Annotated in this window: 179 protein-coding genes, 1 tRNA gene and 1 pseudogene (1 of these 181 only partly in view); 80 read left to right on the top strand and 101 right to left on the bottom strand. The window is 62.1% G+C overall.

Annotated features, from left to right (window positions below):
- Positions 1 to 215: 215 nt before the first annotated feature.
- The 8 genes from ACH2DG_RS06775 to ACH2DG_RS06740 all read right to left on the bottom strand — a co-directional run bounded on the left by ACH2DG_RS06775 (position 216) and on the right by ACH2DG_RS06740 (position 9979).
- Positions 216 to 1196 carry a tRNA dihydrouridine synthase gene (locus ACH2DG_RS06775; RefSeq protein ID WP_395024980.1) on the bottom strand — a complete coding sequence of 327 codons (981 nt, stop codon included), beginning with the start codon at positions 1194 to 1196 and terminating at the stop codon, positions 216 to 218.
- Positions 1197 to 1272: 76 nt separating this feature from the next.
- Positions 1273 to 2544 (bottom strand): methyltransferase, encoded by a 1272-nt coding sequence (locus ACH2DG_RS06770; RefSeq protein ID WP_395024978.1) that lies wholly within the window; start codon positions 2542 to 2544, stop codon positions 1273 to 1275.
- Positions 2545 to 2670: 126 nt separating this feature from the next.
- A complete protein-coding gene (locus ACH2DG_RS06765) occupies positions 2671 to 3207 on the bottom strand; it encodes a GNAT family N-acetyltransferase (RefSeq protein WP_224151561.1) in 537 nt (178 codons plus the stop codon).
- Between the two features lie 386 nt (positions 3208 to 3593).
- Positions 3594 to 5030: an aldehyde dehydrogenase family protein gene (locus tag ACH2DG_RS06760; protein WP_395024976.1), complete on the bottom strand. Its 1437-nt coding sequence runs from the start codon at positions 5028 to 5030 to the stop codon at positions 3594 to 3596.
- Positions 5031 to 5190: 160 nt separating this feature from the next.
- A complete protein-coding gene (locus tag ACH2DG_RS06755; protein ID WP_395024974.1) occupies positions 5191 to 5529 on the bottom strand; it encodes a hypothetical protein in 339 nt (112 codons plus the stop codon).
- 180 nt (positions 5530 to 5709) lie between these two features.
- Positions 5710 to 8319, bottom strand: coding sequence for an ATP-dependent chaperone ClpB (clpB, locus tag ACH2DG_RS06750; protein ID WP_395024972.1), 2610 nt, complete (start codon positions 8317 to 8319; stop codon positions 5710 to 5712).
- 377 nt (positions 8320 to 8696) lie between these two features.
- Complete coding sequence (gene moaE, locus ACH2DG_RS06745) at positions 8697 to 9170, bottom strand: molybdopterin synthase catalytic subunit MoaE (protein ID WP_395024971.1); 474 nt, start codon at positions 9168 to 9170, stop codon at positions 8697 to 8699.
- Between the two features lie 2 nt (positions 9171 to 9172).
- Positions 9173 to 9979 (bottom strand): nucleotidyltransferase domain-containing protein, encoded by an 807-nt coding sequence (locus ACH2DG_RS06740; RefSeq protein WP_395024970.1) that lies wholly within the window; start codon positions 9977 to 9979, stop codon positions 9173 to 9175.
- 62 nt (positions 9980 to 10041) lie between these two features.
- Between ACH2DG_RS06740 and ACH2DG_RS06735 the strand changes: the two genes are divergently transcribed.
- Both ACH2DG_RS06735 and ACH2DG_RS06730 read left to right on the top strand, forming a co-directional pair.
- Positions 10042 to 10551, top strand: coding sequence for a GNAT family N-acetyltransferase (locus ACH2DG_RS06735; protein WP_395024967.1), 510 nt, complete (start codon positions 10042 to 10044; stop codon positions 10549 to 10551).
- A gap of 101 nt (positions 10552 to 10652) precedes the next feature.
- Positions 10653 to 10904: a hypothetical protein gene (locus tag ACH2DG_RS06730; protein WP_395024966.1), complete on the top strand. Its 252-nt coding sequence runs from the start codon at positions 10653 to 10655 to the stop codon at positions 10902 to 10904.
- 92 nt (positions 10905 to 10996) lie between these two features.
- Here the strand turns inward: ACH2DG_RS06730 and ACH2DG_RS06725 are convergent, their stop codons facing one another.
- From ACH2DG_RS06725 to ddpX, 6 genes are all read right to left on the bottom strand, one after another.
- Positions 10997 to 11758, bottom strand: coding sequence for an ABC transporter ATP-binding protein (locus tag ACH2DG_RS06725; protein ID WP_395024964.1), 762 nt, complete (start codon positions 11756 to 11758; stop codon positions 10997 to 10999).
- On the bottom strand, positions 11755 to 12648 hold the full coding sequence (locus ACH2DG_RS06720; RefSeq protein ID WP_395024963.1) for an ABC transporter ATP-binding protein: 894 nt from the start codon (positions 12646 to 12648) through the stop codon (positions 11755 to 11757). Before ACH2DG_RS06720 ends, ACH2DG_RS06725 begins: the two co-directional genes overlap by 4 nt.
- Positions 12649 to 12658: 10 nt before the next feature.
- Complete coding sequence (gene nikC / locus ACH2DG_RS06715) at positions 12659 to 13594, bottom strand: nickel transporter permease (RefSeq protein WP_395024961.1); 936 nt, start codon at positions 13592 to 13594, stop codon at positions 12659 to 12661.
- 49 nt (positions 13595 to 13643) lie between these two features.
- A complete protein-coding gene (locus ACH2DG_RS06710) occupies positions 13644 to 14753 on the bottom strand; it encodes an ABC transporter permease (protein ID WP_395024959.1) in 1110 nt (369 codons plus the stop codon).
- Between the two features lie 114 nt (positions 14754 to 14867).
- Entirely contained in the window at positions 14868 to 16478 is a 1611-nt protein-coding gene (locus ACH2DG_RS06705; RefSeq protein WP_395024958.1) for an ABC transporter substrate-binding protein, read from the bottom strand.
- 102 nt (positions 16479 to 16580) lie between these two features.
- Positions 16581 to 17150: a D-alanyl-D-alanine dipeptidase gene (ddpX, locus tag ACH2DG_RS06700; RefSeq protein WP_395024957.1), complete on the bottom strand. Its 570-nt coding sequence runs from the start codon at positions 17148 to 17150 to the stop codon at positions 16581 to 16583.
- A 169-nt stretch (positions 17151 to 17319) separates the two neighbouring features.
- Between ddpX and ACH2DG_RS06695 the strand changes: the two genes are divergently transcribed.
- Positions 17320 to 17640 (top strand): hypothetical protein, encoded by a 321-nt coding sequence (locus ACH2DG_RS06695; protein WP_395024993.1) that lies wholly within the window; start codon positions 17320 to 17322, stop codon positions 17638 to 17640.
- Between the two features lie 85 nt (positions 17641 to 17725).
- Here the strand turns inward: ACH2DG_RS06695 and moaD are convergent, their stop codons facing one another.
- From moaD to ACH2DG_RS06660, 7 genes are all read right to left on the bottom strand, one after another.
- Positions 17726 to 17986 (bottom strand): molybdopterin converting factor subunit 1, encoded by a 261-nt coding sequence (moaD, locus tag ACH2DG_RS06690; RefSeq protein WP_395024955.1) that lies wholly within the window; start codon positions 17984 to 17986, stop codon positions 17726 to 17728.
- A 29-nt stretch (positions 17987 to 18015) separates the two neighbouring features.
- Positions 18016 to 19248 (bottom strand): gephyrin-like molybdotransferase Glp, encoded by a 1233-nt coding sequence (gene glp / locus ACH2DG_RS06685; RefSeq protein WP_395024954.1) that lies wholly within the window; start codon positions 19246 to 19248, stop codon positions 18016 to 18018.
- Between the two features lie 154 nt (positions 19249 to 19402).
- The gene (gene mobB, locus ACH2DG_RS06680; protein WP_395024952.1) at positions 19403 to 19963 is read right to left on the bottom strand and encodes a molybdopterin-guanine dinucleotide biosynthesis protein B; all 561 of its coding nucleotides are present in this window, start codon (positions 19961 to 19963) and stop codon (positions 19403 to 19405) included.
- A 61-nt stretch (positions 19964 to 20024) separates the two neighbouring features.
- Positions 20025 to 21452 (bottom strand): threonine synthase, encoded by a 1428-nt coding sequence (gene thrC / locus ACH2DG_RS06675; protein ID WP_395024950.1) that lies wholly within the window; start codon positions 21450 to 21452, stop codon positions 20025 to 20027.
- A 163-nt stretch (positions 21453 to 21615) separates the two neighbouring features.
- Positions 21616 to 23799 (bottom strand): M48 family metalloprotease, encoded by a 2184-nt coding sequence (locus tag ACH2DG_RS06670; RefSeq protein ID WP_395024949.1) that lies wholly within the window; start codon positions 23797 to 23799, stop codon positions 21616 to 21618.
- 172 nt (positions 23800 to 23971) lie between these two features.
- The gene (locus ACH2DG_RS06665; protein ID WP_395024947.1) at positions 23972 to 25306 is read right to left on the bottom strand and encodes a homoserine dehydrogenase; all 1335 of its coding nucleotides are present in this window, start codon (positions 25304 to 25306) and stop codon (positions 23972 to 23974) included.
- Positions 25307 to 25452: 146 nt separating this feature from the next.
- Entirely contained in the window at positions 25453 to 26745 is a 1293-nt protein-coding gene (locus ACH2DG_RS06660) for a pyridoxal phosphate-dependent aminotransferase (protein ID WP_395024946.1), read from the bottom strand.
- Positions 26746 to 26954: 209 nt separating this feature from the next.
- Between ACH2DG_RS06660 and ACH2DG_RS06655 the strand changes: the two genes are divergently transcribed.
- From ACH2DG_RS06655 to ACH2DG_RS06645, 3 genes are all read left to right on the top strand, one after another.
- Positions 26955 to 27335 (top strand): Mth938-like domain-containing protein, encoded by a 381-nt coding sequence (locus tag ACH2DG_RS06655; protein WP_395024945.1) that lies wholly within the window; start codon positions 26955 to 26957, stop codon positions 27333 to 27335.
- A gap of 154 nt (positions 27336 to 27489) precedes the next feature.
- A complete protein-coding gene (locus ACH2DG_RS06650) occupies positions 27490 to 27978 on the top strand; it encodes a peroxiredoxin (RefSeq protein ID WP_395024944.1) in 489 nt (162 codons plus the stop codon).
- A gap of 275 nt (positions 27979 to 28253) precedes the next feature.
- Positions 28254 to 29972 (top strand): PhoH family protein, encoded by a 1719-nt coding sequence (locus ACH2DG_RS06645; protein WP_395024943.1) that lies wholly within the window; start codon positions 28254 to 28256, stop codon positions 29970 to 29972.
- Between the two features lie 116 nt (positions 29973 to 30088).
- On the opposite strand, the gene ACH2DG_RS06640 is transcribed toward ACH2DG_RS06645, so the two are convergent.
- The 4 genes from ACH2DG_RS06640 to ACH2DG_RS06625 form a co-directional block, all read right to left on the bottom strand.
- Positions 30089 to 31780, bottom strand: a complete 1692-nt coding sequence (locus ACH2DG_RS06640; protein ID WP_395024942.1) for a thiamine pyrophosphate-binding protein — start codon at positions 31778 to 31780, stop codon at positions 30089 to 30091.
- Positions 31781 to 32142: 362 nt separating this feature from the next.
- Positions 32143 to 33327 (bottom strand): NAD(P)/FAD-dependent oxidoreductase, encoded by a 1185-nt coding sequence (locus ACH2DG_RS06635; protein ID WP_395024941.1) that lies wholly within the window; start codon positions 33325 to 33327, stop codon positions 32143 to 32145.
- A gap of 119 nt (positions 33328 to 33446) precedes the next feature.
- Positions 33447 to 34979: an aldehyde dehydrogenase family protein gene (locus ACH2DG_RS06630; RefSeq protein WP_395024939.1), complete on the bottom strand. Its 1533-nt coding sequence runs from the start codon at positions 34977 to 34979 to the stop codon at positions 33447 to 33449.
- Positions 34980 to 35100: 121 nt separating this feature from the next.
- Entirely contained in the window at positions 35101 to 36246 is a 1146-nt protein-coding gene (locus ACH2DG_RS06625) for a branched-chain amino acid ABC transporter substrate-binding protein (protein ID WP_395024937.1), read from the bottom strand.
- A 181-nt stretch (positions 36247 to 36427) separates the two neighbouring features.
- Between ACH2DG_RS06625 and ACH2DG_RS06620 the strand changes: the two genes are divergently transcribed.
- Complete coding sequence (locus ACH2DG_RS06620) at positions 36428 to 37330, top strand: LysR substrate-binding domain-containing protein (RefSeq protein ID WP_395024936.1); 903 nt, start codon at positions 36428 to 36430, stop codon at positions 37328 to 37330.
- 171 nt (positions 37331 to 37501) lie between these two features.
- Here ACH2DG_RS06620 and dnaB read toward each other — a convergent pair whose 3' ends face one another.
- Positions 37502 to 38908, bottom strand: a complete 1407-nt coding sequence (dnaB, locus tag ACH2DG_RS06615) for a replicative DNA helicase (protein ID WP_184706758.1) — start codon at positions 38906 to 38908, stop codon at positions 37502 to 37504.
- 160 nt (positions 38909 to 39068) lie between these two features.
- Between dnaB and truA the strand changes: the two genes are divergently transcribed.
- The 5 genes from truA to accD all read left to right on the top strand — a co-directional run bounded on the left by truA (position 39069) and on the right by accD (position 43629).
- Positions 39069 to 39887: a tRNA pseudouridine(38-40) synthase TruA gene (gene truA, locus ACH2DG_RS06610; RefSeq protein ID WP_395024991.1), complete on the top strand. Its 819-nt coding sequence runs from the start codon at positions 39069 to 39071 to the stop codon at positions 39885 to 39887.
- A gap of 3 nt (positions 39888 to 39890) precedes the next feature.
- The gene (locus ACH2DG_RS06605; protein WP_395024935.1) at positions 39891 to 40622 is read left to right on the top strand and encodes a phosphoribosylanthranilate isomerase; all 732 of its coding nucleotides are present in this window, start codon (positions 39891 to 39893) and stop codon (positions 40620 to 40622) included.
- Positions 40615 to 41883, top strand: a complete 1269-nt coding sequence (gene trpB / locus ACH2DG_RS06600) for a tryptophan synthase subunit beta (RefSeq protein WP_395024933.1) — start codon at positions 40615 to 40617, stop codon at positions 41881 to 41883. The genes ACH2DG_RS06605 and trpB overlap by 8 nt, the downstream gene beginning before the upstream one ends.
- On the top strand, positions 41880 to 42689 hold the full coding sequence (gene trpA, locus ACH2DG_RS06595) for a tryptophan synthase subunit alpha (RefSeq protein WP_395024932.1): 810 nt from the start codon (positions 41880 to 41882) through the stop codon (positions 42687 to 42689). Before trpB ends, trpA begins: the two co-directional genes overlap by 4 nt.
- Positions 42690 to 42756: 67 nt before the next feature.
- Complete coding sequence (gene accD / locus ACH2DG_RS06590) at positions 42757 to 43629, top strand: acetyl-CoA carboxylase, carboxyltransferase subunit beta (RefSeq protein WP_395024931.1); 873 nt, start codon at positions 42757 to 42759, stop codon at positions 43627 to 43629.
- 85 nt (positions 43630 to 43714) lie between these two features.
- Here the strand turns inward: accD and ACH2DG_RS06585 are convergent, their stop codons facing one another.
- Positions 43715 to 44272 (bottom strand): YggT family protein, encoded by a 558-nt coding sequence (locus ACH2DG_RS06585; protein ID WP_395024930.1) that lies wholly within the window; start codon positions 44270 to 44272, stop codon positions 43715 to 43717.
- A 242-nt stretch (positions 44273 to 44514) separates the two neighbouring features.
- Here ACH2DG_RS06585 and lysS point away from each other — a divergent pair, with 242 nt between their 5' ends.
- From lysS to ACH2DG_RS06565, 4 genes are all read left to right on the top strand, one after another.
- Complete coding sequence (gene lysS / locus ACH2DG_RS06580) at positions 44515 to 46056, top strand: lysine--tRNA ligase (protein WP_395024929.1); 1542 nt, start codon at positions 44515 to 44517, stop codon at positions 46054 to 46056.
- 163 nt (positions 46057 to 46219) lie between these two features.
- Positions 46220 to 47233, top strand: coding sequence for a hypothetical protein (locus ACH2DG_RS06575; RefSeq protein WP_395024928.1), 1014 nt, complete (start codon positions 46220 to 46222; stop codon positions 47231 to 47233).
- 135 nt (positions 47234 to 47368) lie between these two features.
- Complete coding sequence (locus tag ACH2DG_RS06570; protein WP_395024926.1) at positions 47369 to 48016, top strand: mechanosensitive ion channel family protein; 648 nt, start codon at positions 47369 to 47371, stop codon at positions 48014 to 48016.
- 147 nt (positions 48017 to 48163) lie between these two features.
- Entirely contained in the window at positions 48164 to 48337 is a 174-nt protein-coding gene (locus ACH2DG_RS06565; protein ID WP_224151527.1) for a DUF1328 domain-containing protein, read from the top strand.
- Between the two features lie 96 nt (positions 48338 to 48433).
- On the opposite strand, the gene ACH2DG_RS06560 is transcribed toward ACH2DG_RS06565, so the two are convergent.
- The 9 genes from ACH2DG_RS06560 to ACH2DG_RS06520 all read right to left on the bottom strand — a co-directional run bounded on the left by ACH2DG_RS06560 (position 48434) and on the right by ACH2DG_RS06520 (position 56144).
- A complete protein-coding gene (locus ACH2DG_RS06560) occupies positions 48434 to 49465 on the bottom strand; it encodes an isopenicillin N synthase family dioxygenase (RefSeq protein ID WP_395024925.1) in 1032 nt (343 codons plus the stop codon).
- A 28-nt stretch (positions 49466 to 49493) separates the two neighbouring features.
- Positions 49494 to 50234 carry an amino acid ABC transporter ATP-binding protein gene (locus tag ACH2DG_RS06555; protein WP_395024924.1) on the bottom strand — a complete coding sequence of 247 codons (741 nt, stop codon included), beginning with the start codon at positions 50232 to 50234 and terminating at the stop codon, positions 49494 to 49496.
- Positions 50231 to 50944 (bottom strand): amino acid ABC transporter permease, encoded by a 714-nt coding sequence (locus ACH2DG_RS06550; protein WP_395024922.1) that lies wholly within the window; start codon positions 50942 to 50944, stop codon positions 50231 to 50233. The genes ACH2DG_RS06555 and ACH2DG_RS06550 overlap by 4 nt, the downstream gene beginning before the upstream one ends.
- A gap of 9 nt (positions 50945 to 50953) precedes the next feature.
- Positions 50954 to 51649, bottom strand: a complete 696-nt coding sequence (locus tag ACH2DG_RS06545) for an amino acid ABC transporter permease (protein ID WP_395024921.1) — start codon at positions 51647 to 51649, stop codon at positions 50954 to 50956.
- A gap of 68 nt (positions 51650 to 51717) precedes the next feature.
- Positions 51718 to 52542, bottom strand: a complete 825-nt coding sequence (locus ACH2DG_RS06540) for an ABC transporter substrate-binding protein (protein WP_395024920.1) — start codon at positions 52540 to 52542, stop codon at positions 51718 to 51720.
- 26 nt (positions 52543 to 52568) lie between these two features.
- Positions 52569 to 53396, bottom strand: a complete 828-nt coding sequence (locus tag ACH2DG_RS06535) for an ABC transporter substrate-binding protein (RefSeq protein WP_395024919.1) — start codon at positions 53394 to 53396, stop codon at positions 52569 to 52571.
- A 329-nt stretch (positions 53397 to 53725) separates the two neighbouring features.
- Positions 53726 to 54553, bottom strand: coding sequence for an ABC transporter substrate-binding protein (locus tag ACH2DG_RS06530; protein WP_395024918.1), 828 nt, complete (start codon positions 54551 to 54553; stop codon positions 53726 to 53728).
- Between the two features lie 152 nt (positions 54554 to 54705).
- Positions 54706 to 54864, bottom strand: a complete 159-nt coding sequence (locus ACH2DG_RS06525) for a hypothetical protein (protein WP_395024917.1) — start codon at positions 54862 to 54864, stop codon at positions 54706 to 54708.
- Complete coding sequence (locus tag ACH2DG_RS06520; RefSeq protein ID WP_395024916.1) at positions 54861 to 56144, bottom strand: MFS transporter; 1284 nt, start codon at positions 56142 to 56144, stop codon at positions 54861 to 54863. Before ACH2DG_RS06520 ends, ACH2DG_RS06525 begins: the two co-directional genes overlap by 4 nt.
- Positions 56145 to 56440: 296 nt before the next feature.
- Here ACH2DG_RS06520 and ACH2DG_RS06515 point away from each other — a divergent pair, with 296 nt between their 5' ends.
- Positions 56441 to 57367 carry a LysR substrate-binding domain-containing protein gene (locus ACH2DG_RS06515; protein WP_395024915.1) on the top strand — a complete coding sequence of 309 codons (927 nt, stop codon included), beginning with the start codon at positions 56441 to 56443 and terminating at the stop codon, positions 57365 to 57367.
- 6 nt (positions 57368 to 57373) lie between these two features.
- On the opposite strand, the gene nagZ is transcribed toward ACH2DG_RS06515, so the two are convergent.
- The 11 genes from nagZ to ACH2DG_RS06460 all read right to left on the bottom strand — a co-directional run bounded on the left by nagZ (position 57374) and on the right by ACH2DG_RS06460 (position 66960).
- Positions 57374 to 58465 (bottom strand): beta-N-acetylhexosaminidase, encoded by a 1092-nt coding sequence (gene nagZ, locus ACH2DG_RS06510; protein ID WP_395024914.1) that lies wholly within the window; start codon positions 58463 to 58465, stop codon positions 57374 to 57376.
- A 108-nt stretch (positions 58466 to 58573) separates the two neighbouring features.
- Complete coding sequence (acpS, locus tag ACH2DG_RS06505; protein WP_184706722.1) at positions 58574 to 58966, bottom strand: holo-ACP synthase; 393 nt, start codon at positions 58964 to 58966, stop codon at positions 58574 to 58576.
- Between the two features lie 55 nt (positions 58967 to 59021).
- Positions 59022 to 59792, bottom strand: coding sequence for a pyridoxine 5'-phosphate synthase (locus tag ACH2DG_RS06500; protein WP_395024913.1), 771 nt, complete (start codon positions 59790 to 59792; stop codon positions 59022 to 59024).
- Complete coding sequence (recO, locus tag ACH2DG_RS06495; protein ID WP_395024912.1) at positions 59789 to 60550, bottom strand: DNA repair protein RecO; 762 nt, start codon at positions 60548 to 60550, stop codon at positions 59789 to 59791. Before recO ends, ACH2DG_RS06500 begins: the two co-directional genes overlap by 4 nt.
- Before the next feature lie 210 nt (positions 60551 to 60760).
- The gene (gene era, locus ACH2DG_RS06490) at positions 60761 to 61753 is read right to left on the bottom strand and encodes a GTPase Era (protein WP_395024989.1); all 993 of its coding nucleotides are present in this window, start codon (positions 61751 to 61753) and stop codon (positions 60761 to 60763) included.
- Between the two features lie 78 nt (positions 61754 to 61831).
- Positions 61832 to 62515, bottom strand: a complete 684-nt coding sequence (rnc, locus tag ACH2DG_RS06485; protein ID WP_395024911.1) for a ribonuclease III — start codon at positions 62513 to 62515, stop codon at positions 61832 to 61834.
- Positions 62516 to 62884 carry a DUF4845 domain-containing protein gene (locus tag ACH2DG_RS06480; RefSeq protein ID WP_395024910.1) on the bottom strand — a complete coding sequence of 123 codons (369 nt, stop codon included), beginning with the start codon at positions 62882 to 62884 and terminating at the stop codon, positions 62516 to 62518.
- Positions 62885 to 62909: 25 nt separating this feature from the next.
- Positions 62910 to 63878, bottom strand: coding sequence for a signal peptidase I (gene lepB / locus ACH2DG_RS06475; protein ID WP_395024909.1), 969 nt, complete (start codon positions 63876 to 63878; stop codon positions 62910 to 62912).
- Between the two features lie 12 nt (positions 63879 to 63890).
- On the bottom strand, positions 63891 to 65699 hold the full coding sequence (lepA, locus tag ACH2DG_RS06470) for a translation elongation factor 4 (RefSeq protein WP_395024908.1): 1809 nt from the start codon (positions 65697 to 65699) through the stop codon (positions 63891 to 63893).
- Between the two features lie 193 nt (positions 65700 to 65892).
- Positions 65893 to 66264 carry a VOC family protein gene (locus tag ACH2DG_RS06465; RefSeq protein ID WP_395024906.1) on the bottom strand — a complete coding sequence of 124 codons (372 nt, stop codon included), beginning with the start codon at positions 66262 to 66264 and terminating at the stop codon, positions 65893 to 65895.
- A gap of 213 nt (positions 66265 to 66477) precedes the next feature.
- Positions 66478 to 66960: a DUF2501 domain-containing protein gene (locus ACH2DG_RS06460; protein WP_395024905.1), complete on the bottom strand. Its 483-nt coding sequence runs from the start codon at positions 66958 to 66960 to the stop codon at positions 66478 to 66480.
- 253 nt (positions 66961 to 67213) lie between these two features.
- On the opposite strand from ACH2DG_RS06460, the gene ACH2DG_RS06455 reads away from it, so the two are divergent.
- A complete protein-coding gene (locus tag ACH2DG_RS06455; protein WP_395024904.1) occupies positions 67214 to 68128 on the top strand; it encodes an NAD(P)-dependent oxidoreductase in 915 nt (304 codons plus the stop codon).
- Positions 68129 to 68243: 115 nt separating this feature from the next.
- On the opposite strand, the gene ACH2DG_RS06450 is transcribed toward ACH2DG_RS06455, so the two are convergent.
- A complete protein-coding gene (locus ACH2DG_RS06450; RefSeq protein ID WP_395024903.1) occupies positions 68244 to 68534 on the bottom strand; it encodes a YkvA family protein in 291 nt (96 codons plus the stop codon).
- A 188-nt stretch (positions 68535 to 68722) separates the two neighbouring features.
- Here ACH2DG_RS06450 and ACH2DG_RS06445 point away from each other — a divergent pair, with 188 nt between their 5' ends.
- The 4 genes from ACH2DG_RS06445 to ACH2DG_RS06430 all read left to right on the top strand — a co-directional run bounded on the left by ACH2DG_RS06445 (position 68723) and on the right by ACH2DG_RS06430 (position 72062).
- A complete protein-coding gene (locus tag ACH2DG_RS06445) occupies positions 68723 to 69220 on the top strand; it encodes a ribosomal protein L7/L12 (protein ID WP_395024901.1) in 498 nt (165 codons plus the stop codon).
- A gap of 227 nt (positions 69221 to 69447) precedes the next feature.
- Positions 69448 to 69927: an XRE family transcriptional regulator gene (locus tag ACH2DG_RS06440; RefSeq protein WP_395024899.1), complete on the top strand. Its 480-nt coding sequence runs from the start codon at positions 69448 to 69450 to the stop codon at positions 69925 to 69927.
- A complete protein-coding gene (locus ACH2DG_RS06435; protein WP_395024898.1) occupies positions 69920 to 71209 on the top strand; it encodes a type II toxin-antitoxin system HipA family toxin in 1290 nt (429 codons plus the stop codon). Before ACH2DG_RS06440 ends, ACH2DG_RS06435 begins: the two co-directional genes overlap by 8 nt.
- A gap of 103 nt (positions 71210 to 71312) precedes the next feature.
- Positions 71313 to 72062, top strand: coding sequence for a type 1 glutamine amidotransferase (locus tag ACH2DG_RS06430; protein WP_395024896.1), 750 nt, complete (start codon positions 71313 to 71315; stop codon positions 72060 to 72062).
- A gap of 125 nt (positions 72063 to 72187) precedes the next feature.
- Here the strand turns inward: ACH2DG_RS06430 and serS are convergent, their stop codons facing one another.
- The 3 genes from serS to ACH2DG_RS06415 all read right to left on the bottom strand — a co-directional run bounded on the left by serS (position 72188) and on the right by ACH2DG_RS06415 (position 75118).
- Complete coding sequence (serS, locus tag ACH2DG_RS06425; protein WP_224151502.1) at positions 72188 to 73504, bottom strand: serine--tRNA ligase; 1317 nt, start codon at positions 73502 to 73504, stop codon at positions 72188 to 72190.
- 142 nt (positions 73505 to 73646) lie between these two features.
- On the bottom strand, positions 73647 to 74630 hold the full coding sequence (gene ispH, locus ACH2DG_RS06420) for a 4-hydroxy-3-methylbut-2-enyl diphosphate reductase (protein ID WP_184706688.1): 984 nt from the start codon (positions 74628 to 74630) through the stop codon (positions 73647 to 73649).
- 2 nt (positions 74631 to 74632) lie between these two features.
- Positions 74633 to 75118, bottom strand: coding sequence for a peptidylprolyl isomerase (locus tag ACH2DG_RS06415; RefSeq protein ID WP_395024894.1), 486 nt, complete (start codon positions 75116 to 75118; stop codon positions 74633 to 74635).
- 68 nt (positions 75119 to 75186) lie between these two features.
- Between ACH2DG_RS06415 and radC the strand changes: the two genes are divergently transcribed.
- A complete protein-coding gene (radC, locus tag ACH2DG_RS06410; protein WP_395024988.1) occupies positions 75187 to 75885 on the top strand; it encodes a DNA repair protein RadC in 699 nt (232 codons plus the stop codon).
- Positions 75882 to 76544 (top strand): annotated as a pseudogene (locus ACH2DG_RS06405) (Smr/MutS family protein); the annotation flags it as partial. The gene radC and the pseudogene ACH2DG_RS06405, both read left to right, overlap by 4 nt.
- A 163-nt stretch (positions 76545 to 76707) precedes the next feature.
- Here ACH2DG_RS06405 and ACH2DG_RS06400 read toward each other — a convergent pair.
- The 4 genes from ACH2DG_RS06400 to ACH2DG_RS06385 form a co-directional block, all read right to left on the bottom strand.
- Complete coding sequence (locus ACH2DG_RS06400; RefSeq protein WP_395024892.1) at positions 76708 to 77823, bottom strand: M48 family metalloprotease; 1116 nt, start codon at positions 77821 to 77823, stop codon at positions 76708 to 76710.
- 60 nt (positions 77824 to 77883) lie between these two features.
- Positions 77884 to 78477: a LemA family protein gene (locus ACH2DG_RS06395; protein ID WP_224151498.1), complete on the bottom strand. Its 594-nt coding sequence runs from the start codon at positions 78475 to 78477 to the stop codon at positions 77884 to 77886.
- 169 nt (positions 78478 to 78646) lie between these two features.
- On the bottom strand, positions 78647 to 79051 hold the full coding sequence (locus tag ACH2DG_RS06390; protein ID WP_395024890.1) for a group II truncated hemoglobin: 405 nt from the start codon (positions 79049 to 79051) through the stop codon (positions 78647 to 78649).
- A gap of 94 nt (positions 79052 to 79145) precedes the next feature.
- Positions 79146 to 81665 carry an ABC transporter permease gene (locus ACH2DG_RS06385; RefSeq protein WP_395024889.1) on the bottom strand — a complete coding sequence of 840 codons (2520 nt, stop codon included), beginning with the start codon at positions 81663 to 81665 and terminating at the stop codon, positions 79146 to 79148.
- Positions 81666 to 82054: 389 nt separating this feature from the next.
- Between ACH2DG_RS06385 and ACH2DG_RS06380 the strand changes: the two genes are divergently transcribed.
- Complete coding sequence (locus ACH2DG_RS06380; RefSeq protein ID WP_395024888.1) at positions 82055 to 83269, top strand: hypothetical protein; 1215 nt, start codon at positions 82055 to 82057, stop codon at positions 83267 to 83269.
- Here ACH2DG_RS06380 and ACH2DG_RS06375 read toward each other — a convergent pair whose 3' ends face one another.
- From ACH2DG_RS06375 to apbC, 4 genes are all read right to left on the bottom strand, one after another.
- The gene (locus ACH2DG_RS06375; RefSeq protein ID WP_395024887.1) at positions 83270 to 83557 is read right to left on the bottom strand and encodes a hypothetical protein; all 288 of its coding nucleotides are present in this window, start codon (positions 83555 to 83557) and stop codon (positions 83270 to 83272) included. It abuts the gene before it with no gap.
- Positions 83544 to 85859 carry an FdhF/YdeP family oxidoreductase gene (locus ACH2DG_RS06370; protein WP_395024886.1) on the bottom strand — a complete coding sequence of 772 codons (2316 nt, stop codon included), beginning with the start codon at positions 85857 to 85859 and terminating at the stop codon, positions 83544 to 83546. The genes ACH2DG_RS06375 and ACH2DG_RS06370 overlap by 14 nt, the downstream gene beginning before the upstream one ends.
- A 152-nt stretch (positions 85860 to 86011) precedes the next feature.
- Positions 86012 to 86950, bottom strand: coding sequence for a LysR family transcriptional regulator (locus tag ACH2DG_RS06365; RefSeq protein WP_395024885.1), 939 nt, complete (start codon positions 86948 to 86950; stop codon positions 86012 to 86014).
- Positions 86950 to 88041: an iron-sulfur cluster carrier protein ApbC gene (gene apbC, locus ACH2DG_RS06360; protein ID WP_395024883.1), complete on the bottom strand. Its 1092-nt coding sequence runs from the start codon at positions 88039 to 88041 to the stop codon at positions 86950 to 86952. The genes ACH2DG_RS06365 and apbC overlap by 1 nt, the downstream gene beginning before the upstream one ends.
- A gap of 125 nt (positions 88042 to 88166) precedes the next feature.
- Between apbC and ACH2DG_RS06355 the strand changes: the two genes are divergently transcribed.
- The 6 genes from ACH2DG_RS06355 to ACH2DG_RS06330 all read left to right on the top strand — a co-directional run bounded on the left by ACH2DG_RS06355 (position 88167) and on the right by ACH2DG_RS06330 (position 94657).
- A complete protein-coding gene (locus ACH2DG_RS06355; protein WP_395024882.1) occupies positions 88167 to 88745 on the top strand; it encodes a restriction endonuclease in 579 nt (192 codons plus the stop codon).
- A 142-nt stretch (positions 88746 to 88887) separates the two neighbouring features.
- Positions 88888 to 90105, top strand: a complete 1218-nt coding sequence (locus tag ACH2DG_RS06350; RefSeq protein WP_224151489.1) for a patatin-like phospholipase family protein — start codon at positions 88888 to 88890, stop codon at positions 90103 to 90105.
- 178 nt (positions 90106 to 90283) lie between these two features.
- Entirely contained in the window at positions 90284 to 91375 is a 1092-nt protein-coding gene (locus ACH2DG_RS06345; RefSeq protein ID WP_395024881.1) for a transglutaminase-like domain-containing protein, read from the top strand.
- 4 nt (positions 91376 to 91379) lie between these two features.
- Positions 91380 to 91949 carry a TlpA family protein disulfide reductase gene (locus ACH2DG_RS06340; RefSeq protein WP_395024880.1) on the top strand — a complete coding sequence of 190 codons (570 nt, stop codon included), beginning with the start codon at positions 91380 to 91382 and terminating at the stop codon, positions 91947 to 91949.
- A 168-nt stretch (positions 91950 to 92117) separates the two neighbouring features.
- Complete coding sequence (metG, locus tag ACH2DG_RS06335) at positions 92118 to 94265, top strand: methionine--tRNA ligase (protein WP_395024879.1); 2148 nt, start codon at positions 92118 to 92120, stop codon at positions 94263 to 94265.
- 152 nt (positions 94266 to 94417) lie between these two features.
- On the top strand, positions 94418 to 94657 hold the full coding sequence (locus ACH2DG_RS06330; RefSeq protein WP_395024878.1) for a hypothetical protein: 240 nt from the start codon (positions 94418 to 94420) through the stop codon (positions 94655 to 94657).
- A gap of 209 nt (positions 94658 to 94866) precedes the next feature.
- Here ACH2DG_RS06330 and ACH2DG_RS06325 read toward each other — a convergent pair whose 3' ends face one another.
- A complete protein-coding gene (locus ACH2DG_RS06325) occupies positions 94867 to 95817 on the bottom strand; it encodes a BMP family ABC transporter substrate-binding protein (protein WP_395024876.1) in 951 nt (316 codons plus the stop codon).
- Positions 95814 to 96788, bottom strand: coding sequence for a Bug family tripartite tricarboxylate transporter substrate binding protein (locus ACH2DG_RS06320; RefSeq protein ID WP_395024874.1), 975 nt, complete (start codon positions 96786 to 96788; stop codon positions 95814 to 95816). Before ACH2DG_RS06320 ends, ACH2DG_RS06325 begins: the two co-directional genes overlap by 4 nt.
- A 249-nt stretch (positions 96789 to 97037) precedes the next feature.
- On the opposite strand from ACH2DG_RS06320, the gene ACH2DG_RS06315 reads away from it, so the two are divergent.
- Positions 97038 to 98708, top strand: coding sequence for a SulP family inorganic anion transporter (locus ACH2DG_RS06315; protein WP_395024873.1), 1671 nt, complete (start codon positions 97038 to 97040; stop codon positions 98706 to 98708).
- Positions 98709 to 98772: 64 nt separating this feature from the next.
- Here ACH2DG_RS06315 and ACH2DG_RS06310 read toward each other — a convergent pair whose 3' ends face one another.
- Complete coding sequence (locus ACH2DG_RS06310) at positions 98773 to 99267, bottom strand: outer membrane protein assembly factor BamE (protein WP_224151482.1); 495 nt, start codon at positions 99265 to 99267, stop codon at positions 98773 to 98775.
- Between the two features lie 43 nt (positions 99268 to 99310).
- Here ACH2DG_RS06310 and ACH2DG_RS06305 point away from each other — a divergent pair, with 43 nt between their 5' ends.
- From ACH2DG_RS06305 to ACH2DG_RS06295, 3 genes are all read left to right on the top strand, one after another.
- Positions 99311 to 99517, top strand: coding sequence for a DUF3460 family protein (locus tag ACH2DG_RS06305; protein ID WP_224151481.1), 207 nt, complete (start codon positions 99311 to 99313; stop codon positions 99515 to 99517).
- Positions 99518 to 99681: 164 nt separating this feature from the next.
- Positions 99682 to 100479: a ScpA family protein gene (locus tag ACH2DG_RS06300; RefSeq protein ID WP_224152577.1), complete on the top strand. Its 798-nt coding sequence runs from the start codon at positions 99682 to 99684 to the stop codon at positions 100477 to 100479.
- Positions 100480 to 100571: 92 nt separating this feature from the next.
- Positions 100572 to 100934 (top strand): 5-carboxymethyl-2-hydroxymuconate Delta-isomerase, encoded by a 363-nt coding sequence (locus ACH2DG_RS06295; RefSeq protein WP_395024871.1) that lies wholly within the window; start codon positions 100572 to 100574, stop codon positions 100932 to 100934.
- Between the two features lie 69 nt (positions 100935 to 101003).
- Here the strand turns inward: ACH2DG_RS06295 and ACH2DG_RS06290 are convergent, their stop codons facing one another.
- Entirely contained in the window at positions 101004 to 102830 is a 1827-nt protein-coding gene (locus ACH2DG_RS06290) for a chorismate-binding protein (protein WP_395024870.1), read from the bottom strand.
- 52 nt (positions 102831 to 102882) lie between these two features.
- Here ACH2DG_RS06290 and ACH2DG_RS06285 point away from each other — a divergent pair, with 52 nt between their 5' ends.
- A complete protein-coding gene (locus ACH2DG_RS06285; protein WP_395024869.1) occupies positions 102883 to 103578 on the top strand; it encodes a tRNA-uridine aminocarboxypropyltransferase in 696 nt (231 codons plus the stop codon).
- A 111-nt stretch (positions 103579 to 103689) separates the two neighbouring features.
- Positions 103690 to 105219: a M20/M25/M40 family metallo-hydrolase gene (locus ACH2DG_RS06280; RefSeq protein WP_395024868.1), complete on the top strand. Its 1530-nt coding sequence runs from the start codon at positions 103690 to 103692 to the stop codon at positions 105217 to 105219.
- 104 nt (positions 105220 to 105323) lie between these two features.
- Here ACH2DG_RS06280 and ACH2DG_RS06275 read toward each other — a convergent pair whose 3' ends face one another.
- Positions 105324 to 106382 (bottom strand): purine-nucleoside phosphorylase, encoded by a 1059-nt coding sequence (locus ACH2DG_RS06275; protein ID WP_395024867.1) that lies wholly within the window; start codon positions 106380 to 106382, stop codon positions 105324 to 105326.
- Between the two features lie 49 nt (positions 106383 to 106431).
- Entirely contained in the window at positions 106432 to 107400 is a 969-nt protein-coding gene (locus ACH2DG_RS06270) for a LysR family transcriptional regulator (protein WP_395024865.1), read from the bottom strand.
- A 204-nt stretch (positions 107401 to 107604) separates the two neighbouring features.
- On the opposite strand from ACH2DG_RS06270, the gene lysA reads away from it, so the two are divergent.
- Both lysA and ACH2DG_RS06260 read left to right on the top strand, forming a co-directional pair.
- Positions 107605 to 108867 carry a diaminopimelate decarboxylase gene (gene lysA, locus ACH2DG_RS06265; protein ID WP_395024864.1) on the top strand — a complete coding sequence of 421 codons (1263 nt, stop codon included), beginning with the start codon at positions 107605 to 107607 and terminating at the stop codon, positions 108865 to 108867.
- 386 nt (positions 108868 to 109253) lie between these two features.
- Positions 109254 to 110459, top strand: coding sequence for an IPTL-CTERM sorting domain-containing protein (locus ACH2DG_RS06260; RefSeq protein ID WP_395024863.1), 1206 nt, complete (start codon positions 109254 to 109256; stop codon positions 110457 to 110459).
- Positions 110460 to 110629: 170 nt separating this feature from the next.
- Here the strand turns inward: ACH2DG_RS06260 and ACH2DG_RS06255 are convergent, their stop codons facing one another.
- Positions 110630 to 112030: a M20/M25/M40 family metallo-hydrolase gene (locus ACH2DG_RS06255; protein WP_395024862.1), complete on the bottom strand. Its 1401-nt coding sequence runs from the start codon at positions 112028 to 112030 to the stop codon at positions 110630 to 110632.
- A 215-nt stretch (positions 112031 to 112245) separates the two neighbouring features.
- Between ACH2DG_RS06255 and ACH2DG_RS06250 the strand changes: the two genes are divergently transcribed.
- Entirely contained in the window at positions 112246 to 113136 is an 891-nt protein-coding gene (locus ACH2DG_RS06250) for an NAD(P)-dependent oxidoreductase (protein ID WP_395024861.1), read from the top strand.
- Between the two features lie 136 nt (positions 113137 to 113272).
- Here the strand turns inward: ACH2DG_RS06250 and ACH2DG_RS06245 are convergent, their stop codons facing one another.
- From ACH2DG_RS06245 to ACH2DG_RS06225, 5 genes are all read right to left on the bottom strand, one after another.
- The gene (locus tag ACH2DG_RS06245) at positions 113273 to 113596 is read right to left on the bottom strand and encodes a DUF4148 domain-containing protein (protein WP_377779713.1); all 324 of its coding nucleotides are present in this window, start codon (positions 113594 to 113596) and stop codon (positions 113273 to 113275) included.
- A gap of 300 nt (positions 113597 to 113896) precedes the next feature.
- Positions 113897 to 114910 carry an NAD(P)H-dependent glycerol-3-phosphate dehydrogenase gene (locus ACH2DG_RS06240; RefSeq protein WP_395024860.1) on the bottom strand — a complete coding sequence of 338 codons (1014 nt, stop codon included), beginning with the start codon at positions 114908 to 114910 and terminating at the stop codon, positions 113897 to 113899.
- Positions 114911 to 115045: 135 nt separating this feature from the next.
- Positions 115046 to 115501, bottom strand: a complete 456-nt coding sequence (secB, locus tag ACH2DG_RS06235) for a protein-export chaperone SecB (protein ID WP_184706618.1) — start codon at positions 115499 to 115501, stop codon at positions 115046 to 115048.
- A gap of 167 nt (positions 115502 to 115668) precedes the next feature.
- Positions 115669 to 115926 carry a glutaredoxin 3 gene (grxC, locus tag ACH2DG_RS06230; RefSeq protein WP_184706616.1) on the bottom strand — a complete coding sequence of 86 codons (258 nt, stop codon included), beginning with the start codon at positions 115924 to 115926 and terminating at the stop codon, positions 115669 to 115671.
- Positions 115927 to 116100: 174 nt separating this feature from the next.
- A complete protein-coding gene (locus tag ACH2DG_RS06225) occupies positions 116101 to 116508 on the bottom strand; it encodes a rhodanese-like domain-containing protein (RefSeq protein WP_395024859.1) in 408 nt (135 codons plus the stop codon).
- 257 nt (positions 116509 to 116765) lie between these two features.
- On the opposite strand from ACH2DG_RS06225, the gene gpmA reads away from it, so the two are divergent.
- From gpmA to ACH2DG_RS06205, 4 genes are all read left to right on the top strand, one after another.
- Positions 116766 to 117506 (top strand): 2,3-diphosphoglycerate-dependent phosphoglycerate mutase, encoded by a 741-nt coding sequence (gpmA, locus tag ACH2DG_RS06220; RefSeq protein ID WP_395024858.1) that lies wholly within the window; start codon positions 116766 to 116768, stop codon positions 117504 to 117506.
- A gap of 274 nt (positions 117507 to 117780) precedes the next feature.
- Positions 117781 to 119271 carry a S41 family peptidase gene (locus tag ACH2DG_RS06215; protein WP_395024857.1) on the top strand — a complete coding sequence of 497 codons (1491 nt, stop codon included), beginning with the start codon at positions 117781 to 117783 and terminating at the stop codon, positions 119269 to 119271.
- A gap of 86 nt (positions 119272 to 119357) precedes the next feature.
- The gene (locus ACH2DG_RS06210) at positions 119358 to 120122 is read left to right on the top strand and encodes a HesA/MoeB/ThiF family protein (RefSeq protein ID WP_395024856.1); all 765 of its coding nucleotides are present in this window, start codon (positions 119358 to 119360) and stop codon (positions 120120 to 120122) included.
- A 166-nt stretch (positions 120123 to 120288) separates the two neighbouring features.
- On the top strand, positions 120289 to 120675 hold the full coding sequence (locus tag ACH2DG_RS06205) for a response regulator transcription factor (RefSeq protein WP_395024855.1): 387 nt from the start codon (positions 120289 to 120291) through the stop codon (positions 120673 to 120675).
- A 64-nt stretch (positions 120676 to 120739) separates the two neighbouring features.
- Here the strand turns inward: ACH2DG_RS06205 and ACH2DG_RS06200 are convergent, their stop codons facing one another.
- Positions 120740 to 121372, bottom strand: a complete 633-nt coding sequence (locus ACH2DG_RS06200; protein ID WP_224151462.1) for a response regulator transcription factor — start codon at positions 121370 to 121372, stop codon at positions 120740 to 120742.
- Between the two features lie 117 nt (positions 121373 to 121489).
- On the opposite strand from ACH2DG_RS06200, the gene ACH2DG_RS06195 reads away from it, so the two are divergent.
- The 6 genes from ACH2DG_RS06195 to ACH2DG_RS06170 all read left to right on the top strand — a co-directional run bounded on the left by ACH2DG_RS06195 (position 121490) and on the right by ACH2DG_RS06170 (position 126179).
- The gene (locus ACH2DG_RS06195; protein WP_395024854.1) at positions 121490 to 122866 is read left to right on the top strand and encodes a CHASE3 domain-containing protein; all 1377 of its coding nucleotides are present in this window, start codon (positions 121490 to 121492) and stop codon (positions 122864 to 122866) included.
- A gap of 214 nt (positions 122867 to 123080) precedes the next feature.
- The gene (locus ACH2DG_RS06190; protein ID WP_224151460.1) at positions 123081 to 123242 is read left to right on the top strand and encodes a DUF1328 domain-containing protein; all 162 of its coding nucleotides are present in this window, start codon (positions 123081 to 123083) and stop codon (positions 123240 to 123242) included.
- Between the two features lie 107 nt (positions 123243 to 123349).
- Positions 123350 to 123736, top strand: coding sequence for a hypothetical protein (locus ACH2DG_RS06185; protein ID WP_224151459.1), 387 nt, complete (start codon positions 123350 to 123352; stop codon positions 123734 to 123736).
- Positions 123737 to 123843: 107 nt separating this feature from the next.
- Complete coding sequence (locus ACH2DG_RS06180; RefSeq protein WP_224151458.1) at positions 123844 to 124164, top strand: BON domain-containing protein; 321 nt, start codon at positions 123844 to 123846, stop codon at positions 124162 to 124164.
- A gap of 126 nt (positions 124165 to 124290) precedes the next feature.
- Positions 124291 to 125451 carry a putative zinc-binding metallopeptidase gene (locus tag ACH2DG_RS06175; protein WP_395024853.1) on the top strand — a complete coding sequence of 387 codons (1161 nt, stop codon included), beginning with the start codon at positions 124291 to 124293 and terminating at the stop codon, positions 125449 to 125451.
- Complete coding sequence (locus ACH2DG_RS06170) at positions 125448 to 126179, top strand: alpha/beta fold hydrolase (RefSeq protein WP_395024852.1); 732 nt, start codon at positions 125448 to 125450, stop codon at positions 126177 to 126179. Before ACH2DG_RS06175 ends, ACH2DG_RS06170 begins: the two co-directional genes overlap by 4 nt.
- Before the next feature lie 64 nt (positions 126180 to 126243).
- On the opposite strand, the gene coaD is transcribed toward ACH2DG_RS06170, so the two are convergent.
- From coaD to ACH2DG_RS06150, 4 genes are all read right to left on the bottom strand, one after another.
- On the bottom strand, positions 126244 to 126750 hold the full coding sequence (gene coaD, locus ACH2DG_RS06165) for a pantetheine-phosphate adenylyltransferase (RefSeq protein WP_224151455.1): 507 nt from the start codon (positions 126748 to 126750) through the stop codon (positions 126244 to 126246).
- Between the two features lie 123 nt (positions 126751 to 126873).
- Positions 126874 to 127572 carry a 16S rRNA (guanine(966)-N(2))-methyltransferase RsmD gene (gene rsmD / locus ACH2DG_RS06160; RefSeq protein WP_395024851.1) on the bottom strand — a complete coding sequence of 233 codons (699 nt, stop codon included), beginning with the start codon at positions 127570 to 127572 and terminating at the stop codon, positions 126874 to 126876.
- Positions 127572 to 128978 carry a M16 family metallopeptidase gene (locus ACH2DG_RS06155; protein WP_395024849.1) on the bottom strand — a complete coding sequence of 469 codons (1407 nt, stop codon included), beginning with the start codon at positions 128976 to 128978 and terminating at the stop codon, positions 127572 to 127574. The genes rsmD and ACH2DG_RS06155 overlap by 1 nt, the downstream gene beginning before the upstream one ends.
- Positions 128979 to 129179: 201 nt before the next feature.
- Positions 129180 to 130625 carry a M16 family metallopeptidase gene (locus ACH2DG_RS06150; protein WP_395024847.1) on the bottom strand — a complete coding sequence of 482 codons (1446 nt, stop codon included), beginning with the start codon at positions 130623 to 130625 and terminating at the stop codon, positions 129180 to 129182.
- Positions 130626 to 130653: 28 nt separating this feature from the next.
- Here ACH2DG_RS06150 and ftsY point away from each other — a divergent pair, with 28 nt between their 5' ends.
- The 3 genes from ftsY (at position 130654) to ACH2DG_RS06135 (ending at position 136188) form a co-directional block, all read left to right on the top strand.
- Positions 130654 to 131835 carry a signal recognition particle-docking protein FtsY gene (gene ftsY, locus ACH2DG_RS06145; protein WP_395024846.1) on the top strand — a complete coding sequence of 394 codons (1182 nt, stop codon included), beginning with the start codon at positions 130654 to 130656 and terminating at the stop codon, positions 131833 to 131835.
- Positions 131836 to 132096: 261 nt separating this feature from the next.
- Complete coding sequence (locus ACH2DG_RS06140) at positions 132097 to 135270, top strand: choice-of-anchor U domain-containing protein (RefSeq protein ID WP_395024844.1); 3174 nt, start codon at positions 132097 to 132099, stop codon at positions 135268 to 135270.
- A 138-nt stretch (positions 135271 to 135408) separates the two neighbouring features.
- Positions 135409 to 136188, top strand: coding sequence for a DeoR/GlpR family DNA-binding transcription regulator (locus ACH2DG_RS06135; RefSeq protein ID WP_395024842.1), 780 nt, complete (start codon positions 135409 to 135411; stop codon positions 136186 to 136188).
- Positions 136189 to 136192: 4 nt separating this feature from the next.
- On the opposite strand, the gene cutA is transcribed toward ACH2DG_RS06135, so the two are convergent.
- Positions 136193 to 136540, bottom strand: a complete 348-nt coding sequence (gene cutA / locus ACH2DG_RS06130; RefSeq protein ID WP_395024841.1) for a divalent-cation tolerance protein CutA — start codon at positions 136538 to 136540, stop codon at positions 136193 to 136195.
- Between the two features lie 444 nt (positions 136541 to 136984).
- On the opposite strand from cutA, the gene rpoH reads away from it, so the two are divergent.
- The 7 genes from rpoH to ACH2DG_RS06095 all read left to right on the top strand — a co-directional run bounded on the left by rpoH (position 136985) and on the right by ACH2DG_RS06095 (position 144275).
- Positions 136985 to 137962: an RNA polymerase sigma factor RpoH gene (gene rpoH, locus ACH2DG_RS06125; protein ID WP_395024840.1), complete on the top strand. Its 978-nt coding sequence runs from the start codon at positions 136985 to 136987 to the stop codon at positions 137960 to 137962.
- Between the two features lie 160 nt (positions 137963 to 138122).
- Positions 138123 to 139094, top strand: a complete 972-nt coding sequence (locus ACH2DG_RS06120; RefSeq protein ID WP_395024838.1) for a Bug family tripartite tricarboxylate transporter substrate binding protein — start codon at positions 138123 to 138125, stop codon at positions 139092 to 139094.
- Between the two features lie 6 nt (positions 139095 to 139100).
- Positions 139101 to 139865 (top strand): sterol desaturase family protein, encoded by a 765-nt coding sequence (locus ACH2DG_RS06115; protein ID WP_395024837.1) that lies wholly within the window; start codon positions 139101 to 139103, stop codon positions 139863 to 139865.
- A gap of 9 nt (positions 139866 to 139874) precedes the next feature.
- Complete coding sequence (locus ACH2DG_RS06110; RefSeq protein WP_395024835.1) at positions 139875 to 140819, top strand: fatty acid desaturase; 945 nt, start codon at positions 139875 to 139877, stop codon at positions 140817 to 140819.
- 6 nt (positions 140820 to 140825) lie between these two features.
- Positions 140826 to 142787 (top strand): iron-containing redox enzyme family protein, encoded by a 1962-nt coding sequence (locus ACH2DG_RS06105; protein WP_395024834.1) that lies wholly within the window; start codon positions 140826 to 140828, stop codon positions 142785 to 142787.
- Positions 142784 to 143710 (top strand): DUF6999 family protein, encoded by a 927-nt coding sequence (locus ACH2DG_RS06100; protein WP_395024833.1) that lies wholly within the window; start codon positions 142784 to 142786, stop codon positions 143708 to 143710. The genes ACH2DG_RS06105 and ACH2DG_RS06100 overlap by 4 nt, the downstream gene beginning before the upstream one ends.
- A gap of 64 nt (positions 143711 to 143774) precedes the next feature.
- On the top strand, positions 143775 to 144275 hold the full coding sequence (locus tag ACH2DG_RS06095) for a gamma-glutamylcyclotransferase (protein WP_395024832.1): 501 nt from the start codon (positions 143775 to 143777) through the stop codon (positions 144273 to 144275).
- Positions 144276 to 144297: 22 nt separating this feature from the next.
- Here the strand turns inward: ACH2DG_RS06095 and ureG are convergent, their stop codons facing one another.
- The 8 genes from ureG to ACH2DG_RS06055 are packed head-to-tail and all read right to left on the bottom strand — an operon-like array spanning position 144298 to position 149663.
- Complete coding sequence (ureG, locus tag ACH2DG_RS06090; protein ID WP_395024831.1) at positions 144298 to 144960, bottom strand: urease accessory protein UreG; 663 nt, start codon at positions 144958 to 144960, stop codon at positions 144298 to 144300.
- Positions 144957 to 145673: an urease accessory protein UreF gene (locus ACH2DG_RS06085; RefSeq protein WP_395024985.1), complete on the bottom strand. Its 717-nt coding sequence runs from the start codon at positions 145671 to 145673 to the stop codon at positions 144957 to 144959. Before ACH2DG_RS06085 ends, ureG begins: the two co-directional genes overlap by 4 nt.
- Positions 145657 to 146181, bottom strand: coding sequence for an urease accessory protein UreE (ureE, locus tag ACH2DG_RS06080; RefSeq protein WP_395024829.1), 525 nt, complete (start codon positions 146179 to 146181; stop codon positions 145657 to 145659). Before ureE ends, ACH2DG_RS06085 begins: the two co-directional genes overlap by 17 nt.
- Positions 146182 to 146189: 8 nt before the next feature.
- On the bottom strand, positions 146190 to 146669 hold the full coding sequence (locus tag ACH2DG_RS06075; RefSeq protein WP_395024827.1) for a GNAT family N-acetyltransferase: 480 nt from the start codon (positions 146667 to 146669) through the stop codon (positions 146190 to 146192).
- An 8-nt stretch (positions 146670 to 146677) separates the two neighbouring features.
- Entirely contained in the window at positions 146678 to 148396 is a 1719-nt protein-coding gene (gene ureC, locus ACH2DG_RS06070; protein ID WP_395024826.1) for an urease subunit alpha, read from the bottom strand.
- Positions 148396 to 148701 carry an urease subunit beta gene (locus ACH2DG_RS06065; protein WP_395024824.1) on the bottom strand — a complete coding sequence of 102 codons (306 nt, stop codon included), beginning with the start codon at positions 148699 to 148701 and terminating at the stop codon, positions 148396 to 148398. The genes ureC and ACH2DG_RS06065 overlap by 1 nt, the downstream gene beginning before the upstream one ends.
- A gap of 11 nt (positions 148702 to 148712) precedes the next feature.
- Entirely contained in the window at positions 148713 to 149321 is a 609-nt protein-coding gene (locus ACH2DG_RS06060) for a HupE/UreJ family protein (protein WP_395024823.1), read from the bottom strand.
- Between the two features lie 39 nt (positions 149322 to 149360).
- Positions 149361 to 149663, bottom strand: a complete 303-nt coding sequence (locus ACH2DG_RS06055) for an urease subunit gamma (RefSeq protein ID WP_395024822.1) — start codon at positions 149661 to 149663, stop codon at positions 149361 to 149363.
- A gap of 349 nt (positions 149664 to 150012) precedes the next feature.
- On the opposite strand from ACH2DG_RS06055, the gene urtA reads away from it, so the two are divergent.
- From urtA to ACH2DG_RS06025, 6 genes are all read left to right on the top strand, one after another.
- Positions 150013 to 151284, top strand: coding sequence for an urea ABC transporter substrate-binding protein (urtA, locus tag ACH2DG_RS06050; protein WP_395024820.1), 1272 nt, complete (start codon positions 150013 to 150015; stop codon positions 151282 to 151284).
- Between the two features lie 101 nt (positions 151285 to 151385).
- Positions 151386 to 152978, top strand: coding sequence for an urea ABC transporter permease subunit UrtB (gene urtB, locus ACH2DG_RS06045; RefSeq protein WP_395024819.1), 1593 nt, complete (start codon positions 151386 to 151388; stop codon positions 152976 to 152978).
- A gap of 9 nt (positions 152979 to 152987) precedes the next feature.
- On the top strand, positions 152988 to 154145 hold the full coding sequence (urtC, locus tag ACH2DG_RS06040) for an urea ABC transporter permease subunit UrtC (protein WP_395024984.1): 1158 nt from the start codon (positions 152988 to 152990) through the stop codon (positions 154143 to 154145).
- Positions 154142 to 155020, top strand: coding sequence for an urea ABC transporter ATP-binding protein UrtD (urtD, locus tag ACH2DG_RS06035; protein ID WP_395024818.1), 879 nt, complete (start codon positions 154142 to 154144; stop codon positions 155018 to 155020). Before urtC ends, urtD begins: the two co-directional genes overlap by 4 nt.
- Positions 155021 to 155074: 54 nt before the next feature.
- Positions 155075 to 155767 carry an urea ABC transporter ATP-binding subunit UrtE gene (gene urtE, locus ACH2DG_RS06030; RefSeq protein ID WP_395024816.1) on the top strand — a complete coding sequence of 231 codons (693 nt, stop codon included), beginning with the start codon at positions 155075 to 155077 and terminating at the stop codon, positions 155765 to 155767.
- 3 nt (positions 155768 to 155770) lie between these two features.
- Positions 155771 to 156601 carry an urease accessory protein UreD gene (locus ACH2DG_RS06025; RefSeq protein ID WP_395024815.1) on the top strand — a complete coding sequence of 277 codons (831 nt, stop codon included), beginning with the start codon at positions 155771 to 155773 and terminating at the stop codon, positions 156599 to 156601.
- A 51-nt stretch (positions 156602 to 156652) separates the two neighbouring features.
- On the opposite strand, the gene ACH2DG_RS06020 is transcribed toward ACH2DG_RS06025, so the two are convergent.
- From ACH2DG_RS06020 to ACH2DG_RS06000, 5 genes are all read right to left on the bottom strand, one after another.
- Entirely contained in the window at positions 156653 to 157270 is a 618-nt protein-coding gene (locus ACH2DG_RS06020; RefSeq protein ID WP_395024813.1) for an SCO family protein, read from the bottom strand.
- 6 nt (positions 157271 to 157276) lie between these two features.
- Positions 157277 to 158176, bottom strand: a complete 900-nt coding sequence (cyoE, locus tag ACH2DG_RS06015; RefSeq protein WP_395024812.1) for a heme o synthase — start codon at positions 158174 to 158176, stop codon at positions 157277 to 157279.
- A 32-nt stretch (positions 158177 to 158208) separates the two neighbouring features.
- Positions 158209 to 159342 (bottom strand): heme A synthase, encoded by a 1134-nt coding sequence (locus tag ACH2DG_RS06010; protein ID WP_395024810.1) that lies wholly within the window; start codon positions 159340 to 159342, stop codon positions 158209 to 158211.
- Between the two features lie 124 nt (positions 159343 to 159466).
- A complete protein-coding gene (locus ACH2DG_RS06005) occupies positions 159467 to 160204 on the bottom strand; it encodes an SCO family protein (protein ID WP_395024809.1) in 738 nt (245 codons plus the stop codon).
- Positions 160134 to 160970, bottom strand: a complete 837-nt coding sequence (locus ACH2DG_RS06000; RefSeq protein WP_395024808.1) for an SURF1 family protein — start codon at positions 160968 to 160970, stop codon at positions 160134 to 160136. Before ACH2DG_RS06000 ends, ACH2DG_RS06005 begins: the two co-directional genes overlap by 71 nt.
- A gap of 254 nt (positions 160971 to 161224) precedes the next feature.
- Here ACH2DG_RS06000 and ACH2DG_RS05995 point away from each other — a divergent pair, with 254 nt between their 5' ends.
- A complete protein-coding gene (locus ACH2DG_RS05995; protein WP_395024807.1) occupies positions 161225 to 161446 on the top strand; it encodes a twin transmembrane helix small protein in 222 nt (73 codons plus the stop codon).
- Between the two features lie 69 nt (positions 161447 to 161515).
- On the opposite strand, the gene ACH2DG_RS05990 is transcribed toward ACH2DG_RS05995, so the two are convergent.
- The 7 genes from ACH2DG_RS05990 to ACH2DG_RS05960 all read right to left on the bottom strand — a co-directional run bounded on the left by ACH2DG_RS05990 (position 161516) and on the right by ACH2DG_RS05960 (position 167958).
- Positions 161516 to 162397 (bottom strand): cytochrome c oxidase subunit 3, encoded by an 882-nt coding sequence (locus ACH2DG_RS05990; protein WP_395024806.1) that lies wholly within the window; start codon positions 162395 to 162397, stop codon positions 161516 to 161518.
- Positions 162398 to 162441: 44 nt separating this feature from the next.
- Positions 162442 to 162660, bottom strand: a complete 219-nt coding sequence (locus ACH2DG_RS05985) for a DUF2970 domain-containing protein (protein ID WP_395024804.1) — start codon at positions 162658 to 162660, stop codon at positions 162442 to 162444.
- Positions 162660 to 163271, bottom strand: a complete 612-nt coding sequence (locus ACH2DG_RS05980; protein ID WP_224151418.1) for a cytochrome c oxidase assembly protein — start codon at positions 163269 to 163271, stop codon at positions 162660 to 162662. The genes ACH2DG_RS05985 and ACH2DG_RS05980 overlap by 1 nt, the downstream gene beginning before the upstream one ends.
- Before the next feature lie 32 nt (positions 163272 to 163303).
- Positions 163304 to 163411, bottom strand: coding sequence for a cytochrome oxidase small assembly protein (locus ACH2DG_RS05975; RefSeq protein ID WP_395024802.1), 108 nt, complete (start codon positions 163409 to 163411; stop codon positions 163304 to 163306).
- A gap of 12 nt (positions 163412 to 163423) precedes the next feature.
- Positions 163424 to 165070, bottom strand: a complete 1647-nt coding sequence (gene ctaD, locus ACH2DG_RS05970) for a cytochrome c oxidase subunit I (RefSeq protein ID WP_395024801.1) — start codon at positions 165068 to 165070, stop codon at positions 163424 to 163426.
- A gap of 45 nt (positions 165071 to 165115) precedes the next feature.
- Complete coding sequence (gene coxB, locus ACH2DG_RS05965) at positions 165116 to 166711, bottom strand: cytochrome c oxidase subunit II (protein ID WP_395024800.1); 1596 nt, start codon at positions 166709 to 166711, stop codon at positions 165116 to 165118.
- Between the two features lie 341 nt (positions 166712 to 167052).
- Positions 167053 to 167958 carry a biotin synthase gene (locus tag ACH2DG_RS05960; RefSeq protein WP_395024799.1) on the bottom strand — a complete coding sequence of 302 codons (906 nt, stop codon included), beginning with the start codon at positions 167956 to 167958 and terminating at the stop codon, positions 167053 to 167055.
- A 269-nt stretch (positions 167959 to 168227) separates the two neighbouring features.
- On the opposite strand from ACH2DG_RS05960, the gene ACH2DG_RS05955 reads away from it, so the two are divergent.
- Both ACH2DG_RS05955 and trmL read left to right on the top strand, forming a co-directional pair.
- Positions 168228 to 168806 (top strand): ComF family protein, encoded by a 579-nt coding sequence (locus ACH2DG_RS05955; protein WP_395024797.1) that lies wholly within the window; start codon positions 168228 to 168230, stop codon positions 168804 to 168806.
- A gap of 90 nt (positions 168807 to 168896) precedes the next feature.
- Positions 168897 to 169382, top strand: a complete 486-nt coding sequence (trmL, locus tag ACH2DG_RS05950) for a tRNA (uridine(34)/cytosine(34)/5-carboxymethylaminomethyluridine(34)-2'-O)-methyltransferase TrmL (RefSeq protein ID WP_395024796.1) — start codon at positions 168897 to 168899, stop codon at positions 169380 to 169382.
- 88 nt (positions 169383 to 169470) lie between these two features.
- On the opposite strand, the gene ACH2DG_RS05945 is transcribed toward trmL, so the two are convergent.
- Positions 169471 to 170106, bottom strand: a complete 636-nt coding sequence (locus tag ACH2DG_RS05945) for a LysE family transporter (RefSeq protein ID WP_395024794.1) — start codon at positions 170104 to 170106, stop codon at positions 169471 to 169473.
- A 303-nt stretch (positions 170107 to 170409) separates the two neighbouring features.
- Between ACH2DG_RS05945 and kefC the strand changes: the two genes are divergently transcribed.
- Both kefC and ACH2DG_RS05935 read left to right on the top strand, forming a co-directional pair.
- Positions 170410 to 172287, top strand: coding sequence for a glutathione-regulated potassium-efflux system protein KefC (gene kefC / locus ACH2DG_RS05940; protein ID WP_395024792.1), 1878 nt, complete (start codon positions 170410 to 170412; stop codon positions 172285 to 172287).
- A gap of 47 nt (positions 172288 to 172334) precedes the next feature.
- A complete protein-coding gene (locus tag ACH2DG_RS05935) occupies positions 172335 to 172769 on the top strand; it encodes a DUF1841 family protein (protein WP_395024790.1) in 435 nt (144 codons plus the stop codon).
- Positions 172770 to 172867: 98 nt separating this feature from the next.
- On the opposite strand, the gene ACH2DG_RS05930 is transcribed toward ACH2DG_RS05935, so the two are convergent.
- Positions 172868 to 173536: a cytochrome c gene (locus ACH2DG_RS05930; protein WP_224151408.1), complete on the bottom strand. Its 669-nt coding sequence runs from the start codon at positions 173534 to 173536 to the stop codon at positions 172868 to 172870.
- Positions 173537 to 173640: 104 nt separating this feature from the next.
- Between ACH2DG_RS05930 and ACH2DG_RS05925 the strand changes: the two genes are divergently transcribed.
- From ACH2DG_RS05925 to ACH2DG_RS05915, 3 genes are all read left to right on the top strand, one after another.
- A complete protein-coding gene (locus tag ACH2DG_RS05925; protein WP_395024789.1) occupies positions 173641 to 174495 on the top strand; it encodes an AAA family ATPase in 855 nt (284 codons plus the stop codon).
- Positions 174496 to 174502: 7 nt separating this feature from the next.
- Positions 174503 to 174715, top strand: coding sequence for a hypothetical protein (locus tag ACH2DG_RS05920; protein WP_395024788.1), 213 nt, complete (start codon positions 174503 to 174505; stop codon positions 174713 to 174715).
- Between the two features lie 66 nt (positions 174716 to 174781).
- On the top strand, positions 174782 to 175375 hold the full coding sequence (locus tag ACH2DG_RS05915) for a GNAT family N-acetyltransferase (protein ID WP_224151405.1): 594 nt from the start codon (positions 174782 to 174784) through the stop codon (positions 175373 to 175375).
- Positions 175376 to 175427: 52 nt separating this feature from the next.
- On the opposite strand, the gene cls is transcribed toward ACH2DG_RS05915, so the two are convergent.
- Both cls and ACH2DG_RS05905 read right to left on the bottom strand, forming a co-directional pair.
- A complete protein-coding gene (gene cls / locus ACH2DG_RS05910; protein ID WP_395024786.1) occupies positions 175428 to 176852 on the bottom strand; it encodes a cardiolipin synthase in 1425 nt (474 codons plus the stop codon).
- 127 nt (positions 176853 to 176979) lie between these two features.
- Entirely contained in the window at positions 176980 to 177624 is a 645-nt protein-coding gene (locus ACH2DG_RS05905; RefSeq protein WP_395024785.1) for a hypothetical protein, read from the bottom strand.
- Positions 177625 to 177696: 72 nt separating this feature from the next.
- Between ACH2DG_RS05905 and ACH2DG_RS05900 the strand changes: the two genes are divergently transcribed.
- The 6 genes from ACH2DG_RS05900 to ACH2DG_RS05875 all read left to right on the top strand — a co-directional run.
- Positions 177697 to 178884, top strand: a complete 1188-nt coding sequence (locus tag ACH2DG_RS05900; protein WP_395024783.1) for a VWA domain-containing protein — start codon at positions 177697 to 177699, stop codon at positions 178882 to 178884.
- Positions 178885 to 178886: 2 nt separating this feature from the next.
- Positions 178887 to 180824 (top strand): BamA/TamA family outer membrane protein, encoded by a 1938-nt coding sequence (locus ACH2DG_RS05895; RefSeq protein WP_395024782.1) that lies wholly within the window; start codon positions 178887 to 178889, stop codon positions 180822 to 180824.
- A gap of 2 nt (positions 180825 to 180826) precedes the next feature.
- Entirely contained in the window at positions 180827 to 185149 is a 4323-nt protein-coding gene (locus ACH2DG_RS05890; RefSeq protein ID WP_395024781.1) for a translocation/assembly module TamB domain-containing protein, read from the top strand.
- 71 nt (positions 185150 to 185220) lie between these two features.
- Positions 185221 to 185295 (top strand) — tRNA-Arg (locus tag ACH2DG_RS05885).
- 173 nt (positions 185296 to 185468) lie between these two features.
- Positions 185469 to 186689: a tyrosine-type recombinase/integrase gene (locus tag ACH2DG_RS05880; protein WP_395024779.1), complete on the top strand. Its 1221-nt coding sequence runs from the start codon at positions 185469 to 185471 to the stop codon at positions 186687 to 186689.
- Positions 186690 to 186777: 88 nt separating this feature from the next.
- On the top strand, positions 186778 to 187109 hold the start of the coding sequence (locus ACH2DG_RS05875) for a hypothetical protein (protein WP_395024778.1). Its footprint extends 547 nt past the window's final position; only the first 332 of its 879 coding nucleotides appear in the window; its start codon is at positions 186778 to 186780; its stop codon lies off the right edge, out of view.

Here is a 187109-nt window from a genome sequence, read left to right as displayed (position 1 = left end):
AGGATTTGCAACAACGCAGACTGCCCCTAGCCGGGCGCCCCTGACCGGGCGTCCCCAAACCCACTGTCCCTACGGGTTGGAGTGAAATCGGGCGATTTCTTCGCGCTCGCCCTTGCTTGCACCCCGGTGCAAGCTGCGGCCCAGCGCTTCGAACTCATCCCGATTGCACTCCAACGCGACTGCGTAGAGATCGTAAACACGTTCTAAGAACGTATTCAGAGGATGCGGGCCTGCAATTCGTCCAGCCAGAAGGTGATGGCGCGCTGGTCGGTCATCACCCGCACATGTTGGTAAGCCGCCTCGGCCTCGGGGTAAGCGCGGCGCATCAGATTGAGCCATTGTTTCAGGCGCCCTGCCCGCTGGCGCGGCTCCAGATCGGCGCAGACCAGCTCCCAAAAGCGCAGCAGGGCCGGCACCAGGTCGGGCCAGCCGATATCGCGGTACCCTTGCGGCAGCGGTGCGCCAGCGCGCTCGGCCACCGCCTTGCGGATGCGCCAGGCCAGGCCCGGGTCTGCCACCATGCCGCGGCCCAGCATCAAGTCGGTGCAACCTGATTCGGCCTGGCAGCGCAAGGCATCTTCTACCGTCCAAATCTCACCGTTGGCCACTACCGGTATCGTCACTGCCTCTCGAACGCGGGCGATCTGGTCCCAGTAGGCAGGCGGGCGGTAGCCATCCTGCTTGGTGCGGCCATGCACCACCAGCTCGCAGGCACCTGCGGCCTGCATGGCCCGGGCACATTCGAGCATCAGGCTGCGGTCATTGAAGCCCAGGCGCATCTTGGCCGATACAGGCAGGTGCGCCGGCACAGCGGCGCGCACAGACGCCACCACAGCATGGATTGCATCCGGAGACTGCAGCAACGATGCGCCGCCACCGTGGCGGTTGACCACCTTGGCCGGGCAGCCAAAGTTCAGGTCAATGCCTTCGGGCGACAGAGCCGCCAGCTGCGCCGCATTGGCCGCCATGCTGGCCGGATCGCTTCCCAAAAGTTGCGCACGCACCGGTGTTCCCGCCGCCGTATGGCTGGCGTTCAGCAGCTCGGGCATGGTGCGCAGGTAGACCTTGTCGGGCAGCAGGCTGCCTGTGATGCGGATGAACTCGGACACACAACGGTCTGCACCGCCGATGCTGGTGAGCACATCGCGCAGCACAAAGTCGAGCAGGCCTTCCATCGGCGCCAGGAGCAATCGCATGACGGTTTTTTGAGTATTCTTGCCATTGGCGCTCAGCTGTCATGCGCCAATAGCTATCAATTAAATAGCAAACAAGTTACCAAGCTGCCTGCATGCGCCACAACGTCGTTACTTCGGCAGCGCGCGCGCGGTGCAGCGGGTTGGCTTCGTCCTGCGCCTTGGGGTGGCGCGGGCGGATATGGTGCTTGCCCACGACCTGCAGGCCAGCCTCTGCAATCCAGGCCAGCAGCTCTTCACGGCGGCGCAGCCCCAGGTGCTCGGCAAAATCGGACAGCACCAGCCAGGCCTCGCCTCCTGGCGCCAGATGCTCCGATACACCGGCCAGAAAGCCGCGCAGCATACGGCTGCCTTCGTCGTACACGGCACGCTCGACTGGCGCGCTGGGCTTGGCCGGCACCCATGGTGGGTTGCACACCACCAGGGCCGCCTTGCCTTCGGGGAAGAGATCGGTCTGCGCCAAGGTTACCTTGTTGGCCACACCCAGACGCTCCAGATTGTCGGCCGCGCAGGCCAACGCACGCGGGTCGGTGTCGGTGGCCACCACCTGCTGCACGCCACGGCGCGACAGCACAGCGGCAATCACGCCCGTACCGGTGCCGATATCGAAAGCCAGGGATTTCTTGGCCAGCGCCGTGGGCAGCGGCGCCTGGGCAATCAGGTCGATGTATTCGCCACGCACGGGCGAGAACACCCCATAGTGAGGGTGTATGCGGCCATAGCCGCGCGGTGCCAGTTTGGTGAGTGCGGGAATCTCCACGCCCTTCTTGCGCCATTCGTGTGCGCCCACCAGCGCCTGGAGTTCGCGCAGCGACACCACGTTGCCAGGTGCACCACTGCCTTCGACTTCGGCCGCACCCCAGGCTTCTGCACAGGCGGCATCCACCTGCGGCGCACGACGCAGGGCCACGCCGTACTGCGCGTCCAGCTCGATCAATACCATTGACAACACGCGCGCGCGCTGGGCCTGCAACTGGCGCTGCTGGTGAAAGGGCAGCGCCTGCTGCGGCGCGGGCATGCCCTTCTTGGCAGCACCTGCGGAGGGTACAGGCAGCGCTTTCTTTTTGGTGCTGCGCTCACCCGTCTTGTCCAGCCGCCGGCCCAGGGCCTGCAGCAGTTGGCGCGCGTTTTGAAAATCGCCGCGCCACAGCAATGCCGTGCCTTCGCAGGCGAGGCGATAGGCGGTATCGGCGGGCAGGGTGTCGTCTGCCAGTACCACGCGGGCCGGTGCGGCGCTGCCGCGCTCGCAGCGCCATCGCGCACTGCGCTCGGCGTCCCCTTCGGTCCAGTGGATGGTGGCAAAGGGAACGGTGGAGGCATCGGTTGTGCCGTCAGGGCGAACGCTGGTCATGGTGGTTGCTTTCTCGCAAAGCATGCGGCGTGAGCCGCAAAAAACAAAAGAGGCCGTGCAGGACGGCCTCTTCAAGCATGTTCTGCGCTGCGCAGCGATCCGCTGTCGCAGCTGGTGGAGAGATTATCAGCGGTTCATCAAAGAGCGCTGCATGCGCACTTCTTCAATCTTGATGGCGCCCACGGTGGCCGTCTTGGCGGTGGACATCTCGCGCTTGAAACCTGCGGATTCATGGAAACGGAGTGCACGCTCGTTGCGCAGGGGCACCCAGGAAGTCACCGACGTGCAGCCTTCTTCAGACAGGCCATCACGGGCAGCATCCCACAGCGCCACGCCAACGCCTTGGTCCCAATGGCTAGGGGCTGCATAAATGGCCCAGATTTCACCGGTGGTGGGGCGGGTCTTGGCATCGCGCGAGCGGTCGAAGCCCACAAAACCGACGATCTTGTCGTTTTCCACGGCCACTTGCACCTGGGGTTCGCAAAACTCAATCGCTTCGCGCCAGTAGGCCTGGCGTTTTTCAACAGACGACATGGCCTTGAGCTGATCGTCGGGCAATACGCCGCGATAGGCTTCTACAGAGGCAGAAGCGTGGATCTGAGCAATGGCTTTGGCATCACGAAGCGTAGCGGGACGAACCAGAATGGTGATAGTTTCAGACATGGATAACCGAAAACAAAAATCAATGAATTAACCAAAAAGCACGCACAACTCGTAATACACTGCGACCATCCCGCCCGGCCGGATGCCAGTCCCGCCCATGGAGCACCGCTGGGGCTCAACATGGGCAGTCTGCAGCACGCCATGGCTCACGCAGCAAAGGCAGACAGTGGCTGCCGATGGCTGTTTTAAGGGCGTATGGAAGAGTCAGCGCGGGAACAGCGCGCCGCAAGGGATGTGGTGCTCGAAAGCCTTCCATTGTCGCACTCCAGACATCATTTGGATAGTCCCTTGGTTGGCTTGTAGGTCAATTTACGCAAGGGTTTGCAAGCGTTGATATTTGCGCTAGGCGTTTACCCTAGGCATCACATCCAAAGTAAATCAAGCGCTTAGCGCAGCATCTTGCCCTTGAGCATGCGCATGATGCCATCAAACCGCCCGCCGTATGGGGGGTACAACCATTTCACAGGCGACCAGAACGATGTGCGCAGCACTGGTTTTGCGTGCGAAAAACGCATGAATCCATGCTTGCCATGGATGGTGCCCCAGCCACTCGCACCCCAGCCGCCAAACGGCAAGCCATCGTGTACGAACTGCTGCAGGCAGTCGTTCATGCACATGCCTGCTGCCCGTACACGCAAGGCCGCATCCTGGCCCTGCCTGGCGTCGCTGCCAAACCAGTAAAACGCCAGCGGCACCTCCCCCTGGTTGATGGCGGCAATCGCATCTTCGCGGCTGTCAAAGCGCAGCACCGGCAGGATGGGGCCGAAAATCTCTTCCTGCATCAATAGCATCTGCGGCGTCGCTCGGAGCACCACCACGGGCGCAAGTTGCCGGCTGATGCCCTCCCCCATCCGGCTTTGCGGTACGGCAGGCTGGTCATCGCCTACGCGAACCAGTTGCGCCCCACCTTGCTCGGCCTGCGCCAGCATGGCCAGAAGACGGCTGGTGTGAGCGGCATTGATGATCGAGGTGTAGTCGGGGTTGCCCTGCTGCTGCGGGTACATCTGGCGCACCGCATCGGCATAGGCATCGACAAAGGCGGCTTCACTGCCCGCTGGCAGCAATACGTAGTCAGGGGCAATGCAGGTCTGCCCGGCGTTCAAGAGTTTGGCATGGGCGATTTTGCGCGCAGCATCGCGAATGTCGCAGCCTGCCTCCAGCAGGCACGGCGTCTTTCCGCCCAGCTCCAAAGTCGTGGGCACCAGGTGGTTGGCAGCCGCCAACGCCACCTTGCGCCCTACAGCGGTGGAACCAGTGAACAGCAGATGGTCGAGTGGCAACGCGGCCAGATCGGCGGCTGCCCCGGCGTCGCCTACCAGCACGGCCACTTCGTCATCTGCAAAGTAACGCGCCACCAGCTCTGCCAGCAAGGCGCTGGTGGCCGGGGTGTGCTCGCTGGGCTTGACGATGACGCGGTTGCCCGCTGCCAGCGCGCTGATGGCTGGCCCCAAGGCCAGCAGTACCGGGTAGTTCCATGGCGCAATCACACCGATCACCCCCAGCGGTACGGGCTGCACCCAGGCGCGCGTCAGCAGCAGATGCAGAGGCGTTGCAACGCGCTGGGGAGCTGCCCAGCGCTTGAGCTGGCCAAGCGCCTGGGCCAATTGGCTGCGCAGTGGCAGCAGCTCTGTCAGCTCGGTCACCCTGGCAGAACGTTGTCCAAAATCAGATTGCACGGCAGCGCATATCTGGTCTGCACTATCTGCTATCAATTTCTGAAGACGCAGCAACCGCTCGCGCCGCAGCAGCAATGGCGTGTCGGGCTCCGCGCGGCTGGCCGCACGCATGGCGGCAAAGCGGGAGTGCAGTTCGCTCACGTCCATAACATTCCTTGTAGGCGTTGCATTGAATAATCCGCAACGCATAAAGCTCCGGGTTGCTGGGTGCCGCAGGTCCTGCGGTCCATCCAACGGCAATAAAAAACCCGGCCAGCGGCATCCGCATAACCGGGTTTTGTGCAAAACAGGGCGCGCCCTGCCTTCTTCAATGCTGCGAACGAATCTCGCGCGGCTCCACGTCGGTGACATCAATGACCGCAGCACGCCCTGGCGCAGATGCCGCAGCGCGGTCATTGCTGCCACTGCCGTTGGCCGTCCAGCGCGCTGTGGAGCGGTACACCGTGGTCCACCCCGAAGCCGGATTCATCTTGAATGCAAACGGAACCACCGGTTTGCCGGTCAGCCTGGCCCACAACATGCGAGCGCCCCACAGGAGCGCGGCGATGGCAGCGACTACCAGCAGGCTGGCGAAAAACACCAAGCCAGCCAGCACGACGACCACTCGCAAAGTCCAGCTCACCACGGTTGCCAACAATTCGTTCAACGCATTTCCTTTCAAAGCCCATGTTCCATCACAGCACTGCTGCATGACACCATGTGATGGGCATGCTGCGATTTTTCAAGCCCCACGCGGCCCAATGACCGCCCAACAAGCATAGCGCAGTGCAATGCTTGTGGGAACAGCATGGGTACTGGGCACATTCCCAGCCCCACGCAGCAGGTATCAGACCTGTTCCACCGATTTGCCGAAATGGAACTCGCCCGGCGCCTGCACCGGATCGACCGACACGGGAATGGTGCTCTTGGGCGGATACTTGCCTTCCAGCAACAACCTCGACAGCGGGTTCTCAATGCGCTGCTGAATGGCGCGCTTGAGCGGACGGGCGCCAAACACCGGATCGAAGCCCACCTTGGCCAGCTCGGCCATGGCTGCATCCGACACCTGCAGGTGCAGATCCATCTTGGCCAGGCGCGCCTCCAGCTGCTTGAGCTGGATACGGGCAATCGATTCAATGTTCTTGGCATCCAGGCCGTGAAACACCACCGTCTCGTCGATACGGTTGAGGAATTCGGGGCGGAAATGGTTCTTGAGTTCCCCCCACACCGCGTCTTTTACATCTTCATACGGTTGCCCGACCATCGCCTGGATGAGTTGGGAGCCGATGTTGCTGGTCATCACGATCACCGTGTTCTTGAAGTCCACGGTCCGGCCCTGGCCATCGGTCAGGCGTCCGTCGTCCAGCACCTGCAGCAGGATGTTGAAGACATCGGGGTGGGCCTTCTCCACCTCGTCCAGCAGAATGACGCTATAGGGCTTGCGACGCACCGCCTCGGTCAGGTAGCCGCCTTCATCGTAGCCCACATAGCCTGGGGGCGCTCCGATCAGGCGCGAGACCGAGTGCTTTTCCATGAACTCGCTCATGTCGACACGGATGAGGTGGTCTTCGCTGTCGAACAGAAAGCCCGCCAAGGCCTTGCACAGCTCGGTTTTGCCCACGCCGGTCGGGCCCAGGAACAGGAACGATCCGGTAGGCCGGTTCGGGTCGGACAAGCCCGAGCGAGAACGGCGGATGGCGTTGGAGACGGCATTGATCGCCTCGTCCTGGCCCACCACACGCTCGTGCAGCTTGGCTTCCATGTGCAGCAGCTTGTCCTTTTCGCCCTGCATCATCTTGGCGACCGGAATGCCGGTCGCCCGGCTCACCACTTCAGCGATTTCCTCGGCACCCACCTGGGTGCGCAGCAGCTTGTGGCCCTTGTCCTTGGCCTGTTCGCCCTTTTCGTCCTTCTGCACGTCGGCCAGCTGCTTTTCCAGGCTGGGCAGCTTGCCATACTGCAGCTCGGCCACCTGGTTGAAATCGCCCTTGCGCGTGGCTTCCTGGATCTGGAACTTGATCTGGTCAATCTCCTTGCGGATCTGCTCGCTGCCCATGGCATCGGCCTTCTCGGCCTTCCAGATTTCCTCCATGTCGGCGTACTCGCGCTCGATCTTGGACAGGTCTTCCTCGATCAGCGCCAGGCGTTTCTGCGAGGCCTCGTCGGTCTCCTTCTTCATCGCCTCGCGCTCGATCTTGAGCTGGATCATGCGGCGTTCGAGCTTGTCCATCACCTCAGGCTTGGAGTCGATCTCGATCTTGATCTTGGCAGCCGCCTCGTCAATCAGGTCAATCGCCTTGTCGGGCAGGAAACGGTCGGTGATGTAGCGCGCCGACAGCTCGGCTGCAGCGACGATGGCCGGGTCGGTGATATCCACGCCGTGATGGGCTTCGTACTTTTCCTGCAGGCCGCGCAAAATGGCAATGGTGTCTTCCACCGAAGGCTCGTTGACCAGCACTTTTTGAAAGCGCCGCTCCAGCGCGGCATCCTTTTCGATGTACTTGCGGTATTCATCGAGCGTAGTAGCGCCGATGCAGTGCAGCTCGCCACGCGAGAGCGCCGGTTTGAGCATATTGCCCGCGTCCATGGCGCCATCGGCCTTGCCCGCGCCCACCATGGTATGGATTTCGTCGATGAACAGGATGATGCGCCCTTCTTCCTGCGCCACTTCCTTGAGCACCGATTTCAGACGCTCTTCAAAATCGCCCCGGTACTTGGCACCGGCCAGCAGGCCTGCCATGTCCAGTACCAGCACTTTCTTGTCGCGCAAGGTATCGGGCACTTCGCCCGCTACGATGCGCTGGGCCAGGCCTTCGACAATGGCCGTCTTGCCCACGCCAGGCTCGCCGATGAGCACCGGGTTGTTCTTGCTGCGCCGCTGCAGCACCTGGATGGTGCGGCGGATTTCGTCGTCCCGGCCGATCACCGGATCGAGCTTGCCGCTTCTGGCGCGCTCGGTCAGGTCAAGGGTGTATTTCTTCAGGGCTTCCCGCTGGCTTTCGCCGTCTGCGCTGTCCATGCTCTGTCCTCCGCGCACGGCATCAATCGCCGCTTCCAGGGCCTTGCGGGTCAATCCCGCTTCACGGACGATGCGGCCCGCCTCGCCCTTCTCATCGGTCAAGGCCAGCAGGAACAGTTCGCTGGCATAGAACTGGTCGCCACGCTTGATGGCCTCCTTCTCGGTCGCCTGCAGCACGCGCTGCAGCTCGGGGCCCACCGTGACCTGGTCCTGCCCCTGCACCTGCGGCAGGCGCTTGATGGCATTCTCGGCTGCCGTCGTCATCGCCGTCACATTGGCGCCGGAGCGTGCCAGAAGCGACTTGGGGCCATCTGGCTGGCGCAGCATGGCAGTGAGTACGTGGATGGGTTCGATATAGGCGTTGTCGTTGCCAAGCGCCAGCGATTGGGCGTCCGACAGTGCCTCTTGGAACTTGGTGGTTAATTTATCGATTCGCATGAAATGAATATTCCGTCTGGAAAATTGAACTGCAGAATATTTTGCGTCGCCTGCCGGTTTTTCAAGAAGCTGCAGGCAGCCTGATACGGGTATATCAGGCGCGCGCCATCCGGTCTGCAGGACGAATCCCACAGTGCGGATTCACTCAAAACCGATGCTGATGTATGGCTGGCAAATGCGGAAAGCTATAGTTTTTCAAGCGCGTTGCCAAGCCAGCGCAAGCGCAAACGGGTTGGCAGAGGTTTGCGCACATGGCACTATCGAAAATAGAGCTACACGTGATTGCTGAATACGCTCCAGCGTTCATTTTCACCAACCATTACAGAGCCATTGCCTGCCAGCATGCGCTGCAGCGCCCAATCGGTGCTGAATGCGACTCAGTTCCAGCGTGCCATTGCCGCATCATCGGCCACGCGCGCATCCACCCAGCGCGCGCCGTCGGGGGTGTCTTCCTTTTTCCAGAACGGCGCCTGCGTCTTGAGGTAATCCATCAGGAATTCGCAGGCCGTAAAGCTCTCTCCCCGGTGCGCGCTCGACACGGCCACCAGCACGATCTGGTCCTGCGGCGCCAGCAAGCCCACGCGGTGGATGATGCGCGCGCCATATATGTCAAATCGCTGGCGGGCTGCCTCCACCATCTCGGCAATCGACTTTTCCGTCATGCCCGGGTAGTGCTCCAGCTCCATGCTGGCCACGCTGCTGCCATCATTGCGGTCGCGCACCGTGCCCACAAAGCTACACACCGCACCAATGCGCGCATCTGCCGCGCGCAGCAGGCGCAGCTCCTCGCTCACATCAAAGTCGGCGGTCTGGACGGCGATATGGGTGTGGAACATGGTGAAAGCGGGCATCGTCAACGGGAAAGCCCAAGCCTAGCACGGACGGAGCCCTCAGCGATCCTGGGCGCTGGCTGGTGCAGCATCCACTGGGTGAACCGCGCCAATTTCTCAATGAAAACCATTGCTTGCGCTTCGGGTGCTCTCGCCTGCTTCAGGAAAAAGGCCATCGGGGGAGCCATATCGGGGTATAGCCCGGAAAAGTACGCAGCATGGTCCTCCAGGGTTCTGGGCCAGTAGCTGTCTGACTCCGGACGCAGTACGTTCGTTGCTCGTACCAGCTTTCTTGCAGCTTCTTTCTGCAGACGCCGCATTTCTTCATGGCTGTTTGCGGCGGAAATGCGATGTGCATAGTCTGCAAGGGTTTGCGAATAGCCTTCATTGACTGCCCTTGCAATGGCCGCAGAGGGCTGAAAGGCTGAAAACTGCAGAGCCAGATCGGTGCCATCAATGCAGCGGCATTCATGCTTGAGCCAGTAGCCCCAGCTGTTCACATTGCCTGGATGGAGCACTTCGTCGCGCAGACCCAGATCAAAATCGATCTTGCTGGCGACCGGATAGCGCTCCTGCAGTTGCAGACGCATGTACTCCAGGCTTTCGCGCTCTTGAGGGGATAGCGGCCGAGTCAGCACCAAGGTCAAATCCAGATCCGATTGCCCAGGCTGCGCATCGCCGCGCGACACGCTTCCGTAGAGATACACGCTGTCCAACAGCGCACCCAAGCCGGCCCGCAGCACAGCGCGAGCCTCCTTGACCAAGGGTTCAAACTCCGGCTGCAGCGCAACGGCAGACGGAATTTCGATAAGGATGTTGCAGTGGTTCACAGGGCAGGCAATGGCGCGCAGAGCAAGAACCCTTCATTCTACGCAGCCGTATATGATGGGCCGTGCCAGAAATCCTATCCATTCCCCACGAACAGGCGCCCTACTGGACCGCAGCCGACAGAAGCTTTCTGGTGGAGTCCATTGTCACCGTGCGGATGGATCAGGATCTGCTGCGCCTCGAAGCCGCACCGGTTGCGCCCTACGTCAAAACCTATCCCCCCGATGCTCCGGCAGATACCGAATGCCATGTCGCATTTATCGAAGGCAAGGCTGCGGGCGAGTTGCGGTGTGGCCCGCATTGGAATGGCTACCTCTACGTCCATGATCTGGTGGTGGGCACCGCCTTCCGCCGCCAAGGCGTGGGGGCCGCCCTGGTCAGGCACGCGATGGAGCGCGCCCGTCGTCTGGCACTGGCCGGGGTGGCCCTGGAGACACAGAACACCAACTGGCCCGCCTGCCACCTTTATGAGCGCTGTGGCTTCCAGCTAGGGGGCTTCGACAGGCATCTTTACCGGGCGCTGGAGCCCGCCTCTACCGAAATTGCGCTGTTCTGGTATTGGGCTTCACAGTAGAAGCAGCTCGCCTTTCAGACGTGCCGTCAAAACATCCTTCCTCACTGGAGCTTGCCGCTTGCGGCACACTAACGGCAATTCTGTATTTTTGACAAAGTGCCATGCCCAGCAAAACCTTGAGCGCCCACGGCTACCTGCTCTACCCCAACCCACGCAACGCACACCGCATCGTGTTCGAGCACTACGTGTTCGTTCCCTACCCCTACGCGATCATCGACATTCCGGCCATGGATCTAGCGGGCAAGACCAGCGTTTACGCCGCCTGCCGCGAAACCGACCAGAAGATGGGTCAGGTGGTGACATTCGAGCTGGAAGAGGATGTGGCCCGCTTCGAGAAGCGCTTCACGCCGTAACCCGACAACTATCAAAAACCAACAACTATCAAAAAAATAGCTTCCTGCGCTTGATGGAGTATCGCTAGAAGCTATTTTTTATGGTTATTTCGTTACGCCACTTCTTGCACGCGGCGGTAGCCGTCTGCGGCTGTGAGCAGTTGGCGAGCGTAGTCGGTCTGCACGGTACCGGAACGTACTGCATCGGTGCCAAGGCTCTCCACAATCCGGCCATGCTGCATAACCGAGAGCTGGCTGCACAGGAATGCAACCACGGCCAGGTTGTGGCTCACGAGCAGCATGGTCAGGCCCCGCTCGTGGTGCAGCTTCTTGAGCAGGTTCAGAACCTCCGCCTGGACCGATACATCGAGCGCGCTGGTCGGCTCGTCGAGCAACAGCACCTGCGGCTCCAGCACCAGGGCACGGGCGATGGCCACGCGCTGGCGTTGCCCGCCCGAGAGTTGGTGCGGATAGCGATAGCGAAAGCTGGCGTCCAGCCCCACATCGGCCAGCGCCTGGGTCACGCGCTCGGCCACACGGTCCATGCCGTGGATCAAGAGCGGCTCGCGCAGGCTCTGGTCTACGGTCAGGCGCGGGTGCAGCGACGCATACGGGTCCTGAAACACCATCTGCACGGCGCGGCGCTGCGCCTTGGGCATGTGCTTGGCAACCGGCTGGCCGCCCACCTGCATCTGACCGCCGCACAGCGGCGTCATGCCGCACAGCGCCCGCAGCACGGTGGATTTGCCGGAGCCCGATTCGCCCACCAGCCCATAGGCCTGGCCCTGCGGCACCTGCAGACTCACCCCGTGCACCACGGTCTTGAAGCCCTGGGGCGTTTCAAAGCCGATGCTCACACCATTCACATCGATCACTGCAGGCCTCCTGTCATGGCAGCCTGCGGCTCGCGCCAGCGCGGGTCTCGCTGCATGGTGGGCAGCCATGCCTGGTCTTGCTGCAAGCGGGGGCTGGCAGCCAGCAAGGCGCGGGTATAGGGGTGGGTGGCCTGGTTCAAGTCGCCGGCCGCACAGGTTTCCATCACCTGGCCGGCATACATCACCACCACGCGATCACAGAACTGGCTGACCAGTTCCAGATCATGGCTGATCAGGATGAGGCCGGTGTTGTGCCGGGCGATCAATTCATCCATCACGCGCAGGGTCTGCATGGCCACCAGCACATCCAGCGCGCTGGTCGGCTCATCGGCAATCAGCAGCTTGGGGCCGGACGAGACCATCATCGCAATCATCACGCGCTGGCCCATGCCGCCAGACAGCTCATGCGGATAGGCCTTGAGCACCTGCTCGGGATCGCGGATATGCACGGCTTCGAGCGCCTGCACCATGCGCGCCTGCAGGGCCGCGCCCTTGAGGCGCGGCTCGCGCATGAGAAATGCTTCCTTGAGCTGGCTGGCGACGGTCATCACCGGGTTGAGCGAGTATTTGGGATCCTGCAGGATCATGCCGATATCGCGCCCGCACAGCTGGCGGCGCACGGCAGGTTTCATCGCCAGCAGGTCGCGGCCTTCGAAGCGCATGGCATCGGCCGACCACACAGCCCCCGGCGCCAGCATGCCCAGCAGTGCACGGCCGGTAAGCGACTTGCCCGAACCCGACTCACCCACAATACCCAGGCGCTCACCCGGCATCAGGGTGAGCGACAGGCCGCGCACCACTTCGCGCATGGCGCCTGTGGCGGTTGGAAAGCTGATGCGCAGATTGCTGATCTGCGCAAGCGGGGTGAGCGTATGCACTTCGGTATTCATAACGGAGCCCTCAGTCAGCATGGCGCGGATCAAATACATCGCGCAGGCCGTCGCCCAGCAGGTTGAACGCGAGGCTCACGATCAGGATCGCGATACCCGGCACCGTGGCCACCCACCATGCGTCCACCAGCACATTGCGGCCCGATGCCACCATGAACCCCCATTCCGGGCTGGGCGGCTGCGCGCCCAGGCCGAGAAAGCCCAGGCCCGCCACGGTAAGGATGATGCCTGCCATATCGAGCGTGGCACGCACGATGACCGATGACATGCACAGAGGCGTGATGTAGCGCCACAGAATGCGCGCATGGCTTGCGCCCTGCAGGCGCGCGGCATGGATGTAGTCGCTCTCCACCACCTTCAGGGTCTCGGCCCGCGCCAGCCGCGCGTAGGCAGGCCAGGCGGTGATCGATATCGCAATCACCGCATTGACCACACCCGGGCCCATGGCCGCAGCAAAGGCAAGGGCCAGCACAATCTTGGGAAAGGCCAGCGCAATATCGGTCACGCGCATCAGCACCGTATCGACCCAGCCGCCAAAGTAGCCCGCCACCACGCCGATCAGCAGGCCGATCGGCACCACGATCACCAGTACCAGCATGGCAATGACGAGGGTGAGGCGCGAGCCGTAGACCACGCGCGAGAAGATATCGCGGCCCAACTGATCGGTACCCAGCCAGTGGCCCGCGCTGCCAATCGGCTGCAGGCGGTCGGCCAGCACCTGGGCCAGCGGATCGTGCGTAGCGATCCACGGCGCCAGCAGCGCCACCAGCAGCAAGACCACAAGCACCAAGAGGCCCGCCATGCTGAGCGGATTGCGGGCAAAGCGGCGCGCGCGCCGGTACCACAGGCCCCAGAAGGCTTGGCGCGGCGATGCAGGTGCATCGGACAGCAGCCAGTCGCGCAAGGGCGGCTTGGTGTTGGCAAGATTAGAGTTATCTAAATTCATAGCATTCTGTGCTTCATGGACAGGCGCCAACAGCCCTTTTCTCCCATATTCAAGCCTTGCGGCGCGCACGCGGATCAAACACCGCGTACAGCACATCGGTCAGCAGGTTGATCACCACAAAGACGGTGCCGATCACCAGGGTGGAGCCCAGGATGGCGCTCATGTCGGCGTTCATCAGCGCGCCTGTCAGATACGAACCAATGCCTGGCCACGAAAAGACGATCTCCGTCAGCACCGAGCCTTCGAGCAGGTTGCCGTAGGTGAGCGCAATGACGGTGAGCAGCGGTACAGCGATATTGCGGAATGCATGGCTCCATACCACGCGCCATTCGGGCACGCCCTTGGCGCGCGCGGTGATGATGTATTCCTGGCTCAGCTGCTCCAGCATGAAGGCGCGCGTCATGCGGCTCAAATACGCCACAGAGAAATAGCTGAGGATCAGAGTCGGCAGTGCAATATGCCAGAGCGCATCGCCCAGCACGTCCCACTCGCCCGCCAGCGCGCTGTCGATCAGCAGACTGCCGCTCACCTCGGCCACCATGCCGTCGTACACCGGGTCGATGCGGCCCGGCCCGGGCAGCCAGCCCAGTTTGGCGTAGAACAGCATCAGCCCCATCATGCCCAGCCAGAACACTGGCATGGAGCTGCCAATCAGGCTGACGAAGCGCGCAATATGGTCGGTGAGCTTGTTGTGGCGCACGGCGGCGGCCACACCCAGCGGCACGCCCACCAGCACGCCCAGGATGGTGGCAAGCGTCGCCAACTCCAGTGTGGCGGGGAACACGCGCTTGATGTCTTCCCACACCGGGTTGCTCGTCAGGATCGAGGTGCCCAGGTTGCCGTGCAGCACGTCGCGCACATACATTGCAAACTGCTGCCACAGCGGCTTGTCCAGCCCCATCGCCTCTTTGGCGGCGTTGTAGATATCGGGCGTGGCGCGGTCGCCAACAACGGCCAGCACCGGATCGATCGGCACCATGCGGCCAATGTAGAAGGTGATGGCAAGCAGGCCAAGCAAGGTGATGACAAGCATCACCAGCCATTGCAGCAGGCCTTTGGCGCGGCGCCACAGACGCTGGCGCGCGCTGCGCTGTGCCACCGCCTGTGCAGCAGGGGTGGCGGTGGCAGCAGGTGGAACGGGGGAAGAGCTGGAGGCCATAGAAAACCAGAATCACAAGGCTGACTGTGCAGCCCCGGCGAGCCGGGGTGCACGGCGCGGATGGCGTAGCGCAGGCGTGCACCGACAGCGGCGCGCGCCCTGCTGCTTCAACACTCAGTTCTTCTTGACGGAACGGTACTGCACCAGGTCATAGATCGGCCCTACCGTGAAGTCCTTCACATTGCTCTGCATGGCCACCTGGCTGACCTTGTTGAACATGACGACGTATGGCGAAACCGGTTGGAAGTCCTTTTGCATCGCCTGGTACAGCGCTGCCCGCTTGGCAGTGTCCTGCTCGGCCAGCGCCTCGTCGGTGCGCTTCGTGAAATCCGGAATGTCCCAGGCATTGCGCCACGACAGCATCTTGTAGGGCGATGCATCGGAGTTATCCGGGTTCCAGGCAAAGCCCTGGGCGTTGGAATGCGGATCGAGGTAATCGGCTGACCACTCGCCCATGTAGATGTCGTGCGTGCGGGCACGATACTTGGCCAGGGTCTGCTTGTTGTCGGCAATGTTCAGCGTCAGCTTGATACCGACCTTGGCCAGATCGGCCTGCACGGCCTGCGCGACCTCGTTGTACGGATAGGTGTTGCGCACCTCCATGGTCACGGAAAAGCCATCGGGCAGGCCCGCCTTGGCAAGCAGCGCCTTGGCCTTGGCCACGTCCTGCTTGTAGGGGTTGTTCTTCCAGGCGCCCAGCATGTTCGGGGGCAGGAAGGTCTGGTGCACGTTGTAGAGCGACTTGACGATGTTCTTCTGGATGCCGTCATAGTCCACCGCGTAGCGCATGGCTTCACGCACCTCGGGCTTGGCCAGATTGGGGTTCTTCTGGTTCATGCCCATGTAGTACACCACGGCTTGCGGCACGGGCTGCAGCTTGACCTTGCCGGTTTTCTCCAGCGCCAGCATGTCGTCCGGGCTCAGTTCACGGGCGATGTCCACATCGCCCTTTTCCAGCAGCAGGCGGCGGCCCGATGCCTCTGGCACATGGCGCAGCACCACGCGCTTCATTGCAGCAGGCGACCGGTGGCCGTCAAAACGGTCCAGGGTCAGGGTCTGGTTGGCCGTCCATTTGTTCAGCTTGAAGATGCCCGAACCTGCCTCGTTGGTCTTGAGCCAGCCATTGCCCATGTCGTTGCCCTGCGCCTTTTCGGTGAGCAGCTTCTTGTCGACGATGGATGCAGGCCAGCTGCCCAGAATGGACAGTACGAAGGTCGGCGCGAACTTGCGGTCGGTGGTGACGGACACGGTATTCGCATCCACCAGCTTGACGTTCTGCAGCGCGTTGTCCTTGGTGAGCCCGATACCGGCCAGCACCACGGCAGCGCCCTTGCCCAAAAGGGGTGTGCGCTGCAGCGACCAGGCCACGTCTTCGGCGGTGACCGGGTTGCCCGAGTGGAACTTCTGGCCTTGGCGGATCTTGAACGTGAAGGTCTTGCCATCCTCGCTGACGCTCCACGATTCGGCCATGTCGCCATCGAATTCGCCGGGCTTGGACAGATTGGCGCGGATCAGCCGGTCGTAGGTGTTGGCCAGGTACTCCATCGGCACCAGTTCATAGACTTCGGCCGGATCGAGGGTGGAGAATTCGTCAAGCGTGCCCGCCATCACCAGCATGTCCTTGGGAGTGGCCGCCTGCGCGAGGGGCAACCAGCCCACGGCGGCGGCTCCGCACGCCACGGCCGCAGCAGCGGCCAGTACCTGTCTACGAATCATTGTCTGCATGGAAGACTCCTCTCTTGGGTATCTGAAAAGCGGAAATGCCGGAAGGGCCAAAAACCTGGAAACCTGAAAAGCACACAGCGTGCCAACCCCACTGCAGATTGTTCAATCCATGAGCTTGGGCACGCCTCCGGCGCCATCTTCGATCAGCGGGTACTGCATGGCGCCAGGCAGCTGGTAATGCCACCACTCGCTGGGAATATGCTCGAACCCGGCCGACAGCATGATGCCCAGCAGCATCAACCGGTTCTTTTGCACCTGCGCGGGCAGGCCGGCACAAAAATGAAAGGATTCGGCCTGCATGGCATCAAAGCCGGTGCCCATGTCCATCTGCTGTCCGTTTTCGTCCAGCAGGCTGACATCGACCGCGCAGCCACGCGTGTGGTGCGAGCCGCGCTTGGGGTCGGCCACAAAGGTAGGGTCCTGGGCGTAGTCAAACAGAATCTGCTGCGCCTGCGCGGGCCGGTAGGCATCGAACACCAGCAGGCGCACCCCTGCCTGGCGTGCCGAGAGCGAGGCACGGGTCAGCGCCTTTTCGGCATCGGGGTGGAGGTAGCAATGGGCGTTGCGGTAGACGGGCCGACCCATGAAATTGTCTGCCGTGGCGTATGCCAGATACAGATGCACATCGTGGTCGTCTTCGGTAATGGAAACCAGGGAAGCAGTGGGCGCCATGAGATAGGTTTACCGCTCGTGCTAGCGCGGGCAGCGCTATGGGTGTGGATGCAGACTGCATCGTCAACCCGGCGGAGGTCATCGTAAAAACTGTTGATCACGATAACCAGATTCACTCATGACGCATGTTGGTGCTAACCCCTGTATCGCCATGCGCTACACTTTTTGCATGCAAGACGGCAGCCAGATTTTCATCCCCGATTCCTTCATCGCGCTCCACCAGGGCCGCAACCACAAGCTGCTGACGCCGCTGGCCGAAGTGGCCGCCCGCTATGAGCTGTGCGAAGACCTGGCCCAGATGCTGGTGGAGCAGGCGCAGATCCTCTACCACCAGAGCGCACCATCGGAAGCCGCTATCCTGAAGACGATGCTGATGGGGCTGCAGGGTGAAGGTGCCGTGGTGACACCGCCTGAAGCGCGCTGGGTGATCCTGCGCCTGGCCGAGCTGCTGGACTGGAAGGCACCAGAGCTCGCCCAGCCAGAATCCTGATTTGCCCTCAAACAAGCTGCCTGCAACCCATGCAAAAAGCCGCGCAAGGCAGGCTCGCGCGGCTGTCAGTTGTAAAAAACGGCGGTCAGCCGCCAGTCACGGGCGGAAAGAAGGCAATCTCGGCACCATCTTCAAGCGCGGCGCTTTCATCGCCCATGGTCTGGTTGACCGCAATGCGCACGGCGCGGCCGCGTGCCAGGCAGGTGGCATAGGGCTCGCCGCGCTCAAGCAGGGCATCGCGCAGCGCGCCTACATCGGCGGCATCCGTTTGCAAGCTCTCACTGCCCCGTCCAATGGCTTCGCGGATCGATGCGAAGTAACGCAGCTGAATGTTTTTCACCGACATGTGTTGACTCCCAAAACCATCGCCATCCATCAGCCCAGCAATTGCGCAAACGGAATGAATCGCACCAGATCACCCCGGGCAATTGTGGCGCCTGCCGGATTGTCAACCAGCCCATCAGCCCACACCGCCGAAGTGAGCACGCCCGAGCTTTGGTTGGCAAAGCGATCCAGGCCGCCTTGCGCATTGATGCGCGCGCGAAGGAACTCCTGGCGCCTGTCGGCACGCAGCCAGTCAAAATGGGCACGCATGGTGACAGCCTGCGGCGCGACATTCTGCACGCCTTGCAGACGCAGCACAAAAGGCCGTACGAGTAGCGCAAACGTCACAAAGCTCGATACCGGGTTGCCCGGCAAGCCGATGAAATGGGCACCGCCTACCTTGCCATAGGCAAACGGCTTGCCCGGCTTGATGGCGATGGCCCACAGATCGAGACTCCCCAGCGCCTGCACGGCGGGCTTGATGTGGTCTTCTTCACCCACCGATACGCCGCCGCTTGTCAGCACGAGATCGCAATCCTGCGCGGCCGATTGCAATGCGGCCACGGTGGCTTCATAGCTGTCGGGAACAATACCCTGGTCGACCACCTCGCAGCCCAGCCTTTGCAGCATGGCGCGCAGAAAGAAACGGTTGCTGTTGTAGATGCTGCCCGCCGGCAGATCCTGCGGCGCCACCTCGCCAGGCATGACCAGCTCGTCCCCTGTCGAGAACAGGGCTACACGCGGACGCCGCGCCACCTGCAGGCTGGCGCAGCCAATGCTGGCCGCCAGGCCCAGTTCTGCGGGCGAAAGCCGCGTGCCAGCGGCGATGATGGTGTTGCCGCGCGCAATGTCTTCGCCGCTTTTGCGGATGTTTTGGCCCGGAACCACGGCAGCGTTGATCTGCACGCTGCCATCATCGCGAGGCGCGCATTCTTCCTGCATCACCACCGCATCAGCGCCCGCAGGCACGGGCGCACCGGTAAAGATGCGCGCTGCAGTGCCTGCGGCCAAAGCCGTGCCTACACTGCCTGCCGCAATACGCTGGCTGACGGGCAGAACCGCGCCCGCCTCCGGTACATCGGCGGCACGCAATGCATAGCCATCCATTGCACTGTTGTCGAACGACGGCACTTGCAGCGCCGACACCAGATCCTGCGCCAGTACGCGGCCGTCCGCGTCAAAGGTGCTCACCGACTCTGCAGAAGCAAGCTGCTTGGCCTGTGCCAGCAACTCGCCCAGGGCATCGGCCAGGGTCTTGAGTGGTGGTCGGGTAGATGGGTTCATCTCGGTAATCCTCAATCTTTCAAAGCTGTGCAAGCGGTGTCTGCGAACGCTTGCGCCATGGCGCCATGGTTTCCTGCATTCTGGCCTGTGCGAGCCCTGTCTCTGTTTGACATGGGGCAGTGAAGCAATGCATCCGGTCTGCATCCGACTGCGGTTACCCAGCCATTTCATTGGCGAACACACAAGGCGGCGTATAGCCAAAGCGATCCGCATGTGCAAGCAGCCATCGCGCTACCGCTGCTGGCTCATCACGGGGCAGCAGCGGCAAGCCGGTCGAGGGATTCAGGTGGTGGCCCGCCGAATGCACCACGGCCTGCACGCAACTGTCGTGCGGGTACAGCGGCGGCTTGCCATCTGGCGCAGGCATGCCGGCCAGCACTTCCAGTTTGGGCAGGTCACAGCTTTTGAAGCCTTCAACCAGCACCCAGTCCACGTTGCTGTCCAGTTGCGCGATCAGCGCATGCACATCGGGCTCTTGCGGCCGGGGCAATTCGCGCATCAGCACCATGCGTTGGTCGGACGCCGCCAGCACCTCGTAAGCCCCTGCCTGTCGATGGCGCCAGGTGTCCTTGCCGGGGGTGTCGATGTCAAAGCGGTGGTGCGTATGCTTGATGACCGACACACGCTGCCCGTGGGCAATCAGCACCGGTATCACCTGCTCGATCAGGGTGGTTTTGCCGCTGCCCGAATAGCCCGCAAAACAGACCACCTGCATATACACTCCTCTTTTGATAGCTACTAGCGCTCATGCATCAACCGCCAGCTGCCCTTTTCACTTATACCTTGCAGGTCTCGGCAATCAGTGCCTTCACCTTTTCCACATCGGCCGCCATCACCACCACGCGCTTGGGCAGATCTTCAATGCCGTTGAACTTGGCCGGACGGTCGGGCTGGCGGTGCAGCGCCTCTTCAATGGTGGCAGCGAACTTGATGGGCAGCGCGGTCTCCAGCACGATCATCGGCTCGGCGCCCAGGTGCTCGCGCGCCACCTTCACACCGTCTGCGGTGTGGGTGTCGATCATCTGGCCAAAGCGCTCAAATGTGTCCTTGATGGTGGCAAGGCGGTCTGCATGGGTGCTCTTGCCGCTTTCAAAGCCGTACTTGGCAGCCGCGTCCTTGAAAGCCGGGTCGGCGCTCAGGTCGAACTTGCCTTGCCTGGCCACACCTTCGGCAAACAGCTGCCGGGTGCGCGCACCGTCACGCCCGACCAGATCGAACACGAAGCGCTCAAAGTTGCTGGCCTTGCTGATGTCCATCGAAGGGCTCGATGTTTCGTAGGTATTGGCCGCGCCGCGCACCTGGTAGATGCCGGTGCGGAAGAACTCGTCCAGCACGTCGTTCTCGTTGGTGGCCACCACCAGCTTGGCAATCGGCAGGCCCATCTGGCGCGCCACGTGGCCTGCGCAGATGTTGCCAAAGTTGCCGCTGGGCACGGTAAAGCTCACCTTTTCCGCATTGTTTTTGGTGGCCTGCAGGTAACCGGCAAAGTAATACACCACCTGCGCCAGCAAACGCGCCCAGTTGATGGAGTTGACAGTGCCGATCTTGTACTTGGCCTTGAAAGCATGGTCGTTGCTGACGGCCTTGACGATGTCCTGGCAGTCGTCAAACACGCCTTCAATGGCGATGTTGTGGATGTTTTCGTCCTGCAGGCTGAACATCTGCGCCTGCTGGAATGGGCTCATGCGGCCATACGGACTGGTCATGAAAACGCGCACGCCCTTTTTGCCGCGCATGGCGTATTCGGCTGCGCTGCCGGTGTCGCCGCTGGTGGCACCCAGAATGTTCAGCGCTTCGCCACGGCGAGCCAGTTCGTATTCGAACAGGTTGCCCAGCAGTTGCATGGCCATGTCCTTGAAGGCCAGCGTCGGGCCGTTGGAGAGCGCTTCGATCAGCAGATTGCCATCCAGTTGGCGCACCGGCACGATGGCGTCGGTGCCGAACACCTCCCGGGTGTAGGTCTTGGCGCAGATGGCCTTCAAGTCGGCCGCAGGGATGTCGTCGATATAGAGCGACAGTATCTCGAACGCGAGGGCCGCGTAGCCCTGGCTCGCCAGGGTAGTGCGCAGCTGGGTCAGTTTGGCGTCATCGATCTGCGGATACGCCACTGGCAGGTACAGGCCGCCATCGGGCGCCAAGCCTTCAAGCAGGATATCGCAGAAACGTTTTTGTTCGGCATGGCCGCGCGTGGAGAGATACAGCATGGATGGAGCAGATGGTTGGAATACAGCCCTCACGGGCCTGAAATCAGCCGTCTATTATCTGTCAGCCGCCAGTACTGGTGCGCTTTAGGTTCAATTGGGGGCTGCCACACAAAGACAAAGGGCCCCGGCGGGCCCTTTGTATGCAGAAAGCATTGCAAGGCAGTCAGGGCTGCACACCCATGCGCTGCAGTTCGCGCCTTGCGTGGAAGGCCCGCCAGTAGTCCACCATCAGCTCGGCAAAGGCGTCGTTTTTCATCTTCTTCACGCCCTTGAGCATCAGCACCATGCGGTGCTTTTTCTTGACGTATTGCCCACGCCTGCGCCCCACGCCCAGGGCAGGCGGCACTACGCCTTGCTCCAGCGGCAGGGTGATGGTGAGCATGTGATTGGCCTGGGTGAACTGGAAGTCGTCAATCGCCGACCAAGGCAGCAGCTCCTGCGCCTTGAACATTTGCACGCCTTCGGGAGCCAGTACCAGTGCGGGCTCCTTGCCATCCCGTGAAAACAGGAATGCGAAATAGGCACAGGCCAGCCCCGCCAACAGAACGCCCACGCCGTAGAGCTGACCATTCCTGCTGTTGAACAGGAACGCAGCCCCTGTCACGCAGACCACGGTGAAGAAGACAAAGAGCCCGGTTTGAAACCAGGAACGCTCATAGATCACGGTCTGCTCGCGCCCCAGGGCCGCGATTTCCTGCAACTCGGCAATCTTGGCCGCGCGTGCAGATGCTGCAACGCTGGTCAGCTCGCTTTGCAAGGCCGCATTCACATCCACCACTGGCGCAGGGGCCACACTACCCGCCATGGTGCTGCCAGTTGCTGCAGCAGGTGCGGCCCCTTGCTCCAGGCCAAATTCCTGCAGCAAACGGCTGCCCTGCGAATCCATGGCTCGGCCCAGCAGCTCCGGGGTGATGGGCACGCCCAGCGCATCCAGCCGCACGGCCAGTTCGGGGTGGGTATCGGTCGGGTGTGACTGGCGGTTTTCCAGGTGCTGGCTCGGGTCTGCCATGCCCTTGCTGGCCACCAGTTGGCGCACATGGCCCACGATGCCGCCCTCCACCGTCTGGCCCTGGTCCCAGTTCATCTCCAGCGCTTCGCTCACGTGGGGTTCGAGCGCGGTGATGCGCAAAAGTGACGAAGCAACGGCCTGCGGGCCGACCACACTGGCGCCCACGGCGTCGGCCGCCAGTTCGCGCTTGCGACCCCAAAAGCGCACCGCCTCGTGAAAGCTGTCGAGAAACATCTCGCCAAACAGGGTGGCCGGGCGGCGCAGGAAGTCCATCCACGATTCCTCGTGCTTTTCTCCGCCACTGATGGCCACCAGGTGGTTGATGGTGGCGGCATAGATCGGCGAGAAACGCTGGCTGTAGAGCGTGTCTTCTCCAATGAAGTGGCCCAGTTCGTGGCCGATGACCGAGGCCACCTCTGCCGCGTTGAGGAACGCCATGTATGGCAAGGGCAGATACAGCACGCGCCCCGAAGGCACCATGCTGCCATTGCTGAGCCGGACGGGGTGCTCCGTCACAAAGAAGCCTTCATTGAGGCCAACGACAATGCTATCCGGCATGCCCGCGCCGGTCTTGGCCGCCACGCGGTCGACAAAGGCCCACAGTTCGGGCGCCTTCTCGCGTGCGAGTGCCTGGCCCATCACCTCGATAGGCTCGTTTTCCATTGCCTTGCGGGATGCTTTCCACACATCCCACAACACCTTGCAGCCCGAAAACAGCAGAAACAGCGCCAGGCCTCCCAGAACGAGCATGAATTTCATGTCGCCCTTGCTGTAGCGGTTGTGGCGCAGGATGGGCATCATCTCGTACACCAGAAGCGGAATGGCGGCGGCAAACAGCAGCAGAACCATCACCACCATGTAGGTCGGCAGCAGCTTGCGGCCCTTTTCAAATGTGGCCAGCAATTGCTCGCGCGACTGCATCGCCTTCTTGCCCATGGCACTCTGGTAGAACACGCCAAACGCCGACCACAGCAGCGCCAGCACGCTGAAAGCCATGGTGCAGCCCGCCAGCGTTGGCTGTAGATTGCGGGTAGTCACGTTCAAGCCACCGGCCTTCAGTTCGGCCAATGCGCGTTCGTAGCGGCTGCGCATCAGCCTGGCGTCCACGCTGCGGCCCTCGCTGTCCTTCACCGTTGCCCGGCCACGGGGGCTGGTTTCTTCAATCGCCTTGAGTTCCTGCACAACCTGTTCGTACGCGGCAATCGTTGCCTGAACATCCACCGATGTGCCTGCCCGCGACCATTGCCACATGCCGACGAGCAGCATGATCAGTGGAATGCCAAACAACACTGCCCAGCGCTTGGCCCGTGCAGCCCATTTCTTGTCAGTCTCAGACATGCCTGCTCTCACTCCTTGTTATGTAGCAGGTCGCTAAACCCGCCATGGTTCTAAGCGATTGATAATAACGAGTAATTTTTGAAACAATATGGCGAAAAAATAAACAATAGGTAAAAGAAAACCGCCAGCGGCACAGGGCCGGTGGCGGTTGACTGGTGAACTGCGCGCGGGCTTAGTTCAACTCTTCCTTGCGGATACGGGTGATGGGCGCCAGCACCGTGGGCAGGCCCTGGATTTCGGCCAGCGCCTTGTCCATATCGCCTTCGCGGGTGTCGTGGGTCAGGATGATCAGGTCGGTCTGCGTCGATCCTTCGCCGCCCACTTCATCGGCTTCACGCTGCAGCACGGCATCGATGCTGATGCCTGCATTGGCCAGAATGCCCGTTACCTTGGCCAATACGCCAGCCTCGTCGGCCACGCGCATCCGCAGGTAGTAGCTGGTGACCACTTCGGTCATGGGCAGCACGGGCAGATCCTGCCCCGCCTCGCGCAAGGTGCTGCTCTGGAAGGCCAGGGGCGGCACGCGATGGGCTGCATCTGCGCCGTCCAGGCGGGCGATATCGACCAGATCGGCAATCACGGCAGAAGCGGTAGGCTCCGAACCCGCACCCTTGCCGTAGTACAGCGTAGTGCCTACGGCATCGCCATGCACCACCACGGCATTCATGGCGCCTTCCACATTGGCAATCAGGCGCTTGGCTGGCACCAGCGACGGGTGCACGCGCAATTCGATGCCCTTTTCGGCACGCTTGGTAATGCCCAGCAGCTTGATGCGGTAACCCAGCTGCTCTGCGTATTTGATGTCCACCGAAGACAGCTTGGTGATGCCTTCGACATAGGCCTTGTCAAATTGCACGGGCACGCCAAAGGCGATGGCGCTCATCAAGGTGGCTTTGTGGGCTGCGTCCACGCCTTCGATGTCGAAGGTTGGATCCGCTTCGGCGTAGCCCAGGCGTTGTGCCTCCTTCAGCACCACATCGAAATCCAGGCCCTTGTCGCGCATTTCGGACAGGATGAAGTTGGTGGTGCCGTTGATGATGCCGGCAATCCACTGAATCTGGTTGGCGGTGAGACCTTCACGCAGCGCCTTGATGATGGGAATGCCGCCAGCCACAGCAGCTTCATAGGCCACCATCACACCTTTTTCCGCAGCCGCCTTGAAGATTTCGGAGCCATGCACCGCCAGCAGCGCCTTGTTGGCCGTCACCACATGCTTGCCTGCAGCAATGGCCTCCAGCACCAGCGCCTTGGCAATGCCATAGCCGCCGATCAGCTCCACCACCACGTCGATGTCGGGATTGGCGATCACATCACGCGCGTCCTTGACGACCTTGGCATGCTCGCCCACCACGGCGCGGGCGCGGGTTTCGTCCAGATCGGCCACCATGGTGATTGCAATTTCGCGGCCAGCACGGCGACGAATCTCGTCATGGTTACGTTGCAACACGCCAAAGACACCACTGCCCACGGTGCCGATGCCCAACAAGCCAACTTGGATCGGTTTCATAAGTCTCTACAAATAGTTCGCGGTAAAAAACACTCTGACGCTTATCTGGTAAGCGCCGGTAGCTATCAAATTAAATACAGCTGATACACACCCTGCCTGCACAGGACAACCACCCGAAGGAAGACACCCTGTGCAGCCTGCATGCCTCAGGCTGCCTTGCTGGCCTTGGCCAGCTTGGCGGGTGCTTCGGCAGCAGGCACCACAGCCAGCTTGTCCGTGCCATAGCGTTGGCGGTATTTGGCCAAAAAGCCGGCCAGCCGGTTGATGGCTTCCTTCAGATCCGGCTCATGCGGCAGGAAGACGATGCGGAAATGGTCAGGCTGGGGCCAGTTGAAGCCCGTGCCCTGCACCAGCATCACCCGGGTTTCCTTCAGTACCTGCAGGAAGAATTCCTGGTCGTCCTGGATCGGGTACACCTTCGGATCGAGGCGCGGAAACATGTACAGCGCACCCTGGGGCTTGACGCAGCTGACACCGGGAATGGCATTGATCATCTCCCAGGCCATGTCGCGCTGCTTGCGCAGGCGACCGCCCTCCTGCACCAACTCGTCGATGCTCTGGTGACCACCCAGTGCCGTCTGCACCGCCCATTGGCCCGGCACATTGGCGCACAGGCGCATGTTGGAGAGCATGTTCAGGCCTTCGATGTAGTCGGAAGCGCCCGATTTGTCGCCCGAGATCACCATCCAGCCAGCACGGTAGCCGCAGCTGCGGTAAGCCTTGGACAGCGAATTGAAGGTGATCGTCAGCACATCCTGCGACAGGCTTGCAATTGGCGTGTGCACGGCATCGTCGTACAGCACCTTGTCATACACCTCGTCGGCAAACACCACCAGGCCATGCTCGCGGGCAATGTCGATGATCTGCAGCAGCAATTCCTTGCTGTAGAGCGCGCCGGTGGGATTGTTGGGGTTGATGACCACGATGCCCTTGGTACGCGGCGTGATCTTGGCGCGGATATCTGCCAGATTGGGCATCCAGCCGTTGTCTTCGTCGCACATGTAGTGCACCGGCGTGCCGCCCGACAGGCTGCTGGCAGCCGTCCACAGCGGATAATCCGGGGCGGGCAGCAGCATTTCATCGCCAGAGTCCAGCAAGGCATTGGTCGCCAGGCTGATCAGTTCGGACGCGCCATTGCCCAGATAGATATCGTCCAGCGTCACGCCCTTGATGCCCAGGCGCTGGGTTTCATGCATCACTGCCTTGCGCGCTGCAAAAATGCCCTTGCTGTCCGAGTAGCCCGCCGAATTGGGCAGGTTGCGGATCATGTCCTGCTGCACTTCCTCAGGCGCATCAAAGCCGAAAACCGCCAAATTGCCGATGTTGAGCTTGATGATCTTCTGGCCTTCGTCTTCCATCCGCTTGGCCGCGTCCATGATGGGCCCTCGGATGTCGTAACAAACATTGGCCAGCTTGGCGGATTTATGAATGGTCTTCATGACAGAAAGCACTACCTTTGAAAACGAGGGATTGCAGCCCGTTGGCCGCAGGTCGGCAGAGACTGCCCGCACCCGATAACCACAGAACCGACGAGGTGAAACCTATAATTTGACCACAGTTCTTCACCGATACCACAGTGTAGTGGTACCCAATGGATCGTACTGCCTTGCCGGAGTACGAACGCCACCTCGCCCGAAAGCCCGTTCCCATGAAATTCCAACCCGACAAATCCAACACGTTGACCGTCACAGGCTATGACCGCGGCTGGATCGCCGTGGACAAGCAGCGCTATGAGCACAGCCTGGTGGTCTGCTCCAATGGAACCCTACAACCCTGGAACTGCAACAGCTTTGCCGACCTGGGGCCCGCCCATTTTGCGCAGCTGGCGGACTTCGATGTGGAGACCATCATTTTTGGCAGTGGCAATTGCTTACGTTTTCCTTCGCCTGCCTGGCTGGCCCCGCTGATCGCCCAGCGCATCGGTTTCGAGACCATGGATACCCCTGCGGCATGCCGCACCTACAACGTGCTCGCTGGGGAAGGTCGGAAGGTGTTGCTGGCCGCCGTGGTGGAAGCGCCTGCCGGATAGCCACAATCGATAGTCTGTGATTATCAGGGGGGCTCGATAAATATTTCGATTCAGGGTAAAATAGCAGCTTGCGGTCGTGGGCCCGAATAATAACTATATGAGCACTTTGATTCCTGCGGCCTTTTTGCGATTACTCCGGAGAAAATAGAGCGCTATGGCTGTTGTTGTCAACAAATCCCTGCCAGAATTTGAAGCACAAGCTACGGGAGGCCAGAAGGTTTCCAATGCATCGCATCAGGGGCAAATTCTGGTGCTGTACTTCTACCCAAAGGATAACACTCCCGGCTGCACCACCGAGGCCATGCAGTTCCGCGACAAGTACGCGGACTTCGTGAAGGCGGGGGCGGCGGTGTTCGGTGTATCGCGCGACAACATGAAATCGCACGATGACTTCAAGGCCAAGCTTGAGCTGCCCTTTGAGCTGATCGCCGACACCGAGGAGAAGCTCTGCCATATGTTCGGCGTGGTCAAGAACAAGATCATGTACGGCAAGAAGGTCAAGGGCATCGAACGCTCGACCTTCCTGGTCGGCCCCGATGGCGTCCTCATGCAGGAGTGGCGTGGCCTGAAAGTCCCCGGGCACGTGGAAGAAGTGCTCAAGGCGGTCAAGTCGATGAAGGCTGCGCAGAAAAAGGCTGCATAAGCCGGTCCTGCGCGATTCATCGTGCCTTTGCGGCGCATCGCCTGTCATGCAGGGATGCGCCGTTGCCGTCTGCACGATGACAGAAATTTGACATTTTTCTGTCCGGCAGAATGTGCATAATGGACTCATATGTTTGAGCCCGGAATGCGTTGCTGCCCTATCGATCTTCAAAAAGGCTGTCTTGCTTGCGAGATGGCCTTTTTTGCTTTGGCAGGCCTGCATTCCGATGTGGATATCGCCCCTTTGGCGAGTAATTGATAAAGGCCTTTTGCTTCATGCCTCTGCCTCCCGCACCTACCGGACGCGCCAGCCGGCTCTCTTCCGGTGACCTGGCCGCCAAGGCTCCCACCAAGACGCGCAAATCCACCGGCCCCGTGATCGGCGATGTCTCTGAGCTCGCCTTGGAGTTGGAGCCCACCCAGATCGCAGCAAGCGCGCAGGCATTGCAGCGCATGGCCCCGGCCAGCGCCAAGCCTGCCCGTGCGAAAAAAACAGCGGCCAAGGCCACCACCGCCAACACGCCGACGGCACCGGCCAAATACACAGTCGCCGACAGCGTCGTGCCTGTCAGCAAGCCAGCCAAGGTGCGCAAGACCGGCAGCGGTGTCGCCAAGCTGTTCGTCCTGGATACCAATGTGCTGCTGCACGACCCGAGCAGCCTCTTCCGCTTCGAGGAAAACGACATCTACCTGCCGATGATCGTGCTGGAAGAGCTCGACGCGCACAAGAAGGGCATGACCGAAGTGGCCCGCAACGGTCGCCAGGCCAGCCGCACGCTCGATGCACTGGTCGCCACGCAGGAATCGCAGCTGGCCCAGGGCATTCACCTTGATGCCACCGGCCAGAAGGGCGCGACCGGGTGCCTGTTCTTCCAGACCGAGCCGCTCCACTACCATCTGCCTGAGAGCCTGCCGCAGGGCAAGGCCGACAACCAGATTCTGGGCGTCGTCGAAGCCCTGCGCCAGCGCCACCCGGAACGCCCCGTCGTGCTGGTGTCCAAGGACATCAACATGCGCGTCAAGGCGCGTGCGCTCGGCCTGGAAGCCGAGGACTACCAGAACGACAAGACGCTGGAAGACGGCGACATGCTCTACACCGGCATGTTGCAGCTCCCGCTGGATTTCTGGGCCAAGGTGGGCAAGAAGGTGGAAAGCTGGCAGTCTGGCGCCTCCACCTGCTACCGCATCAGCGGCGCGATCACGCAGCAGTTGCATATCAACCAGTTCGTGTACTACGAAGCGCCGGGTGAGAACAGCCTGTTTGCCCGCGTGATCGAGATCCGCGACAAGACTGCCGTGCTGGAGACCCTGAAGGACTATGGCCACCAGAAGAACAACGTCTGGGGCGTGACCACCCGCAACCGTGAGCAGAACTTCGCGATGAACCTGCTGATGGACCCGGACGTGGACTTCGTCACCCTGGCCGGTACGGCCGGTACCGGCAAGACCTTGATGGCGCTTGCCGCCGGTCTGACGCAGGTGCTGGACGAGCGCCGCTACAGCGAGATCATCATGACCCGCGCCACCGTGAGCGTGGGCGAGGATATCGGCTTCCTGCCCGGTACCGAGGAAGAAAAGATGGGCCCCTGGATGGGCGCGCTGGACGACAATCTGGAGTTCCTGGCCAAGGGCGATGGCGGCAATCCCGGTGAATGGGGCCGCTCGGCCACCAACGACCTGATCCGCAGCCGCATCAAGATCAAGAGCATGAACTTCATGCGAGGCCGAACCTTCCTCAACAAGTACGTCATCATCGACGAGGCGCAGAATCTGACGCCCAAGCAGATGAAGACCCTGATCACCCGCGCCGGCCCGGGCACCAAGATCATCTGCATGGGCAACCTGGCCCAGATCGACACGCCGTACTTGACCGAGGGCTCATCGGGCCTGACCTATGTGGTTGACCGCTTCAAGGGCTGGCCGCACAGCGGCCATATCACCCTGGCACGCGGAGAGCGCTCGCGCCTGGCCGATTTTGCCAGCGATGTGCTGTAAGTCATTGCTATACAATCGATAGCTATAGGCGCTTGACTGCAAATCGCCAGAAGCCCAAACCATCAAAAAAGCACCTTCCACAGGTGCTTTTTCTATGGCCGAGTGGCAGAAGGTCGTCAGACGCCAGTACCGCGAATCTGGTCCAGGCTGCGCGAGGGCGTGATGGCCTGCGGATCCAGCTTGCAATGCACGATCACCGGCAGTTGGTGTTCGGCCGCCCAGGCGCGCATGGCTGCCAGGGCGGGGGCAAACTCTTCTGTACTGTCCACGCGCATGCCATTGCCGCCAAAAGCCTTGGCGTAGGCCACAAAGTCTGGGTTGCGCAACTCCGTGGCGCTCACGCGGTTGGGGTAGTCACGCTCCTGGTGCATACGGATCGTGCCGTACATGCCGTTGTCGATCAGCAGCACAACGACGGGCAAGTGGTACTGCACGGCCGTTGCAAACTCCTGGCCATGCATCAGAAAATCGCCGTCGCCCGCAATGCAGACCACGCTGCGATCGGCCCACAGCCGCTTGGCGCCCACTGCAGCCGGAAAGCCGTAGCCCATGCTGCCACTGGTGGGCGCGAGCTGGCTGCCATAGCTGGTAAAGGGCCAGAACCGATGCACCCAGGTGGCGAAGTTGCCTGCACCGTTGCACCACACGGTATCAGGGGGCAGCACTTCGCGCACATGCGCCATCAACTGGCCCATCTGCAAATTGCCCGGCACCTGAATGGGCGCCGGATTGCTCCAGGCCAGGTAATCCGCATGGGCCTGCGCTACCAGCTCTCGGCGCGCCTCGCTGGCGTGCGCCGCAGGCTGGCTGGCAAGCGCTGCGCAAAAGCTGTCTGGCGCAGCCACAATGGCCAGATCGGCCTGGTACACGCGGCCCAGTTCGTCTGGATCGGGGTGGATATGGATCAACTGCTGGCCTTGCGATGCAGGAATGCCCAGCAGGCTGTAACCCTGCGACGGCACCTCGGACATGCGCCCGCCCAGCAGCACCACCAGATCGGCGCGCTTGACGCGCTCTATCAGCTTGGGGTTGACACCCAGACCCACATCGCCCGCGTAATTGGGGTGGTTGGCCGGAAACACCATCTGCCTGCGAAAGGAACAAGCCACCGGCACGGCATGGGCGGCAGCAAAGGCTGCGATGTCCTGGTGGGCCTGCGCATTCCAGCGCGAGCCGCCTGCAATGATGATGGGGTTGCTGGCTGCGGCAAGCTTGGCGACCACGGCCTGCACATCGGCATCTGCGGCGTTGGCGGGTGCCGCCTGGTACGGCCTGGCATCAGGCACCGACACGGTATCGCGCAGCATGTCTTCGGGCAGAGCGATCACCACCGGGCCGGGGCGGCCGCTGGTGGATACGGCAAATGCGCGGGCAATGATCTCGGGCACGCGCGCCGCATCATCGATCTCGGTTGCCCACTTCACCATGGGGCCGAAGACGGCGCGGTAATTGAGCTCCTGAAAGGCCTCACGGTCGCGTGCGCTGCGCTCGATCTGGCCGACAAACAGAATCATCGGCGTTGAATCCTGCATTGCCACATGCAACCCGGCCGACGCATTGGTGGCGCCCGGGCCGCGTGTCACCATGCAGATGCCGGGACGGCCGGTGAGCTTGCCCTGCGCCTCGGCCATCATTGCTGCACCGCCTTCCTGGCGGCAGATGGTGGTGTCGATGGGTGCATCGTACAGAGCGTCCAGCACGGCCAGAAAGCTCTCGCCCGGCACGGTGAATATCTGCTGGGTGCCATGGATCACCAACTGGTCCACCACCAGTTGACCGCCAGTGCGCTGGATATTTGCCTGCGTCATATTTTTGTCTCCTTGTTGAAATCGAAAGAAAATTGCTCCCCACGCTTGCCCACTTCGTGTGGCCGCTGCCCCTCCAAGAGGGGCGCTTTTCATCTTGGGGGCGGCCCGGCGATGAAAAATTGCTCCCCACGCTCACCCACTTCGTGTGGCCGCTCCCCCTCCGAGAGGGGCGCTTTTCATCTTGGGGGCGGCCCGGCGATGAAAAATTGCTCCCCACGCTCACCCACTTCGTGTGGCCGCTCCCCCTCTGAGGGTGGCGTTTTCACTTTGGGGCAACCCAATGAAAAAGGGCCGGACACCATACTCCGCATGGTGCTCAGCCCCTTTGATTTATGTCACCCGGCAACGCCGGGGTGTCTGGTTCAGATGATGCATTTCTCAAGCAACGGTTCATTGCGCAACAGGCGTTCCCAGCCCAGCGGGCTCACATCCAGGGTCTGGTAGCGCCCGGTCAGCACCAGTTCGGCAATTGCACGGCCAGCCGCCGGACTCTGCTGCAGGCCATGGCCCGAAAAGCCATTGGCAAAATAGGCGTTGTCGCAGCTGGGGTGCAGGCCAATGATGGCGTTGTGGTCGAACAAATTCATCTCGTAGTAACCCGCCCAGGCGCTTTCCACGCGCAGCGCCTCAAAACCCGGAATGCGCTCGGCCAGCGTCGGCCAGAGAAAGTTCTCGAAGGCGTCGTGTTCCACGTCGAGCGGAATGTCGTTGCCGTCATCCCCCTCTTCGGGGCAGAAACCGGCGATGAAACCATGGCCTTCCGGCCGCAGCCAGATGCCCGAGGGGTCGATCAGCAGCGGACAACGGGGTAGCTTGGCAGGGCTGGACAGGTTGAAGACCGTGCGGCGCTTGCCGTGCACGGGCAGATCGATGTCCAGCCAGCCGGCCACGGGCTTGGCCCAGGCACCGGCAGCGTTCACCATGGCGCGGCAGGCAATGCGCGTGCCGTCTGCGAGCAGCACGGCTTCCACATGGGCCACGCCGTCGTGCCTGGAGTGCGCAACACCCACGGCTTCGGCCCGCAGGTACTTCACGCCTTGCGACACCGCCTTGGCCTTGAGCGACTGCATCAGCAGGTAGCCGTCAAACCAGCCTTCTGCCGACAACCCCAGCGAGCCAAGCACGATGTCGTCAACGTTCAACCACGGAAAACGGGCCTTGAGCGCTTCGGGGTCCAGCAGCGCCACATCCACATCGTGTGCGCGCTGCAGCGCATGGTTGTCGCGCAGCACGGCTTCACCTGCCTGGGTCGCCAGGTACAGGTAACCGTCTTCCACGAGGCCGATGTCGGGCTGGTCGCTGCCAACGGCCAGCTCCGTTTTGAGGTTGCGCAAGAAGCCAATGCCGAACTGCGACAGCGCAATGTTGATGGCCGTGGAGAACTGCTGGCGGATGGAGCTGGCCGACAGCGCCGACGAGGCCTGCGCATAGCTCGGGTCACGCTCGATCACCAGCACCGGCAAGCCGGGCTTCTGCAGGGTCAAAAAATAGGCGATGGCGCTACCAATGGCACCACCGCCAACGATGACGATAGGAAGTTCTTGCATAGATCAAAGATCACAGATCACAAATTCAATCCAGGGCGTGCCCGCCACCGAGCCACCGCCAAGAACGCCCCCGCCCACAGGAGAGCGAGGGACGCTGCGCAGCGGTTCAGCAGGTGCCGTCAGACATCAAAGCGAACGCCTTGCGCCAGCGGCAGCGCGCCGCTGTAGTTGATGGTGTTGGTCGCACGGCGCATATAGCCCTTCCATGCGTCAGAGCCCGATTCACGGCCGCCGCCGGTTTCCTTCTCGCCACCGAAGGCGCCACCGATTTCTGCGCCCGAAGTGCCGATGTTGACGTTGGCAATGCCGCAGTCGCTGCCTGCGGGTGACATGAAGCGCTCCGCATCGCGCAGGTCGCTGGTGAAGATGGCCGACGACAGGCCCTGTGGCACCGCGTTCTGCAGGGCAATCGCGTCTTCCGAGCTGCCGTCGTAGGTGACGATGTACAGGATTGGGGCAAAGGTTTCGTGTTCCATCACCTTCGATTGCGCCGGCATCTTCACGAGGGCCGGGCGCACGTAGTAGGCGTCTGCGCCCAGGTCTTCGCGTTCGCGCTGGCCACCAATCACGGTGCCGCCTTCTGCCTTGGCCTGCGCCAGGGCCGCCTGCATGCCATCAAACGATGCCTTGTCGATCAGCGGGCCCACCAGGGTGCCGTCGGTCATCGGGTCGCCCACAGTCACGCTGCCGTAGATTTTTTCCAGGCGCGCCACCAACTGGTCGGCAATGCTCTTGTGCACGATCAGGCGGCGCAAGGTGGTGCAGCGCTGGCCGGCGGTTCCCACGGCGGCGAAGGTGATGGCGCGTGCGGCCAGCTCCAGGTCGGCCGATGGCGTCACGATCATCGCGTTGTTGCCGCCCAGCTCCAGGATCGAGCGGCCAAAGCGCTCAGCCACCTTCACGCCCACCTGGCGGCCCATGCGGGTCGAGCCGGTAGCGCTGACAATGGGCACCAGCGGGCTGTCCACCAGCACTTCACCCACGTCGCGGGCACCAATCAGCAACTGGCTGATGCCAGCTGGCACGGCACCGGGCTGCTCCTGGTTGAATTCGGCAATGGTCTTTTCCAGCAGGTGCTGGCAGGCCACGGCGGTGAGCGGGGTCTTCTCGGAAGGCTTCCACACCACGGCATCGCCGCACACCAGGGCCAGGGCGCTGTTCCAGCACCACACGGCCACGGGAAAGTTGAAGGCCGAGATGATGCCAACCACACCCATGGGGTGCCAGGTTTCCATCATGCGGTGGCCAGGGCGCTCGCTGGCAATCGTGAGGCCGTGCAGTTGGCGCGACAGGCCGACGGCAAAGTCGCAGATGTCGATCATCTCCTGCACTTCGCCCAGGCCTTCGGAGGTGATCTTGCCCGCTTCAACCGACACCAGTGCGCCCAGTGCGGCCTTGTGCTGGCGCAGGGTCTGGCCAAAACGGCGTACCAGCTCACCACGCACGGGCGCTGGCACGGTGCGCCATTGCAGGTAGGCGTTGTGTGCGGACTGAATGGCAGCGCTCGCCTGCTCGGCGCTGTGCGCCTTCAGCGTTGCCAGCGTGGCGCCATCGGCGGGTGAACGGCTGGTGATGTCATTGCCGGAGAGGGGTTTCAGATCCAGCGCCAGTTGCTTGCAGATCTCGTTCAAACGGGTGGTGGATGTGCTCATCGCTCGTCGTTCCTTACGCTTTGGCCTTGGCAGGCCTACTATCAAAAAAGAAGCTGCCTGCGCCCTGTAGGTGCGCGCAAGCAGTGGTTTTCACTATAAACCGTGGGCGGTCAGCCCTTCATCACTTGTAGGAAATCTGCGTCTGCTTGCCGTCCTTGTACACATAGGCCGTGACGCCGGGGTTCTTCAGGTTGCCCTTGTCGTCAAAGTTGAAGGTATTGGTCACGCCTTCATAGTTCACATCGCGCACGGCAGCCAGGTATTTGGCGGGGTCGGTGGAATCGGCCTTCTTCATGGCAGCGGCCACCACCATCATCGCGTCATACATGAAGGGGCCATAGGTCAGCACCTCGGCCTTGAAGCGGTCATGGTAGCGCTTGGCAAAGTCTGCGCCCTTGGGGCGCTTGGCCAGTTCTTCGCCGCCACGGCTGCAGTACAGCACATCGTTGACTGCGCCCTGGCTGATCTTGAGAATTTCAGCAGTGCACAGACCGTCCGAGCCCATCAGCTTGGCCTTGACGCCCAGGCGCTTCATCTGGTTGGCGATCAGGCCGCCTTGGGCATCCATGCCGCCATAGAAGATCACATCAGGTTTCTTGCCACGGATATTGGTCAGGATCGCGGAGAAATCCACACTCTTGTCAGTGGTGAACTCCTGCGCTACCACCTCGGCGCCCATGGCCTTGATGCGCTTGGAGAAATCGTCGGCAGAGCCCTTGCCGTAGGCCGTGCGGTCGTCAATGATGGCAAAGCGCTTGGCGCCCAGCTTGTTCACGGCCAGCTCGGCCAGCGCCGCGCCCACATCGGCATCGCTTGCCAGCACGCGGAACACATTGTTGTAGCCCAGCTCGGTAAAGCCAGGGTTGGTGGCGGGCGAGAGATTGGGAATGCTCTTCTTGTTGTAGATGGGCGCCGCCGGAATGGCCGCGCCCGAGTTGAAGTGGCCCAGCATGGCCTGCACGCCGCCATCCACCATCTGGTTGGCTACCACCACAGCCTGCTTGGGATCGCCCTGGTCGTCTTCGGATTTCAACTCGAACTGCACGGGCTTGCCACCAATCACCATCTTCTGGGCATTCAGCTCTTCGATTGCCATGCGGATGCCGTTTTCATTGTCCTTGCCCCAGTGCGACATGGGCCCCGACAGCGGCGCGGCGTGTCCGATCTTGACGGTTTGTGCCGTCTGGGCATTCACCGGACCTGCCAGGAGGGTGGCAGCGGCAATGGCAGTCAGGGAGCCGAGGCGATGGGTCTTGGTCATTGGCATGGGTGATGTCTCCTGTTGTGCCGTCCGCACTGCTCTGGTGCGTTGCAGGCTGGGGTTCGCGGTCTGCCGCCTGCCGGGCCACAGACCATCAATAGCTAAAAATGCTATGTGAACAATCAGGAACAGCAAAATGCGAAAATAGCCAGACATATTGCGTTTTCCGAACAAAGTACCTACCCCTATGCGCAACGCGATCCCCAACATCGGGCTGTTGATGGCCTTCGAGGCATCAGCCCGTCACGGCAATTTTTCCCGTGCTGCCAACGAGTTGGCGCTGACCGCCAGCGCCGTCAGCCGCCATGTGGCGGCGCTGGAGGACCGCCTGGGCGTGCCGCTTTTTGTGCGGCACAAGCGCCGCGTGATGCTCACCGATGCGGGAAAACGATATGCCCAGCGGGTGCGCCTGCATCTCAACGGCCTGGAGCGCGACACGCAGGAAATCGCCAACAGCCGCGCCCAGGGCTATGCGATCCATCTGGCCGTCGTCTCCAGCTTTGCCACGCAATGGCTGGTGCCACGCCTGCCCGCCTTTGCCAAGCTGCACCCTGATATCCATGTGCACCTGTCGGTGCGCTCGGAGCCATTTGCCTTTGAGGAAAGCGGTTTTGACGGCGCCATCTACTCGGGCGACGGCCTCTGGGCCCAGACCCAGGGCCAGCGCATTGCACAAGATGGTGCCTGCATCCCCGTGTGCAGCCCGGCGTACGCGGAGCAATACGCGCTGGGTGCGGAGGCAGATTGGCGCCATCTCGTCCACATCGGGCTGGAAAGCCGCCCCAACGCCTGGCGCGACTGGTATGCGCAACTGGGCTGGGATTACTCGGTGCAGGCCTCCCGCGGGCCACGCTACGAGCTGTTTTCGATGGTGATCATGGCGGCCAGCGCCGGCCTGGGCGTGGGCCTGGTGCCCGAGGTGCTGGTGCAACCCGCGCTGGATGCCGGCCAGGTGGTGCCAGCCCACAGCCATACCTCGCCTGGCACGCAAAGCTACTGGTTCAGTTACCCCACCTACCGTGAGCCATCGCAGGCATTGCAGGCCTTTGAGAGCTGGGTGGTGGCGCAGAGCCAGCAAAGCGGGCTCTAGAGAAGAATAGCCCCGCGGCGCCTTACCGAGCTGCCACGCACCTGGGTCTAAAAGGAGAGCTGATAGCGGCTATCTCCATTCGCTTTTAGACATCTTCTTATCTGAAAGCAAAGCTGGTAAGGCACTTTCCGCTATTGTTTTTGAATACACCCGGCCGCGCCCGGTCCGCCATCAATAATCGTCTGCGCCCACGGCCAGGTTCTCGAAACGGGTCTGGTTCTTCTGGAAGAAAAGCTTGACCGTGCCCGTTGGCCCGTTACGCTGCTTGCCAATGATGACCTCGGCAACATTGGGCTCGTTGCTCTCCTTGTTGTAGTAGTCGTCGCGGTAGATGAACATGATGATGTCCGCGTCCTGCTCGATGGCGCCCGATTCGCGCAGGTCGGACATCATGGGCCGCTTGTCGGTGCGCTGCTCCACCGAACGGTTGAGCTGCGACAGCGCAATCACCGGGCACTGCAGTTCCTTGGCCAGCATCTTCAGGCCACGCGAGATTTCGCCCAGCTCGGTGGCGCGGTTGTCCGATGATGCGCCGCCCGAACCGCTCATCAGCTGCAGGTAGTCGACCACAATCAGGCCCAGCTTGCCGCACTGGCGCGCGAGGCGCCGTGCATTGGCGCGCAGCTCCGATGGCGTAAGGCCCGGGGTTTCATCGATGTGCAGGCTGACGGTGCGCAGGCGCTCGATCGCCTCGGACAGGCGCGGCCATTCCTCATCGGTCAGCTTGCCAGTGCGCAGATTGCCCTGGTTGACGCGGCCGATCGAGCCGACGATACGCACCGCCAGTTGGGCCGCGCCCATTTCCATCGAAAACACTGCTACCGGCAGCCCTTCGTTGAGCGCCACATGTTCGGCAATGTTCACCGCAAACGAAGTCTTGCCCATGGACGGACGCGCCGCCAGCACCACCAGGTCGCCCGCCTGCAGGCCACTGGTCATGCGGTCCAGGTCGACAAAGCCGGTGGGCACGCCAGTCACATCGACCGGGTTGTCCGCCATCTCCTGCACGCGGTCAAGCAAGTCGACCACCAGAGTATCCAGCGACTGGAAGCCCTGCTTCATGCGCGAGCCTTCTTCGCCAATGGCAAAGATCTTCTGCTCGGCCTCGTCCAGCACGCGATCCACCGTCTTGCCCTGCGGATTGAAGGCGTTGGTGGCGATCTCGTCGCTGGCCGTCACCAGCTTGCGCAGAATGGAGCGCTCCCGCACGATTTCGCCGTAGCGGCGGATATTGGTGGCGCTGGGCACGTACTGCGCCAACTGGTTCAGATAGGCCAGCCCCCCCACTTCTTCGGCCTTGCCAATCCCCTGCAGATGTTCGTAGACAGTGATCACGTCGGCAGGCTTGCCAGCGTTGATCATGCTGGCGATGGCGGTGAAGATCAGCTTGTGCTCGTGGCGGTAGAAGTTGTCTTCGGCCAGCACGTCGCCCACTCGGTCCCAGGCGTTGTTGTCGAGCAGCAGGCCACCCAGCACGCTCGATTCCGATTCGATCGAATGCGGCGGAATGCGCAGCTGCGCCACCTGCTTGTCGGGGGTGATGAACGCGTCGTCCATCGGGGGAAAAGTCTCTGACATGGGGGAAGGGTTCCAGCAATAGATGCGCGCCGGATCGGTGCCAGCGCCATGCGGCAAGAATAGCGCAACTCGAATGCCTCGCCCGCCGCCCGGCCCTTGCCCGGTCTGGTAGGGCCCCTGCTCAGCTACCAGCATGGCATCACCAGTTATGATCGGCGCCATGCGCATCGCACTGGGTATCACCTACAACGGACAGGCGTACCAGGGTTGGCAGAGCCAGCCGTCCGGCCGCACCGTCCAAGACCATCTCGAAGCGGCCCTGGGCCGCTTCGCTGCTTCCCCCATCTCAACCATCTGCGCCGGCCGCACCGATGCCGGCGTGCACGGCCTGATGCAGGTCGTGCATTTCGACGCGCCGGTGGAGCGCGCCGAGGCCTCATGGGTGCGCGGCACCAACACTTTTTTGCCCAAGGACATTGCAGTGCAGTGGGCGCGCGCCGTTCCCGAGGCTTTTCACAGCCGCGCCTGCGCCACTTCGCGCCGCTATGGCTATGCGCTGCTGCAATCGCCGGTGCGCCCGAGTGTCGAGTTTGGCCGCGTCGGCTGGGTGTTCCAGCCGCTTGATCTTGCCGCCATGCAGCAGGCCGTGCAGTTTTTGCTGGGCGAGCATGATTTTTCGTCGTTCCGCGCCGCAGGCTGCCAGGCCAAGTCTCCCATCAAGACGCTGTATGCCATCGACATCGCCCACAGCCCGATGCGCCCCAGCAGCGCGCGCGACGGCGTGCCCTCGTGCTACTGGCGGTTTGATTTTCAGGGCAGCGCCTTCCTCCACCACATGATCCGCAACATCATGGGCTGCCTCATCATGATCGGCCAGGGCGTGAAGCCCCCTGAATGGATGCAGGAAGTGCTGAACGCCAGAAGCCGTGAAATGGCCGCCCCCACCTTTTCACCGGATGGCCTGTATTTTCTCGGCCCCCAGTACGATGCACAGTGGGGCCTGCCCACCCAGGCCGTTTCCTTTGACTGGTTTGCCTGAAGCATGATGCACACAATCCCCATTCCCGCCCGCACACGCATCAAGATCTGCGGCCTGACGCGCGAGGCCGACGTGGACGCAGCCGTGGCCGCCGGTGCCGACGCCATCGGCTTTGTGCTGTATGCCAAAAGCCCGCGCGCAGTCAGCGTGGAGCGTGCTGCCGAGTTGGCCCTGCGCCTGCCCGCCTTTGTGACACCTGTGCTGCTGTTCGTGAACGAAGAGCCTTCAAAAGTGATAGCTGCCTGCGACCATGTACCGGGCGCCATTGCCCAATTTCATGGAGATGAAACGCCGCAGGAGTGCCTGGCCGCCACGGCGGGCGGCGCCCGCGCATTCCTGCGGGCCGCGCGCATACCCCTTGGCGACGCTGCGGCAGAGTTTGACCTCGTAGAATACGCACATCGATATTCACACGCCAAGGCCATTCTGCTCGACGCCCATGTCGACGGATTCGGTGGTGGCGGCAAGGCATTCAATTGGTCACTGCTTCCAACAAACGTAGCCTCTCATCTCGTTTTGTCTGGTGGACTCACGCCTGCAAACGTGACCGATGGCATTGTGCAGGTCAGGCCGCGCTGCATTTCGCTCGCGGTTGATGTGAGCTCCGGCGTCGAAGCCACCGGGCCCGACGGCCACCCCGTCAAGGGCACCAAGGACGCCGACAAGATCCACCAGTTCGTCGCCGCCGTGCGTGCGGCAGACGCACTTCTTGCACAAAACCCTTTCCATGTTTGAATACCAGCAACCCGATGCCGCAGGCCACTTCGGCCCCTATGGCGGCTCCTTCGCCAGCGAAACCCTGACCCACGCGCTCACCGAACTGCGCGAGGCCTACGACCGCTACCAGAACGACCCGGAATTCCTGTGCGAATTCCAGTACGAGCTGTCGCACTATGTGGGCCGGCCCTCGCCCGTCTACCACGCAGCGCGCATGTCGCGCGAGATGGGCGGCGCGCAGATCTACCTCAAGCGCGAGGACTTGAACCACACCGGCGCGCACAAGATCAACAACGTGATCGGCCAGGCCATGCTCGCCAAGCGCATGGGCAAGCCGCGCATCATCGCCGAAACCGGTGCTGGCCAGCATGGTGTGGCCACGGCCACCATCTGCGCGCGCTACGGCCTCGAATGCGTGGTCTACATGGGCAGCGAGGACATCAAACGCCAAAGCCCCAATGTCTATCGCATGAAACTGCTGGGCGCCACCGTGGTGCCGGTCGAGTCGGGCAGCAAGACGCTCAAGGACGCACTCAACGAAGCCATGCGCGACTGGGTGGCCAATGTGGACAACACCTTCTACATCATCGGCACCGTGGCGGGCCCGCACCCCTACCCGATGATGGTGCGCGATTTCCAGAGCGTGATCGGCAATGAATGTCTGGAGCAGATGCCCCAACTGTTCAAGGAACAGAACATGGCGGCCAAGCAGCCCGACGCCGTCGTTGCCTGCGTGGGCGGCGGCAGCAACGCCATGGGTATCTTCTACCCCTATATTCCTTACGAAAACACGCGGCTGATCGGCGTGGAGGCGGCGGGCGAAGGCCTGGACAGCGGCAAACACTCGGCGTCGCTGCAGCGCGGCTCCAGCGGCGTGCTGCACGGCAACCGCACCTACATCCTGCAGGATGAAAACGGCCAGATCACCGAGACCCACTCGATCAGCGCGGGCCTCGACTACCCCGGCGTCGGCCCCGAACACGCCTGGTTGCAGGAAATCGGCCGAGCCCAGTACGTCGGCATCACCGACCAGGAGGCGCTCGACGCCTTCCACTACCTGTGCCACACCGAAGGCATCATCCCTGCGCTGGAATCGAGCCACGCCGTCGCCTACGCGATGAAGCTGGCCAAGACCATGCGCCCAGAGCAATCCATCCTCGTGAGCCTGTCCGGCCGTGGCGACAAGGACATCGGCACCGTTGCCGACCTGTCGGGCGTGGATTTCTATACCCAGCCTTCGGCCCGCGGCGTCACTGTCAAAGGAGCAGCATCCAAATGAGCCGCATTGCAGCCACGCTTGACCAGTTGACACTGGCCGGCCGCAAGGCCTTGATTCCATACGTCACGGCGGGTTTCCCGTTCGCCGACATCACGCCCGCATTGATGCACGGCATGGTGGAAGCAGGCGCCGATGTCATCGAACTCGGTGTTCCCTTCTCCGACCCGATGGCCGATGGCATCGTGATCCAGAAGGCTGGCGAAAAGGCGCTGTCGCTGGGCATTGGGCTTGCGCAGGTGCTGAGCATGGTGGCCGAGTTCCGCAAGAAGGACAGTGTCACGCCCGTCGTTTTGATGGGCTATGCCAACCCGGTGGAGCGCTATGACCAGCTTCGCGGTGCAGGCGCCTTCGTGCGCGACGCATCGACCGCCGGAGTGGATGGGGTGCTGGTGGTAGACTACCCGCCCGAAGAATGCGAAGCCTTTGCCGCCGATCTGCGCCAGCATGACATGGACCTGATCTTCCTGCTGGCCCCTACATCGACACCAGAGCGCATGCAACAGGTGGCGCGCGTGGCCAGTGGCTATGTGTACTACGTCTCGCTTAAGGGCGTGACCGGTGCCGGTACGCTGGATACTGCTGCAGTCGAGGCCATGCTGCCCAAGATCCGCGAGCATGTGCACATCCCTGTTGGCGTGGGCTTTGGCATTCGGGATGCGCAGACCGCACAGGCCATCGGCAAGGTGGCCGATGCGGTGGTGATCGGCACGCGCATCATCCAGCTGATTGAAACCCAGCCGCACGAGAAGGTCGTTCCCATCGTTTCAGACTTCTTGCGCGGCGTTCGCAAGGCGCTTGACGCATAATGCGCCCCTCGGGCCGCTCGCACTCTGGTGCTGCGGCCCACCGAGCGCAAAAGCAAAGGAAAGAACCATGTCCTGGCTAGAAAAACTGTTACCCGCCAAGATCCAGCACACCGACCCGGCGGAGCGCCGTCAGATCCCTGAAGGCCTGTGGATCAAGTGCCCCGCATGCGAAGCGGTGCTGTACAAGACCGACCTGGAGCAGAACTTCAGCGTCTGCCCCAAATGCGGCCATCACCACCGCATGTCGGCCCGCGCGCGCCTGAACCAGTTTCTGGATGCCGAAGGCCGGTACGAAATCGGCCAGGAAGTGCTGCCGGTCGATGCCCTCAAGTTCAAGGACAGCCGCAAATACCCCGAACGCCTGAAGGAAGCGCTGGAAAACACCGGCGAGACCGACGCCCTGGTGGTGATGGGCGGCTCGGTCAAGAGCATCAACCTGGTAGCGGCCTGCTTTGAATTCGAATTCATGGGCGGCTCCATGGGCTCGGTCGTCGGAGAGCGTTTTGTGCGTGGCGTGGAAACCGCCATGGAACAGAAGGTGCCCTTCGTCTGCTTTACCGCCACCGGCGGCGCCCGCATGCAGGAAGGGCTGTTGAGCTTGATGCAGATGGCCAAGACCAATGCCGCTCTCACCCGCTTTGCCAAGAAAGGCCTGCCCTACATCAGCGTGCTGACCGACCCGACCATGGGCGGCGTGTCCGCAGGCTTTGCGTTCATGGGTGACATCGTCATGGCCGAGCCCAATGCACTGATCGGCTTTGCCGGCCCCCGCGTGATCGAGAACACCGTGCGCGTCAAGCTGCCAGAAGGTTTCCAGCGCGCCGAGTTCCTGCAGCAAAAGGGCGGCGTGGACATGATCGTCGACCGCCGTGAGTTGCGCGACCGCATTTCCAGCAGCCTGGCCATGCTCCAGCGCCTGCCGGCAGACGCTGTGGCCTGATACCGGCTTCATGCACCAACTAAAAAACCAGCCTGAACGGCTGGTTTTTTCATGCCCCGAACACAACCAACACGCTATTTCCTGTCTACACGGCCACCAGCAATCGCGCCTGCAGATTCGCCAGCACGATGGCCACAATCTGCAGTAACACCATCAGCACAATGGGCGACAAGTCCACCCCACCCACCAGCGGAATGACCTTGCGCAGCGGCCGCAGCAGCGGAGCGGTGAGCTGGTAGAACACCGCCTGGATGACGGCATTGCCTGTAGACAGCCATGACAGCACGCAGTGCACCAGCAGAATCACCACCATGCTGGAAATGGCGATATTGGCCACGCCGATGGTTGCCACCACGAACACGGCGGCCACCGAAGCCACGCCACCGCCCACCAGCCACAGCAACAGGAATTGCACCCATTGCACCAGCCAGGCGCCCAGCACGCTGGCCCAGTCCCCACCCGGCACAGCCTTGGTGATCTTGCGCAGTGGCAGCACCAGCCAGCTGGTAAGTGCCAATACCAACTGACCGAGCGGGTTGTTGAACGAGACCCGCTGGTGCTGCATGTACCAGCGCAGCAGGCAGGCACCCGTCAACAGGCCCCCGACAACATTGAGCAACAACGACAAAATCTGGTGAAGCATCGGAATTCCACAAGGGCGAAGCCCTGATTGCTATACAAAATGAAGCTAAAAGCCCAATGAACACGGGCATTATTGCGCTATTCTATGCGGATCAAGGCAAAAAACGCATGCAAAAACCCTCCTGCCACGGCATGAAAAGCCGCGCCCCAGTCGGGCACTCCGGCTTTGACGGACGCAGGCGCGGTCAAAAAACTTAAAATGACGGGTTTTGGCCGTTTACCAGCGCGATGCTGGCTTGCTTCATGTCTGAAAACCACACCACTCCAGAGACAGCGCCCGTTGCGCTGGACGAAAACAAACTGATTGCCGAGCGTCGCGAAAAACTCAAAGCTCTGCGCGAGGCACAGCGCGAAGGCAAAGGTGTGGCCTTCCCCAACGACTTCAAGCCAGCCGACCGTGCAGCGACCTTGATTGCCGCGCATGATGCCACCGAGGCGGAAGCACTGGAAACGCGGGCCGTGGCTGTGAGCGTAGGCGGCCGCATGATGCTCAAGCGCGTGATGGGCAAGGCCAGTTTTGCCACTGTGCAGGACGCTACCGGCCGCATCCAGCTGTATGTGACGCGCGATGCCGTGGGCGAAGAAGAATACGCCGATTTCAAGAAGTGGGACCTGGGCGACATCATTGGCGCCGAAGGCACGCTCATGAAAACCAAGACCGGCGAGTTGTCGATCAAGGTCACCAAGATCCGCATGCTCACCAAGAGCCTGCGCCCCATGCCCGACAAGTTCCACGGCATGGCCGATCTGGAGCAGAAGGTGCGCCAGCGCTATGTCGACCTGATGACCGACGAAGACGCGCGCAAGCGCTTTGTGGCCCGCTCCAAGGCCGTCTCCGGCATCCGCGAGTTCATGGTCGAGCACGGCTTCCTCGAAGTCGAGACCCCGATGCTGCACCCGATCCCCGGTGGCGCCAATGCCAAGCCCTTCATCACCCACCACAATGCGCTGGACCAGGAGATGTACCTGCGCATCGCGCCCGAGCTGTACCTCAAGCGCCTGATCGTGGGTGGCTTCGAGCGTGTGTTCGAGATCAACCGCAACTTCCGCAACGAAGGCATTTCGGTACGCCACAACCCTGAATTCACGATGATGGAGTTCTACGCGGCCTATTGGAACTACCGCGATCTGATGGACTACACCGAGCAGCTCATCCGTGACGCCGCGATGAAGGCCGTCGGCACGCTGGAACTCACCTATGGCGGCAAACCCGTCGACCTGGCCAAGCCCTTCGAGCGTCTCACCATCACCGAGGCCATCGTCAAATACACCGATGCAGGCGAGAACGTGGGCAACCGCGAGTGGCTGACCAATGCCTTGAAGAAGCTGGGCATGAAGGAAGAAAAGGACAAGCTGTCCACCCGCTCGCTGGCCAGCCTGCAGGTGCTGTACTTTGAGGAAGTGGTCGAGGAAAAGCTGTGGAACCCGACCTTCATCATGGAGCACCCCACCGAGATCAGCCCACTGGCGCGCGCCAACGATGAGCGCCCCGAGGTGACCGAACGCTTCGAGCTGTACATCACCGGCCGTGAATTCGGCAATGGATTCTCCGAGCTCAATGACGCTGAAGACCAGGCGGCCCGCTTCAACGCCCAGGTCGCAGCCAAGGATGGTGGCGACGACGAAGCCATGTACTACGACCACGATTTCGTGCGCGCGCTGGAATATGGCATGCCTCCCACCGGCGGCTGCGGCATCGGCATCGACCGCTTCATGATGCTGCTGACCGACAGCGCCAGCATCCGCGACATCATTCTGTTCCCTGCACTGCGCCGCGAGCAGTAAGACAGGGCGTGCTCCTCGGCACGCTTCCAAAACAATAGCTTCCAGCGCTTTATCAATACGCGCTGGAAGCTATTTTTCATACATCCTTCACTGCATCCTTACGGAATCTCACCGGCAGGTGTGCCACACAAGCCCCGCTGGAGAGGCCGATATACTGGCGGCCATGCAGATTCCACACTACTGGGCGCAAACGCGCTTGCGCCATGAGACCGGTATCCGCCACGGCGTGACCGTGCAACGCTGGGGCTGGTCCGACGAAAGCCAGCAGGCTGCCGAAGCCCATGCCCGCGAACGCGCGCAGGCAGCGCTGGACCAGACGCTCGCCGCGCCCAAGCTACGCAATCTGGACGGCCACTTTCGGCGGCTGGAAGGCCTCAATGACTATGGCCTCAATGGCGAGACCCCGATCCGGGAAGAGATTCTGGAGCAACGCGGCGAGACCGTCATGACGCGCAACAGCTACGGCGCGCACTGTCTCAATACGCCCCATGTTGCCATCGCCGATGTCGACTATCCGAAGGAGGCCCCGCCCCCGAGCCTGCACCCCTTGGGCACCCTCGCCGTCGTGGCATTGGGCTGGTGGTTTCTGATGCAGTCCCAGGGCTGGAGCATGGTGGCCTGGGTGTCGCTCGCAATCGCCGCGCTGGTGCTGCTGCTGTGGTTCAAGCGCTACCTCACCGCTCGCCAGAGCGCGGCCAACCGGGCTGACCCGCGCGAGGCTGCCATCCAGCGCATCACGGCATTCTCCGCCCAGCACCCTGATTGGGGATTGCGTCTCTACAGCACGCCCAAAGGATTGCGCGTCATCGTCACGCACAGGCCCATGCAATCGGCCGACGCCGATGTGCAGGCCATGTTTTCCGCCCTGCAGGTAGACCCGCTGTACCAGCGGCTGTGCGTGCAGCAGCAATGCTTTCGCGCCCGTGTCAGCGGCAAGCCCTGGCGCATGGGCATAGGAGGTCCCAGCCCACAGGTCAGGCGCTGGCCAACCACTGAAAAGCACCTCGCAGACCGCGAGCGCTGGAGCCGTTACTACGACAACAAGGCCGCGCAGTACAGCGCCTGCCAGTTCGTCAGCCAGTTGGGCGAGAGCCGGATCGCGCCCGAAGCCCAGCCATTGGTGGACTGGCACGACGAGGCCAGCCGGGCCCACAATACCGCTCTGCCCGTGGCGTAAGCGTGCGTTCTTGCCTGTGCGCTGATCGACGACCCATGCACTCGGTTCGTCGCCCGCATCAGCGCGGCTTGCCGCCATGCCATCCCTGCTGCCGTAATGCCTTTGTAGCGACAGCCTCTCCCTGATTCCTTTGCCATGTACCGATTCAAAGCGCTGATCCCCGCCTGGGCCTCCGAATGGATGGACATCATTGTTCCGGCCATTCAGATTGCCCTGGTTCTGCTGTTGTCGATTGCACTGCACTACCTCACCCGCAAGCTCATCAACCGTGCGGCGGCGCACTACAAGTGGCCGCTTGAGCTGGTGGTACCGGTCAAAGGCCTGGTGCGCTGGCTCATCATCGGGGGCACCATCTTGCTGATTCTGGAGCGGCTGGGGGTGAGTGCCACTGTGCTGTGGACAGCATTCTCAGGCTTTGCCGCCGTGGGTGCCGTGGCGTTCTTCGCCGCATGGAGCGTGCTGTCCAATTTCTTCTGCGCGCTGCTCATCTTCACCGTCCGGCCCTACCGCCTGGGCGATTACATCGAAGTGCTGGACGCGCTGGACAAGCCCGGAGCCAAAGGCCGCGTGGTCGACATCAACATGCTCTACACCACGCTGGAAGACTTTTCTGCAGGCCCGGCGCACCGCGTTGTTCTGCAGATTCCAAACACCCATGTCTTTCAAAAAGTGGTGCGCCGCTGGACGGACGCGCCGCCACAGCCGCTGCCGACCGAGCCCACCGAACCTGCCGGGGCACCTGCAACTGGTGCAACCGCACCCTCTTCATCGCCTCCCCCCTGAGCCCAGGTACCCGCCGAATCCGCCCACTGCTCGCCCACCACCTGCATTTCTGTCAGCACACACCTACCGCCATACTCCCTATCGCCTCACGTAGACCGCGCCAGCCAACACCTAAGCTCAATGCATTCCATTGCACAGGAGGTTTGTATGCTCAAGTGGGCCATTATCTTTGCGGTGATCTCGCTGGTCGCCGGCGTTTTCGGTTTCACCGGTGTGTCGTCGGGCGCTGCAGGGATTGCGAAAATCCTGTTCTATATCTTTATCGTGATCACCGTGATCTTCCTGGTCGTGGCCTTGCTAGGCATCGGCGCGGTGGCATAGCAGACAGGCACTTCACCCACACGCAAAAAAGCCTGCCGATGCGCAGGCTTCTTGTGTGTTGGCAGCGATGGTCTGAGGCTGCGATGCTCCGAATGGCTACAGCACTTCGTCCTTGAGCTGGGGAAATACCTTGGACACCTTGGCAAGCAGGTAGTCACCATAGCGGCCATTGAAGGCGTGCACATTGGCCTTGTCCCAACGCTCGCTGCTGTCGTCGCGCACGGGTGCGCCAGCCAGCCCATCGATGCGCTGCACGCGCGCTTCAAAGTTAGGATCGAAAAACAGCGGAAACGACAGGCGGTCGGTGCCAGAAGTATTGCGCCTGACGCGGTGCGGTGTGGATTTGTAGAGGCCACCCGTCATGCGGTCCAGCATATCGCCGATGTTGCAAACAAAGGTACCGGGCAGCGGCGGCGCATCCACCCAACCGCTTGGCGTGTGCACGGACAGGCCCCCGATCCGGTCCTGGTACAGAATCGTCAGCAAACCGTAGTCGGTATGCTCGCCCACGCCCCAGGGTGCGTCCACACCTGCAGGAACATCGATGCTCGGATAATTGAAGATGCGAAACAGCACCAGGGGATCTGCCGTATAGCGCTGCGAGAAATAACCAGCCGGCAGGCCCAGGCTCAATGCGATGCCCTCCATCACACGGTGCCCCACCTGGGTGACTGCATCCATGTACTGCAGAATGGTTTCGCGATAGCCCTCCAGTTCGGGGAACAGGTTGGGGCCGTGGACAGGCGTTCCTGCCTGCACCAGCGGGTGTTCGGCCGCCAGCTCGGTGCCCAGGTACAAGCCCTCTTTCCAGTCCGGCAAGCCCGAGGTCAGCTCCCCTCCTACCTTGAAGTATCCGCGCCATGCGCGCCCTCCCAGGGCCATGCGCCATTGCATCTTGCGCTCTTCGGGCCAGCTGAAGAACGCCTGGCTCAACGCATGCAAGCGGTCGATCAGTTCCTGCGGAATGCCATGGTGGCGGATATAGAAAAAGCCATGCTCGCGGCAGGCACTGCCAATCGCGTGCGCCACTGCAGCCCGCGCAGCATCATCGGCAGCAGGATTGACCAGCGCCGCAATATCGATCACCGGCAGGCTGGCCACGGGGGAGGAAACAGTCTCAGTCGTCATGAGAGTGTGGTTGCAGACAATGCAGGACTCAGGCTTTGTCAAATGGCGAGCGGATGTCCGCCAGGAACTTCTGCGTGCGCGCGTGCTGTGGCCGCAGGAAAAAATCCTCAGGCCTGGCACGCTCCAGCACGGCGCCCTGGTCCATGAAGATGACTTGATCGGCCACCTCGCGGGCAAAGCCCATCTCGTGTGTCACGCAGACCATGGTCATACCGTCCTTGGCCAGATCGCGCATCACCAGCAGCACCTCTCCCACCATTTCGGGATCGAGCGCACTGGTGGGCTCGTCGAAAAGCATGATCGGCGGCTTGAGCGTAAGCGCACGCGCAATCGCCACTCGCTGCTGCTGGCCGCCCGAGAGCTGATTGGGAATTGCCTCGGCCTTGTGGGCCAGCCCCACGCGGTGCAGCAGCTCCATCGCGCGCTCCTTGGCCTCAGCAATGGTCATCTTCTTGAGCTGCACCGCAGCCAGCGTGCAGTTCTCCAGCACCGTCAGGTGCGGAAAGAGGTTGAACTGCTGGAACACGAAACCGATGCCCGCGCGCAGCTGGTTCACATTCAACTTGGGGTCGTGCACATCCCGCCCGTCCAGCAAGATGGTGCCCGACTGGATTTCCTCCAGCCGGTTGATGGTGCGGATCAAGGTGGATTTGCCCGAGCCCGAAGGGCCGCACACCACCACCACCTCTCCGGTGGGAATCGTCTCGTTGACATCGACCAGCGCGTGGTAATCGCCATACCACTTGTTCACGTTCTTCAGCTCAATCATGCGGCTACTTTCTCTACACGGCGGCTGCCCAAGCCTTTGCGCTCCAGCCGCTTCTCAATCCAAAATGCAAAACGCGACAGTCCGAAGCAGAGCACGAAATAGGTCATGCCCAGAATGCCGAATACCTGCGCCGGCTTGGTGAACACCAGGCTGTTGATCTGTGTGGCGATGAAGGTCACCTCGGCCAGCCCGATGATGTAGCCCAGCGAGGTTTCCTTGATCGTCGAGATGAACTGGTTGACCAGCGAAGGCAGGGAGTTGCGCATCGCCTGCGGCAGGATCACCGTCCGCATGGCCTTGAAATAGGGCAGCCCGAGCGAGCGCGCGCATTCCATCTGCCCTTTGGGCAGGCCCTGGATGCCGGCACGCACAATCTCGGCCAGGTAGGCTGCATCAAAAATCACCAGCGCAATCAGCATGGTCCAGAACTGGTCGGTCTTGTGGCCAGTCACGCTGGGCAGAAAGAAATACGCCCAGAACACCACCATCAGCAGCGGCGTGCCGCGCACCACGTACACCAGTGCCGTGACCGGCCAGCGCACGATGCGCCAGGGCGAAATGCGTGCCATGCCCAGCAGCAGTCCCAGCGGCAGCGACAGCAGCAGGCCCATGACGGCCAGAATCAATGTCAGCGCCAGGCCGCCCAGCGGTCCGTTGGGGTACTGCCCGACCAGAAAATACAGCCAATAGGTTTGGATGAGTTCCAGCATCTGCATTCCTTACATCGTGCGCACCGGATAGCGGTGCTGGAACCAGATGGCGGCAAAGGTGATCACCAGCGAGACGGCCAGATAGGCCACGCTCGCAAATGCAAAGGCTTCAAAGCTGCGGAAGGACTGGCTCTCCACCTGTCCGGCCTGGTACATCATCTCGGCCGCACCGATCACGGTGGCGATTGACGTGCCCTTCCACATGTTCAAGGTCTGCGAGATGAGGGGCGGCACCGTGAAGCGCAAGGCCTGTGGCAGGATTACCAGGCGCATGGTGCGCATGTAGGTCAGCCCCAGCGCGCGCGATGCCTCCATCTGCACAGCAGGCACGGCGCGGATGCCGCTGCGGATGTCTTCTGCCATGTAGGCCGCAGTGTAAACACCCAAGGCCATCACGGCGCAGATCGATTCGACGGGCCCGGCGTAAAGCGCTTCCTTCCATGCTGCAGGCAAGAGCTCTGGCACGCCAAAGTACCAGAACAGCATATGCGCCAGCAGCGGAATGCTGCGGATCACCTCGACATAGGTGGCGCCGATCCAGCGCAGCGCCTTGAACGGCGACAGACGGCACAGGGCGATCACCAGACCAAGCGGCAGCGCAATCCAGAAGGCGTAGAACAAGTACTGCAGCGACATCTTGAAGCCGGCCACCAACATATCGTGGTACTGGCCCGACAAGAGCATCTGCACATCAAAAGTCGTCATCTCAGATATCCAAAAACATGACAAGGCGCTGGGAGCAGCGCCTTGTCATTCACAGCGCTGGTCCGCGTTCAGTCGATCTTGTCGGTCTCGAACTTGAAGCTGCGTTTGGGCAGCTTCAGTGCGCTTTGCTGACCGAACCAATGCTCGTACATGGATTCGGCCTTGCCGCCGGCTTCCAGCTCGCGCAGGGTGTCGTCCACGACCTTCTTGAGGCCTGCTTCGCCCTTTTTGATGCCCAGTGCCAGTGGCTCGGAGCTGATGCTGGTAGGCAGCATCACATAGTCCTTGCGCTGGTCACCCATCTGCACCAGGGCCCGTGCGAGACTTTGGTCCTCATTGACGAAGGCAGCCACCTTGCCTTGCTGCATTGCCACCAGTGCCTGGGGCGAAGTGTCGAAGGAGACCACGGTCACGGTGGGCACGGCGTTCTTGATGTTCACTTCCATCGAGCTGCCCTTGGCCGTCGATACACGCTTGCCGGCCAGATCTGCCACATCCTTGATGCCGCTGCCTGCCTTGACCAGCACCTTCTGGCCCGCCACGAATGTGGTCAGCGAGAAGTCGATCTGTGCCTCACGCTCCTTGTTGTGCGTGAGGGACGCGGCCAGCAGGTCGATGTGGCCTTGCTGCAACTCGGGGATGCGTGCTGCCAGCGTGATCTGCTTGAACACCGGCTTGACGCCGAGCTTGGCCGCCACGGCCTTGCCCAGATCGACGTCATAGCCCGCCAGTTCACGGGTCTTGGGGTCGATAAAGCTCAAAGGCTCGTCCGTACCGAGCACGCCCACCACGAGCTCGCCCTTCTTCTGGATATCGGCCACCTGGTCGGCATGCGCCATGCCACTGGCCGCTACCAGGCTGGCAACGGCTGCAATCCATACACGTCTTTTCATATCAACTCCTTGTTGTGTTGTTTCACTTATTCGCTGATCTTGTCACTGTCCCACTTGAAACTGCGCGCGGGCAGTTTCAATTTGCTCTGCTGACCAAACCATTTTTCGTACAGGGCATTGGCAGCGCCGCTGGCCTCCATCTCACGCAGGAGGTCATCCACCATTTTCTTGAAACCGGCTTCGCCTTTCTTGATGCCCAGCGCCAAGGGCTCGGTGCTCAGGTTCATGGGCAGCACACGGTAGTCCTTGCTGCGCTCGCCCAACTCGTAGTTGGCCTGCACCAGACTGATCTCGTCGTTGACAAAGCCCACGGCCTTGCCCTGCTGCAAAGCTACAAAAGCCTGGGGAGAGGTGTCAAAGGTCACGATCACTGCAGTAGGCACCACCTTGCGGATATTGACCTCCATCGTGCTGCCCTTGGCGGTCACCACACGCTTGCCTGCCAGGTCCGGCACGTCATTGATGCCACTGGTTTTCTTGACCATGACTTTCTGGCCAGTGACATAGGTGGTCAAAGAAAAATCTACCAGCGCCTCGCGCTCCTTGTTGTGCGTCAGTGCTGCGGCAAGGATGTCGACATGGCCTTGCTGCAGCTCGGGTATGCGAGCTGCCAGATTGAGCTGCTTGACGACAGGTTTGACCCCCAGCTTCTGGGCGACGGCCTTGCCAATGTCCACTTCGTAGCCGACCATCTCGCGGGTCTGGGGATCGATGAAGCTGAAAGGCTCGCTGGAGCCGTAGACCCCAATGATCAACTCGCCTTTTTTCTGGATATCGGCCAACTGGTCTGCATTCGCCGCACCAGCCATCCATACCAGGCTGACCACTGCTGCCACCCACACACGCCTTTTCATAGTGCTCCTTGTCATATATACAGCTCTGAATGTCCGGCCAACGCAGGGAATGGACCTTGCGTATCGGTTTCAGGCCAAAGAGCACTGTAGCAGTGGCCCGGAAAGACGGGCGCTCTCGCAAACCCGATGATGCTGCAAACGCACATATGGGGGTCCACATGCAGGGATGTGCGCTCTCAGAACGCCTACAACCTGGGAAGCGGCTATCGGCTTCTTGTAAATCGCGTCATGTAAAGTCACTCAAGGCCTGTCTCACCTTTGAGACAACGTCGTCAAAGGCAAAGCGCTCTTGCGAGCGCTTTGTAACTTTTCGGGCAACCGCAGCGCGATCACTCTGTCACTTGGTCACTGTCAAACTTGAAGTTGCGCTTGGGCATCTTGAGGGGGCTCCGCTGCCCATACCACTGCTCGTACAGGGCTTCGGCCTTGCCGCTGGCTTCCAACTCGCGCAGCGTGCTGTCCACTACCTGTTTCAATCCACTCTCGCCCTTCTTGATGCCCAGCGCCAGAGGCTCGATGCTCAGGTTGGAGGGCAGAATCTTGTAATCCTTGCCCTTGTCGCCCAGTTGCACCAGGGCGCGCACCACGCTCTTGTCATCGTTGACAAAGGCTGCACCCTTGCCCTGCTGCAAGGCCTGGAAGGCCTGCGGTGCGGTGTCGAAGGTGATGACGGTCGCAGTCGGCACGGCCTTCTTGGTGTTGGGCTCCTGCGTGCCGCCCTTGACCGTGACCACACGCTTGCCCGCCAGATCCGGCACATCATTGATGCCACTGCTCTTCTTGACCAGCACGGTCTGGCCGGTCACAAAGGTGGTGATGGAGAAATCCAGCTGCGCTTCGCGCTCCTTGGTGTGGGTGAGCGATGCGGCCAGCAGATCGACATGGCCTTGCTGCAGCTCCGGAATACGCGCAGCTACTGTCAGTTGCTTGAACACGGGCTTGACGCCGATCTTCTGCGCGACTGCCTTGCCCAGATCCACGTCGTAGCCCACCAGTTCGCGGGTTTTGGGATCGATGAAGCTGTTGGGCTCATCCGTGCCCAGCACGCCCACCACGAGCTCGCCCTTTTTCTGGATATCTGCCAGCAGATCTGCCTTTGCCACGCCTGTCAGCAATACCAACGCCGCCGCAGTGGCAGCCCATACACCGGTCTTCATTGCATCGTTCCTTGTTCTGTTCCGCCACCGAGCGAAACCGTGTCATAAATTCTATGGTTATGAAAAGCGATGCAATACTATTTTTAAGTCATATGAAAATTCCAAAACCAGTCACTGCTGCCTTGGACGGCATGTGGCGCCGGCAGGCCTGCTCAATTGCACAGCGAAAAGCCCGCCAGCAGGCGCATCAGCAATTCGGGAGCCATCCAGGCCCGCCAGGCCCACACCAATACGGTCGCCGCCAGGCCCGCCAGCAGGCTGACCACCGCAAAGCTTTTTATGCGCCGGTACCTATGGGCCCGCTCTTTCATTGCGCAACAGGCGCAAGCCGGTTTGCGCGAGCCTCACCCAGCGCCGCGTCTCGGATAGGCCAGTGCAGCAATGCGGCAAGCACTCCCAAGGCAATGGCAGCCCACCACAGCCACAGGTACGAATGGGTGGCGTCATAGACCAGTCCGCCCAGCCAGGCGCCCAGAAAGCCACCCACCTGATGGCCAAAGAACACGAAGCCAAACAAGGTGCTGAGGTAGCGCACGCCAAACACCTGTGCGATCAGGCCGTTGGTGAGCGGTACGGTGCCCAGCCACAGCAGGCCCATGACCACAGAAAAGACATAGGCAGTGGCAGCAGAAACCGGCGTCAGCACGAACCACAGCATGATGGCCGATCGCACCAGGTACAGCAGCGCCAGTGCGTATTTGCGGCGCATCCAGCCGCCCGCCCAGCTACAGGCATAGGTACCAAACACATTGGCCAGCGCCACCAGCGCCAGGCAGATGCCGGCCTCCCGCGCCCCCAGCCCCTGGTCCAGCAGATAGGCGGGCAGGTGCGCGGCAATGAAGGCAAGCTGAAAGCCACAGGCCAGAAAGCCGGCATTGAGCAGCCAGAACCCCTGATGGCCAAAGGCCTGCCGCAGCGCGCTACGCATGTCCAAGGCAGGTTCTGCAGGTTCGGCAGGCGCCGCCTGTCCGCCCGCCGGTAGAGGTGTGCGCTGGCGCAGCAACAGCGCCAGCGGGGCCGCCACAGCCATGACGGCGGCCAGCGCCAGCACCACCGGCTGCCAATGCCACTGCAGCAACAGGCTCTGGGTCAGGGGTACCATCAGAAACTGGCCCAAGCCGCCCAATGCGCCCGCCACACCCAGCGCCCAAGGCCGTTGCGCCGGAGAAAACAAGCGGCTGAGCGCACCATAGACCACCGCAAAGCCCGTGCCCGACAGGGCAATACCCACCAACACCCCATCGCCCCAGGTCAGCAGCCAGGTGCTCTGCGATTGCGCCATCAGCACCAGGCCCAAGGCATACAGCGCAGCGCTGGCCAGCATGACCCGTACGGCGCCAAAGCGGTCGGCCACCATGCCGGTGAAGGGCTGGGCCAGCCCCCACACCAGGTTCTGCAGCGCCACGGCCCAGGCGAAATCTTCACGGCTCCAGCCGCGCTCCAGAATGACGGGCTGCATCAACAGGCCCTGCACATGGCGTATGCCCAATGCGCAGCCCATGATGATGCCGCCGGCCAGCACCAACTGCCAGCGGTAGCGCCATGCTTCCTCCTGCAAGTGAGATGAGAAATGGTTGGAATGGGTGGTCATGTTGTCCTCGGTGGGCTGCGCCGCCGCATGCTGCAGCTGGCTGATCGGTGCGTTGCCAGGGCTCGCTGCCCCTCACGCAGCAGCGAACCAGAAGCGTCCTTTCCAGCAGGCTCCCATCGCTGATGGGAATGTGAACCTGACCGCACGAGCGAAGGTGAGACCGTAGGCGTTACAACACAGTTCGAACATTCACCGCGCATGAAAAACCTGAAAATTGCGCTAGAGTGGCCTTATTACAGGGGATTGCTGTTCCCAGTTCAAACGAATATTCGTCCCCCTTCACATGAATATCAGGAATGCCTAAACCGCTCTCTCCCCTGCCTTCGCTGGATCTGCTTCGCACCCTGGTTGCCGTGGGCCAGCGCATGAGCATCACCTTGGCAGCCCAGGATCTGTATCTGACCCAATCGGCCGTCAGCAAGCAGATCCGCCAGCTGGAACAAACCCTGGGTGTGGCCCTGCTGGTGCGAGGCCACCGCAGCATTGCATTCACCACAGCGGGCGAGCGGCTGTATCAGAGCGCTGCCCAGCATCTGCACGCGCTGCATGGCACGCTGGCGCAGATTGCCGCACAGGGCCAGCGCCATAGCGTCACTGTCTCTGCCAGCATCGGCATCACCGCGCTGTGGTTGCTGCCGCGCCTGGGCCGCTTTCAGCAGCGCTGCCCTGATGTGGATGTGCGCGTGGCTGCAGACAACCGGCTGCATGGCCCGCAGACACCGGATATCGACCTGGCCATCCGCTACTGCGCGGCGCAGGACGCCCCTGCCGGAGCGCAGCGTCTGTTTGGCGAGTCACTGGTGCCGGTGGCCCATCCGTCACTGAACGCACCACAGCTGAAAACACCTGCACAAGTCGACAGTCTGGTGCTGCTGGAGTTGGATTTGCCCAACCGGCCCTGGCTGCATTGGCATGGCTGGCTGCAGGCGCAGGGCTTGCCCGCTAGCGGCACGCAGCGCATGCTGCGCTACAACCAGTACGACCAGGTGATTCATGCTGCCATTGCCGGGCAAGGGGTGGCAATTGGCCGTTATGAGCTGATTGCCCCGATGCTGGATGACGGGCGCCTCGTGGCGCTCGGCCCCATCGACCCCACGCTCAGCCCTTATGGCTACTGGCTGGTGCCCTTTGCCTCAGCCCGCCAGCGCCATGCGGACGGCGCCCAGGGCGCGCTGGCACGCTTTGCGCAATGGGTGCGCGAGGAAGCGGGTGTCGTCGCCTGAAAAAGATCAGACCAGCAGGTCCAGCGCATTGCGGTAGGCAGGCTGGTGCATCAGGTCGTCCCAGGCCTGGGGCTCGGTGTCGGGCAACAGAGCAAGGCGGCGCGATTCGGAATCCGCATCGGGCACCCAGCGGCCGCCCTGCAACGCCGCGTCCATACCGGCAAGCAGTTCGTCCACATGTGCACCCAGGCCCAGGCTCTGGTTGCACAGCAGCACCATGTCGCAGCCCGCATTCAGGGCCGCCAGGGCTGCGTCGGTGTAGCCGATGAGCTTGCCCCCAATGCGGCGGGCGCCTTCCATGCTGAGGTCGTCGCTGAAAATAGCGCCGTCATAGCGCAGGCGGCTGCGCAGCACGTCCTTGAGCCATTTTTCGCTGAAGCCTGCGGGGCGTTTGTCGACCTTGGGGTAGATGACATGGGCAGGCATGACGGCCGTGAGCACACTGGACAGCCAGGGGTACGGCGCGGCGTCTTCGGCCAGAATGGCAGAGAGGCTGCGCGTATCGACAGGAATGTCGACATGCGAATCGGCCTTGACGAAACCATGACCGGGAAAATGCTTGCCGCAGTTGCCCATGCCCGCCTGCAGCAGGCCATGCATCAGGCTCCTGGCAAGCGACGCCACCACGCGCGGATCGCGGTGGAAGCTGCGGTCGCCGATGACAGAGCTTTCGCCATAGTCAAGATCGAGCACCGGCGTGAAGCTGAAATCCACGCCACAGGCGCGCAGCTCTGCACCCAGCACATAACCCGCCGCAGTGGCTGCGTTCATGGCGCGCATGGCGCCGCTGCCCTCGCGGTGTTTGCTACCCTTGCCATCATCCATCCACATCTGGCCAAAGGCACGCATGGGCGGCAGGTGCGTGAAGCCGTCCGAGCGAAAGCGCTGCACGCGCCCACCTTCGTGATCGACACAGATCAGCAGGTCCGGCTTGACGGCCTTGATATCGGCGCACAGCTGCACCAGTGCAGAGCGGTTTTCCCAGTTGCGGGCAAACAGGATGATGCCGCCCACCAGCGGGTGGGCCAGACGCTTGCGGTCCACGTCAGTGAGCTGTTTGCCGGCGATATCGATGATCAGTGGTGCGTGCATGGTCATGGGCAGGAATGTCAGCAGGAAGAAGCAGATGAATACTATGAAAACAATAGCTATTGGCGCTTACCAGTTATACGCCAACAGACTTTATAGCTTGAGTTGAAGGGGCTGCTACAGCTTTTCCACCACACAGAAACTCGCCGCGTAGTCAACCTCATCGGTCACGGTGATGTGCGCCGTGAGCCCTTGCGCAGCAAACCAGGTGGCCAGTTCACCATGCAGGGCAATGGCGGGTTTGCCGCTTGCCAAATTGATGATTTCGCAGTGGCGCCAGGTCATGGGCATGCGCATGCCCAGCCCCACGGCCTTGCTGAAGGCTTCCTTGGCGGAAAAGCGCGTGGCAAGGTAGCGCACGCCGCGGTCAGGCCAGCGCTCGGAACGGCGCCGCCATGTGGCCAGCTCGCCCTCGGCCAGCACCTTGTGGGCAAAGCGCTCGCCCTGGCGCTCCAGGGTGGCGCGAATGCGGCGGATATCGCAGATGTCGGTGCCAATACCGTAGATCATGGTTCTGAAGAAAAGCAGCCGCCAGCGCCCAACCAGTGAGCGCAATTAGCTATTATTACAGGAGCACCCCATCCGGCCGCGCCGCGAGAGACCGCAGATAGGCGCGCACGGCTTCGGCGTAGCCCAGCTCCAGTGCATCGGTCACGAAGGCATGGCCAATGGAGACTTCGAGCACGCCCGGAACATTGGCAACAAATGGTGTGAGGTTGCGCAGGCTCAGGTCGTGCCCGGCGTTCACCCCCAGGCCTGCTGCCTGCGCTGCCTGCGCGGCTGCTGCGTACTGACGAATCTGCGTGCTCTGCTCAGGCGTGCCAAAGGCTGCGGCATAAGGTTCGGTGTACAGCTCCACCCGGTCGGCGCCGACGGCCTTGACCGCAGCCATCTGCTCGGGGATGGGATCCATGAACAGGCTCACGCGCACGCCCAGCGCCTTGCATTCGGCAATCAGGGGACGAAGGCGCTCGGCATCTTGCGGAAAGCTCCAGCCGTGGTCGCTGGTGAACTGGTCTTCGCCATCGGGCACGAAGGTGGCCTGGTGCGGGCGGTACTTGCGCACGAACTCCATCAGGTTGTGGAAAGGGTTGCCTTCGATGTTGAACTCGCGTGGCACGGGCCAGGTGGCCACGACCTCGGCCAGTTTTTCCACGTCCTCGGCCCGGATGTGGCGTTCATCCGGGCGGGGGTGCACCGTGATGCCCTGGGCGCCCGCTTCCAGGCACAGGCGCGCGGCGCGGGTGACACTGGGAATGCCCAGATGGCGGGTGTTACGGATCAAGGCAACCTTGTTGAGGTTGACCGACAAGGCGGTTTTCACGGGGGTGGTCATAGCGATTGGATGTCCATCATCAACTGGCGGGTACGCAGTACCGGCTGGCCGCAATGGTGTTGCAGCACAGCACGCAATTGTGCTTTTAACTCGCCCGCACACAACACGCAAGCCCTCAATACCTGCGGATAAGGATTTGCGGTGTGCAGCGCAGCCTCCAGCTGCAGCCACTGGCTGCCGCAGAGGCTGGCCCGGTCATTGCGAGTGGCTTCACGCAGGCCCGCCTCTGGCACCAGCACATAGTGCGCGTTCTCCTGCACCGGCTGCAGAGAGAGGGTCTGCACCGCCAGCGAAGGCAGGTGGCCCAGCTCGCGCAGCAATAGCAACTCGAAGGCGCGCAGCACAGGCTCTAGCACTTCTTCGTGGCCTGTAGCCAACACCTGCACCACCCCGGCATATATGTCGAATAGGTCAGCAAACGGGTCTTCACGCGCCAGCAAGCGCATCAGAAGTTCGTTCAGGTACAGGCCGGACAGCAGGCCTTCGGCCACCGGCATGGTGTGGCCGCCCACCCATTCCGCGCTTTTGAGCGTGTGGATGTCGGACGCACCGTCGCCACCCATGCCCCATGAGAGCTTGAGCGGCTGCAGCGCCAGCAGCACAGGGCGAAAGCTGGAGGTCGGCTTTTTCACCCCTTTGGCCACCAGCGCCACACGCCCGCGGTGGCGCGTGAAGCACTCCAGGATCAGGCTGGATTCACTCCAGTCATAGCGATGGAGGATGAAGGCAGGTTCGTCGTTGACGCGTTTGACGGCCATGGGCTTGCGGGCTGCGCGCAGGGTTCAATGCAAAGGCAGACGGCGCGGGTGCCTTCACTGGGCGCTGCTGTTTGGCAGCCTTTCCAAAGTAAGAGCTATCAATGCACACCCATATTGGGTTTCAAAGTATTTTCTACTTCAAACCCAGCAAGGGCGTGCGCAAACAGATATGTTTTTTGCCGGACAGAAGCCACAGGCACGCAGCACTGCTTACTCGTAGCCAAAGGATTTGACGCGGGCCTCGTCGTCTGCCCAGCCGGATTTGACCTTGACCCAGATTTCGAGGAACACCTTGGCGCCCATGAGCTTTTCCAGCTCCTGCCGTGCCTCGGTGCTGATGCGCTTGAGCTTTTCACCCTTTTCGCCGATCACCATGGCCTTGTGGCCGTCGCGCTCCACCACAATCGTCGCGGCAATGCGCATGAAGCGGCCATGCGCCTTGCTCGGCTCTTCGTCAAACTTGTCGATGACCACGGTAGAGGTATAGGGCAGCTCGTCGCCGGTGAAGCGGAACAGCTTTTCGCGGACGGTCTCGGCCGCCAGAAACTTTTCGCTGCGGTCGGTCAACTCATCTGCGCCATAGAACCAGGCCTGCTCGGGCAGGTATTTCTCGCAGATACCGAACAGGCGCTCAATATCGCCCTTGTTCTTGGCCGACATGGGCACGAACTCGGCAAACGGATGACGCTCCTGCATGCCCTGCAGCCAGGGCGCAATCTCGTGGCGGCGGTGCACGTTATCGAGCTTGTTGGCAATCAGCAAGGTGGGAATGCCGGGCTTGAACAGGCTCAGCACCTTGGCGTCAGCCAGCGTGAAGCTGCCCGCCTCCACCACGAACAGGATCAGGTCCACATCGCCAATCGCGCCCATGACGGTCTTGTTCAGCGATTTGTTCAGGGCCGTGGAGTGCTTGGTCTGGAACCCAGGCGTGTCGACAAACACAAATTGCGTGTTGCCCCGGCTGCGGATGCCCGTGATGCGGTGCCGCGTGGTCTGCGCCTTGCGCGAGGTGATCGAGATCTTCTGGCCCACCAGGGCGTTCATCAGGGTGGATTTGCCCACATTGGGCTTGCCGACGATGGCGATCAGGCCGCAGCGCTGGGGACCCAAGGGTGCAACTTCTGCAGATTCCGGTTCATCTGCAGAACGCGCCACGGCCGAACCAGGCTTGGCTGCAGCGAGCATGGCATCGAGATCGGCCATGGACTGGCCCGATGGCAATTGGGAGGCATCCGCTGCGCCAGTGACTTGCGGTGGTGTTTTCTTGGACGTCATAAAAGCTCAGCGGTGCTGGGTTTGCAATTGTTGCAGCATGATGGCGGCGGCCGCCTGCTCTGCTGCGCGGCGCGATGGGCCCGCGCCCTGGCTCTTGGCCTTGAAGGCCGGCACGGTACAGTCCACATGAAAAGTCTGCGCATGGGCTGCACCCGTGGTACCGGTCACCTCATACAGAGGCACCGGCTGCTTGCGCGCCTGTAGCCACTCCTGAAGTGCCGTCTTGGCATCTTTGGAGGCAGCAGGCATATGCTGCGAAATCTCGACGCGCTCGTACAGATGGTGCACGATTCCTTCGGCCTGGGCATAGCCGGCATCCAGATACACTGCGCCGATAATGGCTTCTACGGCATCGGCCAGGATCGAGGGCCGCTCGCGTCCGCCGGACTTGGCCTCGCCTTCCCCAAGACGCAATACCTTGGCCAGTTCCAGCCGCAGGGCGATCTGGTGCAGGGTATCTTGCTTGACGAGGTTGGCGCGGATACGCGAGAGATCGCCTTCGGGCGTGGTCTTGAGCTTCTGGAACAGCATGGTCGATACCGCCAGCCCCAGAACCGAGTCGCCCAAAAATTCGAGACGCTCATTGTGCTCCGCACAAAAGCTACGGTGCGTTACCGCTCGCTGCAGCAACGCACCGTTCGAGAAAGAGTACTGCAGGCGTTCCTGCAATCGGCTGAGTTCTGATTCCACCTATTTCACACTATCGTTAAAACGGAAGACCAAGTACACCGGCCCGTACAGCGGAATGTCGCGCTCATAGCTGTACGACACCACAACCTTGCCTTCCTGGTCCTTGGTCACTTCCAGATCCTTGTCATTGACCGAAGTCATGTCATCAATGGCCTGTGCCCGTGCATAGATGGCACGCACTTCCTGAACAGTCGTTCCTTGCCGGGCGGCCTTGATGGCTGCCTTCTTGATGTTCATGTTCTCGATCACGATGGGAACGGCCTTGCTGCCCACAATTGCCAACGCCACAATGATGAAACCCCAGAGCACCAGGCCAATGAAGGACATTCCGCGCTGGCGGCTACGGGTTGTGGGTTGGTTGGCTCGCATAGACATTCCCTCTCAAAAAGCTGTTCTAGTTAAATGACCCAATTCGCTTGATGTTACCGAAATTCATCCAGACAAAAAAGGCTTTGCCCACAATATTGGCGTCAGGCACAAAGCCCCAGTAACGGGAATCCAACGAATTGTCGCGGTTGTCGCCCATCATGAAGTAATGGCCTTCCGGCACCTTGCAGACCACGCCTTCCACCGAGTAACGGCAGTTTTCCTTGTACTTGAAGTCCGTCACACCCTGCACGAAGTTGGGCACATCGGGGTTGATGATGGACCTGTGCGTCTTCTCACCCAACTGCTCTTCAATCTGCTTGAAGTAGCGCATTGCATCCTGCTCAAAATAATCGGGCTGGTTGGTCGTGGGCACGGGCTTGCCGTTGATCGTCAGACGCTTGTTGATGTAGGCCACCTCGTCACCAGGCACCCCCACCACACGCTTGATGTAATCCATGCTGGGCTGCGGTGGGTAGCGGAACACCATCACGTCCCCACGCTGGGGCGCATTGCCTTCGGTGATTTTCTTGTTGAGTACCGGCAGGCGCACTCCGTAGGTGAATTTATTGACCAAAATCAAGTCCCCAACCTGCAGGGTGGGGATCATCGAGCCCGATGGAATCTTGAACGGCTCGAACAGGAAAGAGCGCAGAATGAACACCACGGCAATGACCGGGAACAGACCTGCGGTCCAATCCAGCCACCAGGGCTGCGTCAGGAGACGCGTCTTGGCCTCTGCCACATCCGGGCCATCCACTTTCTGAATGCCCTGCGCAGCCAGTTGCGAGCTGCGCTCTGCCGCAGATGCCTCGAGCGCGGCCGCCGCAGCGCGGCGCTTGGGCAGGAAGTAGAAGCGCTCTGCCAGCCAGTAGGCACCCGTCACCACAGTGGCCAGGAACAGCAAAAGTGCAAAATTGCCTTCAATGGCACCCGAGTACCAGGCGCCCATATAGCCCACGAAAGCGGCCAGGATCAGTGTCGTCAGGATTGGCATAGTTCTTCTGAATTATTCTTCCACTTGCAAAATCGCGAGGAATGCCTCTTGCGGCACTTCCACCGAGCCGATCTGCTTCATGCGTTTCTTACCCGCCTTCTGCTTTTCGAGCAGCTTGCGCTTACGCGTGATGTCGCCGCCATAGCACTTGGCCAGCACGTTCTTGCGCAGCGCCTTGACGGTTTCGCGCGCAATGATGTTGGCACCGATGGCGGCCTGGATGGCCACATCGAACTGCTGGCGGCTGATGATTTCACGCATCTTGGCCACCACGGCCCGGCCCCGGTATACCGACTGCGAGCGGTGCACGATGATGGACAGCGCATCGACCTTGTCGCCATTGAGCAGGATATCGACCTTGACCACATCGGAGGCCCGGTACTCCTTGAACTCGTAGTCCATGGAAGCATAGCCGCGCGACACCGACTTGAGCTTGTCGAAGAAATCGAGCACGATCTCGCCCAGCGGCATCTCGTAGGTCAGCATGACCTGGCGGCCGTGGTACTGCATGTTCATCTGCACACCGCGCTTCTGGTTGGCCAGGGTCATGACCGGGCCCACATAATCCTGCGGCATGTACAGGTGCACCGTCACGATGGGTTCGCGCACCTCTTCGATGCGGCCGGTTTCGGGCATCTTCGATGGGTTTTCCACATCGATGACCTCGCCATCGCCCTTGACCACCTGGTAGACCACGCTGGGCGCGGTGGTGATCAGGTCTTGATCGAACTCGCGTTCCAGGCGCTCCTGCACGATTTCCATGTGCAGCAGGCCCAGAAAGCCGCAGCGGAAGCCAAAGCCCAGTGCCTGCGAGACTTCGGGCTCGAACTGCAGCGACGAATCGTTGAGCTGCAGCTTTTCCAGCGCATCACGCAACTGGTCGTATTCGGACGCTTCGGTCGGGTAGAGGCCCGCAAACACCTGGGGCTTGATTTCCTTGAAGCCCGGCAGCGCCTCGGTGGCAGGGCCCAGGTTGTTGGGCAGCTTCTTTTCCAGCGTGATGGTGTCACCCACCTTGGCGGCCTTCAATTCCTTGATGCCGGCAATGATGTAGCCCACCTCGCCCGCCTTGAGCGACTCGCGCGGCTGGTTGGCAGGGGTGAACACGCCGACGTTGTTGGCCTCATAAGCAGCGCCGCTGGCCATCATCTTGAAGCGCTCACCCTTTTTCAGTTCCCCATCGACCACGCGCACGAGCATCACCACGCCGACATAGGTGTCGAACCAGCTGTCGATGATCATTGCGCGCAGCGGGGCATCAGGCTTGCCTTTGGGTGGTGGCACCTTGGCCACGACCGCCTCCAGGATTTCGTCAACGCCCATGCCGGTCTTGGCCGAGCAGGGAATGGCATCGCTCGCATCGATACCGATCACATCCTCGATTTCAGCCTTGGCATTGTCCGGATCGGCCTGAGGCAGGTCCATCTTGTTGAGCACGGCCATCACTTCCACGCCCAGATCAAGCGCGGTGTAGCAGTTGGCCACGGTCTGCGCTTCGACGCCCTGCGAGGCATCCACCACCAACAGCGCACCTTCGCAGGCAGACAGGGAACGGCTCACCTCGTAGGAAAAGTCCACGTGGCCGGGGGTGTCGATCAGGTTCAGGTTGTAGACCTGACCATCCTTGGCCTTGTACTGCAGCGCGGCTGTCTGGGCCTTGATGGTGATGCCGCGCTCTTTCTCGATGTCCATCGAGTCCAGCACCTGGGCCTCCATCTCGCGTTCGGCCAGGCCTCCGCAACGCTGGATCAAGCGATCCGCCAGGGTGGATTTGCCATGGTCAATGTGGGCAATGATGGAAAAATTACGAATGTGCTGCATCAACTAACAACAATAGAAAGGCCGGAGAAACAGATGCTTCCCAACGGCGGGCACGCCAAAGCGGCGGGCAAAGCCAGCCGAAAGCAAGCATTGTAGGCAAAAAGCAAAGCACCCCAAGCCTGCTGGCACGGCAACCGCCTTTTCACGATCCGGAAAAGGATCCTGCCCTGCCCAACCCTGTTGCTCCGCGCTTCTAGGCCTGATGCTCTCCGGCAATGATCTGCCCAATCGACAATTCATTGCCACTGGGGTCGACCATACGGAAATCGCGCATGCCATACGGACGGTCTCCAATGGGAACGACAATCCTGGCGCCAGCTTCCACAAGCCCGTGGTAGTAGGCCTCTACTTCCGAGACCCGGAAACTGGCATGCGAAGCACCAGCAGGACTGGCTCCTGCGCGCTGTATCAGGGTGATTTCCACGCAATCACGGCACACGGCGGCAATATCTGGCGGATCACCCCAGGACCAGGCTATGTCAAATCCAAGCACATCCCGGTAGAAGTCCATCGACTGCTGCAGGTCTGTGACCGAAAAGATGGGAGAGACCGATTCGAATTTCATAGGCACCGCCTGTCTGGATAGCCACCAGGATCACCACCTTTGCTTGAACGCGCAAGCCTCTCCACCCCGATGCATTTCCAGGGTGCTGATCTTCATGCAGAAACTGCATGGCCGGTGCGCTGGTCCGCCATGCGACCGCCCCATGAAAAAGCCAGCACGGTTTTCGACCTGCAGGCTGCTTTTCTCAGAGGCCTGCGCCCGACTGACCTCTGCTTACAGCAGCGACTTGGCATTGTCGAGCACAAGATCACAGGCCTTTTCCTTGGCCTTGCCCTTGATGCTGTCGAGACTGAACGACTGGCCATTGGCACCCTTGATCATGCCTGCCAGCCCGCTGGCATAGCCCTCATCCTTGGGCTCTTCCTTCTGGCCCAGGCCGATCTTGCCAAGCAACTGGTTCTTCATCTGCGCTGCCTTATCGGCATTCAGATAGTTGTTCTTCATGCAGTAGGTAATGACGCCTGCGGCATTGCTCGCTGTGCCAGAGCCTGTCAGACCCAGGCCCGAGAGCGACGATGCGTCGCCACCACCCAGTGCACCGCTCAGCGCAGAGGCCGCCGATGACGAACTGCCGCTGGAGCCCGTGGCACCGCTCAACTGGCCCTTGACCGCATCGCCCAGCCCCGAAGCCTGGGCCACAAAGCCGGCGCTGCCCAGGGCAGCCAGCAAAAAGGCGGAGATTGCAAGTTTCTTCATGGTGTTGGTCCTTTCCCAGTACGTTGACGGGCCCGTTCCCGCCCGAGGGGCTTACCGTAGCACGAAGGTGGTCGCTGCAAATGTGGAAGTTTGCAAACCCCACACCAGCATGTAAGAGCGTGTAGCCCCCTCACGCTTCTCGGCACACCCATGCATGCAACCCACCAAGCGCCTCTCGGTGCTGTCTTGTTTTTGACAGGGGCAAGCGGTATCACTCCCGCATCATCCGCCCACAGCAACTAGGAGATGCACGATGGCAGACAGGATCGGTTTTATCGGCTTGGGGCGCATGGGCAAGTCCATGGCGGCCAATTTGGTGAAAAAGGGGTTTGCGCTGAAGGTCCATGACCTGAACCAGACCGCCGTGAACGACCTGACAGCCATGGGGGCCGAGGCCGCGTCGGTGGCCGATATTGCGCGGGATTGCTCCATTGTCGTCACCATGCTGCCCTCATCCGTCGAAGTGGAGCAGCTGGCACTGGCAGCCGACGGCATATTTGCCAATGCAAGGCCGGGCTCCATCCTGATGGACATGAGCACCATCGATCCGCTGGCAACCGACAATCTGGCACGGCTTGCTGCTGCCAAGGGCCTGTCGGTGGTGGACGCTCCCGTGGGGCGCCTTGCCGAACATGCGGATCGGGGCGAATCCCTCTTCATGGTGGGCGCAAGCGATGCAGATTTTGCACGGGTCAAACCCCTGCTGGACGCCATGGGCACCACCACACACCATTGCGGCCCGGTAGGTACGGGAGGCCGCACCAAGCTGGTCAACAACTATGTGGCCGTCAGCCTGACGCAGGTGAACGCCGAGGCGCTGGCTTTGTCGCAGCGCTTTGGACTGGACATTACCAAAACCCTGCAAGTGCTGCTGGGCACCTCCGCCACCAACGGGCAGTTGCGCATGAACTTTGCCAACAAGGTACTGGTGGGTGACACCACGCCCGGATTTACGATCGACCTGGCACACAAGGACATGTCGCTTGTGGTGAATGCCGCGCACGCCGCAAAAGTGCCCATGCCGGTGGCCGCTGCCGTGCACGAAAGCTACAGCCTGGCGCGCGCCAGCCAGCACGGCAGCATCGATTTCTCCGGAATGGCCGACGTGGTGTGCGAGCTGGCCAAAATTGACAAGCCGCGGGTTCCCAAAGGTTGGACACCGGGTTGAACCTGCACAGACGGAAACCCGATCAAAAAGGCCTGCTGAGTCATTCTGCAGGCCTTTGCGCTTTACTGGCGGATGCAATTTGCTATCAATTGACAGGATTGCAAACGCAGAGCATTCAGCGCGCAGCTGCGGTCCGCGCCTCCACACGTGCACGCAGCGAAGCCAGCAACTCCTCTGGCAAAAACCGCAATGCCAACTGCAGCAGCAGATATGCGATCACGCCGTCATCCAGCCAGCCAAGCACGGGGATGAAGTCCGAGACCAGATCAATGGGGCTGATCACGTACAACGCCGCCAGTACCGTCACCAGCTTGGCGGCCTTGGGCGCACGCGGATCCCGCAGCACAGCCCAGGCAAGCAGCAATTCCTTGCGAAACATCGTCAGCAGGCGACCGAGCTTCCACATGGCGCAGACTCCTTCAAAATGAAACGGACGAGACTCTAACGTGCGGGCTGGCCGGGGGATGACAAGACTCTGTGTATATTTTTACAAGCCTTCCAGACTTGCGAAAGGCAAGACTTCTTGATGAAACCGGCCTGCAGCAGACACCCCATGCCCGCAACAGCTCCTTATTTAATAGCAAGTAACCGATCATGACATTACCCATTCAGCCTGACATCGAAGCCACCTGGCGACGTGGAGACAAGGTGCAAGCCATCAAGCAACTGCGCGAAGCGACCGGCCTGGGTCTGGCAGAAGCCAAGGCCATGCTGGAGGACATGCTGGATGGCGAGCCACTCGCAGTGGACGGCGCAACACGCCAGCAACTGGCGCCCGCCATCGAAGCAGCGCTGGCCCGGGGCGACAAGCTCGCGGCGATCAAATTGCTCAAGGACGCGACCAGTATCGGTCTGAAGGAAGCCAAGGACCGTATTGAATCCGGTGATCCGCAGCAGTGGCAGGCCACCGGCCTCGAAACCCATGCTGCCCGCCCCGCCAGCGACGCGCACTCTGCGCCTGGCGCCGCATGGCAACAACCGGGCTATGAGCCCGGCCGCACGCAAGGCATATCAGCAGGCCAGCGTGCATTGATCGGACTGGTGATGGCAGGGCTGGCTGCCGCAGCTTGCTGGTATTTTGGGCTGCTGTAGCAGATGCAGGCAAGCCACCAACCCATTCATGAAGAATTGCCGAAGCGCATCGCACATCTGCATTCATGCAATCAAAACCACCAATTTATTCATAGAAGAATTAATTCATTAAGAATATCATCTTTTATGAATATTTCTGACCATATTTTGTCGCATCAGGCATTCAGCGATCTCCTATAAAATATTCATAGATATCCTTAAAACAAGAAAAATAGTACCATCTATGAATGCCACGCCAGAACACATCGCCCGCTGACTATCCCCAAGCGGTGCTCCAGCAGATTGAACAGCTGGCGCACAATATCGCCATCGCGCGAAAGCGCCGCGGGGAATCGCAGGCGCAATGGGCGAAGAAACTCGGCATCTCCCAGCCCACCATGGCTCGCATCGAGCGCGGAGACCCCTCTGTTGCCATGGCATCGTACGTGATGTGCATGTGGCTGATCAACCAGGCCCAGGGCCTGGCCGATCTGGTAGCCCCCCTGAACGACCACGCGGCGCTGGAGAAGGAAGTGGCCAAGGTTCGTGCCAAACGCAGGCCTGCAAATTCGCCATACTCCGCGCCCGAGGCTCGCAACGCCCCCGCAGCCAACCCGATCACGGGCCAGTACCCACCCCGAGTGGCCGAGCCAGCCAAAGCCTGGTCCACGGCCCAGGGCCTGGCCGCCCTGATGGCCGGATCCACCAGCAAGAAGCACGATGGCTGAACCCAGCATCAATGCCCGCAGCTACCTGCCGCAGGACCAGTTGTATGTATGGGCCTTGGTGAACCCTGCAGCACCTGTGCTGGTAGGTACGCTGAGCCTGTCACAACTGGTGCCTGATTGCGCCACCTTCGTCTACGCACCGCCGTGGTGGAACTTTCCGCTCAGCGAAGACCTGCCCATCGTAGCCAACCAGCTTTTCAGCGCCGGAGAGCCAGCCAGCGCACCAGGAGCGATGGATGACGCACGCCCCGACCGCTGGGGCGAGCGCATCATCCGGCATATCGACCGGCCTGCCCGGCTGTCGATTCTGGAAATGCTGCTATTTGCTGGCGACGACCGTTTTGGCGCCTTGGGTGTTTCCGTCTCGGCAGACGAATACATTCCGCGTGCGCTAGGCCCCTACCCCCGCCTGCAGGATGTGGCCCAGTTGGCAGCTGCAGTCGAAGACGTGCAGGCCCAGGCGCCCATCACGCCCGACATTCGGCGCCTGGTGCAGCCCGGTGTCACCCTGGGTGGTGCGCGCCCCAAGGCTTTGCTGCAGACGGAGCAAGGCAACTGCGTCATCAAGTTCAGCGAGCTGGACGACCCGGTAGACACGCCCCTGATCGAGCACGCCACCATGACTCTCGCCGCAAAGGCAGGCATTCGGGCTGCAGCCACCGGTGTACTGCCGCTGCCTTCGCGCCATGGCAAGGCACGGCATGCACTCACCATTGAACGTTTTGACCGCGCAGGCCCGTACCGCGTGCACTGCCTGTCTGCCAAAACTGCGCTGCGAGCCGCCGGCCTGCCTGAAAGCTACAGCGCCCTGGCCACCATCTTGCTGCGCCTGGGCCATCCTGAGCGGCAGGTGGCCATGCGCGAAGAGCTGTTCAAACGCATGGTGTTCAATATCCTGACGGACAACACCGACGACCATGAACGCAACCACAGCATCAGCCTGAACCTGGCCGATGGCTACTACGACCTGACACCCGCCTATGACGTAGTGCCCAGCCTGCAGAACCTGGGCTACCAAGCGATGGCCGTGGGCCGCATGGGCTCGGAGTCCTCCCTTGAAAACGCATTGTCCGAAATCAACGATTTCGGCATCAAAAGGCAGCGCGCCATAGCACTGGTTCAGCAAGTAGCCCAGGTGGTGGACGGTTGGCAGGCACATTTCGTGCAGTCCGGCGTGTGCGCTGCAGACATGGCGCTGCTGCATGCCAGCATTGACCGCGATGCACTTCGCCTGCAGCGCAAGGCGTACCTCTCAGCCAGTATCCCGGTCTCGGTACCTTGATGCAATCTTGATAGCACCGTGCGCAGTCTAGATGCGCGCTAAATGGCAGCGTTCCTACATTGGAGGCCTCTCCACCAAGGGCTTGCATCCCAAGCCTCCCTGTATGAAACCTGTCGCCATCCTCCAGCATGAAACCTCGCAAGGCCCGGGCGTATTGCTCGATCATCTGCGGCAGCGCGGCATCTCCTATGAGCTGATTTCCCCCTGCGACGAGGGTAGAACTCCCATGCGCGCGCGTGACTATCGCGGCATCGTCGTGCTCGGAAGCAACCACTGCGCCAATGAACAACTGCGCTGGATCGAGCAAGAACGCTGCCTGCTGCAAAACGCGCTGGCTGGTGACGTGCCCGTGCTCGGCCATTGTTTTGGCGCGCAGATGCTGGCCCGCGCCATGGGCGCGCGCGTGTGGCGCAACCCCTGCGCCAATATCGGGTGGAGCCGCGTGTGGATCACCCCACACGCGCAGGCACGCATGGATTTGCCCGCACAGGCCACCATCTTCAACTGGCACTACGACACCTTTGAGATCCCGCAAGGCGCCACCCGCACCATGTACGGCAGCCACTGTCTGAACAAAGGCTTTGTGCATGGCCCGCACTGGGCTTTTCAAGGCCATCTGGAAGTCACGGCCCAGAGCGTGCGTGACTGGTGCAATGAAGGAGCGCCCGAATTGCGCGAAGCGGGTGGCCCAGCCGTGCAGACCAGGGCGCAGATACTGGCGCAGCTGCCCATGCATATCAACCAATTGCACCAGATCGCAGCGCGTACCTACAGCGCCTGGACTGCGCAGCTGCAGCGCCCCCGCCTGTTTTTCATGCCCCCGTGGGGAGAGGCGCGTCTGGCGCTGGCGTAAGCCTGGAGGGCTGCTGCGCCTGGGCTCCCTTCGACGCCACCGCACCGCCACTTCGGCCAACATCACACAAAGCAAAAGCCGGTGCATCGCTGCACCGGCTTTACAGGTTGGCGAGCCGAAAAGGTTTACACCTTCAGCACGGCCACGCCACCCATGTACGAACGCAGGACTTCCGGCACGGTGATCGAACCGTCGGCGTTCTGGCAGTTCTCCAGAACAGCCACCAGGGTGCGGCCCACGGCCAGTCCCGAACCATTCAAGGTGTGCACCAGCTCGTTCTTGCCTTGCGCATTCTTGAAGCGGGCCTGCATGCGGCGTGCCTGGAAGGCTTCGCAGTTGCTCACCGAGCTGATTTCCCGGTAGGTATTCTGTGCAGGCACCCACACTTCCAGGTCGTAGGTCTTGGCGGCGCCAAAACCCATGTCGCCGGTGCACAGGCTCATCACCCGGTAAGGCAGGCCGAGCTTTTGCAGCACATGCTCGGCGTGGGTGGTCATCTCTTCCAGGGCTTCATAGCTCTTGTCGGGATGGACGATCTGCACCATCTCCACCTTGTCGAACTGGTGCTGGCGAATCAGGCCGCGCGTGTCGCGGCCGGCCGACCCGGCTTCCGAGCGGAAGCACGGGCTGTGCGCGGTCAGCTTGATGGGCAACTGGTCTTCGGCCAGCACTTCGTCACGCACCAGGTTGGTGAGCGGCACTTCGGAGGTCGGGATCAGGTATAGCGCCGAGGTATCGGGCACCGGCTCTGCATCCTGGCCACCCTTCTTGGCAGCAAACAGGTCTTGCTCGAACTTGGGCAGTTGGCCGGTACCCTTGAGCGAATCACTGTTGACGATGTAGGGCACATAGCACTCGGTGTAGCCATGGTCGCCGGTCTGCGTATCGAGCATGAATTGCGCCAGCGCGCGGTGCAGGCGGGCGATCTGGCCCTTCATCACCGTAAAGCGCGAACCGGCCAGCTTGACGCCTGATTCAAAATCCAGCCCCAGCGGCGTGCCCAGGTCCACATGGTCCTTGATCTCGAAATCAAAGGCCTTCGGTGTACCCCAGCGGCGCACTTCCACATTGCCCTCCTCATCGGCGCCTACAGGCACCGATTCGTGCGGCAGATTGGGCACGGCCACCAGCATGGCCTGCAGCTCGGCCTGAATCTGGTCAAGGCGCGCAGCCGATTGCTCTAGCTCGGTCTTCATGGCGGCCACTTCGGCCTTGGCGGCCTCGGCGGCATCCTTCTCGCCCTTGCCCATCAGCATGCCGATCTGTTTGGACAGTTGGTTGCGCTTGCTTTGCAGCTCTTCGGTTCGGGTCTGGATGGTCTTGCGTTCCGCTTCCAGCGTCTTGAAAGCGTCAACGTTCAAAAATGCCTGGGGGTTCTTGCGGGTCTGCAGGCGTGCGACGACCGCGTCCAGGTCTTTTCGGAGTAGCTGAATATCGAGCATGGTGTCCTCTTGGAATTCTTAGCAATGCTTGGCAATTCGCGGTGGCGGGCCGGTGGGCAGCCCGTGACCGGGAATTCTTTTAGTTTTTTGGCCGCTATCGCCCTGTCAAAGAGCGCTGGCAGCTACGAATTTGATAGTATTTTCAGTGCCCCGTCTCCGGGGATCGGGCGGAGATTTCGAGCCCACCCACATCGATCTTCAAGCCCTTGGGCAGCGGAAACTTGACGGTCTCCTGAATGCCATCCATCTTGCGCACGCTGACGGCGCCCAGTTCCTTGATCCGGTCGATCACCTGCCCCACCAGTACCTCGGGCGCCGAAGCACCGGCAGTGAGGCCTACGCGTGCAATGCCGTCAAACCATTCCGGCTTCAACTCATCGGCGTTATCCACCATGTAGCCGGGTGTTCCGAGCTTGACGGCCAGCTCCCGCAGGCGGTTGCTGTTGGAGCTGGTGGGACTGCCCACCACGATCACCAGATCGACCTGCTGGCTCATCACCTTGATGGCATCCTGCCGGTTCTGCGTTGCATAGCAGATATCCTGCTGCTTTGGCTCGCGGATCTGCGGGAAGCGCGCCTTGACGGCTGCAGTGATCTCGGCAGCGTCGTCCACGCTCAGTGTCGTCTGCGTCACCACGGCCAGCTTTTCGGTCTGCCCGGGGTTGACCCTGGCTACATCCGCCACGTCTTCCACCAGATGAATGCCTTCGGACAGCTGCCCCATCGTGCCTTCGACCTCGGGATGCCCCTTGTGGCCGATCATGATGAACTCATAGCCTTCCTTGGCGAGCTTGGCAACTTCGACATGCACCTTGGTCACCAGCGGGCAGGTCGCGTCAAAGATGCTGAAACCGCGACGCTCGGCCTCCTGCTGCACCGCCTTGCTGACGCCGTGGGCGGAGAAGATCAGGGTGGCACCCGGTGGCACATCGTCCAGCTCTTCGATGAAGATGGCGCCCTTGGCCTTCAAATCGTTCACCACGTAGGTGTTGTGCACGATCTCATGGCGCACATAGATGGGCGCGCCAAATTTTTCGATTGCACGCTCGACGATCTCGATGGCCCGATCCACCCCTGCGCAGAAGCCGCGCGGCTCGGCCAGAACGATTTCTTGCGGTCGCAGCATGCTCAAAGCACCCCGATCAGCTTGACCTCAAACGTCACCGGCTGGCTCGCCAAAGGGTGGTTGAAGTCAAATTGCACGGCGCCGTCATCGCGCACCTGCAGAGCCACCCCAGCGTATGTGCCGCTGCCATCGGGCGTAGGAAACTGCACCACATCGCCCTGGGTGTACTGCTCCATCGGGTCACCCAGTTCATTGAGCAGCCTGCGTGCCACCCACTGCACCATGTCGGCATTGCGCTCTCCAAAGGCAATGCCGGCAGGCACATGGAACGTGGTGTGCGCCCCTTCGGGCAGACCCAGCAACAGGTTTTCAACCTCGGGCGAGAGCTCGCCCATGCCCAGAGACAAGGTGGCAGGCTTGCCCTCGAAAGTATTGATCACATCGCCCGCCGGGCCGGCCAGGCGGTAGTGCAAGGTCAGAAACGATCCGGGTTGTACCACTGGCGCATCGGCAGGCAGCGGCGTCACGGGGGCCATCGGAGTAGTCATGCAAATCCCTATAAACTGGTTCGTATTGTAGGTTGTAGGGTGAAACCCTGCACCAAAACCAACTCCGCCTGCCCATGAAAGACCTGCCCCCAGACAGCCTGCCACGCGAAAAGCTGCTGGCACGCGGCCCCAATGCCTTGACGGATGCCGAGTTGCTGGCCATCGTGCTGCGCACCGGCATGGCGGGCAAAGGCGTTCTTCAGTGGGCCAATGAACTGCTGGCCCCCTGTACTCCCCAGTCCAGGAACAGTTTTGGAGGTTTGTCGGGATTGCTGCAAGCCAGCGACGCCGATTTGCGCGAGGTCAAAGGACTGGGCCCTGCCAAGCGGGCCGAGTTGATGGCTGTGCTGGAGCTGGCACGCCGTGCCATGGCCCAGCAGTTGCAGCAACGCACCGTGCTGGACGGCGCTGCCCCCGTCAAAGCGTTTCTGCAGTTGCATCTGGCCCACAGGCAGCACGAAGTGTTTGCCGTGCTGTTTCTGGATTGCCACCACCAGCTGATTGCGCTGGAAGAACTCTTTCGGGGCACGCTGAGCCAGACCAGCGTCTATCCACGCGAAGTGGTGCTGCGCGCACTGCACCACCACTGTTCAGCCGTGATTTTGGCGCACAATCACCCCAGCGGCCAGGTGGCATCCAGCCAAGCCGACCGGCAGCTGACGCACACCCTGAAGGCCGCGTTGGCGCTGGTGGATGTGAATGTGCTGGACCATATCATCGTTGCGCCTGGCGCCGCGCTGTCGATGGCCGAGGAAGGTGAGATGTGAGCAAACAGGAGAAAGCAGCAGCGGCTGCATCTCTCAGGGATTTGAAACAGCTGCGCAAGGCTCTGGCCGCATTTGCAGGCGAACAGGCGGCGCAGCGCAAGGCCGAGGAGCAGGCGCGTCAGCTGGCACTTCGCCAAGCCGAGCGCGACCGGGAACTCTTTCGCAGGGCGGTGGGCGCCGTGCGCCCCCTGCCACGCCATAACCACGTCATTCAGGACAACGTCCCGCCCGACCCACTGCCGCTGCAGCACTGGGCGGATGAGGAGCGGGTGCTGATCGAGGCCATGAGCGACGAATTCGATGCCAGCACGCTGCTCGATACCGACGAACAGCTGAGCTTTCGCCGCAAAGGCATTGGCCGCGACGTGGTGCACAAGCTGCGTGCAGGGCATTGGAGCATCCAGCGCCAGATCGACCTGCACGGCCTGCGGACCGACGAGGCGCGCGAGGCGCTGGGCAGTTTCATCCGTCTGTCGCACCGCCAGGGCTTGCGCTGTGTGCGCGTTGTACACGGCAAGGGCCTGGGATCGCCAGGACGCATGCCGGTGCTCAAGGGTCGTGTCCACAGCTGGCTGGTGCAGAAAAATGAAGTGCTGGCCTTTGTGCAGGCCCGCCCGGCAGAAGGTGGAGCGGGCGCCCTGGTGGTGCTGCTGCGGCCCACGCAAACCGGTACGGGCGCGGCTGCAGCGGCCGATGCCTTGCTGCAGATGCAGAAGCTGGCGGACGCGTCGCAACCACTACCGGCACCCGATCCGGTGGCGGAACAGGTTGCGCTCTGGGCCGCTCAATTTCGCAGCCCGAAGAAGCGCTAGCCCCGGCGGCTCAGGCCTCGTGCCTGGCTTGCGGCAAGGCGGCCGCAAACGGATTCACCCAGCGCTGCTCACCCTCCTGCAACGGCAAGGCATCCTGCTCCTGCCCGTAGATGCGGGCGATGCGCTCTTCCAGGCTGGGGTGCGATGCCAGCCAGTTCACACCACCCAGGTGCCAGGCATCATGCAGTGCATCGCTGTCCTCCACATCCACCAGCAACATATGCGCAACCAGTGGCGACCGCAGGCCCGAGCCGCCGCGCAAGCCTGGCGAGCTTTGCATGGCAGCCGCTTCGTGCGCATGGTCCTGCAGCCACAGCGCCTTGCGCAGCGCGCGGCCCAGGCCATCCGGGTTGCGCGTCCACTGCACCGCATGGGCATCGGCCAGATGCTCGCGCTGTCGCGACACGGCCGCCTTCAACGCCTGGCCGGCCAACCAGCCCAGCCACCCCACGGCCATCAGCGGCCAGCCAAAAACAGGCACGCCGCGTTCGGACCATTCCTCGCCATAGTTGAACAGCATCTCCAGGCCAAACACATAACCGGCCAGCTCCATGTTGAGCCGCGTGTCCCCTTCGCGCAGGTGCGACAGCTCATGCGCCACCACGCCTTTCAACTCGTCCCGGCTCAGATACTCCAGTGCCCCCATGGACACCACAATGACCGCATCCCTGGCCTCCCAGCTGGCAGCGAAGGCATTGAGGGACATGTCGCGCGGAAGCACCATGGCCTGCGGTAACTGGGCACCAGCGGCAATACACAGCTCCTGCACGATATTGGCGTATTGCTGCTCTGCATGCGACAGTGCAGGCCGCACTTCACGCGCACCCAACTGCCTTGCCAGATGCAGGCCACCCTGCTTGAGGTTGTCGCGCTTGATCCAGGCACCCCCCAGAACCATCAGGGTGACCAATCCCACATTGGTTGCCAGAAAGCCGGTGGGGTATGTGACTGCAGCTTGCCCCAGCGTCAGCGGCGTGGTTGCCACCATGAGAAGCGCCGGAATCCAGAACACCAGCGCCAGAGCCAGGTGCACCGACACCACGATACCCAGCACCAATAGCAAAAAGGCCCCGAGGAGGCCTTTGGTGCTGCGCCGTGCATCGACCTGGAAATCCCAGAACTTCATCACGGTAAAAAATGAAAGCTTTTCCGACCATGGCGCACAGCTGATGCGCGCTGACAGCTATCAAAATTGAACACGTATGGCTTCACGTTCTTGTGCATTCTGCGTGGACTGCAGCATGGGCAGCGCGGGAAAGCCCAGGAGAGCTGCAACCACAATGGCCGGAAACGCCTTGGACGCGTTGTTGAACTCCAGCACCTGGTCGTTGTATGCCTGGCGCGCGTAGCCAATGCGGTTTTCCGTGCTGTTGAGCTCTTCGCTGAGCGAGCGCATGGTGGCATCGGCCTTCAGTTCCGGATAGCTCTCGCTCACCACCATCAGGCGGCTCAATGCCCCGCCCAATACGCCCTCGGCGGCCACCATGGCCTGTGCCACCTCGGGCTTGCCGGGCGCCGTGCGCAACGCGGTGGCTGCGGCCTGGGCCTGACCGCGCGCGCGGATCACCGCCTCCAGCGTCTGCGACTCGTGTTCGAGATACTTTTTGGCAACCGATACCAGATTGGGAATCAGGTCGTACCGGCGTTTGAGCTGTACATCAATCTGCGCCAGTGCATTGACCGTACGGTTGCGCAACTCCATCAATCGGTTGTACACCACGATGCCCCACACGATCAGCACTGCAAACACAGCTGCCACCACCATCCAGGTTGTGTTCATGTTCCCTCACCCATCCTCTCTCTATTTTTGGTGGGGCCATTATGGAGCCTTGCCTGTGCGAAGCAAGAATATTCGTACTTGATGTACATCAGGTTTTACCTGGATTTTGTTGCGTTTATGCACTCATCACCCTCTATGCACAAACGCTTCTGAACGTGCAAGCCAGGCGTCAGACACCCCGGTTGCGCATCCAGTCTGCCGTCTGGAAGAAGCTTTGCTGCAGGCGCGTTCGCAGCTTTTCGTCAACACCTACGTCGCCCATGGCCTGGTCTATGCACGCCAGCCACTGGTCGCGCTCGGCAATGCCAATGGAAAACGGCATGTGCCGCATCCGCAGGCGCGGATGACCAAAACGGCTGATGTAGTGATCGGGCCCACCCAGCCAGCCGCATAAAAACCAGAACAGCTTGTCGCGCGCATCATCGAGACTGTTGCCATGGGCGGCTCGCAGCTCCCCATAGCCTGACTCCAGATCCATCAGGTCGTAAAAGCGATCCACCAGGGCGCGTACCCGGGACTCACCGCCAATCCATTCAAACGGCGTATCAAATGGGGGCTTTTCTTCAATTTGCATACCACGGTCAATTCAATGTCAGTTTGAAGCGAAATATACCGCCAGCACTTGACAGATGAATGCTGGCAGCTATCAATCCGATACGGCGCAATGTCTATTCGGAGGCTTCCCGCAAGGTCACCACCACCGGCCGGCGCAGCACTTCGCGCAGCCCCCACCAGCCAGCCAGCAGGGCCAGTACTGCACCGCAGGCCCCTCCTGCCAGAGGCACCCACCAGCGGGGCGTCCAGGCGAAGTCGAACACATAGCGGGCCAGCGCCCAGCCAATGGCCACGGCCACCACGCTGGCCAGGACGCCCGCCAGCAAGCCCACGCCAGCCAACTCGGCACGCTGCACCTGGCGCAACAATTGCGCGCGCGCGCCCACCGCACGCATGATGGCAAACTCCCGCGCTCGCTCCTCCCGCGTTGCGGTGATCGCCGCAAACAGCACCACCAGACCCGCAGCCAGCGTGAACCCGAAGAGGAACTCCACCGCCCGGATGACCTGGTCCAGCACCCGCTGCAACTGCGCCACCGTGGCACGCAGATCGACGTTGGTGATGTTGGGAAACTCGCGCACCAGCGCATTGTCAAAGCCCGCCACATCGGGTGCCCGGTAGGCGGCCAGATAGGTCACAGCCACATCATCGAGATGACCCACCGGGTACATGACGAAGAAATTGGCCCGCATCGACCCCCAGTCCACCTTGCGCAAGCTGGTGATGGTGCTTTCGCGCTGCACGCCGCCCATGTCGAACAGCAGGCGGTCGCCCAACTGGAGGCCCAGGGTCTTGGCAATGCCCTCTTCCACGCTGACGCCCTGGGCGTCGCCTGCCACCCATCGGCCCTGCACCACCTGGTTGTGTTCTTGCAGCTCGGTGCTGTTCGAGATGTTGAACTCCCGATCCACCAGGCGCTTGGCGCGGTCCTCGGTATAGTCCTGCGGTCCCACGGCCTTGCCGTTGATCTGGATGAGCCGGCCACGAATCATCGGGTACCAATCCACCTTGCTGATGCCAGCCCGCTCCAGCGCGGCCCGAAAGGCGTCGGACTGGTCCGGCATGATGTTGATGACAAAACGGTTCATCGCATCGGGCGGCGTGGTCTGGCGCCAGGTCTGGATCAGGTCGGTGCGCAGCAGCACCAGCAGCACCAGTGCCATCAGGCCCACGGCCAGGCTGCTGATCTGCACCACCGCAAATGCGGGCCGTGCTGCCACCTGGCGTGTCGCCAGCACCAGCCACTGTGGCGCAGTTGCCTCGTGCACACCGCGGCGCAACACGGCAATTGCCGCAGCGCTCAGCAGCGCAAACACCAGCACGGCGGCGGCAAAACCGCCAACTGCGATACCGCCCAATGCCCAATCACCGCTCACCAGCATCAACAGTGCAGCAAAACCAGCCATCCCCACCAGCAGCACCGAGGCCGACGCTGGCCGCATGGCACCCAGCTCTCGCCGCAGCACCCGCAGCGGCGGCACCCTGGCCAATTGCAATACCGGCGGCAAACCGAAAGCCAGCAGCAAGGTCATGCCCATGCCCAGGCCGATGCCGATCGGCCAGGCGCTGGCTGCAGGCAACTCCACCGCCAACAGTCCCGCCATCAAGCCGATGAACAGATAGTGCATGGCAAAGCCCAGTGCGACACCGATCAGGCTGGCTGCCAACCCGACTGCCAGAAACTCCACCAGGTAGGCTCCGGCAATGTCCCGCTGCGAAAGGCCCAGCACCCGCATCAACGCGGCACTGCCCAGATGCGCATTGGCAAAGGTGCGTGCCGCCAATGCCACTGCCACGGCAGACAGCAAGGCGGCCAGCAGGGCCACCAGGTTCAGGAATTTCTGCGCGCGGTTGAGCGTCTGCTCCATCTCCGGGCGGCCGCTTTGCAGCGATTCCACGCGCACGCCATGGCTGTCCGGAGCCGCCACCTGCTGCTCCGCCCACTGCAGAAACTGCGCCGACGCCTCCGGTGCTCCAGCCACGGCATAGCGATACACCAGACGGCTGGCCGGCTGCACTAGGCCCGTGGCTTGCAGGTCACTCCAGCGCATCATCACGCGCGGCGCGAATCCCAGAAACCCGGCGCTCCGGTCTGGCTCAATGGTGATGATGCGGCCAATCCTGAATGCCTGGTCCCCCAGCCACAGCGATGCACCCATGCGCAGGCCCAATGCATCCAGCAGACCCGCGTCCACCCAGACCTCGCCTTGCGCGGGAATCCCCTCTGCAGCTGCGTCGGCCCCATCGACCGCCTGCGCAACGCGCACCCGGCCACGCAATGGATAGCCATCCTGCACGGCCTTGAGCCCTACCAGGCGGGTTTCGCCGCCATCCGCGTCAGCGGCCCGCCCCATGGTGGGAAAGCTCACCGTCGCCACCCCTTGCAGGCCAAGCTGTTCCACCTTCTTGGAGAACGCCGCAGGCGTCGGGTTGTCGCTGACGATGACCACATCGCCCCCCAGCAGCTGGCTGGCGTCGCGCTGCAAGCCCGCCTGCAACCGGTCCGAGAAAAAACTGACCGAGGTCAATGCTGCTACCGCCAACGCCACGGCAACCAGCAGCAAACGCAGCTCGCCCGCGCGCCAGTCACGCACTAGGTTTCGCCATCCGATTCCGAAAATCTTGTGTCCCATGACTGAAACATAACTGATGCGAGCTATTCCCCAGCAGCCGGTGGATATCCACGATGAACGATCACTCCGCACCTGCAGCCCACGGGTAGACGCGCCCCCCTTTGGGGGATTGCAACCCCGTGCATGAGTGATGAATGCAGAGCCTTGGAGCCTGGGCGCGAGCCAGTTACGATATGCGGCACGCTTGCCCTCTCGCTTTTCATTCCATGGATACGCTGCTTTCACTATGAACACAGCCTGTTTTTCAGACACACAAGCCCAAGGAACTGGTCCGAGCCATGCTGGAGATACTGCAAAAACGCACTCAGCTTGAGCCCGCACACCGGCACTCCTCTCGATCTGAACGAAGGGATGCAGCATGCGGCCTATCAAGCACGGAAGGAATATGCATGAGAGCCTCCCTCACTGCCAGACTCGGCCAGCTTTGCGCGCCGCAATGGAAAGCCTTGTGCCTGGCCGTCGCCTGTGCAGCGCCATCTGTGCAGGCCGCGCCCGAAGGTGTCAGCAGCGGCAGTTGCGAAGTCGTGGTTGCAGGCATCATGCGCACCAGCGACTACCTCTACCGCTACGAAGGCGGTTGCAAGGGTGGTATTGCGGAAGGCCAGGGCACCGCCAGCTGGCAGCTTCGCCACGCTCCCGATGCGCCGCCCACCACCTGGAGAGGCCGGTTCAGCCAGGGCGTGTTTCTGGAGAACAAACACACCGTTGGCGCCCGCCGCGTGGACAACACCCGTGTACTGCTCGACATGGGCTCCCTGCCCGCGCCCAAAGGTGCACAGCCCGGCCGCCTGTGGGTGGAGAGCCGCGTGGACGGCAAGCTGCCTGCACCGGCCTGCCAGCCTCTGGGGCTGCAGGTATCGGCCAACGGCAATCTAGCAGACGATGCGCTCGCCAAGGACTGGCTGGATCGGGCCTATGCACACTGGCAATCCCTGTGTCCAGATGGCGCTGCAGGCAGCATCAAGGGTGGCTTTCTGCGTGTCAGCCTGCAGCGGGGCAGCGACTGGTCGCCGGATTCCAATGGCAATATTCCCAGCGGGGTGGTTCAGGCCACGAAGCAGTTGCGCAAACAACCTCAAGAATGGACCAGCTATCGCAACGAGGCTTCGCAGCAACAGGCGCGCCTGCAGCAGGACCAGCAGGAGGCCAAAGACCTGCAGGCCAACCGGGATCGTATCCAGACTTTCGCCAGGAAGACCGGCGCAGGCCAGCTGGTGTCGCTGGAAGCCTTGGAAAAGAACCCTTTCCGCTTCGACAAGCAGGTCATTCTGGTGGCTGTGCGCATGGCGGCCGCCCGCACTGCCACCGAAGCGGTGGTGCAACCTGCGAGGCGCACGCGTGGCGATTGGTCGCGCGTGCTGCTGCGCGGGGCCATCTCGGAATGGGATGAGCAAGGTCGCGTGGCTGCGGTACGGGTCAATGGCCGCTCCACCGACAAGGCCACGGAAGACGCCGTGGTGCTGGAACTGGTGGACAGCCAGCGCTGCAATGCACCCAACTGCGAAGACTTTCTGCTGATGCCCGGCAGGCAATGGCTGCTTGATGAAAAATTCAGTGCGTTCACACTGACCGGCAACGTTCGTCTGGCCTTGAACAGGCCCTGACTATCCTACCTGCTGCAACCCTTCTGCCAGCGCACTGCCCGAAAGCGCCAGACGCACCAGCCAGCGGCTATCGGCCTGCCGCACCTTCACCCAGCCCGGGCCTGCACTGGCGTTCGCGCCCAAGGCCACGTCGCCCATCAGGCTCAACTCCCGCATCAGCACGCTGGCACTGGCCCCCAGATGCTTGGCCAGGCGTGGCAGCGAGACCTCTGCCCCGGGAGCATCCTGCAGCTCCACCAAGGCCAGCAGGATTTGGGCCGCCAGGGGCAATGCGTCACGCTGCGTCATGGGCAATCGCGGCGCGCTCCAGAACCACTGGAATCGACTTGGAAGTGGGCGTGCCCGCACGCTCTGCCACCGCCGTCAAGGGCACCAGCGGATTCGTCTCCGGGTAGTAGGCCGCCAGATTGCCGCGCGGCGTATCGTAGGCCACCAACCTGAAACCATCGGCCCGGCGCTCCACGCCGTCGTCCCACACGGTGCGGATATTGACCCAGTCGCCATCCCGCATGCCCAGTTCGCGGATGTCTTCGGCATGGATGAACAGCACGCGGCGCTGGCCGAACACGCCACGGTAACGGTCATCCATGCCATAGACCGTGGTGTTGTACTGGTCGTGCGAGCGTGTGCTCTGCAAGGTGAAAACGCGCTGCCCCGGCGAGCGCTCGCGGGCACGCTGCAGCGGCGTATTGCGGGGCAAGCCATGCGCCTGGAAAGCTGCCTTGCCCGAGGCAGTGGTCCATACCCGCTCGCTGGCCGTATTGCGCAGACGGAAACCTCCGGGCACCGCCACGCGCTGGTTGAAGCCGGCAAAATCCGGAAAGACCTTCTCGATCTCGTCACGGATCAGGGAGTAATCCTGCGCCAGCGCCAGCCAGTCCACCTGGCTGCGCGCGCCCAACGTCGCATGTGCCAGACGGGCGATGATCGCAGGCTCGGAGAGCAGGTGTTCGGACGCTGGCGGGTTGATGCCCATCGAGATGTGCACCATGCTCATCGAGTCTTCCACCGTCACACCTTGCGCCTTGCCGTTTTGCAGATCGATTTCGGTGCGCCCCAGGCATGGCAGGATCAGCGCCTCTCGCCCATGCACCACGTGGCTGCGGTTGAGCTTGGTGGTGACATGGACCGTCAGATCGCAGCGCTGCAGTGCCTGCCAGGTGGCAACCGTGTCGGGCGTCGCGGCCGCAAAGTTGCCGCCCAGCGCAAAAAACACCTTGCCTTTGCCATCTCGCATATGGGCAATGGCTTCCACCGCATCGACACCATGCGCGCGCGGCGGCTCGAACCCATACACATCGTGCAGCCGGTTCAGCAGATCGGCAGACGGCTTTTCCCAGATGCCCATGGTCCGGTCGCCCTGCACATTGCTGTGGCCCCGCACCGGACAAGGCCCTGCACCGGGCCGGCCGATGTGGCCGCGCAACAGCAGCAGGTTGGTGATCATCTGGATGGTGGTCACCGAATGCGCGTGCTGGGTAATGCCCATGCCCCAGCATGCGATGACGCTGGGAGCCCCCAGATACACGTCTGCAGCAGCGCGCATCTGCGCCTCGGTCAGGCCCGCCATGGCTTCCAGTTCTGCCCAGCCTGCGCCCTGCACACTGGCGGCCAGCGCTTCCAGACCCGTGGTGTGTTCAGCGATGAACGCATGGTCCAGTACGCCATCCCGCCCGCTTGCGTGCGCTGCGGCCTCCTGCTCCAGCACATGTTTGACCATGCCGGTGACCGCCGCCAGATCGCCACCAATGCGCAGCTGAAAATAATGCGTGCTGATGGGCGTTGAGCCCAGTGTTGCCATCTCCAGCTTGTCCTGTGGATCAGCAAAACGCTCCAGCCCGCGCTCACGCAGCGGGTTGAAGCTGACGATACGTGCACCGCGCTTGTGCGCCGCGCGCAACTCGCCCAGCATGCGCGGGTGGTTGGTGCCAGGGTTCTGGCCAAAGATGAAGATGGCGTCCGCCTTCTCAAAATCAGCCAGTTCGACCGTTCCCTTGCCAACCCCGATCTGCTCGCGCATCGCCGTGCCGCTGGGCTCATGGCACATGTTGGAGCAATCGGGAAAGTTGTTGGTGCCGTATTGGCGCACAAACAGCTGGTACAGAAAGGCCGCCTCGTTGCTGGCCCGGCCCGATGTGTAGAAGATCGCCTGGTTCGGGTCCGGCAGCGCGTTCAGGTGCCTGGCAATGATGCCAAAGGCTTCCTCCCAGGCAATTGGCCGGTACTTGTCGCTTGTCGCGTCATACACCATCGGATGCGTGAGGCGGCCCTGGTCTTCGAGCCAGTAGTCGCTGTGCGCAGCCAGCGCCTGCACGGTATACCGCTCAAAAAGCCCGGGGCCTGCGCGGCGGGCGGTGGCCTCCGCTGCCACGGCCTTGACGCCGTTCTCGCAGAACTCGAAAGTCGAGGCATGGTTGCGGTCGGGCCATGCACAGCCCGGACAGTCAAATCCATCGGGCTGATTGGCAGACAGCAGGGTCTTGGCGCCCTTGAGCGCAATGTTCTGGTTCAGCAGCGTATTTTTTACGCTGTTGAGAGCGCCCCAGCCCCCGGCAGGGCCCGGGTAGAAGGCAATTTTCTGTTCTTGCATGGCAAACATCCCGACGAACGAGATCGGCAAATGAATGCTCGCATTTCAGTCGCAAGCTTGACCATGGTCAAATTCTTTATCGCAATGCCGACATTCAATATAAAAATGTGAGCTATCGGCGCTTTCTGGATAAGCACTTGTAGCCGATTTCCTCAAGAATGTTGCAATGCACCCGCATGGTGCAGGCACAGCGTGTGCCAGGCTGGCAATGCCATCAACGCCAGCGCGGCCTGCAAAGCAGGCATCGCAACCTGGGCCTGCTGGTAGATGAAGGCGACCTCGCTGTGCACCACAGGCTCCACCAGCGGTGCAGCATGCACACCAGGCATGTGACGCACCGTGGCCAGTACAGCCCCCGGCACGATGCTGGCGAGCCCGCCTTCCAGCACCGCCTGCAACAGGGCCTGCACGGAATTGGTCTCCAGTACCGGGCACGGCTGCACCCCCACGGAGGCAAACGCGCGCTGCACGATCTGCCGGTTGTGCATGTCGGGGGTCAACAGGCACAGCGCCTGCTGGCCTGCCTGCACCCAGGGCATGCACTCCTCCCAATGCAAACCGGCCTGATCGCCATCCAACCTGCGCAGCAGGTAATAGTGCTCCTGGTATTGCGGCAGGCACTGGGTACGCGGGCTGCTGATGCGATCGCTGTAGCCCAGCGCCAGATCCAGGCTCAGCGCTTCCAGCCCACGCTCGATATCCGGTGAGCTCATCGAATGCAGCACCGGCAGAACGCCAGGATGCTGGCTGCGCAGCATGGTGGCAAAGCGCACCAGCATGGGCATAGCAGTGGGTACGGCTGCCATGCGCAGAAGACCTTGCAATTGACCCGCTTGCGCGCTCAAGGATTGGCGCAGCAGCTCTTCTTTTTGCAGCATTTCGAGCCCGGTCTGCAAAACCTGCTCGCCTTCGGGCGTCAGACCGGCAAAGACACGGCCACGGCGCACGATTGCCACACCAAACTCCTGCTCCAGCGCACGCAGCGCGTTGGACAGCGCGGGCTGCGTGATGTGGCAGGCCTCGGCTGCCCGCGCAAAATGGCCATGCGCGTTGAGCGCAGCCAGGTAGCGCATGGCAGCCAGAAGGTTCATCAGGTATTGCTGCTGACGGTGATGGTGGGGAACTTGCTGGAAAAGTCCTTGGCCTGTTGCGCGATCTTGACGGCAATGCTGCGTGCCACCTGGCGGTAGATGCCGGCAGCTTCGCTGGTGGGCGCCGCCACCACGGTCGGCGTTCCGCTGTCGGCCTGCTCGCGGATCTGCAGCGACAGCGGCAGCGCGCCCAGGTAATCAAGCTGGAAGTCTGCCGCCATATGCTTGCCGCCATCGGCGCCAAAGATGTGTTCCACATGACCGCAGTGGCTGCAGACATGCATGGCCATGTTCTCGATCACGCCGAGAATGGGCACGCCCACCTTCTCGAACATCTTGATGCCCTTCTTCGCATCGAGCAGGGCAATGTCCTGCGGCGTAGTGACGATGACGGCCCCCGTCACCGGCACACGCTGGCTCAAGGTCAGCTGGATATCGCCGGTACCGGGCGGCAGATCGATCAGCAGATAGTCCAGATCCTTCCAGTTGGTCTGGCGCAGCATCTGTTCGAGCGCCTGCACGGCCATCGGGCCACGCCAGATCATGGCCTGGTCCTGGTCCACCAGCAAACCGATCGACATGACCTGCACGCCGTGGTTCAGCTTGGGCTCCATGGTCTTGCCATCGGTGCTTTCGGGCTTGCCCGACACGCCCAGCATCATCGTCTGACTGGGGCCGTAGATGTCCGCATCGAGCACGCCCACGCGCGCGCCTTCGGCGGCCAGCGCCAGCGCCAGATTGGCAGTGGTGGTGCTTTTCCCCACGCCGCCCTTGCCCGAGGCTACCGCAATGATGTTCTTGACACCCGGCAGCAGCGGCACGCCACGCTGGGCAGCATGCGCCACCACCTTGCTGGAAATGGAGACGGAGACGTTCTCGACGCCTTCCACCGTCCGGGCCGCGGCAATCAGCCGGGTGCGCAGGCCGGCAAACAGGGTTTGGGCCGGATAGCCCAGTTCCACATCAAAAGCGACATCGCCGCCGTTGATTTGCACATTGCGCACGGCACGTGCCGCCACCAAATCCTTGCCCGTTTGCGGGTCCTGTACGCTGGCCAATGCGGCCAGCAACGCCTGTTGTGTTACTGCCATCGTGTTTTCTATTCCTGAGACAGCAATAAGTCTAGCGAAGCTGGCTTGTCCTTGCGAAGCAGCGACAATCACGGACTTGCCCGCTCCTGCGGAACCCCACTTCTCTGATGGAAAGACCTGCGCCCGTGAAACTGAAGATGGCCGAAAACTCCGTGTTTGCGATTTTGCTGCGTTCGTCGTGGTGGATCAGTGTGGTGGTGGGTGCCATCATCGTCTTGCTGTGCCTGGCCCTGCTGCCCAAGGACATCCGGTTTGTAGGCGCTACTGGCAGCCTGCCATTCTTCGTGATCGGCGCCATGGCGGCCAAACGGCAGTGGAAAGCGCCCAGCAGCGCAGCCACCGAAGCCCTGCTGGCCCGTGCCGCCAGCCTGCCCGCTCGCGACCTGCAGGCCTGGCTCACGCAAGCGTGGCAGGCAGAAGGCTATACCGTTACCACGCGCCAGCAGGCTGATGCCGACATTCAGCTGGCGCGCGATGGCCAGCTCACCCTGGTGCAAACCAAGCGAAGCAAGGCCGGTGTGCATGGCATCGAGCCGTTGCGTGCCCTGCACAGTGCCGCACAAGAAAACGGTGCTTCCTGCGCGTACGTTTTGCTGCAGGGCGATTTGAGTGAAAACGCGCGTTTGTTTGCGCGCGATCAAAAAATTACCGTGCTACAGAACAACGAACTGGCGGCACTTCTGCACAAAACGCCCCGACCCTAGCCATTGCAGACAATTGCAGACGCCTCAACCAGAGGCGTTTTTTGATTCCTGGCCCGCATGTGGCCCAGTATGTGTGCCTGGCGCACCTGAAAAATGCCAGTGCTTGCCCGCGCCGCGCTCGCACTTCGGCTATCGTGGCGCCATGTCGACCGCATTGCACCACAGTCCGCATGACGCCCTCACCGCGATTGTCCTGTCTGGCGGTGGCGCCCGAGCCGCCTACCAGGTGGGAGTGCTCCAGGCCTTGTCGCGCCTGCGGCAAAACGCCGGAGAAGACCACGCGCCCACCCCCTTCCCGATCGCGGTGGGTACATCCGCCGGGGCCATCAATGCCGCGGGCCTTGCCTGCGGCGCCGACCATTTCGATCGGGCCGTGCAGCGCCTCTCGCGCGTATGGCGCAATTTCTCGACCAGCCAGGTCTACCGCGCCGACGCCTTTGGTGTTGCGCGCAGCGGGGCGCGCTGGCTCAGCCTGCTGACCCTAGGGTGGGCGCTGACCCGCTGGCACCACAGCAAGCCGCGCTCGCTGCTGGACAACACGCCGCTGCTGCAATTGCTGCAGGCCGAGTTGCCGCTCGAAAAAATCCCGCACCTGCTGCACAACGGTCAGTTGGCGGCGCTGGCCATCACCGCCTCCAGCTACACCACGGGAGAGCACATCACCTTCTACGAGACCGGCCCGCATGTGCCCGGCTGGTCGCGCCTGCAGCGCCGCGCCATCCAGGACCGCATCACTCACCAGCATCTGATGGCCTCCTCGTCCATTCCGTTCATCTTTCCGCCCACCGAGCTGGATGTGCGCGGCCAATACAACTATCTGGGCGATGGCGCCATGCGCCAGACCGCCCCACTAGCCCCTGCAGTGCACCTGGGTGCCCAACGCATCGTGGTGGTTGGCGTTGGCCGTTCGCACGAAGTGGTCAATCTGCCGCAAGGCGAGCACCCACCCTTTCCCAGCCTGGCACAGGTCGCAGGCCATGCCCTGTCCACCATCTTTCTGGACGCACTGTCGCTGGACGTGGAGCGCGCCCAGCGCATCAACCACACCCTCAGCCTGATTCCGCCCCTGGAGCAGGCACGCAGCGCATTGCGGCCCGTGGATCTGCTGGTCTTCACGCCTTCGCAGTCGCTGGACGCCATTGCGCTGGCACACCTGCAAGAGCTGCCTACCCCGGTACGCGCGCTGCTGGGGGCCATGGGCGTCTCCGTGCACAACCACAGCATCGGCAGCGCGGCACTGGCCAGCTATTTGCTGTTCGAGCCCGGCTACACACGCGCGCTGATCGCGCTGGGGCGCGCCGACACCATGGCGCGCCAGGAGGAGGTGCGCGCCTTTTTCGACTGGCCCAGCCGGCGCTGAGGAGCCACTCACAACCAGATGGCAGGCAGGCAGACCTGTTACGATAAGCCGTCTCTTGCAGGTCCTGCGGTGCTGTCTGTGAATCCTCTGCGCATAGTGCGCGCCGTTCGTGCGCGTGATCGCGCCGCCAGCCACGTTGCAGCCTTGCAAGCCCACCTATTTTTGCAAGGGGTTGTTCATGCAACGTCGCCACTTTCTCCAACTCTCCAGCATCGCCGCGTCTGCAGGCAGCTTCGGCTCCGTCTTTGCAGCCATTCCCGCTGCGGCGGCCAACTGGCGCCAGTTCGAAGTCACCACCTTTGTCGACCTGAGTGAAAAAACCGCGCAGTCCAAGGTCTGGATTCCGGTGCCCGCCGCCGAACTGCCGGGCTACCAGCGCACCCTGGATGTGTCCTTCAGCGCCCCGGGCGCTACCAAGGCCGAGCTGTTTGCCGTGCCCGGCACCGATGTCCGCCTGATTGCCGTGCAGTGGGCAGACGCCGATAGCGCCCACATGGTAGAAGTCAAGAGTCGCATCGCGGTGCTGGACCGTGCCACCAACCTGGGCGCTGTCGGCACCGCCCGCAAGCTGCCTGCGGCACAACTGCGCCCCTACCTGCAGCCCACATCGCTGGCACCACTGGATGGCATCGTGAAGGAGACAGCCGACAAAATCCAGGCCGAAGCAGGCAAGCCGCAGGATGCCATTGGCAAGGCCCGCGCCATTTATGACTGGATGGTGGCCAACTGCACCCGCGACGGCTCGGTGGCCGGCTGCGGTACCGGTGATGTGCGCTACACCTTGACCAGCGGCAATCTATCGGGCAAGTGCGCCGACCTCAACGGCCTGTTCACCGCCCTCTCGCGCGCCAGTGGCGTGCCTGCCCGTGATGTGTATGGCGTGCGCGTCGACGACTCGGTGCACGGCTTCAAGAGCCTGGGCAAGAGCGGCGACATCTCCAAGGCTCAGCACTGCCGCGCCGAGTTCTACGCCGATGGCTATGGCTGGATTCCTGTCGACCCTGCCGATGTGGCCAAGGTTGCACTGGAAGAACAGCCCGGTGGCCTGCCCAAGGATGCTCCCAAGGTACGAGCCGCCCGCGCCATGCTGTTTGGCGGCTGGGAGGGCAACTGGATGGCCTACAACACGGCAGCCGATGTGCGCCTGCCCGGCGCTGGCCAGACCGTGGGTTTCTTCATGTACCCGCAGGGTGAAACGGCCCAGGGGCGCCTGGACAGCCTGGACCCGGCGCATTTCACCTACCGCATCACCTCCGCCAAACTGGCCTGAGGCCATGGCTCCCGCCCTGCTGCACCGCCGCCGCTGCCTGCAGCAGCTGGGCGGCGCTGCTGCCTGGCTCTCGGCCACGCTGGTGGGCCGCCAGGTGCAGGCGGCGCAGGATCTGGACCCGCGCGCAGTGGGCCAGTTGACCGCCTGGCCCCCTGGCAAGGCCAGGCCGGAGCTGAAGGCGCTGACCCGGGATGGCCAATCGCGCGGCCTGGCCAACTACGCAGGGGCGCCGCTCATCCTGAACTTCTGGGCCAGCTATTGCGCGCCCTGCCGCCTGGAGATGGCGCAGTTCAACCGTTTGCTGGAACAGTACCGCCCCCACGGGCTGCGCGTGGTGGCCGTCAACCACGGCGAAATGCCTGCGCGCGTGCTGCAGTTCCTGCAAACCGTGCCTTTTCATGGCGAAGTGCTGCTCGACCGCAGCCAGACGCAGTTGCCCGCCTGGGGCGGCATTGCCCTGCCGACCAGCTTCGTGCTCGATGCCCAAGGCCAGGTCCGCCTGTGGCATGTAGGTGAAATCGACTGGCTGGGCGCTCGTGCCCAGGCACAGCTGGCTGCGGTTTTGCAGGGCTAGTCGCCTTTCTTAACCGCAGGAATCCCCCCCGGCACCACAAACGCCTAAAATCCCTCGGTTCTGGTGCGCCGTCGGGCGCAGGCGGCGCTTGTTCGCCGTTCACATGGCCAGAACCGGTGCCCGGCCTTCGCCGCGTGCCCCTCAGTGATCAGAAAGTTCCGCAACCCTATGTCTCAACGAAAGCTCTTCGTCACCACCGCCCTGCCGTATGCCAACGGCAACTTCCACATCGGCCACATCATGGAATACATCCAGGCCGACACCTGGGTGCGTGCGCAACGAATGCAGGGCAATGCGGTCAACTTTGTGGGTGCCGATGACGCCCATGGCGCGCCCATCATGATTGCTGCTGAAAAGGCGGGCAAGACGCCCCAGCAGTTCGTGGCCGACATCGCTGCGGGCCGCAAGCAGTATCTCGACGGTTTTCACATCGCCTTCGACAACTGGAGCAACACCGACAGCCCCGAAAACCACGAGCTGTCCAAGCAGATCTACCTCGACCTGAAGAAGGCCGGGTTCATCGAGACGCGCACCATCGAGCAGTTCTTCGACCCCGAGAAGAACATGTTCCTGCCCGACCGCTTCATCAAGGGCGAGTGCCCGCGCTGCCATGCCAAGGACCAGTACGGCGACAACTGCGAGGTCTGCAGCTCGGTCTATGCGCCCACCGATCTGATCAACCCCTACTCCGCACTCTCGGGCGCCAAGCCCGTAATGAAGAGCTCCGAGCACTTCTTCTTCAAGCTCTCCGACCCTCGCGCCGTTGCGTTTCTGACCGAGTGGACGCAGGACGGCCAGCACGTGCAGCCCGAGGTGGCCGCCAAGATCAAGGAATGGTTCGGCGTGCGCACCAACCCGGACGGCACGACCAGCGAAGGCCTGGATGACTGGGACATCAGCCGCGATGCACCCTACTTCGGCATCGAGATTCCCGACGCACCCGGCAAATACTTCTATGTGTGGCTGGACGCGCCCGTCGGGTACCTGGCCTCGCTCAAGAACCTTCTGAACCAGCGGGGCGAAGACTATGACGCCTACATGGCAGACCCCGATCTGGAACAGTACCACTTCATTGGCAAGGACATCATCACCTTCCATACGCTGTTCTGGCCCGCCATGCTCAAGTTCAGCGGCCGCAAGACGCCGACCCGAATCTGCGTGCACGGATTCATGACCGTCAACAACGGCGAGAAGATGAGCAAGAGCCGTGGCACCGGCCTCGATCCACTCAAGTATTTGAGCCTGCAGATGAACCCCGAGTGGCTGCGCTACTACCTGGGCGCCAAGCTCAACGGCAAGAACGAAGACATCGACTTCAATCCCGAAGACTTCATGCTGCGCGTCAACTCCGACCTGATCGGCAAGTACGTGAACATTGCCAGCCGCGCTGCAGGCTTTTTGACCAAGCGCTTTGAAGGCAAGCTGGGTACCGTGAGCGAAGACGGCGCTGCCCTGCTGGCGGCGCTGCGCGAACAAAAGGACGCCATCGTGGCGGCCTACGAAACCCGTGATACTGCCCGCGCCGCGCGGGAAATCATGCTGCTGTGCGACAAGGTCAACAGCTATGTGGATGCCAACAAGCCCTGGGAGCTGGCCAAGAAGGAAGGCATGGAGGCGCGCCTGCACGATGTGTGCACGACCTGCATCGAAGCCTTCCGCATTCTGACCATCTACCTCAAGCCCATCCTGCCCGGCGTGGCTGCCGAAGTGGCCAACTTCCTCATCGTGCCACCCGAGACCTTTGCCGATGTGGCCAAGCCACTCGGCCAGGGCCACCAGATTGGCGAATACAAGCACCTGATGCAGCGCGTCGATCCCAAGCAGCTCGAAGCACTGTTTGAGGCTCCAGCCGGCCAGGCCGCTCCGGCTGCCGAAGTTCCTGCCAAAGCCAAGAAGGCCGAGAAAAAGGCCGAAGCGGTGATCGACCCCAACGCCCCCGGTGGAGAGCCGCTGGCCGAAACCATCGGCATCGACGACTTTGCGAAGATTGACCTGCGCATTGCCAAGATTCTGGAATGCCAGGCGGTAGAAGGCTCGACCAAGCTGCTGCAACTGACGCTGGATGTGGGCGAGAAAGACGACAACGGCCATCCCAGGACGCGCAACGTGTTCAGCGGCATCAGCAGCATGTACCAGCCCGAACAACTGGTCGGCAAGCTGACGGTGATGGTTGCCAACCTCGCGCCGCGCAAGATGAAGTTCGGCCTGTCCGAAGGGATGGTGCTGGCGGCCAGCCATGCGGATGAAAAGGCCAACCCCGGCATCTATGTGCTGGAGCCCTTCCCCGGCGCCACACCCGGCATGCGCATCCATTGATGACGCAGCACCGTTCATCGGCCAAGCCTCTGCGCCACGCGGCTGCAGGGGCTTTTTCAATGCCGCATCGCCCCAAGGCGGAAGGCAGCTGTTGGAGAGCCTGCGGCGCTGCGCGGTGGACATGCCTGGGAGCTCTTCTTCTGTGCACGGCATTGTCTGGCTGTACGGTAGTGGCGGTGGGAGCCGCTGCAGTCGGCGTGGCAGCGGATGTGGCAATCGGCACGGCCAAGCTGGCTGGCAAGGGCGTAGGCGCCGCCTATGGCGCAATGACCGATGACAAGCCGGACAACAGCGGCATCTCCATCAAATACCGCGAAAGCGATCCCAACCACCCTTACCAGCCCGGCCCCGGTGCGAGCAATTCGCGCCCACCCGAAGAAGCATTGCCGTAGGCCTTAGAACGTGTTTACGATCTCTACGCAGCCGCGTTGGAGTGCAATCGGGATGAGTTCGAAGCGATGGGCCGCAGCTTGCACCGGGGTGCAAGCAAGGGCGAGCGCGCAGAAATCGCCCGATTTCACTCCAACCCAGAGGGACAGTGGGTTTGGGGGCGCCCCGCAAAAAGCCACTGTCGCGGCGCGAGGAGATCGTAAATACGTCCTTAGACAGGCACCGCCTCCTGCGGAACCGGCCATTCCTCTCCGGCGTACTCGTTGTCCGGCACTACCTCTCCGGTGCACAGACGGTGGCCCCAGGTCTCGATCTGTACACGCACCGAGGCCGGCAGGTCACCGCGCAGTTGCAGGCGCACCAGGGCGGGATCTTCCAGACCAAAGCGCCGCTTCCTGCCCAGCGCCAACTCGCCGCGCGCAAAGTCGGCTAGAGCACGGAAAATGGCCTCGCCCGAATCGGCCACTGCCGAGGCCACGAACACCTGCGGGTCGCGCGCCACCCAATCGAGCACATTGCCGATCTGCGCCATGCCGCGCGCACGGCAGGCTGCCGTTGCGCCGCTGCGGCCACCGTCAATCATGGCAAACATCACGTCGGCACCCGCATCCGCCATGGTGTGGACGCACAGTTCGGCCAGTTGCGGCTGGTGCTGGTGGCCGCAGAACTGCGTCAAGAGCCGTCCCTGCCAGCCTACGACGCGCAGGCCATGCGCATAGGCTGCCCGGCCCTGGAGGCCGGGGCGCACACGCTCGCCCGAGAAATGCGCGGCCACGCCAGAGCGGCTGTACAGCGCCGCCAGCACGCCGGCCAGAAACGCGGATTGTTCCTGCTGCACCTCGTAGCACGCCACCTGCGGCGCCTGCAGGCTGCCCTGGGTGATGGCAAAACGCTGACTGGGCCAGCGTTGCAGCGCACGCGCAACCGGCACATCGCCTTGCCCACCATGGGCCACGATCAGATCAAACCCTTGCGCGCACAACTGCTCCACCGCTGCCGTGCGCGCGGCTTCGTCGCGCGGCGCAATCCACAAAGGCGTGACATCGTGGCCGGCAGCCAGGGCGCGCTGCACACCTTGCAATCCGGCTTCGTTGAAACTGCCTTGCCCCTGCGGGCCGAACAAGGCAACGGCCACGCGGGGGCGGCGAGCCAGAAAGTTCATAATGTCGCTCCCGTCGCCCGGGCCACACTGCCCCAGGCCTGTGATTGATCCTGCACCAGGCGGGCAAACGCCTGTGCGTCCAGCGGCGGTTGTACAAAACCCTGTGCAGCCAAGCTTTGGCGCACAGCGGTATCGGTCAGCGCCCGCTGCAGCGCAGTCCCCAGGCGCTGCGCCACCGGCTCGGGCAGGCCTGCCGGTGCCGACAGACCCACATAGTTGTCGGCCACCAACTGCGGCAAGCCCAGTTCAGCCACTGTGGGCACTTCGCTCGCCTGCGGCACACGCTGCACCGCCGTTACCGCCAGCAGCCGCACGCGGCCCTCGCGGGCGAGCGGCAGGTTCTGCGGCAATGCGTCAATGGCCAGCGAAATGTGGCCCGCCAGCAGGTCCGAGCGCATGGGCCCTGCTCCCCGGTAAGGCACGTGCGCCAATTGCAAGCCCTGCAGGCGTGCAAGCTCCGCTCCTACCAGATGCCCCACCGATGCCGCCCCGCCACTGCCATAGGGCACGGCCTGCGGCTGGCTGCGCAACCATTGCACCAATTCAGCAAAGCTGTGCACCGGCAGATCCTGCCGAACCACCAATGCCGTGGGAACCGAGCCGATATAGCCCAGGTGCGTGAAGCTGCGCGCGGCATCGTAGGGGGCCTGCGCGAGCAGGTGTGGCGAAATCGACAGCGCCGCCGAATTGGACAGCAGCAGCGTATAGCCATCAGGCGCACTGCGCGCCACGGCCTGAGCGCCCAGTGTGGAGCCCGCACCGGGCCGGTTGTCGATGACAACCGGCTGGCCCAGTTGGGCCGACAACAGCGGCGCCAGCAGGCGCGCGGCGATGTCGCTGGCGCCACCGGGCGGAAATGTCACGACCAACCGGATCGGCTTGCGCGGCCACCCGGTCTCGGCAGCCTGCGCGATGCGCAGGGCGGGCAGCGCGGCCAGGGCGCCCATCAGCAAATGGCGGCGTTGGAGCATGAAAGGCAGATCCTCCTACGAAAGCCGTCATGCTACGAAGACCGTTGCCTCCACACAAACGCGAATTTCGGCTATCGATCTGCGAAAAACTTCGACCCACCCAGCGGTGTACACTGATTCAGCCATGTTCCACGCACCGATCCTGCCGCTGTCGCGCCGCAGGCGTTTCATCACCCGGCTGCACCATTGCGGCCCCCCGGCGAAGCTCTGAACCCCCGCTGTTTCAGTTCCACTTCTCCGGAGTTCAGATTGCACGTCCCTTTTTCATTCAGGCCGCGCCTCTTTGCGGCATTGCGCGGCTACGACCGCATCCGTTTTCTGCAGGACATGGGCGCCGGTCTCACGGTCGCCGTGGTCGCCCTGCCACTGGCCATGGCCTTTGCCATCGCCAGTGGCCTCAAACCCGAAGCGGGCCTCTTCACCGCCATCATTGCGGGTTTCCTGATTGCGCTGCTTGGTGGCAGCCGGGTACAGATCGGCGGGCCCGCTGGTGCCTTCATCGTCATCGTCTACGGCATCGTGCAACAGTATGGCGTGGCCAATCTGATCATTGCCACAGCACTGTCCGGCGTGCTGCTGTTCGTGATGGGGTTGCTGCGGCTGGGCACATTGGTTCGTTTCATTCCAGTGGCGGTCATCATCGGCTTCACCAACGGTATTGCGGTGCTGATTGCACTGTCGCAGGTCAAGGACTTCCTGGGCCTTTCCATATCCAAGATGCCGGGCGATTTCTTCGGCATCCTGGGAGCGCTGGGCAACCAACTGTCCACCATCAACCCGTGGGCGACCGGTGTGGCCGTGGTGTCGCTCGCCGTGGTCGTGTACTGGCAGCGTTGGCTGCCAGCGGCAGCAGGCAGGAATGCGGGCGTGCAGCGATGGGCTGCACGGCTTGCCCGGGTGCCCGGCTCCATTGTTGCGCTGGTACTGGCCACGGCCGTGGTGGCTGGCTTTGGACTGCCGGTGGAGACCATCGGCAGCCGTTTTGGCGGCATACCGGCGGCGCTGCCCGCATTCACGCTGCCTGCATTCAGCTGGGAATCGGCACGCTTTCTGCTGATGCCCACCATCACGCTGGCCTTGCTGGGTGCCATCGAGTCGCTGCTGTGCGCCCGCGTGGCCGACGGCATGATTGGCGACCGGCACGACCCCAACCAGGAGCTGATGGCCCAGGGCATTGCCAACTTCATCACACCCTTCTTCGGTGGCATGCCGGCCACCGGCACCATTGCGCGAACGGTGACCAATGTGAAAAGCGGTGCTACCAGCCCCATTGCTGGCATAGTGCATGCGCTGGCTCTGCTGTTGGTGATTCTGGTGGCCGCGCCGCTAGCAGGATCCATTCCGTTGGCCACGCTGGCCGCCATCCTGATGTTCGTGGCCTGGAACATGGGCGAATGGCGCGAGTTTGCGCGGCTCAGGACCTATCGCCTGCCTTATCGCATCACGCTGGTGTCGGTCTTCCTGCTGACCGTGGTGTTCGACCTCACGGTCGCCGTGGAGTTCGGCATCTTCGCAGCCTGCATCACCTTCATCTACCGTATCTCCAGCCTCTCGCGTGCCGAACGTCTGACGGCTGCCGAGCAGCCTTTGCTGGCGGGGCTGGATGAACAGATTCAGGTCTGGCGGCTCCATGGCGCCATTTTCTTTGGCGCAACCAAGCTGATCGAGTCGCTCGAAGACCATCTGCCCGCGCGGGCATTGGTAGTGGACCTGAAGAACGTGATCTACGTCGATTCGACCGGCGCCGAGGCGCTCGAAGCGCTCAGCAAGGCCTGCAACGCGCGGCAGGTAAGGCTCATTGTCTCGGGCCTGGTAGGCCAACCGCTCGATATTGCCCGGCGCACCGGCCTGTACGATCGGTTGCGGGCCGATCTGCAACCCGATGTGGCAAGCGCCACGGCCGCTGCCGTGGCGACCTGACGCCGCGCACCGGCAAAGGTGTCAGGTTATCTCCACCTGGCCTGCCCCGCCGGGCAGCGGTACCTTAGCGGTCCTGCAGCACCACAGTGCTGCCGCTGCGCACTACCCTGCCCTGCGCATCAAACACCACGGTGAACAGCATCTTGGTATTGGGCGGATCGATCCAGTTCCAGTCCCACTCGGCCTCGTTCTTGAGCGGGTAACTGGCGCGCTTGGCGGGCTGGCCCAGCAGCCGACGGATTTCCTGCTGGTCCATGCCAGGGCGCACCTTGGCAAAATAGTCCGGCGCCAGCACCTGGCGCAGTGCAGTCATCTTGCCATCCTTGCCGATGGTGATCATGTAGTTCTGTGCGCCCATGGGCTGGCGGGTGTATTCGAGCGTGTGCGAGCCGTCGGCTTCGTCCCAGATCTGGTTGGGCGGGCCAAATTTTTCGCGCACATCCTGTTCGGTCGAGACAAACTCCTCCAGTTCCTTGATGCGCTGTTGGTCACAGCCCACCAAAAACACGGTAGCGGCCACCGCGGCAGCGGCCATTGCAAGCTTGGTGACGAGGGACATGGTCAGGTTCGGTAGAATCGAGGGAAAGAGGTAAATATAAGCCATGTCATTCTTCCGCCGCCCCGACTACCAATCCGAAGTCACCCAGTTCATCAACACGCTCAAAGAGCAAAAGCCTTATCTGGAAGCTGGCCAACGCGAAGGCCGCTCGCTGCTGTGGGACAAGGACCTCGACCGCGAAGAGCAGGCTGATTTCAAGGCCAGCCGCGTGGCCCAGAAGCCCTACGTCTACCAGACCAACCACGACTGATCAGCGCAGGCTGTCGGCTGCAGCATTGCATGCCAGGCAGCAGCCAGCGCATGACTGGCAACTGCAATCAGCTCCTGTTTTGATAGCAAACAACATCTCGCATGTCAACTTCCGGCGATCTGGACACTGCTGATTCGGCCGCCGCTGCGGCCTCTGCCAGTGCCATGCCCGAGGTGGTGGACCAGGTTGCCCTGGCACGCCTGTACGGTGAGCCGTTGTTTGCGCTGCCCACCGATCTGTACATTCCGCCCGACGCGCTGGAGGTCTTTCTGGAGGCCTTTGAGGGCCCGCTCGACCTGCTGCTGTACCTGATCCGCAAGCAGAATTTCAACATTCTTGACATTCCGATGGTGGGTGTCACGCGCCAGTACCTGAGCTATGTGGACGAAATCCGCAGCCGCAACCTGGAACTGGCAGCCGAATACCTGTTGATGGCGGCGATGCTGATTGAGATCAAATCGCGCATGTTGCTGCCGCCCAAGAAGCAGGAAGGCAGCGACGAAGCGGAAGACCCCCGTGCCGAGCTGGTGCGGCGCCTGCTGGAATACGAGCAGATGAAACTGGCCGCCCAGGGCCTGGGCGCTGCCCCGCAGTACGGGCGCGACTTCATCAAGGCGCAGGTGTTCATCGAGCAGGCCCTGCAGCCGCGCTTTCCCGATGTACAGATCGACGAGCTGCAGGCGGCGTGGCGCGACATCCTCAAGCGCGCCAAGCTGGTGCAAAGCCACAAGATCACACGCGAAGAGCTGTCGGTGCGCGAATACATGAGCGCCATTCTCAAACGCCTGCAAGGCCGCCGCTTTGTGGAATTTGAAGACATCTTCGAGCCCGAAAAGGGTAGCACCGTACTGGTGGTGACCTTCATCGCGCTGCTGGAGCTGGCCAAAGAAACATTAATCGAGATCACGCAAGCGGAGGCCTTTGCGCCCATCTATGTGCGCCTGTCGTACACGCCTGTGTGAGCCATGCGCTTTTTTGTATAAAAGCACCCTGTAGCGCCCATTACAAAAGCGCTGAACGCTATACTTTTTAAGTACATTACGGAGATACCACCATGCCCCATCTGATCGTTGAGTACAGCAGCAATCTGGAAGGCTTTCCCGAAGCGCATGCGCTCGACGCGCTCAATGCCACCATCATCGCCACCGGCCAGGTGCAGTACGAGCAGGATCTGAAAAGCCGCACCATCCGTACCGAGCAGTTCGTCATCGGCAACGATCCCACTGCCCTGCGTGGTTTTGTGCATGCCGAGCTGCGCCTGCTGGCAGGCCGCACGCCCGAAGTGAAGCGCGACCTGTCCGAGCGCATTGCCGCCGTACTGCGCGAGCTCACGCCCCACCCTGAAGGCATGCTGGTACAACTGAGCGTCGATATTGTCGACATGGACCGCGCGGCTTATTACAAGGGCACGCTGTAAGCAGGCCTCTGCGCACACCTGCCAAGGCCGCACAAGCGGCCTTTTTTTCGCCCCATGGCAGAACGGGCGCTACAAAGCAGGGGTGTCTCCCTTTACCTGCGCCGGTATCCAGCCCCGCAGGCTGTTGATGAACGCCCAGGCCTGTACGCGCGGCACATCCGCAAGGCGGATCACGCCTTCCTCCACGCGGCCCGCATCCAGCGCCACGGCCCGCCCCACCCCCGGCAGCAGGCCACAATGCAGCGGCGGCGTGATCCAGCGCCCATCGATCTGTGCAGCGATGTTGCCGCGTGTGGTTTCGGTAATCTCGCCCGCCTCGTTCCACAGCACGGTATCAAACACCGCGCTGTCCTGCGGTGCCCAGCGTTCGTAGTGCGCGCGGCGGCTGGTCTTGAAGCGCACCCATTCACTGTGCGCCTCAGCCAGCGGAGCCCCCGCCCACTGCAGTTGCACCTGTGCGGCTGAAGGTGGGCAGGCAAAGGCTTCGCAGGTGAAAACGCCCTGCGCGCCCAGCAGCAGGCGCACTCGCCACAAACCTTGCGGATGCGCTTGCGCCACAGCTTGCAACGCGGCCTGCGCCTCTGCCAGGCTCCATGGATAGCCAAAGTGCGCGGCAGCGCCTGCCACGCGCTGCAGGTGGCGCTCCTGGTGGCGCAGCTCGCCCGCTTCCAGCGCCAGGGTCTCAATCAGATCAAATGCCATGCTGGCCCGCTCCAGAAAAGCCCGTTTGTGCCGCCATTCCCGCCATTCGCCCTCGGCAGTGGCGTCTGCCGTGATGGCGCTGCCAATGCCGCATTGCAGCTGCCCGCCGCCAAGCACCACCGTGCGAATCGGTACATTGAACGTCGCGCGGATTCCGCCTGCGCCATCGGGGCGCACCACGCCCAGCGCACCGCAGTACCATCCGCGCGGCCCACTCTCCATATCGGCAATCGCCTGCATCGCCGCCCGCTTGGGCGCGCCGGTGACCGAGCCACAGGGAAAGAGCGCCGTGAACACATCGAGCAGGCGCGTTCCCTCTGGCAGGCGTGCCCGCACATCCGATGTCATCTGCCACACCGTGGGCAGGGCCTGCAGCGCAAACAGCTGCGGCACCTGCACCGATCCCACTTCGGCCAAGCGCCCCAGGTCGTTGCGCAGCAAGTCGACAATCATCACATTCTCGGCCCGTTCCTTGATGGAGCTGCACAGTGCCTGGGCCTGCGCGGCATCCTGCTGCGGCGTCGGGCCGCGCGGGGCCGTGCCCTTCATTGGCCGGGTCAGGATATCGCCCGCACCGCCGGCTGGCCGGTGCCAGTCAAAAAACAATTCGGGCGACACTGACAGCACCTGCTCGCCACCCATGTCGATATGCAGGGCATAGCCGCCCGGCTGCGCGCGCTGCAAGGCGGCAAACAGCGCAGCGCCATCGCAAGCTGCGTCGCTGTGGCCTTGCAGCTGCTGCGTGTAGTTGATCTGGTAGTAGCGCCCGTCGGCAATGGCGCGGTGGATGTCGGCGATGCGCGCATCAAACGCATCGCGCGCCAGCGGGTTGTGCCAATGCAACGGCGACAGCAGCGGCGTAGCTGCCGAACTATGGGGCTGCTGCACCGCCTGCACGCTGGCTGCATCGCAAACGGCAAACCAGGCCAGCGGCCCGGGCCCGGGCTCGGCCGGAGCTTGGGTGGGCAGGTGGGGATCGAGGGCGCCGGCCGCCTCATAACGCAAGCCGCCAACACACCAGCAGCCCGCCAAAGCGGCCTGCTCCACTGCATGCAATACGGTGCGCAGCGAATCCGCGTCGTGCGCGCTCAGCACCCGCAAAGGCGCGCAAAAGGCCACCTGCAGACGCTCTACGTCGCCGTGCAGGGGCTGGCCCATATCGATCTGGGCAAAAAACGAAAGGCTCTGTTCCATGGTGGCGCCAGCATAGCGGCGCAACCATGTCCCTAGAGCGTGTTCATGGTCTGTGCACGGCGCTGCCCACACGCGCTTGCGTCACAATAGCGCTCCTGCTGTTCTCACCTCCCTCATCCGCGTGTCCACCCGCCGTGCCGTTTGCCCCCGATGCCTGCGCCCCCGGAGTGCCTGCATCTGTGCGCTGGCCCCATCGGTGCCGACAGACACGCAAGTGCTGATCCTGCAACACCCGTTGGAAGTGCATGAAGCCAAGGGCACGGCGCGCCTGCTGCACCTGAGCCTTCCCGCCAGCCAGTTGGTGGTGGCGGAGACATTTGACGAAGCCGAGCTGCAGCGCTGGCTGCACCAGCCCTGGGGCGCCAACGATGCGCCGCGCCAGGCGGTGTTGCTGTATCCGCAGACGCCCGGCGAGCCCGTTGCCAGTTTCTCCCCCGAAAACCCGCAAGCCCGGGCCATGCCATTGCGTCTGGTCGTCATCGACGGTACGTGGCGCAAAAGCCGCAAGATGCTGTATGCCAACCCACTGCTGGCACAGCTGCCGCGCCTGGCGCTGACCGATACAGAGCCCGCGGCCTACACCATCCGCAAGGCGCAGCAGGAGGGACAGCTGTCAACCATGGAGGCCGCAACGCATGCCCTGCAGGCACTGGAAGGCTGGCCTGCGCAGGCGTGGCAGCTCCAGGCACTGCAGCAATCCTTTGCCGGGCTGATTGCGCAACACCTGCGGTTGCGGGCCCCGCGCTGACTGGCGCGACCTGCCTCCCACGCGACAAGCACAGCGCGTATGCAAGCACGCACTCAGGGATACTGCGCCGCATAGCCCCCTGCTTTCCCCCCCTGTTTTCGGAGCTTTTGCATGCAGTTTTCCACCCTTTCGCTGGCCATAGCCGCCCTGTGCGCCGCAGGCCTGGCCCAGGCCGCCGCCCCATCTGTATCAGCCATACAACAGGCCAGCCACGCCAGCCTGCGCGAATGGATCGATGTGTTGGCGCTGCCCAATGATTCCAACGTGCCCGCCGATATCCAGAAGAACGCGGACTGGTTCAAGGCCGCGTTGGAAAAACGCGGTTTTATCGCCAAGCTGCTGCCCAACCAGGGCAAGCCCATGGTGCTGGCTACGCTGCCACCAGTGCCGGGTGCCACCAAGACCGTGCTCTTCTATGCCCACATGGATGGCCAGGCCGTCACCCCCGCCGAATGGCAGCAGGAGAGCCCCTGGAAGCCCGTGCTCAAGGAGCGCCAGGCCGATGGCGCCTGGAAGGAGATTGCACTCGACCAACTGTATGGCGCGCAGCCCAACCCCGAGTGGCGCGTATTCGGCAGGTCTTCGTCAGACGACAAGGCTCCCATCATCATGCTGATGGCCGCACTCGATGCCCTGAAGCAGCAGGGCCTGCCTCCCGCCACCAATATCAAGATCCTGCTCGATTCGGAAGAGGAAAAGGGTTCGCCCACGCTGGGCCAGGTCATCCAGGAACATCTGACCGATCTGCAGGCCGATGCCCTGCTGGTGCTCGACGGCCCCATGCACGCCAGCAACCGCCCAACCCTGGTGTTTGGCAATCGCGGCATTGCGCAGGCTACGCTCACGGTCTATGGCCCCAGCCAGGACCTGCACAGCGGCCACTATGGCAACTACGCCGCCAACCCCGCGTTCACGATGGCGCAGTTGCTCACCTCGATGAAGGCACCTGATGGTCGCGTACTGGTCAAGGGCTACTACGATGGCATCACGCTGGATGCGCAGACCCAGGCCGTGATGAAGGCGGTGCCCGACGATGAAGCCGCGCTGCGCAAGCGCCTGGGCATTGCGCAGGCGGAAAAGGTAGGCGCCAACTACCAGGAAGCCATGCAGTACCCCTCGCTCAATGTGCGCGGCCTGCAGATTGCCGACGTGGGCGCCAAGGCCCGTACCGTGGTGCCGGCACAGGCCGTTGCGGAACTCGACCTGCGCACCGTGCCCGAAACGCCACCCGAGCGCCTACAGCAGTTGCTCAAGGCCCATATCGAAGCGCAGGGTTTTCAGCTGGTGGATGGCGAGCCAACCGCAGCGCAGCGCGCGCAATACCCCAAGCTGGCCAGCCTGAAGATGGGGGGCGTGTCCGCATCGTCCACCGCCGTGCGCACCGATCTGGGCGCGCCCATCGGCAACTGGCTGCGCCAGGGCATGCAGCAGGCATGGGGTGAGACGCCTGTGCAGATCCGCATGATGGGCGGCACCGTGCCCACGGGCGCGGCGGTGCAGGCGCTGAAAGTACCATTCGTGATCGTTCCCATGGTCAACGCCGACAACAACCAGCACAGCAAGAACGAGAACATGCGCCTGGGCAATTATTTCGACGGCATCAAAAGCCTGACCTACATCCTGACCCAGCCCTGGCAGTGATATCTGGCAGTACGCCCGGCCAACGGGCTGGCTATCAGCAAAAGAGCCGCAGTATCTGCGGCTCTTTACACTTCTGGCGTGTGCTGATGGGCTGCGCTGCCGGATCAGCGTTGCGCTGGCACGCCGTTTTGCCACTGCGGCCAGTTTTTCACCACGGTATCGACAAAGGTGCCGCCCACCACCGCCACATTGGCCACGGTCTCGGCAAAGCCGCCAGCGGTCTCACCCGGCTTGGGGTCCAGGTGTGCCTGCGTGGTTTCCTTGGGGTTGCCCTGGTCAAAATTGACCGAGCCGCGCAGGCTCAGGATGCGGTCGGTGCCATGCGTGCGCTTCAGCACCAGCGCAATCGCCGCAGCCTCCATCTCGGTGGCCACGTAGTCGTCTGCGCCGTACAGCTTGGCGATGTACTGGGCTTCTTTCGACAGGCCCGGCCCATGGAAGAAGGTATCACCCGTGATGTGCGTGCCGACGTGCACGCTCGGCGCCTTGCGCGCGGCAGCGTCCGGGTAGCGCGTGCGGTAGCGCTGGGCCGATTCACTGTCCTGCAGCGGCACGGCGCGTGTCATTGCGTATGCCGCCTGCACCAGGGCCGGGTTCAGCGCAAACCGGCGGTAGTCCTCGTAGCCCTTGCGCGGCACGAAGACGGGGGCACCGGGCTGGCCTTCCTCGGGTGCCCAGCGGTGGCCCAGGTCGTAATCGACGAGCCAGCTGCCCCAGGTCACATCGCCAATCGTGCCGCGCGAAGGAGGCGTGCCCGCCACGCCACTGATGACGTAGTAGGCCTTGTCAAAATTGAACTGCGGGTTGAGCACGATCGCCTGCATCGATGCCGACGAGTTGACCTTGCCCATGCCCAGCACACTGCCGCACACGCCATCGGTATTGCAGTACACCGGGTTCAGCGCACCAGGAACAGTGATGGGCTTGGCATTGCGGAAGTAGCGCTCGTACCAGTGCTGGAACTCGCCTGCCCGGTCGCCCGTGTTCTGGCCGATCTCGAACATGGCGGCTACGAACACCTTGACCTGCACAGGCTGGGCCTGCGGGGAAGCGCTGGTGGCGCTGGCGGCACTAGCGGCCTGGGAGGGACGGTCTGTGCTGGCGCAACCAGCCAGCAAGGCCGCAGTCACCACCGGGGCCAGAAAAGAGGAGCGAAAGCGCATGGATATCTCCGACGGGCAAATGCGCAGATTGTAGGTGTGCAGCAGCCGTTCAGGCAGGCTCTGGCACCATCGACTGCCTGAGCGCCTCCACCAGCCATTCCACTTCCTGCACGGCGGCGCGGTGCAGCGGCAGCAAGGCCTGCAGCTCGAACGGAATCGAAAACGTCAGCGGCCGCACCACCATGCCAGCCCCGGCGCAGGCCCGCGCCGTGAGCGGATTGACGACGGCCACGCCCAGCCCCTGCTGCACCATGGCGCAGACCGCAATGGCGCTGTGCGCCTCCAGCAGCATCTGGCGCGCCACGCCGGCCTCGGCAAATACGCGGTCGATCTGCATGCGGTAGGGATCGTCTTCGGCCAGGCTGACAAAGGGCTGGTCCGCAAAATCCTGCGGCTGCAGCCACGTCTTGCGAGCCAGCGGGTGCCCTGCCGGCAGCACGGCCACTTCATCGACCGCAGGCAAAGCCACCATGCGTACACCGGGCGGCACCTCGCCCTGCTCGGTCAGGCCCAGGTCGTAGCGCTGCGCGGCCATCCACTCCTGCAGGAGCGGCGCCTCCTGGGTGGCCACGCTGACGGCAACTGGCCCATGCGCAGCCTGCATGCGGGCCAATGCCAGGGGCAACAGGGCGTGGCTGAGCGCAGGCATGCTGAGCACGCTGATGCGCGCACCTTGCGGCCTGCCCAGTGCAGCGGCGCGCTCGATCACCCGGTCCAGCCCCTGCCATGAGCGCTGCACCTCGTCCCACAGCGCCAACGCGCGCGCCGTGGGCCGCAGGCGCCCATGCACACGCTCGAACAGCGCATAGCCCAGCAATTGCTCCAGCCGCGCCAGCTCACGGCTCACCGTAGGCTGCGATGTGAAGAGCAGGCCTGCAGCACCCGTCACCCCCCCGGCCAGCATGATGGCGCGGAACACCTCGATATGGCGATGCTGGATGCGGGGCACCTCGGGCGTGGAATTGGCGGTGTCGATGGAGGGCTCGGCAGTGGAGTCGGCCTGGAAATGGCGAGGCATGGCAATGGTGGCGGGATTGAATCCATATCCATTATGGATGACTCATTGAAAAACAAGTATTCGACTGGATGGATATGTACAGGCACACTGCAGCTTTCTGGTGCCATGGCAGAGTCCGTTGGTGCTTCAGTTTTTCAAGAATTCTGGCTTCCAGCGTTTATCCTGCAGGCGCTGCAAGCTCTCATTTTCAGAGCAAATAACATCATGAGCACTCCTTTCGCCCCCGATCTGCTGTGGCAACTGGCCGATGAATTCGGCACGCCGCTGTGGGTGTATGACGCTGCCACCATCCGCCACCGCATTGCCCAGCTCCAGGCGTTTGACACGGTGCGCTTTGCGCAAAAAGCCTGCTCCAACATCCACATCCTGCAGTTGATGCGCCAGCAAGGCGTGAAAGTGGATGCCGTTTCGCGCGGCGAGGTGCTGCGCGCCATCGCGGCAGGCTTTCAGCCCGGGTTTGGCGAGCCTGCCGAAATCGTCTTCACAGCCGACGTGATGGACGAAGCCACGCTGGCCACCGTGGTGCAGCACCAGGTGCCCGTCAATGCAGGCTCCATCGACATGCTGCACCAGTTGGGCCAGGCTTCGCCAGGCCACGTGGTGTGGCTGCGCATCAACCCCGGCTTTGGCCATGGGCACAGCAACAAGACCAACACCGGTGGCGAACACAGCAAGCACGGCATCTGGCACACCGACCTGACCATGGCGCTGGCCGTGATTGCCGAGCGCGGCCTTCGGCTTGCGGGCCTGCACATGCACATCGGCTCGGGCGTGGACTACGGCCACCTGCAGGAAGTGTGCGGCGCCATGGTGCAGCTGGTGGAACGCACCCAGGCCGCAGGCCACGACCTGCAAGCCATCTCGGCGGGGGGCGGCCTCTCCATTCCCTACCGCGAAGGCGATGCCACCATCGACACCGATCACTACTTTGGCCTGTGGGATGCCGCGCGCAAGCAGGCCGAGGCCATTGTCGGCCACCACCTGGGGCTGGAGCTGGAGCCCGGCCGCTTTCTGGTGGCCGAGTCGGGGGTGCTGCTGGGCACGGTGCGCGCCACCAAAAATGCGGGCAGCAACCACTTCGTGCTGGTCGACACCGGCTTCAACGAGCTGATGCGCCCCAGCATGTATGGCAGCTACCATGGCATGCACATCCAGCGCCGTGGCGTGGGCGTGCTGCCCAACACAGGAAGTGGCGCGCGCGACGCCGTGGTGGCTGGCCCGCTGTGCGAATCGGGCGACGTATTCACCCAGGGTGACGGCGGCGTGGTGCTGCCGCGCTCGCTGGGCGATGCACAAGTGGGCGACCTGCTCGTCATCCACGACACCGGCGCGTACGGCGCCTCCATGTCCAGCAACTACAACACCCGCCCGCTGGCGGCCGAGGTGCTGGTCGATGGCGGCAACGCCCGCCTGATCCGCCGCCGCCAGACGGTGGATGAATTGCTGGCCCTGGAGCTGGGCTTATAAGGCAACCTTCCGGGGGCATGCATGAGCACCATGACCGCTCATGATGCCAACGCGCCGGCAAACGGCCAGAGGGCCCCCAAAAACTGCGCTTACCCGGTTGTGCAGACATGCATTCATGGGTCCGTATTCCGCCGGACAGGCGCACCAAAATGAAGCATTTGTTTACATTCAACAAGTGCACCGCTAGAATTTCCAATTGACAGCACACATGTGCATGTGCCCGAGGAAGCCCTGTCTGGCGCCTCCAGCCCACAAGTGGCAATTGATTGCAATTTATTGATTCTCCATTATCGATTATCGAATTTAATCGATGGATTCAATAACCGGAGATCGCTTAGTGCGATCAAGTCGATTGGTCATGCGTACTACGTACGGCGGGAACTAGCATGAGTCACTTCTCTATTTTTGGCATTCGCTGCAACCGAATTGCGGTCTATGGCGCGCTGGCTTCGGCGTTGGGCATTGCCTCCGGATCGTCGATTGCGGCCCCTTGCGTCAGCGGCGTTCCGTACACCACGGTGGGCGCCAACGATTGCCAGGTACCTGCGGGCGTCAGCTCCATCTCGGTCTCTGCCACGGGCGGTGGCGGTGGAGGCGGCGTAGGCAAGGCGGGCGCAGCAGGCGCAATCGTTGTCGGAACCATTTCGGTCACCCCAGGAAGTAACCTGCCGCTGTTTGTTGGAGGCGGCGGCAAGGGATTCAACGCAGGAGCTGGCGGCGGTGGCTCAAGCAATGTGAACGCAGGAGCCATCGGCAACCAGGTCATCGCTGGCGGCGGCGGCGGCGGGAGTTCTCAATTTGGCGCAAACCCCACTCCGGGCCTCAGTGGTCCCGGGCCTGGTGCCGCAGGAAATGGCGGACCTGGAGGAAATGGCAACTTTTTGGGTGGCGACGGGGTTGGTGGCGCTGGTGGGATTGGCAACGGGACGGGAACAGGAGGTGTGAATCCCGTCAACAGTCAGGCTGGTGGTGGTGGTGGCGGATTCGGTGGAGGCATCTCATCGGGTGGCGGCGGAGGAAGAGGAGGAGGCAGCGTCTCTGCGGGGGCGAATATCTCCTTTGCAGTCGCATCCAATGGAGGAGCGATTCAGACCAACGGCGGTGATGGTTCCATCACCTTGACGTTCACGCCCGCTCCTGCACCGCAAGCCAGTGTGGCCTGCACGCCTTCGGAGTTGACCGATGCCGCCAACCAGATCAGTACCTGCACCGTGACGCTCAGCCTGGCCCCTGCGCAGGCCATGGATGTCAACCTGAATCTGCCGACTGCAAGCCCGCGCTACAGCACAACCTGTGCCTCGCCCATCACCGTGGCGGCCAATGCAACTTCTGCTTCCTGCACCATCACTGCGACGGCCAACACGACGCCCGGCGATGGAAATGTCACTGCACAGCTGTCCATTGCGGCGCCTACGCTTGCCGATGCCTACACCGTGTCAGGCTCGCCCGCACAGGTCGTTGTCAAGGATGATGACTCGCAAGCAGTGGCCGGGGCTGCACCGGTGCCGTCGCTGGGCATATTGGGGCTGATCGCCCTGTCGTCCTTGCTCGCGATATTCGGCATTGCGCGCAGCCGCAGGCGTTCGACGTGAACCAGCGCCGCCCCATTGAACGGGAACACCCTGTTTTGATACCTGACGAACGCCAGTAAAGCGCCGGCAGCTATCAAAAACAAAGCAAAACAGCACCGCAAAGGTGCTGTTTTGTTTAGGTGAAGCTGCAGCGCCAATGAAGCGCAGCAGGCAATCCAGCCGGCAAAACCTTACTTCGACAGCTCCTTGACCAGTTGGTAGAGGAACTCGCGCCCGTCGTACAGGCGCGGAATCGCCACGCGCTCGTCCAGGCCGTGGGCGCGTGCGTCGCTCGGCTCGGTGAAGATGCCCGAGACGCCATACATCGGAATGCCGGCATTGCGCATGAAGCGGCTGTCGGTGGCGCCCGTGCTCATCACCGGCACCACGGGCACGCCCGGCCACATTTTCTCGGTCAAGCCCTCCACGGCCTTCATCACATCGGGCCGCATGGGCGAAGCAGGGCTGCGCAGCGGCTGGTTGATGACCTTGAGCTTGACGCGATCGTTCTCGGCCAGCTTGCGCAGCTGCGCCTCGACTTCCGCCGGATCGTCGTGCGGCAGGATGCGGCAGTTGATGGTGGCGCGCGCGGCCTGCGGCAAGGCGTTGGCCGCATGACCGCCGTTCACCTCGGTGGCCACGCAGGTGGTGCGCATGGTGGCGTTGTACAACGGCGATGCCGACAGGCGCTGCACAGCCTCTAGCGAGGGGTTGCCGCCCGCGACGGCCTTCATGTCGTCGGCCTGCTGGCCTTGGGCAAAGCCAGCACTGCGCGCAAAATAGGTCTTGGTCACGTCCGAGAGCTTGACCGGGAAATGGTAGTTGCCCAGCGCGGTCAGCGAGGCGCTCAAGGCATACACGGGGTTGGTGGCGGTGGGTACCGAGCTGTGCCCGCCCTTGTCGGTGGATTCAAGCTGGTAGGTGGCGTACATCTTTTCGGCCACCTGGATGCGGTTGAGCACCGGCTTGCCGTTTTCCAACTGGCCTCCAGCGCCTTCGTTGATACCGTATTCGGCATCGATCAATGGGCGTTGGTTGTTGACGAGCCAGAACGCGCCGTTGCTGGGCACATCGCCCTGTTCTTCATCGGCAGTCAGGGTCAGCACGATGTCGCGGCTCGGGGTAAAGCCTTCGCGCTTGAGCTGGCCCAGGATCGAGACGAAGGCGGCAGCCATGGCCTTGTCGTCGGAGGAGCCACGCGCGGTGAAGTAGCCATCGTCCTCCTTGAGCTTGAATGGGTCGCTCTTCCAGTCTTCGCGCTTGGCCTCCACCACATCGATGTGCGCCATCAGGAGGAGCGGCTTGCCCTGGCCGCTGCCCTTGTATTTGACGACCAGATTGCCCTTCTTGGGGAAGGGCTCGAAGATCTGCATGTCCGCTGCGGCAATGCCGTCTTCCGCCAGGCGCTTTTGCATGGCCTGCGCCGCTTCGGTGTTGTTGCCCACCGAGTTGGTGGTGTTGATCTCGACCAGCTCCTTGTAGATGGTGTAGAAGCGCTTTTGCTCGGGCGTCTTGGCGCCGACCTGGGCCTGGGCGCCCGTGGCAAGCAAGGCGCAGGCAGCAACAGCGAGCGCGCGTTTGGAAAAGGCCATGTTTTTATCTCCTTGGTGTGGTTCTGGGTCATGGGGCGCCGTCAATTTGCATACCGAAGCGGCAAATCGACGGCTCCTCCACTGCATTCTGCGGACAGCAGCCGCCATTGCGTAGCGCAGCCCGTCACCTATTTGACTGGCACCCTGCCTGCCACGGCGCTCTTGCACAGGCAATGCGCTACGCTGTGCGGCATTGAATAAACCTGGAGATTGGCATGGCTTCGCAAGCAACAACACCAACGGTCGGCCTGATCGGCGTGGGCCTGATGGGCCACGGCATTGCCCGCAATGTGGCGGCCAAAGGCTTTCCGCTGGTGGTGCTGGAGCACCCCGGCAACCAGCCGTTGACCGAACTGTTGCAGTTGGGCGCTACCACCTGCCAGACGCCTGCAGAATTGGCGGGCCAGTGCGATGTGATCATTCTGTGCGTGACCGGATCGCCGCAGGTGGAAGCCGTGCTCACCGGAGACAATGGCGTGCTGTCGGCCATCCGGCCCGGCACGGTGGTGGTGGATTGCTCCACCGCCGTTCCTGCATCCACAGTGCGCATGGCGCAGGCCGTGCATGCTGCTGGCGGCCAGTTCATCGACGCGCCGATGACCAAGACCTCCAAGGCCGCGCATGACGGCACCCTGAACCTGCTGGTCGGCGGCGATGCGGCCGTGCTGGCCAAGGTGCAGCCGGTGCTGGCGAGCTTCACCGAAAAGGTCACCCACGTGGGCAACCTGGGCGACGGCCACCGCATGAAGCTGCTGCATAACTTTGTCTCGGTCGGCCAGATGACCTTGCTGGCAGAGGCCACCGCCTGTGCGCGCAAGGAAGGCATGGACATGCAGGCCTTCTGCGATGTGCTGGCAGGCGGCGGCGGCGCGGGTGTAGCGCTCGAGCGCCTCAAGTCCTTCATCCTCGCAGACGACCCCTCGGGCATTGCCTTCTCCATCTCCAACGCCGCCAAGGACCTGAGCTACTACGCCACGATGGCACACGACGCCCGGGCCGCCAGCAAGGTGGCCGACGCCGCTTCGGCCACCCTCAACGGCCAGGTGGAAGCCCAGCATGGCGACGCCATGCTGCCCGAGCTGATCGGCTTTCTGGCCCGGCAATGATAATGATGGATTAACGAAAAACTGGCCGCCAGCGCAGGCTACAAGCGCGCAGTAACTCCTGTTTGCATAGCAAAACGCCCACCATTTGGATGGTGGGCGTTTTTATTGAAGCCGGGCATGGGCCCGGCGGTGCAGCTTACTCGCCGAAGGAGCCATTGCCCTGGGGCAGCTTGCCAGCGATCAAGGCCTGGTGGGCCTGGGCCTGCACTTCGGCGCGGCTCAGGGCCGAGGTCTGGCGCTCACCGCTGTAGGTATTGATGCGGTCGCCCACCAGAGGCATGGAGCCGTCGCGCTGCGCGGCAACCAGTTCGGCCTGCACCTGGGCACGGCTGAGCGTGCTGGCCACGGCTTTGGGTGCAATGGCTTGGTCGCCTTCAAATGGGTTGGCCTGTGCCACACCAGCGCCCATTACCAGGGCAGCAGCCATTGCGGCCATCGAAAAGTTACGTGCGTTCTTCATCTTGATTCCTTTGAGAGGTTCCGGCGGGCCCCTGCGGCAGGCCGGTTCGCTCAACGGGGCGGTGACATCACCGTGTATGTTTCTCGTTGATCGATGTATTCAGTGTATGCACGAGACCATTTTCGATAAATATGCCAAATCAGAATTTATTGTTCCATTTTTCATTCCAATAATGCGCGTGCTGCCTACGCACTGACACAGGCCATGGCAAAACTACCTCCCGCCTTGGACGTTTGCATAAAAAAGCCGCTGGCGCCCATTTCGCAAGCACTAGCTGCTCTTCTTTTGATAGTGGAAAAGCTATTCAGCGCGTGGCTCACGCCCCATCAGCGCCTGCACCACATCGCGCACCGGCATGCTGCCGTCCAGCAACGCCACGGTGGTTTCGGTGATGGGCATTTCCACGCCCAGCTTCTGCGCGCGCTGCAGCACGGTGCGCGCGCTGTACACGCCTTCGGCCACATGGCCGAGCGACTGCACTGCATCGTGCAGGCTTTTGCCCTGTGCGAGCAGCAAGCCAATCTTGCGGTTGCGCGACAGATCACCTGTCGCCGTCAGCACCAGATCGCCCAGGCCCGACAGGCCCATGAAGGTGTCTTGTTGTGCGCCCAGAGCCACGCCCAGGCGGGTCATTTCAGCCAGGCCGCGCGTCACCAGCGCCGCGCGCGCATTGAGGCCCAGGTTCAGCCCGTCGCACAGGCCGGTGGCAATGGCCAGCACGTTCTTCACGGCACCGCCCACTTCCACACCTGTGATGTCGTCATTGGCGTAGACCCGCAGGTTGTTGCCATGAAAGGCCGCCACCAGGGCATCGCGCACATCCGCATGCCTGCTGGCAGCCACCAGGGCGGTTGGCTGATGGCGCGCCACCTCCTGCGCAAAACTGGGGCCGCTCAATACGCCGGCGTGCAGCTGCGCCGCCACCTGGGCGCAGACCTCGTTGCCCAGCAGACCGTGGCTGCCTGCAGGCGCGCCCTCCGGCACGGCTTCAAAGCCCTTGCTGAGCCATGCCACCGGCACCTGGCGGCCCTGCAGACTGTCGTGCAGCATGGCGAGGCCACTTCGCAACGCGGCCATGGGGGTTCCCAGCACGATCAGATCGGCGCCAGCCACCAGCGGCTGCACATCGCCGCTGGCTACCTGCAGCCCTGCCGGAAAAGGGATGCCGGGCAGATAGCGGGTATTCTCTCCGGCCGCCTGCATCTGGGCAGCCTGCGCAGCATCGCGTGCCCACAGGTGCACCGTGTGGCGAGCGGCCGCATTCATGGCCAGGGCCGTACCCCAGGCGCCAGCGCCGATAACTAGAATTTTCATAGCGAACTACTGATACCGATCAAGGGTGATTCACAATTTTTACCACAAGCGGATACGGCAAAGGCCTTGCACCCGGGGGTGGCAAGGCCTTTCTATGGCGCAGGCTGCTGTGCAGACCTGGTCCGTCGGGGTCAATTACTGAACGGTTGCGTCGCCAGCGCCAGCGGCCTGGGCCTGCTGCTGCTCGTACATGGCCTGGAAGTTGATTTCTGCCAGGTGCACGGGCGGGAAGCCAGCGCGGGTCACGATGTCTGCCACATTGCCACGCAGGTAGGGGTAGACGATCTGTGGGCAGGCCACGCCGATCACGGCGCCCATCTGCTCTTCGGGGATGCCACGGATTTCAAAGATACCGGCTTGCTTGGCTTCCACCAGGAACACGGTCTTGTCTTCGATCTTGGTCTGCACGGTGGCGGTCACGGCCACTTCGAAAATGCCTTCGGCCACAGGAGTGGCTTCCACGCCCAGCTGGATGTCCACGCTTGGCTGGGTTTGTTCCAGCAGGATGCCTGGAGAATTGGGTTGCTCCAGCGATGCGTCCTTCAGGTACACGCGTTGAATCTGGAACACTGGATTTTCTTGATCCGCCATGGTGGTCTGTCTTTCGCTTGAAAAAGTGAATCGGGTGAACGTGCAATGCTGTACGAGCACCGCACGGTGTGCGCCCCTCTCGCATGCAGCCTGCCATTATGCAATGGCTGGCTGCCGTGAGAAAAATGCCCAGGCTTGTGTTTCCGGGCGGTTGAAGGTAGGCCCGCTCAGGCGCCCAGCAACGGCATCAGCCCGCCACGCTGGTCCAGCGCGATCAGGTCGTCGCATCCGCCCACATGGGTATCGCCAATGAAGATCTGCGGCACCGTGCGGCGGCCCGTGGCCTGCATCATCACCTCGCGCTGCGCGGGATCGGTGTCGATGCGAATTTCTTCAATGTTCTCCACCCCCTTGGACTTGAGCACCTGCTTGGCACGAATGCAATAGGGGCAGACGGCGGTGGTATACATCTTGACGGCTTGCATGGGAAGGTCCTTGCGCTTGGCGCGCCGCAGCAGATGCGGCACGCAGATAAAAACAAAGGTGCTGGGCCAGGCCGGCCAGCACCCTCAATACGTGGCAGATGGGGTCTGCAGCCCGAAAAACAAGCCCGAAACCGCAGAGAAGATCCCTGGCCTTCCCCGGACTGTGCCCGGGTCTCAGGCCTTTTCCACGGGCAGGTCCGCAGCGCGCCAGGCCTTCATGCCTCCGGCCAGGGCCTGCACGTTGGTGTAACCCAACTTGGTTGCAGCGGCCACGGCACCTTGGGCACGTTTGCCCTGTGCGCACACCAGGATCAATGGCAGTGCCTTGTTCTTGACGGTGGTGGGCAGGCGCTCATCCAGTTGCGCAAACGGGATGTTCTTGGAGCCGGTCACATGGCCGGCCGCGTACTCGTCCGGCTCGGAGACATCCACCACCACGGCTTTTTCACGGTTGATCAGTTGCACTGCATTGCTGGGCGCCAGCGTTCCGCCGCCCACGCTTTTCATGGCAGGCATCGCCAGCAAGGCCCCCGAACCCAGCGCCAGCACGATCAGATACCAGTTGTCGAGAATAAAGTTCACACCAAACCCTTGTCTTCTTGAATTGAGAACAGCCGACCATTTTAAAAGCGCTGCCATGCCAGTGGGAGGCAATAGCCTTTTGTCCGGCGTGCCGCACTGGCAGACTGCGCACTGCGGGCATTCGCTTGCGCCCTACAATCGGCCCCAATGTTTGTGCGCCCCGCTTGCTGCCTGTGCCGATAAGACAATCAAAAGCATAGCAGCTGGTTCTTTCATGGCGGTCGCAACCCTAGTTTTTATCATTGCATGAGGACACCATGTACAAGCTCGTACTGATCCGCCACGGCGAATCGACCTGGAACCTGGAAAACCGCTTTACCGGCTGGACCGATGTGGACCTGACCGACACCGGCGTTGCCCAGGCCAAGCAAGCTGGCCAGCTGCTGAAGGCCGACGGCTATGACTTCGACGTCTGCTACACCAGCGTGCTCAAGCGCGCCATCCGCACCCTGTGGCACACCCTGGACGAAATGGACCGCACCTGGCTGCCCGTGCAGAAATGCTGGCAGCTCAACGAGCGCCACTATGGCGCCCTGCAAGGCCTGAACAAGGCCGAAACCGCCAAGAAGTTTGGCGACGAGCAGGTACTGGTCTGGCGCCGCAGTTACGACACACCGCCACCCGCACTGGAATCCGGTGACCCGCGCAGCGAAAAGAGCGACCGCCGCTATGCCGGCGCCGAAAGCCATGTGCCGCTGACCGAATGCCTCAAGGACACGGTCGAGCGCGTGGTGCCGTTCTGGAACGAGACCATTGCTCCCACCATCAAGAGCGGCCAGCGGGTGGTGATCGCTGCGCACGGCAACTCGATCCGTGCGCTGATCAAGTACCTCGATGGCGTCTCCGACAACGACATCGTGGGCCTGAACATTCCCAATGGCATTCCCCTGGTGTATGAGCTGGACGAGAAGCTCCAACCCATCCGCCACTATTACCTGGGCGATGCCGAAGCCGCTGCCAAGGCCGCTGCTGCCGTGGCATCGCAGGGCAAGGCATAAACAGCGCCCGCGCCACGGCCCGCGACATTCGCTCTTTCCCCATCTGCAGGCTGTCTTCTTTCAGGAAGACAGCCTTTTTCATTTTTGATAGCATATGGCATCCGTCCTGTAATGGATAGACCCATATTTCACTGAATTCCTGCCGCAAGCCGATCAGGTCGCCGCGTGTCATGTGGAAAGTAAAGACTTGTCACACCACTGCGAAAGCCCGCAGGGCTAAGCCCCGCCTAAGCGCTTCGGTGTATATTGGCGCGCTATAGAAAGTTTTGAGCATATGGGCCAAAAATTGAAGATTGCCGGCTGGGTTTCACTGGGCGTGGTCGCCGGCGCGCTCACAACCGTCTCGTTGCAGACCGTGGCGCGGGGGGTGATGTCTCCGATGCCTCTGGAGGAAATCCAGCAGCTGTCTGCCGTGTTTGGCCTCATCAAGACCGATTACGTCGAGCCGGCGGATGACAAGAAGCTGATCACCGATGCCATCTCCGGCATGGTCTCGGGCCTCGATCCGCATTCCCAGTACTTCGACAAGAAGTCCTTCAAGGAATTCCAGGAAGGCACGAGCGGCAAATTCGTCGGTGTGGGCATCGAGATCACCCAGGAAGACGGGTTGATCCGCATTGTCTCGCCGATCGAAGGCTCGCCTGCCGACAAGGCCGGCATCAAGACCAACGACCTGATCACCAAGATTGACGACACCGCCGTCAAGGGCCTGTCTTTGAATGAAGCCGTCAAGAAAATGCGCGGCGAACCAAACACCAAGGTGACCTTGACCATCCTGCGCAAGGATGAGAGCCGCAGCTTCCCCGTCACCATCACCCGGGCCGAAATCAAGACCCAGTCCGTGAAGGCCAAGATGGTCGAGCCCGGTTATGGCTGGGTGCGCGTGTCACAGTTCCAGGAACGCACAGTGGACGACTTCGTGCGCAAGGTGGACGAGTTGTTCAAGCAGGACCCGAACATGAAGGGTCTGGTTCTGGATCTGCGCAACGACCCTGGCGGCCTGCTCGATGCAGCAGTGGCCATCTCGGCAGCCTTCCTGCCGCCCGATGTCACGGTGGTCTCGACCAACGGCCAACTGGCCGAAAGCAAGGCCACCTTCCGCGCGTCGCCCGAGTTCTATGCCCGCCGTGGCAGTGATCCGATCAAGTCGCTGCCTCCCGCCATCAAGAAGATTCCGCTGGTGGTGCTGGTCAACGAAGGCTCTGCCTCTGCGTCCGAGATCGTCTCCGGCGCGTTGCAGGACCACAAGCGTGCCGTCATCATGGGTGCGCAGACCTTTGGCAAGGGTTCGGTGCAGACCGTGCGTCCACTCGGCCCCGATACCGGCATCAAGCTGACCACGGCGCGCTACTACACGCCAAGCGGCAAGTCCATCCAGGCCAAGGGCATCGTGCCCGACATCATGGTGGACGAAACCGCGGAAGGCGACCTGTTTGCGGCACTGCGCACACGCGAAGCCGATCTGGACAAGCATCTGGCCAGCGGCCAGGGCCCCGAGACAAAGGACGCGGCCCGTGAAAAGGCGCGTGAGGAAGCCTTGAAGCGCCTGGACGAGGAAAACAAGAAGCCCGCATCCGAGCGTCGCCCACCGGAGTTTGGCTCAGACAAGGACTTCCAGCTGCAGCAGGCCCTGCACAAGCTGAAGGGCGAACCCGTGCAGGTGAGCAAGACCAAGACCGAGCGTCCCGAAGAAAAGAAGGACGGCGACAAGAGCGAATCGGACAAGCCCGACACCAAGAAGGAAGACGGCAAGCCCAAGGAGTAAATCCGGGGGAGCAAAACCTGAAAGCACATCGAGGCCGGAAGCAGATACCCTGCTCCGGCCTTTGTTTTTGCCGACAATAGCCACTTATGAACGACGACCAACTGCTGCGCTATTCCCGCCACATCATGCTGGACGACATCGGCATCGAAGGGCAGGAGAGATTTCTGGCTGCCCATGCCGTGATCGTGGGTGCGGGCGGTCTGGGCAGTCCCGCAGCGCTCTATCTGGCATCCGCCGGCGTGGGCACCATCACCCTGATCGATGACGACTGCGTGGACCTGACCAACCTGCAGCGCCAGATCGCCCACACCACCGCACGCATCGGCCAGTCCAAGGTCTCGTCATGCGCTACGGCCCTGGCGCAAATCAATCCTGGCATCACCGTGCATACGGTGGCCGAGCGCGTGGATGCGCACACGCTGGGACACCATATCCGCAACGCCACAGTCGTGCTGGACTGCACGGACAACTACCTTACGCGCCAGGCCATCAACCAGGCCTGCGTGGCGCATGGCAAGCCACTGGTCAGCGGCGCGGCCATCCGTTTTGACGGCCAGATCAGCGTATTTGACCGCCGCCATGCCCACGCGGCCTGCTATGCGTGCATCTTCTCGCCCGATGAACAGTTCGAGGAAATCAGCTGCTCCACCATGGGCGTGTTCTCGCCTCTGGTGGGCATCATCGGCACCATGCAGGCTGCCGAAGCGCTCAAGCTGATTGCAGGCATAGGCACCACACTCGATGGCCGGCTGATGATGCTGGACGCTCGGCACATGGAATGGAACACCATGCATGTCCGCGCCAACCCGCAATGCCCCGTATGCAAGGCACACCATACGGATGCAGGGTAGACACGCGCAAAGACCGCGCGGCAAGCTGCCAGACCGTGTCAAAGTCAACGCCAGACCCGGCTTTTGTCGAAGTTGTCCTACTTGAACCTGCCCTGCGCACCGATGGCATGTTCCGCTGGCCTTGGTATCATTGTTACAGCACGTCACAAACCTGTGTTCGAGAACAATGCCACGCCGATTGAGAACCTATTTAGTAGAAGACAACAAGACGATCCGCGAAAACCTGATCGCCACTCTGGAAGATCTGGCGGATGTGGAAACGGTAGGCCATGCCAGTACCGAGTCCGCTGCCGCATCCTGGCTGCAGGACAACACCGCCGACTGGGACCTGGCCATCGTCGACATCTTCCTGCAGGAAGGCAGTGGCCTGGGCGTGCTGGAAAAGCTGCGCAAGCGCGAGCCTGCAAAACACCTGGTGGTTCTGAGCAACTACGCGACACCCAATATGCGCGAGCGCTGCACGCAGTTGGGTGCCAATCGTGTGTTCGACAAATCACAGGACATCGATGCGCTGATCGATTACTGCATGGAGCGCTCGTCCAACATTCGCTGACAGCAGCCTGTCTTCATCAAAAAATGCGGCAATTGCCGCATTTTTTGATTCAAGACTTTCACGCTCAGTCGATCAGGCCATTCTTGAGCGCGTAATAGGTCAGGTCGCTGTTGGACGACAGACCCATCTTCTCCATCAGGCGGGTGCGATAGGTGCTCACCGTCTTGACACTCAGCGAGAGCTGATCGGCGATATTGCCTGCCGTCTCGCCCCGCGCCAATTTCAGGAACACCTGGAACTCGCGCTCCGACAACTGCTCATGCGGCGGCACATCGTCCTTGCGGTGCAGTTGCTGCGCCAGCAGATCCGCCACCGTCGGGGTCAGGTAGCGCTTGCCCAGAGAGATGGTGCGCAGAGCCTCGACGATCTCGGCGGGATCGCATTCCTTGTTCAGATAGCCGCTTGCGCCCTGCCGGATCAGATTGATCGCATAGTGCTCTTCCGGATAACCGCTCAGGATCAGGATACCCATGTCTGGCGCCTTGGCACGCAGCATGGCCAGGGCATCGATGCCGCTTTGCCCGGGCATCGACAGGTCCATGATCAGCACATCGATTTCTTCATTGCGGACCAGGTCAATGGCTTCACGGCCATTGGCCGCCTCACCCACCACACGCAGATCCACATGCTCAGCCAGAAACTGCTTCAGGCCTGAACGGACAATGGCGTGGTCGTCCACGATTCCAACTTTGATCATAAGCCTCCTTGTATTGCGCACGGCAACAGGTATTACGAATCGCTGCCATGCGTACACAGCAGAGCAATTGCTCTATTATGAATAGCATATACCCAAACTCGAAAGAAAAGGATGCTCATGCGTTGGTCGCACTTGCGCAAATGGGCCATCAGCCTGCCTGCTGCCTTTCTGGCCGCACTGGTTTTGATCGGCATTAACGAAGTCGGCTACTACCGCTCCAACGACTCGCTGCAGAACCTCAGCATCACCTTCCAGACCCGCACCACGCTGGACAAGCTGATGCAGCAGATGGCCGATGCCGAAACCAGCGTGCGCGGCTATCTGTTGACCGGCGAAGAACGCTACCTCGACACATACCAACAGGCGTCCACCAACGTGGACAACGCCGTCGACGAATTGCGCGCCATTTACAGCCTGTTTCCAGAAGACCTGCAGATATCGTCGCTGCTGGGCCGGGAAGTGGCCAAGCGCATCAACGAAATGGATCTGAGCGTGCAGTTGCGCAAGGGAGGCTTTGACAGTGCCTGGCGCCACCTCATCAACAGCCCCGATGGCAAGGCATCGATGGACAGGGTGCGCAGTCTGGGATCTGAACTGGTGACCCACAGCAATGAACGACGTGCGCACAATGAAGCAGAGATCGTCCGGTCTCTGGCGTTGTCGCGCATCGGCATTGCCGTGGTCAGTGTCATCGGCCTGATTGCGTTCTATCTGTATCTGCGCCAATCCAATCGCCTGACCGACCTGATGCTGCGCGAGCAGAAGCTGTTGCAGGACGAGCGCGACCAACTGGAAAAACAGGTACGCCAGCGCACTGCCTCGCTGACCGAACTGGCCACGCACCTGCAGCAGGTGCGCGAAGACGAACGCGCCCACCTGGCGCGCGAACTGCACGACGAACTCGGCGCCCTGCTCACCGCTGCAAAGCTTGATGTCGCGCGGCTCAAGTCCAAGGTCGACATGTCGATGCCGGATGTGCAGGAACGCATACAGCATCTGATCGAGACGCTCAACAGCGGCATCGCCCTCAAGCGCCGCATCATCGAAAACCTGCGCCCTTCCTCGCTCTCGAACCTGGGCCTGACCCCGTCCCTGGAGATCCTGGGCAAGGAATTCTCGGACAGCAGCAATATCGCCGTGGATCTGGATCTGGAGGCCGTCCATGTTCCGGAGGCCACGCAGCTGACCATCTACCGTCTCGTGCAGGAATCGCTCACCAATATCGGTAAATACGCCAAGGCGACGCAGGTGCAGGTCCATCTGCAGAACCACCCCTCCCACATTGCCATACAGGTGCAGGACAACGGCGTCGGTTTTGACCCCCTGTCCGTCAATCCGACATCGCACGGTCTGGCGGGCATGCGGCACCGGGTTGAAGCGCTGGGCGGCAGGCTCAACATTCGCTCGACCCCGCAGCGAGGGACCTTGGTGGAAGCCGTGCTGCCGCAGTCGGCCGGCCACCGTGAAAAAACCAGCCAGATCAGCGCGCCATAGGCTTTGATGCAAATGCCCCGCCTCTCCTTGCAAGGCCCGTTCCTGCTCGATTCCCAAGCCCGTGCATGGGCGGCGCATGCGGCTTGCTGGAAAAACTGCAAGATTCCTCCTACACCCTAACCCCGCCCTGACCGGCACGGGCCATCACGACACCTTTGCACAATCAATCCATCGCTCTTTTGTAGAAGTAGCGCAGAGAAAAAAGGAGAAGACAATGCTGCATTACGCTGTTGTATTTCTGGTGATCGCACTGATTGCCGCCGTGTTTGGCTTTGGTGGCATCGCCGCTGGGGCCGTGGGTATCGCGAAGATCCTGTTCTTTGTCTTCATCGTATTGGCGGTGATTTCGTTCCTGGCAGGCTTGTTAAAGAAGTAAGCAGCGGCAGCGCTTGAAGCCCGGCTCACCTCCGGATACATTTGAGTTGCTGCCGCAGGTCAACCTACACTGCACCATCACCATTGAATACAGAGAAAGGGGCTCACATGAGTACTGAGAAAATTGCACAGGAAGCCGTAGACAAAGCACACGACGTTGCCAATGACGTGTTGGACGGTGCAGAAAGCGCAGTGCATTCCACCCGCAAGGCGGTTCATTCGGCAGCGCACAAGGCAGAGCGCGCCATTGATGAGTTTGGCAATGAAAAGCGCCACTCGATCGACAACATTGCGTCCCGCGCCCAGCATTTCGCCGAACGTGGCATTCGCCATGCTGCCGACACCTCCCACCGTGCCCGCGAACAGTTCTACCGTGCGCAAGAGCGCGCCAATGAGTATGTCTCGGATCAGCCCGGCAAGTCGATGGCCATCGCCATGGCAGCAGGTGCCGCACTGGCAACCCTGGTCATCATGGCAACCCGCCGCCGCGACTGAGCCCTGCTTCAAGCTACCTAGTTACAGAGTTATCTATCGGCACTGAATTACAAAGGGTGCACATGCCGATTGATTGTCAAAGCACCTTATCTAACCGAGGAAATCGTATGAATCTGTCCCGTGCTATCGCTATCGCCGCTCTGGCTGGTGCAACCGTGGTCATGGCTACTGGCTGCTCCGTAGCCCGCAAGCAGGAAACCGTGGGTGAGTACATCGACGGATCGGCCGTAACCACCGCCGTGAAGGCCAAGCTGGCCAATGATGCAGGCACCTCGGCCTCCAGCATCAACGTCAAGACCATCGACGGCGGCATCGTGCAACTGTCCGGCTTTGCCAAGTCGCAAGCTGAAAAGGATCGCGCAGGCGAACTGGCCCGCTCCGTCAAGGGCGTGACCGAAGTGCGCAACAGCCTGATCGTCAAGCAATAAGCGATCTTCGCCTTCAAGAAACAGGCCTCCGGGCCTGTTTTTTTATGGCCGCCAGGGTGCAGCTCCGTGTCACGCAGCACTTCGCACTCCCTTGGTGTCATGGGCCATCTCGGTTAAGCTTGATCCATGCGCATGTTTCATTGCGACCAATGCGGTCACCTTGTTTTTTTTGAAAGCGAGCAATGCGTGCATTGCGGCGCAGTACTGGCCTATCTGCCCGACAGCAATACAGTCGCAGCCTTGCAGCTGGATTCAGCAGCAGATGCCACGACCGGCTCCTACCAGCGCTATCGCAACCTGGCCACCCCAGCCACGGCCCAGACTGGAGTGCCCGAGAAGACCCAGCACTACCGCATGTGCGCCAACCGTCTGCAGTACCAGGCCTGCAACTTCGCGATTCCGGCCGAAGATCCGCACGCCCTGTGCAGCGCCTGCCGGCAGACCCTGGTACTGCCCGATCTGTCAGTGGATGGCAATACCTTGCGCTGGCGCAAGCTGGAAGCCGCCAAGCGCCAGTTGTACTACACGCTGGCACGGCTGGGCCTGCATCCGCAGGAGCCTGGCTGGTCGCCGCATTACCAGTTTCTGGCCGATGTGCCTGGAGTGCCCGTCATCACCGGCCATGCCAGTGGCTTGATCACGATCAATATTGCTGAAGCGGACGATGACGAACGCGTGCGCCGCAGGGTGGCGTTGCACGAACCCTACCGCACCTTGCTCGGCCATCTGCGGCATGAGTCCGGGCACTTCTTCTGGGACAAGCTGGTGCGCGATGGCGGTGAGCTGGAGAGCTTTCGCCAGTTGTTTGGCGATGAACGGCAGGACTACCATCAGGCGTTGCAAGCCTATTACGCCAACCCGCCCAGCTATGCGCAGTGGAGCCCGCATTTCGTCAGCGCGTACGCCAGTGCCCACCCTTGGGAAGACTGGGCAGAGTCCTGGGCGCACTACCTGCATCTGGTTGATCTGCTGGAGACCGCAGCGAGCTACCACACCCGGCTGTGCGTGCCTGAAACCGCACGTGCTCCGGCGATTCAGGTAGAGGACCCTTTTTCGCAGCCTGCGCCTTCGTTTGAAACCATGGTTGCTCAGTGGGTGCCGGTAACCCTGCTGCTCAATAGCCTCAGCCGCAGCCTGGGCCAGGTCGATGCGTACCCCTTCGCACTCTCAGGCGGAGCGCTGCACAAGCTGCGCTATGTCCATGAATTGGTGCGCCGCCCGTACCCGCTCCACGCCCCTGGCGCAGGCGTGCTGTCACCCATCTCCCCTCCGCTGCAGGCGCCATGAACCAGCCCAGTCTCGTTCTGGTTCCGGGCCTGGGCTGCGATGAGCGGCTGTGGCTGCCGGTAGCGGCACATCTGCCGCGTGGCATGCAAGTCACCATCAGCCTGCCCCATATGGACCCGGCGGAGCGCAGCATCGAAGCCATGGCCACCCGCCTGCTGGCAGGCAACCCGGGGCATCTGGTGCTGTGTGGTGCGTCGATGGGCGGCATCATCGCCATGGAGGCATTGCGGCAGGCGCCAGACCGCATTGCAGGCCTGGTGCTGTGCGGCACCAATGCACGGCCCGAAAGCGCCGAGATGCGTGCGCTGCGCGAAAGCGCCATCGAGATGTTCGAGGCTGGAGATTTTGAAGACCTGATTCGCGCCAACGTGGCCATGGCATTCCATGCCGACGGCGCAGCCGATCCAGCCCTGGTGCGCACCTATCTGGACATGGTGCTTGGCGCTGGCGGCGCGCAGTTGGCCCGCCAGAACCGCGCCATCACCGAACGCCCCGATGCACGCCTGCATCTGCCCCAATGCACCTGCCCCGTGCTGGTGCTGTGCGGTGACAGCGACCAGTTGACGCCCCCCGAATGTGCACAGGAAATTGCCGATCTGGTGCCGCACGCCCAGCTGCAGTGGGTGGGCCGCTGCGGCCACATGCTGACCATGGAGCATCCGCAGGCCGTGGGCGCCAGCATCGCGCACTGGCTCACACGGCAGTACGGGGTGGGAGAAACTCAGTAAATATACTGGCGCCGCGTCGCTTCCAGAAAGCGCCAAGAACAATGGAATCACCCGCAAAAAAGGATCAGCGCGGCTCCTGCTCCTCTGCCTTGCGCTGCGCCACCTTGCGCAGCAGTTGCTCGGCCACATAGGGCGAGACGAATTTATCCACTTCACCACTGAGCATCGCAATCTCGCGCACAAAGGTGCTGCTGATGAACTGGTAGCGGGTGCTTGGCGTCAGAAACACCGCCTCCACATCGGGCATCAGCGAGCGGTTCATGCCCGCCAGCTGGAACTCGTAGTCGAAGTCCGTCACGGCGCGCAGGCCGCGCACGATGGCATTGCCGCCGTTGGCCACCACAAAATCGCGCAGCAGGCCCGAGTAGCTGGCCACCTGCACGCTGGGGTAGTGCTTGACCGCCTCGCGTGCCATCTCCAGCCGCTCCTTGAGGGAGAACATGGTCTTCTTGTGGTGACCTTCGGCCACCGCCACGATCACGTTGCCAAACAACTGGTAGGCGCGGCGCACCACATCTTCGTGGCCCAGGGTCATGGGGTCAAAAGTGCCGGGGTAGATGGCCAGGGTCATGCTTGTCTCCTGCTGTCACTGCAAAGCGGCACCGGGCCACCCGGTGCATTGCAGCGCAGCATAAACGATTTTGGCGTTCGCTCAAGGTCTGCGCGGCGAAGCTGTCACGCAGGCGAATGCTCATTACGCGGACTGCGGCATGCGCTTTCGCAGCAAGTGAGCGTGCACTGCACCCGCCTTCATACTGCGCTGCAGCATGAACCCCAGCGGTGCCAGGCGCTCGTCGCTCCAGGCTTCGGGGGCCTCCAGGTAGACAAAACCTTCCTCGGCCAGTGCCTGGTGCGCGGCTTTGAGCGCGGGCTCGAACAAGGCGCCGGAGAACGGCGGATCGAGAAAGATCACATCCCAGCGGCCGCTGCCCGATTGCAAAGCTGCCAGCGCATCTCCACGCGATACCTCAACGGTGGTAGCGCCCAGCTTCTGCACTAGTTGCTTGAGCTGTGCCGCCAGTTGCAGATCGGATTCGACCATGCGCACCTGTACCGCGCCGCGCGATGCGGCCTCCAGCCCCAGCGAGCCGGTACCGGCAAAGGCGTCCAGGCAGCGCCAGCCCGCCAGATCCTGCCCCAGCCAGTTGAAGAGCGTCTCGCGCACACGATCGGGCGTAGGCCGCAAATCGGGCTTGGTCAGCACGGCCAGCTTGGTGCGGCGCCACTGGCCACCGATGATGCGGATCTCGCCCGCCGCTGACGCGGCCACGCGCGCCGAGCGGCTTGCGCCCGAGGCTTTGCTGCCTGGTGCTGCAGCGGCGGGGGCAGGTTGGCTGGCCAACGCCTGCAGCGCACGCAGGCTGCGCTCGTCCTTGATGGTGCTGCGTCCCATTACTGCTTGGCTCCTGGCTGCACGCCTGCGGCAGCTGCTTCTGCCTTGGCTTCGGTCTTGGTACCGGCTTTGGCCCCGAGCACCACGGTCACTTCCTTGTCCGGTTGCACCATGCGTGCCATGGCCTTGCGCACATCATCCTTGCTCAGGGCTTCGACACGGTCGGTCCAGTGGTCCAGGTAATCGAGTGGCAGCCCGTTCCAGGCGATGTTGGTGACATTGCTCAGCAGCTTGGCATTGCTGTCCACGCGCAGCGCAAAGCCGCCGATGAGGTTGTCCTTGGCGTCGCGCAGTTCCTTGTCGGTAGGCCCCTCGGCAATGTAGGTGGCCAGCACCTCGCGCGTCACCTTCAGCGCCTCGGCGGCCTGGTCAGGCCGGGTTTGCAGGCCGATCTGGAAGGCGCCCGCATCCAGCCCGGGGTTGAAGGTGGAATACACACCGTAGACCAGGCCACGCTTTTCGCGCACCTCTTCCATCAGGCGCGATGCAAAACCGCCACCGCCCAGAATCTGGTTGCCCAGCATCACGGCCAGGAAATCGGGGTCCGCACGGCGGATGCCGGGCTGGCCGATCAGCACCTGCGCCTGGGCTGAATCGAACGCGATCTGGATTTCCTCCGCCTTGGCCAGGGGCTGCACAGCGGGAACCGCTGGCGGCGGCGTGCACTGCGCCCGGGGCGTTGCAGGCATCTTGGCCAGCAGGCGCTTGACGAGCGCATCGGCCTGCGCCTTGTCGAGCGCACCCACCATGGTCACCTTGGCGCGGCAGGCGTCCACCGAGCGGGCCAGGTACTGGCGCATGGCAGCGGGGTCGATCTGGGCCAGGGTTGCTTCCGTTGCGCGCTGGCCGTAAGGGTGCGAGCCAAACACGGCCTTGCCGAAGGCGCGTGCCGCCACCACAGGCGGGCGCGTGTTACCCTCCTTGATTGATGCGTTCCAGCGCTCGCGTTCGCGCTGCCAGACGCTGTCGTCATAGCTGGGCTGGGCCATCTGGCGTGCTGCCAGGTCGGCCGCCTTGCCCAGCAGGCTGGTATCGGTCAGCGAACGGAGCGAAAAGCTCAGCGCATCGTTGCTGGCCGCGGCTTCGAACGTGGCTCCCAGATCCGCCCAGGCTTCGCCGACGGCGTTTTCGTCCAGCGCAGGCTGGGCGCCATTCGCCTTCACGCCCTTGGCGGCCATCATCGCGGCCGCGCTGGCCAGACCTGCCTGGGCGGCTGGGTCGCGGCGGCTGCCGGCGTCAAAATTGATCTGCACATCCACCATGGGGATCGTGGGGCTGTTCACCAGCCAGACCTGGGCGCCACTGTCCTGCGTCCAGTGCTCGATGGGCAGCAGTGCCCAGGCGGAGTGCGAAGCCAGCAGCGCAACGGCGCCGCCGATCAGAGATTTGCAAAAAGCTTTGTGCATGGGTTTCTCACCTGCCAAGGCCGTGCTGCCAGGGCATGCACGGCAAAATATCATTGCTGTGAGCCTGAGGCGCGCAACTGGTGCGCGCCACACGCTATCAATTCAGTAGTCACTGCGCCAGCTGCGATCTGCAAGGCTTCACCTTTGGAGAAGCATGTTGTCTGATCGCTGCTTGCGCAAGCCATATTCCATCGTTCCTGGTCAGTGCACCGCACCATCCTTGCCCTGCCCGGCGCTGCGCTTCTGGGCAGCGCGGTCGGCATCGGTCAAGGGCTGGGGCAGCAAGGTGGCCACGGTCATCTGGTCGTCGCCAAAGTAGCGCGCCGCCACATCCTTGACCTGTGCGGGGGTCACCGTCTTGAGCAGGGCGAGCAGGCGATCATTGCTGTCGAGCGGCAGGCCCAGCACCCAATTCGAACCCAGGTCATTGGCCTGGCCGAACACCGAGTCGCGCTCATACACGGTCGATGCCTGCCACTGCGTGCGCACGCGCGCCAGTTCGGCCTCGCTCACGCCGTCCTTGGCCACGCGCGCCACTTCGGCGCGCAGCGCATCTTCCACCTCCTTGGCAGTCTTGCCCTGCGAAGGCACACCGCCCAGCATGAAGGTGGACGGCCCGCGCGCCACCACGCTCGCGCCGCTGAAGGCCGCATCGGCCACACGCGCCGGGCCTTGCGTCAGGCGGCGGTCGAGGCGCGCGCCGTCGTAGCCGCTCAGCACCGACGACAGCATCAGCAGTGCCATCGCATCCTTGTCGCCCGCCTGGGGCGCCACGATGTTGCGCAGATCAGGCACCTTGAAGCTCATCAGCACATAGGCCTGCTCGGCCGGCGCCTTGAAATCGACCCGGCGCATGCCTTTTTGCAGCGGCTCGGGGCGGGGCTTGCGCTCTGGCAGCGCCTGCTTGGGGATGCTGCCATAGTATTTTTCGGCCAGCTGGCGCACTTTTTCGACATCCACATCGCCTGCGATCACGACGGCGGCGTTCTCCGGCACATACCAGGCCTTGTGGAAATCACGGGCATCATCAGGTTGCATCGAATCGAGGTCGCCCATCCAACCCACCACGGGGCGGTGGTAAGGCGATGCCTGCCAGGTGGCGGCGTTGAGCTGCTCCATCAGGCTGGAGCGCGGGTTGTCATCGGTGCGCATGCGGCGCTCTTCCTTGATGACTTCGATCTCTTTTTTGAATTCGCTGTCGGGCCACTGGTTGTTGGCAAACCGATCGGATTCGAGGCGCATCACATCTTCGAGCTTGCCAGCCGGAATCTGCTGGTAGTAACCGGTGTAGTCGCGGTTGGTGAAGGCATTTTCCTGCCCGCCCAGCGCCGCCACCTTGCGCGAGAAATCTCCCGGTGGCACCGTGGGCGTGCCCTTGAACATCATGTGCTCCAGCACGTGGGCGAGACCCGAGCGGCCGTCGACCTCGTCCATGCTGCCCACGCGCACCCAGACCATGTGCACGGCCGTTGGCGCACGCTTGTCCGGCTGCACGATCAGCGTCATGCCGTTGGAGAGGGTGAACTGCTGCGCACCGGCGGCGTTCTGGGTGATCACGGGCACCGGAGGCGGCGACGTGGCCAGCGCTAGCGATGCCCCGCTGCCCAAGGAGGCCATCACGGCCAGCAAAGTGAAGAAACGTTTCATAGAATAGGCTGATTCTACGTAGCCAACAATGTTCAGTTTTTTCAAGAAAAAATCTCCTGCTGCCGACGCAGCACCTGCCACAGCTGATGCAGCGCCCGTTGCCGAGCCCATCCCGGCACCCACGCCCGCACCTGCGCCCCAGCCAGTATCCCCCCCTGCGGCCGAACCGGCCAAGCCCGGCTGGCTGCGCAGTGCTCTGGGCATGGGCGGCAAGGCTGAGGCGCCCGCTTCCTTAGAACAAAATACGCCATCAGCGCCCGCCCAGCAAGCGCCAACAGCTCCTATCACTATAGCACCCGAACCTGCGAGCGACCGTGGCAGCTGGATGAACCGGCTCAAAAGCGGCCTGCGCAAGACGGGCTCGAGCATTGCCACCGTCTTTACCGGCACCAAGATAGACGATCAACTGTACGAGGAGCTGGAGGAGGCCCTACTGATGGCCGATACCGGCGTCAAGGCTACCCAGCACCTGCTGGACGATCTGAAACAGCGCGTCAAGGACAGCAAGACCACCGACCCTGCAGCCGTCAAGGGCCTGCTGGCCGACGCGCTGGCCGACCTGCTGGCGCCGCTGGAAAAGCCACTGGTCATTGGCGAGCACAGCCCCACCGTCATCATGGTCGCAGGCGTCAATGGCGCGGGCAAGACCACGTCCATCGGCAAGCTGACCAAGCACCTGGCCGATGCGGGCCAGAGCGTGCTGCTGGCTGCAGCTGACACCTTCCGCGCTGCCGCGCGCGAGCAACTGGGCGTCTGGGCCACGCGCAACACGGTCGAGATCATCAGCCAGGAAGGCGGCGACCCGGCAGCCGTCAGCTTTGACGCGGTGACCGCCGGCAAGGCCCGCAGCAAGGATGTGGTGCTGGTCGACACCGCAGGCCGCCTGCCCACGCAACTGCACCTGATGGAAGAGCTCAAGAAGATCAAGCGCGTGGTGACCAAGGCCGATGGCACGGCGCCGCACGAGGTGCTGCTGGTGATCGACGGCAATACCGGCCAGAACGCGCTCAACCAGGTGCGGGCGTTTGACGATGCCCTGCAACTGACGGGCCTGATCGTGACCAAGCTCGACGGTACCGCCAAGGGCGGCGTGCTGGCCGCCATTGCGCAGGAACGCCCCATTCCCGTGTACTTCATCGGCGTGGGCGAAAAGGTCGAAGACCTGGAGACCTTCAGCGCCAAGGAATTTGCGCAGGCCCTGCTGACCTGAATACACGGCAGACACCGCACATCCAAGCCCCGCACTGCGGGGCTTTTTCTTTGCCGCATGCAAGGCCGCGTCGGCACGCAAGCCCAAGCGCAACCACTCCAATGCACGAAAGGCACCGAAAGCAGGCGCTCACCATTACTTCACCCAAGCGCATTTCCGTGGCGTCCTGTCATTGTAATTTCATGCAAATTTGCTATTTTTTGCACTTTATTGGTATGAGCCAATCGGTTCCCAAAACAATGCCTGCGGGCAGGAGGATGCATGAAATCAAGATGGCAATTACTGTGTACCAGCGGGCTCTGGGCCATAGCCAGCCTGGGCAGCGCACAGGCGGCACCCACGCTGTCCCAGAACTTCGACGCTGTGGCGGTCGACAACACGGTCGGCGCCACCCCGCCTGTCGGCTGGACGGTGCGCACCTATTACAGCGATGGATCGGAAGGCCCGGTGGCGGTGACGGAAGGCTCTGCCACCTGGCTGGGCTGGAAATTTCTGAACAAGAGCACCTGGACTGCCCAGAAAACCACCAACGCCTCCACCAAACGCGGTGACTTTTCCCTGGGATCGAATGGCATTGCACTGATCGAGTCGGACGGCTCGCGGGCTGCCAAGGTCTACAGCGCAACGCTGGAGAGCCCTGCCGTCAATGTGGCCGCTGGCAAGAAGTACCAGTTGAGCTTCAACACCCACTACCGCCAGGGCCAGGCGCCGCAGACCGCCGACGTGATCGTCAGCTTCGACAAGGGCAGCGCCCAGACTTTTGCCCTGACTGCCGATACACTGAATCAGGCCTTTCAAAAAACACTGACCGTGCCTGCCGATGCGACCACCGCAAAGATCAGCTGGAACTACCGCAGCACCGCCAACAACTGGTACTGGGGTGTGGACGATGTGCTGCTGGACGTAGACATCAGCGCGCCTCCCGCGCCTTTCGACCCCGCCAAGCTGCCCGATACCACCACCAAGCCCACGCTGAGCGTCGGCCCCACCCTGCAGAACCCCGGCCCAGACCACATGGCGGTGATGCTGGAAACCACTGAACCCGCCCCCACCGTCTGGCTGCGCAAGGCCGGCAGCACGGGCCCGTACACACTGGTGCCAGCCATCAATCCAGTGGGCGATTTTGCCGACAACAGCATTTTTTTTGCCGACCTGAAGGGTCTGCAGTCGAACACGCTGTATGAATATGCCGTGGTGACCGGTACCAGCGCGGCGCCCAAATTGGCCGGGCCTTTCCAGTTCAAGACCTGGCCCAAGGAGGGCGATGGCGTCACCAGTGCCAAGTTTGCCGTCGTCTCCGACACCCAGGACGGCCTGGCCAACCGCTTCAAGAACATCACCCAGAGCGTGATCAACAACGACTGCGCAGGCGTTTCCGCACAATGTGCGCAGACCGTGGCAGGCTTCATGGTGCCGGGCGACCTGGTCAACTCGGGCGGAACCCGCAGCCACTGGGCCAGCCAGTTCTTCGGTCCGCTCAGCGCCATCTCCGCCTATGTACCGCTGATTCCCGCTCCGGGCAACCACGAGTATTTTGCCAACGAGCAGGCCAGCGAAGGGGCAGAGAAGAACTGGGCCAAGACCTACCGCAAGTACTTCAACCGCATGCCAGCCAACGGATCGACCAGGCACCCGCTGCACTGGTACTCGCTCGACTACCTGGACATGCGCATCGTGGGCAGCGACTTCAACCCGGCATCGGCCATGCACAACACCGGCGGCTGGAACAGCTACGACAACGGCCGCGGCCTGTTCCGCGCCGACTACATGCGCGAGCACCTGGATTGGTTCACCGGCCTGATGCAGCAGACCCGCCAGGACAGGAAGCCCTACATGGTGCTGCTCAACCACCACCCTTGCCTGAGCGAGAAATGGCGCCAGGGCGAGGTCATGGCGGCCTGCGATTTCATCTCGCAGATGGAAGACTATGGCCGCAGCACCGGCGCCATCACCGTCAACCTCAACGGCCATGTGCACTTCTATGAACGTGGCAACTCGATGGACAGCCGCCACCTGTGGCTCAACGTCGCGTCGGGCAGCGGCAACCTGGAAAGCGCCAAGCAGGAAGACGACAGCGACCTCGATGTCATCGCCAACACCAAGCTCACCTTCGGCTACGGCACGCTTGAAGCGCGCTTTGGCGGTGCGGCCCCCGCATTGGCGTGGAAGCGCTATGACCTGGGTGCATCCGCCACCAGCACCACCCCCGACGACGCCATCTCCATCACCAGCGAAAAGTGGGCCGTGGCACCGCAACTGGCGCAGGCCAAGCTGGGCAAGGTCGATCCGGCATCGGTCCAGCTGTCCTACAACGCCGCAGGCATCCCCGGTGTGTACGAAGCCCAATGGCAGCTGTCCAAGGACGCGCAGTTTGGCAAGGCGCAGCCGGTGTACGACGTGTGGGGCAACGACACGCGCCGCGAAAACTGGAGTTATATCAACGGTGTGCGCACCAACACCCAGAACGGCGTGGACATCTCGACCCTGGCCCTGGGCCAATTGCTGGCCAACCCCAAGCGCGTGTACCCGAACGTGGGCGCTGCCACCCCGCGGGCCAAGGTCATGACCGCCGTGGTGGCCGGCGGCAACAGCCTGCTTGACCGCTGGAGCTGTGCCTACAAATGGGACGACAACGGCGATACCGGGCCCGATCGCCAGGGCGGCCGCCAGTGCTTTGCCCGCCTGTTGCAAGGCGATGGCAGCAAGGGTTCGGCCTTCGACCCCTTTGGGGGCAAAACCCCTGAGGTGCTGAAGCTGGGCACCGACGAGCGCTGGTACTGGCGTGTGCGCGTGCGCGACGAGCACCTGAACTGGTCGGACTGGAGCGCTGCCGGATCCTTCGAGCTTGGCAACCCGGCACCGGAGCCAGAGCCACCGGTCAAGGATCTGATCAACGTTCAGCTCCCCGGCTCCGCAGGCGGCCAGCCCGCCGTTGGTCTGCAGGTACAGGCTTCCGCCACTTGCCAGAGCACCCAGTCCAGCGCCGCCGCCGTGCCTGCAGGCCTGCTGCCGCGCAACCTGCAGGCGGCCACCGGCCTGGTGTCCTTTGCCATTGCCGACTGCAACCAGCAGGGCTTCAGTGCCCAGGTCAAGCTCACCCTGCCCAAGGACCTGCCTGCCAACAGCCGCGTGATGAAGGTCAGCACCGGCGCAGACGGCAAGCCCGTGGCCACCGATATCACGGGCCAGGCGAGCATCTCCGGCAATGCCGTGAGCTACACCATCACCGACGGCGGCGCGCTGGATGAGGATGGCAAGACCAACGGCGCGATCCTCGATCCGGTGCTGGTAGCCACCCCTGCAGCCGTCGACCCAGATCCGAACCCCGGAACAGGCCAGCCCACCCCTGTGCCGGTGGGCCACCCTGTGGCCCTGCTGCTGGCTTCTGCCCTGCTGGCAGGTGCCGCAGGCTGGCGCCAGCGCCGCAAGCGCTGACCGGCATGCACTGCCAGCGCAATGCGCTGGCTGCCTCCGCCTTTCTATCCGTGTTACCGTGGCCCTGATGGGCCACTTTTTTTACAATCACCCGGGCGCAGAATCGGCGCCATTTGCCATCCCCAAGGATCTTCTCCCATGCTGCAAGAAGACAGATTTACCAGGATCCAATCGCTGCTGAGCGCTGCAGGTCGGCTGAGTACCGAACACTTGATTCAGGACATGCAGGTATCGCGTGAAACCGTTCGGCAGGATCTGCTGGCCCTCGAATCCATGGGGCTGGTGCGGCGCGTGCATGGTGGCGTGGCCGGGGTCACCCAGCAGGAGCCGCCCTTCGTGCAGCGCCAGGCGATGCGCGTGGCCGAGAAGCGCGCCATTGCCAAGGCAGCCGTCAAGCGCCTGCAGCCGGGGCAGATGGTGTTCATCGATGCCGGCACCACCACGGCCATCCTGGCCGAGGAGCTGAGCCTGCTCTCCCACCTCGTGGTAGTCACCAATTCGATCACCGTGGCGCTCAAGCTGGCCCCTTCGCAGCCCAATGGCGGGCACGGCAAGGGCAGACGGGTGATTCTGCTGGGCGGCGACACCAACCCTGAAATCCCCAGCACCTATGGCGAAGTCACCCTCAACGAAATACGCCGCTACCGTGCGGATTTGGCCATGGTCTCCCCCGTCGGCATCAGTGCGCAGGACGGCGTGACCTTTGCCAACGAACACGAAGCCAGCCTTGCCACCGCCATGGTGGCCCAATCTACCGCCTTCTGCGTGTTGGCCGACGACAGCAAGATCGGCGTGCGTGGGCGCTATGCCGTGGCCGCCACGCCCGAAAACCAAACCCTGGTGACCAATGCATCGGCACCCAATGCGGCGGCCTTGGCTGCCCTGCGGGCGCAGGGCGTGCAGGTGGTGGAGGTATGAGCCTTCACACCTGCAGCGGCGCGGTTACCCCTGCGGCGACCCAGGCTGCATAGGCGGGACTTGCCTGGCTGTCGCCCCACAGCCACTGGGGCAACTGGTAAGGATGCAGAGGCTTGAGCAATTTTTGCAGCGAAGGCTGCTGCGCCAGCGTGGTTTTCCAGGTGATGCGCCATTCGGCACTGTTGTGCAACTCACCGTTCCACCAGTAATACGACTGGATCGCCTCCACCTGGGCGCAAGCCGCCAACCGGGCATGCACGCCTGCGGCGGCCAGTCGCTGGGCGGCGGCCTCGCTGTCCACGGTCGTACACAGCCAGGCAATGGTGGTGGGGTGGGGGGTGGGAATCTGCATGGCAGCAATGGTACAGGAAGCCGTCAGCCCTCGATTGCTATCAATAAAAGAGCTTATTGCACATACTCCATAGGCACCAGCAAGGCTTTCATCAGTGTCCGCACTATATGGGGGTCACTGTAAGAATTTCCAGTTATTTTGCAGGCAAAGCCGGAACTTTTGGGCCCTGCCTGCACTCCAATCTCCCATGCAAATATATCGCTTACTCCCTATCGGTCAGGCAACACGCTGCCTGTGTAAGCCATAACCGACAGGCCAGGCCAGCCACAGGGCAACACATGGCAACGGCGCCTGGTAAAGAACTATAAAGCACTCCCAAAAACATAGCTTTCTGCGCTTGATGGGCAAGCGTAAAGCTGATTTTTCATCCATATCAAAGGATGGCGAAATCCATCCTTGCGGCGGGAACTCCCACCAAATTCAGGGAATCTCACCGGTGTTACTATGCATCGCATAGACGAAAGGACTTCTAGCGTGACAACTCATACTGGAGCCGCCATCACCTCTACCGCATTGGCTCCTGCAAACCCATGGTCGTTGGTACCACCCCTGGGTAATCTGGACGCATACATCTCCGCAGCCAACCGCATTCCCATGCTGACTGCAGAGGAAGAACTCAATTACGCCAAAAAGCTCAAGGCCACTGGCGATGTGGATGCCGCTGGCCGCCTGGTGCTCTCGCACCTGCGCCTCGTCGTATCCATTGCCCGCCAATACATGGGTTACGGCCTGCCACATGGCGACCTGATCCAGGAAGGCAACGTGGGCCTCATGAAAGCCGTCAAGCGCTTCGACCCCGATCAGGGCGTGCGCCTGGTGAGCTACGCCATGCACTGGATCAAGGCCGAAATCCACGAGTACATCCTGAAGAACTGGCGCATGGTCAAGGTGGCCACCACCAAGAGCCAGCGCAAGCTATTCTTCAACCTGCGCTCGATGAAGCAGGGCTTCAAGGCCGACGCGGGCATGGAAGACGGTGTCATGCACCGCGAAACCCTGTCCGAGAGCGAGATCGACCAGATGGCCGAGCAGCTCAACGTCAAGCGTGAAGACGTGATCGAGATGGAAACCCGCCTGTCGGGCGGCGACGTGCTGCTGGACCCCAGCCCCTCGGACGATGGCGAGCAGGCCTTTGGCCCCATTGCCTACCTGGCCGACGCTTCGCATGAGCCCACCGCCATGCTCGAATCGCGCCAGCGCGATTACCTGGCCACCGATGGCATCCAGGAGGCATTGGCCACCCTGGACGAGCGCAGCCGCCACATTGTGGAAGAGCGCTGGCTCAAGGTGAACGACGATGGCTCGGGCGGCATGACGCTGCACGACCTCGCTGCCGTGTATGGCGTGAGCGCCGAGCGCATCCGCCAGATCGAATCGGCCGCGATGAAGAAAATGCGCAAGGCCCTGGCCGAGTACGCGTAAGCCTCAAAGCGGCGGCGCACAAATGTGCCGCAATTGGCGATAATCGAAAGCGCACAGGCTGCCAGGCCTGTGCGCTTTTTTGTGGCCTGTTGCGGATTCGGCGGACGTATAAGCGCATAAACCTCCACCTCAGCAAGCCGGTTTACCTATGGAGTTTTCGATGACTTTCACCTTGCCCCGTCGCAGCCTGCTGACCGCAGCCCTGGCCGCCACCTGCATGGCTACCAGCGCCTTCGCTGCCGACAACTGGCCCAGCAAGCCCCTGCACCTGATCGTGGGCTTTCCAGCAGGATCGTCACCTGACCTGACGGCACGTGCCCTGGCCGAGCCGCTGGAAAAAGCCCTGGGCCAGACCATCATTGTGGAAAACAAGGTGGGAGCGGGCGGCAACATTGCCGGCGAATACGTGGCCAAGGCCGACGACCACACCTTCAGCGTGATGATCAATGGGAACATGACCATTGCCAGGCTGCTGAACCCTGCTGTGCGCTACAACCCGCTGACCGACCTGCAGCCGGTCAGCCTGATCGGCGTGGCGCCACTGGTGCTGGTGGCGCCTGCTTCTGCCCCCGAAGGCAAGGCGTTCTTTGACGCCGCAGCCAAGGCTGGCAGCAAGTGGAGCTATGGTTCACCGGGCGTGGGCACCGTCGGCCATCTGGGCATGGAACTGCTCAAGAGCCGCTCCAAACTCAAGCCCGAGCATATTCCGTATGCGGGCTACCCACAGGTGTTCAACGGCATCCAGGGCGGCGACCTGCAACTGTCCATGCTTCCCCCGGCGCTCGCCATGGCGCAGATCCAGGCAGGCAAGCTGCGCGGCATTGGCGTGACATCTGCCGCCCGCAGCCCGCTCGCCCCAGGCCTGCCCAGCCTCAAGGAGCTGGGCGTGAACAATTACGACCTGGAAATCTGGAACGCTGTTGCTGCGCCCAAATCCATGGCCAAGGCCCATGTCGACAAGCTGGCTGCTGCAGTGGGCGAGATCGTGCGAAGCCCCGAGATGCGCGCCAGGCTCGCCGCGCAGGGCTGGCAGGCCGTGGGCAGCTCGCCCGAAGGGCTTACCAACCGCATCGATGCCGATGTGAAAGCCCTTGGCACTATCATCAAGGAACAGAACATCCGCGCACAATAAACGCCCATGACCGCAGCCCAAGTCTTTACCAACCTCAGCGCCTGGCAGGTGATGGCTTGGGGCTTGCTGTTTTTCACGGCCCTGTACCTGGCGGGCGGCTTGGGCATGACCGCACTCACCCGCTTCCTGCAAAGACTTGGCATCGGCAAGGTGCTGGACACGCGGCCGCTCAAGCCCGATCAGCTGCAGCGCGAGTGGCGCCAGTCCTTCCACTCGATCCTCATCTTCGGCCTGGGCATGATCGTGCCCTGGGGCTTTGTACAGGTGGGCTGGGCACGCTTTGCCGTCAACCCGTCGGCCTGGCAGATCGCCATCGAGATCTGGGTGCTGCTGATCTGGAACGATGTGCACTTCTGGATCAACCACCGGCTGCTGCACACGCGCTGGTTCAAGCGCTTTCATGGCGATCACCACCGCTCCGTGGTGGTCACGCCGTGGTCCACCTACAGCTTCCATCCGGTGGAGGCCATGATGATGGGCAATGTGATTCTGCTGCCCATGGTGGTGCATGACTTTGCCTTCTGGTCTCTGGCGTCGGTGCCCGTCTTCAGCCTGGTACTGAATGCCATTGGCCACTCCAACTACGAATTCTTCCCCTCCGTCGGCCCGCGCCACCCGCTCGCCGCCAGCCGCCGCCACCATCTGCACCATGCGCGCCCTGCAGGCAACTACGGCTTTGCCTTTGCGTTCATGGACCGCTGGCTTCGCAGTGAAGCCGATCCGCTGCCCATACGCCCGGCACCGGCGCGCTCCACGCACTCTGCACCCTGACGACCCTGCATGCCGCGCAGCGCCAGCATTCCGCCCTCATCCACCCCCCTGCGCCTGCGCCATTGGCGCGATTGGCAGTCGCTGCTCTACCTTGCCGCCCTGCCGCTGATCGTGCTGTGGCAGTGGCAGCACGGCTGGGTCTGGTGGCTGTATGCCGTGGAACTGTTCCTGACCCTGGGCGTGGGTGTGATCCACCACAACCACACGCATCTGCGCATGTGGCGCGGCAGGCACAGCCGCTGGGCCAATCGCGCCACCGATTACTGGCTCACCGTGCTGCAGGGCCACCCCACCTTTGTCTTCTGGCCAGCCCATGTAGGCAACCACCACCGTTACCGGCACAGCGAGCGTGATATTGCCCGTACCTACCGCTTTGGCGGCGACACCAACCACCTCTGGGGCTACCTGGCCCACCCGGTGCAGGCGGCCTGGGTGCTCTATCCGCTGTTCATCCGCTGGCTGGGCAACTTACGGCGCCACTGGCCTGGTGCCTTTCGCTATTGCATGGGGCAGTATGGGTTGTGGCTGGGCAGTTGGACAGCGCTGCTGCTCATCGACTGGAAAAAGGCGCTGGTCCTGGTCATCATTCCGCAACTGCATGGCCTGCACTGGCTGCTGGCCACCAATTACCTGCAGCACGCCCATGCCGACGGCAGGCGTCTCAGCCGGGCGCAGCGTGATACCGAAGGGAGCATGCTGAACTACGCACGCAATTTCGAAGGCCTGGTCAACCCCTTGCTGTTTAACATTGGCCTGCATACGGCCCACCATGAATGCCCGCACGCCCACTGGTCGGAGCTGACGGGGCTGCATGACCGCATCTACCGCAGCCGGGTTGATCCGGCGCTGAATGAAGGTGGCCTGCTGCCCTATATGGCGCGGGTGTTTCTGGGTGGGCTCGTGTGGCGCCCGGCACGCAGCCGGTCGTTGATGCCACCGATGGAGAAAAAGTAATCGTCTATGCCAGTTTCCTACTCACAGGTCTATGTCCAGTCTGCCGGTCTCTTCATGCCCGGCGAACCCGTTGCCAACGATGGCATGGACGCCTATGTGGCGCCACTCAACCGGCTGTCGGAACGCATCAAACGCCGCATCCTGGCTGAAAACGGCATTCAGAAGCGCTACTACGCCATTGCACCCGACGGCAGCACCGTGTTCAGCAACGCGCAGATGGCCAAGGCCGCCATTGAGTCTGCGCTCCAGCAAGCAGGCCGCAGCCTGGAAGACATCGGCTTTCTGGCCAGCGGCTCCTCTGGCGGCGATGCACTGATGCCTGGCTTTGCCAGCATGATCCAGGGCGAGATGGCAGCCCCGCCCATGGAGCTGCTCAGCGTACACGGCGTATGCGCGGCCAGCGTGGGCGCACTGCAGGGAGCGGCTCTGGCGGTGGAGCACGGCCAGCACGCCCATGCCATGGCCGTGGCCAGCGAGATGCCTTCGCGCCTTTTCAAACGCTCGCGCTACGCCGCGCAGGGCTATGACACGGATTTCGACGCCCACTTTCTGCGCTGGATGCTGAGCGACGGTGCCGGTGCCGTGCTGCTGGGCCGCGCAACGCCCATTCCGCAGCGGCCCGATCTGCGCTTGAAACTGCACTGGACGCACCAACGCAGTTTTGCTGGCGACTACCCGGTATGCATGCAGCTGGGGCTGACGCACGACCGCGCCCGCAGCCATCTCGATTTCCCATCATGGACGGACGCCGAAGCCGCAGGCGCGCTGGCGCTGCGGCAGGATATTCGGCTGCTGCCGCACCTGTTTGACGTCTGCATCCACGAGTACGCCCGCATCGCCCTCCAGGGCTGGCTGCCAGAGCGTGGCATTGATCATTTCCTGTGCCACTACTCGTCGGAAAAATTCATTCCCGTGGTCGATGAGTTGCTGAACAAGGCACAGCTGTCCATCCCGCGTGAGCGCTGGTGGAGCAACCTGGCCTGGCGCGGCAACACCGGTGCAGCCTCCATCTTCGTGATGCTGGCCGAATACCTGCAGACCCACCACGACCAGCTCAAAGCCGGCGACACCATGCTGTGCTTTGTGCCCGAATCGGGCCGCTTCACCGCAGGCTATATGCTATTGGAATTGGAGCATGCGGCGCAATCCCGTCAAGCACCGGCCAGCAGTTTCACTCCAAAAACTGCACCTGCGACAGATGCCCTCGCCTCTGCCGCTGACTCCGCGCTGATCGCGCCACCCCACGACCCTGCCAGCGCGCCGCAGGCCCTGGCGCCGCTGCTGACCGAGCTGGCCAGCATCTGGCACGACTACCGCTCGCAGGTCTGGCGCACGCCACTGGTGCGGCGCATTCGCAGCGGCCACATGAAGACGGACGACTACCTCTGCTGGATGCGCCAGTGGATTCCGCAGGTGCGTGAAGGCAGCCTGTGGATGCGCGAGGGCGCAGCCTCGCTCACTGGCGACTACGCAATGCTTGCCGCACTGATGGGTGTGCATGCGGGCGAAGAACAGAACGACTTCAAGATCCTGCACCAGGACTATCTGAATGCGGGCGGCACCATCACCGACATCGACCAGTTGCAGCGCAACCCGGGCGGCCAGGCGCTCAACAGCTACCTGCACAGCCTGGCGGCCACCACCAATCCGATTGGCTTGCTGGGTGCCATCTACATCATCGAAGGTACGGGCCAGCGCATCGTGCCCAGTTTGTTGCCGCTGCTGCGCCAAAGCCTCGATCTGGGGCCGGAGTGCTTCCGCTTTCTGGAATACCACGGCGCCAATGACGAAAACCACCTGGAGCGCTGGCTGACAGCTGTGCAGATGGTGATGGCACTGGACACCACGGGTGAAGCCCCGCGCGCCATTGCGGCCACCGCGCGCCACACGGCCCAGCTGTACCTGATGCAGTTTGCACATATTCTGGAAGACGCTGCCCCAAACCGGGCGGCCACGGACCCGCTATGACCGATTTCCGCGACATTCCACACGACGAACGCGATCCCAGCCCGTGGCTGGCCCTGTACCTGGACGACAGCACGCCAGTGCCAGACCATGTAAAGGCCGCATGGCTCAAGGATTCCAGCAGCCGCTCGCGCCAGTTCCTGCTGCCATTTCTGCGGCCCCTGGCGCGCACCAGCATCATCTTGATCCAGATCCTCAAAGTGCTGCTGCCCAAGACCTGGGCGCATTCCAGGCTGCTGCACCGTACCCTCGCCTTCAGCATGAACCGCTTTGTCTCGCCCGAGGCCAACTGGCTCATCATGCGGCACTTTCATCTGGGCTCACAGATCCTCGCCTTCATCGGCGGCAACGCACCCACCAAGGTGGCGACCAACCCGCTGGAGCCGGAATCGATTGACGACATCAAGGACGAGTTGTTCCTCAAGCACGACCTGAACCTGTTCAACTTCGTCATTCGCCTGAACAAGACCTTGCGTGCCCACGGCCAGCACATCGGGCCCGTGCCCGAACCCGATTTTGCGATGCTGCGCGAGCCGCCGCTGCGGCTGGAAGACATGCCGCGCGGTGCCTTCAACATCCTCGACCTGCAAAGCGCCATCGAGGTCTACACCCCGGTGTACCAACTGCTGCTGACCGACAACGATTTCTGGCGCGCCAGCAACTCGCTACAGCTGGACGAAACCGTGGCCATCTATGCCGCCAAGATCCTGTCCTCGCCCGAGCATCTGGTGATGTTGAACAACAAGCACCCGCTGGTACCGCTTTCCACCTTGCGTGCGGGCCACCGGCTGGTATTGCATGGCCTGTCCACCGAAATGCTGCACTGCCTGCTGATGCGCATGGCAACCGGAGAGACGCCGCTGCCCAGCCGTGAGATGGCCAGGGTGAAGCAAGCTGCCGAGCGCGTGATGGAGCACCGTGATTGAATCTGTTCTGAATGGCAGGTTTCTTGCTTGAAGCCCTAGCCATGACAAACCCATTCACGCATCTGTGATCTCCATACCCAAGCCCTTCTCACCCCCTGCTCCCTGGGCCACCTGCGGCGCCCGCCATGTGGCCGTGTACGGCACCCTGCGCGCTGGCGGCATCAACGACATTGCGCGCCTGGACCCCGATATCGTTTGCATGGGCCACACCACGCTCACCGGCACCTTGTATGACCTGGACTGGTACCCGGGCCTGCAGTTGCAGGGCACCCAGCAGGTGCTGGCCGAGGTCTACCCCATCGACGAGGCACTGGAACAGGCCATGGACCGCATCGAAGGCATCTGGCCTGAGGATGTAGGCGAGTACACCAAGGAGGTGCACCCCCTGGTGGTGCATTGCACGGATGGCAGCCAGCGCTCCCTGAGTGTATTGGTCTATGAAGCCCTGCCACCCACCGTATCTGGCAAACCTGTGCTGGCCGTGCGCGACTGGCTCGCCTGGTACCGGCGCCAGGGGCGCACCTATCCTGGCGACCGCTTTACGCTGAATACGCAGAAGTCCTGAAGAAAGCCGAAGAATCAGCAGATCAGGCCGCCAGCAGCCCCTGCTTCTCGATGAAAGCCACCACCTCGTCCAGCCCTTCCAGCGTTTTGAGATTGGTCATGACAAACGGCTTGAGCCCCTTGGCGGTTGTGCGCTGCTTCACGGTATCGCTGCGCATGATGTCCAGATTGGCGCCCACATGCGGCGCGAGGTCGGTCTTGTTGATGACGAACAGATCGCTCTTGGTGATGCCGGGGCCGCCCTTGCGCGGAATCTTCTCGCCTGCAGCCACATCGATCACATAGATCGTCAGGTCGCTGAGCTCGGGGCTGAAGGTGGCGGCCAGGTTGTCTCCACCCGATTCGATGAAGACGATGTCGGCATCGGGAAAATCCTTGAGCATGCGGTCGATGGCCTCCAGATTGATCGACGCGTCCTCGCGGATGGCGGTGTGCGGGCACCCTCCGGTCTCCACCCCCATGATGCGCTCGGCTGGCAGCGCGCCGCTGATGGTCAGCAGGCGCTGGTCTTCCTTGGTGTAGATGTCGTTGGTGATCGCAATCAGATCCCACCTGTCACGCATGGCCTTGCAGAGCATTTCGAGGATCGTGGTCTTGCCCGAGCCTACGGGCCCGCCAATGCCGACACGCAGCGGCGGCAGCTTCTTGCTGCGATGGGGAATATGGTGCAATGCGGATGTGTTCATGATCTGAAAAGCCTTGAATACTGGTGTTCATGCTGGGCCGAGAGAATCGCCAGCATGGGAGAAAACGCCTGCCGTGCCTCGTCTGGCAGCGCGAGGGCGCAGGCAACGGCCTGCGGAATTTCCTGCGCAAGCCGCGCGAGAATGCGCTGCCCTGCACTCTGGCCCAGCGGCACCGCTTTGACCGCCGCCTGCACCAGGTTCTCTGCCCAGCCAAAGGCGTAGGCCAGCAATGCGTCATGGGCCGATGCGTCCGCGCAATGCGCGGCAAATGAAAAGGCAATCGGGTAGCTCGCATCCTGTGCGGCCAGCCAGGTGACAGTGTCCAGAATCGCCGCCTGATCGGAATGGCGGTTGCGGAGCCACTCCACCAGGGAGCGCCCCATTTGCTCGGTCTGCAGCCGCAACTCGCTGCTTTCGCGCGTGGTGCGCACCCATTGGTTCAATTCGGCAATGCGCGGCAGGTCCGTGGCTTGCCAGGCGCTTGCAGCCTGGGCGATCACGGCCATGTCGCCGCGCGACTGGCTCAGATGCAACTGCTGCACCAGCCAGTCGCCCGCTTCGCTTTCCGTTGTGACCAACTCCGCGTTGATGGCCGCCTCCAGACCTTCGGAGTACGAAAACCCGCCAATCGGCAGCGCCGGCGATGCCAGCCACATCAGCTGCAGAAAGCTGTGTGCCAGCGGTGCAGGCTGCACTTCAGTGGTCGTACCCATGATCGTTGCCATGGTGGTGCGCGTGATGGTGGCCGTGCCCGTCATGGGTGACATGCCCACCATAAGCGCCCCCTTCCGGCTCAAAAGGCAGATCGGCCTGCGCCACCTCCATATGCATGCTGCGCAGCATGTCGGCCAGCACATGGTCGGGCTCGATCTTGAGGTGATCGGGTTGCAGCTCGATCGGCACATGGCGGTTGCCCAGGTGGTACGCGGCGCGCATCAAATCAAAGGGAGTTCCGTGCAGAGCGCAGGCCGTGATGCGCAGCACCTTCTGCGGTGCGGCCAGCACCCGGATCAACGATCCGTCTTCTGCCACGAGCACATCGCCGCCGCGCACCGCCTGTCCGCGCGGCAAGAAAACGGCCAGCTCGCGCCCCTGGCTGTCAACCGCAGAAAAACGTGATTTCTGGCGCACATCCCAGTCAAGCTCCACCGTGGCCGCGCGCTTGAGCAACACCGCCGCCAGGCCGTTGCCTGACACAATGCATTTGGATACCTGCAGCATGCCTTGCCTCATTGGATGGCTCGCGTCATGAAGCAACTATGGGGATCGAGCTGGTAGCCTCCAAACGGTTCACACGGCTCAAAGCCGTGGCGTGCATAGAACCTACGCGCTGGTGTGAAAAACGGCTCGGTACCGGTTTCCAGGCTGATGCGTTCCACTCCACTGGCTCGTGCCTCATCCAAGGCATGCGCCAGAATCCGTTGGGCGGCATCGCTGCCACGGTATGCGCCCTGTACCCGCATGGTCTTGAGCTCGGCATGGGTGGCGTCCAGTTGCTTGAGTGCACAGGTGCCTACCAGCACCGGGCCATCCGGCTGCTGCATCCATGCAGTCCAGAACCGAATGTCCGGCTGGCGCAGTTTCTCCACATCCAGTGCATGCACGCTTTCTGGTGGCGACACCTTGCGCATGTCGTCGAGATGCTCTTGCAAAAAGCGGATGACCAGTGGATCGGTCGCGGGGTCCAGAACGAAATAAAGCTGCATCATTCACACACTCAGAATAAAAAGTACCGCTGCGCCATCGGAAGACAGGCCGCAGGCTCACAGGTCAGCAACTGGCCATTGGCCCGTACCGCGTAGGTCTGGGCATCGACCTCCATGTGCGGTGCCAGGTCGTTATGCACCATATCGCTCTTTTTCACGCCACGTATGCCTTTGACGGCAGACAGCGCCTTGCGCAGGCCAAAGCGCTGTCCAATATCGGCTGTCAACCCGGCTTGCGAAACAAAGGTGAGCGATGTCCGCGCCAACGCGCCGCCAAAGCTGCCGAACATGGGCCGGTAGTGCACGGGTTGCGGCGTGGGGATGGAGGCATTGGGGTCACCCATGGCCGCCATGGCAATGAAGCCGCCTTTGAGAATGCACGTAGGCTTGACGCCGAAGAAGGCGGGCTTCCAGATCACGATATCGGCCCACTTGCCCACCTCCAGACTGCCCACTTCGTGGCTGATGCCATGCGCAATCGCAGGATTGATGGTGTACTTGGCGATGTAGCGCTTGATGCGGAAATTGTCGTTGCGCGCCCCATCGCCCGCCAGGGCTCCGCGCTGCTGCTTCATCTTGTGCGCGGTCTGCCAGGTACGCAGGATCACCTCGCCCACGCGGCCCATGGCCTGGCTGTCAGAGCTGAACATGCTGATGGCACCAATGTCGTGCAGGATGTCTTCCGCCGCAATGGTTTCCTTGCGGATGCGGCTTTCGGCAAAGGCCAGGTCTTCGGCAATGCCTGCATCCAGGTGGTGGCAGACCATGAGCATGTCCACATGCTCGTCCAGCGTGTTCACCGTATAGGGGCGCGTGGGGTTGGTGGAGCTGGGCAGCACATTGGCCTCGCCTACCACCTTGAGGATGTCGGGCGCGTGGCCACCGCCTGCGCCCTCGGTGTGAAAGGTGTGGATGGTACGACCCTTGAAAGCGGCCACCGTGTCTTCCACGAAGCCGCTTTCGTTGAGGGTATCGGTATGGATGGCGACCTGGGTATCAGTGTCTTCGGCCACGGTGAGGCAGTTGTCGATGGCTGCGGGCGTGCTGCCCCAGTCCTCGTGCAGCTTGAGGCCAATGGCGCCTGCCGCAATCTGTTCATGCAGCCCCTGCGGCAGGCTGGCATTGCCCTTGCCCAGAAAGCCCAGGTTCATGGGAAAGGCATCAGCCGCCTGCAGCATGCGCTCCATGTTCCAGGGGCCGGGGGTGCAGGTGGTGGCAAAGGTGCCCGTGGCAGGGCCTGTTCCTCCGCCAATCATGGTGGTGACGCCACTGGTCAGGGCCTCTTCGATCTGCTGCGGCGCAATGAAGTGGATGTGGGTGTCAATGCCGCCTGCCGTGACAATGCTGCCTTCGCAGCTGATGATCTCGGTACCCGGGCCGATGATGATGTCGACACCCGGTTGCGTATCGGGGTTCCCTGCCTTGCCGATGGCGGCAATGCGTCCATCCTTGAGGCCGATGTCGGCTTTGACGATGCCCCAATGGTCGATGATCAAGGCATTGGTCAGCACCGTATCCATGGCGCCTTGCGCGCGGCTGCGCTGGCTCTGCGCCATGCCGTCGCGGATGGTCTTGCCGCCGCCGAACTTCACTTCCTCGCCATAACCGCCTGCGCGCAGCGTGAAGTCCTGCTCCACTTCAATCACCAGATCGGTATCGGCAAGGCGCACACGGTCACCAACCGTGGGGCCATAGGTTTCAGCGTAGGCGCGTTTGTCCATCGTAGCCATCAGAGCACTCCTTGCACCAGGCCGCGAAAGCCATACACCTCTCGGCTGCCGCCAATATCCACCAGCTCAACCGTGCGCTGCTGCCCCGGCTCAAAGCGCACCGCCATGCCGCTGGCAATGTTCAGCCGCATGCCGCGCGCTACCGTGCGGTCGAACGCCAGACCCGCATTCGTCTCGGCAAAGTGGTAGTGGGAGCCCACCTGTATGGGCCGGTCGCTGGCGTTATGCACCACCAGTGTCACCGTGCGGCGGCCAGGGTTGAGCGCATGCGCGCCCTCGTCAATCAAGAGTTCACCGGGAATCATGGCGCCTCCCGTCAGGCCAGACGAATCAGCAGGAAAGCGCCGAGCAGCGCAGTACCCACGCCACCCAGCCGCGCCAGCCATTGGTGGCGCTGCATCAGCCCATGGCCCAACCCCATGCCGGTGATGTGCAAAATGGCCGACCCCAACGCCATGCCTGCCAGCGCACCCAGGGCCGCAAGGCCGCCATCGCCTGCCAGCTCATACCCATGCGCTGCACCATGAAAGAATGCAAAGCCCCCTGCCAGCGCCGCCGCCGCAACCCAAGGCATCTTGCTTTGCACCGCCACCAGCAGGCCCAGCGCCAACACCGAGGCCGCAATCATGGGCTCCACCCCCGGCACCCGCAGCCCGGCAAAACCCGCAACTGCGCCCGCCACCAGCATGGCCACAAAAGCGACCGGTATGCGCCAGGCCGCTTGACGCTTGGGAAAAGCCAGCACACTCCACACACCTACTGCCAGCATGGCTGCCAGGTGGTCAAGACCAGTGAACGGGTGCACCAGGCCCTGCACAAAGCTGTCCGCCAGACCATGTGTGTGCGAGTGATCTCCGCCATGGGCCAGTGCCATGGCAGGCAGCATCGGCAGTGCCGCAAGGGTGATGGAAGTTACTTTTTTCATAACGATTTGGATTGGATGGCTAGGGGGACTCGAGGGATTTCAGAGGATGGGTTCGTGCACGGTGACCAGCTTGGTTCCGTCGGGAAAGGTCGCTTCGATCTGGATGTCCGGGATCATCTCGGCAATGCCGTCCATCACATCCGCGCGCGTCAACACCGTGCGGCCTTCGCTCATCAACTGGGCCACGGTCTTGCCATCCCGCGCACCTTCCATCACAAAGGCGCTGATGAGCGCCACGGCCTCGGGGTAGTTGAGCCTGAGGCCCCGGGCCATGCGGCGCTCGGCCAGCAGCGCCGCCGTAAAGATCAGCAGCTTGTCCTTTTCGCGCGGAGTGAGTTCCATGGGTGCTTGATTCCGTATCCTGAAGATGTGCCGGTACACGCCATCGCGCGCCGGTGCCCAACCTATGGAATGACACCGTGCAATATTCGGGCCAACCGTGCACACCCTTGGAGCACAGGCACCAGAGGCAGGCATTCCAGGGAAGTTGGGCGCACCAAAACCTGCAGACCAACCCCTCACAACACCCAATTGGTGCACACGCACTACAGCAGTGCGATGCCGCGCCCCATATCGCCGCAGCGCACGCGAACCAGGCAGCCATCCACGAGTAGATTTCAAAACTGGCACGCCTATTGCACTGCAGCAAGCACGGTCAATCGTGATCGAACCCTTTTGTTGGAGTGGTGCAATGAATCGTCGTGGAACCCTGAACGTACTGGCAGCCTCGGTCTCCCTGGCTTACTTCTTCTCGTCTCCTGCGCATGCACAGGACACCATCAAGGTCGGCGTGCTGCACAGCCTGTCGGGCACCATGGCCATTTCGGAGACCGTGCTCAAGGATACGGTGCTGATGGCCATCGACGACATCAACGCCAAGGGCGGTGTGCTGGGCAAGAAGCTGGAGCCCGTGGTGGTGGACCCTGCCTCCAACTGGCCGCTGTTCGCGGAAAAGGCCAAGCAGTTGATCACGCAGGACAAGGTGGCCGTGGTCTTCGGCTGCTGGACCAGCGTATCGCGCAAGTCGGTGCTGCCCGTGTTCGAGCAGAACAATGGCCTGCTGTTCTACCCGGTGCAGTACGAAGGCGAAGAGCTGTCCAAGAACGTCTTCTACACCGGCGCGGCCCCCAACCAGCAGGCAATTCCTGCGGTCGAGTATCTGATGAGCAAGGAAGGCGGTGGTGCCAAGCGCTTCGTGCTGCTGGGCACCGACTATGTCTACCCCCGCACCACCAACAAGATTCTGCGCGCCTTCCTCAAATCCAAGGGCGTGAAGGATTCCGACATCATGGAAACCTACACCCCCTTTGGCCACAGCGACTACCAGACCATCGTCGCAGATGTGAAGAAATTCTCCACCGGCGGCAAGACCGCTGTGATCTCCACCATCAATGGTGACTCCAACGTGCCCTTCTACAAGGAACTGGGCAATGCGGGCCTCAAGGCCAAGGATGTGCCCGTGGTGGCCTTCAGCGTGGGCGAGGAAGAGCTGCGCGGCGTGGACACCAAGCCGCTGGTGGGACACCTGGCAGCGTGGAACTACTTCATGAGCGTGAAGAACCCCACCAACACCGCTTTCATCAAACAGTGGAGCGATTACGCCAAGGCCAAGAACATTGCAGGCCACAAGGACAAGCCCCTGACCAACGATCCGATGGAAGCCACCTGGATCGGCATCCACATGTGGAAGCAGGCCGTCGAAAAAGCCAAGAGCACGGATACCGACAAGGTCATCGCTGCCATGGCCGGCCAGACCTTCGCTGCACCAGACGGCTTCACCGTGAAGATGGACGAGAAGAACCACCACCTGCACAAGCCCGTGATGGTGGGTGAGATCAAGGCCGATGGCCAGTTCAACGTGGTGTGGAAGACCAAGGGCCCAATCAAGGCACAGCCCTGGAGCCCCTATATCGAAGGCAATGACAAGAAGAAGGACGAGCCGGACGGCAAGAGCAGTTCGTGATTGCATGCTGCCCGGTCTGCGCAATGCAGACCGGGCAATATCAAGTATCAAAACAATAGCTAATGGCGCTTAATGGATAAGCGCTGAAGGTTGATTCAACCATGAACATCCTGCACAAAGCCATGGCCGCAGCCTTGGGCTTGCTGCTGTCGCTGTCCTGCCACGCGCTGACCGCCGAACAGACCTTTGCCATGGCGGCTGCCCAAGACAATGATGCGCGCGCTGCGGCTATCAACACCGCCGTGCTGGAGCCTGACGACGGCGGCAGGCTGGCGGCCTATCTGCAGGCGCTTGCCGATGACGCTGTGCGCACAGCCGGTGGCAAGGCCTTTGTCATCCAGGGCGAGCGTGCCATCGATCCCGCCACTGGTGCAGTCACCACACTGCCCGCTGATGCCGAGGAGATCGTCAACAACAACTACCTGCGCGGCGTGATCGAATCCGCGCAGGCTGCACTGGCGCTGAACAGCGCCGATGTGCAGGCCCGCCGTGCAGCGGCGCAAAAGCTGGCGGCAGAACCCGATGCCGCTCGCCTGCCACTGATCGACAAGGTACTGGCAGGTGAACCGGATGCACAGGTCAAAGCCATGCTGGAGCGCGCCAAGGCCGCCAGCCTGCTGGGCAGCGAGGATTCTGCCGAGCGCCTGCAGGCTGTGCAGCAACTGGCGCAGATCCACACCCCGGAGACACAGCTGCTGCTGAACCAAAGGCTGGCCGACGAGAGCGATCCCGCAGTGCAGAAGGCAATCCGCTCCGCGCTGTCGTCCATTGCCGAGTCACTGGCCTGGGGCGAACGGCTGGGCGCCATCTTCAGCGGCCTGAGCCTGGGCTCCGTGCTGCTGCTGGCAGCGTTGGGCCTGGCCATCACCTACGGGCTCATGGGCGTGATCAACATGGCGCATGGCGAGCTGATCATGATCGGTGCCTATGCCACGTACCTGGTACAGGTGCTGTTCCAGCGCTGGATGCCTGACTCCGCGTTCGGCTGGTATCTGGTCGTGGCCGTGCCAGTGTCCTTCGTCGTCGCCGCGCTGGTAGGCGCTGTGCTGGAGCGTGGCGTGATCCGTTTTCTCTACGGCCGTCCGCTGGAGACGCTGCTGGCCACCTTCGGCATCAGCCTGGTATTGCAGCAGACGGTACGCAGCCTGTTTGGAGCGCAGAACGTAGGGGTCGAAAACCCCGCCTGGATGAGCGGTGGCGTTTCGCTGTTGCCCAATCTCACGCTGCCGTTCAACCGCATTGCCATCATCGTGTTTGCCTTTGCAGTGCTGGGCGCCGTGGCCTTCATGATCGCCCGAACGCGGCTGGGCCTTTTCGTGCGCGGCGTCACGCAGAACCGCTCCATGGCCTCGTGCGTTGGCGTGAACACCGCCCGCACCGACACCTATGCATTCGCGCTGGGCTCCGGCATTGCGGGCCTGGCCGGCTGCGCCTTGAGCCAGATCGGCAACGTGGGCCCGGACCTGGGCCAGAACTACATCGTCGACTCCTTCCTGGTCGTGGTACTGGGCGGTGTGGGCCAGTTGGCGGGCACGGTGTATGCAGCCCTGGGCCTGGGCGTGCTGTCCAAGCTGCTCGAGGGCTGGGCCGGTGCAGTGCTCGCCAAGATTGCCGTGCTGCTCTTCATCGTCGTGTTCATCCAGAAACGCCCGCAAGGCATTTTCGCCCTCAAGGGCCGAAGCGCCGAAGCCTGATCCATGCCTATGACTACCGATCTGCCAAACTCCCTGCAACTGCCCAGGCCAGAGCCTCTGCTCGGCACGCGGGGCTGGGCCATCTTTCTGGCCGCGCTCATCGCAGTATGTGCTGTAGCACCCGTCCTCAACCTGCTGGTGCCCGAGAGCAGTGCGCTGCATCTGTCCGACTATCTGGTGGGCCTGCTGGGAAAATTCATGTGCTATGCCATCGTGGCCCTGGCCATCGACCTGATCTGGGGCTACACCGGCATCCTGAGCCTGGGCCATGGCCTGTTCTTCGCATTGGGTGGCTATGTGATGGGCATGTACCTCATGCGCGAAGCCGCAGGCCCCGATGCGCTGCCTGCCTTCATGGGTTTTCTGGACTGGAAGGAACTGCCCTGGCACTGGGCGCTGTCGGGCAGCTTTGTGGCCACCGTGCTGCTGGTGGTTCTGGTTCCGGGGGTGATCGGCGGCGTGTTCGGCTATTTCGCCTTCCGCTCACGCATCAAGGGCGTGTATTTTTCCATCATCACCCAGGCGCTCACCTATGCGGCCATGCTGCTGTTCTTCCGCAATGAGACTGGCTTTGGCGGCAACAATGGCTTCACCGGCTTCAAGACCCTGCTGGGTTATTCGCTGAACACGCAAGCCATGCATGTGCTGCTGTTTGCGCTGTCAGGGCTGGCGTTGCTGGGCTGCTTTCTGTTCTCGCGCTGGCTGATTCGCAGCAAGTACGGCCGCGTGCTGCAGGCCGTGCGTGATGCCGAATCACGCACCATGTTCTGCGGCTACAACCCCTTGCCCTACAAGCTGTCGATCTGGATCATCTCGGCCATGATGTGCGGCCTGGCCGGTGCGCTGTATGTGCCCCAGGTTGGCATCATCAACCCCAGCGAAATGAGCGTGGGCAACTCGATCGAAATGGCGGTGTGGACGGCTGTGGGTGGACGCGCAAGTCTGGCAGGCCCCATCATTGGTGCTTTCGCCGTCAATGGTGGCAAGAGCTGGCTCACCGTCGCAGCCCCCGAGTACTGGCTGTATGTGCTGGGCGCACTGTTCATCGTGGTGACCTTGCTCATGCCGGGCGGCCTGATCCGTCTTCCAACGCAGATCCGCGAATGGAAGAACAAGCGCCGCGCACTGGCGCAGCCATCTGCCTCCCTGCAAGGAGTACAGGCATGACCCCCGACCTGATGCAATCGGGCAGCGAACGCCTGCAGCAGTACCGCACGGAGCGTCGCAGCGAAGGCCGCACCGAATCGGGCGGGCGCAGTGCGAGCATGGCGCGGCCCGTGGTGGCCGGCGAAGTGGATACCACCCACGGCCGCATCCTCTACCTGGAGGATGTGCATGTGAGCTTTGATGGCTTCAAGGCCATCAACGGATTGAACCTCGACATTGCCCCTGGCGAGCTGCGCTGCATCATCGGCCCCAATGGCGCAGGCAAGACCACCATGATGGACATCATCACCGGCAAAACGCGGCCCGACAGCGGCACCGTGTTCTTCGGCTCCACCATCGATCTGCTGCGCTACAACGAGCCCGAGATCGCCGCCATGGGCATTGGCCGCAAGTTCCAGAAACCCACGGTGTTCGAGCAGCTCTCCGTGTTCGAGAACCTGGAGCTGGCACTCAAGACACACAAAGGTATTGCGGCATCCATGCGCTTTGCCCTCCATGGCGCGCAGAAGGACCGCATTGCCGAAGTGCTGCACACCATTCACCTGGCAGGCAGCGTGAACCGGCAGGCAGGCCTTTTGAGCCATGGCCAGAAGCAGTGGCTGGAAATTGGCATGCTGCTGGTGCAGGAGCCCCAGTTGCTGCTGCTGGACGAACCCGTTGCCGGTATGACGGACGAGGAAACAGCGCGCACGGCGGAGCTGTTTCTCACCCTCAAAGGCAGGCATTCGCTGATGGTGGTGGAGCACGACATGGGCTTCATCGGCACCATCAGCGAGAAAGTCACGGTGCTCTGCGATGGCGCTGTGCTGGCCGAAGGCACCCTCGCTCAGGTGCAGGCCGACGAGCGCGTGATCGAGGTGTACCTTGGCCGCTGATTTCTGTAAAACAGTCGCTGCCCGCATTGGATAGCCGGGCGCAGGACGCAAAAAATGCTTGAAGTTCACAACCTGCACCAGTACTACGGCGGCTCGCACATTCTGCGTAACGTCAGCTTGAAAGCGGAGATCGGCAAGATCACGGTACTGCTGGGCCGCAACGGCGTTGGCAAGACCACGCTGCTCAAGAGCCTGATGGGCCTGGTGCCCATCAAGTGCGGCCGTATTGAATGGCAGGGCCGGGACATTGCGCGCAAGACGCCCTACGAACGTGCGCGCAGCGGCATCGGCTATGTGCCGCAAGGGCGCGAGATTTTTTCGCGCCTTTCGGTAGAAGACAATCTGCGCATGGGATTGTCATACTGCCCTGCGCGTACCCGGATACCGGGCGAGCTGTACGAGCTCTTCCCGGTACTGAAGCAGATGCTGCACCGGCGCGGCGGCGATCTCTCGGGCGGCCAGCAACAGCAGCTTGCCATCGCACGCGCGCTGGCGCCACAGCCCCAGATACTGATTCTCGATGAGCCTACCGAAGGCATACAGCCCAGCATCATCAAGGACATCGGCCGCGTGATCCGCATGCTGGCCGACCGCGGCGATATGGCCATTCTGCTGTGCGAGCAATACTATGACTTTGCCGAAGAACTTGCCGACCACTATGTGGTGATGGAACGCGGTGAAGTGATTGCCGCAGGCCCCGGCAATGAAATGCAGCAAAAGGGCATCCGGAAACTGGTGGCAATCTGACCCATGGCCTGGCATGCGCACTTGGCGCTTGATTACCGCAAGCAGCAAGACAAGACCGCCCTGCACTTCACGCACGACGGCCCGCTGCGCATTCTCAAGAGCCTCTACCCCGAAGGCGCCGGCATCTGCCACAACGTGCTGGTACATCCTCCGGGAGGGCTGGTTGGCGGCGATGTGCTTGATATCAGCGTACAGGTGCGGGAAGGCGCGCATGCCCTGGTGACCACCCCAGGCGCTACACGCTTCTACAAAAGCAATGGCCAGTCCGCGCTGCAGCGCACCCGGCTCGTGCTAGAGACTGGGGCAAGGCTGGAATGGCTGCCGCTGGAAGCCATTGCCTACAACGCCTGCGATGCCGCCAACCACCTGGAGTTTGAGCTTGCCAAAGGCGCCCAACTGCTGACCTGGGATGTGACAGCACTGGGTCTGCCCATGGCGAATCAGCCTTTTGCATGCGGGCGCTTCACCCAGCATATGGAGTGGCCCGGCCTCTTTCTGGAGCGCGGCATCCTCAACGCGCAAGACCCTCTGTTGCTGGATGGCGCCCTGGGTTTGTCTGGGCAACGCTGCATGGGCAGCCTGATTTTTGCAAGCGGCACACCGCTTGCCCGCCCCCTGCGCGAAGCACTGCTGGAGAGCACGCACGCCCTGCTGCAAGCAGCGCCCCAAGGCGTCATCTGCGGCGTTACTGCGCCCAACGCGCATATGCTGGTACTGCGCGGTCTCGCGCCTGTGGTGGAGCCGCTCATGCAGCTGTGGAAGACCGTGTGGGCGCACTGGCGCAGCGAGCTGTGGAGTCTGCCCGGCACAACGCCCCGCATCTGGTCGATGTAGCACCGCCCTTTCAGGCCTGGGCAACATGTCGCACCTGCCGCGCTGAAGAGATCAGGCGCCGTCGATCAGGAGTTCGATGTCCTTGGCCAAGGTGTCCACCGGTGTGCCATACCGGCTGTAGAGGCGCAGACGCCCTTGCGGATCGAAGATGTAATCACCAGCGGTGTGGTCCATGGTGTAGCTGCCTGGAGCCTGGCCATCCACCTTCTTGTAGTAGATTTTGAAGTCCTTGGCCATCTTGGCCAGCTCCTCGTCGCTGCCGCGCAGCGCCAGAAAGCTCGGGTCAAAATTGGCGATGTAGGACTTGAGCATTTCGGGCGTATCGCGTGCGGGATCGACCGAGACAAAGACCACCTGCAGCTTGTCGCCCTTGGCACCCAGCTTTTGCTTGACGGCGGCCAGATCGCTCAAGGTGGTGGGACACACGTCCGGGCACTGCGTATAGCCAAAGAACAACAAGGTCACCTTGCCCTGGAAATCAGCCATGGTGCGGCGCTGGCCATTCTGGTCAGGCATCGCAAAATCCTGTGCGTATTCCTTGCTGCCTGTCAGATCGATCGCATTGAAGCTGGCCTTGGGCTGGCTTTGTTTGCACGCAGTCAGGGTACCTGCAGCTCCCGCCACCAGGGCGCCTGCAGCCATCCATCGAAGAGCATCACGCTTTTTCATCACATATCACCAGGTTACGTAGTGGTCGACTAGCAAGGCTGCAAACAGCACGCTCAGGTAGACCAGCGAAAAGCGGAAGGTCTTGCGGGCCAGGGCGTCGGAATAGCTGCGCCACAACGCGACAGCATAGCCAAAGAAGCCTGCGCCCAGCACCACGGCGGCTACCAGATAGATCCAAGAGCTCATCTGAATGATGAAGGGCAAAAGGCTCGCGGCGAACAACACCACCGTATAGAGCACGACCTGCACACGGGTGTAATAGTTCCCATGCGTGACGGGCAGCATGGGCAGGCCCGATTTTCGGTAGTCCTCCACCCGGTACAGTGCCAGGGCCCAGAAATGCGGAGGCGTCCACAGGAAGATGATGAGAAACAGCAGCAGCGATTGCGGCGCGACATCGCCGGTCATCGCGGCCCAGCCCAGCACGGGCGGCATGGCGCCGGATGCACCGCCAATCACGATGTTCTGTGGCGTCAGAGGCTTGAGGATCACCGTGTAGACGATGGCGTAGCCCACAAAGGTGGCAAAGGTGAGCCACATGGTCAACGCATTGACCCAGAAATACAGAATGGCTGAACCCGCAGCACACAGCGCTGCAGAAAACAGCAAGGTCTGGCTGTTGGAGAGCTCGCCACGCGCCGTGGGGCGCCAGGCCGTGCGCTTCATGCGCGCGTCGATGCTTTGCTCCACGAGACAATTGAAGGCCGCCGCAGCGCCGGCCACCAGCCAGATACCGACACAGGCAACAGCCATCAGCGACAACTCAGACGCCGAAGGCATGCCCGGCACTGCCAGCACCATGCCGATCAACGCGCAAAACACGATCAGCTGCACCACCTTGGGTTTGGTCAATGCGTAGAACTGCGCAAAGCGGTTCGGCATCGGGGCAGCGGCAAGTTCGGTCATCGGAGCACTCAGTCTTTGTTCCATACAGCAATTCAGGCCGCAGCTTCGCTACGGCGGATCTCATGGCGCGTGCTGCACCATGTCCACGTCAGCACCACCATGATGGCCGCAGCGCCGCCGGTGTGCAACACGGCAGCCACGATAGGCCAGTCCAGCACCACATTCGACAGCCCGGTGGCAAACTGCAGCACCGTCAACCCGATCAGCCACCGCCGCTGCGAGGCCAGTTGCGGCACGGTCCGCAAATGCCAACCCAGCCAGAGCAAGGCAGCAATCACCAGGTAGGCAAACAGCCGGTGCACATAGTGGATGGCAACCAGCGCTTCATAGCTGATGTGCGAGCCATCGGCCAAGAAGCCCAGAGGGCGCCAGAGCTGGAAACCATCGAAATTCATCGCTGGCCACCAGGCACCATTGCACTGCGGAAAGGTGGTGCAGGCCAGCACCGCGTAATTGGTGCTCACCCAGCCACCCAGGGTGACCTGCACGAACACCAGCGCCGCGGCAGCCGCGATCACCCAGCGCAGCACCTGCGGCACTGGGACTAACCCGAGATTATCGGCAAATTGCGTCTGGCGCGTTGCCTGCACGGTTAATAGCATCAACAGCACCGTGCCACCCAGCAGATGCAAGGTGACGATGGCCGGAAAGAGCTTCATCGTCACCGTCAACGCGCCAAACGCACCTTGTATCAGCACCCACACCAGGGTTGCCGTGGGCCACCAGGGGCTGATGGGTTCGTGCTCCTGGCGCCTGCGGCGCACCCATGCACTGGCAGTGAGCACGATGATGAGGCCTCCGACCGCAGTCGCCAGATAGCGGTGGATCATCTCCACCCAGGCCTTGCCGTGCGTGACGGGGCCCGTGGGCATGGCCTGCTGCGCGGCCGATATCTCGGCGTGCGCGCCAATCGGGCTGGCATTGCCGTAGCAACCCGGCCAATCGGGGCAACCCAGGCCCGAATCGGTCAGGCGTGTGAAGGCGCCAAACATCACCAGATCAAACGACAAAAACAAGGTGAGCACCGCCAGCACCTGCAGGCGCTTGAGCGGGGTTGCGCCCCGGTGCCGCCACCAGATCCAGACAACTGGCCCCAGCGCAATGATGGCGCCCGTGAGCAATACCCGCGCCAGCGGTGCGAAATCGTACAGATCCTGCGAAGTCATACTCTCAAAAACTCAGGGATGCACTGCATGCATCGAACGGAAAACAGCCGCAGCGGGTTGGAGCGCAGGCCAGCCATCCGGCGGGCCCACAGGCCAATCAGCAAGAGAAGGGGCCATGGGCACGCTAACGCCCCTCCTTGTCCCAGCTGGAGGAGGCGCGCAACAACCTTTCCAGATCCTTGCGGGCCTTGGCTGCATCGCCTTGGCCCAGCCTGGCGGGAAAGCGCATCATCCAGTGGCCCAGCGGATCCACCACGTACAGGTGATCTGCCAGTTTGGCACCAGAAGCCGGTGCCAGCCATTGCGCCACCGCCGCCTGCGGCATGCGCAATACCGTGGCCTGCGAAAGCCCGGGGCGCATGCTTTGCGGGGGTTCGGCGTCATCGGTGATCAACCATACCCAGTCCACCCGCTCCTTCTCTCGCCCCATGCTCTCGCGCAACTGGCGCTGCAGATAAAGATTGTTCTGGCAGATGTCGTCGCAGGCGGCGGGCGATGCGCTCACCAGCAGCCACTGCCCCTTGAGGCTTTGCAGGTCAAATGCCTTGCCATCCAGCGTCTGCACCTGCATCGCAGGAAGGGTGGGCTGCTGAACAACCAGCTCACCAAAATTGCGGCGGCCTTCGGGGCGGATCACATAGTAGGTGAAGTACGAAGCGATCACCGGCGCTGCGCACACCAGCAGCACCAGGAACATCTTGATGCGGCCACTGCGCGAGCGCTCTGCGGCATCGATGGCATCGCCCGCCTGGGCGGCGGGCAAGCTGTGCACGGTCAGGCCCAGCAATTCCTCATCCGCCGGTGGCGGGGCTTGGGTGGCGGCGGCGCCTGCGGACACTTTGGACAATTTGGAACCAGACATAAAGGATGGCAATCAGGCTACACAGGCCAAACCATTGAAACGCATAACCATAATGCTTTTCCACGCCGCTGCCTACCACGGGCCAGTCGCGCGCAAGGCCATCGGAGGCCGCATCGGTTTCCACCACCGTCCATGCGGCCAGGGGCACGCCGATCTCTCGGGAGAAACTGGCAGTGTCGAGATTCTGACGGATCTGGGATACCCCTGAGCCATTGGCTGGCGTCTGCAGCTCCAGCAGGCGTGCAGGCTGGCTGGCGATACGCCCCTGTACCTGCACACGGCCGGAGGGCGTCTGTACCGTTGGCAGCGCGGCTCTGTTCTCAAAATTGCGCGGCACCCAGCCGCGCTGTACCAGCACGGTCTGCACCAGATTCTGCCCAACCTGCCCGACCTGCCCAACTGGCCCTGCCAGGCGCAGCGGCGTCAACACATAGAAGCCGGGCCTGCCCTGCATCTGGCGATTGTCCAGATAGACGGTGTGCTGCGGCAGCCATTCGCCTTGCAGTACCACCTGGCGGTGCAGCAATTCTTCTTGCGCAGAAGGCGCGAGCGGTGCCAGCAGGCTGTGCCCTTCCAACGCGGGCATGGCAGCGCGCGCATCGAGCTGGGCCTGGTAGGCCTCTTTCTCAGCGGCGCGGCGCAGCTGCCAGCGGCCGAGCGATGCCGTCACCAGCATGGCGATCACCGCTGCCATGGTGATGATGGCAAAACGCAGGCGCACCTTGCGGGCGCTGCTGGCAGCACTGGCATCCGGCACATCACCCATGGCTGATGGCTTCCTTCAATGCGCTGTTCATACAAACGATTCCTGCAACATTCGAGAAACAGCCATACGACTGGCTTTCATCTCCATGGTTATACCCTGCCCTAGGCACCGGATCGGTAGCACGGGTGATAGCGGATGGCGCAGGCGCTGCATCTGCGCAAGAATGGAGGTCTGACTGCTTATTGGCGCTTGAGGGACATGCGCTTTTGCTATCAAAATAAAAGCGCATTGCGTCACAACACCCGGAGTTATCCATGAAGATCATCATCGCACTGGCCTTTGTCGTCATCATTGCCAGCCTGGCGTCTGCCCTTATCTTCATGATGCGCGGCAGTCGGGCGGATGACCCCGGCAACAAACGCATGGCCTGGGCGCTTACCGTACGGATCGGGATCTCGGTGCTGGTGTTCCTGTGCATTCTGATTGCCTGGAAGCTGGGCTATATCCAACCCCATGGAATTCCCGTGAGTTCCTGAACCACCGCCCCCATCACCCCATCAGCAAAAAAGCGCCATGAGGCGCTTTTTTGCTGAACTGGATGCAACTTACATCCAGTACACCAGGATATACAGGCCCAGCCAGACCACGTCCACAAAGTGCCAATACCAGGCAGCCCCTTCAAAGCCAAAATGCTTCTTGGCGGTGAAATGGCCTTTTTGCAGCCGCAAGGTGATAACCAGCAGCATCAGCATGCCGACAAACACGTGCAAACCGTGAAAGCCCGTGAGCATGTAGAAGGTAGAACCATACACACCCGAATTGAGCTTGAGATTCAGCTCGGTGTAGAGGTGGTGGTACTCGTAGCCCTGCACGAACAGGAAGATCACGCCCAGCAGCACCGTCATCCACATGAACTTGATGCACTTGGCACGGTGGTCGTCCCGCAGCGCATGGTGGGCAATGGTGAGGGTGACGCCCGAAGTCAGCAGCAACGCGGTATTGATCGTAGGCAGCCAGAAGGGGCCTACGGTCTGGAATGGATCGACCGTGCCTGCGGGTGACGCGGTGGCCCCGGGCGAGACGCTGGGCCAGGCCGCTTTGAAATCGGGCCACAGCAAGGCGTTGTCCAGACTGCCCAGCGTGGGCACCGAATGCGCGCGCGCCCACCACAGTGCCGTGAAGAATGCGCCGAAGAACATGACTTCCGAGAAGATGAACCAACTCATGCTCCAGCGGTAGGACATATCGATGCGGTGGCTGTACTTGCCTGCCTGGCTTTCGTGGATGGCATCGCCAAACCACTGGTACAGCACAAACAGCCACCAGACCGTGCCCAGGAGCAGCACGTACTTGGCCCAGTCGTGGCCGTTGACCCAATTGCCTGCTCCGACGATCATCAGGCCCAGGCCGATGGCCGCCATCACCGGATGCCGCGATTCTGCGGGAACAAAGTAGTACGGCGTAGCGCCATGGGGTGTCGCACTCATCTCAGCTCCTGATATCTTGTTTTCTTGCTACTGAAACACTCTACTCAAACCAACCAATGCACCAGGGCCATCAGGCCCAGCACAAACAAAGCCAGGGCCACCAGGCCAACGGCGATGACTTGCAGCGGCGTGACCTGCGCGCCATCCTGCTGCCACTCCGACCCCTTGCGAACGCCCAGCAAAGACCACAGCACCGCCTGCACCGTGCGCCACACACTGCCTTTGCGCCGTCCGGGTTGCGGAGTCGGATTGGGTACTGGCATTACGACGACCCTGGTTCCGCTGCCGCAGCAGCCGCCGTGGGTACGACCACCGGAGCACCCGGTGTCTTGCCGCCCACTTCAAAAAAGGTATAGGACAAGGTGATCGTCGTCACATCCTTCGAGAGCTTGGGATCGATGACGAAAGCCACCGGCCATTCCTTTCTCTCACCCGGATCCAGCGTGTACTGGTTGAAGCAGAAGCACTCCAGCTTGTTGAAGTAGGGAGCGGCCTGCTTGGGCGCATAGCTGGGAATCGCCTGGGCCGCCATGCGGTGGTTCTGCTCGTTGCGGAACTCGTACATCACCGTGCTCAGCTCCCCTGGGTGCACCTTCATCGACGCCACGGCGGGCTTGAAGCTCCAGGGGCCACGTGCATTGGCATCGAACTCCACCGTGATGGTGCGGCTCTCGTCCACCTGGGTATTGAGCTTGACGTTTTTACCGGCAGTGCCGTTACCCGGTACATCGCGCTCGGTCAAGGCCAGAATGTTGATTCCGGTGACTTCGCAGATGCGCTTGTACAGCGGGATCAGCGCATAGCCAAAGGCAAACATGCCCAAGGCTACGACGGCCAGCTTGCCCACCATCTTGACGTTGTCTGCGTGTCGCACTCTTGCTCGCTCCTGTTTGCTCGCCGTATTGCCTACAGCACCGTCATCTTCACCAGAAACCCGATGAAGAAGACCAGCGCCACCGACGCCAGAATCAGCGCCAGCCGGATATTTGCCTTGCGTTGTTCAGGCGTTGTCATCTACAGATCCAATCAGCCAATGACCTTGGTGGCCGTGGCGTCCAGCTTGGGAGGGTTTTCGAAGGTGTGGAATGGTGCTGGCGAGGGCACTTCCCACTCCAGGCCTTCAGCGCCTTCCCACGGCTTTTGCGGAGCCTTTTCGCCACGGTGGCGCATGCCTGGCCACACCACGAACACAAAGAAGTACACCTGCATCAGGCCGAAGCCGAATGCACCGATCGACGCAATCATGTTGAAATCGGCGAACTGCATGGGGTAGTCGGCGTAGCGACGCGGCATGCCGGCCAGACCCAGGAAGTGCATGGGGAAGAAGGTGATGTTGAAGGTGATGAGCGAGCCCCAGAAGTGGATGCGGCCGCGCGCTTCGGAATACATCACGCCGGTCCACTTGGGTGCCCAGTAGTAATAACCGGCAAACATCGAAAACAGCGAGCCCGCCACCAGCACGTAGTGGAAATGCGCCACCACGTAATAGGTATCCTGCAACTGGATGTCGATGGGTGCCATCGACAGGATCAGACCCGTGAACCCGCCCATCGTGAACACGAAGATGAAGCCCACGGCAAACAGCATCGGCGTCTCGAACGTCATCGAGCCGCGCCACATCGTGGCCACCCAGTTGAAGATCTTCACGGCCGTCGGCACCGAGATCAGCATGGTCGCGTACATGAAGAACAACTGGCCGGTCACCGGCATGCCGGTGGTGAACATGTGGTGCGCCCAGACGATGAAGGACAGGATGGCAATGGCCGCCACGGCATACACCATCGATGCATAGCCAAACAGCTTCTTGCGGCTGAAGGCCGGAACGATCTGGCTCACGATGCCGAAGGCCGGCAGAATCATGATGTAGACCTCGGGGTGGCCGAAGAACCAGAAGATGTGCTGGTACATGACCGGGTCGCCGCCGCCCGCAGGGTTGAAGAAGCTCGTGCCAAAGTGGCGGTCGGTCAGGGTCATGGTGATGGCGCCTGCCAGCACGGGCATCACGGCAATCAGCAGGTATGCGGTGATCAGCCAGGTCCAGCAGAACATGGGCATCTTCATCAACGTCATGCCGGGAGCGCGCATGTTCAGGATGGTGACGATGATGTTGATCGACCCCATGATCGACGAGGCACCCATCACGTGCATGGCAAAGATGCTGGTGTCCATGGACGGGCCCATCTGCAGCGTGAGCGGTGCGTACAGGGTCCAGCCTGCAGCGGGCGCGCCGCCGGGCATGAAGAACGAGCCCACCAGCATCAGGCCTGCAGGAATCATCAGCCAGAAGCTGAAGTTGTTCATGCGCGCAAAGGCCATGTCGGATGCACCGATCTGCAACGGAATCATCCAGTTCGCAAAGCCCACAAAGGCCGGCATGATGGCGCCAAACACCATGATCAGGCCATGCATGGTGGTGAGCTGGTTGAACAGCTCAGGGTTGACCAGTTGCAGGCCGGGCTGGAACAGTTCGGCGCGGATCAGCAGCGCCAGCACGCCGCCCACCATCAGCATGGTGAACGAGAACAGCAGGTACAGCGTGCCGATATCCTTGTGATTGGTGGCAAACACCCAGCGGCGCCAACCGGTGGGTGCGCCATGGTGGTGGTCATCGTGGCCATGCGCATCATGGCCGTGGCCAGTGTGGCTGTGGTCTGTAGGGAGAACGGCGCTCATAGTTCTTGACTCCGATAGCTCTTCGTGTGCTGGACTGGTGGGGCGTTATGGCGCAGCAACAATGTCTACGCGGCGCGCCTGGCTGTCAGCGCCCTGTCCTGCAGTAATGGTTTCTGGCTTGCGCATCTCGATGCGCCCATCGGCTACGCCGTTGTCTGTCAGCATCTTGGCCACTGCCTGGGCGCGCAGCTTGGCGAGTTCGGCGTTCTGGTCGGCATTGCCGGTGGAATCGACAAAACCGGACAGTACCACCTTGCCAGCCTGGGTAGCCAGCGCGGTCGCCGCCTTCTTGACGGTGGCCTGCGCGTCGCTATCCAGATCGCTCTTGCCGCTGCCGAAAAATACCTGGAACGGACCGGCTTCCGCTGCCGGTGCGGCAGCAGCGGGGGCTGCTTGTGCATCTGCAGCCGGCGCAGCGGGTGCGGGGGCTGCAGTACCAGCAGCAGGCGCCGCAGAGCCACCGCCCTCAGGGAACTTGCCACCGCGTGCAGCCACGAACTCGGCAGGTTGCACCATGGTGCCGGTCTTGTTGCTCCAGTGGTTCTTGGCAAAGGTCACCACGGCGGCAAGGTCGGTATCGCTCAACTGCTTCCAGGCGGGCATGGCGCCATTGGCGCGGCCTTCCAGCACGGCATGCATCATGTCTGCCGTGGGGCCCAGCACCACGGGGCTGCCGTCAAGCGCCTTGATGGGGCCTGCGCCCTTGCCATTGGCCTGGTGGCAGGCTGCGCAATTGGCTGCGTAGACCTTCTCGCCACGGGCCACCAGATCGGCCAGCACCCAGACCTTGTTCGGATCATCCGCCTTGGCAGCCAGCTTCTTCTTCTGGTCTGCCACCCATGCGGAATAGTCATCAGCCGACAGCACCTTCACGTGGATGGGCATGTAGGCGTGTTCCTTGCCGCACAGCTCGGCGCACTGACCATAGTAATCGCCCGTTTTCTCGGCGCGGAACCAGGTGTCACGCACAAAGCCGGGGATCGCATCCTGCTTGATGCCAAAGGCAGGCACCATGAAGGAGTGGATCACGTCCGCAGCCGTGGTGATGACACGCACCTTTTTGTTGACGGGCACCACCAGCGGGTTGTCGACGCGCAGCAGATAGTCATTGGGCGCCTTGGAGACATCGCCGCTGTTGGACATGGCGCGCTGGCTGCTGTCCAGGGTGGAGACAAAGCTCAGGCCTTCACCTTCGCCGGTCAGATAGTCATAACCCCATTTCCACTGGTAGCCGGTCACCTTGACGGTCAGGTCCGCATTGGTGGTGTCCTTTTGCGCCACCAGCACCTTGGTGGCAGGCAAGGCCATCAGGATGACGATGACAAAAGGCAGAACCGTCCAGGCCACTTCCACCGTGACCGATTCATGAAAGTCTGCGGCCTTGGCCCCTTTGGATTTGCGGTGCTTCCAGATCGAATAGAACATCACCGCAAACACACCAACAAAGATGATGGTGCAGATCCACAGCATCATCCAGTGCAGGGTGTGCTGTTCTTCGGCAATCTTGGTAACCGGGGGAGGCAGATTCATCTGCCCGACTGCAGGACCGCCCGGCAGGCTCTGCACAGCGTGCGCTGCAGTTGCCAAACCTACGCCAGCCACCAACAGCAAAGAAGCCAGTTTTTGAGAAACACTTTTCATAGTTGTCACTTACTTCTCAACGTCTCATCGTTATGAAGTGCAAGGCACCATGTGGGGGAAACATGGGGCCGCGTGGTGCACCTTTTGCCGAGCGCACCTGCGGTTGCACTCATGCCACTTTGTCATCAAACCGAGCATGGCGTGAACTGCGCAATATTGCAACCCATGCAATCCCGGGATCATAGGGCTTTCACAACAGAAGCCGTTCAGGCACTAGACAGCCGCCGCAATTGGCGTTCCACGTCAGGCCCCGGTACCGGCTTGTCTCCGGCGTGGCCCGTGCCCTTGGCGGTACATCACCGGTTGCCCATATCGGCAGCGCCTTGCGCGGCAGCGGTCACTTACCCCTGCATGCGTCCCTGACGCAGCATCTGCTGCATGTCTTGCACGCTGATGACACTCTCTCCCTGCAGCTTGATGCGCGGAGTCGGCTTGAAGGCATGGCCGTAGATGATCTCGAAGGTGACAACCAGCCGCCCTTCCTCATCGGCGCGGGCCAGCTGTCGCGCAAGCGATAGGTCGAGCTGTTCAAGCCAGTTGCGCCCCCGCAGGGCGCCAAAGCGGCGGGGGTGCAGGTTGCGCCCCAGCTCGCGCAGTTCTGCGCGCAGCTTCTGCGCACTGGAATACGACAGTGTGATGCGCTCCATGTCCATCACCGGTTCGGCAAAACCTGCCTGGACGAGCATGTCGCCCCAGTCGTGCATATCGGTGAACTCGTGGCTTGCAGCCGACCAGCCCTGCTGTGCATAGACGGCCCGCACTTCCGCCAATGTGTCCGGCCCCAGGCAGGAAAACATCACGAACCCATCCACAGCCAGCAACTGGTGCCAGGTCTGCAGCAGGTGCTGCGGATTGGGGTGGTTGTGCAGGGCCATGTTGGCCCAGAGCATGTTCACGCTGCCCGCTGCCGGCTGGCCCCAGTGCAGCCGGGGCTGTCGCCACCGGTCCATGCTCCACCAGGGGCTGGAGAGGTGTTCGCGCAGCGCAGCTTCGTGCCCTGGCTGGGTTTCGACAATGCTCAGCGCAGACTGTGGATAACGCTCGGCCACACGCTGGTGCGCTGCCAGGCCACCGTACAGCGGCTCCCAGCTGCACCAGGCAGCGGGCTTTTGCATAATCCACGCCAGACGCTCCTCCATGCGCCGCCCTACTTCGTCATGCAGCCAGGGGCTGTGCGCAGGCGCCTGCCTCTGCCAGCGCGTGGCGGCTATCGGGTCAATCGTCGGGGGAGTGGAAAATTCAGCCATGGGGAAGCCCGCTACGCAGTAAGGGCGTGGGTTAAATGTCTTCTGAAAGGAACGGCATGGCAATAGTCAGCAGCGAAAGCGGTGTTTCGGCTCCACGTTGGCACCATTGGCAATGGTGGCAACAGTGGCCAACCCGGTTTGCAAACCACCTGTGCGAGCACCTTCCCAGCACCTGCCTGGTGTGCCAGCGCCGGCCCAGCCCGTGGCTCTGCAGTGACTGCGCAGCCATCTGCGCGCCTTCTGCCACAAGGCGTTGCGATCATTGCGCGTTGCCGTTGCCCGGCACCAGCCAGGTCTGCCCGAATTGCCTGCTCGACCCGCTGCCGCTGCGGCACTGCCATGCAGCGGTGGACTATAGCCCGCCTTGGAGCGGCATGGTGCAGCAGTTCAAATATCACCAGCATCTGGCATGGGCAAGGCCCATGGCGCAGTTGATGCTGCAGGCGCCGCATGCGCGGCAATGGCTGCAACAGGCAGATCTCGTGCTTGCGGTACCGCTCTCGGCCGCGCGGCTGCGCGAGCGGGGCTACAACCAGGCCCTGCAACTGGCCCGCGCCCTGCGGCGCCTGGCACCGGGCGGCCCCGTGCTTCATTCTGGCTGGCTATTGCGCCTGGCCGATACCCCGGCGCAGGCGCAGCTGGGCCGCGCAGCGCGCTTGCGCAATCTGCGCCACGCTTTTGCCGTCGAGCCGCGCCATGCAGCAGCGATTTGCGGCAGGCAGGTGTTGCTGGTAGACGATGTGATGACCACGGGCGCCACGCTGGCTGCAGTGGCAAACATGCTGCTGGCGCACGGTGCGTCTGCGGTAGATGCTATGGTTTTTGCAAGGACTCCGTTGCCGGAATAAAACGCAGCAGCCTGCAGGCATTTGGACGCATCACTAAACTGGCACGCCTTGGCGGCCCGCGCCGCGCGCATTTTCCTATCACTGCATCCCATGTTCAACGTCGTCCTGGTCGAACCAGAAATCCCCCCCAATACCGGTAATGTGATCCGCCTGTGCGCCAATACCGGCAGCCGCCTGCACCTGATCGAGCCGCTGGGATTTTCCATGGAAGACCGCTACATGCGCCGCGCAGGCCTCGATTACCACGAGTACGCTGCCACGCAGCGCCATGCCAGCTGGCAGGCCTTTGTCGACACCATGCAGCCAGCGCAAGACCGCATGTTCGCCATGACCACGCATGGCAGCAGCCCTGCGTTTGACATTCAATTTCACCCGGGTGATTGGCTGGTATTTGGCTGCGAAACCCGCGGCCTGCCCCCTGCCTTGCGCGAGAGCTTTCCCCTCACCCAGCGTGTGCGCCTGCCCATGGTGGCGGGCCAGCGCAGCCTCAATCTGTCCAACGCCGTGGCAGTGACCGTCTTTGAAGCATGGCGCCAGAACGGCTTTGCCATGCCTGACGGCGGTGTCGCCCAATAACAAAAATTTGAGAAAAATGGCCACTGGCGCACAACAGATGCGCGCCAAATGCTCTCATTTACATAGCAAAGAGATGTGCCGCCGGGGCTCAGGCGTTCTGTGAGCGCTTGACGAAGAACAAGCCCATGCCCACCAGCATCAGCAGGCCACCAAACACCTTGTTCTGGATGCGCATGGCCTTGCTGTCCCGCAACAGGCGGCGCAGAACACTCGCGCTTGCGGCATAGCCGTGCATCACGATGGTGTCCACTGCCAAGGTGGTGACGGACAGGATCAGCAGTTGCAGCCACAACGGGTGATCGGCTGTCATGAACTGCGGCAGCACCGCCACCATGAAGATGATGCCCTTGGGATTGGTGGCATTGGTCAGGAAGCCACTCAAGGTACGCTTTTTCCAGCTGCCTTCAGGCTGCTGCGTGGCCGCGTCACTCACCAGGCCGCCCGTCGAGCGCCACTGTTGAAAACCGATGTAGATCAGATAGCAGGCGCCCACGATCTTGACGATGTTGAATGCGGTCTCGGACGCGATCAGCAGCGACCCCACACCCGCGCCCGCAATCAGCAGGATGAGCAGCAAGCCCAGTTGCAGCCCAAGAATGGTAGCGCTGGTCTTGCGCACGCCGTAGGAGAGGCCGTGGCTCATCGACAGCACGGCGCCCGAGCCCGGTGAAACCGCAATGATGATGGCCGCCACCAGATAGGCCAGCCAGGTGTGAAATTCCATGATCGATCCAGAAACGGCCTCGCCATGCCAACGACCACGCTTCACTGCGCCCTGCCATGCGCCCCCTTGGCGCCTGGGCAGGCCGCAATTTGTAGGCTCGGCACAACGGGCAAAGCCGCCATTATCGCGCCAGGCTGCGCTCCCTTGCCAGTACCGCCACTGAGGGCTGTCACATATTTTTCATAGCAGCCTGCGCTTGCTGGGTATGCGCAGAACGCAAAAAAATGCAATAAATTCCCACAAATCACAAAAAAAACGTAACCTCATCCCCAAAGCACCTACAACAACACCATTTTTGCACGCATGGAAGCGCACGCCCCTCTCTGGCTGACCTACACCTTTTTGTACCTGGCAGCCGCCGTCATCGCCGTGCCGATTTCACGCGCGCTCGGCCTTGGCACCATCATCGGTTACCTGGTAGCCGGCATGATCATCGGCCCCAGCGGCCTCAAGCTGGTCAGCAATGTGCAGGACATCCTGCATTTTTCCGAGTTCGGCGTGGTGCTGATGCTGTTCCTGATCGGGCTGGAACTGCAACCCAGCCGCCTGTGGAGCATGCGCCGCCCCATCTTCGGTGTGGGCAGCGCGCAAATGCTGCTGTGCACCGCAGGACTGTTTGCCGCAGCCTGGCTGCTCGGGTTTGACTGGCACATGGCCCTGATTGCGGCCTTGGGCCTGGCACTGTCCTCCACCGCAATTGCGTTGCAAAGCATTGCTGAGCGTAACCTCATGTCCACCAACAGCGGCAAGACGAGCTTTGCCATCCTGCTGTTCCAGGACGTGGCGGCCATCCCGATCCTGGCGCTTGTGCCCCTGCTGGCCGTGGGCCAGCAGGCTGCGCAGGACGACGGCAACATGCTGCTGGAAATTGGCAGAACCCTTGCCATCATTGCTGCCGTCATCGTGGGTGGCCGCTATCTGCTGCGCCCCGTGCTGCGCTGGATTGCGCAAAGCGACTCGCGCGAAATCTCGACCGCCACCGCCCTGCTGCTGGTGGTGGGCATTGCCTACCTGATGCTGCAGATCGGCCTGTCCATGGCCCTTGGCGCCTTTCTGGCTGGCGTGCTGCTGGCCGACAGCGAATTCCGCGCCGAGCTGGAGACCGACATCGAGCCTTTCAAGGGTCTGCTGCTCGGGCTGTTCTTCATCGCCGTGGGCATGAGCATCGATTTCTCGGTGATCCTGTCGTCACCCCTGGCCATGCTGGCGCTGGTGGTGATTTTCCTGCTCATCAAATCCGTCGTCATCTACAGCCTCGCCACCGTGCTGCGCATGCCCTTGCAGGAGCGCCCGCTGTTCACGCTGCTGCTGGCGCAGGGCGGAGAGTTTGCGTTCGTGGTGTTCAGCGCTGCGCAGGCGCAGGGTATTGTGAGTCCGCAGCACTCTTCGCTGCTGATCGGCGCAGTGGCCATCTCCATGGTGGCCACGCCGCTGATGGTGGCGGCCATGGACCGCTGGCTCATGCCACGGTTTGCCAACCTCGCCTCCGGCGAAGATGCGCCGGAAGAGCTGCACGAGCAGCAGGAGGCGTCCGTGCTGATCGCCGGCTTCGGCCGCTACGGCCAGATCGTGACCCGTGTGCTGCTGAGCCAGGGCATCAAGGCGGTCATTCTGGACCACAGCGTCGAAATGCTCCAGGTGGCGCAGAACTTCGGCTACCGTGTGTTCTATGGCGATGCCACCCGGCAGGATCTGCTGCGCATCGCCGGGGCAGAGAAGGCCGAGGTCATGGTGATCGCGGTCGACGACGAGAGCCAGACCAACCAGATCGTCAAGCTGGTGCAGCAGCACTTTCCGCACCTCAAGATCGTGACGCGGGCCAAGGACGTGGCGCACTGGTTTGCCCTGCGTGACATGGGCGTGCAGTATGTGGACCGCGAGCTGTTCGATTCCAGCCTGCAGACGGCCGAGAAAACGCTGGAGCTGATGGGCTACACCCCTGAGGACGCGCAATACGTGGTCACGGTGTTCCGTGCCCACAACATCGAGTTGACCAACAAGATGTACGAACACCGCAACGACCGCGAAACCATGCTGGCCGTGGGCCGCCAGGGCCGCGATCAACTGGTGGAACAGATGATGCGCGAGCGCCAGGAACGCCAGGCCCAGGCGCAGGAGGCCGAGCAGGCCCCCAGCAGTCCCTACCCGCATCAGCCGGACGATCCGCAGAGTCACATTTGACCGTAGGCGCACGCAGCCCACCGGCTGCGTGCTACGCTTTGCGCCCTATGTTCAACCCCTCCCAAGCCGATGTGCGGCGCTTTTTCTGCGCCGCACATGCCAAGCAGCAAGCCAGCCAGCCCATGGAAGCCATCGAAACCCTGGCGGGCCTGTGGATTGCCGAGCACCCCGAGTACCGCGAAGACCTGAGCGACGTGGATGCGGCCATCGCCCGCAACTACGACCTGACGCCTGACAAGACCAACCCGTTCCTGCATCTGTCCATGCACCTGTCGATCAGCGAGCAATGCAGCATCGACCAGCCGCGCGGCATCCGCCAGGCGGTAGAGTTGCTCGCCAAGCGGCTGGGCTCGCTGCATGATGCACACCATGTCGCCATGGAGTGCCTGGGTACCATGCTGTGGGAGAGCCAGCGCTCGGGCCGCCCCCCTGATGGAGATGCCTATGTGGCGGCCGTGCAGCGCAACGCCACCAAGGACTGAGCCCCGCTCTCCCCCCCCCTGACAAAGCAAAAACGCCCGGCAATGCCGGGCGTTTTTGCTGAGGCAAGGCAACTGCTGCGTTGCCCGCCATTGCTGCCTTATTTGCTGCGGAAACGCGATTCCGGCACGGTCTGCAAACCACCCTGCAGGCTGCCGATATAGTCGGCCAGCTCTTTCATCTCCGCATGGTTGAACTGCTTGGCCATGGCCCCCATCACCGGGTTCGAACGGCCAATGTACCCGTTCTTCTCCACGGTATAGGACTTGAGCGCCGCATACAGATAGTCGGCATTCTGTCCAGCCAGCTTGGGATAGGTAGGATCGATGGCCTTGGAGAAATTGTCGCCATGGCACGAAGCGCAGGTGCCCTTCTTCAGCAGCTCAGCAGTCTTGGTGCTCGGCTCTCTCGATGGCTTTTCGGCCACCGTCACATCACCGGTGGTGTGCTTTTCGTAATACGCGGCCAGATCGGCAATGTCCTGGTCGGTCAGCGAGTCAGCAATGGCGCGCATGGTGGGGTGCTTGCGGTCACCCTTTTTGTAGGCATGCAACGCTGCCTCAATGTACTTGCCATTCTGCCCCGAGATCTTCGGTACCTGGTACACCTCGGGAAAACTGGCCTTGTAGCCCACGATACCGTGGCAGCCAATGCACATGGCAATTTTTCCTTCGGCTGCCTTGGCATCACCCTTCACCTCCTGGGCCGCCGCCCAACCCGTCACAGACGCGACAGCCAATGCAAATACCGTGGTCAATGTTTTATTCATTTTGCGCGCACAATCGTGTGGAAAAGCTACCGCGTCTAGGCGGTGTCTAAGTTTATAGTCAACGCTGAAACAGACCCTGTCACCTCGATTCTGCATTCTCTTTCATGAAATTCCAAGGCACACAGAACTACGTTGCGACCAATGACCTGATGCTCGCGGTCAATGCGGCAATTACCCTTCAAAGACCGCTTCTCGTCAAGGGGGAACCCGGCACAGGGAAAACCATGCTGGCGGAAGAAGTGTCGCAGGCGCTAGACATGCCGCTGCTGCAGTGGCACATCAAGTCCACCACCAAGGCGCAGCAAGGCTTGTATGAGTACGATGCGGTCAGTCGTCTGCGGGACAGCCAGCTTGCCGATGTGGAAGGCGCGGCCCGCGTGCATGACATCCACAACTACATCGTCAAGGGCGTGCTGTGGCAGGCCTTCACCGCAGACCGGCCCGTGGCCCTGCTGATCGATGAAATCGACAAGGCCGACATCGAATTCCCCAACGATCTGCTGCGCGAACTCGACCGCATGGAGTTCTATTGCTACGAGACGCGCGAGATGGTCCGCGCCAAGCACCGCCCGCTGGTGTTCATCACCTCCAACAACGAGAAGGAGCTGCCCGATGCCTTCCTGCGCCGCTGCTTCTTTCACTACATCAAGTTCCCCGACGCAGAGACGATGAAGCAGATCGTCGAGGTCCATTTCCCGACGCTCAAGCAGGAGCTGCTGTCGGCGGCCATGAAGGTGTTCTTCGAAATCCGCAACCTGCCAGGCCTGAAGAAAAAACCATCGACCAGCGAGTTGATCGACTGGCTCAAGCTGCTGGTTGCCGAAGACATTCCGCCCGAAGTGCTGCAGACTGCCGACCAGAAGATTGCCGTGCCTCCCCTGGTGGGCGCGCTTTTGAAGAACGAGCAAGACGTGAGCCTCTTTGAGAAGCTGGTCTTCATGAACCAGCGCAACCGCTAGGCAGCGCATGGCAACGCCACAGCAGTTGCTGGCCGAAGGGTTGACGGACGCCATCGGCTTTCTGGCCGGTGCGCTGGCAGGCTGGGGTATTTCGCACCTGCTGGGCTGGCCGCTGTTTGAAGACGGCTACAGCGCGGGCAGCATTGCCGCGATTGCGCTGGTGGGCCTGGGCGGCGGGGCGGGCCTTCAACTGGCCAGGCGCTGGCGCAAATCCAGATAGAAACACGCTGAAACGCCCTGCGGCAAAGCGCAATCTGCTATCCAATTCAACACCTTCAGGAAAACCATGGCTTTTGTGGAACCCATTGATCTGCGCCGCAACGGCGTGCTGCTCACGCCCCTGGACTTTGCGCATGAGGACGGCCTGCGTGCCGCTGCACAGGATGGCGAACTCTGGAAGATCCGCGTCACCTCCGTTCCCGAGCCGGAAAACACCAGGCTCTACATCGAGCAGGCCATGAACATGCGCGCAGCGGGCAACCGCATGCCATTTGCCGTCATCGATGAAGCCACGGGCAAGGTGCTGGGCAGCACCAGCTACCACGACATCGTGCCGGCCTTGAAGCGCGTGGAAATTGGCTACACCTGGTACGCGCAGAGCGTGCAGCGCAGCCATGTCAACACCACCTGCAAACTGACCTTGCTCACGCATGCGTTCGAAACCCTGGGCGCTGCCGTGGTGGGCTGGCGAACCGATAACTTCAACTTTGCCAGCCAGCGGGCCATTGAGCGGCTGGGCGCCAGGAAGGACGGCGTGATCCGCCACCACGCGCCTCGCCGCGATGGCACCGTGCGCGACACCGTGATGTACAGCATGCTCGCAGGCGAGTGGCCCGAGGCCAAAGCACAGCTGCTGTACCTGCTGAACAAGCCTCGTTGATTTTCGTCAAGCGGGCTGGTGCCTGTGGGCGGCAGGCGCAATGGCTGCGAAACTACAGCACCGGCGCCATCATGCCCACCACGTTGTGTACCAGCCGGGTATGAAACGGCCACGCGCGCACCGCCGCCACATCCACGGCCTTTGACACGGACAGGTAGCCCAGCTGCCGCGCGCGTATGCTGCCCGTCACCTCGTGGTCGCTGATCAGCAGGTTGTTCTCGTAGTTCAGCTCCAGGCTGCGACGGTCCATGTTGGCCGATCCCACCAGGCTGATCTCGCCGTCCAGGGTCAAGGTCTTGGCGTGCAGCACCCCCAGCGGATACTCATAAAGCGCCACACCGTTGCTCAGCAGGTCGGCATAGCAGCTGCGGCAGGCCTGCGCCACCAGCCATGAATCATTGCGTGCGGGCACGATCAGGGTGGTGGCCACCCCACGCCGGGGCGCAGCGCACAGGGCGCGCAACAAGGCCTCGTCCGGTACAAAGTATGGCGTGGTGATCAGCAGCTCGTGGCGCGCTGCGTACATGCTGGCCACAAACAGATCGGACATGCCGTTGTGCCGCGCCGTGGGGCCTGTCTCCACCGCCTGCGCCACGCAGTTGCCCGGCGCGGCATCCGCAGCGGCCACCGGCGCATTGGGCAGGTCGTCCAGCCCGGCTTCATTGGTCTCTGGAATCCAGCCGCTCAAGAACAGCGTCTGCATCTGCCGCACCACCGGCCCCTCACAGCGCAGCAGCACATCGATCCATGGGGCGTACCTTGCCTTGATGCGGAACTCGGGGTCCGCGCAATTCTGGCTGCCGCAATAGGCGATGCGGTTGTCGATGACAACCAGCTTGCGGTGGTCGCGCAAATCCACGCGGCTGAGCGCCATGTGGCGCAGGCGGCTCACATCATCCAGCGTGGCCAGCAATTGCACGCCCGCCTGCGCCAGCTCCCGCCACAGGGCGCTGTCACGAAAGGCGCGCGAACCGAGCGCATCCACCATCACCCGGCACTGCACGCCGCGACGTGCAGCAGCCGCCACCGCCTGCGCCAGGCGCTGGCCGGTATCGTCGGCCAGCCAGATGTAGAAGGCGATATGCACCTGCTGGCGCGCCTGCGCGATGTCGTCGATCAGATGGTGGATGGCCGCCTTGGAGTTGACCATGGGCTGGGCCGGTACCGCCGCCGCGTCCCCCAGCAGCACGATGCGGTTGCCCGCAACTGCATCAAAACCGGTGATGGAGTGCGCCAGGGCCACCAGGGATGCTGCGGCCCCCGACACCTGGGCAGGCGTCTGCACCGGGCGTTGCAAAGTGGTCTGCACCCGGCGCAGCCGCCGCGCACGCGAGCGCCCGATGCTGGTTTCGCCCAGCAACAGATAGGCCGCAATACCCGCCAGCGGCACCAGCATGATGACCGCCACCCACGCTGCACGCGAGGCGGGCGAGCGGTTGGCCCGCGTCAGTGCGCGGGCCGCGACCAGCAGATGCAAGATGAAAACAGAGCCTGTCCACAGTTGGGGAAGCAGATTGCTGTGCATAAGATTCGACGAACCCGCCAATACAGATGGTTCATGCTAGCACGGCATCCAGCGGCACCTGTGCCCCGGCGGACGCCGTTCACAGCCTGCTCAGCAGGCTTTCCTGCAGCGCAGGCAGGTGCTGCTCGGGCAGGATATTGCTCATGTGCTTTTTCACGTTATCCGCATAGCTGGCGTTGGTTTTTTGCTTCAGAAATTGAAGCACCTTGAGCAGGTTGGCCACCAGATCGCTCTCGTTCTGGCTGGCATTGAGCTGGGCCAGCATGTGCTGGGCATCGCCGCCGCGCTGCATCTGCAGGATGCCCGATGCATACATCTTGCATGCGGCCAGAGAACGCTTGGCAGCGGATGAGGACAGCGCCTCCCGTGCAGGCGCCAACACAGGTGCCAAAGGCGCCGGGCGCGAGGGCTGCAGATCGATGCCCACCGGCATCAGCGTGGATTCGCGTTGCTCTGCTGCCGGCGAAGGCGCCAGCGATGCCAGGCGCAGCGCGTCATGGGAGTCACGCGTCGTCCAGGCCTGCCCTTCCACCGGGCGCTGCACCAGATACCCCTGGGCCAGCAGGCTGTCCATCAGTGCCAGGGCGGTGTCACCGAGCCAACCCGCGATCTCTTGACGGGAGCGGATGCCATCACACAAGATAAGGATCTGCCGCTCCTGCACCGACAGGCTGGCACGGTTGCGCAACGCCTGCCTGGCCTTGTCCGTTTTGATCATCACCATGGCAGCATGCTCCCCAAGTCCCGTTAGACTGGAAAGACTAGCCCGCTTCTGTTACCAATTGTTTACAACCCCATGCTGATCGACTTTTTCTACACCTTGCGCGCGGCCAAGCTGCCGGTTTCGGTCAAGGAACTGCTCACCCTGCTGGAGGCACTGGAAAAAGGCCTGGCCGGTCCACGATCGGAAAATGCCTGGAGCCTGGACGACTTCTACTTTCTGGCCCGCACCTGCCTGGTCAAGGATGAAAAGCTGTTCGACAAATTCGACCAGGCCTTCTCCGCCTACTTCAAAGGCATGGAGCTGCTCACCGACTGGAAGAAGGAACTGCCGGAAGACTGGCTCAAGCAGGTGCTGGAGCGCGAGCTCAGCCCCGAGGAAAAGGCAGCGATCGAGGCCATGGGCTGGGATGAGTTGATGGAGACCTTGAAAAAGCGCCTCGAAGAGCAGAAGGAGCGCCACGAAGGCGGCAGCAAGTGGATTGGTACCGGCGGCACCAGCCCGTTTGGTCACGGCGGCTACAACCCCGCAGGCATCCGCATTGGCGGCCCCGGTAAAAGCCGCAGCGCGGTCAAGGTGTGGGAGCAGCGTGCCTACCGCGACTACGACGACACGCAGGAGCTGGGCACGCGCAACATCAAGGTGGCGCTGCGCCGCCTGCGCAAGTTCGCCCGCGACGGCAACGAGCTCGAACTCGATCTGCCCAACACCATCCGGGCCACCGCCGCCAATGCGGGCTATCTGGACATCAAGATGATCCCCGAGCGGCACAACAACGTGAAAGTGCTGCTGCTGATGGATGTGGGCGGCACGATGGATGACCACATTCAGCGCGTCGAGGAGCTGTTTTCCGCCGTCAAGAGCGAGTTCAAGCACCTGGAGTTCTATTACTTCCACAATTGCGTCTACGACTACATGTGGAAAAACAACAAGCGCCGCTATGCCGAAAAATTTCCGACCTGGGACATCATCAGAAAATATAACAAGGATTACAAGCTGATCTTTGTGGGGGATGCCACAATGAGTCCTTACGAAATCCTACAACCGGGCGGCTCGGTTGAATATAACAATGAAGAACCGGGTGCCGAATGGATCAAGCGCCTGACCAACGCTTTTCCCAGGCACGCCTGGATCAACCCCGAACCGCAAGGTGTCTGGCAATACCGCCAGAGCATCAGCCTGATACAACAACTCGTAGGCGACCGTATGTTTCCCCTGTCATTGAAAGGCCTGGAGGACACCATGCGGTTGCTGTCAAAGTGACCATGCGATATCGCCTGACGACGCCGGTCCTGCCGGCGTTTTTTATTGTTTTTTCCGCCTTGCTGACTGGCTGCAGCAGCACACCGCGCGCCAGTGGCGAGGACGCACAGAGCAGCGCCAAGGGCACCGAAACCGCGGCAGACAGTAATTCCGACGGCCACGATGCCGACAACGACCAGCCCGCGTTCGACCTGACCGTGAAAGCGCCCGACGATGTCAGAAAGTACCTGGAGCAGTACATCGACCTCAAGCGCTACCGCAGCTTTCCCGGCCTGCAGCTGACCGAGCTGACGCGGCTGCTGGGCAGTGCCGACGAAAACGTGCGCGAGTTGCTGGGCACGCTGGGCTATTTCAGCCCCGAGATACAAATTGATGTATTCGATACAGGTGCGGCGCCTGCGGGCAGCGGAATATCTGCGGCAGACAGCGAAGCCCGCCCGCAGATCGTCATCTCTGTCACGCCCGGCGTACAGACCAAGGTGGCCGATGTGGCACTGGACTACAGCGGCGCCGTGACGGAGGAGAAGAACTTCGCCAGCCGGCGCGAGCGGCTGCTGCGCAACTGGGACCTGCCGCCGGGCACCGGGTTCACCCAGAAAGGCTGGGACAGTGCAAAGTCCGAAGGCCTGCGCGCCCTCCAGCGCCGCCGCTACCCCACTGCAAAGATCGAGTCCAGCAAGGCCGATATTGACGGCGACACCAACCAGGCCCGGCTGTCGGTGCACTACGACAGCGGGCCGTTGTACAAATTTGGCCCCCTGTCGATTGAAGGCGCCGAGCGTTACGACCCGGTTGGCACCGCCCGCATTGCGCGCCTGCCCACCGGCCGCGACTACAGCGAAACCGCCATGCTCGATGCGCAGACGCGACTGGCCGCAAGCGGCTACTACGATTCTGTCTTTCTGACGCTGGACACCAACACCCAGACACCCGAGGCCGCGCCCGTGATTGCCCAGGTACGCGAGGCCAAATTGCAAAAGGTGGTCTTCGGTATCGGTATGTCCACCGATACCGGCCCGCGCCTGAGCCTCGACCATATCCACAACAAGATGCCCCTGCTGGGCTGGCGCGCGGTGAGCAAGCTCTCGTTCGAGCGCGACAAGAAGTTGATCAGCACGGAGTGGACCGACCTGCCCGGCGAAGACGGCTGGGCAGACTTTGCGGGCGGCGAGGTCAAGCGCGAAATCAACGGCGACTTCACCATCAACTCGGCCCAGATCCGCGGTGGCCACAAGAAAAGCACCGACCATATCGACCGCAGTGCATTCCTGCAGTATGACTTCTCGTCTTCCGCACAGGGCCTGGAAAAGATTCCATCCAGTAGCGCCATCAGTGCCAACTACGGCTGGACAGGCCGCTACTTCAACAACAACACCAATCCCACGCGGGGTTACGGCATTGCGGCAGAACTGGGCGCGGGTGTCACCCTTACGCCTCAGCGCGACCCATTCATGCGCGCCCTGCTGCGCTGGCAGGGCTTTGTCCCCGCCGGAACGGTGACCGCGCCCAATGGCAGCTCGCGCGGAGCGCGTCTTGCCCTGCGGGCCGAAGGGGGAGCCATCCTGGCCAAGAATTCTGCCGTCATTCCTGCCACACAGCTTTTCATCACCGGTGGCGACACCACCGTGCGGGGCTATGGCTACAAGCAGATTGGCGCCAGCGTTGCCGGCGACAAGGTCTACGGCGGCCGCTACATGTACGTGGGCAGCGTTGAATACCAGCGCCCTCTGGTGCGCAATGGCGAAGTCAGCGACTGGGAATCGGCCGTGTTTGCCGACGTTGGCTCGGTGGCCGACAAGGTCGGCGACATGACCCCCTACTGGGGCATTGGTACGGGCCTGCGCTGGCGCAGCCCGGTGGGCGCACTGCAGGCCGATGTGGCCTACGGGCTGAAAGACCAACGCTTTCGCCTGCATTTGCGCTTGGGATACAGCTTTTGACCATGGCAGACACTTCTATCTCCACGCCACAGGGCACCCAGCCAGCACCCCCACCTCTACAGAAAAAGGCTAGCTGGGGCAGACGCATTGCGCGCTGGCTGCTATGGTTTTTTGTATTGACCTTCGTCGCAATCGCTGCATTGCTGGGCGGTGCCTGGTGGTGGAGCGGGCAGGATGACTCGCTCGCACGTGTTATCGCCATCGTGCAGCGCTACCTGCCTGCAGACCAGAAGCTGCAGGCCACCGATGTGCGCGGCAGCCTGCGCCAAGGCGGCAGCATCGGCAATCTGCAGTGGAGCAACCCATCCATCAGCGTCGACATGAGCGGCGCCACCATTGGCTGGACCCTCGACAATATCTGGGATCGTGAAGTGCGCCTGGCGCCGATCCACATTGCCCAGCTCACCATCACGCCATCCGGCATCGAGCAACCCAAGGAGCCTACCCAACCGCTGGAGCAGTTGCCGCTGCCGCTGCGTGTACTCGACATTCCCTTCTCGGTGGATGAAATCGTCTGGGCCGCTGCCCAGCCCATCACCATCGCCGGACTGCAAGGCCACTACCTGTACCAGAACGACAAACACCAATTGCAGGTCACCAGCGTGCAGGCTTTCAACGGCAGCTACCAGGCCCAGCTCACCCTGGGTGCACTGGCGCCCATGGACTTGAATGCCCAGTTGCAAGCCCATGTGGACCAGCCCGCCACCGACCAATTGCCCGCCGTGCTGGCCGATGCCACGGCCAGCGTCACCGGCAACCTGGCAGGCGCTGAAGCCAGCCTGCGCGTGGTGGCCCAGCTCAAGCCCCAGATTGCGCCGCCATCGCCGGCAGACAGCGCAACTGCCGCACCGAAGAACGCCTCGGCCAAAGCCGCAGGCAATACAGCGCGCCGTGGCAAGGACCAGACCGCACAGGCCCTGTCCATGGCCCCGCCCATGCAGGCCGATGTGGATGCCACCATCTACCCCTGGAAACCCTGGCCGGTGGGCCCCACGCAGGCCACCGTGCAAAGCGTCAACCTGGCAGCGTTTATGCCCGGCCTGCCCACCACCTTGCTCAACGGCAAAATCGCGGTGACCGAAGCCCCGGCCGATGCACTGGCCAAGGCACAGGCAGACAGCCCAGCGCCCGCCCTGGTCGCCCCGCCTGCCGAGGCGCCAGAAGATGCCCCTGCACCCGCCTTGCTGCCTGTGCCCCTCGACATCGCCGTCGATATCAGCAATGCGCTGCCGGGCCCGCTGGACGCGCAACGCCTGCCCATCCAGCATTTGCAAGCGAAGGCCTTGTTTGACGGCCAGCGTGTCGATGTGCTCGATGGCACCACCGTGCAGCTTGGCGACGGCCGCCTGCAAGCCGCAGGCCACTACCGGCTGGCAGACCACCATGCCGCGCTGCAAGCGGAGCTGCAGGCGCTGAACCCGGCGCTCATCGACACCCGCGTAGACAGCGCGCCGCTCTCAGGCAAACTCACTGTCCAGTCGCAGGATGATGCTATTGTTTTTGACAGCGACATACGTTCCAACCGTGCGCCAGAAGCCCAAAGCGCCAAAAGAACCAAGAACGCCAAAGACCCGGCCCGTCTGCCGATCGATCACATCATCGCCAAAGGCCGTTGGAAAGCGCCCGAACTGCAGTTGCAGACCGCGCAGATCGACGCGCTCGGCGCGCACCTGAGCGCCCAGCAACTGGTCGCCAATATTGAGCAGCAGAGCGGTTCCGGTCGTGTTGCTGCACAGGTGCCCGGCGCCAGCCTGGACATCCAGGCCCAGGCCACGCCGGCCCAGGGCAAGGGCGACGTGAGTCTGAAGCTCGCCAGTGCAGAGCAGTTGATGCAGTGGCTGCGCAAGGTGCCCCGCGTTGCCGAGGCGCTGCCTGCAGACCTCAGCGCACAAGGCAGCCTGGAGGCCAAGCTGCATTACAGCGGTGGCTATGGCGATGCATTGCGCCAGCTGCAGCAAGCCGGCCTTCTCGCCAAGATTCCCGAGGGCATGACTACCAAGGGCGCGCAACCGTTTGCGCTGGAGGCAACCATCAACACCCCGCAGCTGACCGTGCGCACCAGCAGCCATGCCGAGGACAACTGGCAACTGCGCAACACGCAGCTGGCGCTGACCGGCAACCTGGCCAAGGTGCAGGCCGATCTGCAAACCGAAGCGCGCCATGGCGAGCAACAGTTTGGCGGCCAGATCAAGCTGGCAGCCAGCAGCAATGCACAGCAGCAGTGGACGGGCAGCCTGAGCCAGCTGCAGGCACGCGCCACGCTCCCACCCAACAAGGAACCATGGCAGTTGGCGCTGCAACAGCCGCTCGATTTCAAGCTGCAGTTGCCCCAAGGTAAACAAGCACTGACCGCCAGTACCGGAACAGGACAGCTGCACCTCACCGGCCCGCAGGCAGGCACCGTTATGCTGCAGTGGAACCCGCTTCAATTCAGTCAGGGCGCAGACAAATCCGTGCAATTGCAAAGCACCGGCAGCGTGCAAGGCCTGCCACTGCGCTGGGCGCGCGCCTTCCAAAAGCCTGACCCCAACCAGAACCAGGGCACCAGCCCGCTCGATTCGGACCTCGTCGTGCAAGGCCGGTGGGACATCAACACCTCCAATGGCCTCAACGCCAAGCTACAGGTGGAGCGGGCAAGCGGCGACCTGCGCCTGCATGTGCAGGGCAGCCGACCCAAGAGCGTCACCTTCCACTCCAGCGGCAAACAGGGCAGCCTCGCCAAGGCCTTTGCAGAACAAAAGGAAACCATCACCGCCGGCATCCGTACCGCAACCGTTGCCCTGACCGTACAGGACCGCCAGGTGCGCGCCAATGTGCGCTGGGATTCGGCCAACGCAGGCGAGCTGACTGCCGACCTGCAGACCGCGCTGCAGTTTGAAGGCAAAGACTATCTGGCTGCAACCGTCGCGCCCGACGCCCCGCTCGGCGGCGCCATCAAGGCCCAGATGCCTGACCTGGGCATCTGGGCCAGCTTCGCCCCGCCTGGATGGCGCGTGGCAGGCAGCCTGGGCGCAGACGTGCAACTGGCCGGCAACCTACGCGACCCGCGCTGGAGCGGGAGCCTGTCGGCCGACAAAATGCATATTCAGTCGCAGCTCGATGGCGTGGATCTGCGCAACGGCACCCTGCGCGCCCAGCTCAATGGCAATGAACTCGCACTGCAGCGCCTGCACTTTGACGGCGGTGAAGGCAGCCGCGCCCGCATCATCGGCTACAGCGGCAACCTGACTGCAGCGCCCGCAGACGGTGGCACCCTGGATGCAACAGGCACGATCCGCTGGAGCATGCCCGACGATGGCGGCAAACCCGACATCACCATGGACATCCGCACCCAGGCCAAGGCCCTGCAGGTACTGGTGCGCGCCGACCGGCAGGTCAGCATCTCGGGCGATGTGCGCAGCCAGCTCCAACAAGGCCAGATGCGCATCACCGGCGACCTGCGCGTAGACCGCGCCAGCATCATGCTGGCCAACGAATCCTCGCCCACCCTGGGCAGCGATGTGGTGGTGCATACCAAGGCCAGTCGTGCCGCCGCTGCCGAAAAGGCCAAGCAGGAGGCGGCCCAAGCTGCCGATGGCAAGCTCAACGAGCCCGCCGGCGGCATCACCCCTGCCAAGCCCATGCTGCTGGATGTGAAGCTGGACCTGGGCAACGATTTTGCGCTGCAGGGCTATGGCATTACCACGCGCCTGCGCGGCACGCTCAATGTACAGAACGCTGGCGGCAATGGCATTGGCATGCCCCGCATCACCGGCGTCATCACCACAGAGGAAGGCCGATACCGTGCCTGGGGACAGGTGCTGAATGTGGAAACCGGCCAGATCCGGTTCAACGGCCCCTACAACAACCCATCGCTCGAAATTCTGGCGCTTCGCCCCAACATCTCGGTCAAGGCCGGCGTGCAGGTGAGCGGCTCAGCCATGGCGCCGCGCGTGCGCCTGTATTCCGACCCGGAAATGCCCGATGCCGAGAAAATATCATGGGTCGTCATGGGCCGCGACCCCGCCGGCGGCGGCGCCAGCAGCGCCATGATGCAGCAGGCCGCCCTCGCCCTGCTGGGTGGCGGATCAGGTGAGAGCCTGACCGGCAACATCGCCAAGGGCCTGGGCCTGGATGAAATCGGTCTGGGCGGCGACAACGGCTCTGCCGGCCTGTCACTGGGCAAGCGCCTCTCCAAGGACTTGTATGTGACCTACGAAGCCGGTCTGGGCGGCACCCTGGGTGCGCTCTACATCTTCTACGATTTCACCCGCAACCTGCAGTTGCGCGGATCGGCAGGCGTAACCAGCGCGCTGGATCTGATCTACACGCTGCGTTTTGATTAGGACAGCCACAACACACAGCGGAGTTTGTCCGGCACCTACCGAACACCACCTACAATAGCTGCTTGGTCTCACTCCCTGTAGTTCAATGGATAGAACGAGTGCCTCCTAAGCGCTAGATACAGGTTCGATTCCTGTCGGGGGGACCAGGACATAGACTCAGATAGTCTCAGAACAGCCAAAAACCCGTATGTGTAGAAGCATAGCGGGTTTTTCTGTGTCTAACCTTGCCTCAGGTGATCTATGGACATACCAACATTTTGCTGGTACTTTTGTTGGTAGTTGAACATATCAACACACCAACATACCAACAGGACGCGATATGGCACTTTCAGACACTTTTGTGAAGCAGGTGAAGCCCGACCCCACCAAGTCAGCCGGAAGCAAGCACTCAGACGGCTATGGACTTTTTCTACTGGTAGCAAGTGCAGGCAAGTACTGGCGCATGGCCTATCGTTTTGCAGGCAAGCAGAAAACCTTGGCGATGGGGACCTACCCGGAGGTGAGTCTCGCGCAAGCCCGTAAGCGGCGCGAAGACGCTAGGAAATTGTTGGCTGATGGCATCGACCCTGGAGTCGCCAAACGCGCCGACAAGCTGGCGAAAAGGATTGCTGCAGACAATACATTCCAAAAAGTGGCGGAGTTGTGGCTCGAAAAGACTGCCGCCGACCGCAAGGAAATCACCCAACAAAAGGTACGCAACTGGCTAGAGAAGGACATTTTCCCCAGCATCGGGAAACTACCCATGACTAGTATCATGCCGCGTGACGTGCTAGCTGTGGCTCGCAAAATGGAGGATCGTGGCGCGCACGATAGCGCCAAGCGACTTGTTCAGATTTGCGGGCAAGTTTTTCGCTTTGCCGTTGCTGAGCACACTGTAGGACGCGACATCACAGTAGACCTCAAGGGCGCATTGAAAAGAGCCGAGAAAAAGCACTACGCAGCCATTACAGAGCCATCGCAACTCGCTCCATTGCTGCGAGCAATAGACAATTACACCGGTCACCTGTACAGCCGCTGCGCTCTGCGCTTAACGCCACTCGTTTTTCTACGCCCAGGCGAGTTGCGCACTGGCGAATGGAAGGAAATCGACTTTGACAAAGCCGAATGGCGCATTCCCGGCTCGAAGATGAAGATGAAAACCGACCATATCGTCCCGCTATCCAAGCAAGCGCTGGCAATTTTGCAAGAAATTCACCCAATCACAGGAGATGGCCAGTATATTTTTCCGAGCATCCGCACCGGCGAACGGCCAATGTCGGACAACACCATCAATGCTGCCCTGCGTGGTTTGGGATACGACAACACCATGCAGACCGCCCATGGTTTCCGAGCCACTGCAAGAACAATCATGGATGAAGTGATGGGCGAGCGGGTGGATTTGATCGAACATCAGCTAGCGCATGCAGTGAAGGATGCAAATGGAACAGCCTACAACCGAACAACCCACCTTGCGGCACGCCACGAAATGATGCAGCGATGGGCCGACTACCTGAATAAACTCAAATCCGGTGCCGATGTGATCCAGTTTAAACCGGCATAAGTTTTAGTTTTGACCGCTGAAGATTTATTGAAGCTTATTTATAGAAGACTATGGCGATGGGCGTCTAGTCATTTTTATGGGATTTTTAATGAGTAATGATTTCAATGAAGATAATCACGGAAAAATGACCCGAGAAGAATGGATTGAACGAGCGGAAAAAGTTGCCGACTTAGCTTGGAGAGATTCCCTGAAAAAAGTGGAGCTAATGGCGTTGGAGAATGAGATTATTCTGCCTCGGGAAATATCAGGCTTGCATCCAAGAGCGAATGCTCAATACACGCGAACTTTTGACATTCTTCAAGAAGAATTTATGGGCAGATTGCCAGCGTTGTTTGCCTACGCGCAATGGATGAAGTGGGTAGCCGGTTGGGACGGCGCCTATTGGTATATGCATTCGATTGAGCAGGGTGTTGTACTTGA

This window comes from Comamonas odontotermitis, assembly GCF_040396735.1.
GTDB classification, from domain to species: Bacteria; Pseudomonadota; Gammaproteobacteria; order Burkholderiales; family Burkholderiaceae_C; genus Comamonas; species Comamonas odontotermitis_C.
Note: the sequence above shows the minus strand (reverse complement) of the source record. Positions and strands in the feature narration are given on the sequence as shown.

Coding starts and splice junctions, on each gene's coding strand:
- ACH2DG_RS06550 (WP_395024922.1), bottom strand. CDS start 50,944: ATGCTGGAACTCATCCAAACCTATTGGCTGTATTTTCTGGTCGGGCAG.
- ACH2DG_RS06390 (WP_395024890.1), bottom strand. CDS start 79,051: ATGCAAATTGAAGAAAAGCCCCCATTTGATACGCCGTTTGAATGGATT.
- ACH2DG_RS06480 (WP_395024910.1), bottom strand. CDS start 62,884: ATGCGAGCCAACCAACCCACAACCCGTAGCCGCCAGCGCGGAATGTCC.
- ACH2DG_RS05890 (WP_395024781.1), top strand. CDS start 180,827: ATGGCAGACACTTCTATCTCCACGCCACAGGGCACCCAGCCAGCACCC.
- ACH2DG_RS06275 (WP_395024867.1), bottom strand. CDS start 106,382: ATGCGCTTTCGCTCCTCTTTTCTGGCCCCGGTGGTGACTGCGGCCTTG.
- ACH2DG_RS06380 (WP_395024888.1), top strand. CDS start 82,055: ATGAGAGCCTCCCTCACTGCCAGACTCGGCCAGCTTTGCGCGCCGCAA.
- ACH2DG_RS06060 (WP_395024823.1), bottom strand. CDS start 149,321: ATGAAAAAAGTAACTTCCATCACCCTTGCGGCACTGCCGATGCTGCCT.
- truA (WP_395024991.1), top strand. CDS start 39,069: ATGCGCATCGCACTGGGTATCACCTACAACGGACAGGCGTACCAGGGT.
- ACH2DG_RS06770 (WP_395024978.1), bottom strand. CDS start 2,544: ATGACCAGCGTTCGCCCTGACGGCACAACCGATGCCTCCACCGTTCCC.
- ACH2DG_RS06325 (WP_395024876.1), bottom strand. CDS start 95,817: ATGAACTTTCTGGCTCGCCGCCCCCGCGTGGCCGTTGCCTTGTTCGGC.
- ACH2DG_RS06765 (WP_224151561.1), bottom strand. CDS start 3,207: ATGTCTGAAACTATCACCATTCTGGTTCGTCCCGCTACGCTTCGTGAT.
- era (WP_395024989.1), bottom strand. CDS start 61,753: ATGGCCGATCTCGATGCCATGCTCGCTGCAGCCAAGCCTGGTTCGGCC.
- ACH2DG_RS06205 (WP_395024855.1), top strand. CDS start 120,289: ATGCCACGCCGATTGAGAACCTATTTAGTAGAAGACAACAAGACGATC.
- ACH2DG_RS06250 (WP_395024861.1), top strand. CDS start 112,246: ATGGCTTCGCAAGCAACAACACCAACGGTCGGCCTGATCGGCGTGGGC.
- ACH2DG_RS06385 (WP_395024889.1), bottom strand. CDS start 81,665: ATGGGACACAAGATTTTCGGAATCGGATGGCGAAACCTAGTGCGTGAC.
- urtD (WP_395024818.1), top strand. CDS start 154,142: ATGACCCCCGACCTGATGCAATCGGGCAGCGAACGCCTGCAGCAGTAC.
- lysS (WP_395024929.1), top strand. CDS start 44,515: ATGTCTGAAAACCACACCACTCCAGAGACAGCGCCCGTTGCGCTGGAC.
- apbC (WP_395024883.1), bottom strand. CDS start 88,041: ATGGCAGTAACACAACAGGCGTTGCTGGCCGCATTGGCCAGCGTACAG.
- cutA (WP_395024841.1), bottom strand. CDS start 136,540: ATGCAGATTCCCACCCCCCACCCCACCACCATTGCCTGGCTGTGTACG.
- urtC (WP_395024984.1), top strand. CDS start 152,988: ATGACTACCGATCTGCCAAACTCCCTGCAACTGCCCAGGCCAGAGCCT.
- ACH2DG_RS05905 (WP_395024785.1), bottom strand. CDS start 177,624: ATGGTGATGATCAAAACGGACAAGGCCAGGCAGGCGTTGCGCAACCGT.
- ACH2DG_RS06395 (WP_224151498.1), bottom strand. CDS start 78,477: ATGAACACAACCTGGATGGTGGTGGCAGCTGTGTTTGCAGTGCTGATC.
- ACH2DG_RS05900 (WP_395024783.1), top strand. CDS start 177,697: ATGCTGATCGACTTTTTCTACACCTTGCGCGCGGCCAAGCTGCCGGTT.
- ACH2DG_RS05880 (WP_395024779.1), top strand. CDS start 185,469: ATGGCACTTTCAGACACTTTTGTGAAGCAGGTGAAGCCCGACCCCACC.
- ACH2DG_RS06025 (WP_395024815.1), top strand. CDS start 155,771: ATGGCCTGGCATGCGCACTTGGCGCTTGATTACCGCAAGCAGCAAGAC.
- ACH2DG_RS06140 (WP_395024844.1), top strand. CDS start 132,097: ATGAAATCAAGATGGCAATTACTGTGTACCAGCGGGCTCTGGGCCATA.
- ACH2DG_RS06295 (WP_395024871.1), top strand. CDS start 100,572: ATGCCCCATCTGATCGTTGAGTACAGCAGCAATCTGGAAGGCTTTCCC.
- ACH2DG_RS06245 (WP_377779713.1), bottom strand. CDS start 113,596: ATGAAGAACGCACGTAACTTTTCGATGGCCGCAATGGCTGCTGCCCTG.
- ACH2DG_RS05920 (WP_395024788.1), top strand. CDS start 174,503: ATGGCAACGCCACAGCAGTTGCTGGCCGAAGGGTTGACGGACGCCATC.
- ACH2DG_RS06625 (WP_395024937.1), bottom strand. CDS start 36,246: ATGCCAATGACCAAGACCCATCGCCTCGGCTCCCTGACTGCCATTGCC.
- recO (WP_395024912.1), bottom strand. CDS start 60,550: ATGGCCGTCAAACGCGTCAACGACGAACCTGCCTTCATCCTCCATCGC.
- ACH2DG_RS06710 (WP_395024959.1), bottom strand. CDS start 14,753: ATGGCCTCCAGCTCTTCCCCCGTTCCACCTGCTGCCACCGCCACCCCT.
- glp (WP_395024954.1), bottom strand. CDS start 19,248: ATGAACCCATCTACCCGACCACCACTCAAGACCCTGGCCGATGCCCTG.
- lysA (WP_395024864.1), top strand. CDS start 107,605: ATGAGCACTCCTTTCGCCCCCGATCTGCTGTGGCAACTGGCCGATGAA.
- acpS (WP_184706722.1), bottom strand. CDS start 58,966: ATGATCTACGGTATTGGCACCGACATCTGCGATATCCGCCGCATTCGC.
- lepA (WP_395024908.1), bottom strand. CDS start 65,699: ATGCAGCACATTCGTAATTTTTCCATCATTGCCCACATTGACCATGGC.
- ACH2DG_RS06185 (WP_224151459.1), top strand. CDS start 123,350: ATGAGTACTGAGAAAATTGCACAGGAAGCCGTAGACAAAGCACACGAC.
- ACH2DG_RS06415 (WP_395024894.1), bottom strand. CDS start 75,118: ATGACTACTCCGATGGCCCCCGTGACGCCGCTGCCTGCCGATGCGCCA.
- ACH2DG_RS06605 (WP_395024935.1), top strand. CDS start 39,891: ATGATGCACACAATCCCCATTCCCGCCCGCACACGCATCAAGATCTGC.
- ACH2DG_RS06005 (WP_395024809.1), bottom strand. CDS start 160,204: ATGTCTGGTTCCAAATTGTCCAAAGTGTCCGCAGGCGCCGCCGCCACC.
- ACH2DG_RS05945 (WP_395024794.1), bottom strand. CDS start 170,106: ATGGAATTTCACACCTGGCTGGCCTATCTGGTGGCGGCCATCATCATT.
- ACH2DG_RS05990 (WP_395024806.1), bottom strand. CDS start 162,397: ATGAGTGCGACACCCCATGGCGCTACGCCGTACTACTTTGTTCCCGCA.
- ACH2DG_RS06340 (WP_395024880.1), top strand. CDS start 91,380: ATGGCTCCCGCCCTGCTGCACCGCCGCCGCTGCCTGCAGCAGCTGGGC.
- ACH2DG_RS06555 (WP_395024924.1), bottom strand. CDS start 50,234: ATGATTGAGCTGAAGAACGTGAACAAGTGGTATGGCGATTACCACGCG.
- thrC (WP_395024950.1), bottom strand. CDS start 21,452: ATGCTGTATCTCTCCACGCGCGGCCATGCCGAACAAAAACGTTTCTGC.
- gpmA (WP_395024858.1), top strand. CDS start 116,766: ATGTACAAGCTCGTACTGATCCGCCACGGCGAATCGACCTGGAACCTG.
- coxB (WP_395024800.1), bottom strand. CDS start 166,711: ATGAAAAGTGTTTCTCAAAAACTGGCTTCTTTGCTGTTGGTGGCTGGC.
- ACH2DG_RS06640 (WP_395024942.1), bottom strand. CDS start 31,780: ATGACGCAGGCAAATATCCAGCGCACTGGCGGTCAACTGGTGGTGGAC.
- moaE (WP_395024971.1), bottom strand. CDS start 9,170: ATGCCCGCTTTCACCATGTTCCACACCCATATCGCCGTCCAGACCGCC.
- ACH2DG_RS06200 (WP_224151462.1), bottom strand. CDS start 121,372: ATGATCAAAGTTGGAATCGTGGACGACCACGCCATTGTCCGTTCAGGC.
- ACH2DG_RS06075 (WP_395024827.1), bottom strand. CDS start 146,669: ATGATGCAGCTTTATTTCGTTCTGGACCCCGCGACCGATCCACTGGTC.
- ACH2DG_RS06375 (WP_395024887.1), bottom strand. CDS start 83,557: ATGACGCAGCGTGACGCATTGCCCCTGGCGGCCCAAATCCTGCTGGCC.
- ACH2DG_RS06135 (WP_395024842.1), top strand. CDS start 135,409: ATGCTGCAAGAAGACAGATTTACCAGGATCCAATCGCTGCTGAGCGCT.
- ACH2DG_RS06500 (WP_395024913.1), bottom strand. CDS start 59,792: ATGACCACCCCCGTGAAAACCGCCTTGTCGGTCAACCTCAACAAGGTT.
- ACH2DG_RS06020 (WP_395024813.1), bottom strand. CDS start 157,270: ATGAAAAAGCGTGATGCTCTTCGATGGATGGCTGCAGGCGCCCTGGTG.
- ACH2DG_RS06085 (WP_395024985.1), bottom strand. CDS start 145,673: ATGGGTACGACCACTGAAGTGCAGCCTGCACCGCTGGCACACAGCTTT.
- ACH2DG_RS06115 (WP_395024837.1), top strand. CDS start 139,101: ATGACCGCAGCCCAAGTCTTTACCAACCTCAGCGCCTGGCAGGTGATG.
- ACH2DG_RS06455 (WP_395024904.1), top strand. CDS start 67,214: ATGGCAGACAGGATCGGTTTTATCGGCTTGGGGCGCATGGGCAAGTCC.
- ACH2DG_RS06100 (WP_395024833.1), top strand. CDS start 142,784: ATGACCGATTTCCGCGACATTCCACACGACGAACGCGATCCCAGCCCG.
- ACH2DG_RS06430 (WP_395024896.1), top strand. CDS start 71,313: ATGAAACCTGTCGCCATCCTCCAGCATGAAACCTCGCAAGGCCCGGGC.
- ACH2DG_RS06560 (WP_395024925.1), bottom strand. CDS start 49,465: ATGACGACTGAGACTGTTTCCTCCCCCGTGGCCAGCCTGCCGGTGATC.
- ACH2DG_RS06010 (WP_395024810.1), bottom strand. CDS start 159,342: ATGACTTCGCAGGATCTGTACGATTTCGCACCGCTGGCGCGGGTATTG.
- ACH2DG_RS06450 (WP_395024903.1), bottom strand. CDS start 68,534: ATGTGGAAGCTCGGTCGCCTGCTGACGATGTTTCGCAAGGAATTGCTG.
- ACH2DG_RS05925 (WP_395024789.1), top strand. CDS start 173,641: ATGAAATTCCAAGGCACACAGAACTACGTTGCGACCAATGACCTGATG.
- ACH2DG_RS06620 (WP_395024936.1), top strand. CDS start 36,428: ATGCGCAACGCGATCCCCAACATCGGGCTGTTGATGGCCTTCGAGGCA.
- ACH2DG_RS06730 (WP_395024966.1), top strand. CDS start 10,653: ATGCCCAGCAAAACCTTGAGCGCCCACGGCTACCTGCTCTACCCCAAC.
- ACH2DG_RS06655 (WP_395024945.1), top strand. CDS start 26,955: ATGAAATTCCAACCCGACAAATCCAACACGTTGACCGTCACAGGCTAT.
- ACH2DG_RS06660 (WP_395024946.1), bottom strand. CDS start 26,745: ATGAAGACCATTCATAAATCCGCCAAGCTGGCCAATGTTTGTTACGAC.
- ACH2DG_RS06290 (WP_395024870.1), bottom strand. CDS start 102,830: ATGGAACAGAGCCTTTCGTTTTTTGCCCAGATCGATATGGGCCAGCCC.
- ACH2DG_RS06545 (WP_395024921.1), bottom strand. CDS start 51,649: ATGACGACTTTTGATGTGCAGATGCTCTTGTCGGGCCAGTACCACGAT.
- ACH2DG_RS06120 (WP_395024838.1), top strand. CDS start 138,123: ATGACTTTCACCTTGCCCCGTCGCAGCCTGCTGACCGCAGCCCTGGCC.
- rpoH (WP_395024840.1), top strand. CDS start 136,985: ATGCATCGCATAGACGAAAGGACTTCTAGCGTGACAACTCATACTGGA.
- kefC (WP_395024792.1), top strand. CDS start 170,410: ATGGAAGCGCACGCCCCTCTCTGGCTGACCTACACCTTTTTGTACCTG.
- ACH2DG_RS06445 (WP_395024901.1), top strand. CDS start 68,723: ATGACATTACCCATTCAGCCTGACATCGAAGCCACCTGGCGACGTGGA.
- ACH2DG_RS06170 (WP_395024852.1), top strand. CDS start 125,448: ATGAACCAGCCCAGTCTCGTTCTGGTTCCGGGCCTGGGCTGCGATGAG.
- ACH2DG_RS06650 (WP_395024944.1), top strand. CDS start 27,490: ATGGCTGTTGTTGTCAACAAATCCCTGCCAGAATTTGAAGCACAAGCT.
- trmL (WP_395024796.1), top strand. CDS start 168,897: ATGTTCAACGTCGTCCTGGTCGAACCAGAAATCCCCCCCAATACCGGT.
- coaD (WP_224151455.1), bottom strand. CDS start 126,750: ATGACCCTGGCCATCTACCCCGGCACTTTTGACCCCATGACCCTGGGC.
- ACH2DG_RS06540 (WP_395024920.1), bottom strand. CDS start 52,542: ATGAAAAGACGTGTATGGATTGCAGCCGTTGCCAGCCTGGTAGCGGCC.
- ACH2DG_RS06210 (WP_395024856.1), top strand. CDS start 119,358: ATGAACGACGACCAACTGCTGCGCTATTCCCGCCACATCATGCTGGAC.
- ACH2DG_RS05930 (WP_224151408.1), bottom strand. CDS start 173,536: ATGAATAAAACATTGACCACGGTATTTGCATTGGCTGTCGCGTCTGTG.
- ACH2DG_RS06400 (WP_395024892.1), bottom strand. CDS start 77,823: ATGAAGTTCTGGGATTTCCAGGTCGATGCACGGCGCAGCACCAAAGGC.
- clpB (WP_395024972.1), bottom strand. CDS start 8,319: ATGCGAATCGATAAATTAACCACCAAGTTCCAAGAGGCACTGTCGGAC.
- ACH2DG_RS06630 (WP_395024939.1), bottom strand. CDS start 34,979: ATGAGCACATCCACCACCCGTTTGAACGAGATCTGCAAGCAACTGGCG.
- ACH2DG_RS05935 (WP_395024790.1), top strand. CDS start 172,335: ATGTTCAACCCCTCCCAAGCCGATGTGCGGCGCTTTTTCTGCGCCGCA.
- ACH2DG_RS06150 (WP_395024847.1), bottom strand. CDS start 130,625: ATGAAACGTTTCTTCACTTTGCTGGCCGTGATGGCCTCCTTGGGCAGC.
- cyoE (WP_395024812.1), bottom strand. CDS start 158,176: ATGACCGAACTTGCCGCTGCCCCGATGCCGAACCGCTTTGCGCAGTTC.
- ACH2DG_RS06350 (WP_224151489.1), top strand. CDS start 88,888: ATGTCGACCGCATTGCACCACAGTCCGCATGACGCCCTCACCGCGATT.
- ACH2DG_RS06320 (WP_395024874.1), bottom strand. CDS start 96,788: ATGCTCCAACGCCGCCATTTGCTGATGGGCGCCCTGGCCGCGCTGCCC.
- nagZ (WP_395024914.1), bottom strand. CDS start 58,465: ATGACCATGCACGCACCACTGATCATCGATATCGCCGGCAAACAGCTC.
- secB (WP_184706618.1), bottom strand. CDS start 115,501: ATGGCGGATCAAGAAAATCCAGTGTTCCAGATTCAACGCGTGTACCTG.
- ACH2DG_RS06775 (WP_395024980.1), bottom strand. CDS start 1,196: ATGCGATTGCTCCTGGCGCCGATGGAAGGCCTGCTCGACTTTGTGCTG.
- grxC (WP_184706616.1), bottom strand. CDS start 115,926: ATGCAAGCCGTCAAGATGTATACCACCGCCGTCTGCCCCTATTGCATT.
- serS (WP_224151502.1), bottom strand. CDS start 73,504: ATGCTCGATATTCAGCTACTCCGAAAAGACCTGGACGCGGTCGTCGCA.
- ACH2DG_RS06065 (WP_395024824.1), bottom strand. CDS start 148,701: ATGATTCCCGGTGAACTCTTGATTGACGAGGGCGCGCATGCGCTCAAC.
- nikC (WP_395024961.1), bottom strand. CDS start 13,594: ATGAATTTAGATAACTCTAATCTTGCCAACACCAAGCCGCCCTTGCGC.
- metG (WP_395024879.1), top strand. CDS start 92,118: ATGTCTCAACGAAAGCTCTTCGTCACCACCGCCCTGCCGTATGCCAAC.
- ACH2DG_RS06155 (WP_395024849.1), bottom strand. CDS start 128,978: ATGCACAAAGCTTTTTGCAAATCTCTGATCGGCGGCGCCGTTGCGCTG.
- ACH2DG_RS06705 (WP_395024958.1), bottom strand. CDS start 16,478: ATGCAGACAATGATTCGTAGACAGGTACTGGCCGCTGCTGCGGCCGTG.
- ACH2DG_RS06055 (WP_395024822.1), bottom strand. CDS start 149,663: ATGGAACTCACTCCGCGCGAAAAGGACAAGCTGCTGATCTTTACGGCG.
- ureG (WP_395024831.1), bottom strand. CDS start 144,960: ATGAACACATCCGCATTGCACCATATTCCCCATCGCAGCAAGAAGCTG.
- mobB (WP_395024952.1), bottom strand. CDS start 19,963: ATGCAGGTGGTCTGTTTTGCGGGCTATTCGGGCAGCGGCAAAACCACC.
- ACH2DG_RS06260 (WP_395024863.1), top strand. CDS start 109,254: ATGAGTCACTTCTCTATTTTTGGCATTCGCTGCAACCGAATTGCGGTC.
- ACH2DG_RS06280 (WP_395024868.1), top strand. CDS start 103,690: ATGCAGTTTTCCACCCTTTCGCTGGCCATAGCCGCCCTGTGCGCCGCA.
- ACH2DG_RS06665 (WP_395024947.1), bottom strand. CDS start 25,306: ATGAAACCGATCCAAGTTGGCTTGTTGGGCATCGGCACCGTGGGCAGT.
- ACH2DG_RS06175 (WP_395024853.1), top strand. CDS start 124,291: ATGCGCATGTTTCATTGCGACCAATGCGGTCACCTTGTTTTTTTTGAA.
- ftsY (WP_395024846.1), top strand. CDS start 130,654: ATGTTCAGTTTTTTCAAGAAAAAATCTCCTGCTGCCGACGCAGCACCT.
- moaD (WP_395024955.1), bottom strand. CDS start 17,986: ATGTCGGTGAAAAACATTCAGCTGCGTTACTTCGCATCGATCCGCGAA.
- ACH2DG_RS06305 (WP_224151481.1), top strand. CDS start 99,311: ATGTCATTCTTCCGCCGCCCCGACTACCAATCCGAAGTCACCCAGTTC.
- ACH2DG_RS06270 (WP_395024865.1), bottom strand. CDS start 107,400: ATGCCTCGCCATTTCCAGGCCGACTCCACTGCCGAGCCCTCCATCGAC.
- ACH2DG_RS06520 (WP_395024916.1), bottom strand. CDS start 56,144: ATGACCACCCATTCCAACCATTTCTCATCTCACTTGCAGGAGGAAGCA.
- ddpX (WP_395024957.1), bottom strand. CDS start 17,150: ATGGCGCCCACTGCTTCCCTGGTTTCCATTACCGAAGACGACCACGAT.
- trpA (WP_395024932.1), top strand. CDS start 41,880: ATGAGCCGCATTGCAGCCACGCTTGACCAGTTGACACTGGCCGGCCGC.
- ACH2DG_RS06525 (WP_395024917.1), bottom strand. CDS start 54,864: ATGAAAGAGCGGGCCCATAGGTACCGGCGCATAAAAAGCTTTGCGGTG.
- ACH2DG_RS06465 (WP_395024906.1), bottom strand. CDS start 66,264: ATGAAATTCGAATCGGTCTCTCCCATCTTTTCGGTCACAGACCTGCAG.
- ACH2DG_RS05915 (WP_224151405.1), top strand. CDS start 174,782: ATGGCTTTTGTGGAACCCATTGATCTGCGCCGCAACGGCGTGCTGCTC.
- ACH2DG_RS06255 (WP_395024862.1), bottom strand. CDS start 112,030: ATGGCCTTTTCCAAACGCGCGCTCGCTGTTGCTGCCTGCGCCTTGCTT.
- ACH2DG_RS06310 (WP_224151482.1), bottom strand. CDS start 99,267: ATGTCCCTCGTCACCAAGCTTGCAATGGCCGCTGCCGCGGTGGCCGCT.
- ACH2DG_RS06515 (WP_395024915.1), top strand. CDS start 56,441: ATGCCTAAACCGCTCTCTCCCCTGCCTTCGCTGGATCTGCTTCGCACC.
- ACH2DG_RS06240 (WP_395024860.1), bottom strand. CDS start 114,910: ATGAAAATTCTAGTTATCGGCGCTGGCGCCTGGGGTACGGCCCTGGCC.
- ACH2DG_RS06570 (WP_395024926.1), top strand. CDS start 47,369: ATGTACCGATTCAAAGCGCTGATCCCCGCCTGGGCCTCCGAATGGATG.
- ACH2DG_RS06760 (WP_395024976.1), bottom strand. CDS start 5,030: ATGGACGTGAGCGAACTGCACTCCCGCTTTGCCGCCATGCGTGCGGCC.
- ACH2DG_RS06460 (WP_395024905.1), bottom strand. CDS start 66,960: ATGAAGAAACTTGCAATCTCCGCCTTTTTGCTGGCTGCCCTGGGCAGC.
- ACH2DG_RS06720 (WP_395024963.1), bottom strand. CDS start 12,648: ATGAATACCGAAGTGCATACGCTCACCCCGCTTGCGCAGATCAGCAAT.
- ACH2DG_RS06535 (WP_395024919.1), bottom strand. CDS start 53,396: ATGAAAAGGCGTGTGTGGGTGGCAGCAGTGGTCAGCCTGGTATGGATG.
- lepB (WP_395024909.1), bottom strand. CDS start 63,878: ATGCCAATCCTGACGACACTGATCCTGGCCGCTTTCGTGGGCTATATG.
- ACH2DG_RS06575 (WP_395024928.1), top strand. CDS start 46,220: ATGCAGATTCCACACTACTGGGCGCAAACGCGCTTGCGCCATGAGACC.
- ACH2DG_RS06645 (WP_395024943.1), top strand. CDS start 28,254: ATGCCTCTGCCTCCCGCACCTACCGGACGCGCCAGCCGGCTCTCTTCC.
- ACH2DG_RS06300 (WP_224152577.1), top strand. CDS start 99,682: ATGCCCGAGGTGGTGGACCAGGTTGCCCTGGCACGCCTGTACGGTGAG.
- ACH2DG_RS05975 (WP_395024802.1), bottom strand. CDS start 163,411: ATGACAACGCCTGAACAACGCAAGGCAAATATCCGGCTGGCGCTGATT.
- ACH2DG_RS06440 (WP_395024899.1), top strand. CDS start 69,448: ATGCCACGCCAGAACACATCGCCCGCTGACTATCCCCAAGCGGTGCTC.
- ACH2DG_RS06365 (WP_395024885.1), bottom strand. CDS start 86,950: ATGAACCTTCTGGCTGCCATGCGCTACCTGGCTGCGCTCAACGCGCAT.
- rsmD (WP_395024851.1), bottom strand. CDS start 127,572: ATGGGACGCAGCACCATCAAGGACGAGCGCAGCCTGCGTGCGCTGCAG.
- ureE (WP_395024829.1), bottom strand. CDS start 146,181: ATGCTGCAGGTATCCAAATGCATTGTGTCAGGCAACGGCCTGGCGGCG.
- urtB (WP_395024819.1), top strand. CDS start 151,386: ATGAACATCCTGCACAAAGCCATGGCCGCAGCCTTGGGCTTGCTGCTG.
- ispH (WP_184706688.1), bottom strand. CDS start 74,630: ATGCTGCGACCGCAAGAAATCGTTCTGGCCGAGCCGCGCGGCTTCTGC.
- ACH2DG_RS05895 (WP_395024782.1), top strand. CDS start 178,887: ATGCGATATCGCCTGACGACGCCGGTCCTGCCGGCGTTTTTTATTGTT.
- trpB (WP_395024933.1), top strand. CDS start 40,615: ATGTTTGAATACCAGCAACCCGATGCCGCAGGCCACTTCGGCCCCTAT.
- ACH2DG_RS05985 (WP_395024804.1), bottom strand. CDS start 162,660: ATGCCAGTACCCAATCCGACTCCGCAACCCGGACGGCGCAAAGGCAGT.
- ACH2DG_RS05960 (WP_395024799.1), bottom strand. CDS start 167,958: ATGGCTGAATTTTCCACTCCCCCGACGATTGACCCGATAGCCGCCACG.
- ACH2DG_RS06635 (WP_395024941.1), bottom strand. CDS start 33,327: ATGCAAGAACTTCCTATCGTCATCGTTGGCGGTGGTGCCATTGGTAGC.
- ACH2DG_RS06000 (WP_395024808.1), bottom strand. CDS start 160,970: ATGGGTGATGTGCCGGATGCCAGTGCTGCCAGCAGCGCCCGCAAGGTG.
- ACH2DG_RS05995 (WP_395024807.1), top strand. CDS start 161,225: ATGAAGATCATCATCGCACTGGCCTTTGTCGTCATCATTGCCAGCCTG.
- ACH2DG_RS06370 (WP_395024886.1), bottom strand. CDS start 85,859: ATGCAAGAACAGAAAATTGCCTTCTACCCGGGCCCTGCCGGGGGCTGG.
- ACH2DG_RS06695 (WP_395024993.1), top strand. CDS start 17,320: ATGCAAGACGGCAGCCAGATTTTCATCCCCGATTCCTTCATCGCGCTC.
- ACH2DG_RS06180 (WP_224151458.1), top strand. CDS start 123,844: ATGAATCTGTCCCGTGCTATCGCTATCGCCGCTCTGGCTGGTGCAACC.
- ACH2DG_RS06345 (WP_395024881.1), top strand. CDS start 90,284: ATGCAACGTCGCCACTTTCTCCAACTCTCCAGCATCGCCGCGTCTGCA.
- urtE (WP_395024816.1), top strand. CDS start 155,075: ATGCTTGAAGTTCACAACCTGCACCAGTACTACGGCGGCTCGCACATT.
- ACH2DG_RS06435 (WP_395024898.1), top strand. CDS start 69,920: ATGGCTGAACCCAGCATCAATGCCCGCAGCTACCTGCCGCAGGACCAG.
- ACH2DG_RS06190 (WP_224151460.1), top strand. CDS start 123,081: ATGCTGCATTACGCTGTTGTATTTCTGGTGATCGCACTGATTGCCGCC.
- ACH2DG_RS06105 (WP_395024834.1), top strand. CDS start 140,826: ATGCCAGTTTCCTACTCACAGGTCTATGTCCAGTCTGCCGGTCTCTTC.
- ACH2DG_RS06215 (WP_395024857.1), top strand. CDS start 117,781: ATGGGCCAAAAATTGAAGATTGCCGGCTGGGTTTCACTGGGCGTGGTC.
- ctaD (WP_395024801.1), bottom strand. CDS start 165,070: ATGAGCGCCGTTCTCCCTACAGACCACAGCCACACTGGCCACGGCCAT.
- urtA (WP_395024820.1), top strand. CDS start 150,013: ATGAATCGTCGTGGAACCCTGAACGTACTGGCAGCCTCGGTCTCCCTG.
- ACH2DG_RS06565 (WP_224151527.1), top strand. CDS start 48,164: ATGCTCAAGTGGGCCATTATCTTTGCGGTGATCTCGCTGGTCGCCGGC.
- dnaB (WP_184706758.1), bottom strand. CDS start 38,908: ATGTCAGAGACTTTTCCCCCGATGGACGACGCGTTCATCACCCCCGAC.
- ACH2DG_RS06530 (WP_395024918.1), bottom strand. CDS start 54,553: ATGAAGACCGGTGTATGGGCTGCCACTGCGGCGGCGTTGGTATTGCTG.
- ACH2DG_RS06585 (WP_395024930.1), bottom strand. CDS start 44,272: ATGCTTCACCAGATTTTGTCGTTGTTGCTCAATGTTGTCGGGGGCCTG.
- ureC (WP_395024826.1), bottom strand. CDS start 148,396: ATGGCTACGATGGACAAACGCGCCTACGCTGAAACCTATGGCCCCACG.
- ACH2DG_RS06110 (WP_395024835.1), top strand. CDS start 139,875: ATGCCGCGCAGCGCCAGCATTCCGCCCTCATCCACCCCCCTGCGCCTG.
- accD (WP_395024931.1), top strand. CDS start 42,757: ATGTCCTGGCTAGAAAAACTGTTACCCGCCAAGATCCAGCACACCGAC.
- ACH2DG_RS06670 (WP_395024949.1), bottom strand. CDS start 23,799: ATGTCTGAGACTGACAAGAAATGGGCTGCACGGGCCAAGCGCTGGGCA.
- ACH2DG_RS06195 (WP_395024854.1), top strand. CDS start 121,490: ATGCGTTGGTCGCACTTGCGCAAATGGGCCATCAGCCTGCCTGCTGCC.